218 protein-coding genes, 3 tRNA genes, 4 pseudogenes and 1 riboswitch (2 of these 226 only partly in view) are annotated in these 226,031 nt (G+C 70.2%); of the genes and pseudogenes, 134 read left to right on the forward strand and 91 right to left on the reverse strand.

Features of this window, described 5'->3' with window-relative positions:
• On the reverse strand, window positions 1–1,602 hold the 5' portion of the coding sequence (pruA, locus tag ACQPZF_RS07005) for an L-glutamate gamma-semialdehyde dehydrogenase (RefSeq protein ID WP_433269446.1). The gene continues 24 nt to the left of window position 1, outside the view; 1,602 of the gene's 1,626 nt are visible here — the first part of the coding sequence; it begins with the start codon at window positions 1,600–1,602; its stop codon lies beyond the left edge, outside the window.
• Between the two features lie 153 nt (window positions 1,603–1,755).
• Between pruA and ACQPZF_RS07010 the strand changes: the two genes are divergently transcribed.
• Together ACQPZF_RS07010 and ACQPZF_RS07015 are read left to right on the forward strand one after the other, a co-directional pair.
• A complete protein-coding gene (locus ACQPZF_RS07010) occupies window positions 1,756–3,297 on the forward strand; it encodes a PucR family transcriptional regulator (RefSeq protein WP_433269448.1) in 1,542 nt (513 codons plus the stop codon).
• 32 nt (window positions 3,298–3,329) lie between these two features.
• The gene (locus tag ACQPZF_RS07015) at window positions 3,330–4,376 is read left to right on the forward strand and encodes a fatty acid desaturase family protein (protein ID WP_433269450.1); all 1,047 of its coding nucleotides are present in this window, start codon (window positions 3,330–3,332) and stop codon (window positions 4,374–4,376) included.
• On the opposite strand, the gene ACQPZF_RS07020 is transcribed toward ACQPZF_RS07015, so the two are convergent.
• The 5 genes from ACQPZF_RS07020 to ACQPZF_RS07040 all read right to left on the reverse strand — a co-directional run bounded on the left by ACQPZF_RS07020 (window position 4,282) and on the right by ACQPZF_RS07040 (window position 8,355).
• Complete coding sequence (locus tag ACQPZF_RS07020; RefSeq protein WP_433269452.1) at window positions 4,282–4,950, reverse strand: YidC/Oxa1 family membrane protein insertase; 669 nt, start codon at window positions 4,948–4,950, stop codon at window positions 4,282–4,284. The two genes, ACQPZF_RS07015 and ACQPZF_RS07020, sit on opposite strands and share 95 nt — an antisense overlap.
• A 34-nt stretch (window positions 4,951–4,984) precedes the next feature.
• Window positions 4,985–5,257 (reverse strand): DUF6412 domain-containing protein, encoded by a 273-nt coding sequence (locus ACQPZF_RS07025; RefSeq protein WP_433269454.1) that lies wholly within the window; start codon window positions 5,255–5,257, stop codon window positions 4,985–4,987.
• A gap of 16 nt (window positions 5,258–5,273) precedes the next feature.
• Complete coding sequence (locus ACQPZF_RS07030) at window positions 5,274–5,888, reverse strand: uridine kinase (RefSeq protein ID WP_433269456.1); 615 nt, start codon at window positions 5,886–5,888, stop codon at window positions 5,274–5,276.
• On the reverse strand, window positions 5,885–6,496 hold the full coding sequence (locus ACQPZF_RS07035) for a DUF402 domain-containing protein (RefSeq protein ID WP_433269458.1): 612 nt from the start codon (window positions 6,494–6,496) through the stop codon (window positions 5,885–5,887). The genes ACQPZF_RS07030 and ACQPZF_RS07035 overlap by 4 nt, the downstream gene beginning before the upstream one ends.
• Before the next feature lie 452 nt (window positions 6,497–6,948).
• A complete protein-coding gene (locus ACQPZF_RS07040) occupies window positions 6,949–8,355 on the reverse strand; it encodes a GAF domain-containing protein (protein WP_433269460.1) in 1,407 nt (468 codons plus the stop codon).
• Between the two features lie 145 nt (window positions 8,356–8,500).
• Between ACQPZF_RS07040 and ACQPZF_RS07045 the strand changes: the two genes are divergently transcribed.
• Window positions 8,501–9,946 (forward strand): aldehyde dehydrogenase family protein, encoded by a 1,446-nt coding sequence (locus tag ACQPZF_RS07045; RefSeq protein WP_433274460.1) that lies wholly within the window; start codon window positions 8,501–8,503, stop codon window positions 9,944–9,946.
• Between the two features lie 52 nt (window positions 9,947–9,998).
• On the opposite strand, the gene ACQPZF_RS07050 is transcribed toward ACQPZF_RS07045, so the two are convergent.
• Both ACQPZF_RS07050 and ACQPZF_RS07055 read right to left on the reverse strand, forming a co-directional pair.
• Complete coding sequence (locus ACQPZF_RS07050) at window positions 9,999–11,615, reverse strand: beta-N-acetylhexosaminidase (RefSeq protein WP_433269462.1); 1,617 nt, start codon at window positions 11,613–11,615, stop codon at window positions 9,999–10,001.
• A gap of 89 nt (window positions 11,616–11,704) precedes the next feature.
• Window positions 11,705–13,186, reverse strand: a complete 1,482-nt coding sequence (locus tag ACQPZF_RS07055; RefSeq protein WP_433269464.1) for a CHAD domain-containing protein — start codon at window positions 13,184–13,186, stop codon at window positions 11,705–11,707.
• A gap of 75 nt (window positions 13,187–13,261) precedes the next feature.
• Between ACQPZF_RS07055 and ACQPZF_RS07060 the strand changes: the two genes are divergently transcribed.
• Entirely contained in the window at window positions 13,262–14,131 is an 870-nt protein-coding gene (locus ACQPZF_RS07060; RefSeq protein WP_433269466.1) for a hypothetical protein, read from the forward strand.
• An 18-nt stretch (window positions 14,132–14,149) separates the two neighbouring features.
• Here ACQPZF_RS07060 and ACQPZF_RS07065 read toward each other — a convergent pair whose 3' ends face one another.
• A complete protein-coding gene (locus ACQPZF_RS07065) occupies window positions 14,150–14,812 on the reverse strand; it encodes an HNH endonuclease family protein (RefSeq protein ID WP_433269468.1) in 663 nt (220 codons plus the stop codon).
• A gap of 108 nt (window positions 14,813–14,920) precedes the next feature.
• Between ACQPZF_RS07065 and ACQPZF_RS07070 the strand changes: the two genes are divergently transcribed.
• The 3 genes from ACQPZF_RS07070 (at window position 14,921) to ACQPZF_RS07080 (ending at window position 17,617) form a co-directional block, all read left to right on the forward strand.
• Window positions 14,921–15,955: a sensor histidine kinase gene (locus ACQPZF_RS07070; protein ID WP_433269471.1), complete on the forward strand. Its 1,035-nt coding sequence runs from the start codon at window positions 14,921–14,923 to the stop codon at window positions 15,953–15,955.
• The gene (locus ACQPZF_RS07075) at window positions 15,952–16,605 is read left to right on the forward strand and encodes a response regulator (RefSeq protein WP_433269473.1); all 654 of its coding nucleotides are present in this window, start codon (window positions 15,952–15,954) and stop codon (window positions 16,603–16,605) included. Before ACQPZF_RS07070 ends, ACQPZF_RS07075 begins: the two co-directional genes overlap by 4 nt.
• Before the next feature lie 76 nt (window positions 16,606–16,681).
• A complete protein-coding gene (locus tag ACQPZF_RS07080; RefSeq protein ID WP_433269475.1) occupies window positions 16,682–17,617 on the forward strand; it encodes a hypothetical protein in 936 nt (311 codons plus the stop codon).
• Here the strand turns inward: ACQPZF_RS07080 and ACQPZF_RS07085 are convergent.
• The gene (locus tag ACQPZF_RS07085) at window positions 17,601–18,548 is read right to left on the reverse strand and encodes a methionyl-tRNA formyltransferase (protein WP_433269477.1); all 948 of its coding nucleotides are present in this window, start codon (window positions 18,546–18,548) and stop codon (window positions 17,601–17,603) included. The two genes, ACQPZF_RS07080 and ACQPZF_RS07085, sit on opposite strands and share 17 nt — an antisense overlap.
• 75 nt (window positions 18,549–18,623) lie before the next feature.
• Between ACQPZF_RS07085 and ACQPZF_RS07090 the strand changes: the two genes are divergently transcribed.
• The gene (locus ACQPZF_RS07090; RefSeq protein WP_433269479.1) at window positions 18,624–20,204 is read left to right on the forward strand and encodes an amidohydrolase; all 1,581 of its coding nucleotides are present in this window, start codon (window positions 18,624–18,626) and stop codon (window positions 20,202–20,204) included.
• A 173-nt stretch (window positions 20,205–20,377) separates the two neighbouring features.
• On the opposite strand, the gene ACQPZF_RS07095 is transcribed toward ACQPZF_RS07090, so the two are convergent.
• Both ACQPZF_RS07095 and ACQPZF_RS07100 read right to left on the reverse strand, forming a co-directional pair.
• A complete protein-coding gene (locus ACQPZF_RS07095; RefSeq protein ID WP_433269481.1) occupies window positions 20,378–21,004 on the reverse strand; it encodes a hypothetical protein in 627 nt (208 codons plus the stop codon).
• 85 nt (window positions 21,005–21,089) lie between these two features.
• Window positions 21,090–21,500 (reverse strand): MarR family winged helix-turn-helix transcriptional regulator, encoded by a 411-nt coding sequence (locus tag ACQPZF_RS07100; RefSeq protein WP_433269483.1) that lies wholly within the window; start codon window positions 21,498–21,500, stop codon window positions 21,090–21,092.
• A 256-nt stretch (window positions 21,501–21,756) separates the two neighbouring features.
• Here ACQPZF_RS07100 and ACQPZF_RS07105 point away from each other — a divergent pair, with 256 nt between their 5' ends.
• The gene (locus ACQPZF_RS07105) at window positions 21,757–22,554 is read left to right on the forward strand and encodes an SAM-dependent methyltransferase (RefSeq protein ID WP_433269485.1); all 798 of its coding nucleotides are present in this window, start codon (window positions 21,757–21,759) and stop codon (window positions 22,552–22,554) included.
• 83 nt (window positions 22,555–22,637) lie between these two features.
• Here the strand turns inward: ACQPZF_RS07105 and ACQPZF_RS07110 are convergent, their stop codons facing one another.
• The 3 genes from ACQPZF_RS07110 to ACQPZF_RS07120 form a co-directional block, all read right to left on the reverse strand.
• Window positions 22,638–24,206, reverse strand: coding sequence for a proprotein convertase P-domain-containing protein (locus ACQPZF_RS07110; protein WP_433269487.1), 1,569 nt, complete (start codon window positions 24,204–24,206; stop codon window positions 22,638–22,640).
• A gap of 243 nt (window positions 24,207–24,449) precedes the next feature.
• Window positions 24,450–25,706, reverse strand: a complete 1,257-nt coding sequence (locus tag ACQPZF_RS07115; protein WP_433269489.1) for an asparagine synthase-related protein — start codon at window positions 25,704–25,706, stop codon at window positions 24,450–24,452.
• A gap of 27 nt (window positions 25,707–25,733) precedes the next feature.
• Window positions 25,734–25,868 (reverse strand): lariocidin/triculamin family lasso peptide core domain, encoded by a 135-nt coding sequence (locus ACQPZF_RS07120; protein WP_433269491.1) that lies wholly within the window; start codon window positions 25,866–25,868, stop codon window positions 25,734–25,736.
• 475 nt (window positions 25,869–26,343) lie between these two features.
• On the opposite strand from ACQPZF_RS07120, the gene ACQPZF_RS07125 reads away from it, so the two are divergent.
• Entirely contained in the window at window positions 26,344–27,513 is a 1,170-nt protein-coding gene (locus ACQPZF_RS07125) for an FAD-dependent oxidoreductase (protein WP_433269493.1), read from the forward strand.
• Window positions 27,514–27,519: 6 nt separating this feature from the next.
• Here ACQPZF_RS07125 and ACQPZF_RS07130 read toward each other — a convergent pair whose 3' ends face one another.
• The 3 genes from ACQPZF_RS07130 to ACQPZF_RS07140 all read right to left on the reverse strand — a co-directional run bounded on the left by ACQPZF_RS07130 (window position 27,520) and on the right by ACQPZF_RS07140 (window position 30,252).
• Complete coding sequence (locus ACQPZF_RS07130; protein WP_433269495.1) at window positions 27,520–28,083, reverse strand: PadR family transcriptional regulator; 564 nt, start codon at window positions 28,081–28,083, stop codon at window positions 27,520–27,522.
• A 4-nt stretch (window positions 28,084–28,087) separates the two neighbouring features.
• Complete coding sequence (locus tag ACQPZF_RS07135; RefSeq protein WP_433269497.1) at window positions 28,088–28,486, reverse strand: VOC family protein; 399 nt, start codon at window positions 28,484–28,486, stop codon at window positions 28,088–28,090.
• A gap of 164 nt (window positions 28,487–28,650) precedes the next feature.
• Window positions 28,651–30,252, reverse strand: coding sequence for an ABC-F family ATP-binding cassette domain-containing protein (locus tag ACQPZF_RS07140; RefSeq protein ID WP_433269499.1), 1,602 nt, complete (start codon window positions 30,250–30,252; stop codon window positions 28,651–28,653).
• A gap of 277 nt (window positions 30,253–30,529) precedes the next feature.
• Between ACQPZF_RS07140 and ACQPZF_RS07145 the strand changes: the two are divergent.
• The 4 genes and pseudogenes from ACQPZF_RS07145 (at window position 30,530) to ACQPZF_RS07160 (ending at window position 35,940) form a co-directional block, all read left to right on the forward strand.
• Window positions 30,530–31,191, forward strand: a pseudogene (locus tag ACQPZF_RS07145) (SRPBCC family protein).
• Between the two features lie 877 nt (window positions 31,192–32,068).
• Entirely contained in the window at window positions 32,069–32,926 is an 858-nt protein-coding gene (locus ACQPZF_RS07150; protein WP_433269501.1) for a serine/threonine-protein kinase, read from the forward strand.
• A 1,948-nt stretch (window positions 32,927–34,874) separates the two neighbouring features.
• Window positions 34,875–35,174: a hypothetical protein gene (locus ACQPZF_RS07155; protein WP_433269503.1), complete on the forward strand. Its 300-nt coding sequence runs from the start codon at window positions 34,875–34,877 to the stop codon at window positions 35,172–35,174.
• Window positions 35,175–35,367: 193 nt separating this feature from the next.
• Window positions 35,368–35,940: an NUDIX domain-containing protein gene (locus tag ACQPZF_RS07160; RefSeq protein WP_433269505.1), complete on the forward strand. Its 573-nt coding sequence runs from the start codon at window positions 35,368–35,370 to the stop codon at window positions 35,938–35,940.
• On the opposite strand, the gene ACQPZF_RS07165 is transcribed toward ACQPZF_RS07160, so the two are convergent.
• Window positions 35,908–37,080 carry a tetratricopeptide repeat protein gene (locus ACQPZF_RS07165; protein ID WP_433269507.1) on the reverse strand — a complete coding sequence of 391 codons (1,173 nt, stop codon included), beginning with the start codon at window positions 37,078–37,080 and terminating at the stop codon, window positions 35,908–35,910. The genes ACQPZF_RS07160 and ACQPZF_RS07165 overlap by 33 nt on opposite strands.
• 150 nt (window positions 37,081–37,230) lie before the next feature.
• Entirely contained in the window at window positions 37,231–37,605 is a 375-nt protein-coding gene (locus ACQPZF_RS07170) for a helix-turn-helix domain-containing protein (RefSeq protein WP_433269509.1), read from the reverse strand.
• Window positions 37,606–37,755: 150 nt separating this feature from the next.
• Here ACQPZF_RS07170 and ACQPZF_RS07175 point away from each other — a divergent pair, with 150 nt between their 5' ends.
• From ACQPZF_RS07175 to ACQPZF_RS07195, 5 genes are read left to right on the forward strand one after another with little or no spacing between them, the layout of a single operon-like run.
• Entirely contained in the window at window positions 37,756–38,040 is a 285-nt protein-coding gene (locus ACQPZF_RS07175; RefSeq protein ID WP_433269511.1) for a helix-turn-helix domain-containing protein, read from the forward strand.
• Window positions 38,037–38,381, forward strand: coding sequence for a WhiB family transcriptional regulator (locus tag ACQPZF_RS07180; RefSeq protein WP_433269513.1), 345 nt, complete (start codon window positions 38,037–38,039; stop codon window positions 38,379–38,381). Before ACQPZF_RS07175 ends, ACQPZF_RS07180 begins: the two co-directional genes overlap by 4 nt.
• On the forward strand, window positions 38,378–38,707 hold the full coding sequence (locus ACQPZF_RS07185; RefSeq protein WP_433269515.1) for a hypothetical protein: 330 nt from the start codon (window positions 38,378–38,380) through the stop codon (window positions 38,705–38,707). Before ACQPZF_RS07180 ends, ACQPZF_RS07185 begins: the two co-directional genes overlap by 4 nt.
• A 23-nt stretch (window positions 38,708–38,730) precedes the next feature.
• A complete protein-coding gene (locus ACQPZF_RS07190) occupies window positions 38,731–39,513 on the forward strand; it encodes a hypothetical protein (protein WP_433274462.1) in 783 nt (260 codons plus the stop codon).
• Window positions 39,510–41,657, forward strand: a complete 2,148-nt coding sequence (locus tag ACQPZF_RS07195; protein WP_433269517.1) for a cell division protein FtsK — start codon at window positions 39,510–39,512, stop codon at window positions 41,655–41,657. The genes ACQPZF_RS07190 and ACQPZF_RS07195 overlap by 4 nt, the downstream gene beginning before the upstream one ends.
• 244 nt (window positions 41,658–41,901) lie before the next feature.
• On the opposite strand, the gene ACQPZF_RS07200 is transcribed toward ACQPZF_RS07195, so the two are convergent.
• From ACQPZF_RS07200 to ACQPZF_RS07215, 4 genes are all read right to left on the reverse strand, one after another.
• Window positions 41,902–42,456, reverse strand: coding sequence for a hypothetical protein (locus tag ACQPZF_RS07200; protein WP_433269519.1), 555 nt, complete (start codon window positions 42,454–42,456; stop codon window positions 41,902–41,904).
• Window positions 42,446–42,763: a hypothetical protein gene (locus ACQPZF_RS07205; RefSeq protein ID WP_433269521.1), complete on the reverse strand. Its 318-nt coding sequence runs from the start codon at window positions 42,761–42,763 to the stop codon at window positions 42,446–42,448. Before ACQPZF_RS07205 ends, ACQPZF_RS07200 begins: the two co-directional genes overlap by 11 nt.
• On the reverse strand, window positions 42,756–42,980 hold the full coding sequence (locus ACQPZF_RS07210) for a hypothetical protein (RefSeq protein ID WP_433269523.1): 225 nt from the start codon (window positions 42,978–42,980) through the stop codon (window positions 42,756–42,758). The genes ACQPZF_RS07205 and ACQPZF_RS07210 overlap by 8 nt, the downstream gene beginning before the upstream one ends.
• A 177-nt stretch (window positions 42,981–43,157) precedes the next feature.
• A complete protein-coding gene (locus tag ACQPZF_RS07215) occupies window positions 43,158–44,051 on the reverse strand; it encodes an IS982 family transposase (RefSeq protein WP_433269525.1) in 894 nt (297 codons plus the stop codon).
• Window positions 44,052–44,243: 192 nt separating this feature from the next.
• Here ACQPZF_RS07215 and ACQPZF_RS07220 point away from each other — a divergent pair, with 192 nt between their 5' ends.
• The 3 genes from ACQPZF_RS07220 (at window position 44,244) to ACQPZF_RS07230 (ending at window position 46,516) form a co-directional block, all read left to right on the forward strand.
• Window positions 44,244–44,537: a transposase gene (locus tag ACQPZF_RS07220; RefSeq protein ID WP_433261520.1), complete on the forward strand. Its 294-nt coding sequence runs from the start codon at window positions 44,244–44,246 to the stop codon at window positions 44,535–44,537.
• Window positions 44,534–45,418, forward strand: coding sequence for an IS3 family transposase (locus ACQPZF_RS07225; protein WP_433261518.1), 885 nt, complete (start codon window positions 44,534–44,536; stop codon window positions 45,416–45,418). Before ACQPZF_RS07220 ends, ACQPZF_RS07225 begins: the two co-directional genes overlap by 4 nt.
• Window positions 45,419–45,580: 162 nt before the next feature.
• Window positions 45,581–46,516, forward strand: coding sequence for a tetratricopeptide repeat protein (locus ACQPZF_RS07230; RefSeq protein ID WP_433269527.1), 936 nt, complete (start codon window positions 45,581–45,583; stop codon window positions 46,514–46,516).
• Window positions 46,517–46,530: 14 nt separating this feature from the next.
• On the opposite strand, the gene ACQPZF_RS07235 is transcribed toward ACQPZF_RS07230, so the two are convergent.
• The 3 genes from ACQPZF_RS07235 to ACQPZF_RS07245 form a co-directional block, all read right to left on the reverse strand.
• On the reverse strand, window positions 46,531–48,111 hold the full coding sequence (locus ACQPZF_RS07235; protein ID WP_433269529.1) for a tyrosine-type recombinase/integrase: 1,581 nt from the start codon (window positions 48,109–48,111) through the stop codon (window positions 46,531–46,533).
• A 113-nt stretch (window positions 48,112–48,224) separates the two neighbouring features.
• Window positions 48,225–48,297 (reverse strand) — tRNA-Arg (locus tag ACQPZF_RS07240).
• Between the two features lie 125 nt (window positions 48,298–48,422).
• Entirely contained in the window at window positions 48,423–49,478 is a 1,056-nt protein-coding gene (locus ACQPZF_RS07245; RefSeq protein ID WP_433269531.1) for a LacI family DNA-binding transcriptional regulator, read from the reverse strand.
• Between the two features lie 62 nt (window positions 49,479–49,540).
• On the opposite strand from ACQPZF_RS07245, the gene ACQPZF_RS07250 reads away from it, so the two are divergent.
• Window positions 49,541–50,719: an MFS transporter gene (locus ACQPZF_RS07250; protein ID WP_433269533.1), complete on the forward strand. Its 1,179-nt coding sequence runs from the start codon at window positions 49,541–49,543 to the stop codon at window positions 50,717–50,719.
• Here ACQPZF_RS07250 and ACQPZF_RS07255 read toward each other — a convergent pair.
• On the reverse strand, window positions 50,685–51,245 hold the full coding sequence (locus tag ACQPZF_RS07255; protein WP_433269535.1) for a DUF3558 family protein: 561 nt from the start codon (window positions 51,243–51,245) through the stop codon (window positions 50,685–50,687). The two genes, ACQPZF_RS07250 and ACQPZF_RS07255, sit on opposite strands and share 35 nt — an antisense overlap.
• A gap of 80 nt (window positions 51,246–51,325) precedes the next feature.
• Between ACQPZF_RS07255 and ACQPZF_RS07260 the strand changes: the two genes are divergently transcribed.
• A complete protein-coding gene (locus ACQPZF_RS07260; protein ID WP_433269537.1) occupies window positions 51,326–53,278 on the forward strand; it encodes a cytochrome c oxidase assembly protein in 1,953 nt (650 codons plus the stop codon).
• Here ACQPZF_RS07260 and ACQPZF_RS07265 read toward each other — a convergent pair.
• Complete coding sequence (locus ACQPZF_RS07265; RefSeq protein ID WP_433269540.1) at window positions 53,239–54,045, reverse strand: AraC family transcriptional regulator; 807 nt, start codon at window positions 54,043–54,045, stop codon at window positions 53,239–53,241. The genes ACQPZF_RS07260 and ACQPZF_RS07265 overlap by 40 nt on opposite strands.
• A gap of 18 nt (window positions 54,046–54,063) precedes the next feature.
• On the opposite strand from ACQPZF_RS07265, the gene ACQPZF_RS07270 reads away from it, so the two are divergent.
• A complete protein-coding gene (locus ACQPZF_RS07270) occupies window positions 54,064–55,002 on the forward strand; it encodes a saccharopine dehydrogenase NADP-binding domain-containing protein (protein ID WP_433269542.1) in 939 nt (312 codons plus the stop codon).
• Here the strand turns inward: ACQPZF_RS07270 and ACQPZF_RS07275 are convergent.
• The 3 genes from ACQPZF_RS07275 to ACQPZF_RS07285 are packed head-to-tail and all read right to left on the reverse strand — an operon-like array spanning window position 54,999 to window position 57,363.
• A complete protein-coding gene (locus tag ACQPZF_RS07275; protein WP_433269544.1) occupies window positions 54,999–55,808 on the reverse strand; it encodes an ABC transporter permease in 810 nt (269 codons plus the stop codon). The two genes, ACQPZF_RS07270 and ACQPZF_RS07275, sit on opposite strands and share 4 nt — an antisense overlap.
• 14 nt (window positions 55,809–55,822) lie before the next feature.
• Window positions 55,823–56,752: an ATP-binding cassette domain-containing protein gene (locus tag ACQPZF_RS07280; RefSeq protein WP_433269546.1), complete on the reverse strand. Its 930-nt coding sequence runs from the start codon at window positions 56,750–56,752 to the stop codon at window positions 55,823–55,825.
• The gene (locus ACQPZF_RS07285) at window positions 56,749–57,363 is read right to left on the reverse strand and encodes a TetR/AcrR family transcriptional regulator (protein ID WP_433269548.1); all 615 of its coding nucleotides are present in this window, start codon (window positions 57,361–57,363) and stop codon (window positions 56,749–56,751) included. The genes ACQPZF_RS07280 and ACQPZF_RS07285 overlap by 4 nt, the downstream gene beginning before the upstream one ends.
• A gap of 163 nt (window positions 57,364–57,526) precedes the next feature.
• On the opposite strand from ACQPZF_RS07285, the gene ACQPZF_RS07290 reads away from it, so the two are divergent.
• The 4 genes from ACQPZF_RS07290 (at window position 57,527) to ACQPZF_RS07305 (ending at window position 69,284) form a co-directional block, all read left to right on the forward strand.
• Complete coding sequence (locus tag ACQPZF_RS07290; RefSeq protein ID WP_433269550.1) at window positions 57,527–58,204, forward strand: single-stranded DNA-binding protein; 678 nt, start codon at window positions 57,527–57,529, stop codon at window positions 58,202–58,204.
• A gap of 517 nt (window positions 58,205–58,721) precedes the next feature.
• On the forward strand, window positions 58,722–60,398 hold the full coding sequence (ettA, locus tag ACQPZF_RS07295) for an energy-dependent translational throttle protein EttA (RefSeq protein WP_433269552.1): 1,677 nt from the start codon (window positions 58,722–58,724) through the stop codon (window positions 60,396–60,398).
• Window positions 60,399–60,414: 16 nt separating this feature from the next.
• Window positions 60,415–64,125: a hypothetical protein gene (locus ACQPZF_RS07300; RefSeq protein ID WP_433269554.1), complete on the forward strand. Its 3,711-nt coding sequence runs from the start codon at window positions 60,415–60,417 to the stop codon at window positions 64,123–64,125.
• A 203-nt stretch (window positions 64,126–64,328) separates the two neighbouring features.
• Window positions 64,329–69,284 (forward strand): NAD-glutamate dehydrogenase, encoded by a 4,956-nt coding sequence (locus ACQPZF_RS07305; protein ID WP_433269556.1) that lies wholly within the window; start codon window positions 64,329–64,331, stop codon window positions 69,282–69,284.
• A gap of 169 nt (window positions 69,285–69,453) precedes the next feature.
• Here the strand turns inward: ACQPZF_RS07305 and ACQPZF_RS07310 are convergent, their stop codons facing one another.
• The 3 genes from ACQPZF_RS07310 to ACQPZF_RS07320 all read right to left on the reverse strand — a co-directional run bounded on the left by ACQPZF_RS07310 (window position 69,454) and on the right by ACQPZF_RS07320 (window position 72,057).
• Window positions 69,454–70,503: a cobalamin-independent methionine synthase II family protein gene (locus ACQPZF_RS07310; protein WP_433269558.1), complete on the reverse strand. Its 1,050-nt coding sequence runs from the start codon at window positions 70,501–70,503 to the stop codon at window positions 69,454–69,456.
• A gap of 161 nt (window positions 70,504–70,664) precedes the next feature.
• Window positions 70,665–71,228 (reverse strand): TetR/AcrR family transcriptional regulator, encoded by a 564-nt coding sequence (locus tag ACQPZF_RS07315; protein WP_433269560.1) that lies wholly within the window; start codon window positions 71,226–71,228, stop codon window positions 70,665–70,667.
• The gene (locus tag ACQPZF_RS07320; RefSeq protein ID WP_433269562.1) at window positions 71,221–72,057 is read right to left on the reverse strand and encodes an alpha/beta fold hydrolase; all 837 of its coding nucleotides are present in this window, start codon (window positions 72,055–72,057) and stop codon (window positions 71,221–71,223) included. The genes ACQPZF_RS07315 and ACQPZF_RS07320 overlap by 8 nt, the downstream gene beginning before the upstream one ends.
• Before the next feature lie 213 nt (window positions 72,058–72,270).
• On the opposite strand from ACQPZF_RS07320, the gene ACQPZF_RS07325 reads away from it, so the two are divergent.
• The 5 genes from ACQPZF_RS07325 to ACQPZF_RS07345 are packed head-to-tail and all read left to right on the forward strand — an operon-like array spanning window position 72,271 to window position 76,835.
• Entirely contained in the window at window positions 72,271–73,818 is a 1,548-nt protein-coding gene (locus ACQPZF_RS07325; protein ID WP_433269564.1) for a glycoside hydrolase family 13 protein, read from the forward strand.
• 11 nt (window positions 73,819–73,829) lie between these two features.
• The gene (locus ACQPZF_RS07330) at window positions 73,830–74,819 is read left to right on the forward strand and encodes a LacI family DNA-binding transcriptional regulator (protein ID WP_433269566.1); all 990 of its coding nucleotides are present in this window, start codon (window positions 73,830–73,832) and stop codon (window positions 74,817–74,819) included.
• Entirely contained in the window at window positions 74,816–75,733 is a 918-nt protein-coding gene (locus ACQPZF_RS07335) for a DNA glycosylase AlkZ-like family protein (RefSeq protein ID WP_433269568.1), read from the forward strand. Before ACQPZF_RS07330 ends, ACQPZF_RS07335 begins: the two co-directional genes overlap by 4 nt.
• A 51-nt stretch (window positions 75,734–75,784) precedes the next feature.
• Window positions 75,785–76,216: an acyl-CoA thioesterase gene (locus ACQPZF_RS07340; RefSeq protein ID WP_433274464.1), complete on the forward strand. Its 432-nt coding sequence runs from the start codon at window positions 75,785–75,787 to the stop codon at window positions 76,214–76,216.
• Window positions 76,209–76,835, forward strand: coding sequence for a hypothetical protein (locus tag ACQPZF_RS07345; protein WP_433269570.1), 627 nt, complete (start codon window positions 76,209–76,211; stop codon window positions 76,833–76,835). Before ACQPZF_RS07340 ends, ACQPZF_RS07345 begins: the two co-directional genes overlap by 8 nt.
• 30 nt (window positions 76,836–76,865) lie before the next feature.
• Here the strand turns inward: ACQPZF_RS07345 and ACQPZF_RS07350 are convergent, their stop codons facing one another.
• From ACQPZF_RS07350 to ACQPZF_RS07365, 4 genes are all read right to left on the reverse strand, one after another.
• The gene (locus ACQPZF_RS07350; protein ID WP_433269572.1) at window positions 76,866–78,461 is read right to left on the reverse strand and encodes a glycoside hydrolase family 13 protein; all 1,596 of its coding nucleotides are present in this window, start codon (window positions 78,459–78,461) and stop codon (window positions 76,866–76,868) included.
• Between the two features lie 57 nt (window positions 78,462–78,518).
• Window positions 78,519–78,902: a globin gene (locus ACQPZF_RS07355; RefSeq protein ID WP_433269574.1), complete on the reverse strand. Its 384-nt coding sequence runs from the start codon at window positions 78,900–78,902 to the stop codon at window positions 78,519–78,521.
• A 727-nt stretch (window positions 78,903–79,629) separates the two neighbouring features.
• The gene (locus tag ACQPZF_RS07360) at window positions 79,630–80,511 is read right to left on the reverse strand and encodes a mechanosensitive ion channel family protein (protein WP_433269576.1); all 882 of its coding nucleotides are present in this window, start codon (window positions 80,509–80,511) and stop codon (window positions 79,630–79,632) included.
• A 22-nt stretch (window positions 80,512–80,533) separates the two neighbouring features.
• Complete coding sequence (locus ACQPZF_RS07365) at window positions 80,534–82,627, reverse strand: prolyl oligopeptidase family serine peptidase (RefSeq protein ID WP_433269578.1); 2,094 nt, start codon at window positions 82,625–82,627, stop codon at window positions 80,534–80,536.
• A 152-nt stretch (window positions 82,628–82,779) separates the two neighbouring features.
• On the opposite strand from ACQPZF_RS07365, the gene ACQPZF_RS07370 reads away from it, so the two are divergent.
• Window positions 82,780–83,436, forward strand: a complete 657-nt coding sequence (locus tag ACQPZF_RS07370; protein WP_433269580.1) for an HNH endonuclease — start codon at window positions 82,780–82,782, stop codon at window positions 83,434–83,436.
• A gap of 1 nt (window position 83,437) precedes the next feature.
• On the opposite strand, the gene ACQPZF_RS07375 is transcribed toward ACQPZF_RS07370, so the two are convergent.
• On the reverse strand, window positions 83,438–83,980 hold the full coding sequence (locus ACQPZF_RS07375) for a hypothetical protein (protein WP_433269582.1): 543 nt from the start codon (window positions 83,978–83,980) through the stop codon (window positions 83,438–83,440).
• 264 nt (window positions 83,981–84,244) lie between these two features.
• Here ACQPZF_RS07375 and ACQPZF_RS07380 point away from each other — a divergent pair, with 264 nt between their 5' ends.
• From ACQPZF_RS07380 to ACQPZF_RS07390, 3 genes are read left to right on the forward strand one after another with little or no spacing between them, the layout of a single operon-like run.
• Window positions 84,245–85,447, forward strand: a complete 1,203-nt coding sequence (locus ACQPZF_RS07380) for an MFS transporter (protein ID WP_433269584.1) — start codon at window positions 84,245–84,247, stop codon at window positions 85,445–85,447.
• Window positions 85,448–85,474: 27 nt separating this feature from the next.
• Complete coding sequence (gene ctaJ / locus ACQPZF_RS07385; RefSeq protein WP_433269586.1) at window positions 85,475–85,720, forward strand: aa3-type cytochrome oxidase subunit CtaJ; 246 nt, start codon at window positions 85,475–85,477, stop codon at window positions 85,718–85,720.
• A complete protein-coding gene (locus ACQPZF_RS07390) occupies window positions 85,707–86,183 on the forward strand; it encodes a DUF5130 family protein (RefSeq protein ID WP_433269588.1) in 477 nt (158 codons plus the stop codon). Before ctaJ ends, ACQPZF_RS07390 begins: the two co-directional genes overlap by 14 nt.
• 63 nt (window positions 86,184–86,246) lie before the next feature.
• Here the strand turns inward: ACQPZF_RS07390 and ACQPZF_RS07395 are convergent, their stop codons facing one another.
• The 3 genes from ACQPZF_RS07395 to pepN form a co-directional block, all read right to left on the reverse strand.
• On the reverse strand, window positions 86,247–86,558 hold the full coding sequence (locus tag ACQPZF_RS07395) for a type II toxin-antitoxin system PemK/MazF family toxin (RefSeq protein WP_433269590.1): 312 nt from the start codon (window positions 86,556–86,558) through the stop codon (window positions 86,247–86,249).
• A complete protein-coding gene (locus ACQPZF_RS07400) occupies window positions 86,548–86,778 on the reverse strand; it encodes a hypothetical protein (protein WP_433269592.1) in 231 nt (76 codons plus the stop codon). Before ACQPZF_RS07400 ends, ACQPZF_RS07395 begins: the two co-directional genes overlap by 11 nt.
• Before the next feature lie 268 nt (window positions 86,779–87,046).
• Window positions 87,047–89,608 carry an aminopeptidase N gene (gene pepN, locus ACQPZF_RS07405; protein ID WP_433269594.1) on the reverse strand — a complete coding sequence of 854 codons (2,562 nt, stop codon included), beginning with the start codon at window positions 89,606–89,608 and terminating at the stop codon, window positions 87,047–87,049.
• 219 nt (window positions 89,609–89,827) lie between these two features.
• Here pepN and ACQPZF_RS07410 point away from each other — a divergent pair, with 219 nt between their 5' ends.
• The 3 genes from ACQPZF_RS07410 (at window position 89,828) to ACQPZF_RS07420 (ending at window position 94,749) form a co-directional block, all read left to right on the forward strand.
• A complete protein-coding gene (locus ACQPZF_RS07410) occupies window positions 89,828–90,442 on the forward strand; it encodes a mycothiol-dependent nitroreductase Rv2466c family protein (RefSeq protein WP_433269596.1) in 615 nt (204 codons plus the stop codon).
• A gap of 66 nt (window positions 90,443–90,508) precedes the next feature.
• A complete protein-coding gene (locus tag ACQPZF_RS07415) occupies window positions 90,509–91,864 on the forward strand; it encodes an aldehyde dehydrogenase family protein (RefSeq protein WP_433269598.1) in 1,356 nt (451 codons plus the stop codon).
• 566 nt (window positions 91,865–92,430) lie between these two features.
• Entirely contained in the window at window positions 92,431–94,749 is a 2,319-nt protein-coding gene (locus ACQPZF_RS07420; protein ID WP_433269600.1) for a helix-turn-helix transcriptional regulator, read from the forward strand.
• A 108-nt stretch (window positions 94,750–94,857) separates the two neighbouring features.
• Here the strand turns inward: ACQPZF_RS07420 and ACQPZF_RS07425 are convergent, their stop codons facing one another.
• A complete protein-coding gene (locus ACQPZF_RS07425; protein WP_433269602.1) occupies window positions 94,858–95,571 on the reverse strand; it encodes a 2-phosphosulfolactate phosphatase in 714 nt (237 codons plus the stop codon).
• Window positions 95,572–95,599: 28 nt separating this feature from the next.
• On the opposite strand from ACQPZF_RS07425, the gene ACQPZF_RS07430 reads away from it, so the two are divergent.
• The 11 genes from ACQPZF_RS07430 (at window position 95,600) to ACQPZF_RS07480 (ending at window position 103,611) form a co-directional block, all read left to right on the forward strand.
• Entirely contained in the window at window positions 95,600–96,067 is a 468-nt protein-coding gene (locus ACQPZF_RS07430) for a ribose-5-phosphate isomerase (RefSeq protein WP_433269604.1), read from the forward strand.
• Window positions 96,067–96,723, forward strand: a complete 657-nt coding sequence (locus ACQPZF_RS07435) for a hypothetical protein (protein ID WP_433269606.1) — start codon at window positions 96,067–96,069, stop codon at window positions 96,721–96,723. The genes ACQPZF_RS07430 and ACQPZF_RS07435 overlap by 1 nt, the downstream gene beginning before the upstream one ends.
• A complete protein-coding gene (locus tag ACQPZF_RS07440) occupies window positions 96,716–97,519 on the forward strand; it encodes an Fpg/Nei family DNA glycosylase (RefSeq protein ID WP_433269608.1) in 804 nt (267 codons plus the stop codon). The genes ACQPZF_RS07435 and ACQPZF_RS07440 overlap by 8 nt, the downstream gene beginning before the upstream one ends.
• A gap of 62 nt (window positions 97,520–97,581) precedes the next feature.
• On the forward strand, window positions 97,582–98,040 hold the full coding sequence (locus tag ACQPZF_RS07445) for a YbaB/EbfC family nucleoid-associated protein (RefSeq protein ID WP_433269610.1): 459 nt from the start codon (window positions 97,582–97,584) through the stop codon (window positions 98,038–98,040).
• A gap of 11 nt (window positions 98,041–98,051) precedes the next feature.
• On the forward strand, window positions 98,052–98,360 hold the full coding sequence (locus tag ACQPZF_RS07450; RefSeq protein WP_433269612.1) for a type VII secretion target: 309 nt from the start codon (window positions 98,052–98,054) through the stop codon (window positions 98,358–98,360).
• Window positions 98,357–99,886: a WXG100 family type VII secretion target gene (locus tag ACQPZF_RS07455; protein WP_433269614.1), complete on the forward strand. Its 1,530-nt coding sequence runs from the start codon at window positions 98,357–98,359 to the stop codon at window positions 99,884–99,886. Before ACQPZF_RS07450 ends, ACQPZF_RS07455 begins: the two co-directional genes overlap by 4 nt.
• A complete protein-coding gene (locus ACQPZF_RS07460) occupies window positions 99,861–100,502 on the forward strand; it encodes a pentapeptide repeat-containing protein (RefSeq protein WP_433269616.1) in 642 nt (213 codons plus the stop codon). The genes ACQPZF_RS07455 and ACQPZF_RS07460 overlap by 26 nt, the downstream gene beginning before the upstream one ends.
• Window positions 100,503–100,614: 112 nt before the next feature.
• The gene (locus tag ACQPZF_RS07465) at window positions 100,615–101,106 is read left to right on the forward strand and encodes a YbaB/EbfC family nucleoid-associated protein (protein ID WP_433269618.1); all 492 of its coding nucleotides are present in this window, start codon (window positions 100,615–100,617) and stop codon (window positions 101,104–101,106) included.
• A gap of 9 nt (window positions 101,107–101,115) precedes the next feature.
• Window positions 101,116–101,424, forward strand: coding sequence for a type VII secretion target (locus ACQPZF_RS07470; protein ID WP_433269620.1), 309 nt, complete (start codon window positions 101,116–101,118; stop codon window positions 101,422–101,424).
• The gene (locus ACQPZF_RS07475; RefSeq protein WP_433269622.1) at window positions 101,421–102,998 is read left to right on the forward strand and encodes a hypothetical protein; all 1,578 of its coding nucleotides are present in this window, start codon (window positions 101,421–101,423) and stop codon (window positions 102,996–102,998) included. The genes ACQPZF_RS07470 and ACQPZF_RS07475 overlap by 4 nt, the downstream gene beginning before the upstream one ends.
• Window positions 102,973–103,611 carry a pentapeptide repeat-containing protein gene (locus ACQPZF_RS07480; protein ID WP_433269624.1) on the forward strand — a complete coding sequence of 213 codons (639 nt, stop codon included), beginning with the start codon at window positions 102,973–102,975 and terminating at the stop codon, window positions 103,609–103,611. The genes ACQPZF_RS07475 and ACQPZF_RS07480 overlap by 26 nt, the downstream gene beginning before the upstream one ends.
• Before the next feature lie 91 nt (window positions 103,612–103,702).
• Here the strand turns inward: ACQPZF_RS07480 and ACQPZF_RS07485 are convergent, their stop codons facing one another.
• The 3 genes from ACQPZF_RS07485 to ACQPZF_RS07495 form a co-directional block, all read right to left on the reverse strand.
• Window positions 103,703–104,266, reverse strand: coding sequence for a hypothetical protein (locus ACQPZF_RS07485; protein WP_433269626.1), 564 nt, complete (start codon window positions 104,264–104,266; stop codon window positions 103,703–103,705).
• The gene (locus tag ACQPZF_RS07490) at window positions 104,266–105,015 is read right to left on the reverse strand and encodes a hypothetical protein (RefSeq protein WP_433269628.1); all 750 of its coding nucleotides are present in this window, start codon (window positions 105,013–105,015) and stop codon (window positions 104,266–104,268) included. The genes ACQPZF_RS07485 and ACQPZF_RS07490 overlap by 1 nt, the downstream gene beginning before the upstream one ends.
• Before the next feature lie 75 nt (window positions 105,016–105,090).
• A complete protein-coding gene (locus ACQPZF_RS07495) occupies window positions 105,091–106,299 on the reverse strand; it encodes a GNAT family N-acetyltransferase (RefSeq protein WP_433269630.1) in 1,209 nt (402 codons plus the stop codon).
• Between the two features lie 86 nt (window positions 106,300–106,385).
• On the opposite strand from ACQPZF_RS07495, the gene ACQPZF_RS07500 reads away from it, so the two are divergent.
• Window positions 106,386–107,105, forward strand: a complete 720-nt coding sequence (locus ACQPZF_RS07500) for a maleylpyruvate isomerase family mycothiol-dependent enzyme (RefSeq protein WP_433269632.1) — start codon at window positions 106,386–106,388, stop codon at window positions 107,103–107,105.
• Between the two features lie 26 nt (window positions 107,106–107,131).
• On the opposite strand, the gene ACQPZF_RS07505 is transcribed toward ACQPZF_RS07500, so the two are convergent.
• From ACQPZF_RS07505 to ACQPZF_RS07515, 3 genes are all read right to left on the reverse strand, one after another.
• Window positions 107,132–107,470: a histidine triad nucleotide-binding protein gene (locus ACQPZF_RS07505; RefSeq protein ID WP_433269634.1), complete on the reverse strand. Its 339-nt coding sequence runs from the start codon at window positions 107,468–107,470 to the stop codon at window positions 107,132–107,134.
• Window positions 107,471–107,841: 371 nt separating this feature from the next.
• Entirely contained in the window at window positions 107,842–108,117 is a 276-nt protein-coding gene (locus tag ACQPZF_RS07510; protein WP_433269636.1) for a PLD nuclease N-terminal domain-containing protein, read from the reverse strand.
• Between the two features lie 1,025 nt (window positions 108,118–109,142).
• On the reverse strand, window positions 109,143–109,613 hold the full coding sequence (locus tag ACQPZF_RS07515; RefSeq protein WP_433269638.1) for an NUDIX hydrolase: 471 nt from the start codon (window positions 109,611–109,613) through the stop codon (window positions 109,143–109,145).
• A gap of 1,013 nt (window positions 109,614–110,626) precedes the next feature.
• Here ACQPZF_RS07515 and ACQPZF_RS07520 point away from each other — a divergent pair.
• Both ACQPZF_RS07520 and ACQPZF_RS07525 read left to right on the forward strand, forming a co-directional pair.
• A complete protein-coding gene (locus tag ACQPZF_RS07520; protein WP_433269640.1) occupies window positions 110,627–111,706 on the forward strand; it encodes a YaaC family protein in 1,080 nt (359 codons plus the stop codon).
• 406 nt (window positions 111,707–112,112) lie between these two features.
• Window positions 112,113–112,679, forward strand: coding sequence for an HD domain-containing protein (locus ACQPZF_RS07525; RefSeq protein ID WP_433269642.1), 567 nt, complete (start codon window positions 112,113–112,115; stop codon window positions 112,677–112,679).
• On the opposite strand, the gene ACQPZF_RS07530 is transcribed toward ACQPZF_RS07525, so the two are convergent.
• The gene (locus tag ACQPZF_RS07530) at window positions 112,664–113,137 is read right to left on the reverse strand and encodes an NUDIX hydrolase (protein ID WP_433269644.1); all 474 of its coding nucleotides are present in this window, start codon (window positions 113,135–113,137) and stop codon (window positions 112,664–112,666) included. The genes ACQPZF_RS07525 and ACQPZF_RS07530 overlap by 16 nt on opposite strands.
• Before the next feature lie 10 nt (window positions 113,138–113,147).
• Window positions 113,148–113,891, reverse strand: a complete 744-nt coding sequence (locus tag ACQPZF_RS07535) for a DUF5919 domain-containing protein (RefSeq protein WP_433269646.1) — start codon at window positions 113,889–113,891, stop codon at window positions 113,148–113,150.
• A gap of 158 nt (window positions 113,892–114,049) precedes the next feature.
• Here ACQPZF_RS07535 and ACQPZF_RS07540 point away from each other — a divergent pair, with 158 nt between their 5' ends.
• The 5 genes from ACQPZF_RS07540 to ACQPZF_RS07560 are packed head-to-tail and all read left to right on the forward strand — an operon-like array spanning window position 114,050 to window position 116,150.
• On the forward strand, window positions 114,050–114,502 hold the full coding sequence (locus ACQPZF_RS07540; protein WP_433269648.1) for a hypothetical protein: 453 nt from the start codon (window positions 114,050–114,052) through the stop codon (window positions 114,500–114,502).
• Window positions 114,503–114,534: 32 nt separating this feature from the next.
• The gene (locus ACQPZF_RS07545) at window positions 114,535–114,726 is read left to right on the forward strand and encodes a hypothetical protein (protein ID WP_433269649.1); all 192 of its coding nucleotides are present in this window, start codon (window positions 114,535–114,537) and stop codon (window positions 114,724–114,726) included.
• A 23-nt stretch (window positions 114,727–114,749) separates the two neighbouring features.
• The gene (locus tag ACQPZF_RS07550; RefSeq protein ID WP_433269651.1) at window positions 114,750–115,022 is read left to right on the forward strand and encodes an AMED_5909 family protein; all 273 of its coding nucleotides are present in this window, start codon (window positions 114,750–114,752) and stop codon (window positions 115,020–115,022) included.
• Window positions 115,022–115,294, forward strand: a complete 273-nt coding sequence (locus ACQPZF_RS07555) for a transcriptional regulator (RefSeq protein WP_433269653.1) — start codon at window positions 115,022–115,024, stop codon at window positions 115,292–115,294. The genes ACQPZF_RS07550 and ACQPZF_RS07555 overlap by 1 nt, the downstream gene beginning before the upstream one ends.
• Window positions 115,281–116,150: a helix-turn-helix domain-containing protein gene (locus ACQPZF_RS07560; protein ID WP_433269655.1), complete on the forward strand. Its 870-nt coding sequence runs from the start codon at window positions 115,281–115,283 to the stop codon at window positions 116,148–116,150. Before ACQPZF_RS07555 ends, ACQPZF_RS07560 begins: the two co-directional genes overlap by 14 nt.
• Window positions 116,151–116,451: 301 nt before the next feature.
• On the opposite strand, the gene ACQPZF_RS07565 is transcribed toward ACQPZF_RS07560, so the two are convergent.
• Window positions 116,452–116,522 (reverse strand) — tRNA-Gly (locus ACQPZF_RS07565).
• 62 nt (window positions 116,523–116,584) lie between these two features.
• On the opposite strand from ACQPZF_RS07565, the gene ACQPZF_RS07570 reads away from it, so the two are divergent.
• A tRNA-Pro gene (locus ACQPZF_RS07570) sits at window positions 116,585–116,658 on the forward strand.
• A 110-nt stretch (window positions 116,659–116,768) separates the two neighbouring features.
• On the opposite strand, the gene ACQPZF_RS07575 is transcribed toward ACQPZF_RS07570, so the two are convergent.
• Window positions 116,769–117,674 carry a LysR family transcriptional regulator gene (locus tag ACQPZF_RS07575; protein ID WP_433269657.1) on the reverse strand — a complete coding sequence of 302 codons (906 nt, stop codon included), beginning with the start codon at window positions 117,672–117,674 and terminating at the stop codon, window positions 116,769–116,771.
• 1,308 nt (window positions 117,675–118,982) lie between these two features.
• On the opposite strand from ACQPZF_RS07575, the gene tig reads away from it, so the two are divergent.
• The 5 genes from tig (at window position 118,983) to ACQPZF_RS07600 (ending at window position 123,808) form a co-directional block, all read left to right on the forward strand.
• Window positions 118,983–120,341, forward strand: a complete 1,359-nt coding sequence (tig, locus tag ACQPZF_RS07580) for a trigger factor (protein ID WP_433269659.1) — start codon at window positions 118,983–118,985, stop codon at window positions 120,339–120,341.
• 125 nt (window positions 120,342–120,466) lie between these two features.
• Entirely contained in the window at window positions 120,467–121,075 is a 609-nt protein-coding gene (locus ACQPZF_RS07585) for an ATP-dependent Clp protease proteolytic subunit (RefSeq protein WP_433269661.1), read from the forward strand.
• Between the two features lie 29 nt (window positions 121,076–121,104).
• A complete protein-coding gene (locus ACQPZF_RS07590) occupies window positions 121,105–121,731 on the forward strand; it encodes an ATP-dependent Clp protease proteolytic subunit (protein WP_433269663.1) in 627 nt (208 codons plus the stop codon).
• Between the two features lie 205 nt (window positions 121,732–121,936).
• Window positions 121,937–123,217 (forward strand): ATP-dependent Clp protease ATP-binding subunit ClpX, encoded by a 1,281-nt coding sequence (clpX, locus tag ACQPZF_RS07595; protein WP_184692995.1) that lies wholly within the window; start codon window positions 121,937–121,939, stop codon window positions 123,215–123,217.
• 3 nt (window positions 123,218–123,220) lie between these two features.
• Window positions 123,221–123,808 (forward strand): RBBP9/YdeN family alpha/beta hydrolase, encoded by a 588-nt coding sequence (locus ACQPZF_RS07600; RefSeq protein WP_433269665.1) that lies wholly within the window; start codon window positions 123,221–123,223, stop codon window positions 123,806–123,808.
• An 11-nt stretch (window positions 123,809–123,819) separates the two neighbouring features.
• Here the strand turns inward: ACQPZF_RS07600 and ACQPZF_RS07605 are convergent, their stop codons facing one another.
• Both ACQPZF_RS07605 and fdhD read right to left on the reverse strand, forming a co-directional pair.
• Window positions 123,820–124,986 (reverse strand): CaiB/BaiF CoA transferase family protein, encoded by a 1,167-nt coding sequence (locus ACQPZF_RS07605; RefSeq protein WP_433269667.1) that lies wholly within the window; start codon window positions 124,984–124,986, stop codon window positions 123,820–123,822.
• The gene (gene fdhD / locus ACQPZF_RS07610; protein WP_433269669.1) at window positions 124,983–125,807 is read right to left on the reverse strand and encodes a formate dehydrogenase accessory sulfurtransferase FdhD; all 825 of its coding nucleotides are present in this window, start codon (window positions 125,805–125,807) and stop codon (window positions 124,983–124,985) included. Before fdhD ends, ACQPZF_RS07605 begins: the two co-directional genes overlap by 4 nt.
• A gap of 67 nt (window positions 125,808–125,874) precedes the next feature.
• Between fdhD and ACQPZF_RS07615 the strand changes: the two genes are divergently transcribed.
• Genes ACQPZF_RS07615 through ACQPZF_RS07625 form a run of 3 tightly spaced genes read left to right on the forward strand, consistent with a single transcriptional unit; the run spans window position 125,875 to window position 128,816 of the window.
• Window positions 125,875–127,185 carry an OFA family MFS transporter gene (locus ACQPZF_RS07615; protein ID WP_433269671.1) on the forward strand — a complete coding sequence of 437 codons (1,311 nt, stop codon included), beginning with the start codon at window positions 125,875–125,877 and terminating at the stop codon, window positions 127,183–127,185.
• Window positions 127,182–127,289, forward strand: a complete 108-nt coding sequence (locus ACQPZF_RS07620; protein ID WP_433269673.1) for an MFS transporter small subunit — start codon at window positions 127,182–127,184, stop codon at window positions 127,287–127,289. Before ACQPZF_RS07615 ends, ACQPZF_RS07620 begins: the two co-directional genes overlap by 4 nt.
• Before the next feature lie 9 nt (window positions 127,290–127,298).
• Window positions 127,299–128,816: a phytoene desaturase family protein gene (locus tag ACQPZF_RS07625; RefSeq protein WP_433269675.1), complete on the forward strand. Its 1,518-nt coding sequence runs from the start codon at window positions 127,299–127,301 to the stop codon at window positions 128,814–128,816.
• Here the strand turns inward: ACQPZF_RS07625 and ACQPZF_RS07630 are convergent.
• Window positions 128,813–129,328: a hypothetical protein gene (locus ACQPZF_RS07630; RefSeq protein ID WP_433269677.1), complete on the reverse strand. Its 516-nt coding sequence runs from the start codon at window positions 129,326–129,328 to the stop codon at window positions 128,813–128,815. The two genes, ACQPZF_RS07625 and ACQPZF_RS07630, sit on opposite strands and share 4 nt — an antisense overlap.
• 112 nt (window positions 129,329–129,440) lie before the next feature.
• On the opposite strand from ACQPZF_RS07630, the gene ACQPZF_RS07635 reads away from it, so the two are divergent.
• Both ACQPZF_RS07635 and ACQPZF_RS07640 read left to right on the forward strand, forming a co-directional pair.
• Window positions 129,441–130,007 carry an ArsR/SmtB family transcription factor gene (locus tag ACQPZF_RS07635; protein WP_433269679.1) on the forward strand — a complete coding sequence of 189 codons (567 nt, stop codon included), beginning with the start codon at window positions 129,441–129,443 and terminating at the stop codon, window positions 130,005–130,007.
• 9 nt (window positions 130,008–130,016) lie between these two features.
• Window positions 130,017–130,214, forward strand: coding sequence for a hypothetical protein (locus tag ACQPZF_RS07640; protein ID WP_433269681.1), 198 nt, complete (start codon window positions 130,017–130,019; stop codon window positions 130,212–130,214).
• 113 nt (window positions 130,215–130,327) lie between these two features.
• On the opposite strand, the gene ACQPZF_RS07645 is transcribed toward ACQPZF_RS07640, so the two are convergent.
• Together ACQPZF_RS07645 and ACQPZF_RS07650 are read right to left on the reverse strand one after the other, a co-directional pair.
• Window positions 130,328–132,628, reverse strand: coding sequence for an FdhF/YdeP family oxidoreductase (locus ACQPZF_RS07645; protein WP_433274466.1), 2,301 nt, complete (start codon window positions 132,626–132,628; stop codon window positions 130,328–130,330).
• Window positions 132,629–132,828: 200 nt separating this feature from the next.
• Window positions 132,829–133,776, reverse strand: coding sequence for a hypothetical protein (locus ACQPZF_RS07650; RefSeq protein WP_433269683.1), 948 nt, complete (start codon window positions 133,774–133,776; stop codon window positions 132,829–132,831).
• Window positions 133,777–133,938: 162 nt separating this feature from the next.
• On the opposite strand from ACQPZF_RS07650, the gene ACQPZF_RS07655 reads away from it, so the two are divergent.
• The 11 genes from ACQPZF_RS07655 to ACQPZF_RS07705 all read left to right on the forward strand — a co-directional run bounded on the left by ACQPZF_RS07655 (window position 133,939) and on the right by ACQPZF_RS07705 (window position 148,093).
• The gene (locus ACQPZF_RS07655; RefSeq protein WP_433269685.1) at window positions 133,939–136,569 is read left to right on the forward strand and encodes a valine--tRNA ligase; all 2,631 of its coding nucleotides are present in this window, start codon (window positions 133,939–133,941) and stop codon (window positions 136,567–136,569) included.
• Window positions 136,566–137,924 carry a bifunctional tetrahydrofolate synthase/dihydrofolate synthase gene (folC, locus tag ACQPZF_RS07660; RefSeq protein WP_433269687.1) on the forward strand — a complete coding sequence of 453 codons (1,359 nt, stop codon included), beginning with the start codon at window positions 136,566–136,568 and terminating at the stop codon, window positions 137,922–137,924. Before ACQPZF_RS07655 ends, folC begins: the two co-directional genes overlap by 4 nt.
• Window positions 137,921–138,301 carry a DUF4233 domain-containing protein gene (locus ACQPZF_RS07665; protein ID WP_433269689.1) on the forward strand — a complete coding sequence of 127 codons (381 nt, stop codon included), beginning with the start codon at window positions 137,921–137,923 and terminating at the stop codon, window positions 138,299–138,301. Before folC ends, ACQPZF_RS07665 begins: the two co-directional genes overlap by 4 nt.
• A gap of 38 nt (window positions 138,302–138,339) precedes the next feature.
• Complete coding sequence (locus tag ACQPZF_RS07670) at window positions 138,340–139,863, forward strand: alkaline phosphatase D family protein (protein WP_433269691.1); 1,524 nt, start codon at window positions 138,340–138,342, stop codon at window positions 139,861–139,863.
• Between the two features lie 122 nt (window positions 139,864–139,985).
• A complete protein-coding gene (locus ACQPZF_RS07675; RefSeq protein WP_433269693.1) occupies window positions 139,986–142,232 on the forward strand; it encodes an alpha-amylase family glycosyl hydrolase in 2,247 nt (748 codons plus the stop codon).
• Window positions 142,233–142,407: 175 nt separating this feature from the next.
• Window positions 142,408–142,818: a nucleoside-diphosphate kinase gene (gene ndk, locus ACQPZF_RS07680; RefSeq protein WP_433269695.1), complete on the forward strand. Its 411-nt coding sequence runs from the start codon at window positions 142,408–142,410 to the stop codon at window positions 142,816–142,818.
• Between the two features lie 255 nt (window positions 142,819–143,073).
• Window positions 143,074–143,994 (forward strand): ABC transporter ATP-binding protein, encoded by a 921-nt coding sequence (locus tag ACQPZF_RS07685; protein ID WP_433269697.1) that lies wholly within the window; start codon window positions 143,074–143,076, stop codon window positions 143,992–143,994.
• The gene (locus ACQPZF_RS07690) at window positions 143,994–144,800 is read left to right on the forward strand and encodes an ABC transporter permease (RefSeq protein ID WP_433269699.1); all 807 of its coding nucleotides are present in this window, start codon (window positions 143,994–143,996) and stop codon (window positions 144,798–144,800) included. The genes ACQPZF_RS07685 and ACQPZF_RS07690 overlap by 1 nt, the downstream gene beginning before the upstream one ends.
• Window positions 144,801–144,803: 3 nt before the next feature.
• A complete protein-coding gene (locus tag ACQPZF_RS07695) occupies window positions 144,804–145,640 on the forward strand; it encodes an ABC transporter permease (protein WP_433269701.1) in 837 nt (278 codons plus the stop codon).
• A gap of 42 nt (window positions 145,641–145,682) precedes the next feature.
• Entirely contained in the window at window positions 145,683–146,096 is a 414-nt protein-coding gene (locus ACQPZF_RS07700) for a DoxX family protein (RefSeq protein WP_433269703.1), read from the forward strand.
• A gap of 29 nt (window positions 146,097–146,125) precedes the next feature.
• The gene (locus ACQPZF_RS07705) at window positions 146,126–148,093 is read left to right on the forward strand and encodes a TIGR03960 family B12-binding radical SAM protein (RefSeq protein WP_433269705.1); all 1,968 of its coding nucleotides are present in this window, start codon (window positions 146,126–146,128) and stop codon (window positions 148,091–148,093) included.
• Between the two features lie 1,691 nt (window positions 148,094–149,784).
• Here the strand turns inward: ACQPZF_RS07705 and ACQPZF_RS07710 are convergent.
• Window positions 149,785–151,293 (reverse strand): S8 family peptidase, encoded by a 1,509-nt coding sequence (locus ACQPZF_RS07710; RefSeq protein WP_433269707.1) that lies wholly within the window; start codon window positions 151,291–151,293, stop codon window positions 149,785–149,787.
• Window positions 151,294–151,552: 259 nt separating this feature from the next.
• Here ACQPZF_RS07710 and ACQPZF_RS07715 point away from each other — a divergent pair, with 259 nt between their 5' ends.
• From ACQPZF_RS07715 to proB, 6 genes are all read left to right on the forward strand, one after another.
• Complete coding sequence (locus ACQPZF_RS07715; protein ID WP_433274468.1) at window positions 151,553–152,308, forward strand: TIGR03936 family radical SAM-associated protein; 756 nt, start codon at window positions 151,553–151,555, stop codon at window positions 152,306–152,308.
• 177 nt (window positions 152,309–152,485) lie between these two features.
• The gene (locus tag ACQPZF_RS07720; RefSeq protein WP_433269709.1) at window positions 152,486–155,443 is read left to right on the forward strand and encodes a translation initiation factor IF-2 N-terminal domain-containing protein; all 2,958 of its coding nucleotides are present in this window, start codon (window positions 152,486–152,488) and stop codon (window positions 155,441–155,443) included.
• A gap of 224 nt (window positions 155,444–155,667) precedes the next feature.
• Window positions 155,668–155,982 (forward strand): 50S ribosomal protein L21, encoded by a 315-nt coding sequence (gene rplU, locus ACQPZF_RS07725; protein WP_433269711.1) that lies wholly within the window; start codon window positions 155,668–155,670, stop codon window positions 155,980–155,982.
• Window positions 155,983–155,996: 14 nt separating this feature from the next.
• Window positions 155,997–156,260, forward strand: a complete 264-nt coding sequence (gene rpmA / locus ACQPZF_RS07730; protein WP_433269713.1) for a 50S ribosomal protein L27 — start codon at window positions 155,997–155,999, stop codon at window positions 156,258–156,260.
• Window positions 156,261–156,364: 104 nt separating this feature from the next.
• Complete coding sequence (gene obgE / locus ACQPZF_RS07735) at window positions 156,365–157,816, forward strand: GTPase ObgE (RefSeq protein ID WP_433269715.1); 1,452 nt, start codon at window positions 156,365–156,367, stop codon at window positions 157,814–157,816.
• An 11-nt stretch (window positions 157,817–157,827) separates the two neighbouring features.
• On the forward strand, window positions 157,828–158,943 hold the full coding sequence (gene proB, locus ACQPZF_RS07740) for a glutamate 5-kinase (RefSeq protein ID WP_433274470.1): 1,116 nt from the start codon (window positions 157,828–157,830) through the stop codon (window positions 158,941–158,943).
• Between the two features lie 82 nt (window positions 158,944–159,025).
• Here the strand turns inward: proB and ACQPZF_RS07745 are convergent, their stop codons facing one another.
• From ACQPZF_RS07745 to ACQPZF_RS07755, 3 genes are read right to left on the reverse strand one after another with little or no spacing between them, the layout of a single operon-like run.
• Window positions 159,026–160,291, reverse strand: coding sequence for an MFS transporter (locus tag ACQPZF_RS07745; protein ID WP_433269717.1), 1,266 nt, complete (start codon window positions 160,289–160,291; stop codon window positions 159,026–159,028).
• Window positions 160,292–160,332: 41 nt separating this feature from the next.
• Window positions 160,333–160,875, reverse strand: a complete 543-nt coding sequence (locus ACQPZF_RS07750) for a GNAT family N-acetyltransferase (RefSeq protein ID WP_433269719.1) — start codon at window positions 160,873–160,875, stop codon at window positions 160,333–160,335.
• A complete protein-coding gene (locus ACQPZF_RS07755) occupies window positions 160,872–162,944 on the reverse strand; it encodes a RecQ family ATP-dependent DNA helicase (RefSeq protein ID WP_433269721.1) in 2,073 nt (690 codons plus the stop codon). Before ACQPZF_RS07755 ends, ACQPZF_RS07750 begins: the two co-directional genes overlap by 4 nt.
• A 131-nt stretch (window positions 162,945–163,075) precedes the next feature.
• Between ACQPZF_RS07755 and ACQPZF_RS07760 the strand changes: the two genes are divergently transcribed.
• The 10 genes from ACQPZF_RS07760 (at window position 163,076) to ACQPZF_RS07805 (ending at window position 171,952) form a co-directional block, all read left to right on the forward strand.
• A complete protein-coding gene (locus tag ACQPZF_RS07760) occupies window positions 163,076–164,341 on the forward strand; it encodes a glutamate-5-semialdehyde dehydrogenase (RefSeq protein WP_433269723.1) in 1,266 nt (421 codons plus the stop codon).
• Between the two features lie 136 nt (window positions 164,342–164,477).
• Window positions 164,478–164,699, forward strand: coding sequence for a ferredoxin (locus ACQPZF_RS07765; protein WP_433269725.1), 222 nt, complete (start codon window positions 164,478–164,480; stop codon window positions 164,697–164,699).
• A 227-nt stretch (window positions 164,700–164,926) separates the two neighbouring features.
• Window positions 164,927–165,520, forward strand: a complete 594-nt coding sequence (nadD, locus tag ACQPZF_RS07770) for a nicotinate-nucleotide adenylyltransferase (RefSeq protein WP_433269727.1) — start codon at window positions 164,927–164,929, stop codon at window positions 165,518–165,520.
• A 69-nt stretch (window positions 165,521–165,589) separates the two neighbouring features.
• Complete coding sequence (rsfS, locus tag ACQPZF_RS07775) at window positions 165,590–165,976, forward strand: ribosome silencing factor (protein ID WP_433269729.1); 387 nt, start codon at window positions 165,590–165,592, stop codon at window positions 165,974–165,976.
• Window positions 165,973–166,587 (forward strand): histidine phosphatase family protein, encoded by a 615-nt coding sequence (locus ACQPZF_RS07780; RefSeq protein WP_433269731.1) that lies wholly within the window; start codon window positions 165,973–165,975, stop codon window positions 166,585–166,587. The genes rsfS and ACQPZF_RS07780 overlap by 4 nt, the downstream gene beginning before the upstream one ends.
• Window positions 166,584–167,315: a diglucosylglycerate octanoyltransferase gene (octT, locus tag ACQPZF_RS07785; protein ID WP_433269733.1), complete on the forward strand. Its 732-nt coding sequence runs from the start codon at window positions 166,584–166,586 to the stop codon at window positions 167,313–167,315. The genes ACQPZF_RS07780 and octT overlap by 4 nt, the downstream gene beginning before the upstream one ends.
• 11 nt (window positions 167,316–167,326) lie before the next feature.
• Window positions 167,327–168,169 carry a DegV family protein gene (locus ACQPZF_RS07790; protein WP_433269735.1) on the forward strand — a complete coding sequence of 281 codons (843 nt, stop codon included), beginning with the start codon at window positions 167,327–167,329 and terminating at the stop codon, window positions 168,167–168,169.
• A gap of 85 nt (window positions 168,170–168,254) precedes the next feature.
• Window positions 168,255–168,983: a helix-hairpin-helix domain-containing protein gene (locus ACQPZF_RS07795; protein ID WP_433269737.1), complete on the forward strand. Its 729-nt coding sequence runs from the start codon at window positions 168,255–168,257 to the stop codon at window positions 168,981–168,983.
• Between the two features lie 195 nt (window positions 168,984–169,178).
• Entirely contained in the window at window positions 169,179–171,476 is a 2,298-nt protein-coding gene (locus ACQPZF_RS07800; protein WP_433269739.1) for a DNA internalization-related competence protein ComEC/Rec2, read from the forward strand.
• A gap of 23 nt (window positions 171,477–171,499) precedes the next feature.
• A complete protein-coding gene (locus tag ACQPZF_RS07805) occupies window positions 171,500–171,952 on the forward strand; it encodes a hypothetical protein (protein WP_433269741.1) in 453 nt (150 codons plus the stop codon).
• A gap of 119 nt (window positions 171,953–172,071) precedes the next feature.
• Here the strand turns inward: ACQPZF_RS07805 and thrC are convergent, their stop codons facing one another.
• On the reverse strand, window positions 172,072–173,334 hold the full coding sequence (gene thrC, locus ACQPZF_RS07810) for a threonine synthase (protein WP_433269743.1): 1,263 nt from the start codon (window positions 173,332–173,334) through the stop codon (window positions 172,072–172,074).
• Between the two features lie 11 nt (window positions 173,335–173,345).
• Window positions 173,346–173,459, reverse strand: a riboswitch (SAM riboswitch).
• A gap of 97 nt (window positions 173,460–173,556) precedes the next feature.
• Between thrC and holA the strand changes: the two genes are divergently transcribed.
• Window positions 173,557–174,537 (forward strand): DNA polymerase III subunit delta, encoded by a 981-nt coding sequence (gene holA / locus ACQPZF_RS07815; RefSeq protein ID WP_433269745.1) that lies wholly within the window; start codon window positions 173,557–173,559, stop codon window positions 174,535–174,537.
• A gap of 176 nt (window positions 174,538–174,713) precedes the next feature.
• Here the strand turns inward: holA and rpsT are convergent, their stop codons facing one another.
• Window positions 174,714–174,974, reverse strand: coding sequence for a 30S ribosomal protein S20 (gene rpsT / locus ACQPZF_RS07820; RefSeq protein WP_184693058.1), 261 nt, complete (start codon window positions 174,972–174,974; stop codon window positions 174,714–174,716).
• 251 nt (window positions 174,975–175,225) lie between these two features.
• On the opposite strand from rpsT, the gene ACQPZF_RS07825 reads away from it, so the two are divergent.
• A complete protein-coding gene (locus ACQPZF_RS07825) occupies window positions 175,226–176,026 on the forward strand; it encodes a sulfite exporter TauE/SafE family protein (RefSeq protein ID WP_433269747.1) in 801 nt (266 codons plus the stop codon).
• A gap of 9 nt (window positions 176,027–176,035) precedes the next feature.
• Here ACQPZF_RS07825 and ACQPZF_RS07830 read toward each other — a convergent pair whose 3' ends face one another.
• The 3 genes from ACQPZF_RS07830 to ACQPZF_RS07840 form a co-directional block, all read right to left on the reverse strand.
• The gene (locus ACQPZF_RS07830; RefSeq protein ID WP_433269749.1) at window positions 176,036–176,815 is read right to left on the reverse strand and encodes a VOC family protein; all 780 of its coding nucleotides are present in this window, start codon (window positions 176,813–176,815) and stop codon (window positions 176,036–176,038) included.
• A 119-nt stretch (window positions 176,816–176,934) separates the two neighbouring features.
• Entirely contained in the window at window positions 176,935–177,171 is a 237-nt protein-coding gene (locus ACQPZF_RS07835) for a hypothetical protein (RefSeq protein WP_433269751.1), read from the reverse strand.
• 1 nt (window position 177,172) lies between these two features.
• Entirely contained in the window at window positions 177,173–178,096 is a 924-nt protein-coding gene (locus ACQPZF_RS07840; protein ID WP_433269753.1) for an SPFH domain-containing protein, read from the reverse strand.
• 123 nt (window positions 178,097–178,219) lie between these two features.
• Between ACQPZF_RS07840 and ACQPZF_RS07845 the strand changes: the two genes are divergently transcribed.
• From ACQPZF_RS07845 to ACQPZF_RS07855, 3 genes are all read left to right on the forward strand, one after another.
• Window positions 178,220–179,311 (forward strand): winged helix DNA-binding domain-containing protein, encoded by a 1,092-nt coding sequence (locus tag ACQPZF_RS07845; protein ID WP_433269755.1) that lies wholly within the window; start codon window positions 178,220–178,222, stop codon window positions 179,309–179,311.
• A 31-nt stretch (window positions 179,312–179,342) separates the two neighbouring features.
• A complete protein-coding gene (locus ACQPZF_RS07850; protein WP_433269757.1) occupies window positions 179,343–179,807 on the forward strand; it encodes an N-acetyltransferase family protein in 465 nt (154 codons plus the stop codon).
• A gap of 468 nt (window positions 179,808–180,275) precedes the next feature.
• The gene (locus ACQPZF_RS07855) at window positions 180,276–180,644 is read left to right on the forward strand and encodes a VOC family protein (RefSeq protein ID WP_433274471.1); all 369 of its coding nucleotides are present in this window, start codon (window positions 180,276–180,278) and stop codon (window positions 180,642–180,644) included.
• Here ACQPZF_RS07855 and ACQPZF_RS07860 read toward each other — a convergent pair.
• Together ACQPZF_RS07860 and ACQPZF_RS07865 are read right to left on the reverse strand one after the other, a co-directional pair.
• Window positions 180,621–181,217, reverse strand: a complete 597-nt coding sequence (locus ACQPZF_RS07860) for a class I SAM-dependent methyltransferase (RefSeq protein ID WP_433269759.1) — start codon at window positions 181,215–181,217, stop codon at window positions 180,621–180,623. The genes ACQPZF_RS07855 and ACQPZF_RS07860 overlap by 24 nt on opposite strands.
• Window positions 181,218–181,293: 76 nt before the next feature.
• Window positions 181,294–181,728, reverse strand: coding sequence for a type II toxin-antitoxin system PemK/MazF family toxin (locus ACQPZF_RS07865; RefSeq protein WP_433269761.1), 435 nt, complete (start codon window positions 181,726–181,728; stop codon window positions 181,294–181,296).
• 105 nt (window positions 181,729–181,833) lie between these two features.
• Between ACQPZF_RS07865 and lepA the strand changes: the two genes are divergently transcribed.
• Entirely contained in the window at window positions 181,834–183,675 is a 1,842-nt protein-coding gene (gene lepA / locus ACQPZF_RS07870; protein ID WP_433269763.1) for a translation elongation factor 4, read from the forward strand.
• A 156-nt stretch (window positions 183,676–183,831) separates the two neighbouring features.
• Entirely contained in the window at window positions 183,832–184,332 is a 501-nt protein-coding gene (locus ACQPZF_RS07875) for a Uma2 family endonuclease (protein WP_433269765.1), read from the forward strand.
• Between the two features lie 32 nt (window positions 184,333–184,364).
• On the opposite strand, the gene ACQPZF_RS07880 is transcribed toward ACQPZF_RS07875, so the two are convergent.
• Window positions 184,365–184,796, reverse strand: a complete 432-nt coding sequence (locus tag ACQPZF_RS07880; RefSeq protein WP_433269767.1) for an HD domain-containing protein — start codon at window positions 184,794–184,796, stop codon at window positions 184,365–184,367.
• A gap of 107 nt (window positions 184,797–184,903) precedes the next feature.
• On the opposite strand from ACQPZF_RS07880, the gene ACQPZF_RS07885 reads away from it, so the two are divergent.
• From ACQPZF_RS07885 to ACQPZF_RS07895, 3 genes are all read left to right on the forward strand, one after another.
• Entirely contained in the window at window positions 184,904–186,412 is a 1,509-nt protein-coding gene (locus ACQPZF_RS07885; RefSeq protein WP_433269769.1) for a chitinase, read from the forward strand.
• Between the two features lie 114 nt (window positions 186,413–186,526).
• Entirely contained in the window at window positions 186,527–187,564 is a 1,038-nt protein-coding gene (locus ACQPZF_RS07890; protein ID WP_433269771.1) for an NAD(P)H-dependent flavin oxidoreductase, read from the forward strand.
• A 28-nt stretch (window positions 187,565–187,592) separates the two neighbouring features.
• The gene (locus ACQPZF_RS07895) at window positions 187,593–189,215 is read left to right on the forward strand and encodes a DUF885 domain-containing protein (protein WP_433269773.1); all 1,623 of its coding nucleotides are present in this window, start codon (window positions 187,593–187,595) and stop codon (window positions 189,213–189,215) included.
• Here the strand turns inward: ACQPZF_RS07895 and ACQPZF_RS07900 are convergent.
• The gene (locus tag ACQPZF_RS07900; protein WP_433269775.1) at window positions 189,207–190,673 is read right to left on the reverse strand and encodes an amino acid permease; all 1,467 of its coding nucleotides are present in this window, start codon (window positions 190,671–190,673) and stop codon (window positions 189,207–189,209) included. The genes ACQPZF_RS07895 and ACQPZF_RS07900 overlap by 9 nt on opposite strands.
• Window positions 190,674–190,717: 44 nt before the next feature.
• Window positions 190,718–191,653, reverse strand: coding sequence for a DMT family transporter (locus tag ACQPZF_RS07905; protein WP_433269777.1), 936 nt, complete (start codon window positions 191,651–191,653; stop codon window positions 190,718–190,720).
• 70 nt (window positions 191,654–191,723) lie between these two features.
• Here ACQPZF_RS07905 and ACQPZF_RS07910 point away from each other — a divergent pair, with 70 nt between their 5' ends.
• On the forward strand, window positions 191,724–192,569 hold the full coding sequence (locus tag ACQPZF_RS07910) for a LysR family transcriptional regulator (RefSeq protein ID WP_433269779.1): 846 nt from the start codon (window positions 191,724–191,726) through the stop codon (window positions 192,567–192,569).
• Window positions 192,570–192,576: 7 nt separating this feature from the next.
• On the opposite strand, the gene ACQPZF_RS07915 is transcribed toward ACQPZF_RS07910, so the two are convergent.
• The gene (locus ACQPZF_RS07915) at window positions 192,577–193,542 is read right to left on the reverse strand and encodes a zinc-binding dehydrogenase (protein WP_433269781.1); all 966 of its coding nucleotides are present in this window, start codon (window positions 193,540–193,542) and stop codon (window positions 192,577–192,579) included.
• 71 nt (window positions 193,543–193,613) lie between these two features.
• On the opposite strand from ACQPZF_RS07915, the gene ACQPZF_RS07920 reads away from it, so the two are divergent.
• From ACQPZF_RS07920 to ACQPZF_RS07930, 3 genes are read left to right on the forward strand one after another with little or no spacing between them, the layout of a single operon-like run.
• The gene (locus ACQPZF_RS07920; RefSeq protein ID WP_433274472.1) at window positions 193,614–193,838 is read left to right on the forward strand and encodes a hypothetical protein; all 225 of its coding nucleotides are present in this window, start codon (window positions 193,614–193,616) and stop codon (window positions 193,836–193,838) included.
• A 10-nt stretch (window positions 193,839–193,848) separates the two neighbouring features.
• Window positions 193,849–194,343 (forward strand): ribonuclease domain-containing protein, encoded by a 495-nt coding sequence (locus tag ACQPZF_RS07925; RefSeq protein WP_433269783.1) that lies wholly within the window; start codon window positions 193,849–193,851, stop codon window positions 194,341–194,343.
• A complete protein-coding gene (locus ACQPZF_RS07930; RefSeq protein WP_433269785.1) occupies window positions 194,340–194,606 on the forward strand; it encodes a barstar family protein in 267 nt (88 codons plus the stop codon). Before ACQPZF_RS07925 ends, ACQPZF_RS07930 begins: the two co-directional genes overlap by 4 nt.
• Before the next feature lie 39 nt (window positions 194,607–194,645).
• Here ACQPZF_RS07930 and ACQPZF_RS07935 read toward each other — a convergent pair whose 3' ends face one another.
• On the reverse strand, window positions 194,646–195,422 hold the full coding sequence (locus ACQPZF_RS07935; RefSeq protein ID WP_433269787.1) for an enoyl-CoA hydratase-related protein: 777 nt from the start codon (window positions 195,420–195,422) through the stop codon (window positions 194,646–194,648).
• 61 nt (window positions 195,423–195,483) lie between these two features.
• Between ACQPZF_RS07935 and ACQPZF_RS07940 the strand changes: the two genes are divergently transcribed.
• Window positions 195,484–196,107, forward strand: coding sequence for a DJ-1/PfpI family protein (locus ACQPZF_RS07940; protein WP_433269788.1), 624 nt, complete (start codon window positions 195,484–195,486; stop codon window positions 196,105–196,107).
• On the forward strand, window positions 196,104–196,553 hold the full coding sequence (locus ACQPZF_RS07945) for a MarR family winged helix-turn-helix transcriptional regulator (protein WP_433269790.1): 450 nt from the start codon (window positions 196,104–196,106) through the stop codon (window positions 196,551–196,553). Before ACQPZF_RS07940 ends, ACQPZF_RS07945 begins: the two co-directional genes overlap by 4 nt.
• A gap of 120 nt (window positions 196,554–196,673) precedes the next feature.
• On the opposite strand, the gene ACQPZF_RS07950 is transcribed toward ACQPZF_RS07945, so the two are convergent.
• From ACQPZF_RS07950 to ACQPZF_RS07990, 9 genes are read right to left on the reverse strand one after another with little or no spacing between them, the layout of a single operon-like run.
• Window positions 196,674–197,408: a sirohydrochlorin chelatase gene (locus ACQPZF_RS07950; protein ID WP_433269792.1), complete on the reverse strand. Its 735-nt coding sequence runs from the start codon at window positions 197,406–197,408 to the stop codon at window positions 196,674–196,676.
• Entirely contained in the window at window positions 197,405–198,283 is an 879-nt protein-coding gene (locus ACQPZF_RS07955) for an ABC transporter permease (RefSeq protein ID WP_433269794.1), read from the reverse strand. The genes ACQPZF_RS07950 and ACQPZF_RS07955 overlap by 4 nt, the downstream gene beginning before the upstream one ends.
• Window positions 198,264–199,049 carry an ABC transporter ATP-binding protein gene (locus ACQPZF_RS07960; RefSeq protein WP_433269796.1) on the reverse strand — a complete coding sequence of 262 codons (786 nt, stop codon included), beginning with the start codon at window positions 199,047–199,049 and terminating at the stop codon, window positions 198,264–198,266. Before ACQPZF_RS07960 ends, ACQPZF_RS07955 begins: the two co-directional genes overlap by 20 nt.
• Before the next feature lie 20 nt (window positions 199,050–199,069).
• A complete protein-coding gene (locus ACQPZF_RS07965) occupies window positions 199,070–200,152 on the reverse strand; it encodes an ABC transporter substrate-binding protein (protein WP_433269798.1) in 1,083 nt (360 codons plus the stop codon).
• A 23-nt stretch (window positions 200,153–200,175) separates the two neighbouring features.
• Window positions 200,176–201,516: a sulfate adenylyltransferase subunit 1 gene (locus tag ACQPZF_RS07970; protein ID WP_433269800.1), complete on the reverse strand. Its 1,341-nt coding sequence runs from the start codon at window positions 201,514–201,516 to the stop codon at window positions 200,176–200,178.
• Window positions 201,517–202,470, reverse strand: a complete 954-nt coding sequence (cysD, locus tag ACQPZF_RS07975; RefSeq protein WP_433269802.1) for a sulfate adenylyltransferase subunit CysD — start codon at window positions 202,468–202,470, stop codon at window positions 201,517–201,519.
• Window positions 202,467–203,168 (reverse strand): phosphoadenylyl-sulfate reductase, encoded by a 702-nt coding sequence (locus ACQPZF_RS07980; RefSeq protein WP_433269804.1) that lies wholly within the window; start codon window positions 203,166–203,168, stop codon window positions 202,467–202,469. Before ACQPZF_RS07980 ends, cysD begins: the two co-directional genes overlap by 4 nt.
• On the reverse strand, window positions 203,165–203,323 hold the full coding sequence (locus tag ACQPZF_RS07985) for a hypothetical protein (RefSeq protein ID WP_015098919.1): 159 nt from the start codon (window positions 203,321–203,323) through the stop codon (window positions 203,165–203,167). The genes ACQPZF_RS07980 and ACQPZF_RS07985 overlap by 4 nt, the downstream gene beginning before the upstream one ends.
• Window positions 203,320–205,002, reverse strand: a complete 1,683-nt coding sequence (locus tag ACQPZF_RS07990; protein WP_433269806.1) for a nitrite/sulfite reductase — start codon at window positions 205,000–205,002, stop codon at window positions 203,320–203,322. The genes ACQPZF_RS07985 and ACQPZF_RS07990 overlap by 4 nt, the downstream gene beginning before the upstream one ends.
• A 292-nt stretch (window positions 205,003–205,294) precedes the next feature.
• Between ACQPZF_RS07990 and hemW the strand changes: the two genes are divergently transcribed.
• Entirely contained in the window at window positions 205,295–206,509 is a 1,215-nt protein-coding gene (gene hemW, locus ACQPZF_RS07995) for a radical SAM family heme chaperone HemW (protein WP_433269808.1), read from the forward strand.
• Here hemW and ACQPZF_RS08000 read toward each other — a convergent pair.
• Complete coding sequence (locus ACQPZF_RS08000) at window positions 206,502–207,242, reverse strand: GNAT family N-acetyltransferase (protein WP_433269810.1); 741 nt, start codon at window positions 207,240–207,242, stop codon at window positions 206,502–206,504. The genes hemW and ACQPZF_RS08000 overlap by 8 nt on opposite strands.
• A gap of 109 nt (window positions 207,243–207,351) precedes the next feature.
• Between ACQPZF_RS08000 and hrcA the strand changes: the two genes are divergently transcribed.
• From hrcA to ACQPZF_RS08025, 5 genes are all read left to right on the forward strand, one after another.
• On the forward strand, window positions 207,352–208,374 hold the full coding sequence (gene hrcA / locus ACQPZF_RS08005; protein ID WP_433269812.1) for a heat-inducible transcriptional repressor HrcA: 1,023 nt from the start codon (window positions 207,352–207,354) through the stop codon (window positions 208,372–208,374).
• A gap of 78 nt (window positions 208,375–208,452) precedes the next feature.
• Window positions 208,453–209,601 carry a molecular chaperone DnaJ gene (dnaJ, locus tag ACQPZF_RS08010; RefSeq protein ID WP_433269814.1) on the forward strand — a complete coding sequence of 383 codons (1,149 nt, stop codon included), beginning with the start codon at window positions 208,453–208,455 and terminating at the stop codon, window positions 209,599–209,601.
• Window positions 209,598–210,332 carry a 16S rRNA (uracil(1498)-N(3))-methyltransferase gene (locus ACQPZF_RS08015; protein WP_433269816.1) on the forward strand — a complete coding sequence of 245 codons (735 nt, stop codon included), beginning with the start codon at window positions 209,598–209,600 and terminating at the stop codon, window positions 210,330–210,332. Before dnaJ ends, ACQPZF_RS08015 begins: the two co-directional genes overlap by 4 nt.
• Window positions 210,333–210,575: 243 nt before the next feature.
• Window positions 210,576–211,202, forward strand: a complete 627-nt coding sequence (locus ACQPZF_RS08020; protein WP_433274473.1) for an alpha/beta hydrolase family protein — start codon at window positions 210,576–210,578, stop codon at window positions 211,200–211,202.
• Between the two features lie 10 nt (window positions 211,203–211,212).
• On the forward strand, window positions 211,213–211,554 hold the full coding sequence (locus ACQPZF_RS08025) for a histidine triad nucleotide-binding protein (protein WP_433269818.1): 342 nt from the start codon (window positions 211,213–211,215) through the stop codon (window positions 211,552–211,554).
• Between the two features lie 121 nt (window positions 211,555–211,675).
• Here the strand turns inward: ACQPZF_RS08025 and ACQPZF_RS08030 are convergent, their stop codons facing one another.
• Window positions 211,676–212,662 carry a helix-turn-helix transcriptional regulator gene (locus ACQPZF_RS08030; RefSeq protein ID WP_433269820.1) on the reverse strand — a complete coding sequence of 329 codons (987 nt, stop codon included), beginning with the start codon at window positions 212,660–212,662 and terminating at the stop codon, window positions 211,676–211,678.
• A gap of 76 nt (window positions 212,663–212,738) precedes the next feature.
• Between ACQPZF_RS08030 and ACQPZF_RS08035 the strand changes: the two genes are divergently transcribed.
• Complete coding sequence (locus tag ACQPZF_RS08035; RefSeq protein WP_433274475.1) at window positions 212,739–213,077, forward strand: YybH family protein; 339 nt, start codon at window positions 212,739–212,741, stop codon at window positions 213,075–213,077.
• A gap of 80 nt (window positions 213,078–213,157) precedes the next feature.
• Here ACQPZF_RS08035 and ACQPZF_RS08040 read toward each other — a convergent pair whose 3' ends face one another.
• Window positions 213,158–214,540 (reverse strand): FAD-binding oxidoreductase, encoded by a 1,383-nt coding sequence (locus ACQPZF_RS08040; RefSeq protein WP_433269822.1) that lies wholly within the window; start codon window positions 214,538–214,540, stop codon window positions 213,158–213,160.
• 52 nt (window positions 214,541–214,592) lie between these two features.
• Window positions 214,593–215,381, reverse strand: coding sequence for a GNAT family N-acetyltransferase (locus ACQPZF_RS08045; protein WP_433269824.1), 789 nt, complete (start codon window positions 215,379–215,381; stop codon window positions 214,593–214,595).
• Window positions 215,382–215,519: 138 nt separating this feature from the next.
• Between ACQPZF_RS08045 and ACQPZF_RS08050 the strand changes: the two are divergent.
• The 13 genes and pseudogenes from ACQPZF_RS08050 to ACQPZF_RS08110 form a co-directional block, all read left to right on the forward strand.
• Window positions 215,520–216,230, forward strand: a pseudogene (locus tag ACQPZF_RS08050) (PhoH family protein); the annotation flags it as partial.
• A gap of 261 nt (window positions 216,231–216,491) precedes the next feature.
• Window positions 216,492–216,875 (forward strand): annotated as a pseudogene (locus tag ACQPZF_RS08055) (PhoH family protein); the annotation flags it as partial.
• Between the two features lie 267 nt (window positions 216,876–217,142).
• Window positions 217,143–217,508 (forward strand): annotated as a pseudogene (locus ACQPZF_RS08060) (PhoH family protein); the annotation flags it as partial.
• 5 nt (window positions 217,509–217,513) lie between these two features.
• A complete protein-coding gene (ybeY, locus tag ACQPZF_RS08065) occupies window positions 217,514–218,068 on the forward strand; it encodes an rRNA maturation RNase YbeY (RefSeq protein WP_433269826.1) in 555 nt (184 codons plus the stop codon).
• A 10-nt stretch (window positions 218,069–218,078) separates the two neighbouring features.
• Window positions 218,079–219,380, forward strand: a complete 1,302-nt coding sequence (locus tag ACQPZF_RS08070; RefSeq protein ID WP_433269828.1) for a hemolysin family protein — start codon at window positions 218,079–218,081, stop codon at window positions 219,378–219,380.
• The gene (locus tag ACQPZF_RS08075) at window positions 219,373–219,705 is read left to right on the forward strand and encodes a cytidine deaminase (protein ID WP_433269830.1); all 333 of its coding nucleotides are present in this window, start codon (window positions 219,373–219,375) and stop codon (window positions 219,703–219,705) included. Before ACQPZF_RS08070 ends, ACQPZF_RS08075 begins: the two co-directional genes overlap by 8 nt.
• 88 nt (window positions 219,706–219,793) lie before the next feature.
• The gene (gene era, locus ACQPZF_RS08080; protein ID WP_433269832.1) at window positions 219,794–220,690 is read left to right on the forward strand and encodes a GTPase Era; all 897 of its coding nucleotides are present in this window, start codon (window positions 219,794–219,796) and stop codon (window positions 220,688–220,690) included.
• Window positions 220,691–220,743: 53 nt separating this feature from the next.
• The gene (recO, locus tag ACQPZF_RS08085; RefSeq protein WP_433269834.1) at window positions 220,744–221,496 is read left to right on the forward strand and encodes a DNA repair protein RecO; all 753 of its coding nucleotides are present in this window, start codon (window positions 220,744–220,746) and stop codon (window positions 221,494–221,496) included.
• Window positions 221,497–221,583: 87 nt separating this feature from the next.
• Entirely contained in the window at window positions 221,584–222,495 is a 912-nt protein-coding gene (locus ACQPZF_RS08090; protein WP_433269836.1) for an isoprenyl transferase, read from the forward strand.
• 62 nt (window positions 222,496–222,557) lie between these two features.
• Entirely contained in the window at window positions 222,558–222,923 is a 366-nt protein-coding gene (locus tag ACQPZF_RS08095) for a hypothetical protein (protein ID WP_433274476.1), read from the forward strand.
• Window positions 222,923–223,195 carry a hypothetical protein gene (locus ACQPZF_RS08100; RefSeq protein ID WP_433269838.1) on the forward strand — a complete coding sequence of 91 codons (273 nt, stop codon included), beginning with the start codon at window positions 222,923–222,925 and terminating at the stop codon, window positions 223,193–223,195. The genes ACQPZF_RS08095 and ACQPZF_RS08100 overlap by 1 nt, the downstream gene beginning before the upstream one ends.
• A 42-nt stretch (window positions 223,196–223,237) precedes the next feature.
• Complete coding sequence (locus ACQPZF_RS08105) at window positions 223,238–224,248, forward strand: permease (protein ID WP_433269840.1); 1,011 nt, start codon at window positions 223,238–223,240, stop codon at window positions 224,246–224,248.
• The gene (locus ACQPZF_RS08110) at window positions 224,245–225,027 is read left to right on the forward strand and encodes a TIGR03943 family putative permease subunit (RefSeq protein ID WP_433269842.1); all 783 of its coding nucleotides are present in this window, start codon (window positions 224,245–224,247) and stop codon (window positions 225,025–225,027) included. Before ACQPZF_RS08105 ends, ACQPZF_RS08110 begins: the two co-directional genes overlap by 4 nt.
• Before the next feature lie 76 nt (window positions 225,028–225,103).
• Here the strand turns inward: ACQPZF_RS08110 and ACQPZF_RS08115 are convergent, their stop codons facing one another.
• The 3 genes from ACQPZF_RS08115 to ACQPZF_RS08125 all read right to left on the reverse strand — a co-directional run.
• Complete coding sequence (locus tag ACQPZF_RS08115) at window positions 225,104–225,526, reverse strand: Fur family transcriptional regulator (RefSeq protein WP_433269844.1); 423 nt, start codon at window positions 225,524–225,526, stop codon at window positions 225,104–225,106.
• Window positions 225,523–225,879 carry an ArsR/SmtB family transcription factor gene (locus ACQPZF_RS08120; RefSeq protein WP_433274478.1) on the reverse strand — a complete coding sequence of 119 codons (357 nt, stop codon included), beginning with the start codon at window positions 225,877–225,879 and terminating at the stop codon, window positions 225,523–225,525. The genes ACQPZF_RS08115 and ACQPZF_RS08120 overlap by 4 nt, the downstream gene beginning before the upstream one ends.
• Window positions 225,880–225,954: 75 nt before the next feature.
• Window positions 225,955–226,031 carry the final stretch of a hypothetical protein gene (locus ACQPZF_RS08125; RefSeq protein WP_433269846.1) on the reverse strand. Its footprint extends 193 nt past the window's final position, so 77 of the gene's 270 nt are visible here — the last part of the coding sequence; its start codon lies off the right edge, out of view — the gene reads right to left on this strand; its stop codon occupies window positions 225,955–225,957.

Raw genomic sequence — 226,031 nt, forward strand, 5'->3', positions numbered from 1 at the left:
GGAGGTCGGAGCCGCGAACGTCTCCTTGATCGACCGGGGGCTCACCCACCGCAGCAGGTTGTGCACCGAGCCGGCCTTGTCGTTGGTGCCCGACGCGCGCCCGCCGCCGAACGGCTGCTGGCCGACGACCGCGCCGGTGGGCTTGTCGTTGACGTAGAAGTTGCCCGCGGCGAACCGCAGCTCGTTCTGCGCGTGCGCGATGGCCGCCCGGTCCCGCGCGATGACCGCGCCGGTCAGGCCGTACGGGGCGGCGCTCTCCATCTGCTTGAGCACGGTGTCGTAGTCGGCGTCGTCGAACACGTGCACCGCGAGCACCGGGCCGAAGTACTCGGTGCTGAACACCTCGTGCTCCGGGTTGCTGCCCAGCAGCACGGTCGGGCGCACGAAGAAGCCCTCGGAGTCGTCGGCCGTGCCGCCGGCCGCGATCTCCAACTGCGCGTCGCCCCGCGCGGCCTCCAGCACGCCGGACAGCTTGTCGAACGAGCGCCGGTCGATGACCGCGCCGAGGAAGTTCGAGAAGTCGTTGACGTCGCCCATGGTCAGCGACTCGACGTCGGCGATGAAGTCGTCCTTCATCCGGTTCCACACCGAGCGCGGGATGTACGCGCGGGACGCGGCCGAGCACTTCTGGCCCTGGTACTCGAACGCGCCCCGGACCAGCGCGGTGCGCAGCACGTCGATGTCCGCCGACGGGTGCGCGAGCACGAAGTCCTTGCCGCCGGTCTCGCCGACGATGCGCGGGTACGAGCGGTAGCCGGCGATGTTCGCGCCGACCTGGCCCCACAGGTGCTGGAACGTCTTCGTGGAACCGGTGAAGTGGATGCCCGCCAGGTCCGGGTGCCGCAACGCGACCTCGGACACGGCCAGGCCGTCACCGGGCAGCAGGTTGATCACGCCCGGCGGCATGCCGGCCTCTTCGAGCAGCCGCATGGTCAGGTGCGCGGCGAAGGACTGCGTGGGCGACGGCTTCCACAGCACCACGTTGCCCATCAGCGCCGGGGCGGTGGGCAGGTTGCCCGCGATGGCGGTGAAGTTGAACGGCGTGACCGCGTAGACGAAGCCCTCCAGCGGGCGGTGGTCGGTGCGGTTCCACACGCCGGGGGAGGACTGCGGCTGCTCGGCGGTCAGCTCCCGGCCGAACGCCACGTTGAAGCGCCAGAAGTCGATCAGCTCGCACGCGGCGTCGATCTCCGCCTGGATCGCGGTCTTGGACTGGCCCAGCATGGTCGCCGCGTTGAGCGTCTGCCGCCACGGGCCGGCCAGCAGGTCGGCGGCCTTGAGCAGGATCGCGGCGCGGTCGTCGAAGGACAGCGCGCGCCACGCCGGGGCGGCCTGCCGGGCGGCCTCGATGGCGTCGGCGGTGTCCTGTCGGGTCGCGCCGTGCAGGGTGCCCAGGACGGCGCGGTGGTTGTGCGGCTGGACGACGTCGAAGCGCTCGCCACCGCCCACCCGCTGCTCGCCACCGACGGTCAGGGTCAGTTCGGTGGGCTCCTTGGCCAGTCCGGCCAGCTCCGCCTGCAGCCGCGCGCGCTCCGGGGTGCCGGGGGCGTAGCTGAGGACGGGCTCGTTCACCGGCGCGGGAACCCTGGTCACGGCATCCACGAGAGAGCAGCTCCTTCGCCACAAGGTTGTGTCCCCTCACGGTAGGACCGCCGAGCGTGCGCACCGTTGTCCTCCCGTCTAGGCTTGCGGCCCTGCCGTTGTGCGGGCGGACAAACGTGCGGCCGGTCGGCTGCCGACCGAAGGAGGGTCGGGGTGAGCCTGCGGCAGGTGCTGATCGCGCTCGGCGACCCCCTGGTGGAGATCCAGATCGCGCCGCACGGCCTTGAGGTCGACGTGCACGACGTGGTCATCCTGGACCCGGACGACGTGCCCGACGTGCGGCCGGGGGATCTCGCGCTGGTCATCGGCGCTCGCGGTCGCGCGGCGTTGCCGCTGGTCAAAGCCGCCGGGCAGGGTGGCGCGGCGGCGGTCGCGGTCAAGATCGACACGCCCGCCCCGGTGCTGCGGCAGGCGGCGGCGGACGTGGGCGTGGCGCTGCTGGCGGTGCGGCCCGAGGTGCGGTGGGAGCACCTGGAGTCGCTGGTCAGGGGCGTGGTGAGCAGTGCCCGGCTGACCGCCGCCGCGGACGCGGGCGAGGTGCTCGGCGACCTGTTCGCGCTGGCCCAGACGATCGCAGCGCTGACCGGCGGCATCGTGAGCATCGAGGACACCGCGAGCCGCGTGCTGGCCTACTCCCGGTCCTCCGACGAGGTGGACGAGCTGCGCCGGCTGTCCATCCTGGGCCGCCAGGGGCCGGAGCCGTACCTCAAGATGCTCCGCGAGTGGGGCTTCTACCAGCGGCTCCGCTCCGGCGAGGAGGTCGTGCGGATCGACGAGCGGCCCGAGCTGGGCATCCGCCGCCGCATCGCGGTCGGCATCCACGCGGGCAGCCAGCCGCTGGGCACGATCTGGGTCCAGGAGGGCGCCACCCCGTTGACCGAGCAGTCCGAGCGGGCGCTGCTCGGCGCGGCCCGCGTCACCGCCCTGCACCTCGTGCAGCAGCGCGAGCCGACCGCCGCGTTCCGGGAGAACCTGCTGGTCTCCCTGCTCGACGGCCGGATGGACGCCGCGTCGGTCGCCGAGCAGATCGGCGCGGACCCGGCCAAACCCGCCGCCGTCGTCGTGTTCGCCCTGCGCGGCCAGGAGAGCGCCGACCGCACCCAGCACGAGCTGCGCCGCACCGAGATGACCGGGCTGATCTCCGTGCACGCCGCCGCGTACCGGCGCAGCGCGCTGGTCAGCCAGTCCGCCGGGCGCACCTACGTGCTGCTGCCCGACCTGCCCCCGACCGCCCCGCTGCTGGCGCTGACCAGGGAGATCGTGGCCGCCGCGCGCAAGCACATGGGCCTGCGCGTGCAGGGCGCGATCGGCTCCACGGTGGCCACCGTGGACGAGGTGATGATCTCCCGCAACGAGGCCGACCGGGTGCTCGACGCGATGGCCCGCGACCTGGACGCCGAGGTCGCCACGCTGGCCGACGTCCGATCGCAGGTGCTGGTCAGCGAGATCCTGGCGCTGCTCGCCGAGCACCCCCGCATCCGCGATCCGCGCCTGGAGAGGCTCGATGCGGAACTGGCGCGCTCGCTGCTGGCCTACCTGGACGCGTTCGGCGACGTGCGCTCCGCCGCCGCCCGCCTGCACGTCCACCCGAACACCCTGCGGTACCGGGTGCGGCGGGCCGCCGAAATCGGCGAATTCGACGTGGAGGACCCTCTCCTCCGGTTGTTCGCCCAGTTGCAACTAAGGCTGGGCTGAGCGCTTCACCGCCCGCCCCTTACGCTGCGGCCGTGAACCTCGATGCGTCGCCCAGGCGCGGCAGTGACTTCGCGGAGTTGTCCAGGTCGGTCAAGCAGGCGGGTCTGCTCGACCGCCGGATCGGCTTCTACGTCTTGTGCCTGGTCGGCGCCGTCGCCGCACTGGGGACGACCCTCGCCGCCGTGGTGTGGGTCGGTGACTCCTGGTGGCAGCTCGGCCTCGCGGCCCTGCTCGCCGTCGTGTTCACCCAGATCGCGTTCCTCGGCCACGACGCCGGCCACCGGCAGATGTTCGCCACCAACAAGATCAACGGGGCGGTCGGCCTCGTGCTCGGCAACCTGCTCATCGGCGTCGGCTACGGCTGGTGGATGGGCAAGCACAACCGCCACCACGCCAACCCCAACCACGAGGACGAGGACCCGGACGTCGACATCGCCGTGCTCGCGTTCAGCGCCGAACAGGCCGTCCGCAAACGCGGGTTCTTCCGGCTCGTGGTCAAGCACCAGGCGTGGCTGTTCTTCCCGCTGCTCCTGCTGGAGGGCTTCAGCCTGCACATCATCAGCGCCGCCGCCGCCGTGCGCCGGGAGGTGCGCGGGTGGCGGCTGGAACTCGTGCTGCTGTCCGTGCACGTGATCGGCTACCTCGGCCTGGTGTTCACGGTCATGTCGCCGCTCAAGGCCGTCGTGTTCATCGCCGTCCACCAGGGCCTGTTCGGCGTCTACATGGGGTGCTCGTTCGCGCCCAACCACAAGGGCATGCCGGTGCTCACCGCCGGCCACCAGTTGGACTTCCTGCGCAAGCAGGTCCTGACGTCCCGCAACGTGACCGGCGGCTGGTTCACCGACTTCCTGCTCGGCGGCCTGAACTACCAGATCGAGCACCACCTGTTCCCGAACATGCCGCGCCCCCACCTGCGCCGGGCGCAGACGATGGTCCGCGACTTCTGCCGGGAGCGGAACATCTCCTACGCCGAGTGCGGCCTGTTCAGGTCGTACGGGTACGTGCTGAAGTTCCTGCACGAGGCGGGAGCTGAACTACGCGATACAGGAAAGCTCGCTCGATCAGCGTCCAGCCAGTAGTGGTCAGCAGGTAGACACCGGCCGCCAGCGGCAGGACCGCGGCGATCGCCACGGTCCCGAACGGCAGCAGCCGGAGCACCTTCGCGAACGGAGGCTGCGGCGCGTCGCTCCGCGCGGCGATCCACGCCTGCCAGCGGGAGGTCGCGAACGCCACGGCGGTCAGGGCCGCGAACAGGCCGACGAACACCGCGTTGTGGCCGAACACGCCCAGCCAGTGCGTGCCCAGCGGCGTGCCGAACAGGGTGCCGTCGAGCAGCGGGTTCGGCGTGGTGACCAGCCGGTACATGACCATGAAGAACGGCACCTGGACGAGCGCGGGCAGGCACCCGGCGAACAGCGAGGTGCCGTTCTTCTTGTACAGCTCCATGGTCTTCTCCTGGAGCTTCTGCTGGTCCTTGCCGTACTTCTCCTTCAGCGCCCGCATCTCGGGCGCGAGCGCGGCGCGGGCTTTCTCACCGCGCACGGCGGCGCGGCTGAGCGGGTGCATGAGCAGCCTCACGGCCGCGGTGAACAGGACGATGGCGAGGGCGGGCGTGGCGATGCCCGCCAGGGCTGAGCCCAAGGCGTGGAACACAGGGGTACTCCGTCGTTGTCGAGAACCGGGGACGTCAGGCGCTCAGGCCGAGTCCCGGTGCTCGTGGACGGGGACGCCCTGCGGCGTCGGGGTCGCGCAGGCGCAGGAAGGCCGTCTTCAGGGCTTTCTCGCGCAAGGAGAGGGAACGCACCCAGGCGGGCGCCTCGACCACCGGCGCGGCGGTCAGCAGCAGCACCACGAGGGCCACCGCCGCCACCGCCGCCAACACCTCGGCGGGCGAGTTCAGCAGGGTGAGCGCGAACAGACCCGGCAGGTACAGCGCGAGCAGCAACTGCAGCCTGGTCATGTCCACCTCCCTGATCTCACTCGACTGTACCCACCAGCGCGGGCCGTGCGGGGTGGTCGTAGCGCACTGTCACATCGGCTCGGGGCTCGTAGCCCGCGTAGGCGGGGATCGTCCACTGCCGATCGGGTTCGGTCTGCCGGGCGAGTGCCGCGTCGGACAGCCACAGGTGCACGGTGAGTTCGGCGGGCAGCCACTTGTCCAGCAGCAGCGTGCCGTCCAGCAGGAGGACACCGCCCTCGGGCAGCGTCACGTAGTCCGCGCGGCTGGCACGGTCGGTGACCGCGTTCCACAGCGACGGCAGCACCCGCCCGGAACCGCCCGGGTCGAGCGGTTCCAGCACTTCCCGGACGAGCCCGTCGGCGTCCAGCCAACTGTCCCGGAACGAGTCGGGATCGGTGTGCCCGAACTCCAGCCGGACGGAGGCGGGCCGCAGGAAGTCGTCGGCCGACACGCGCTGGACCGGCCGCCCTCGGGCCTTCAGCGGCTCCACGAGGGCGTCCGCCAGCCGTCCGGGCCGGGTGGGCGGCGCGCCGTCGAGGATCACGCGCACCCGACCCGAGCGCGGCAACGCGTCGACCCGGTCGACCAGCTCGGCGACCAACGTCTCCGGTGTCAGCGGACGCACCTTCACGGCAGCGGGTAGTCCTCCCACCCGTCCGGCAGGGTGGGCACCGGCCAGTCCGGGTCCGGCGCGAACTCGGCCCACTTCGGATCCCACCACGTGTCACCGGCGTCGAGCATGGCCTCGATCCCCTTGCCCGTGCGGCGGATCGACGCACCCTGCTCGGCGGTGTACTTGCCCTCCACGACCTGCCGCTCGAACTCCTCGCGGTCCTTCTCGACCCAGCCACCCTCGACCGGCACCCAGTAGTCCAATTCGTGGTCGAGCGTGTCGAAGCCGAGCGAAGTGCGACGGAACGGGTCCTGGAGGTTCAGGTACCAGCCGGCGAACCGCCGATCGGGCCCCTGCCAGTAGAGGTCGACGGAGTAGGCGGCACCAGGCCGGTGCATCTGCAACTTGCCGTGCCCCCGCCAATGAGTGTTGCCCGCGACCTGCCACCCGTGAGGGAAGTGGTGCGAGGGAAACCCGAAGACAGTGCCCGGAACCGTGAAGACGACCAACAACCCAGGCTCGTCCAAGACAACCCGAGTAGGTGTCACCGCCCACGGCCGTCCGTGCAGCACTTCACGACGCAACGCCACGTCCCCGGGCGCGAAGAACCCACCCTCAAACCCCATACCACCAGCCTAGATGATGACCAAGCCAACCAGGCCGAGACGAGAGCATCGGTTCATCTTTCTGAGCAACTTGACGGCAGAAGGGAAACCACGGACTCAAAGTGCTCCATAAGCACGCACGTCTGGGCTCAAGCCGGGAACATTACGAGAATGGACCACATCATCGATAAGCCCTGAAGCTGCCAGGGACGGCTGGAACGCCACACGCGCTACGGAACGTGCACTTGCGGGTGCCAGGTCGCGGCCCACAGCAACGCGAGTCGATCGGCTGGGCGGGTTGCTCTGCGGGCGGCGTGTTGCGCTGACAGCCGTCCCCCGGCAGCTCAGGGGCATCGATAATATGGTCATTTTGCGTAGTGTTCCCAGCTTTATCCAAGACCTGCGTGCTTACGGAGCGCTTTGAGTCCGTGGTTCCTCTTCTGCCGTCCTTTTGCGTAAAAGCATTTCAAAGCTCAGGTGAGTGCCCGTTGCAGTCGTGCCGCCGCCAGTGCGCGTCTGGGGTCTGTGCTGTCCAGTCGTCGGACGAGCTGTTCCAGGGCTTCGGCGTCCTCTCCGGTGCCTGCGTACGTCCACAGTGCTTCGACGTCGTCGTGGTCGAGTACTCCCCTGCGCACGGCTGCCGCGAGGTCCTCGCGTTCTTCTCGCACCACGGGTGCGTCGGAACGTGGCAGTAGTTCGCCTCGGTATGCCTCCGCCGCTGAAGGCACGTCGCCTGCCTTCAGCGCTTCACGCACGGTCAGGAAGTCGCCCCGCACGTCGGCTGACAGTCGATAAGGCCTGGTCAGCAGCACTCCGCCGAGTTGGGCGCGCAGTCGGTGCAGCTCGGCCCGCACGGTGGTCGGGTTGCCGCGTTCTCCGTAGAGGCGCAAGGCCAACTGCTCGGCCGTGAGACCGCGTGGGTGCAGGGCCAGGGCTGTCAGCAGTTCGGCGTGCCGCAGTGAGAGGGCCAGGGCACGGCCGTCCAGTGAACCGCTCGGTTCGCCGAGGAACCGCAGCGACAGCACCGGTCTTCGTGCGCTCCGGCGTGGCACGCGGAGCAGATACCCCTCGTCCAACGGCTCCACGACCGCCTCACGCCCATCTTCCAGCCGCACCACGCCGCTCGACACGTCCACCCGCTCGTCCGGCACGTCGCCGGCCGCCAGCACCCGGCCGGTGGGGCTGAGCAGTGCGCCGGGTTCGCCGCGCAGGCTGATCAGGTGTCGGATGTTCGCCGAGCGCAGCCGTTCGTGCTCCGTCACCAGTCGCACGTGAAGCTGGCTCTCCACCAGCCGCGCGGCGGTCGAGACCAGGGCGCTCATCGCCGGATGCATGCTGCTCAGCGGACCGCTCACGTCCACGACGCCGAGCGTCCGCCCGGTGTCCGGGTCGCGCACGGGGGAGGCCGCGCACGTCCACCCGTGATAAGTGCGCACCAGGTGTTCCGCCGAGTGCACGGTCACCGGGCGGCCCACGGCGAGCGCGGTGCCCATGGCGTTCGTGCCGATGGCGTCCTCGCTCCACCGCGTCCCCTCGGTCAGCCGCACCCGCTCGGCCAGGCCGCGCACCGACGCCGCGCCCTCGCACCACAGGATGTGGCCGCCCTCGTCGGTGATGATCATCACGTGCTCGGTCTCGTCGGCGACGCTGACCAGCGTCTCCCGCAGCATCGGCAGCATCGCCGCCAACGGGTGGGCGCCGCGCCGTTCGGCCACCTCGTCGGGGCCCAGCACGACGGGCGCCGTGTGCCGGTCCGGGTCGACGCGGGCCGCGAGCGAGCGCCGCCACGACTCCACGATCACCTGACGGGCGCCGGACGTCGCGGTCCCGCTCAGCGTCGCCTCGTGCAGACGGGCGAGCCGGCGCGGGTCTGGGTGCATGGCGGACCTCCTGGGCACCCCAGGATGACGTGCCGTTCCACGTGGCGGCAAGCTGATCGATGCTCCGATCGGGTGCAACGTGACTGCAACGTTGTGCCCCCTACCTTCGCCGGCGATCGACGCGACGACGCGGGAGGCGGAGCAGATGGCCAAGTACGCGGCACCCGGCCGGACGGGCAGCGTGGTGTCCTACCGGGAGCGGTACGACCACTTCATCGGTGGTGACTACGTGCCGCCGGCCAAGGGCCACTACTTCGCCAACCCGACGCCGGTCACCGGCGAGGTGTTCACGGAGGTCGCCCGGGGCACCGCCGAGGACGTGGACCGGGCGCTGGACGCGGCGCACGGCGCGGCGCGGGCGTGGGGCCGGACGTCGGCCGCCGAACGGGCGACCGTGCTCGCCGAGATCGCCGACCGGGTCGAGGACCACCTCGAAGCCCTGGCCGTGGCGGAGACGTGGGAGAACGGCAAGCCGGTCCGCGAGGCGCTGGCCGTCGACCTGCCGCTGGCGGTGGACCACTTCCGCTACTTCGCGGGCGTGGTCCGGGCGCAGGAGGGCGGCATCTCGCAGAGCGGTGAGGGCCTGGTGGCCTACCACTTCCCGGAGCCGCTGGGCGTCGTGGGGCAGCTCGTCCCGTGGAACTTCCCGCTGCTGATGGCCACCTGGAAGCTCGCGCCCGCGCTGGCGGCCGGCAACGCGGTGGTGATCAAGCCCGCCGAGCAGACCCCGGCGTCGATCCACGTGCTGATGGGCCTGATCGCGGACCTGCTGCCGCCCGGCGTGGTGAACATCGTGAACGGGTTCGGCAGGGAGGCGGGCAAGCCGCTGGCCGCGAGCCGCCGGATCGCGAAGATGGCGTTCGCGGAGCCGGGGCTGGGCGGCAAGAGCCCGAACGTCTTCTTCGCCGACGTGGCCGCGCGGCGGGACACCTTCTACGACCAGGCTTTGGAGGGCTTCACCAGGTTCGCCGCCAACCAGGGCGAGGTGTGCACGTGCCCGTCACGGGCGCTGATCCAGAGTTCGATCTACGACCAGTTCCTGGCCGACGCCACCGAGCGCACCAAGGCCATCCGGCAGGGCGACCCGTTGGACACCGAGACCACGATCGGCGCGCAGACCAGTACCGACCAGCTCGCGAAGACCCTGTCGTACATCGACATCGGCCGGCAGGAGGGGGCACGGCTGGTGTGCGGCGGTGAGCGGGCCGACCTCGGCGGCGAGCTGTCCGGCGGGTACTACGTGACGCCGGCGATCTTCGAGGGCGACCACAGGATGCGGGTGTTCCGGGAGGAGATCTTCGGGCCGGTCGTGTCGGTGGCCCGGTTCGACGACTTCGACGACGCCGTGAAGACCGCGAACGACGTGCTGCACGGCCTGGGCGCGGGCGTGTGGTCGCGTGATGGCGGCACGGCTTACCGCGCGGGACGGGAGATCCAGGCGGGCGTCGTGTGGGTGAACAACTACCCGGCGTTCGGTGGTGACAAGCAGTCCGGCATCGGGAGGGAGAACCGCCGAGTGCTGCTCGACCACTACCAGCAGACCAAAAATCTGCTGATCAGTTTCTCCCCCGAGGGCCAGGGCTCTTCCTGATCGGACCACCATGGCGAGGGGAGGCGGCGCGCCGGCCGCCTCCCCGCCTGCCTCACTTCTGCCAGGGAACCTGCGGTGACGGGTAGAAGTTCACGCCTTGCGCCTGCCAGCGCGGGCCCTGCGCCGCCAGGCGGTGCTTGAACTTCTCCCAGTCGTGCGTGTGCCACGGCGACCACGCCAGCTCGGCGATGGCCGGAAGCCTCGGGAACGCCATGTACTCGACGTCGGCCGACTTCGTCAGGGTCTCCGTCCACAGCGGAGCTTCGACGCCACGGACCGCCGACTCGGGCAGATCCTGGATGTACGCGCCGGGGTTCCAGTCGTACGCGTCCTGCACGTCGGTGAAACCGGCCCAGCTCAGACCCAGCGGCGTATTCGCGTCGTACTTCATGTCGAGGTACGCCTTGGACGCGGGCGACAGCACGATCTCGCTGCCGCGCTGCGCGGCGGCGACCATGTCCGGCGCGACGGTCTTCGTGCCCCAGAACTGCGGCACGGTCGACGCGGGCGGCGTGGCCTTCACGAATTCGTGCCAGCCGGACGCCGTCTTGCCGTGCTTCGCCACCAGCGGCAGGACCTTGTTCATGAACTTGATGAAGTCCGGGTCCGAGGTCTGGTGCGCCTCGTCGCCGCCGATGTGGAGGTATTCGCCGGGCGTCAGCGCCGCGACCTCGCGCAGCACGTCGTCCACGAACTTGTAGGTGATGTCCTTGTCGATGCAGAGGGAGCTGAAGCCGACCTCGATGCCCGTGTACAGCGGGGGAGCGACGCCGTCGCAGTTGAGTTCCGCGTACGAGGAGAGCGCGGCGTTGGTGTGGCCGGGCAGGTCGATCTCCGGGATCACGGTGATGTGCCGCGACGCCGCGTAGGCGACCAGCTCCTTGTACTGGGCCTGGGTGTAGTACCCGCCGGCCCCGCCGCCGACCTCCGTGCTGCCGCCGTGGGTCGTCAGGCGCGGCCAGCTCTTGATCTCCAGCCGCCAGCCCTGGTCGTCGGTCAGGTGCAGGTGCAGCCGGTTGACCTTGTACTGCGCGATCTGGTCGATGTAGCGCTTGACCTCGTCGACGGAGAAGAAGTGCCGCGCCACGTCGAGCATCGCACCCCGGTGCTCGTAGCGCGGGTAGTCCAGCACGCTGCCGCCGGGCACGGTCCACGGACCGCGTTGCTTCGTCTTCGCCTCCACCTTGGCGGGCAGGAGCTGGCGGAACGTCTGCACGCCCGCGAACAGGCCCGCCGCCGTCTTCGCGCGGATCACCACGCCGCGCCGCGTCACGTCGAGCTGGTAGCCCTCCTTGCCGACGCGGTGGTCCGCGCCGACCAGCAGCAGCGAGATGCCGCGCCACGATGCGCCGGGCGTCACCGGCAGCCGGTACCCGGTGGACGGGCGCAGCACGTCGGCCAGGTACTCGCCGACCTTCTTGGCCTCCCGTGAGCCGGGGTGGGTGTGGATCCGCGTGTCGGCGGACAGGGTGTAGGCCACGCCCGGCTTGGGCGCGACCTTCACCGGGGCGGGCACGATCCGGTGCGAAGAGTTGTGCGGCAACGACGTCTCCGGGGCTGCTCGGGCTGGGACCGCCGTGCCCGCCGCGCCCAGCAACAGCAGCGCGGCGAGCGCCCGTCCCAGGCCGCGCCGTCGGGCGCTGCCGGTTCTTTCCACGTGTCTGGGCACGGACATCCTCCTGGGGTCGGCGTGGATCACCCGGGCGGCGGCGAATTCACCGTTACAGCCGGACCAGGAGGTGTCAAGGTCCAGACCAATCAGGCGAACTTCGGTGTGCCGAGGCCGGCCCAGACCTCCGGGAAGCGTTCCTCCACCCGGGCGGCCTTCGCCAGCTCCATGCCGTACAGCAGGCCGAACGTGAACCCGTTCCCGCCGTCCCGGTGCGCCTGGCCGCCGAGTTCGCGCAGCACGGGCCGGGCCACCACGCTGTCCTGGTGGTCGCCGAGCAGCGTCTGGAGGTCCTTGAGCCGCTTGCGGTACTTCGTGGCGCTCTTGCCGAACACCGGTTCGACCGTCTCCACCGCGTAGCGCAGCCGCTTGGCGGCCTTGCGCGAGTCGTGCAGCGACTCGTCGTCGTGCGCGTTCCCGGCGGACGCCGCCAGCCTGCGGTAGGCCTTCTCGACCAGCGGCGGCAAGGTCTTCTTGGCCTTCGTCGCGGCGAGCGGCGTGAGGGGCGGGTCGGCGATCAGCGCGTCCACGGCGTCCAGCAGCGCGAAGTAGCGGCGGCTCTCCATCGCGGTGGTCGCCGACTCGTGCGCGGTGGCCTCCAGCGGGGCGAAGTGCCGGGTCAGCTCGGCCGACACGGTGCCGAGCACGAGATCCGGGTCGAGCTTGGCGACGTGTTCCTCGAACCCGGCCCGCATCACCTCGGCGTCCCGCGCGTCGCCCAGCACTCCCGCGATCCACTTCAGCTCGTCGGTCAGCGCGCGGGTGCGGTCGCGTTCCACGATCTTGCCGAACGCCTGGAGCGCGCTGCGCATCCGCCTGGTCGCCACCCGCATCTGGTGCACGGCGTCGTGTTCCTGACGGCGGACCTTCGGGTCGTAGTGCTTGAGGGCGTCGGCCTGCTCACGCAGGTAGGCCAGGACCACGCCGCCGGCCGTCTTGCCCGGCTCGGGGGCCGGGGGCTCGGGCGCGAGGCGGCCCGCGAGGAGGCGGGTGAGCTTCGCCGAGGACGTGGAGCGGACGATGCCGGCCTGGGCCAGCCGCTCCTCCACGCGGTCCAGGAGGGCGGTGTCGCCGCGCTCGCCGAGTTCCACCTCGATCTCGCGCCAGGTGTCCACCGACTCGTCCGCGACGTCCTGCGCGGACACCAGGTCCTCGACCACTTCGACCAGGAGCTGGCCTCGCTCGTCCACGAGCTGCCAGCGCTGCCGCGTCGTCTGGATGCGGGCCACCGGCGCCAGCTCGCCGCCGCGCACGTGCACCTGGACGAGCGACCCGAGTTCCTTGGGCGGGTGCTTCGCCGCGCGGCCCGGCGGCAGCCGGACCTCCTCCCGGGTGTCCTCGTCCACCGGGAGCTTCAGGTGCCACCCGGCGTCATCCCCGCCCGTCCGCCTGCGCAGCGTCAGGCCGGCGCGGGCCAGGCGAAGGTCGACGGTGTCGTAGTAGACCGCCTCCAGCCGCTGCTGCTCCGGACCGGCCGTCGCCGCGACACCGGGCAGGTCGGTCAGCTCCGGCAGCGCGACACCACCGGGCGCCTCGTACTTGCGTTCCGTCTCGTGGACCGATGTCGACATGTACCAGAAATACACCGTTGGGTGAGGGTTTACCCCATGTCACTATGGGTAGTCGGGCCGTTACCCTGGCCGGGGGTGGTTGCCGACCGTCCGCGTGGTTTTCCCAGCGTGCGCCTGGACGAGGCCGGTTCGTGGGGTTGGCTGGCCCACGTGCCCACGGAAAAGGAGCGGCTCGACGCGGTCGAGCCGACCGTCGCCGAACTCGTCACCGACATCCAGCTACTGACCGCCGAGCTGGGGCGGGTCGGCGCGCGGCTGCACGTGCTCGAACGCCGGCTCTCCGGCGCGGGATCGGGGCCGGACGAGGACTTCGACGCCGTGGACGAGGAGATCGCCGACGTGGTGGCGGCCCTGCGGGCGGCGTGGGACGCCGAGCAGGAGGTGCTCGCCGACTCGGTGCGCGTGGAGCTGCGGCAGGAGGTCGCGGAGTACGACGAGCTGAAGGAACGGCGCGACGCCGGGCGGGCGCGGTTGGCTTCCGGGCGGATGCCCCGGTTCGAGCGGGACGCGCAGGAGCACGAGGTGCACCAGCTCGACTGGCAGATCGAATCGCGTGCCGGCGGGGCTTTGGAGGCTGCCGCTCGGTTGGATGCCGATCGGATCGCGGCCGAGTCTCCCTGGCGGCGGGAAGCCTTGTTGGCCGGGGAGAAGGCTCGTGAGGAGATCTGGGACGCGGCTGCTCGGCGGTTGGAGCGGGCGTTGGCGGCTGATGCCCGGTTGCCGGTGTGGTTCCGGGTGGGGTTGGGGGAGATCACCAGTCCTGATCCGAATCCCTGGGTTCGGGCTGCTACCGGGGTGATCGCTTATCGGTTGGAGTACGGGGTGGTTGCGGCGGTCGACCCGTTGGGGGAGCCGCCTTCGGCCGGGTCCGGGGTGGCGGCTTGGGTGCGCCGTGCCGAGGTGTATGCGGATCTGGTGGACCAGTTGCAGTCGTTGCGTCTCTAGGTCGCTGCTGGTCCTGGGTTACTTCGGGCAGTTGGTGGTCATGGCGGCTAATGCGTCGTGTTCTGCTTGGTCGATGGTGAGGTTGTAGGTCGTCTTCACGTCGATCCAGTTCAGCGCGTAGGTGCACCAGTAGGTTTCCACTGGTGGTTTCCACTTCGCCGGGTCCTGGTCGCCCTTCGACCGGTTGCTCGCTGCCGAGACCGCGATCAGTTGGATGCCGCCCAGGTCGTTCGCGAACTTCTGGCGTTGTTCGTCGGTCCACGTGTTCGCCCCGGACCTCCACGCTTCCGCCAGGGCCACCGTGTGGTCGATGTCGAGTTTGCCCGCGTCGGTGATCGTCACGCCGTCGTACACGCTTGTCCACGTGCCGGCGGTGGCCTTGCAGTCCGCGTCGCTGCGCACGTCGGATCCCTGCCGTTGCAACACGATCTCGCGGGTGTCGCAGGAGTTGCCCTGGCTGGTCCAGTGGGGGAAGCGGTCTCGGCTGTAGCCCGCCATTTTTGCTTCCGGGGCTATGGTCAGGGCCGCCAGGCGGGTGGCCGGGTCTTGGCCCGGGGTTGCGCCGGGGACTGTCGGGGTCGGGGTGGTCGAGTCCTGGTAGCGGGTCAGGTAGTAGCCGATGGCTAGGAGCAGGATCAGCACCACGATGCTGGCCCAGGTGGTCGACCGCTTCCGGCTCATGGGGCAATGATCAGCGATCACTGTCACGGCGCGGTCACTGGGGGCCGGGATGTTGGGCGGACCGGGGAAATCAGGGCGTGCAGTGGGTTGTGGGACGGGGTGAGGCGCGTGCGTCTGGTGGCGAGAGCGGTCCTGCCGGTGGTGGTCGGGTTGTTCGTCGCGTTCATCGTTGCCGGGACTTCCGTGCACGGGCCGTTGCTCACGGTGGTCGGGGTTGTCGTGGCGTTGGCGCACGGGGCGGCCTTGTGGTGGCGGCGTACGCATCCGGTGCTGGTCATGGGTGTCGCGTTGGTGGGTGGGTTGGTGGTGCAGCTTGTTGCGCCCTCGGCTGTCTTTCCGTACGCGGGGCTCGTTGCGGTCTGGGCGTTGGCTGCTGCTCGTCCGCCGTGGATTTCGTTGCCCGGCTTGGGGTTGTTGCTCGGTCTTGGCTCGGTGAACTTCCTCACCACGTCGGTGGACGACACGATGTTCGTGATGGCCGTGTCCATCCTGCCGTGGGCGTTGGGCGAAGTGGTGCGCAATCGGCGGGTTGCGGTGGAGCAGGGGGCTCGGCGGGCGGTCAGTGAGGAGCAGGCTCGGATTGCCCGGGAGTTGCACGATGTGATCGCGCACAGCCTCACCGTGATGGTGGTCCAGGCTGCTGCCGCTGATGACGTCTTCGACCTGCGGCCGGATCGGGCGCGGGAGGCGTTGCGGTCCATCGACGCCACCGGGCGGGCCACGTTGGACGAGCTGCGGCGGTTGTTGGCGGAGGTGCGGCCTGATGTGCACGGGCTCGGGCGGTTGGACGAGCTTGTCGCGCCGTTGCGGGCGGCCGGGTTGCGGGTGGAGGTGCGGCGGGACGGTGACTTGCGGGTGCCGGCAGGGGTTGATCTCTCTGCCTATCGGATCGTGCAGGAGGCGTTGACCAACACGTTGCGGCACGCTCGGGCGAGCTGGGCGGAGGTGGTGGTGCGCAACGACTCCGGTGTGTTGGAGGTGGATGTGCGGGACGACGGGCGCGGCGGTGTCGGCGGGGTCGGACGTGGCATCGCGGGGATGCGGGAGCGGGCGGCTGTGCTGGGTGGGACGGTGGACGCCGGGCCGTTGCCGGGTGGTGGGTTCCGGGTGCACGCCCGGCTGCCGTTGGCGGTCGCCTCGTGATCCGGGTATTGGTGGCCGACGACCAGACGTTGGTGCGTGGCGGGTTCCGGATGATCCTGGAGGCACGGGACGACATCGATGTGGTCGGTGAGGCGTCGGACGGCGCGGAAGCCGTTGCGCTGGTGGAACGACTTGCGCCGGATGTCGTGCTGATGGACGTCCGGATGCCGGTGATGGACGGGTTGGAGGCCACTCGGCGGATCGTGGCGTCCGGGAGTCCCGCGCGGGTGCTGGTGCTGACCACCTATGACGTGGACGACTCGGTGTATGCGGCGTTGCGGGCCGGTGCCAGTGGGTTCCTGCTCAAGGACGTCCGGCCGGTCGAGTTGGTCGACGCCGTGCGGGTGATCGCGCGCGGGGACGCGTTGCTCGCGCCTTCCGTCACCCGGCGGTTGTTGGACCGGTTGGTGGACGCCATGCCCGCGCCGTCGCCTCGTGCGCTGGACGTGTTGACCGAGCGGGAGGTGGAGGTGTTGCGGTTGGTGTCGTTGGCGTTGTCGAACGCGGAGATCGCCGCGCGGCTCGTGCTCACCGAGGCGACGGTCAAGACGCATGTGTCGTCGGTGTTGCGGAAGTTGGGGTTGCGGGACCGGGTGCAGGCCGTCGTGTTGGCCTACGAGGTGGGGCTGGTGCGTCCTCGGTCCGTGTGATCGGTCTGAAGGCGGAGGCTCAAGACCGTTCTCGCGTCGGATGCCCCACAGCGGGTGTGTTCCTAGCGTCTTCGGCATGTCGCGAGGTCGAGGTGTGGGGGCGGCGTGCCTGCTGTTCCTGTTGGCGCCGTTGGTGGGCGAGTACGTGTTGGGCAACGTGCCGTTGTCGAGCATCGGCGGGTTGGTGGTCCTCGCCCCGATGTACGGCGGCGGCGCGGTGCTGATCCGTGAAGTCGCCCGTCGGACCGGTCGCGGCTGGCCGACGATGCTGGTCCTGGGCCTTGCCTACGGCGTGCTGGAGGCCGGACTGCTGGACCAGTCGATGTTCAACCCGTCGTTCGAGGGGCACGACTTTCACGCCGTGACGCCGGTTCCGGCGTTGGGGATCAGCGCGTTGAACGCGTATTCGTTCGTGGTCGGGCACGCCGTCTGGAGTATCGGGGTGCCGATCGCGCTGGTCGAGACCTTGGCGCGGGACCGCCGCACCGCGCCTTGGTTGGGGCGTGTGGGGTTGACGGTGTTCTCGCTGGTCTTCGTGGCGGGTTCGTTCGTGGTGTTCCGGGCGCTGTACCGGGAAGAGGGCTTCCTGGCCACGCCCGGCCAGCGGATCGGCGCGGCGGTCGTGGTGGTGGCGCTGGTGGTCTCGGCGTTGCTGGTCCGGCCCCGGACGCGGGTCGAGCGGCGGGTGCCGGGGACGTGGGCGGTCGGGATCGGGGTGTTCCTGGCGTCCAGCGTGTTCGTGCTGTTCCCCGAGTCCTGGACGGGGCTGTGGGTGAAGATCGCGTGGACCGTGGTCGTGGCGTTCGTGTTGCTGTGGTGGGGGAGGAGCACGCGGTGGGGTGCCGGCCACCGGTTCGCGGCGGCGGCCGGCACCCTCGTCACCTACACGTGGTTGGGGTGGATCCTCGTGGAGAAGTCCACCGGTCCCCTGGTCGCGCACGCCGTGCTGGTGGTGCTGGTCTGGGTGTTCCTGGTGGTGGTCGGGACCAGGGCGGTCAGGGCCGGCTCGTGAGGTAGCCGCCCATGTGCGTGAAGTACTCGGTCGCGCCCAGTTCGCGGCCGTCCTCCGTGCGGACCCGCTTCACCAGCAGGGCGTGGTTGCGGCCCCGTCGGGCTTCCGCGCCCGCCACGATCGCCACGCCGTCGCCCTCGCGGTAGAAGATCCGGCCGGGGGTGCCGCCGTAGCGGGCCTGCGAGACCTCCGCCTCGATGATCTCCAAGCGCTTGCCCTTGTGGAACGCGAACGCGCTCGGGTACGGCGCGCACTGGGCGCGGACCAGGCGGTCGAGTTCTTCGGCCTCCCACGTCCAGTCGATGCGCAGGTCCTCTTCGGCGCGCTTGTGGAAGAAGCTGGCCTTCGAGCGGTCCTGCTTGGTGAAGTCGGTGCGGCCCTTGGCGATCTCGGCCAGGCCGTCGACGGTGATCGGGCCGAACAGCTCCAGCGTCTTGTGGAACAGGTCGGCCGTCGTGTCGCGGGGACCGACCGGGACGGCGCGCTGGAGCACGATGTCGCCCGCGTCGAGCGTGTCGTCCATCATGTGCGCGGTGACGCCGACCTCCTTCTCGTCGTTGATCAGGGCCCAGATCAGCGGCGCGAAGCCCGCGTAGGCGGGCAGCAGCGAGTCGTGCACGTTGAGCGTGCCGTGCTTGGGGAGGTTGAAGATGTGCGGCGGGATCCAGGTCCGCCAGTTGGTGGCCACGATGACGTCCGGCGCGGCCTCCTTGAGCTTCTGGAACAGCTCGTCGTCGTCCGGGCGGTTGCGGACGACCACTTCGACGCCGTGTTCGGCCGCCAGGTCGGCTACCGAGTCGCTCCAGATCCGCTCGTACGCGTGGTCGCTCTTGGGGTGGGTGACGACCAGCGCCACCTCGTGCTCGGAGTCCAGCAGCGCTTGGAGCGTCCGGTGGCCCCAGGTCTGGTAGCCGAACATGACGACCCGCATGGGGGCTCCTCCTCGTTTTTAGGGCAGCCTAAGTTATCCAACCCTAACTTGGGTGGTGGTGGGTAGCCTTCTCGGGTGATCCTGGACCTGAAGTTGGTCGGCGGGCGGTTCGTGACCATGGACGCCGAGCGTCCCGTCGCGTCGTGCGTCGGCGTGTGGGGCGGGCGGATCGTCGGGCTGGACGACGTCGCCGACCTGCCCGCACGGCGCGTGGTGGACCTCGGCGGAGCCGTCGTGCTGCCGGGGTTCGTCGACGCGCACAACCACCTGGCGTGGGCCGGGCGGGCTGCGCGGACGTTGGACATCTCGGGCTGCGCGACCGTCGCACAGGTGCTGGACGTGGTGCGGGGCGCTTCGCGGTCGCGGTGGCTGGAGGTCGCCGGGTACGACCATCGGGTGCTGGATCGGCCGTTGACGGCCCGCGATCTCGATGCCGCCGGGCCGCGCGTGTACGTGCAGGACGTGTCCGGGCACGCGTGTGTGGTCAGCAGCGACGTGTTGGAGCTGCTGCCTCCGGCCGTGTTGGACGACGTGCAGCGGGATGCCGGTGGCACGCCGACCGGGTTCCTGGCCGAGGGCGCGCAGTCGGCGGTGCGGGCGTTGATGTTGCCGTACTCGTTGGCCGACATCGCGTCCGACGTGCGGTCGGGCGCGATGCAGTGCCTGCGTGAGGGTGTCGTGCTGGCCGCCGAGGCCGGCGTGGGTGCGGGGCTGATCGGGAGCAGTCCGCTGGAGGTCGCGGCCTACCAGCGTGACGTCCTGCCGATCCGCGTGCAGCTAATGGTGTCGTCCGGTGAGTTGCGCGAGGTGCGGGCGCACGAGGCGGACGGGGTGCGACGGGCGCTGCCGTTGGGGCTGCGGACCGGGCTGGGCGACGAGTGGCTGTCCATCGGGGCGCTGAAGCTGTGGACCGACGGCGGCATGATCGCCCGGACGGCGGCGATGACCTCGCCTTATACCGGCGTGGGCGGGGTCGGGCAGTGGCAGGACGACCCCGGCGAGATGCGGGCGGCGATCCTCGACGGGCACGCGGCCGGGTGGCAGCTCGCGGTGCACGCGATCGGGGACCGGGCGGTGGACTTCGCCCTCGACACCCTGGCGGAGGCGCAGGCCCTGCGGGCTCGGCCGGATGCCCGCCACCGGATCGAGCACTGCGGGCTGGTGCGGCCCGACCAGGTGGACCGGATCGCCGCGTTGGGCGTCACGCCCGTCGTGCAGCCCACCTTCCTGTGGGCTTACGGGGACGACTACTCGGCGATCATGGGGCCGGAGCGTGCGCCTTGGCTGTACCGGGGGCGGGCGTTCCTGGACCGGGGTGTGGTGCTGGCGGGTAGTTCGGATCGGCCGGTGGCGGACGGGAACCCGTTGCGCGGCATCCAGTTCATGGTGGAACGGCGGTCGCGGAGCGGGCTGGCGGTCGGGCCGGACGAGGCCCTGACGGTGGAGGAGGCGATCTCCGCCTACACGCTGGGTGCGGCGTTCGCGTGTCGGCGGGAAGACGTGCTCGGGTCCATCACGCCCGGCAAGCTGGCCGATTTCGTGGTGCTGGAAGGAGATCCTCGGACGTGTGAGGTGTCCGCGATCGGGGACATCGCGGTGCTGGCGACCGTGGTGGGTGGCGAATTCCGGCACGACCCGGCCGGGTTCACGAGCTGACCGGCCTGCCTCGACCACGCACGTCCGCGCGGCGACCACGACACGGCTGTGCGGCGACCACGCATGGCCGCCGCGACGACGACACGGCTGTGCGGCAACCACGCACGGCCGCGGCAACGACGACACGGCTGCGCTGCCGCCGCGAAGTGCGACAACGCGGCCGTGTCACGACCTCAGGCGCTCATCCGCCAGTGCACGACGTACCCGGCGGCCTCGGCGGCGATCAGGGCGTCGAGCTTCGCCAGGTTCGTCCGCTTCGCCATCCGGAACGCCCGCCCCCGCCGCGCGTCCAGCAGCAGCGGTGTCGCGCCCGGCAGTGTGTCCTCCACCGTCTGCTGGAGGATGCGCAGCCCCACGTTCGCCGCCTCCTGCGTCAACTCGCGTTCCTTCAGGTACACCAGCACGGCCGCCGTCGAGCCGTCCGGCATCCGCAGGCCCAGGTTCGGCCGCACCCGCAGGGTCAGCTCGCCCGCGGCCCACCTGGTGGACGACACCGGCACCCCGGTGGCCCGCGTCCCCCGCAACCACGGCAGGAAACCCCGCCGCACCTCCTCGAACGCCCGGAGCTGCCCGTTGCGCGACGCCGACCGCACCGCCAGGTCCAGCTCCGCGTCCGGATCGGGCGAGTTGGCCGCCCGGCGCATGGCGTCCCGCACCGGGTTGTAGAACCCGCACACCCACGGGTCCGCGCCCAGGTACACGTCCCGCTGCTCGGACACGATGCTGATCCGGCCGCGCTGGCCGCTCATCACGTACTCGGTGAACGACAACGCGGTGACGCTGACCGGCTCCACGACCACGACAGGCTCCCCTCGCGCACGATCGAACTAACGTTCGAATTCTACCCGTCGGGTACGACAATCCGCGGTGACGAGGAGGTGCGGGCTACGAACGGACCTTCGTCAGCAGCGGTCCCAGCTCCGGGTCGGCCGCCACCTCCTCGAAGATCGCCGCCAGCGTCTCCTCGTAGAACGGGGCCGCCGTCCGGTAGACCTCCCGCCCCTCGGGCGTGAGGCGGCTGAACACCCCGCGCCGGTCGGTCTCGCAGATCTCCCGCGTGGTCAGCCCGGACTGCTCCAGCCGCGCCACCAGCCGGCTCACCGAACTCTGGTTCAGTCCCACGACCTCGGTCAGCTCCTGCATCCGCAGTTCGCCCCCGGGCGAGTCGTGCAGCGCGCCCAACGCCGTGAACTCCGACATCCCGAAGTGGAACCTCCGCTGCAACGCGCGCTCCAGGCTCGCGTTGATGCGGTTGTGCAGCGCGCGGAGGTCGGACCAGGTGGCGCGGACGGACAACTCGCCCTCCCCGGAGTGCAGGCATCGGCCTACATCCTATGTCGGGTCGTCGCCGACGGGCCCGAGCGCGCTCAGTCGCACCTCGAACGGCTCAACCAGCCAGTCTCGTCATCGCGCTCACTGCGGTGTGCCCGCCGGACCTTGAGGTGCTGCCCGCGCCGGTCGACGTGGTGCCGGCGGAGGACACGGTGTTCACGGCAGTTCGAAAAGTGAGTGAGATTCGTGTCGACACCGGGGCCGCCGGTAGGGTCTCCGCATGGCGGAACGTCCGGACATCGACCTGACGAGGCCGAGCGCGGCCCGCGTGTACGACTACTACCTCGGCGGCGCGCACAACTTCGCGGTGGACCGGGAGATGGCCCGGCAGGCCATCGGGATGTGGCCGGAACTGCCGCTGATCATGCAGGCGAACCGCGCGTTCCTGCGCCGTGCCGTGGAGTTCTGCGTCGAACGGGGCGTGCGGCAGTTCCTCGACCTCGGCTCGGGCATCCCGACCGTCGGCAACGTCCACGAGGTGGCCCGCAAGGCCGACCCGGAGGCGTGCGTCGTGTACGTCGACAACGACCCGATCGCCGTCACGTACAGCCGGACCATCCTCGGCGACGACAAGCAGACCCTGGTGGTGCAGGAGGATCTGCGCCACCCCGAGCGCGTGGTGGAGGACCCGGCGGTGCGCGACCTGCTGGACTTCGACCAGCCGATAGCCGTGATGATGGTGGCGGTGCTGCACTTCGTGCCGGACGACGACGGGCCTGGCGACATCGTCGCCGCGTACCGGGACGCCGTGCCGCCGGGCAGCTTCCTCGTCGTCTCGCACGCGACCCACGAGGGCCAGGACACCCAGGCCGACGACCACCAGGACCTCTACCGCCAGCGCACGGCGACCCCGATGACCATGCGCTCCAAGGACCAGGTGCGGTCGCTGTTCGCGGGGTACGACCTGGTGGAGCCGGGTGTCGTGCACCTGCCGCTGTGGCGTCCGGCGTCCCTGGACGACGTGGCCGACGACCCGATGCGGTTCGCGGGCCTCGCCGCCGTGGGACGAAAGGCGTAGTCCCGAGGACTGGCACGCCGGGCCGGTACCGCACCGGGGGCGGTGCGGTACCGGCTGTCGGACCGATCAGCGTTGTCCCGGGCTCAGAACTGGATGGCCCAGGAGTTCAACGTCCCGGTGTCGGACTGGTAGGCGTCGTGCACGCGCAGCTTCCAGACGCCGTTCGCGGCCTGGGCGGCGGCGTCGACCGTGTACGTGGCCTTGATGTCGTCACCGGAGTCGTTGGACGTCTCCTTCAGCAGGTAGGTCGTGCCGTTCGGGCCGACCAGGTGCAGGCGCACGTCGCCCCGGTACGTGTGCCGGATGTCGACCTCGACGCGCAGCGCCGACGGGGCGTTGCCCGCCACTTCCGCCACGGTGATCGGGGACTCCACGGTGGCCAGGTCGTTCACCGGGAAGTCGGCGGCGTTCTCGAACCGCTTGCCCGGCGCCGGGCCACCGCCGTCGTTGTTGTCGATCAGGCTCGCGATCTCCGCGTTCACCAGGCTGATCCGGGTTCCCCAGTTGGGGCACCCGCCGAGGTGGTGCAGGGCGATCACCTTGTGCGACGAGCCGGCCAGCACCGGTGACCCGGAGTTGCCGCCCGAGCTGTCGCAGCGGTAGCCGGTGTTCACGCCGGACGCCCTCACGTCGATCTTGCAGTACGCGCCGCCGTCGCTCTCCTCGTACAGGGAGAAGCGCTTCGGCCTGGTGTCGCCGTGGCCGGCGATGTAGATGCGCTCGCCGAGGACGGGTTCGCGCACGTCCAGGTACAGCGTGCCGTAGGACTGGATGGACGCGAAGTTGTTCACCGAGAACAGCGCGTAGTCCAGCGCGCTCAGCGGGCTGGACTTGATCAGCTCCAGGCCGCTGACCTTGGTGCCGGGGCGCGGGTTCGAGCCGCCGCAGGTGGCGCACTGGTAGTCGAACTGGAACTCGCTGGCCCGCAGGTCGGCCGCGCTCTCCATGCAGTGGTAGTTGGTGATCATCCGGTTGGTGTTGCCGACCCGCCACGCCGTGCAGTGGCCGACGCCGTTGAGTAGCTGGCGCGCGACCGCGCCGGACCGCGCGTACTCGGTGGGGTGGCTGGTCTGGTAGCAGACCACGTCGCGGCGGGCGTCCGTGCCGCAGACGCTGAGCGGCGCCGGGTTGGCGGCGGCCAGTTCGGGCTCGGTGAAGCCCCGGAAGTAGGTGTCGATGCGGACGCCGAAACCCTGCCGGGTCAGGGCTGCGGCGTTCGGGCGTTCCTTCACGGCGTGCAGGGTGACCACGGCGGTGTCGCCGTCGACGGACATCGCGGCGAAGCCCGGCCTGCCGTGCACGGTGTGCGCGGAGTCGCCGGGGAACGCGGTCGTGGTCGGGTTGCCGTGATAGGTGTGGACTTCACGTCCGGTCGGGTCGGCCACCGTCACGCGGTCGCCGGGCGCCAGCTTGAGCGACGCGAAGTGCACCTTGACGTAGGTGGAGCCGGGCTCGTGGAGCACCACCTGCCAGGAACGGCCGGTGGGCGCGTAGCGCAGGGTCGCGCCGCTGGTCTTCTGCTCGCCCGCCACGGTGACTCTCGGGTTCGAGGTCGGCTGTGGCGGTTCGGCTTGCGCCGAGGGGATGGTGAGTGCGGGTGTTGCCATCGCCAGTGCGGCCACCATTGGCAGGATTCGTGACCGGATGGACATGGCGCACCTCCTTGGAAAGGTCGTTTCCGGGTAGGCGGCGGTGCCCGACCCGGCTTCGGGTGGAAGCCGGGCCGGACACGTACGGTCGCACGATCAGCCACTGGGACTCCAGCTATCGGGGACACCGATGTCACCGGCTTCCCGAACCGGTGTCGGCCACGCCGGTGGGCGGGCGGGTCCTGAATCCATCACGGAACCGCGCCGAAGCCTCGGCGCGCGTCGCCGCTCACCGGCCTGAGGCCGTCAGTCCACCAGCACGCAGTCGCGGCTGAGGGCTTCGCCCAACCAGCTCTCGACGGCGCGGATCCGGTCGCGGACGAGGATGTCGTCCTCGCGGGCCAGTGCGGCTCGGCGGAGGATGCCCGCCTCTTCCAGGCAGGGCGCGTCGAGCCGTTCGGCGGACAGGGAGGTGAGTTCGGTGTGGAAGACCTGCTTGCGCCGGGGCAGCAGGGGCAGCGCCGCGGTGGGCAGCAGCCTCAGCACCTGGGCCTTCTCCCGCCAGTAGGCGTGGGGGTAGCCGGCGTCGTGGCGTCGTTCGAGCGGCAGCCGGCAGGCCGCCTCCAGGAACTCGCGGTCGAGGAACGTGTCGACGACGGGCACCGGTCCAGGGGAGTGCATGGGATGGATGGGGAAGAGCCGTTCCCACGCCTCCATGGTGGCCCAGCTCCGGTGGTGTTCCGCGTGCAGCCTCAGGACGTTGTCCACCCAGCTCCGCGTCCAGTCGGACACGAGGTCGCGGTAGGGGCCGCTGAGCGCGGTCGAGGGCCGCGCGCCGCAGAGAGCGGCGCAGCCGGCCGCGAAGTAGGTCTCGGCCCGGAGCTTGCGGGGCAACATCCGCGCTCCGGCGGCCATCGCTTCGAAGGACAGCGCTTTCCGGCTCGCGAACACGCTGTCCCGCGCGTAGCCGCGGGCGCGTCCGAGCATGCCGCGCAACGCCAGTTCGGCGGCCAGGAACCGGACCGAACCCAGCACCTCGTCCGCGCCGTAGCCGGTGAGGACGACGGACGCGCCGGCCGCCTCGGCTTCCTCGGCGATGACCTGGTTGGCGGTGGGGACGGCCTCCAGCCGGGGCCCGCGGGCGGACCACGCCACGGGGCCGCGGGGCAGCCGGTCGCGGTCGAACACCTTCAGCTCGCAGGTCAGCCCGAGCCCCGCGACCAGGCGGAGGACGACCGGGACGTTCGACCTGCCGGTGTCGTCCACCAGCTCGGTCACCAGCGCGACGATCTTCCGCTCCCGCCCGACCAGCCGGTGCAGAGTGACCAGGACCGCCAGGGAGTCGAGGCCCCCGGACAGGGCGACGCCGACTCCCTCGCGGTCCCCCGCGATCCGCCGAACACAGGCCGCGAACTCCGTGCGGAGATCGTGCCGCCGGTGGTCGGGCGAGGGCCACGGCGGGTAGTCGACCAGGCTCGGCCCTCCCACCACCGGGCTGACCGGCCCGAATTCCCCGTAGACCGCCGGAGGAGCCAGCCAGAGCGCCAGTCGGCTACGGGACACCTGTGTGCTCGGCGAATCCACGGAAAATCAGCGCTTTCGCTGCCGCAGGCTCTTCAGTGCCGACATGAAGGAATGCATGTCTTCGCTCGGGTCGTACATGCCCCGGCCACCCTTGACGCCTTTTCCGCGAACTCCGTCGCCCGGCTTCGACTTCTTGGCCATTGTGTTCACCTTCCCCGATGATTCGCCGACCCTGCGCTTATCGGCAGGGCACTGCGAGTCGAAAGGTAACACCCGGGTATGGCCTGGTCAGCGGCATTCAGTCCGCCGGGGGACAACAGGGGAGGTCGACCCGAACAGATGATTGGAAAATAAAAATATTTCAGATCGGCGGACTTTGTCGTAGATCCTCCGGCTTGCTGGACGGCAAGCAATAAAAAAGACCGCCCTGGGGACGCTGTCGTTCCGACGATGTCATCGGGCGTACAGGTCATCCACAACATTGTGATGAACCCGCCCGAGTGATGTCCAGCCGGTCACCGCGCGGGACCGGTATTGCGCATTCGTTCACGTCTGTCGTCCCGATCCGCCTGCCGGGCCACCTCGCCGAACGGCCCACCGCAGCCGTCTGTCACACCTCGCGGCACTGTCTCGTCTCGTTGATGCACGCGTTGTCGACATGAGTACGGAGACCGAAGTGGCACGAGAGATCGTTGTGATCGGTGGCGGACTGGCCGGGCTGACGGCGAGCATCGCCTGTGCGGAGGCGGGCGCGGCGGTCACGCTGCACGAGGCACATTCCACCCTCGGCGGCCGGGGCCGGACGACTCCGCCACCGTACGTGGCGCACGAGGGCGCCCACGTCTTCTACGCCGACGGTCCGCACTGGAAGTGGCTGGCCGAGCGCGACCTGATCGGCGACCTCGCCCGGATCCCGGCGCGGGCGGCACTGGTGGCGGGCTTCAGGTACGAAGGGAAGCTGCGTCGTCGTCCCTTCCCCGGTCTGCTGCGCATGATCCGCGACCGGCGTCGTTCCGCGCCCGTGGACCGGGACTTCGCGAGCTGGGCGGCCGAGCGCTACGGCGAGGAGGCGGCGAAGGCGGCGGCCAACGCGATCGCCGTCGTCACGTTCGACGCCGACACCGGCCGGCTGTCCGCGGCGTTCGTCTGGGAATTGCTGCACCGCGTCTTCGCCCCCGCTCCGCCCGCCGTCCGGTACGTGGTCGGTGGCTGGCCCACGGTGTTCGCCCGGATGGCGCGGCGGGCCCGAGAGCTGGGCGTGCGCATCGAGCTGAACTCGCGGATCACGGAGATCCCGTCGGCGCCCACGATCGTGGCCACCGAACTGGCCAGTGCCCGCGCCCTGCTCGGCGACGCCACCCTGGCGTGGGAGAGCGGCAACTGCGTCATGCTGGACCTCGCGGTGCACCGCAAGCGCGGCGACTTCTTCATCGTGTTCGACGCCGACCAGGGCGGCTTCCACGAGTGCTACACGATGCAGGACCCGTCCTTGGCGCCGGCGGGCCAGTCCCTGTTCCAGTTGGACATGCCGATCCGGTCCGGGGAATCGCGAGCCGACGCGACGGCCAGGGTCGAACAGCTCGCCGACCTCGCCGTCCCCGGCTGGCGGGAGCGCACCACCTGGCAGCGCAACGCCGTCGCGCGCGGGCGCAGCGGCGCCCTCGACCTGCCGGGGCAGACCTGGCGCGACCGTCCCGCGATCGTGCGCGGAGGCGACGTGTTCCTGGCGGGCGACATGGTCGCGGCGCCGGGAATGCGCGGCGAGATCTCCATGAACAGCGCCGTCGACGCGGCACAGGCGGCCCTGCGCGCCGCGGGCGTCCCCGCGGCGCGCAGCCGAAGCTAGATCGACCTAGCCTTCGTCGGCCATGCGGTACGCGCCCTCCTCCAGCCGTCGGATGAGGCGGTGGGTCCACTCCGCACGGCTCTGTGCGGTGTGCAGCCACAGCCCGATGACGTCACCGACCGGACCCCAGGTGTCCAGGTCGGTGTCCGGTGGCACCTGTTCGACGATGCTCGCGCGCCACTGGTCCATCGCCTGGGCACGCCGCCGCAGCAGGTCGAGCGCCTCGGCCCGGGGGAGGTCCTCGATCAGCCCCACCGCGGCGGCGAGCAGGTCGAGCCGCGGATCGCGGCTCGACAGCCCCTTGCGGAGCATCGTGAGGTACGTCTGCCGGCCTTCGCCGGTCAGCTCGTACTCCATGCGCGGCGGCCCGCCCGCCTCGCTCGGGGTGGTCTCGTGCACGAGCAGCAGGCCTTGTCCGGCCATGGCCTTGAGCGCGTGGTACACCGAGCCCGAGGTGGCGCTGGACCACTCGTGCGCGCCCCAGGCCTCCAGGTCGGCCCGCACCTGGTAGCCGTGTGCCCGCCCGCGCCGCAGCACCGCGCCGAGCACCAGCAGTCGAACCGCCGACATGCGCTCAGGCGACGTTCGGCTGGGTGGTGCTCACCCACCACAGCGTGCCGAACGGGTCGACGAAGCACCCCATCCGGCTGCCGTCCTCCTGGGCGATGACCTCCTGGGCGGACGTGGCGCCGGCGGCGACCGCCCGCGCGTGCACCGCGTCGGCGTCCGGCACGGTGCTCCAGAGCTGGACGTGCACCGGTTCGGAAGGTGAGGTGAGGCACCGCTCGCCATGGGCGCCCGAGTCGGCGAAGAACACCACCCCGGTCCCGATCCGGGCCTCCGCGTGCATCACCCGGTCGGGATCCGAGGGCAACCGGAGCACGTTGGACACCTCGGCTTCGAAGACGCTCTTGAGGAAATCACCGTAGGTCTCCGCGCTGTCCACCATCACGTAGGGCGTTACCGACGACATCACTGCCTCCTTGACTAACCAAATTTGGCTACCGGGCGAGCGTACCGCTCCGGGCGGGTGCTGGCTAGCCAAATTTGGTTAGTGGTCTCGACCACCTCAAGGTCGCCGCCGAGGCCACCCGCTGACTCCGCGACGCCGGTGGCGTCCCCATCCCGGTCGCCGGCTCAGAGCGCGAGCCGTGGCCAGGACCGGGTGTCCCGCAGCAGTTGCCGGTCGTGCGTGGCGATCACGACCGCGGCCGGGGTGGACCCGAGCGCGGCGGTCAGCTCGTCGACGAGCGCGGCCGACAGGTGGTTGGTCGGCTCGTCCAGCAGCAGCACGTGCGGGAGGCCCGCCAGCACCAGGGCCAGGTCCAGCCGCCTTCGGGCGCCGACCGACAGCTCGGCCACCGGCCGGTGGGTGTCGTAGGGGTCCAGGAGGCCCAACTCGCCGAGGCCCGGCACGGAGAGACCCGATCGGGCGACCTGTTCGTCGTAGAGCTCCACCGCCGTGCGCGGACCCGGAGGCTCGGACTCCTGGCCCAACCGCCCGACCCGCACCGACCTGGCACGGCTGACCGTGCCCGTGTCCGGCTCAAGGTCGCCCGCCAGCACCGTCAGCAGCGTCGACTTGCCCGCGCCGTTGGGCCCGGTGACCACCAGCCGGTCCCCGGAGTCCAGCGCCAGGTCGACCGGGCGGGCGAGCCTGGCGGCCACCGTCACGCCGTCCGCCCGCAGCAGGGTCGCGCCGCGGTGCTCGGGCAGCTCGGGCATGGCGAACCGGGTCGGCGGCGACGGGACCGCCACCACGTGCGCGTCCAGTTCCTCCTGCCGCCGGTGCACGGCCCGGACCAGGCCGGGCGCGCGGGTGGCGCGGGTGTGCCTGCCGTGCCCCTTGCCGGGCCGCCAGCTATCCCGCAACCGGTTCTGCGCCGCGGACAGGTCGTCGGCCAGCCGCTGCCGCTCGGCGACCTGCTCGGCGTGCAGTGCTTCCCACCGGGCACGCTCGGCCCGACGGGCCTCGACGTAGGCGGCGTAGCCCCCGCCGTACACCCGCGGCCGGCCGTCGCTGGACGGGTCGAGGTCGATCACCGAGGTGGCCACGTCGGCGAGCAGCGCCCGGTCGTGGCTGACCAGCACGACCACGCCGGGGTGGGCGCGCAGCCGCTCGGTGAGGTGGTCGAGCCCGGCGGCGTCGAGGTGGTTGGTCGGCTCGTCGAGCAGCAGCACCTGGTGCCCGGCGCCGAGCAGGCACGCCAGCCGCACCCGGTGGCGCTGCCCGACCGAAAGGGTGCCGAGCGGACGGGCGCGGTCGCCGACGGCGTTCAACGCGGCCAGCGACACCTCGACCCGCCGGTCGGCGTCCCACGCGTCCAACGCCTCGGCGTCCGCGAGCGCGGCGGCGTAGGCGTCGCCCGCGTCGGGCAGGCCGTCGGCGAGCGCGTCGGTAGCCCGCTCCAACCGGGTCAGCGCACCGCGCACGACGGCCAGTTCGAGGTCGATCAGCGCGCCGACGGTATCCGCGGCGCCGAGCGGGATCTGCTGGTCGGCGACACCGACCGAACCCGCGCGGCGCACTTCGCCGAGGTCGACGGGCAGGTCCCCGGCGAGCACCCGGAGCAGGGTGGTCTTGCCACGGCCGTTCTCGCCGACCACGGCGACCCGGTCACCGGCGGCGGCGACGAGATCGACGCCGGCGAGCACGGGCCGTCCGCCGAAGGAGAGGTGGACGCCGGACATGCGGACGTGCGCCGCCCGCGCAGGGGCGAGCGAAAGATGAGACGACAAGGAACTGCCTCCAACGAGGTGATGCGCAAGAAGGACGAAGTCCGGTGCCGCGGCCCGCGGTACCGGTGGAGGCGTCGTCCCTCAGAGGAAGAACAGGTGCTGCATCACGTTCCCCACGGTAGCCCAGCCGACTCGTTGGGTCACCCGGATTCTCGGCGGCCAACACAGCGGCCTGAACTACGTAGTTCCTACCGACGCGGCCACTCCCGCTGCCACGGGAAGCTCAGCCCTGACAGCCACCCCGCCGCATCAGCCGGCAAAACGGAGGAGAAGGCCCATGCCCGAGCCCCGCCCGACCACCCCGCGGACCCCTCGTCGCCGAACCGGCGCACGCACTGTCCTGCCGGCGGTCCCACTGGCCCTCGCCGGCGTTTTCGGCACCCCCGCCCACGCCGCCACCCCCGACCACGGCACCGGTCGGGCCTCCCCGACCTGCCAAGGCAAAGGCGTCGACCCGACCGCCAAGGCCCGCCACCGCACCGAAATCCTCATCCACGCGCCGCTGCGCACCATCTGGGACCTGCACACGGACGTCGAAAACTGGCCGGACTGGCAGAAACCCGCCGCCCCCATGACCATCAAGCGCCTGGACCCGGGCCCACTGCGCAAGTACTCAAGGTTCCAGGCGACCATCCACCTACCCCGCCCAGTCCCCCCGGCACGGTGGTCATCACCTCTACCGTGCGCCAACTCCAGCACGGCAAGTGCATCCGCTGGACCGGCCCCGCCGACGGCCCCGGGTTCCACATCGACGGCATCCACGTCTGGACCTTCACCAAGGTCCCCGGCGGCGTCCTCGTCCGCACCGAAGAGACCCACACCGGACCCCAAGCCGACGACAACTCCGACATGGGCCTCGAGACCTGGCTCAAAGACCTCAAAACCGCCGCCGAAGCAGACCGTTGCGACCGACCTCGGCGAACTCTGCCCTCCCCCTGACCTGTTACCGCAGGTCAGGGCCGTTCAAGTCGAGTGCCCCCGGCAGGATTCGAACCTGCGACCTCGGGATTAGAAGTCCGTGTGACTTCGAACGCACCTAGTGCTACCTGCTCGTTTTCTATCTAGTCACCGCTCACATGTGCCTCCACGGTCACTGTGGTCGTACGGTTGGCTCTACGCATGGCTCCACGGACAGGACCCCTCTACATCGCTTCCTGCGGACCCAAGAGACACCAGGTCGGGACCTCTGTATTGCCCAAACATGGCAGTAGGCCCATGCCGCGCCACTGCAGGCGCTTATGGCTTGTCTCCGCCGAATCGAACGCTGCGGAAGTTGGCACCAGGCGGCTCAGTGGGTAAGTACGCGCAGGTCAGGAGGTTCAGCGAGACCGAGGGAGATGTGTCGGACAGCGCTGCCAACATCAGGTCCGTAACAAACGTGCACTTCGCTTCCTCGCGGTGCGGCTGAGCAGCCGCATCACCGCTATCCAGGCTGGTACCCCAGACCGTCGACCTGTATCTATGAGCAGTTGGGCGATGCGCAGCCTCGGTCTACCGCAGGGACTGGTAGGCCGTGTGGCGTGAAGGAGCTGTCTCCTCTCCTCAGTTGGTGTGAAACGTACCGACTCCATATCGCGATGACCGTGGGAGGAGGTGAACCTAGGCGCTCGGTCGATATGACTGCGGTCCTGCTGCCTTGAGGTGTGAGCGCTGCAGGTGATGGAACAGCCGCTACATTACGCCATACGAGTTAGCGGCTTGCTTGCACCGTCAGCGGATGGTACCTACGAACTTGGCGTAATGCGAGTCTAAGTGGGGCCCGTGCGCGTTGGATGGAGGTATCACATTCTGTCACCGTGGACCAGGAAGGGTTTGAATGGAAGCCTATCGACGGTACGGGATCGACCAGGTTGCCCAGGCTTTTGAAGTAGGCCAGGAAGACGTTAGGCATCTCGGAACAGGTGCGTTCGGTGAAACATGGTGGGTCCGCGATAAGGGTGGCAATGAAACCGCGTGCAAGATAATTTTTAAGGACGATTACTCAACGCAGCGCCTTGCGCGCGAGGTCGCAGGTCTACTGCGTGTGTCGAGTTCACGAGTCGTACGGTTACATCGTCGGTATGAGCTCAAGGTCGACGGAAAGTCCCGGCCCGTCCTGCAGTTTGAGTACGTACATGGCGGCGACCTGGCTTATTTTATCAAGATAGGCCGACGACCGGATCGCAGGGAGGTCGTGGCGTTACTGCGCGGACTGCTCGAAGGTGTTCATGCGCTGCACCAATCGGAAGTGGTACACCGGGACATCAAACCCCATAACATTGCTCTTCGCAGCGGCCTATTCGATTCACCTGTCATTCTCGACCTGGGATTGGCCCGCCCTTTGGATGCTTCAACGATGACTCGTTATCCTGGTTTCATTGGGACCCTTCCTTACATGGCTCCCGAGCAACTTCGTGGAGAAAAGGCACGATTGGCTGCCGACTTGTACGCGGTAGGCATCGTAGTAATCGAGGCGTTGACAGGTGTGCATCCTTATATCGCCTCTGACGACAACTTTGATGACATAGAACATGCTGCTGAGCAGTTGGTGTTGCGTCAACAAAATCTAAGAATAAGCTTCCCTTCATCCACGCCCGATGCGCTAACCCACGTACTTGAGAAGTTGACTTCATATAAGCCGTATCGACGAAGTGTTCCTTCTCGTCTTCTGGAAAATTTGATCGAAGTCGCGTGAAAGGGTAATCGTGACCGAGTCTAACTTACCTTGGTGGGCGCAGTCGTCGATGTCTGGCGAACTTGATTCGTCGGGAGAAGAAGTAGTAGACGACGCGGATCCGTGGAGTGATCTGGCCGATCTAGACGAAGAAGACCTAATCGCGACGCTGGACGGGCGAGAGGTCAATGGACAAGAGGCTGAACATCCTATAGAGAACTCGGCATACAGTACTAGAGGCGATGAACCGGTTCTGATGGTGCATCGTCCGAACAGTAACAGTGCATGGGTTGCCCCATTGCTTCGTGCGGTTAAGCGCGCTCAAGGGAGAAGCGTTGTGCTCGGTTCCGTGGCTGCGTTGACACGGTTGGGCCCCGCAGACGGTAGCCGATACCTCGATGGTTGCGACGCAGCGGCTATCCGAATTGCTGACCCGATGGCTTTCGTTTCCTTTGATCAGGTGCCGGGTCGCCGTGTCTTATCACCCAAATATCGGAGGTGGGACTTCCAACGGCACGTACCCGGTACGTCGCCACAAGACGTCGCTGGATGGGTTCAGTCACTTGTCGAAGCTCAACGTGCAGCCGGTGCCAACATAATTCTATCTCCTGGTCGGTGGATGTCTTCCGTAGATCCTGCGGCGGAACTCGACATGGCGTTTTCTCATGCGGATTACGTCGCTCAAGCCCTAAATTCAGACGAAGATATGGCAGTAAACCTCACGCTTGCGCGAAACTGGTTAGCGCAAGAACCGTTACGAGACAAACTTCTGCAACGGATTGTTGAATCAGAGTACAGCACATTCTACGTGCGAGTACTGTGGTCTATGCTCGGAAATACCCACGGACATCCGTTGGACCCTGAACTGTTGGAGGGATACCGTGAGCTTTGTCAAACGGCGAAGAGTGAAGGAGTGAAGATATTTCTTCCTGAAAGCGACTTGACTGGATGGTTGACGCTGGGATGGGGCGCTGCAGGTTTTGGTACTGGCGTGAGTAGCGGTGACCGCGCTTTTTCTCAGCAACGTCCGTCCGGTCCAGCTGCGCAAGCCAAGCCAAGGTATCTAGAGGCGCAACTTCTTCATACGATCCTTCAAACGGAACACCAACAGTTACGAGCGCTCCCGGAACACGTCATGTGTTCTTGCGTCTACTGTTCGAACAGTAATCCCGGAACGCCATGGAAATCAATTCAAGCTCGGCATCACGTATCTGTGCTTGCGCGACTTGCCGGTGACGTATGTAGGGCGAGTCACACTGCCCAAGATCCTGCCGCCCATGTTCTATCGGTAGTACAGGACGCTATAGACTTCGCCGCTACTACCTCCAAGAGGGTGCTCTATAGTCCGGAATCCCGACCGGTGCATTTGCCGATTTGGCAGAAAGCATTGATATAATCTTGGTTAAGCGGGAAATCTGGGGTCACTTCCGGTGGACGTGGTATGAGTCTGGCCAAATACCGGCAAAACCGGCCCTGAGACCCGTCCTGAGTTGACAAGAAGGAACGCGGCCTCGGCGGCTCGAAGTCTTTCGAATTTACGCAGTCGGTCACCTGGGGGAGGTGCGTTCCGAATTTTCGTAACACGCAAGCTCGATGGATCTACTTCGATTAATCCGGCTCTCGTCGACGTGATTAGTTCAGGATGTTGCAGGGCCCGCTGTGCGGTTGTCGACTCAAGCGCGAGGTAAGTTCGATCCGCAAAAGTCGTGTAACGAAGTGCTTGCTGGGCTGCTCGTCGCCAATCTGTCCTTTTCACCTCAATAGCAACCAGTGCACATATGGCGGTTTGGTATCGCCAAGTCGGGCGATAGAGATGCCCTGATAGCCGTTCGATATGACCAGCGCTAGTTAGGCGTGCTAGAGGGCCTCTGCGCAGCCCTTCTACACTCATGCCTGCGCGGTTCGCTATCTCGCGTGCCCGGTAACCTTCAAGTCTCGAACCCTGTAAAATCATGAATATCGCTAGCTCATGATGATCGGTTATAGCGCCGGCGCCAAGAGATCGACGCTTCTCAACGACCTGCTGGTCGATAGCAATGTGGACGACGTCGGCGATACCATATGGGACAACGGAGAGCTCGAACAGAGTGGTCCATGCCGCATCATGCCTCGTCCGCACGAACTCTGCGATCACATCGCCGCGCGCATCTCGCAGGGGTGCAAGCATATCCGCTTCTCGTATGAACCCACTGTCTACCCGCTGCGATGGAACACTCCGGTGGCGTACGGTCGCTGTCACGAAGAGCACTCTAGTCTATTTCATCTGTAGTCGTATAGCATTTGCGAAAACTTGAACGACTTCCACCCGTTCGGGCGGTTCTCATCGAAGCGGCGGTGGAGGCGGCCTGGTGTTGCGGCCCACTGGCGGCAGCGATGCGGCGTCGGCCCACTCGTCGGCTTCGATGCGGCAACAACAGCGACACGCAGTTGGCTACGATGAGTGGAACCAATAGGGTGGAGAGATGACAGAGTATCCGGATGAGTTGAAGTGGTCAGTGCACGGTGAGCGCGCGATCTACGAGAATCAGTGGATTAAATTGAAACTTGTGGACGTCGAGCCTCCTGATCACAGTCGGTTCGAACATCACGTGGTTAAGTTGCATCACGTTGCGGTGGCCCTGCTCTTGAACGAGCGCGAAGAGGTGCTAACCCTATGGCGATATCGCTTCGCTGTTGATCAATGGGGTTACGAACTCATTGGAGGGCTGGTAGAGACAGGTGAGGATCCGGCTGCCACGGCTGCGCGGGAAGCCGAAGAGGAGACGGGATGGCGGCCGATTGGCGAGCCTGAGCACATCGCTACGTTTCAGCCGTTGCCCGGCATGGTGGACGCTCCCGTTAACGCCTACATTTGGCGACATGCCGAGAAGGTGGGCGAACCGACCGACGCTGAGGAAGCCGCGCGGATTGAGTGGATTCCGATTGATCGGATGTTGGAGCTGATCAAGCGTGGTGAGGTGCTTGGGTCTGGGGCGATTGTGCCGCTGTTGTTCTACTTGGCCTCACGCAATGCCGGTTCTGCCGATCTCGGGTAGCTGCAACTTGGCTAGGCGCTGGCGTTGGTGGTCGGAGCCGATGCGGGTGGCTAGTTGGCGGGCTTTGGCGGCGTAGGCCAGTGCTCCTCTGCTGTCGCCTGCGGCGGCGTAGGCGAAGGCCAAGTCTGCGTAAGTGTGGAGTTGGGCGCGGATGGTTGAGCGCGGGGAGGTCTCCATTTCTCGCGCCACAGCTTCCAGACCACCGATGGCGTCTTGGTCACCTAGGCGTACTAGGGCGTTCCCTCGCCACCTTGCTAGGTGACCTTCGCTGAGGAGTAGGTGGGGCAGCTCGGGGTCTACTGGGTTCGAGGGCAGAAGTGTTTGTGCCTCATCGAACGCGCGTAGGGACTCGTCGCGGTGTGCGGCCGCTGCGAGTCCTTCTCCATGTGCTGCGGCTAGCCATGTCCGGAGAAGGGACGGGGCGCGGTTCTCGGCTACGTAGCGCGCGTACTCCAGCAACTCGACGGCTGCGGCCGGTTCGCCGATGTCCAGGAGGATCACGGCTTGCTGTGCTGCGGCGTGCGCCAGGAGGTAGGGCGAGTCCGCTTCGCGGGCGGATACCTTGGCGTCCTCGTGGTACTGCCACGCCTGGAGTTGTGAGCCTCGGTCGAGCGCTGTCCAGCCCGCTAGGGTGCGGGCGTCGGTGAGGATGGCTGCCAAGCGTTCGCGGTGTTGAGTGCTCACGCTGAACGTCTTGACGCTCTCCATTTGGCGGACGAGGTTGTTCAACTGGTCGAGAACGACGATGGCGCCGAATCGGCCGTCGGAGTTTCTTAGGTTGTTGTCTTGACGTTGGAACAGGTCAACGGTTTCGCGGTCGATGTTGCGTGCGACAATCAGTCGGTCGCGGAGTTCCTCTGCGGATTCGTTGTACTGCTCCGATGGGAAGCCTAGTTCTTCGTTGGTTCGGCCGTAGAACTCGCGGAAGAGGCGTCGATAACCGAGATCCGTGACTTCTACACGGGCGTTCTCCCAGCGGGACAGCATGACCAACAGGGCCGACTCGCTGGCTACCGGTATGCCGAGGGTCTGGCTTCTGGTGAGGAAGTAGCGGACGACCTGTGCTTGGGTGCGTCCGGACTGCCTTCGGATGGCCTGTAGCCGCGTGTGCGGCGGGTCGCCGCGTGCCTGTCCTGCCACGTTCTCCCCCGTCCTCTGAGGCCGCGACCTGCGGACTTAACTCCACCTAACAGGTGGGGCGTTAGTCGCTGACAATTATTTTGTCACCCTGTTCGGCGGTCTGCTGTTGCCATGACAGCGACGCAGGAACCGCCGAACGATCACCGCGAATCAGTCCTTTCTTCGCGACTCATCGTCAAGTCGGTTGGTGAGCGTCCCGAGTTGGGCGCGCAGTCCGCGAATCTCGCGGATGATGGTGTTCAGCAGCGGGATTACCGGGTTGTCGACCGGTGCTGCGGTTGCGTCTGCTTCCGGCGGGCTTTGGCCGTTGAGAACCGCGGTCAGGTGCTGCGGGTGCCAGTCGAGCGCTATCGAGAGCGCTTCGAGGGTGCGTGGGTTGCGACGGCGTTGGATTCGGCCTTGCTGGATCTCTCGCACGATCGCGAGCGAAACGCCCGACTTCTCGGCAAGTTCCCGCTGCTTCAGTGCCAGCTCGGTTGCGCGGGCGTTGACCGCCTCCGCGACTGCCGACCAATCCTCTTTCACGTACGCCTCCGTGCTCCGCCTCAGCGCCGACGTTAGCGCGCGGTTCAGACAGATTCCGGAGCTATGACTGAGATCAGCGGTGATTGACCGATAATCAACGCTTATGTCAGCGCTCTGAGCAGTGAAATCAGTCTTTCGGAGGCGTGACTAATGAGTGCGACAACTGACCAGGGCGCTGACTCGCCCACCTTCTACACAGTGCGCGAGGCCGCGCGCATCATGCGCATCGCGCCGGCCACGTTGTACCGAGCGATCCGGGAAGACGCCTTCCCCGCGATCCGTGTCCGCACGCGGTACGTGGTGCCGGCGCGGGCTGTCGAGGAGATGGCTCGGCGGGCGGTGGACTCCGGCGGCGTGGTCGACGTGGTCGGCATGGCTGCTGAGCGGCGGACGGCACGTGAGGCCGCTCGACTGACCGGGGGTGCTTCGTGGTGAACCCGGAGAACTACTACGAAGTTATCGCTGCGGACCTTGACCGGTTCGCGACGGTGCCGGACGAGGTGTTGTGGGAGATCGTCACGCTGGATGGCCGGTGCTTGTGGCTGGTGCCGGCCGACGAGACGCCCGAGTGGGACGAGGAGGAGTTGACCGATCGGGAGTTGGCGGCCCGGTTGTGCGCCGAGTGTCCGGCGCGGCGTGCGTGCTTGGAACTGGAGTTGCGTGTGGCCGGCGCGGACTCGGTCGGCGTGTGGGGTGGTCTGTCCGACGAGGACCGGCGCGCCCTGTACCCGGTGTGGCGGGCGCGGCGTGGCCGGATGGGTGGGCCGTCGTCATGACGATCGACCTGACGGTTACGCAGGTGCTTGCTGGTGTGGGTGTGCTGCTGGCGTTGGTGACGGTGTGGCGGGTCGGCTCGCGTCGGGCGAAGGCTGCGTCCGACACGGCGCGTGCCGGTGCTCGGTTGCTGTCGCTGACCGGCCGGGTGTTGGTGACGGCCGGTGTGATCGTGGGTGTTCAGTGGTTGGTGATCACCCATGGTCGGGACTCCACGCTGTTGTGGGTGGTGTTGGGTCTGCCAGCGCTGTTCTCCGCGTACACGCTCACGAGGGCGCTGACGGTGACTGCGGTGGACGGTCCGCGTCACAGGGGTGATCGACGGTGAGCACACCGAACGGTGTGGGAAGGGTGGTCGCCTTCGGGCGGCCACCCGCCGCGCCCGAGGAGAGCACGGCGGCCCTGCTTGCCCGAGAGGCCGCTGAGGCTGCGGAGCTGCGGGCGCACCAGGCACGGCCGGACGTGGTGGCGTCGCGCGTCGAACGGGTACGGGCGCAGGTGGACCGGTTGTGTTGGGCCGGGATTGTGCTGGGTCTCGGGTTCACGATGACCAACGTCCAGCACTTCGCGGCCGGTACGGCGGCGGTGTGGTCGTTGCCGTGGTTGGCCGCGTGGCTGCTCGACCCCACGGTGTCGCTGGTGCTGCTGGCGATCCTGCGGGCGGAACAGGTGACTGCGCGGTACCGGGTGCGGACGGGGCCGTGGGTGCGGCGGGCGAAGTGGTTCACGCTCGCGGCCACCTACGTCATGAACACCTGGGCGTCCTACGCGGCGGGGTCGTTGTCGGGGATCGTGCTGCACTCGGTGCCGCCGCTGGTGGTGTTCGTCGCGGCGGAAGCGGTCACGGATCTGAGGGACAAGCTCACCGAAGCGGTGTCGGCAGCGTTCACGGAAGCCGACCGGCGTACGCCGGCGGTAGTTCATGAATCTCGGCCGGGTACGAGCGCCAGGAGCAAGCACATCGGTCGTCGGACCTCGTTCGCCGAGTACCTGGCGACAGCACGGGCAGCGTGGGCACCAGGGACCACGGTGACGCCCTCATGGATCCGTGAGGTCACCGGATGCTCGCGCGGGCTGTCGTCACGTCTGGCGGCCACGCTGACGCGTGAACTGGGCGGGGGTGAGCTGCCGTGAACGGTGAGAGCGGATCGCTCTCCGTACAGGCGTCGAGTCGTGAGCTGGTGAACGCCGTGCTCGACGGTGAGTTCGTGAACGACCAGCCTCCGACACGGCGGAAGTCGTGGGCGCGCCGAGTGGCGGACTGGTGGCTGCGGTCCCCGCGCGTACCGGTCGCGTTGAAGTCGCGGCCGCTGGTGGTGCAGGCCGTCAAGGACGGTGTGGCGGCGGTGCTGCGGTCGCCGCTCCGGTTCGCTGGCGCGGCGGTGCGTGGGCTGGTGGTCGCGGTGCGGTGGTGGCGGTCGTGGGTACGGGTTGCCGACTACCGGGCGGCTGTGGAGCAGTCGGAGAAGTTGGCGGACAAGTTCACCGACATCCGGACGTTGGCGTTGTTCCGGTGGAAGGTCACCGGCGCCGTAATCGTGATCACGGCCGTCGTGGTCGCGGTCCTCGATCTCGTCTACGGGCACCGCGTGCTCTGGGCCGGCGGCGTGGTCGCGATGAGCCTGGCGGTGCTGGGCCGACGCAAGGACGGCTCACCCGGCCGCAAGCCGGTATTGGCCGGGCCGCGCACACTGACGTGGACGATGGACCCTCAGGTGCTCGTGGACGCGTTCCGGGACGCGAAGCTGATCGGCAAGGACGAGACGCTACGGCTGGTGGAACGTGCCACCAGGCAGGGTGACGGGTGGGCGGTCACTGTCGACCTGCCCGCCACCCGCAAGGCCACCGACGTGGTCAAGAACCGCGAAGCACTCGCCTCCGCGCTCGCGGTGGACGAGGTACAGCTCATCGTGGAACGCGTGCGCGGCAACGGCGGCCACGCCGGGCGGGTGGCGTTGTGGGTGGCGGACGAAGACCCGTACGGCTCACCTCCACTGCGGACGCCGCTGCTCGGTGTGGAGCGGTGGGACGCGTGGCTGCCGGTGCCGTTCGGACGGGACGCGCGACAGCGGCGGGTCGACCTGCCGTTGGTGTGGACGTCCTTGCTCGTGGGCGCGATTCCCCGACAGGGCAAGACATTCGCGGCACGATTGGCAGCCGCGGGACTGATCCTGGACCCGCACACCCGCCTGTACGTGGCGGACTTCAAGGCCGGAAAGGACTGGCACTCGGCCGCACAAGTCGCATACCGATTCATGGCCGGTGACGAACCCGCACAGGTTCTGGCCCTCGTCGACTGGCTCGTGGAGCTGGTCGCGGAAGTGCAGGGCCGCTACCGGAGGATGCAAGATCTCGATGACGAGGTGTGCCCGGAATCGAAGATCACTCCGGCCATGTCCCGTGACCCGGGCCTGAACATGCCGGTGACCGCGATCTTCATTGACGAGGTGCAGATCCCGTTGGAGGACAGGACACCGTTGGAGGTGCAGGACAAGAAGCTCACCGCAGGCGAGTACGTGGGCGAACTGCTGACCTGGCTTGCCCGCAAGGGACCGGCTGCCGGGATCGTGCTCGTGCTGGCGACCCAACGCCCGGACAGCAAGACCATCCCCAGCAACCTCCGCGCCGTGCTCGGCTCACGGTTCGCGTTGCGGGTCATGGACTGGCGCGATAGCAACATCGTGTTGGGCGAACAGATGAACACACGCGGCTACGACAGCAGCCGACTACTCGCCACCCACAAGGGCGTGGGCATCCTCCGACCGGACGGAGAAACCACCGCAGGGGCCGACGTTCTCGCCACCACGGTCCGTACCTACTACATGCCTAATGAGGACTGGCGCACCCTCTGCGCCCGTGGCCGCGCGCTGCGCGAAGCTGAGGGCACGTTGAGCGGCCACGCGGCCGGACAGGACAACCGGCCGATGCTCGATCACACCGCAGTGGCACAGGTGGTCGGGACGGTTGCCCAACGCACCGAAGAGCCGGAGGTGCCCGAACCGCTGGCGTCCGTTGTGGACTACCTGCAAGACGATCTGCAACCCGGCGGACGCGACTTCGTTCCCACGGCCGAACTCGTGGCGGCGCTGGACGTCGAGCCCACGGCGTTCGGTCTGCGCATGGGCGAGTTCGGGTGCCGACCGACCCGCGACCGGATCACCACGGAGGATGGCGTGCGGCAGGTACGCGGCTACCTCGTCGCGGACATCCGCACGGCCCTGACCGCGTTCCGCGAAGGTGCCATCGTGGATGCCGAGGTGGTCGAGGATGAGGACTGACCCGTCACCGAACCCGTCCCAGACGGGTCACCCCATCACACCCGCCGTGACACGCCCCAAACCGCCATTCACCAGCTCAAATACGCTTTTGTGACGCGTGGGACGTGGGACGGGATACCGTCCCGACGACGCGAAACGGCCGTGTGCGGACCATCCATCCGGATGGATGGTCCGCACACGGCCGTCCCGTCCCACGAGCGCCGGCGGGAGGCAGCCGACACCCCACGCCAACCGTCCGGGCGCGTCAACGACGGTTGGAGGCCTCCAGCGCCAGTAGGCGCGCCAACTCAGGACCGGTCATCAACCCGTCGCACTCAGCTAACGGCACAAGCCACCGCACCTCGTGCCCTTCGACCACAGCGGGCGGCAGGGGCAGCGTGGCGTCCGGAGGAAACACGAACTCCTCGTCCAACCCGTCCCACGACGACAGCACGAACACGGCGTGCTCGACCATCGCACCGACGATCGGCACACGCATCAGCACCACGGGCGTACGCGACGCTTGAAACGCCCCCGACTCGATCACTCGCCGCGCCCGCCCCGGCTGCACCGCTACCGCAGCCATCCTCCCGAGAACGGCCAACGCCGAACGCGTCACGCCCTCCTCCAGCACCGGCCACAACCGCCGAACCACCTTCGGGTCCAGCGTCGCCTTGCCCGGAGAACACAACGCGAGCGAGTCACCGTCGAAACCCGTCACAGGATCGACGTAGGTGCCATCGACCCACAACGCACCCGGCACCACCGGCCACCCACGCGCCACGCACTCCAACGCGCTCTCCAGCCCGCTACTCCTCACGCTCGCCTCCGACCCACATCACCCGAGGAAGCGCACGACCACCGGCCCGGAAGAAGATCAGAGCGTTCTCCGCAGACTGGAGGCTGAGGTGCGTTCCACCTTCGACCGGGAACACCTCCACGCCCTTCTCGGTGGTCATCCCCCACGCGACGATCCGGACGTCTTCGGGGTCGAACGTCTCCTGCACCACGGCGAACAGACGTGGTGCCTGATCGTCCACGAACTCCTGAGTCTCAGCGGCGAACTTCGAGTCCTCGAACAGCGAGACGATCTCCTCCCCGCTCGCGCCCTGGTCCCCGTCACTCACCAACGTCACCGTCATGACTGCCTTCCCTCTGCTCCTCGCGGATCTGGCACACCTCGTCACGCGCCCACACCGCTGCCTCGGCGTTCTCCCTGCTTTGCCGCACGTATCGCCTGCCGAGGGTGACGACGTAGAGCAGAGGGATCACGAGCCACACCAGGAACAGCACGATCCCGCCGAAATCACCCGCAAGCTCACTCCACACCACGATCATCACCACCCAGACGAATCGCTGACTTCAGCTTGCCTGGTGAACTTACCCTGATAAATGACCTGCCAGCGACCTAGCTTGACCTATGGGGCGTATAGTCATCAGCGCTGACATTGGCGATATGGAGATCATCCGATGGGGTCTGGGCACCGACGCACGCTGCTAGACGAGTAATGCGTAAGTCGGTCAGTGGTCGTAGGCGGTCAGGGATCGGGTGACGGGTTGGCCGGTGGCGCGGTTGTGCCAGATGGCGGCGGTGAGGGCCAGGAGGCGTTGGGCGATGCGGACTCCGACGCCTTCGATGGTGCGTCCGCCGTGCTGTTCCAGGTCTAGTTGGCCTTTGAGGGTGTCGTTGACCGATTCGATGAGTTGGCGGATGGACTTGAGCAGTGGCTCGCCGGGATGGGGTGTGCGGTTGCGGTAGGACGGTCGGATGAGTCGGACGCCGCGTTGGGCGAGGTAGTGGTCGAGTTCGCGGGAGACGTAGCCCTTGTCGGCGATGATCAGCAGTCCGGGGCGTTCGGTGAGCAGGTGGGGTTCGTGGTCGCAGAGGGCCATGAGCACCTGTCGTTCGTCGATCTTCGGGTCGGCCAGTGCCCAGGCGATCGGCAGTCCGGCGGGGGTGCAGACCAGGTGCAGGCGCAGTCCCCGGAACCAGCGGGAGTGCGAGCGGCAGTAGCCGTACTTGGCCCAGCCGGCCAGCTCCGAGCGCTTCACCGTCGGGAGGGAGCGTCCGCATTCGACCGGGGTGGAATCGACGATCCAGGTGGCGTCGGTCCACAGGTCGGTGTCCGCCGCCAACCAGCGCATGACCTGCTTGACCAGCGGTAACGCGGCGCGCAGGCGGCGGTTGTAGCCGGACTGGCCGGGCAGGTACCGAAACGCGCCGGGCATCCGGGCGGGCAGGAACCGCAGCCAGCGGGCCTCGGAGGTGAACCCCAGCAGCGCCTGGGCCACCGCGAGGGTGACCAGCTCGGCGTCGGTGAGCTTCGGCGGTCTGCCCATCCGACGCCTGCCCGCGAGGTGGTCGTCGATCTTGACGTAGAGTGCGGTGAGAAGGGTGTTCAGGTCTGTCGTCACAAACGGATCTTGAACACCCTTCGTCCGTCTCCGGCCACCACCCCCGACTTACGCATTACTCGTCTAGGCGACCTGCTCCACGAACGCGGGTTGACCGCTGAGGAGTTCAGCGAGCAGGCCAACCTGTTTGAGGTTGTCCCCTTGAACCGGACACCCTGATCCCAGACAGCGGTCTGGGGAAGGATGTTCCCCGTGTCAGGCAAGTCGAAGTACCCCGAGCAGTTCCGCAGGGACGCCGTCGCGTTGGCCCGTTCGTCGGACCGGCCGTTGCGGCAGGTCGCCCGTGAGCTGGGCGTGAACCACGAGACCCTGCGCAACTGGGTCCGCACCGCCGAACAGGCCCAGGCCGGATCGGTCGGCACGGCGGCGGTGGTGGTGGACCAGGAGGAGCTGCGGGCGCTGCGCAAGCGCGTGGCCGAGTTGGAGCTGGAGAAGGACATCCTCCGCAAGGCCGCCGCGTATTTTGCCAAGGAGATGGGTCGTTGACCCGCAGCTACCGGTTCATCTCCGAACACCGTGCCGCCTTCGGCGTCACCCGGCTGTGCAGGGTCCTGCGCGTGCGACGCCCGGGCTTCTACGAATGGCTGGCCGCCGCCCCAGCCAGGGCGGAGCGGGCGAAGGCGGACGAGCGCCTGGCCGCCGAGATCGCCGAGGTCCACGCCGGTCACCGGGGTGCCTATGGGCGTCCGCGGATCGTCGTCGCGCTGCGTCGTCGAGGCCGGCGGGTGAACCACAAACGGGTCGGGCGGGTCATGCGCGAACGCGGGGTCGTCGGGCTCACCCGCAGACGCCGCAGGTCGTTGACCAGGCCTGATGCGGTCGCGGCGCCAGTGCCGGATCTGATCGGCCGCGACTTCACCGCCCTGACGCCGGGGATGCGGCTGGTCGGGGACATCACGTACCTGCCCACGCGGGAGGGGTGGCTCTACCTGGCCACGGTGATCGATCTGCACAGCCGCGAGGTGGTCGGGCACGCGATGGCCGACCACATGCGCGCCGAGTTGGTCCGCGACGCCCTCGACCTCGCCGTCCGACGCGGCCTGACCGGCGACGACGCGATTTTCCACGCTGATCGCGGGACTCAATACACCTCCGGACTGTTCCGCTCCGCGCTCGCTGGTCACGGCTTCCGGCCGTCGGTGGGGCGGACCGGGTCATGCTTCGATAACGCGGTGGCGGAGTCGTTCTTCGCCACCCTCAAGACCGAGATCGGCACCACCGTCTGGGACACCCGCGACGCAGCCCGACGCGACGTTTTCGCCTACCTGGGCTACTACAACCACGACCGTCTACATTCGACACTCGACTACCGCACTCCGCACGAAGTCAGCGTCGGCTATCGTCGAGACCTCACCCTCGTGGCATGAAATCCGGTGTCCGGTCATCGGGGACAACCTCAGTTCGCGTACGAGCACGCCATAGACGCCACCCTCAGCGCCCGCCACGTCCACCGGCTGGCTACGGGGCAACGCACCGACGGTCGACCTCTGGGGCCGGTACGGACGGGCACCAAGCGCCTGCTTGAGGAAATGCTCGGCGTGCCGATCGGCAGGCTGCTGAAACCGGCTGCCTCCGTGGCATCCGAGGAGCAGTCGTGGTCGGGGGAGGCGCTGGAGCTGCGGGCGCGGATCATGGCCGCGCGAGCGGTTGATCAGGAGACCGTCTCGCTGCTTCAGCAGAAGCTCGACATGACACGTGTGATAGATCGGCGGTTGGGTGCGTCGGCGTTGCTTGGGGAGTTGCGCGCCCAGATCAGCCAGATGCGGAGCTTGCTCGGCAACGTCCTCGACCAACCGTCGAGAGTCGCGCTCGCGCGGGTGCTGGTGGACGCGTCCACACTCGCGGGCTGGCAATCGCTCGACCATGGGTTGCTACGCGAGTCCTGGGAGCATTACGACCAGGCGCGAAGCGCGGCACGCGTCGCTGAGTCCAGTGCGCTGGAGGCGTACGCCTGCGCGGGTCAAGCAGTGGTTCTACTCGACATCGGTGAACCTCAGTCCGCAGTCGAGTTGACGCGTTACGCGTGCGCGATTGCGGAACAAAGCGCCTCCGGACTTCTCGCCTCGTGGCTGCTGGCCGGCCATGGTGAAGCGCTGGCTGCCGCTGGCGATCGTGACGGCAGCTTTCGCGCCTTCGATCGCGCGGAGTGGACCATGTCCACTCATGCGGGTGACACTGAAGCGCCCTACCTCGTATTCGACGGAACGCACCTCGCCCGGTGGCGAGGTAGCGCGTTGGCGCGGCTCGGTGAGCCCGAAGCCGTTGACGTGTTGTCCGATGTTCTCGGCCGGTTGAGCCCGGATTTCGCACGCGCGGAATCCGCTCTTCGCGTAGACCTCGTGCAGGTATTGTCGCTACACGGTGAAAGGCATGACGCTTCGATCCATGCCGAACGCGCCGAAGTACTCGCCGCACAAGTAGGATCGGTTCGACAGCGGCAGCGGCTGAAAGCTCTAGCTGGCTGAGGTTCTACGGTCCCTCACTGTGCTGTCCCGTGCGGCCTCAGTTCGACGATTTCGGCTGAACGCGTCTTCTGGGCAGGAGAGTCAAGTACGACCGCCCGCCTACCGCGACTCGCCTGCACCAAACCGTCTGCTTTGAGTTCGGCGACCGCTCGATTCGCCGTACCCGCTGACACGCCGTATCGAGTGGTCAACTCGTGCACGGTCGGAAGCGCGTCACCTGGTCGGAGCGCTCCGCAGGCAATAGCTCCCCGGAGGTCGGCGGCGATCTTCCGGTACGGCCCGGTGACCTTCGGCTCAAGCGTCGAAACCACCTTGCCGGTTTGGTCCAGCGCGATCGGAGGCGTCGGCATGCGACCGGTGAGGGTGGATGCCGCGCGCTGGTCGGCTTCCGACCGCCACGCCGAGTAGACCTTGAGGGTCGTTGAGCCGCCTCCACCGTGGCCCAGACGGCCCGCGACGGTCCGAGGGTCCACACCTGCCGCGATCAGCTCGGTCGCGCTGTAGTGGCGCAGTGCGTGCAGGTTCGTCTTGACTTCAAGGCGCTGGCACATGCGTGAGTAACGCTGGGAGACGGAGTCCGGCTTGAGCGGCGTGCTGTGATCAATGGTCCGCGAGAACAACTTGTCCTTGGGTGCCAGTGCTACGCCTGCGTCGGCAGCGATGCTCTTGACGTGCTCGAAGTAGACGAGGAGCAGGCTCCAAGTTGCTTCGTCCAGTGCGATCCTTCGCTTCTGGTGATCCTTCGGGTCGGTCTCCCAGGTCTGTCCACCTTCTTGACCTACTGCAACCTCGACGGTCAGGACGCGCTGGGCGAAATCGACATCAGCGATCCGGACTCCGCACAGTTCGCCACGGCGGAACCCCGTCACCATCGTCAACCACACGAGCATTCCCCAAGCCAAGTCCCGGAACGCTTCGTTGACGATGAGCGCTGCCTCTTCGGCTGACGGGGGATTGGGCTTCGACTTGGGTGCTTTAGGTTGCGTAGCCACGTCCAGTGGGTTGACCGTAATCCAACCCCAACGGAGCGCCAGCTTCATGGCGCCACTCAAGCACGAGTAAATCTTGCGGATCGTCGAGTCCGACAATCCTTCGCATGAGTGCACCTTGCACTTGTCGGTGCACTCATGCTCACCGGCCTTGCGATGCTCGATGAACTTGCCTTTGCCTCCACAGTGCTTCGAGCACTGCTTGAGCGTCGCGTTGAAAGAGTCCCACGTTTCGCCGTGCAAGTCCTTGCCGAGTTGCTTGTCGCCGAGCAGTGGCCGGATGTGAAGGCGGATGTTGCGGCGGTAGCCGATCTCCGTGCTCCGGTCGACGTTCAGGTGCTCCTCGTACCTGTCCATCAACATGTTGACCGTGGCGGTTGTGCGTGGGGCACGGCGCTCGTCCACCTGGTTGAGCAGCTTCGTGCGCGTCCGCTCCGCGACCTTGCGGTAGTCGGGGACTTCGTGGGAGATCGTTTCCGTCAGGAAGTGTTTCTTGCCCGTCAGCGGGTCCTTGCCCGCGTAGACGCGGACCTTCAGTGAGCCGCTGGGCAGGGTCAGGATCTCGCCCCGCTGGGCAGCCTTCGTCGCGGTCTTCCGAGGGCTCATAGAGCCAGTCTAGAGCCGCCTGGGCTCCACGTGAGGCTCCACGAGCGCATGATCCACCATCACCGTTCGTGACCCCTGACCTGAACTTGCAGGTCAGGGGCTTGTAGATCCAGCGCCCCCGGCAGGATTCGAACCTGCGACCTCGGGATTAGAAGTCCCTCGCTCTCTCCACTGAGCTACGGAGGCTGGAGGGGCTGTTGACCACGCGCTGTAGCAACGTAGCCGCCCCACCGGACACATCGTCCGGAAGACGTGGACCGTTTCCGTCGGGCACCAGAAGAGTGATTAAGATGCCCAAAAAGTGATGTGGATCACATTGGACGGGCCGTCGAGTCGCGCTCGACGAGGGAAACGGCCAGTCTGGTCGGCTCGCCTGGTCTCCCTCCGTCCAGCAAACGGAGTGCCAGTTCGCCCGCGCGTCGCCCTTTTTCGGTCAAAGGTTGACGCACCGTAGTCAACGGGGGATCGGCGTGTTCCGCCGCGGGCACGTCGTCGAAGCCCACGACGGACACATCGCGCGGCACGGAGAGACCCAGATCGCGGACCGCCTGCAGAGCCCCGAAGGCCAGTTCGTCGGACGCGCACAGCAAAGCCGTCGGGCGGGGCGTCGAAGAGAGCAGCGCGCGTGCCCCCGCACGGCCGAGTTCGCGCCTGCTCCCGAAGCACTCCCACACGGGCACGTCCGGTCCGACCACGTCCAAGTACCCGGCCAGCCGGTCACGGGTCACCCGGAACGTGCTGTCGGAGAGCCGGTCGGCGGGCACGAGACCGGTCCGGCCGTCGGGGTGCAGGCTGAACGTCAGCACGCCGAAGCGGGTGTGGCCCAGCGCGCGCAGGTGCGAAGCCGCCATCCGCGCCCCGCCCACGTCGTCCACCTCCACGCGCGCCGTATCAGGCAGCACGGGCTGGTCGATCACCACCATGGGCAGCCCACGGGCGCGCACGGCGTCCAGCGCGGGCGCGTTGTCGGGCAGCGAGTACGCCACCACGACGTCCGCTGCGGCCCGTGCCACGGTCTCCGGGCGCGGGCCGCCCTCGGCACCGCCGGGCATCAGCACCAGGCAATGGTCGTGGCCGTCGACGGTCGACGCCAGGCCATCGAGCACGATCGACACGGCCGGGTCCGAGAAAGCCGCCGACAGTGGCTGGCCGAGCATGAACCCGACGGCCGCGCTGTGCCGGGTCGCGAGGCTGCGCGCGACCGGGTCCGGGCCCCCGTAGCCCATGGCCGCCGCGGTCTCCAGGATTCGTTCGCGCAGGGCCGCCGAAAGCTGGTCGGGGCGGTTGTAGGCGTTGGAGACCGTGGCGCGCGAAACCCCGACCGCACTGGCGACGGTGTCGAGGGTGGGCTTGCGGGGTCGGTCCACGTGACGAGATTAACGAGCAATCCGGGTGGATGTTCTGAAGCGCTTCAGTCACACTCGATCCCATGCGCCTCGCAGTGTTCGCAGTGTTCCTGTTCAACGGGGCCCTGTACTTGTCCTGGGCGGCACGGATGCCGACGCTCGCCGCACAGGTGGGCGCGACCGAGGCCACCCTGGGCCTGGCCCTGCTCGGCGCGAGCATCGGCCTCGCGCTGACCGCCCCGTTCGCGGCACGGCTGTGCGCGGCGGTCGGCGCGCGGAAGCTGGTCGTGCTCGGCTCGGTCGTCATGGTGCTGGCCGTGCCCGCCCTCGCGTTCGCCGGCACGCCGCTGCACCTGGGCCTGAACCTGTTCGTCCTGGGCGCGTGCGGCGCGACGGTGGATGTCGGCATGAACGTCGCCGCGGTCGCCGCCACGCGTGCCCTGGACCGGCCGCTGATGCCCCAGTTCCACGCCGGCTTCAGCCTCGGGGCCCTGGTCGGCTCGCTGGGCGCCGCGGCGGCGGCAGCGGCGGGCTGGGACCTGCGCACGCACCTCGTCACGGTCGCGGTCATCGGCGCGGTCACGATGGCGGCCGTGATCCGCTCGGTCCCCGGTGCTACCGGCGAACCCGCCGAAGCCCGCCAGGACCAGCGTTCCGTGGTGCGCCGCCCGCTGCTGTGGCTGCTCGCGGGCATCACGGTGCTCTCCGCGATCGCCGAGGGGGCCACCGCCGACTGGTCCGCGCTGTTCTTCGTCCAGGAGCGCGCCCTCAGCGAAGCCGCCGCCGCGATGCCCTACGCGGGCTTCTCCATCGCGATGGTCGTCGCCCGGATGGTCGGCGAACCCGTCCAACGCCGCCTCGGCCCGTACCGGCTGTTGGCGGGCGGCGCGGTGGTCGCCGCGGTGGGTCTCGGGCTGGCCGTGCTGGTCGACGCGCCTGCCGCGGGCTTCGCCGGCTTCGCGCTGGCGGGCGTGGGCCTGTCGTTCTGCTTCCCGGTGGTCATGGACCTGGCGGGCGCCGCCGGGCGGCGGGCCGACGGCACCGGCGGTGAACGGGAGATCGGCCTGGTGACGACGGTCGCCTACACGGGTTTCCTGGCCGGCCCGCCGGTGGTGGGCGGCATCGCGCACGCCAGCTCGCTGAGCATCTCGATGGGCCTGGTGGCGTTCGTCATAGCCCTGATTGTGCCGACGGCGTGGCTGGCCCGGAACGCCCGCGCCCGGGAGCTCAGCCGGGCGGGAGCCGGTTCAGCGAGGCCTTGATCAGCGGCTGCATGGTCGCGAGCATCTGCTCGGACTTGCCGCCGTTCAACGTCATCGCCACCAGGATGCTGCGGTTCGGGTTCACCGCTGTGGTGGTGGTGCACACCATCGCGTTGCCGTCGAGATCACACGACACCCACGACGAGTGCCCGTCCACGACGACCTCACGGCCCTTCTGCTGGCGCTGCCGCACGTGCTCGTACTTCTGGTACAACGCCGTCACGACGCTCGCGCCGTCGAACAGGAACTGGCACGACTCCTGGATCACGTCGTCCTTGCGGGTCGGTTCCCTGGTCAACGCGCCGAGCGGCTTGAGGTCGTCCGCGGTGAGCAGCTTGCACGGGTCGACGCCCGCCACCGACCGCTGCTTGGCGATCTTCGGCGCACCGTCCGGCGAGGACGACGACGCGGTGGTCGAAGGGGTGAAACCCGGCTCGGGCAGCGCGTCGCCGTTGATGGTGTAGCTGCACCCGGTGAGGGTGAGCGTGGTCAAGGCCACGGCGAGCCACGTCCGAGAGCTGGTCACGTCGAGCAACCGTAGCGGGTGTGATCGACGCACGTCCGGCGGTTGGTGGTGGCGTTGCCGGGCGGCCTACGCTCGACCCCGTGCCCATCGACGCGCCCACCCGAACCCAGCGCACTGGTCTAGTCCCTTTGCTGGTCCTCGGCACGGCCATGGCGGCCGTGTTCGCGGCGGCCCTGGCGGCGGTGACCGGCGGCGAGAAGTCGGGGCTGATCGCCGTCCGCGTGCTGACCGAGTCGGCCGCCGTGGTGACCATCGGCTCCCTGCTGCTCGCGGCCTTCCTGGTGCCCCCGCAACCCAACGGGACGCTGGCCGCCGACGGCTACGCGGCGCTGCGCACGGCGGCGTGGGCAGCGCTGGTGTGGACGCTGGGCGCGGTGGCGTCCGTGCCCTTCACCGCCGCCGACGCGCTCGGCCAGCCGGTCACCGCGGTGCTCGACCCGGCGGTGCTGTTCCAGCTCGCCGGGTTCCTGGAGCAGGCCAAGGCGTGGATGATCACGGCGGTCGTCGTGGCGCTGCTCGCGCTGGGCTGCCGGCTGGTGCTGTCCTGGGGCTGGACCACGGTGCTGTTCTTCCTGTCCGTGTTCGCGCTGGTGCCGGTGGCGGTGACCGGGCACTCGTCCGGCGGCGGCTCGCACGACGTGGCCACCAACAGCCTGCTGTACCACCTGATCGCGGCGGCGCTGTGGGTCGGCGGGCTGATCGCGCTGCTCGCGCACGCCCGCCGGGGCGGCGACCACCTGGGGCTCGCGACCACGCGGTTCTCCCGGCTCGCGCTGGTGTGCTGGATCGTGATGGCCGTCTCGGGCGTGGTCAACGCGTGGGTGCGGCTGCCCGTCAGCCAGTTGTTCAACAGCGAGTACGGGCTGCTGGTGCTGGGCAAGACGCTCGCGCTGGTCGTACTCGGCGTGTTCGGCTACTTCCAGCGGCAGAAGGGCGTCCGGCAGGTCGTGGAGACCGGGTCGGGGCGTTCCCTGCTGAAGCTCGCCGGCGTCGAAGTGCTGCTGATGTTCCTCACCATCGGCCTGGCCGCGGCGCTGAGCCGCACACCTCCGCCGCCGGAGGGACGGGCGTTCCCGAGCACGGTCGAGCTGCGCATCGGCTACGACCTGTTCGGCGCGCCCACGCTGACCAGGCTGCTGTTCGACTGGCGGTTCGACTTGATCTTCGGCACCGGCGCGATCGTGCTGGCCGTGGTGTACCTGCTGGGCGTGCGGCGGCTGCGGCGTAGGGGCGACGCGTGGCCGGTGGGTCGCACGATCGCGTGGGTCGCGGGCTGCCTGACTGTGCTGTTCGCCACATCGTCCGGGCTCGGGCGGTACGCGCCGGCGATGTTCAGCGTGCACATGGAGAGCCACATGCTGCTCTCGATGCTCGCGCCGATCCTGCTCGTGCTGGGCGGTCCGGTGACGCTGGCGCTGCGTGCGCTTCCCACGGCGGGCAAGGGGAATCCGCCCGGCCCACGTGAATGGGTGCTGGCGTTCGTGCAGTCGCCGGTGGCGCGATTCCTGACGAATCCCTTCGTGGCGCTGGCGTTGTTCGTCGGGTCGTTCTACGGGCTGTACTTCTCCGGGCTGTTCGACTCGGCGCTGGACTACCACTGGGCGCATCTCGCGATGAACGCGCACTTCATCCTGGTCGGGTACGTGTTCTACTGGCCGGTGATCGGCATCGACCCCGCGCCGCACCGGCTGCCTCCGTTGGGGCGCTTGGGCCTGCTGTTCGCGTCCATCCCGTTCCACGCGTTCTTCGGCATCGTGCTGATGAGTTCGCAGACCGTGATCGGGGCGGACTTCTACCGGGGGCTGGCGCTGCCGTGGGTCACGTCGCTGCTGGAGGACCAGCGGCTCGGCGGCGGTATCGCGTGGGCGGCGGGGGAGGTGCCGCTGATCGTGGTGATGGTGGCGCTGCTCGTGCAGTGGGCGCGTTCGGACGATCGTGACGCGCGTCGGTCGGACCGCAAGGCGGATTCCGACGGTGACGCTGACCTGGCCGCCTACAACGCGATGCTGCGCAAGCTGTCCGAACGGGAGTAGTGGCGGCGGTACTCGCCCGGCGCGACGCCGTGCTCGCGTTTGAACGCCTTGGCGAACGCGAACTCGGACGTGTAGCCGGTGCGGGCGGCCAGCGCGCCCAGCGGCGCGTCGGTTTCCTTCAGCAGCCGGGCGGCGGTGGTCATCCGCCACCAGGTCAGGTAGGCCAGCGGCGGTTGGCCGACCAGCGTGGCGAACTGCTTCGCGAACGCGGCCCTGGACAGGCCCGCCTCGTCGCCGAGGGATTCCACCGTCCACGGGCGGTGCGGCTCGTGGTGGATCGCGTGCAGGGCTTTGGTGATCGCCTTGTCGTGCAACGCCCAGGCGCATTCCGGGTGGTCGTCGAACCACGTCCGCAGCATGTGCAGCAGCAGCATGTCGACCAGCGCGCGGGTGGCGGCCTCCGCGCCCCGTCCGGGGTGCTCCAGTTCGGCGTCGAGCAGGTCCACGGCGGCCTTGAACGTCCCTCGGGCGGTCACGTGGACGAAGTCCGGCAACTCCGCGAGCAGCGGATGCGGGCGGGTCCGGTCGAGGAAGTACGCGCCGCAGATGAGCTGCGTGGATGCCGCGCCGGACAGGTGGTGGGACGCGCCGTGCGGGACGAACACCACGTCGCCGGGGTGCAGCGTCACCCGGTCGCCGTTGGTGCGCCCGAACTCGCACGAGCCGCTGCGTACTACGTGGAAGCCGGACGCCTCGTGCACCGGGATGTGCGACGTCCACGGTCCGGTGTTGACGGTTCGGCCCGCATGCGGCCGTCCGGTACGCATCGCGGCGATCACCTTGTGGTGGAACGACTGCGTGGCGAAGACGTGCTGTTGGTAGGGAGGGACGCCGAACGGCTGACTGCGCTCGGCGGCGAGTCCCGGGTGGCCGGGCTGGACGAACCGGAGCGGCTGACGGAAGTGCTGCGCGGGTGCGCGGTGGTGGTGAACTGCGTGGCGCCGTTCGGCACGTGGGGCGAGCGGGTGGTGCGTGCCGCGATCGCCGCCGGGGTCCACTATGTCGACATCTCGGGCGAGCAGGCGTACCTGATGCACGTCTTCGAGCAGTACGGGCGGCAGGCGCGGGACGCCGGGGTGACGGTCGTGCCCATGGTCAACGACGGCGGGTTCCTCGTGGACCTGCTGGCCGGCGCGATGGCGTCGCGTCTGGACCGGATCGAGGATGTCGTTGTGGCGCACCGGTTCACCGGTGATGTGGGGCTGTCGCGGGGGAGTGGGCGCAGCGCGTTGGCGAACCTCCGGATGTTCCGCGACGGCGGCCTCGTGCACACGGACGGGCGGTTCTCGGACGGGCCCGTGAAGACGTCGTCGATCACGTTCCCCGGTGACGCCGAGCCGTCGCCGGTGGGGAAGTTCGCGCTGCCCGAGGTGGCGACCATCCCCCGGCACGTCCACGCGCGACGGGTGGAGGCCGTCGCGGAGGCCGACCTGATCGCGCTGTTCGACGCGGTGACGGCGGACATGGTGGAGGCCCTGCCGGAGAACCCGGGCCGTGACGGGGGATTCGTGCTGCTCGCGGAGATGACCGGGGAGCGGCGGCTGCGGGGCGTGGTCGAGGGGACCGACCCGTACGGGACGACCGCCGTGGTGGCGGCCGAGGCGGCCCGCCGGCTCGCCGCTGGTGCGGTGGAGTCCGGCGTGCTCGCCCCGGCCCAGGCGTTCGATCCGGTCGACTTCCTGGATTCTCTGGCACCGCACGGGGTGTCCTGGTCGATCTCCTAGAGCGGACGGCGGAAGCCGCGCACCGCGAACACCCAACCGACCACCGCGAGCGCCGCGCTGGTCGCCAGCGCGCCCACCACACCGGTCACCGGGTGCGCCAGGGCCAGCGCGCGGGCCGCGTCCACGGCGTAGGTCAGCGGGTTGACGTTCGCCACCGCCTGGAGCCAACCGGGCAGGCCCGACACCGGCACGTACGCGCTGGAGGCGAACATCAGCGGGAACATCGCCAGGAAGCCCACCGTCTGCATCAGCTCGGCGTTGCGCAGCCAGGTGGCGACGGCCAGGAAGATCCAGCCCAGACCCCACCCCACGGCGAGTGCCAGGGCCAGCGCGGCGGCCATCCCGGTGATGCCGCCCGCCGGCGAGAAGCCGAAGATCACCGCGGCGAACACCAGCATCAGCACCAGTTGCGCGGCCGTGCGGACCAGGTCGGACAGGCTGCGTGCGATCAGCACCGAGCCCAGCCGGATGGGCAGCGAGCGGAACCGGGCCAGCACGCCGTTCTTCATGTCGGTGACCAGCCCGACGCCCGCCTGGAGCGCGGACTGCATTGAGGTGTTCACCAGGATCGCGGGCATCAGGTAGTCGATGTAGGCGACGTCCCGGGGGAAGCCGGGGGTGTTCGCGATGCTCGCGAAGATCTGGCTGAACAAGGTGAGCATGATCAGCGGCTGGAGGACGCTGAACACGATCATCCGGGGGTCGCTGACCAGCGTCCGCAGCGACCGCTGGGTCAGCACGAGCACCTGGGTGGCGAAATCCGTTCCGCGCCAGCGGGTCTGCGGCGCGGCGAGAGTGGCGGTCATGTCGTGGGCTCCGTTCAGGCCGCGTGTGCCGCGAGGGTCAGGTAGACGTCGTCCAGGGTCGGCTCGCCCAGCGCCAGCTCGGTGGCCTCCAGGCCGACCTCGTCCAGGGCGCGGACCACGACGGCCAGCTCCCGGGACGACGTGACGGGTGCGGTCAGGGTGTTCGCCGCCGCCGCGGGCTGCATGCCGGCGCGTTCCAGGGCCTCCTGCGCCTTGGGCACGTCGGAGGTGTCGGCCAGGGTGACCGTGACGGTGCGCCGGCCCACCTGGGCCTTGAGCTCGGCGCTGGTGCCGGCGGCGACCACCTTGCCCTGCGCGAGCACGGTGATCGAGTCGGCCAGCCGGTCCGCCTCGTCCAGGTACTGGGTGGTCAGCAGCACCGTGGTGCCGTCGTCGACCAGGTTCTCCACGACCTCCCAGAGCCCGAGCCTGCTCGCCGGGTCCAGGCCCGTGGTCGGCTCGTCCAGGAAGATCACCTCGGGGTGGCCGACCAGGCTCGCGGCCAGGTCCAGCCGCCGGCGCATACCGCCCGAGTAGGTGCGGGAGGGTCGCTTCGCGGCGTCGCCGAGGCCGAACAGCTCCAGCAGCTCGTGGCCGCGCTGCCGGGCGTCACGGGGGCTCGCGCCGAGCAGGCGGGCGATCAGGATCAGGTTGTCCAGGCCGGAGAGCCCTTCGTCGACGGCGGCGAACTGGCCGGTCAGGCCGATGCGGCTGCGCACCTGGTGCGCCTGCCGGACCACGTCGAAGCCCGCGACCCGGGCGGTGCCCGAATCCGGCGGGAGCATCGTGGTGAGCACGTTGACCAACGTGGTCTTGCCCGCGCCGTTGTGGCCGAGCAGGCCGAGCACGGTGCCCTTGGGCACGGCGATGCCCACCCCGTCCAGGGCCTTCTGCGCGCCGAACGCCTTGTGGACGTCGGACGCCTCGATCATCAGGTCGTTCACTGGTCTCCCCTCAGTACCCCGTGCAGGTACAGCTCCACGAGCTGGTCGGTCCCGGCGGTGGAGTCGCCGAAGCCGTTGCCCTGCATCCGGTTGGTGAACACGAGCCCGAGCAGGAGCCGGGCGGCGAGGTGCGGGTCGACGCGCATGCGGTCCGCTTCGGGGTCGAACAGGCCGGCGAGGTGCTCGGCGATGCGCTTCATCTCGGCGGGCGGGCCCTTGTGCTCGCGGTCCCCGTCGTGCGGGCGGTAACCGGAGTCGCGCAGGACGCTGCCCAGCTTCCACATCCGGTCCAGGTAGCCGGAGACGGCGCTGATCGCCCCGGAGAGGCGTTCGGCGAGGGTCGCCGCCTTCCTGGCCTCGTCGATCAGCTCAAGTTCGGCGTTGATCGCGAGCACGGAGCGCACGCACGTGGCGATCAGCTCCTGCTTGTCCTTGAACGCCCGGAAGACGGTCCCCTCCGCGATGCCGGCCGCCTTCGCGATCTGGCTGGTCGTCACGTTGGCGCCGTGCTCGAACAGCAGCGGGACGGTCGCGGTGACGATCGCCTCGCGGCGGTCCTCGGGACTCATCGCGGGTGCGCGCTTCCGGCGTCGGGTGGTGTCGTCGGGCATGGCGCCAGCGTATGAGTGAGTCCTCACTCAAGTCAAGGAGTGAGGACTCACTCATTATTTGTCCACAGGCTGCGGTTTTGTCCACAGATCGCGATTCACCGCTTTCCCCGCAGCTCGAAGCCCTGCAACCTGGACGCAACAGATCACCTCCAGGGAGGCAGACATGTCCTACAACGAAACGCGGATCACGGTCACCGGCATCGTGGCCAGCCCTGTCACGTGCACGACGGTCGGCAGCGGGGACACCCGGGCGAAGTTCCGCCTGCTCACCACCGAGCGCCGCTTCGACCCGGACCTGCGGAAGTGGAAGGACTCCGGGCACATGTTCCTGTCGGTCACCTGCTGGCGCTCGCTCGCCGACAACGTGCACCTGTCATTGAGCCGGAACGACCCCGTGGTGGTGCACGGCAAGATGACGATCAAGGAGATACCCGAGGGCGAGAGCATCCGGCAGTTCGTGGACGTCGAGGCGCTCGCGGTCGGGCCGAACCTCGTCACCTGCACCGCGGCCGTCACCCGCATCCGCAAGGAGGGGGACGCCTTCACCGCTCCCGCGCGTGCCGAGCCGGCCGCCGAAGCCACCGAAGCCGTCGCCGCCCCACGCCGAGCCGCCGCCGTGCCCGCAGCCTCCGGTCCGCAGTCAGGTCGGCAGTCGGGCGGAAGCCCGCCCGATGTCGTCGCGCCCCGCAAGGAGGGCGAGGCCTACTCGCTGTTCGGTGACGCAGGCGAGCGTTCGGCTGAGACGGGTGTGGGTGCCGAAACACGCGCCGAAACACGCGCCGAAACACGCGCCGAGGCGCGTACCGAGGTGGGATCGGAGGCTGCCAAGGTCCCGTTCTGAGCCGGCACCGTGCCGGCTTCGACCACGCCGGCCCGCCCCCCGACGCGTCATCCCCTGACCTCCCGACCGTGCCGGTCACGCTCGTTCGCCCACGTCAGCCGGTCAGCCGCGTTCTCTAAACGAGTGGAGTACCCGCCACCCCCAATCCCAGTGACTAAGAGCAGCCGAAGGCGGCAACCGAAGTGCTGTCCTGGGCCGTTCGGGGCATGAAGACCGGAAACGGGTGTGCGCGCGCATCCGGGACGGAGAATGCGCGTCGAGTGTCGCCGTCACGAGTATCGAGGAGGGAGGTCGTAGACAGGCGCCGAGGCGGTTCCCGCGCAGGCATGAGGGCTTGACACCGCAACGAGTTCACGCATCCGGCTGGATCCGCTGGTCACAGCGCTGCTCCCGAGCAGCCCCGACGCGCTGTGACAACTGTGGGTGACCCACGTTCGCGTTAACTCCGCGTTGTCGTCACGCCCGTTGCCGGCGTCCGAGGTACTTGCCCGATCGGCACCGCTCTACGATCGCGGGCATGGCCGAGTTCATCTACACCATGAAGAAGGTGCGCAAGGCGCACGGGGACAAGGTCATCCTCGATGACGTAACGATCATGTTCTACCCCGGTGCGAAGATCGGCGTCGTCGGTCCGAACGGCGCCGGCAAGTCGAGCGTGCTGAAGATCATGGCCGGCCTGGACACACCGGGCAACGGCGAGGCTTACCTCTCGCCCGGCTACACGGTCGGCATCCTCCAGCAGGAGCCGTCGCTCAACGAGGAGAAGACCGTCCTGGGCAACGTGCAGGAAGGTCTCGGCGAGATCAAGGTGAAGCTGGACCGCTTCAACGAGATCGCCGAGAAGATGGCCGTCGACTACTCCGACGAGCTGATGGAGGAGATGGGCCAGCTCCAGGAGGAGCTGGACCACGCGAACGCGTGGGACCTCGACTCCCAGTTGGAGCAGGCGATGGACGCCCTGCGCTGCCCCCCGCCCGACGCCGACGTCAAGAACCTGTCCGGCGGCGAGCGCCGCCGGGTGGCACTGTGCAAGCTGCTGCTGAGCAAGCCCGACCTGCTGCTGCTGGACGAGCCCACCAACCACCTGGACGCGGAGAGCGTCCTGTGGCTGGAGCAGCACCTCGCCCAGTACGCCGGCGCCGTCCTGGCGGTCACCCACGACCGGTACTTCCTGGACAACCTCGCCGAGTGGATCCTGGAGCTGGACCGCGGCCGGGCCCACCCGTACGAGGGCAACTACTCCACCTACCTGGAGAAGAAGGCCGAGCGGCTCGCGGTCCAGGGCAAGAAGGACCAGAAGCTCCAGAAGCGCCTCCGGGACGAGCTGGACTGGGTCCGGTCGGGCGCCAAGGCCCGGCAGGCGAAGTCCAAGGCCCGCCTCGGTCGCTACGAGGAGATGGCCGCCGAGGCGGAGAAGACCCGCAAGCTCGACTTCGAGGAGATCCAGATCCCGCCGGGCCCGCGACTGGGCAGCGTCGTGGTCGAGGCGGACAACCTCAAGAAGGGCTTCGGCGACCGGGTGCTGATCGACGGCCTGTCGTTCAGCCTGCCGCGCAACGGCATCGTCGGCGTGATCGGTCCGAACGGCGTCGGCAAGACGACGCTGTTCAAGACCATCGTGGGCCTGGAGCAGCCGGACAGCGGCACGGTGAAGATCGGCGAGACGGTCAAGCTGTCCTACGTCGACCAGAACCGCGCCGGCATCGACCCGAAGAAGAACGTGTGGGAGGTGGTCTCCGACGGGCTGGACTACATCCACGTGGGCAACGTCGAGATGCCTTCCCGGGCGTACGTCAGCGCGTTCGGCTTCAAGGGTCCGGACCAGCAGAAACCGGCGGGCGTGCTGTCCGGCGGCGAGCGCAACCGGCTCAACCTCGCGCTCACCCTCAAGCAGGGCGGCAACCTGATCCTGCTGGACGAGCCGACGAACGACCTGGACGTGGAGACCCTGGGCTCGCTGGAGAACGCGCTGGAGCAGTTCCCCGGCTGCGCCGTGGTGATCTCCCACGACCGGTGGTTCCTCGACCGCGTCGCCACGCACATCCTCGCGTGGGAGGGCACGGACGAGAACCCGTCCCAGTGGTACTGGTTCGAGGGCAACTTCGAGGGCTACGAGAAGAACAAGGTGGAGCGTCTGGGCGCGGAGGCCGCGAGGCCGCACCGCGTCACCTACCGCAAGCTCACACGAGACTGAGCCGGGTAGGGGCATCGTGGCGGCGAGGAGCGAGGCGCAGGCGGACGTCGAGGTGAGCACGCTGGTCGTGCCCGCCTGGCGGCTGCGTTGGCGGGCACCGGAGCTGGCTCTGGTGCTGGGCGAGCGCGTGGTCGCGCTCGCCTCCGCCCGCCGTGACGAGGTCGACCGGTTGCGCGCGGAGTCCCTGGTGGTCTTCGCGAGCAACCGGATGGGCCGCGGCGTCAAGACCGCCGACCGGGCGCTGGACGCCCTGAAGGCGGCCGAGGCCGAAGCGGAACACGAGACGGCGTGGCGGCTGCGCGTGGCACTGGCCGACACCGCCCGGTCGGTGGGCGCGCCGCTGACCGGCTTCGCGGCCGTCCGCCCGGTCCTGGAAGCCGAAGGCGTCCCGGACGCCCTGCGCGCGTCGGCGCTCGTGCAGGCCGGCGAGTGCCTGGTGTCCGTGGGCAGAGGCGCGGCCCTCCGCCAAGCCCTGGAAGAAGCCGACCAGCTCTACGCGGCCGACCCGGTCCTGGACCACGACACCGCCCTGCTGCTGCGCGGCCTCCTCCGCGCGGCGGCAGCGGGCCAACACCGCCGCTGGGGCGACTGGGAAGCGGCGATAGCGGCGGGGCGCGAGGGCGTCGAACTGCTGGACCAGCTCAAGGACCCCGCGTCCGACAGCGGCGAGGTGCGCGGCAAGCTCACCGTGGAACTGGTCTGCGCCCTGCTGGACGCCGACAAACCCGCCGAAGCCTCGGAAACCGGAACACCCCTGCTGGACCGCCCCGTCCGAGCACCGTCGGCATCCTCGACGGGGTGGCTGCGCCTGGCGTTGGCGACCCGGGTCCACCTGCCCGCCGGCCGGGTGGACCAGGCGCGGGACCTGCTGAGGGACGCGGCGGACAGCGCGGAACGCCACCAACTGGACATCCTCCTGGCGGAGAGCCTGCTGGCCCTGGCCCACCTCCACGAGGTGTCCGGCGAACTGGGCGAGGCACTGGCCGACCTGCGCGCGGCCCACGCGGCCGAACGCAGGAGGGCCAGGGCGGTCTACGCGGTGCGCGCCAGACTGGCAGCCGAGTTCTCCGGCGTCCACCGACAGCCGAGCGGCCTGCACGACCAACTGAAGGCCCTGCTGCGCACGGCAGAACAACGCCCGGCCGCCCAACCGGAAACCCACCTGACCCCGGAGGCGAAGCAACAACTGAGGCAATGGCGCCCGGTCCAGGTCCACCGGACCGAAGGCCTGCGCGTCAAGCGCGCACGCAGGGCCGCGGAAGACATGACGGTGGAAGGCATCTCCGCAGCCCGAGCCCACGCAGCAGACCGCTGGCGCCTGGTCCAACCGTTCGGCGAGACGGCGACACCCACGGACCCGACCACACCACCAGCCGGCCGCCGCCGAGCCCCGGACGCATCCCAGCCGGCACCCTCCGGCGCCCTGGCGGCCTTCAACACCCCGATGGCCACCAACACCCCGACGGCTGCCACTCCGCCCACGGCCGCGCCTCCGCCCACGGCTGCTACTCCACCCACGGCTGCTACTCCGCCCACGGCTGCCACTCCGCCCACGGCTCCCACCCCAACCGAGCCGACCACGCCACAACCGCCGCCAGACACCGACCAGCCCACCCACGGCAGGCCGGAACACGCGAGAAGCGGCGAAGCCCGCCCAACCACCCAGGTCCGTCGCGAACAGACCTACTTGGAACAAGCGTTCCCCTCACTCACCCCCACAGGCACCGGCCCGTCGCACCCGGAAACGCCGGCTCCCATCCCGCCACCTGTCTTCCCGCCCGCGACGTTCCCGCCACCTGTCCTGCCACCGATGCCCAACCAGCCTCCCTCGGCCCCCGCGCACTCGGCGCCCGAGCAACCCGCCCCCGCGCGACCAGTTCCGAGTCCGCCTGTCGCGCCTCGTCCCGGTCGGCCCCACGAGCCCACCGCGCCAGTGCCAGACGAGTTCAGCGGGCAACAGCTTTCGGCAGCGCCGACGTCTCCAGCCGTGCCGCAACCTGCCGCCGACTCGACTGCTGACCCGACCGCGGATTCGGCCGCTGGCTCAGAGCGAGCCGTTGGCGGAACTGAGCGGAGCGTGTCGGCCGCCGGGTTGATCGCGGCTGCGGGTGCGGTGCGCAGTGGGCGGCGGCGGGCGGCTCGGGAGGCTGCTGGGGACGGTTCGGATGGTTCGGGCGCGCAGACTGCTGTTCCCCAGAGGGCGGACGGTGGCAGCGTGCTGGAGACGCTCAAGGCCGCTGGCCTGCTCGACTCCCAGCGGGCCGGCGGGCGGCGGCGGGCACCTGAGGCCGAGGCTGACGACATCCGTGCTGCTGGTGCCGGTCTTGCTGACGCGGGCGCTACCGACACTGGCGCTACCGACGCCCGCGCTACCGACGCCCGCGCTACCGACGCCCGCGCTACCGACACTGGCGCTACCGACGCCGGTTCTGCCGACGGCGACTCTGCTGACGCCGGTTCTGCCGACGCCGAGCCTGCTGACGCCGGTCGCGCTGAGGTCGGTGCTGCTCACACCGGTGTTGCTGAAAAGGCCGCCGACCCTGTGCCGTGGCGGGTCGAAGCACCTCCCCGGTTGCGGGAGGAGGCCGCTTCACCGGTCGACATGTTCGACTCGCCGACCATGGTGCAGCCTCCGGTTCGGGATGATGATGTCCCGCCGATCGGGTTGGGCGCCGCGTTCGTCAAAGGGCCGGTGATCCCTACCGCCCGGACGCCCGAGCCGCCTGACCTCGCCGAGCCGCTTGATCTCCCCAAGCTGCCTGACCTCGCCGAGCCGCTTGACCTCCCCGAGCGGCCTGACGTCGCCGAGCGGCCTGACCTCCCCGAACCGGCCGAAGACCCCCAGCCGGTGCCCGACCCCGTGCCCGACCTGCCCGAACCCGACCAGGTCCCGTCGGTGCCGATTCCGGATCCGGTGCCGCCCAGTCCGTTCGGGCCATCGGGTTTCCTCGGGTACGGCGACGTCGAGGACGATGGGCCCGTCACCGAACCCGTGCCACCGGTCGAAGTCCGGCCGCCCGCCGGGTCGGCCGCGCCGGAGGTCGGAAGCACCGGGCCGGAGGTCCGGGAGAACGCCTCGGAGGTCCAGCGGACCGCGTCCGCACACCCTGACGGAGCAGTGGAGGCCGGCAGTGGCGAAGTCGGCGGTGCGGCCGAAGCGGTCGAGGGTGGGGCTGAGGGGACGGCTGAGGAGCCGTTCATCACAGCCGTTGTGGTCGGTGGGACGGCGATCGAGTTGCCGCCGATTGTCGAGCCTTCTCCGCCGGTGTCCGAGTCGCCCAGTGTGACGCGTGCCTCACGTCGACCCAAGAGCGATCTGAGTCTCGCCGAATTGCTCGCCGAGGCTCTTGTCGCCTACGAAGCTGGCCGGCGCGAGGACGAGGCCGCTCAAGCCGGGACCGGTGCGGGCGCCGGCTCCGGGGAGGCCGAGAGCACCGTGCCGATCGTGCCGGTGGGGACCTTCGGGAACGCTCCCGGAACCAGCCCTGACGCCACGAGCGAGGCCGGTGCCCACACGAGCACCAGGGCTGGTGCCCATACCAGCGCCGGGGTCGGTGCGCACGCGAGCACCGGAGCCGATGCGCACACCGGCACCGGGACCGCGACCGGTGCTCAGACCACGACCAGGAGCGGAGCGCACACCAGGCCCGAGACCGACGCCGAGACCACCGCCCCCATCCGGCGGGTGACCGGTGAACCACCCAGGTGGACGTTGCCCGAAAGCTGAGAAACAATTTAAGGTTTTAATGAGGTTTCCCACGGGTAACAAACCCGGGGCGTCAAAATAGCCCGGTCGCGGTGAATTTTCTACTTTACCGCAAGTGGCTCGATTCAGTCACGAGGGTTGCTCCGACCGGATCCCGTTCGTCTGGTTTAGTGGTCCGCGGACCCGGCACACAGAGGTGCCGGATAGCGTGGAGTCGCCTGAACATGACCTCGACTGGAGTCCCGTCCCGATCGGAGCTCGCCACCCGCCACGATGCCGGTGCCGGCCGCACGGCCAGTCCCGAACAGGCTCGTGACGAATTGATCGAACGGGCCGCCGCCAACGCACCCGGGTTGGCCGACCTGATCCGCCTGTACTACCGCCACGTCCCGGCCGAGGAAGTCAACGACGACGACCCGGTGGACCTGGTCGGCGCGGTTCGCTCGAACTACCAGCTCGCCGAGACACGCGTGCCGGGTCGCCCGGTGGTGCGCATCCTCAACCCGACCCGCGTGCACGACGGCTGGACGTGTCCCGCGACCGTCGTGCAGGTGGTCACCGACGACATGCCCTACCTGGTCGACTCGGTGGCCTCCGAACTCACCCGCGGCGGCGTGCAGGTGCACCGGGTGGTTCACCCCATCGTGGTGGTGCGCCGGGATCCGGTGACCGGCGCGCTCAACGAGGTCCTGCCGACCGCCGATCCCGCCGACCCCCCGTCGGACGCGATGGCCGAGTCCTGGATGTACATCGAGGTCGACCTGCTGACCGACCCGGACCGGGCGCGGGAGCTGGAGACCAAGCTGCACACCGTCCTCAACGACGTGCGCGAGGTCGTCGAGGACACCCGCAGGATGACCGACACCGCGCTCCAGCTCGCCGAGCACCTCCAGGCCTCGCCGCCGCCGCTGAACCCGGCCGACGTGGACGACGGCGCCCGCCTGCTCCGCTGGCTGGCCGCCGACCACTTCACGTTCCTCGGCTACCGTCGGTACGAGCTGGTCCGCGACGACCCGTCGACCGGCGGCGAGCCCGCCCTCCGCGCGGTCCTCGCCAGCGGGCTGGGTGTGCTCAGACAGGACAGCCTCGCGGCGCGCAGTCTCACCGCCGGGCCGGACGCGGGCGCGCAGGCCCTCTCGTCCGAGCTGCTGGTGCTGACCCAGGCGAGCGCGCAGTCCAGCGTGCACCGCTCGGTCTACCCGTACTACGTCGGCGTCAAGACGTTCGACGCCGACGGCAACGTGACCGGCGAGCACCGGTTCCTCGGCGTGTTCTCCACCACCGCGCTGCACGAGGACGTGCTGGACATCCCGGCCATCGAGCGCCGCGTCCGCGACGTCATCCACCGCGCCGGCTTCCCGCTGCACTCCTACTCGGGGCAGCGGATGCTGGAGGTGATCCAGAACTACCCGCGCACCGAGCTGTTCTCCGTCGACACCGACACGCTCTACCAGACCGTGACGGGCGTGATCGCGCTCGCCGAACGCCGCCGGCTGCGGCTGTTCCTGCGCCGCGACCCGTACGGCCGGTTCTACTCCTGCCTGGTCTACCTGCCGCGCGACCGCTACACCACGACGTCGCGGCTGGCCATGCAGGAAGTCCTGATCGCCGAGCTGAGCGGCGTGAACCTGGAGTACAGCGCACGCGTCGGCGAGTCCGCGCTGGCCCGCGTGCACTTCATGGTGCACACCGACCCGAACCGCCGGGTCGAGCCGGACACCGCCTACATCCAGCAGCTACTGGCCGAGGCGGTCCGCTCCTGGGACGACCGCATGGTCGAGGCCGTGCTGTCCGACGGCCACGGCCTGGGCGCGGAGTCGGCCTCCGAGCAGGGCCAGCGGTTCGCCGCGGCGTTCCCAGAGGCGTACAAGGAGGACTTCACCGCCGCCGAGGGCCTGGCGGACTTCCGGCGCATCGAGGCGCTCGGCCAGGGCGACCTGGACATGGTCTTCTACGTGCCGCGCGACGCCGAGCCCGGTGAGCGGCGGTTCAAGCTGTTCCTCGCGGGCGCGCGGATCACGCTGTCCGACGTGCTGCCGATGCTCCAGCGCATGGGCGTGGTCGTGGTGGACGAGCGCCCGTACGAGCTGGTCCGCGAGGACGGCACGGAGTGCTGGATCTACGACTTCGGCCTCCGCATCGAGCAGGTGACGCTGGACAAGCTGTCCGACGACGACCTGGAGTCGGTGCGCACCCGGTTCCAGGACGCGTTCGCCGCCGCCTGGCGCGGTGAGGCGGAGGTCGACGGGTTCAACACGCTCGTGCTCAAGGCGGGCGTCACGTGGCAGCAGGCCGCGATGCTGCGCGCCTACGCGAAGTACCTGCGGCAGGCGGGCACCCCGTACAGCCAGGACTACATCGAGGACGCCGTCCTGGCGCACACCGAGGTGGCGCGGGCACTGGTCCGCCTGTTCGAGGCCCGCTTCGACCCGGCGATGGAGGACGCGCAGCGCGCCACCCGCACGGACTTGCTGGCCACCGAGATCACGACGCTCATCGACGACGTGAAGAGCCTGGACGCCGACCGCATCCTGCGCAGCCTGCTCACCCTCGTGCAGGCCACGCTGCGCACCAACTACTTCGTGCGCGACGCCGCCGGAAGTCCCCGCCCGTACCTGGCGGTGAAGCTCGACCCGCGCGCGATCCCGGACCTGCCGCAGCCCCGGCCCCGGTTCGAGATCTTCGTGTACTCGCCGCGCCTCGAAGGCGTGCACCTGCGGTTCGGGCCGGTCGCGCGCGGCGGTCTGCGCTGGTCCGACCGGCGCGAGGACTTCCGGACCGAGATCCTGGGCCTGGTGAAGGCGCAGGCGGTGAAGAACGCCGTGATCGTGCCGGTGGGCGCGAAGGGCGGCTTCGTGGTGAAGAAGCCGCCGCAGCCGACCGGCGACCCCGGGCTGGACCGCGAGGCGTTCCTGGCCGAGGGCATCGCGTGCTACCGGCAGTTCATCTCCGGCCTGCTGGACCTGACCGACAACCTGAGTTCCGGCACGGTCATCCCCGCGCCGCAGGTGGTGCGGCACGACGGCGACGACACCTACCTGGTGGTCGCGGCGGACAAGGGCACGGCGGCGTTCTCCGACATCGCCAACGAGATGTCGGAGTCCTACGACTTCTGGCTGGGCGACGCGTTCGCGTCCGGCGGCTCGGTCGGCTACGACCACAAGGCCATGGGCATCACCGCCAAGGGCGCGTGGGAGAGCGTGAAGCGGCACTTCCGCGAGCTGGGCACGGACACCCAGACCGAGGAGTTCACGGTCGTCGGCGTCGGCGACATGTCCGGTGACGTGTTCGGCAACGGGATGCTGCTGTCCGAGCACATCCGCCTGGTCGCCGCGTTCGACCACCGGCACATCTTCATCGACCCCGACCCGACGGCCGCCTCGTCGTTCGCCGAGCGCAAGCGCCTCTTCGAGCTGCCCCGCTCGTCGTGGGACGACTACGACCGCACGCTGATCAGCGCGGGCGGCGGCGTGTGGCCGCGCACGGCGAAGTCCATCCCGGTCAGCCCCGAGGCGCGGGTGGCGCTGGGCCTGCCCGAGGGCGTGACGAAACTGTCGCCGCAGGAGCTGATGAAGGCCGTCCTGCTCGCGCCGGTCGACCTGCTGTGGAACGGCGGCATCGGCACCTACGTGAAGGCGGGCGCCGAGTCGCACGCCGAGGTGGGCGACAAGGCCAACGACGCGATCCGGGTCGACGGCGCGGACCTGCGGGTGAAGGTGGTCGGCGAGGGCGGCAACCTGGGCCTGACCCAGCGCGGCCGGATCGAGTTCTCCCGCGCGGGCGGCAAGGCCAACACCGACGCGCTGGACAACTCGGCGGGCGTGGACTGCTCCGACCACGAGGTCAACATCAAGATCCTGCTCGACGAGCTGGTCCGGGACGGCAAGCTGGACCAGGACCGGCGCAACGAGCTGCTGGGCAAGATGACCGACGAGGTCGGCGAGCTGGTGCTGAACGACAACTACTCGCAGAACTCGGCTCTGGGCGTGTCCCGCGCCCACGCCGCGCCGATGCTGTCCGTGCACGCGCGGCTGGTCGCCGACCTCGAACAGCGCGGCGTGCTGGACCGGGCGCTGGAGGCCCTGCCGTCGGCCGCCGGGTTCAAGGCGCTGGAGAAGGCCGGCGAGGGCCTGACCTCGCCGGAACTCGCGACCATGCTGGCGCACGTGAAGCTCGCGCTGAAGGAGGAGGTGCTGGCCAGCGACCTGCCGACGATCGACGTGATGGCGCGCAGGCTGCCCGACTACTTCCCCAGCGAGCTGCGCGAGCGGTTCGGCGACGCCATCGGCAGCCACCCGCTGTCCCGCGAGATCATCACCACGGTGCTGGTCAACGAGGTGGTGGACGGCGGCGGCGTGTCGTACGCGTTCCGGCTGGCCGAGGAGATCAGCGCGTCGGCGACGGACGCCGTGCGGGCCTACGCGATCGTGACGGCGATCTACGACCTGCCGTCGCTGTGGCGGGACATCCGCGCGCTGGACAACGTGATCCCGACCGACGTGCAGGACGACATGGTCCTGGAGACCCGCCGGCTGCTGGACCGGGCGTCCCGCTGGCTGCTCACCAACCGCCCCCAGCCGCTGGCGGTCGGCTCGACGATCAGCCGCTTCGCGGGCGTCGTGGGCGACCTGGCGCCCCGCGTGCCGGACCTGCTGCAGGGTCGGGAGCGGGACTCGGTGGTCGAGCACGTCGAGCGGCTGACGGCCTCCGGCGTGCCGGTGGAGCTGGCGCGGCGGATCGCGGTGCTGCTGTTCACCTACGGGCTGCTGGACGTGACCGAGGTGGCCGAGCTGGCCGAGCGCGAGGAAGGCCACGGCGCGGGCACGGAGCGGTCGCACGTGGAGACGGCCGAGCTGTACTTCGCGCTGTCCGAGCACCTGGACGTCGACCGGATGCTGAGTTCGGTGAGCGGCCTGGAGCGCGGCAACCGGTGGCACGCGCTGGCCCGGCTGGCGCTGCGGGACGACTTCTACTCGTCGCTGCGGTCGATCACGATCGACGTGCTGCGGTCCAGCGAGCCGGGCGACTCCCCGGCGGAGAAGATCGCGGCGTGGGAGCAGGCGAACGCCTCCCGGCTGGGCCGGGCGCGGGCGGCGCTGGCGGAGATCAACCGCGTCACCCGGCTGGACCTGGCGACGCTGTCGGTGGCGGCCCGCCAGGTGCGCAGCATGATCCGCTAGGCGGATGCCGGGCGGCCGGGTCCTGTCGGGCCCGGCCACCCGGCGTGCGTGCCGTTACGAACCCGCGGACCCCGCCCACGCGGGCGTGCGTGCTGTCACGAGACGGCGGACCCCGCCCAGGCGGCCGAAAGGCGTCAGCACGAGGTCCGTGGGGCCGGGGGCAGCGCGGTCACACCCCGAGTTCCCGGGCGGCGAGCGCGGTGCCCTCGACCCGGGCGCGGATCTTGGCGAAGGCGGTGTCGCGGGAGGTGGAGGTGTCGTCGGCGAACGGGGCGAAGCCGCAGTCGTCGCAGGTGCCGAGCCGGTCGACGGGCACGTGCCGGGCGGCCGTGAGAACCCGGTCGCGGACCTGCTCGGCGGTCTCCACCCGCGGGTCGATCGGGTCGATCACGCCGACGAACACGCGGGCCGTGTCCGGCAGGTGGTCGGCGACGGTGGCCAGCACCTTGTCCGGATCGGGCTCGCCGGCGAGCTGGAGGTAGAAGTTGCCCGCCTTCAGCCGGAACAGCCCGGGCAGCAGCCCGGCGTAGTCGACGTCGAGGCTGTGGGTGGAGTCCTGGTCGCCGCCGGGGCAGGTGTGCACCCCGATCCGGGCCCGCTCGTCCTCGGAGAACCGCTCCAGCACCCGGTTGTTCAGGGCGACGAGGTCGTCCAGCAGGGCCCCGGAGGGGTCGAGCTTGAGCGACAGCCGGCCCTCCGTGAAGTCGAGTTGGACGACGTGCGCGCCGGCGTCCAGGCAGCCGCGGATGTCGGCTTCCGCCTCGTCGGCCAGATCGTCCAGGAACTGCTCGCGCGGGTAGCCGTCGATGCCGCCTTCGGGGTACAGCAGGCTCAACGCCGAAGGGGTGGCCACCGCCTGCTTGACCGGCACGCTCGCGTGCTCCTGAGCGGCGCGCAGATACCGCTCGGCGCGCTCGGCGTAGCGGAACGGTCCGGCGGTCAGCCTGGGCAGTTGCCGGGTGTGCCCGTCGTTGAACGGGATCACCACGCCGTCCGGCGCCAGGTGCGGCAGGCCCGCGATCGGGTAGGTGACGAAGCTGGGCTTGGACTGCTCGCCGTCGGTGACGACCGGACACCCGCTCTCCTCCATCCGGGCGATCGTGTCGCGCACCGCCGCCTCCTGTGCCGCGGCCGACACGGCGGCGTCGCCCGAGCGCATCGCGGCGAGCAGCTCGGGGGAACGGGGAATGCTGCCGATCGGCTCGGTGGGAATCGCCATCGGGCACGTCCTCTCACGCTCCGGCGGGACGGTGACCGCCGACGCCGGCTATTGGAAGAACTACCGGAGGACCCACGCTGCCGAAGATCCGTGATCTTCGGCAATCACCCGATCTTGTGAGGCAGCCGTGCCCCATCCGGCGCACCGTCCGACCTGGAGGTTCACGCGCGGCGAAGAGGAGTCCGCAGCCCGGCGACGACCATGTGGACCAGCAGGTCGTAGGTCTCGTCCAGCTTCTCGGGCCGCTGGAACGCGTTCTCCGCTTCCAGCACCGCGAAGCCGTGCACGGCCGCGCGCAGGCAGCGGGCCGCGTGGATGGCGTCGGAGTCCTCCAAGCCGTACGCGCGCAGGGCGGCCAGCATGATGTCGACCAGCCGCTCCCCGGCCCGCGCCACCATCGGCTCGGGTACCTGGACGAGCGCGGAATAGCGGTGCGGGTGCTCCAGCACGTAGTCGCGCCAAGCCGTCATGAGCGCGCGGATCGCCTCGTCGGCGGAGCGGCCGAGCACCGCGCCGCCGATCCGCTCGGCCAGCTCGTCCATGATCCGCACCGACATGAGCGCGCGCAGCTCGGCCAGGTTGCGGACGTGCTTGTAGAGCGACGGCGTGGCCACGCCCGCGCGGGAGGCCACCGCCGCCAGGGTCAGCGCGGCGGGACCTTCCGCGTCGACCAGGAGCAGCGCGACGTCGACCACCGCGTCCGCGGACAGCGCCGCCCTAGCCACGGGCGTCCGCCCCGAGGAAGGCGAGGATCGCCGCGGCCACCTCGGCCGGGTACTGCACGTGCGGGTAGTGGCCCGCCCCCTCGATCACCTCGACCCGACCCAGCCCTGGCGGCATGGCCGCCACGATGCCCTCGCCCTCGCCGCGGGGATCGGCCCAGTCGGGGTCCAGCGAGCCCTCCACGACCAGCGCGGGGCACCGGATGTCGCCGAGCCGGGCGCCCGCGTCCGTGGGCGCGGACATGCCCATCCGGCCCACCACCGCCATCCGGCCGGGCCTGCGCAGGTCGGCGTCGAGCGCGGCGAGGTGCTCGGCGAAGCCCGCGGGCTTCGCGCCGGGGTAGGCGTGGTCGAGGTAGCGCTTCCACAGCCCGACGCTGCGGAACACCCCCGCGCCCATGAGCAGCGCCATGCCCTTGCGGTAGCGGGCATTGGACAGCAGACCGCCGAAGTCGACCTTCTGCGCGCGGGTGAACGGGCTGATCTCCACGATGGCGCTGACCGACTCGGGCTCCTGGGAGGCCGCGATGGTGACGGAGCCGCCGGTGAACGAGTGCCCCACGAGCACGGCCGGGCCGCCCAGGCGCCGGACCACGGCGAGCAGGTCGGCCGCCGAGTCGGTGCGGGTGTAGGAGGCCCAGCCGGTGCTGGACTCGCCGTGGCCGCGCTGGTCCACGCTCGCGACGCGGTACCCCGCGTCGGCCAGCAGCGCGGCCACCTCGCGGTAGGCGGCCCGGTTGTCGCCCATGCCGTGGGCCAGCACGATCAGCGGCCCCTCGCCGATCACGTCGTAGGCGAGCCGCCCGCCGTCGAGCTCCAGGAACTCCGTCATGCCCATCCTCCAGCTAATAGTGATAGCTCACAAGCTAATGACATTAGCCTAGCCTGTCAACGGCCACGGTTGCAAAAGTTTGCAGTACCGATGGCAAGCCGGGGCGATGTCTTTCCGATGCGAGGTGGCGACTTCTTGCGTAACACCTGCGATAATCGTTGAAAATACTTGCAAAGGAATTCATTGCGGCGACACACTGCGGAAGGACGACCCATGAGCCAGGACTGGTGGCGCGAGGCCGTGATCTACCAGGTCTACGTGCGCAGCTTCGCCGACTCGGACGGTGACGGCGTCGGCGACCTGACAGGCATCCGCTCCCGCCTGCCGTACCTCGCCGACCTGGGCGTGGACGCGGTGTGGATCACGCCCTTCTACGCCTCGCCGATGGCCGACGGTGGCTACGACGTCGCCGACTACCGCGCCGTGGACCCGTTGTTCGGCTCGCTGGACGACGCGCGGGCCCTGGTCGTCGACGCGCACGCGGCAGGACTGCGGGTGATCGTGGACCTGGTGCCCAACCACACGTCCTCCGCGCACGAGTGGTTCCGCCAGGCGCTCGCCGCCGGGCCCGGTTCGCCGGAACGCGCCCGCTACCACTTCCGCGAGGGCCGGGGCGACCGGCCGCCGAACGACTGGGAGTCCGTCTTCGGTGGCCCCGCGTGGACGCGGACCCCGGACGGCCAGTGGTACCTGCACCTGTTCGCCCCCGAGCAGCCCGACCTGAACTGGGACCAGCCGGAGGTGCGCGAGGAGTTCCTGGACGTGCTGCGGTTCTGGCTGGACCTGGGCGTGGACGGGTTCCGCGTCGACGTCGCCCACGGCATGGTCAAGGCCGACGGCCTGCCCGACGTGGGCCGCACGGGCCAGCTCAGGCTGCTCGGCACGGAGGCGCTGCCGTTCTTCGACCAGGACGGCGTGCACGAGATCTACCGCGACTGGCGCAAGGTGTTCGACTCCTACCCCGGCGGCCGGATCGGCGTCGCCGAGGCGTGGACGCCCAGCCCCGAGCGCACCGCCCGCTACCTGCGCGCGGACGAGCTGCACCAGGCGTTCAACTTCCACTACCTGACCGCCGGGTGGGACGCGTCGGCGCTGCGGGCCGTCATCGACGACTCGCTCGCCGCGATGGCCCCGGTGCAGGCCCCGACCACGTGGGTGCTGTCCAACCACGACGTGCAGCGGCACGTCACCCGGTACGGCGGTGTTCCGCGGGCCCGCGCCGCCGCGCTGCTGATGCTGGCCCTGCCCGGCTCGGCCTACGTCTACCAGGGCGAGGAACTGGGGCTGCCCGAGGTGCTGGACCTGCCGGAGGACGTCCTCCAGGACCCGGTGTGGGAACGCTCCGGGCACACCGACCGGGGCCGGGACGGCTGCCGCGTGCCCCTCCCGTGGACGGCGGACGGCCCGTCGTTCGGGTTCGGCGACGGCGGCTCCTGGCTGCCGCAGCCCGCCGGCTGGGGCGCGCTGAGCGTCGAACGGCAGCAGGGCGACCCGGACTCCGTGCTGGAGCTGTACCGGCGGGCGCTGCGGATCCGCCGTGAGCACCCCGACCTGGGCGCGGGCTCGCACGTCGAGTGGCTGGACGCGCCCGCGGACGTGCTCCGGTTCCGGCGCGGCGCGTTCACCTGCGCGGTCAACCTCGGCGCGGACACCGTGCGGCTCCCGGCCGGCGAGGTGCTGCTCGCCTCCGGCGGCTACCGGGTGGACGACGCGGACGTGCTCGTGCCGCCGGACACGGCTGTGTGGTCACGCCGGCCGTAGAGTCACCCGGTGTGACAGCGCGGCTCAACGACATCGCCAACCAGGCAGGGGTGAGCGAGGCGACGGTCAGCCGGGTGGTCAACGGCAAGCCCGGCGTCTCGCCCGCGACCCGGCAGGCGGTGGTGGCCGCGATGGACGTCCTGGGCTACGAGCGCCCGCCCCGGCTGCGCCTGCGCAGCGCCGGCCTGATCGGCTTGATCACCCCCGAGCTGGGCAACCCGATCTTCCCGGCGTTCGCCCAGGTCATCGAGCAGGTGCTGACCCGGGACGGGTTCACCCCGGTGCTCTGCACGCAGACGCCCGGCGGCTCCTCCGAGGACCAGTTGACCGAGCTGCTGGTGGACCGGGGCGTCACCGGGATCGTGTTCGTCTCCGGCCTGCACGCCGACACCACCGCCGACAAGGGCCGGTACGTCAAGCTGGCGGGCCGCGGCGTGCCGTTCGTCATGATCAACGGCTACACCGACGACGTGTCCGCGCCGTTCGTGTCGGTGGACCACCGGGCCGCCGTCCGGCTCGCCGTGTCCCACCTCCTGGAACTCGGGCACGAGCGGATCGGGCTGGCGGTCGGGCCGCGCCGGTTCGTGCCCGCGCAGCGCATGGTGGAGGGCATCACCCTGCTGGGCCGCGGCCCCGACCTGGTCGAGCACTCGCTGTTCAGCGTCGAAGGCGGGCAGGCGGCGGCCGACGCCCTGCTGGACCGGGGCTGCACGGCGATCGTCTGCGGCAGCGACCTGATGGCGTTCGGCGCGATCCGCGCGGCCCGCCACCGGGGTTTGGCCGTGCCCCGGGACGTGTCCGTGGTGGGCTTCGACGACTCGCCGCTGATCGTGTTCGCCGATCCGCCGCTGACCACGATCCGCCAGCCCGTGCACGCCATGGGCCAGGCCGCCGTGCACGCGCTGCTGGAGGAGATCGGCGGCACGCCCGCGCCGCACGCCGAGTTCGTGTTCCAGCCCGAGTTGGTGGTGCGCGGGTCGACCGGGGCCCGTCCCCGATGACGGTGCCGGCGCAGCGGATGCGCGCCCAGCGGCTGTCGTCGCGGGCCGGTGGTGTCGTCGAGCTGCTCGACTCGGTGTTCGCCTTGCAGGCACAGGACGTCCCGGCGCTGCGGCTGGCCGCGCGGGCTCGGGGTGTGGCGTCGCTGGACGGCCCGGTGGTGCGCACGTGGGCGATGCGCGGCACCCTGCACCTGCTGCGGCGGGACGATCTCTGGGTGATCGGGCTGCTGGGACCGGTGTTCGTCTCGGCGGGCAGGCGCAGACGTGCCCAGCTCGGCTTGACCGACGAGCTGTGCGCCCGCGCGCTGCCCGCGTTGCGCGAGGTGTTGACCGAGCCGCTGGAACGCGCAGCGCTGGTCGCGCGGTTGGCCGAGGTCGGGATCGTGGTCGACCCGAAGTCGCAGGCGCCCGCGCACCTGCTCGCGTTCGCGGCCCACTCGGGCGTGCTGTGCCGGGGGCTGGACGACACCTACCGGTTGCTGGGCGACGTCCCGGAGCCGGGGGCCGTGGAGCGGCTGTGGCTGCGCTACCGGCGTGCCTACGGTCCGGCGACGGTGGACGACTTCGTGGCCTGGAGCGGGCTGCCGAAGCGGATGGCGCGCGATCTGCCCGAGGTCTCCGACGAGCCGGCCGAGCCCGACGGCACGGTCCGGATGCTGGGGCACTTCGACACCTACCTGCTCGGCTACCGGGACCGCTCGCTCGTGCTGGACCCGGAGTTCGCGCCGCTCATCCAGACCGGCGGCGGGTTCCTCACCCCGCACGTCGTGGTCGACGGCCGGGTCGTGGCGACCTGGCGACGCGCCGGGGACGGGTTCGAGGTGCGGCCCTTCGGCGACCGTCCCGACCTGCGCGCGGAGGCCGCTGAGCTGGGGCGCTTCCTCGGCGTGGGTGCCGACTCAACCTGGCGGTAGCACGCGGATAGGGTCAACGCCACCGAAGCGATGGCAGGAGGCGCGTTCAAGTTGGGTGTGTTCGTCACGGGTGTGCGTCCGCGCTGGTCGGATATGGACGCGTTCGGCCACGTCAACCACGCCAACACGGTGACCCTGCTGGAAGAGGCCCGGATAGACCTGCTGTTCACCGAGGCCGCGCGGCACGGGGTGCCGGACATGGCGCACGGCGTCGTGGTGGCCCGCCTGGTGGTGGACTACCTCGCCCCGCTGGTGTTCACCGGTGACGAGATCGTGGTCGAGATGTCCGTGCGGGAACTGAAGTCGGCCTCGTTCACGTTGGACTACTCGGTGCGCAACGGGCGCCGGGAGGGGAGCCCCGTAGTGACGACGGCGGAAACCCTCATGGTCCCCTACAACCTGGCGGCCGGGCGTCCGCGCCGTCTCCACGAAGCCGAGCGCGACTTCCTCGCGGGCTGGCGAGCCGGAGGTAACGGTGCCTGAGCTGGTCCTCGCAGACCCCGCCGAGCGGGACGACCTCGGCGCGTTCGTCGCCCGCGCGGTGCGCCTGGACGCCCAGACGGTGGTGCGCCTGCGCAACCGCCCGTCCGGCGACCTGCTGGACGCGTGGGTGGCCACGCCGTTCGACGCGCTCGCCACCCGGACCGTCGCGGGGCGGATCAGCCCCGGCGACGTGACGGTGTCCGGCAGCGACCTGCTCACCGGCCTGGCCGTGGTGCGCAGCGCGACCGTCGACCCCGGCCAGGCGCGCGACCTGATGTGGCGCTCGGCGCTGCCGCCCGTCGACGGCTGGCTGCCGGTGGACCGGCTGCCCGGCGCCGTGGTGTCCGAGCTGGCGGAGCAGGGCGTGGCCGTGGCGCGGGAGAACCCCGGGCCGCACGGCACGCCGCCGGCGTCGCTGCTGGACCAGACCGTGCTCACGGTCAGCGGTTCGGGCCTGGACGTGAAGGTGCCGCTGAGGTGCCTGTTCGCGCTGTCCGGGATGGGTTTCCTCGGCGGCGACGACGTGCGCATCACGGCGACCGACTCGTGGCTGCGCATCGACGCCCGCTTCGGCGCGGTGGTCCGCCGCCGCCACTCGATGCTCCCGCTGCTGGTCTGAGCCGGGCCCCGGCCGGGGCCCGGTCACGCGTCAGACCAGCCACACCGCCGTGTCCGGCGGCAGCAGGGCGCCGTCCATCGGGCCACTGGACAGCAGCACCTCGCCGGGCGGCAGCGGCACCGGGCCGCCGGACGTGTTCAGGGCGCAGATCAGGCCACCGCCCTTGCGGCGGAACGCGAAGCACCCCGCCGGCGCGCCGTACCACTCCACCTCGTCGCCGCTGATCGCGCTGTGCGTCTTGCGCAGCTCGACGGCGTGCCGGTAGAGCGACAGCATCGACTCCGGGTCCTCCAGTTGCGACTCGGCCGTCAGCCCCGCCCACTCGTTCGGCTGCGGCAGCCACGTGCCCATCCCCGTCGAGAACCCGAACGGCGGCGTGTCGCCCTCCCAGGGCAGCGGGACGCGGCAGCCGTCCCGGCCGCGCTGGGTGTGCCCGGAACGCAGCCAGGTCGGGTCCTGGAGGGCCCACTCCGGCAGCTCCACGTTCGGCAGGCCCAGCTCCTCGCCGTTGTACAGGTAGACCACGCCCGGCAGCGCCAGCTCCACGAGCGCCATCGCCCGCGCCCGCCGGAGACCCAGCGGGCCGTCGCCGTAGCGGGTCACGTGCCGGGTCACGTCGTGGTTGGACAGCGTCCACGTCGGGGGCGTCTGGTAGGGCTGCACGGCCGCCAGCGAATGCTCGATCGCCGACCGCACCGCGTCCGCGTCGAACGCGGCCTCCACCAGCCGGAAGTTGAAGCCGAGGTGCAGCTCGTCGGGCCGGATGTAGCGGGCGAACCGCTCGTCCTCCTTGACCCAGATCTCACCGATCGCCATCCGGCCGGGGTACTCGTCCACGACCTTGCGGATCAGCCGGTGCACGTCGTGCACGGCGTCGTTGTCGAAGCGCGGGTCGAGCGAGTTGTCGCGCAGCACCCCGGAGCCGTGGGCGGCGCGCGGGTCCATGTCGGGCAGGCCGTACGGCTTGGCCATGCCGTGCGCGACGTCGACGCGGAACCCGTCCACCCCCCGGTCCAGCCAGAACCGGAGCGTCCGCACCAGGTCGGCGGGCACCTCCGGGTTGTCCCAGTTCAGGTCGGGCTGCTCGGGCGCGAACAGGTGCAGGTACCACTGCCCGTCCGGCACCCGCGACCACGCCGGCCCGCCGAACACGCTGGTCCAGTTGTTCGGCGGCTGGGAACCGTCGAACCCCTGCCCGTCCCGGAAGAAGTACCGGTCCCGTTCGAGGCTGCCGGGCCCGGCGCGGAGAGCGGCCTGGAACCACTCGTGCTGGTCACTGGTGTGGTTGGGCACGAGGTCGACGGTGACGCGGATGTTGTGCTCGTGCGCCTCGGCGACCAGCCGGTCGAACGCGCGGAGGTCGCCGAACAACGGGTCCACGTCACGGGGGTCGGCCACGTCGTACCCGTGGTCCGCCATCGGCGACGTGTAGAACGGCGTCAGCCACAACGCGTCGACGCCGAGCAGCTCGAGATACCCGAGCCGGGACCTGATGCCGTCCAGGTCACCGACCCCGTCCCCGTCCGAGTCGGCGAACGACCGGACGTAGATTTGGTAGAAGACGGCGTCACGCCACCAGGCGGACTCGTCGGCGATCTCTGGTTGGAGGTCGGAGGATCGTCGCACGAGACGTCATCCTGCCACCCGCGAAGCCCACCCCGTCCCCGTTCGGGTGATCAACAATCAGACCCAGGCGTTCATGAGGCTGTTCGCGGCCATCTCCAGGTACGCCCAAAGCTGGTCACGGTGCGCGGGCGTGAGATCCGCCTCGTCCACAGCCACCCGCATACAACGCAACCAGGCATCCCGCTCGATGGGACCGATCACGAACGGAGCGTGCCGCATCCGCAGCCGAGGGTGACCCCGCTGATCCGAGTACGTGTGCGGCCCACCCCAGTACTGCATGAGGAACAGCCGGAACCGCTCCTCAGCCGGCCCGAGGTCTTCCTCCGGGTAGAGGGGACGCAACACAGGATCGTCGGCAACCTGCTCGTAGAACCGGGCGACGATCTTGCGAAACGTCTCGTACCCACCCACCGCTTCGTAGAAGTTCTCGGCACTGCTCACCCCACCATCCTGCCTTGCACCACACGGCAGGTCGACTCACGCCCCCCAAGCCCAGCCGTCGAACCCGGTCTGCCAGGACACACCCGGCACAACCCGACGACACACCCGCTTGAGCAGCGGCGCGCGCAGCGCGCACACCGAGTGGTGGGCTGCGTGTCATCCCCGTATGGCCTGCCCGCAGGGAACCGCGCTTTTCCTGGGAATGCAAGCACGCTTTTCGCTTGCATCCCCAGGAAAAGGGTGGTTGTCTTTGACCAGGTTATGCGGGGATGACACGACGCCCGAGTCTTGCTTTTGTGTACATCCTTGGCGGCCTGCCTGTCCGGCGAGGACGCTTTTCGCTTTTTGACGAAAAGCGAAAAGCGACGCTCGCCGCTTGGCAGGCCTCCGGGGAGGGAAAAGAAAAGGCGTCGTGTTCTCCCCGTATGACCTGTCAAAGACCACCACACTTGTCAAGGAGGCGCAAGCGAAGAGCGTGCTTGCACCTCCTTGACAAGCGCGGTTGCCCTGCGGGCAGGCCATACGGGGAGAACACGAGGCCCCTTTATGTGCTCGCGCAAGCCATGAGTCGGTGTGTTCGCGCAGCTTCTTGCTGCGGTGCTAGCGCACGCTTCGGTCAGTGTGCCCGTGCAAGACGGGCGTGGCCTCCGGCCCCCGGATCAATCATCCCACAGGGGTCCGACAATCCCGGGTCGGAGGCGTCACCCGTGCGTGGGTCTAGACAGGGTCAAGACTTGAGAGAGATCTCGGACTCTTCCAGCGCAGGCATCAGCTTCGCGCGCAGCGCGCGTTGCACGGCCCACTGCCGGCCGGGTCTGACCTTCACCGTGACGCGCATGGTGATGCCCTCGGGCGTGACCTTCTCCACGCCGAGCACCTGGGGCTTGTCGATGACGTCCTTCTCCATCGACTCCTCGGCCACGGCCTTGTCGACCGCCGAAGTGAGCACCTCGGTGGCGGAAGCGAGGTTCGCGCCATAGGCGAGCGGCAGGTCCACGACCGCCACCGCGAAGCCCTGTGACGAGTTGCCGACGCGCAGGATCTCGCCGTTGCGGACGTACCACACGGTGCCGTTGGTGTCACGGATCGTGGTGATGCGCAGGCCGACCGACTCGACGGTCCCCGTGGCGGGGCCGAGGTCCACCACGTCGCCCACGCCGTACTGGTCCTCCAGCATCATGAACATGCCGGACAGGAAGTCCTTCACCAGGTTCTGCGCGCCGAAGCCGATCGCCACGCCGAGGATGCCCGCCGAGGTGAGGATGGGTGCGACGTTCATCCCCAGCTCGGTGAGCACCTGGATGAACGCCACCCCGAAGACGACGAACGTGACGACGGACTTGAGCACCGACCCGATGGTCTTGGCGCGTTGTTCCCGTCGTTCCGAGACCAGGACGCCCAGCGCTTGCGGCGCGCGTTCCCGGAGGGGCTTGAGCAGCTTGGGCTTGCGGCCCTCCGAGCCCCGGGTCAGCCGATCGATCAGCCGTCGCAGCAGGTATCGGACCACGACGGCGATGAGCACCGTCAGCGCGATCCGCAACGCGCCTTCGGCGATCTTCGGCCCGTTGGTCACCCACCAATCGACTGCCAGCGTCGACTCCACGTCCACCGACTCACTCCTCCTCGGTCTCTCAGACGAACTCCAGTCCGGTGACTCCGGCCAGGAAGGTCAACTGGTCCACGGCCAGCCCCACCGATCGGCTCACCGATCGGCCCGCGTGCCCCACCTCGGTCTCCCGGCGCAACAGCACGGGGTGCTTCGTCGGGTCGCTCGCTGTCGCGTGTTGCAGCGCCGCGCACATCTTGCGGGCGTGGTTGGGGTCCACGCGACTGTCCGACTCGAACACCGTGAACAGCACCGAAGGGTACTCAACGTCGTGGCGCACGCGGTGGTACGGGGAGTAGGACAGCAGCCACGCCAGCTCTTCCGGCACCGCCGCGCTGCCGTACTCCTCCGCCCACAGCCGCCCGAGCAGGAAGTTCTCGTACCGCACCATGTCCAGCAGTGGCGCTGAGCACACCACCGCCGCGTACAGCTCCGGCCGCTGGGTCAGCGCCGCGCCGACCAGCAGGCCGCCGTTGGAGCCACCCATGATCGAGAGCTGCTGCGGGGTGGTCCACCCGTCGGCGACCAGTTTCCCGGCGGCGGCGTGGAAGTCGTCGAACACGTTCTGCTTCCGGTCGCGCATACCGGCCTGGTGCCACTCCTCGCCTTCCTCGTCGCCGCCGCGCAGCGAGGCGTGCACCCAGACGCCGCCCGCCTCCACCCACGCGAGCGTGGTGGCGCTGTAGCCGGGGCCGCGTCCGACGGCGAAACCGCCGTAGCCGGTGAGCAGCGTGGGACGGGGGAGGTCCGGGTGCTGTTCGCCGGACACGACGAACATGCGCACGGTCGTGCCGTCCAGTGACTCGTAGGAGATCTGCTGGGTCGTCACCGGGGGCAGTTCGACGGCGCCCGGCGCGGCGGCGTGGAGAACCGTCTCGTTGTCCGACAAGGAGTACCGGTAGACCGACAGGGGGGTGACGAAGTCGGAGAAGCCGAACCACAGGACATCGCGGTCGGCCTCGGTCCGCTCGTCCACAGTGGACCAGCCGTGCAGGGAGCCGGTGCCGGGCAACGGGATCTCGCCGCGGTGCTCCCCGGTCACCGGGTCGTGCAGGTGCAGTTCGGACACCGCGTGCCGGGTGCGCAGCAGCACCAGCGTGCCGTCCAGCCACGTCGCCCCGTCCAGCACCGAGTCGGGCTGCTCGGGCACCAGCTCGGTCCACTCGGTGGGACGGGTCGGGTCGGCCACGCACAGCCGGAAGCGCGGCGCGTCGAGGCTGGTGCGCAGGTAAAGGCGGTCATCCTCGATCCACGCCGAGCACTGCGCGCCCTGCTCGACGGTGATGACCGGGCGCAGGTCACCCGATCCGTGGAGGTCCGCGATCCACACGGAGTCGCGGCGCACGGTGCCGGGGGCGCCGTTGACCAGCAGCCACCGCCCATCGTCGGTGACCGACAGTCCGTAGTAGTAGGTGTGGTCCAGGTCGTCGCCGTGGACGTTCACATCGGTCGCCGGGTCGGCGCCGACGCGGTGCCGCCACACGCGGCGGTGGAACTGGCGCTCGTCCTCGGGCACCAGGTCGGGGTCGATCCGGCGCACGTAGAAGAACTCGTCGCCGCCGGGCAGCCAGCCCACGGGGGAGTAGCGGCACCGGTCGATGGGTCCTTCGACCAGGTCGCCGGTCACGACGTCCAGGACGTGCAGGAGCGAGTGCTCGTCGCCGCCCACCGACACCTGGTAGGCCAGTCGCGTGCCCTCCAGGGACGGCGACCAGCGGTCGAGTGTGGTGCGCCCGGACGGGTCGAGTACCGTCACGTCGAGTAGCACCCGCTCGACCCCGTCTTCGAGCACGTAGAGGACGGGGTAGTCCTGATCCGGTCCACGCCGGGTGTAGAACGCCCGTCCGGCGCGCCACACGGGCGTGCCCACGGAACCGGTGCGCATGAGTTCCGCCAACCGCTCACCGAGTGCGGCCCGTCCGGGCAGCACGTCGAGCCACCCGCGGGTGAGGGTGTCCTGGTCCGCGGACCACTCGATGGTGCGCGGGTCGGCCGGGTCCTCCAGCCAGCGGTACGGATCGGCCACCGGATGTCCGTGCAGGTGCTCGACCAGATCGAGCCGTTCCGCGGCCGGGTAGGTGATCGTCGCAGGCAGGGCTGCGGGAGAAGGGTCCGTCACCCCGCCGAGGGTAGCGCGGGAACTGAAAACCATGTCCGATAGGGGCTCGTTCACCGAAGTTTTGATCTCGGCTCCATGACGCGTCACGTATCACACGTGATTTTTGGGGCCGATCTGTGGTCTGCTATGCCTGAACCGGTGGAGGTGGTCGCGTGCCAGACCGACAACCCACCCCGATCGGCGCCCTGGCGAACGCCGGGATCGCGTCGTTGGTCCCGTCCGGCCAAAAACAGCCTTCGGTGCACGCTGTGGTCGACGGGGAGGGGGCCGGTCAGGCGCCCGTGGTGTTGCCTTGGGGAAGACGTAAGGTCCTGCTGCTCAACGCCACGTTCGAACCGTTGACCGCGCTGCCGTTGCGGCGCGCGGTGGTCCTGGTCGTGTGCGGCAAGGCGGAGGTGGTGCACGGCGACCCGGCGGGCGCCGTAGTCCATTCTTCGACGTCCGAGGTGGTCGTGCCCTCGGTGATCCGGCTGAGCAGCTACGTGCGGGTGCCGTACCGGGGCCGGGTGCCCCTGACCCGCGCCGGTCTCATGCACCGGGACCGGTACCGGTGTGCCTACTGCGGCGGGCGTGCCGAGACGATCGACCACGTGGTGCCGCGCTCCCGCGGCGGGCCCCACTCGTGGCAGAACTGCGTGGCCTGCTGTGCGAAGTGCAACCACCGCAAGGCCGACAAACTGCTGTCCGAACTGGGCTGGCGGCTCCGGGTCGTGCCGAACGCGCCACGCGGGCCGCACTGGCGGCTGCTGGCGGGCGTGACCGAAGCCGATCCGCTGTGGCTGCCCTACCTGGGCGAACCGGCGGCGTAGGTCACGCGGCGAGGGCGAGGTCGTCCCGCGCGGTGATCCGGACCGAGTCGCGAGCGGTGATGCGCACGCTGTCGCGAGCGGTGATGCGGACCGAGTCCCGGTTGGTGATGCGCACGCTGTCGAGGGCCGCCGTGATGCGGACACTGTCGCGATTGGTGATGCGGACCGAGTCGCGGGCGGTGATGCGCACGCTGTCGCGGGCGGTGATCCGGACGCTGTCGAGGGCCGCCGTGATGCGGACGGAGTCGCGGCTGGTGATGCGGACGGAGTCACGGGCGGTGATCCGAACCGAGTCGCGGGCCGTGATGCGCACGCTGTCGCGGTTGGTGATGCGGACCGAATCGCGTAGTGCGGTGATCCGAACAGAGTCCTTCGCGGTGATCCGGACAGAGTCAAGCGAGGTAATCCGAACGGAGCCGCGTCCGGTGATGCGCACCGAGTCGGAGGTCACGGCCGGACGCTGAACAGGCGCAACACGTTCGGCCATCCGGGTGTACGACGAACGAGTGAGGGTGGCGGCCTGGTTGCGGTTCACGGTGTACATGTCGTGTCCTCCGAGACTCATCGGGCGGGAATTTGTATCCGGAAAGGGATGCGCAAGACCCGTACAGGTGAAAAGCTAGAAGCCGAGTGGGCGGAGGACAAGACGCCAAACCGGCCGCCATTCGCCTCCTTCCGGTGGAAGGCCGGACGGGTGTACTCACTGCGACACTAGAACCGTTCGGTTACTACTTTCAGCAACCCTCGACACCGTGCGTAACGTGAGGTCTGGTCGTGAGTCGTCCAGATCACAGACGGGTCGTCACGCGTGGGCAGATCTATCGGTGTCAAGGGTGTCCGCACGGCGGATTTCCGCCTGCTGACCGGCGCGTGGGTGACCTCGTTGGTCGGCGACGGGGTCCGCACGGTAGCCCTTCCCCTGTACACGGCGGTCAGCACGCGAAGTCCGCTGGCGGCCTCCGCCGTGGCCGTCGCGATCGTGCTCCCGTGGTTGCTGGTAGCGCTCCCGGCCGGGGTGCTGGTGGACCGTTGGCGGCCCCGGCTGGTGCTCGCCGTGGCGCACACGTTCCGGGCCGTCGTGACGGGGCTGCTCGCCTACGCCGTGTTCACGGATAGCGCGGGCGTCGTGGTGCTGTGCGCGGCCGGCTTTCTCCTCACAAGTGCGGAGACCTTCGCCGACACGGCGTCCCAGGTGCTGCTGGTGGAGCTCGCCGGACCCGACGACCTGGAGCAGGCCAACGGCCGGTTCGTCACCGCCGAGACGGTCGGCATGGACCTCGCCGGGCCGCTGGCCGCGAGCCTGCTGTTCTGGTGGCACCCGGCGGCGTGCTTCGCGCTGGACGCGCTGACGTTCGTGGTCGCGACGGTCTTCGTGGTGCGGCTGCCCGAGGCGGGGCGAGAGGCGCGTGCCGGGTTCGGGACGCTGCGCGCGCAGCTCGTGGAGGGCGCGGGATACCTGGTGCGCAACCGGGGGCTGCGGGTGCTCGTGCTGGCGGTCGGCATCTCGGCGGTGTGCGCGGCGGCGGTCAACGCGATGCTCGCGCTCTACTCGATCAACGTGCTGGGGCTGCCCGAGCAGTTCATGCCGTGGCTGGTGGTCGTGATGGCGCTGGGCGCGCTGCTCGGCGCGCGGCTGAGCCCGGCGCTGGCCCCCCGGCTGGGCGGCGCGCCGGTCATGGTCGGCGCGCTGGTGCTGCTGGGCGTGGCGTTCGCGGTGTTCGGGGCGGTGCCGCTGCTGCCGGTGGCGGTCGCGGCGGTGTTCTGCTTCGGGCTCGCGTCGGCAAGCTGGAACGTGCTGTCCGCGACCCGGAGACAGCGGCTGACGCCCACGCCGCTGATGGGGCGGGTGACGAGCGCCTACCGGGTGCTGGCGTGGGGCCTGTCGCCGATCGGGGCCGGTCTGGCGGGTCCGCTGGCCGCTTCGACGTCGCTCGGCACGGTGTACCTGGTGGCGGGAGGGGTGGTCGTGCTGACGGCGCTGGCGCTTGCCCGCCCCCTCGCCCGGACGTGACCAGGGGGATCGGTTACCGTAACCGCCGTGACCATCGTGGAGACCGTGCTCGTCTTCGCGCTGATCCCGCTGGCCATCTACGGCGTGATCACGCTACTGACGCTGAGGCCGAAGGCCACCCGCATCGTGCGGTACCGCCCTGGCCAGGAATGGGGCTACGCCCCCGTGTGGTGGAGCGCCAACCCCGGCGGCCTGACCGCCGACCACCACCACACCGAGATTTCCGCGGCCTCGGGCCCGACGGCGAGGGGAGGTGCCCGTGGCAACTGGTGAGATCACCCGCGTCGATCCGGCCACGCTCGAAGAGGGCGCGGTCGTGACCAACAGCGGCCGGGTGTCGGCCGCGAAGATGTACACGCCGCAGGCCCCGAGCCTGCCGTTCACGCCGGTGCAGCTCGCGGCCCTGGACGAGGCGCTGACGCTGGCCAGCCGGACGACAGGCCTGGACTTCAGCGTGTACCTGGGCGCGCTGGGGTCCGACACGCGCGCGAGGGCCGAGGAACTGCACGCCACCACTCCGCGCCCGTCGCACGCGGTCCTGGTGGCCGTGTCGCCGGGCGAGCGCGCGGTCGAAATCGTGACCGGCGAGGAGTCGCACCGGCGGCTCGCGGACCGCGGGGCGAAGCTCGCGGTCATGAGCATGGTGGCGTCCTTCAAGGAGGGCGACCTGGCGGGCGGCCTGGTGAGCGGCCTGCGCATGCTCACCGACCAGGCGGGCCACGCGCCCCGCTCCTGATCTTCGGAACCTGCGAAGGCCGCGCTCCTCGGCGCGGCCTTCGTCATGTTCGAGGGTTTTGGCCTACAGGTCGAGCACCAGCCGAAGCGCCGCGTCGACCTCGGCCATCTCGTGGAGGGTAAGCCTTCCCGCGAGATCACCCAGCCGCTGCGGGTCGACGGCGGTGGTCTGCTCGACCAGAACGCGCGTCGGCCGGCCGTCCAACTCGATCTCCGGCCGGAACGAGGCGGCGCGTGCCGAAGTCGATGTCGGCGCGACCAGCCAGGTGCTCAGCGGCAGCGAACTCGACTGGACCACGACCGCGTAACGGCTGACGTGCTGCTCGTGCCCGGTGGCGTTTCGAGGCGCCCGTAGCCGGTAGACCTCACCACGCACGCAGCGGCTCCAAGTCGGCGAGGACGGCGCGCGCCTCCGCGATGTCGTCCGCGTCGGCGGCCAGCTCAAGGGCTTCCCGGCGCAGCCGCTCGGCCTGCTGGGCACTGGCAGCCAGGAGCAAGGCTTCCCTGATCGCGGCCGAAGCGCTTCGACCATCCGAGGTCAGGGCCTCAAGCGCGCGTTCGCTCTCGGGGTCCGGGCGGAAGGTTATGGTGCCCATAAGACATAGTGTAGTACAAGTTGTAAGACGCAGCCGAACAAATAGAAGTCGATCTCCGACGAGTCGCCATATAGACGATGACCGGGACGGCGAACGGCGCGGCCGGCTCGATCGGCGGAACCGGCTCCTCGATCGCGGGACACCGGTGTCGGTGGCCTCCCTGGCGTCCACGGCCGCCCTCAGCGCGCCGACCTGCGGCAGGCTGACGAAGTCCCGAGACGGTGAGGGGCCCTTCCGCCGCAACGAAAGGACCCCTCACGTCAAGCCGTCAGGACCGGTCGAACTCCTGGGCCGCCAAGGCTCGCACGATGCCCGCCCGGCCCTCGGACACGAGCCGCCGCAAGGCGGGCGGGCGGTCTTCGGCCAGCCACGCGTCCGCTGCCGCCACGGTGTCCTGCGCGATCGACCACGACGGGAACAGGCCGACGACCATCGACTGGGCCCGTTCGCTCGAACGGCGGTCCCACACGTCGGCCACGTCCTCGAAGTAGCGCGCCACGAAGGGCTGGAGCAGGGTCTTCTGGCCGGGGTGCTGGATGCCCGCGATGACGGCCTCACTGACCGCGTTCGGCAGCTCGTCGTCGTTCACCGCGCGGTCCCAGGCTTCGGACTTCGCGTCGACGGTGGGGCGCAGCGCGCGGGCCGACTCGGCGCGTCGGCGGCCGGTCGCGGTGGGGTCGCGTTCCTCTTCCGCCGCGATCTCGGCCAGGCCCGCCTCGCCGTGGGCGACCAGGGCGTGCAGGAGGCGCCAGCGCAGGTCGGTGTCCACGTCCAGGCCCGGCAGCACGTCCGTGCCCTCGTACCAGCCGCGCAGGACCGCCACGCCGGTGGCGTCCAGCACGGAACCCGCCAGCGAGTTGACGAACGCGAGCTGGTGGTCGGAGCCCGGCTCGGCGGCCCGCGCCAGCTCCAGGGTCTTCGTCGCGAACCGCCGCCAGCCCTCGTCGCGCCAGGACGTGTCCGCGTAGGACGACAGCGCCGTCTGGGCCTGCAACAGCAGCCGCTGCACGACGCCGACCTCGGTCTCCGCGTGCAGGCCGCCCAGCACCAGGTTCACGAAGTCGCGCGCCTTCAGCTCCGCCTCGCGGGTCATCTCCCACGCCGCCGACCAGCACAGCGTGCGCGGCAGCGGTTCGGCGATGTCGGCGATGTGGTCGATCAGCGACGCCAGCGACTCGCTGTCCAGCCGCATCGTGCAGTAGGTGAGGTCGTCGTCGTTGACCAGCACCAGCTTGCCGCGCGGCACGCCGACCAGCTCCGGCACGTCGGTGCGCTCGCCGGACACGTCCAGCTCCAGGCGGTGCGTGCGGACGAGCTTGCCGTCGGCGTCGGAGTCGTACACGCCGATCGCCAGGCGGTGCGTGCGCAGCTCGCCCGCGCCCGGACGGGCGCCGCCCTGCACCACCGCGAACTCGGTGAAGCGGCCCTCGGCGTCGACGGAGTACCTGGGGCGCAACACGTTCAGGCCGGTGGTCTCCAGCCACTGCGCGCTCCACCACGACAGGTCGCGGCCGGACGCCTCCTCCAGCGCGTTCAACAGGTCCGCCAGCGTCGCGTTGCCCCACGCGTGCTTGGCGAAGTACACCCGCAGGCCGGCCAGGAAGTTCTCCAGCCCCACGTACGCCACCAGTTGCTTGAGCACCGAGGCGCCCTTGGCGTAGGTGATGCCGTCGAAGTTGACCTCGACCGCCTGGAGGTCCGGGATGTCGGAGGCCACCGGGTGCGTCGACGGAAGCTGGTCCTGCCGGTACGCCCAGGACTTCTCGATCTTCGCGAACGTCGTCCACGCCTGTCGGTACTCGGTGGCCTCGGCCTGCGCCAGCACCGACGCCCAGGTGGCGAACGACTCGTTCAGCCACAGGTCGTCCCACCAGCGCATGGTCACCAGGTCGCCGAACCACATGTGCGCCATCTCGTGCAGCACGGTCTCGGCGCGCCGCTCGTACAGGTAGCGCGTGACGCGGCTGCGGAAGACGTAGTCCTCCAGGAACGTCACGCAGCCCGCGTTCTCCATCGCGCCCGCGTTGAACTCGGGCACGAAGCACTGGTCGTACTTGCCGAACGGGTACTTCACGCCGAACGCCTGGTGGAAGAACCCGAAGCCCTGCTTGGTCTCGGTGAACAGCCGCTCGTGGTCCATGTGCCCGGCCAGCGACGCGCGGCAGTAGATGCCCAGCGGGATCGTGGTCCCGCCGTCGTCGAACTCGTCGCGCCACTCCGCGTACGGCCCTGCCACCAGCGCCACCAGGTAGGTGGACATCGGCTTGGTCCGCGCGAACACGTGCTTGTCCGCGCCGCCGACACCATCCACAGTGGAGTCGACGGAGGCGTTGGAGATGACCTTCCAGTCCGCCGGCGCGGTCACCGTCAGCTCGTAGACCGACTTGAGGTCGGGCTGGTCGAAGCAGGCGAACATGCGCTTGGCGTCGGCCGTCTCGAACTGCGAGTACAGGTAGACGCCGCCGTCCACCGGGTCGACGAACCGGTGCAGGCCCTCGCCGGTGTTCATGTACCGGCAGTCGGCCTCGACGGTCAGCTCGTTGACCTCGGCGAGGTCGGCCAGGGCGAGCCCGTCCTCCTCGCGGTACCCGGACACGTCCAGTTCGACCCCGTTCAGCACGGCGCGGTGCACGGTGGCGGCCACGATGTCGACCCACGAGGACGCCCCCGGCGTCCGGCTGCGGAAGGCAACCGTCGTGGTGGAGCGGAACGTGTCCGAGCCCGGCTTGCCGCCGCCGTCGGTCAGGTCCAGCTCGATCCGGTAGGAGTCGACTTCCAGGAGCGCAGCCCGCTGCTGCGCCTGGTCGCGGGTGAGGTTGGGTGCCGCCACTGGTCACCTCGTCTGCCGGCGCCGGGTGGGCTGGGCACCGACCTCGTCGGAACGGGGTACGTGTCGCGTCGGTGAACACGACAGTCGCATCCAATCACGTGAGACGGTGATAAGTGGACTCCGTCCGAGGGAAGACTCCGTGCGGTCGGATGGTTGGCAAGTGCGGACGCCGGACCGGCGGACCACATCTTGACCGCCTGAGCACGAGGAGAACGCACCATGTCGGCAGAGGGCACCACCAAGGTCGACTTCTACTTCGACCCGGTCTGTCCGTTCGCCTGGATCACCTCCCGCTGGATCCTGGAGGTGGAGCGGCAGCGCGACCTCGACCTGAACTTCCGGGTGATGAGCCTCTCGGTGCTCAACGAGGGCCGCGACATGGACGCCGGCTACCGCGAGCTGCTGGACAAGGCCTGGGGCCCGGTGCGGGTGGCCATCGCCGCCGCCCGGCACCACGGCGACGACGTGCTGCGCGACCTGTACACGGCGCTCGGCACCCGCATCCACAACGACGGCAACAAGGACTACGACGAGGTCGTGAAGCTCGCGCTGGAGGAGGTCGGGCTGCCCGCCGAGCTGGCCGCCGCCGCGCACTCCACCGAGTACGACGAGGAGCTGCGGGCCAGCCACCACCGCGGCATGGACCCGGTCGGCCAGGAGGTCGGCACGCCCACCATCCACATCGACGGCGTGGCGTTCTTCGGCCCGGTGCTGACCAGGATCCCGAAGGGCGAGGAAGCGGTGAAGGTGTTCGACGGCGCGGTGGCGCTGGCGAGCTTCCCTCAGTTCTTCGAGCTGAAGCGCACCCGGACCGGGGACCTGGACTTCTCCTGACGATCCCGATGTGACACTCTGGGGCTGAATTCGCCTCAGAGTGTCACATCACGCGGGAGTCAGCTCATGATCGAGGTCGTCAACCCGACCACCGAAGAGGTCATCGGCACGGTCCGCGCGGGCACGCCCGGCGACGTGGACGCGGCCGTCACCAGGGCCGCCGCCGCGTTCCCGGCGTGGGCCGCGACCTCGGTCGACGAGCGCGCCGCGATCGCCCGACGGGTGGCCGAGGGCCTGGCCGCGCGGGTGGACGAGCTGGCCGCGACGATGACCGCCGAGATGGGCACGCCCCTCACGTTCGCCACGAAGGTGCAGGTCCCGAACCCGGTCGGGATCGCCAACGGCGTCGCCGACGCGCTGGCGGCCGGCTACTTCGACGGCGCGGAGATCGGCAACTCGCTGGTCCTGCGCGAGCCGGTCGGCGTGGTCGGGGCGATCACGCCGTGGAACTTCCCGCTCCAGCAGATGGTGGCCAAGGTCGTGCCGGCGCTCGCGGCGGGCAACGTCGTGGTGCTCAAGCCCAGCGAACTCGCCCCGCTCACCGCCGACCTGCTGGCCGAGGTGGTCACCGCGGCCGGCGTGCCGCACGGGGTGTTCTCGCTGGTCCACGGCACCGGGCCGCTGGTGGGGGAGGCGCTGGCGGTTCACCCGATGGTGGACATGGTGTCGTTCACCGGGTCCACGCGGGCCGGGCGGCGGGTCGCCGCGCTGGCGGCCGGGACCGTGAAGCGGGTCGCGCTGGAGCTGGGTGGCAAGTCCGCCAACGTGGTGCTGGACGACGCCGACCTGGTCCGCGCGGTGAAGATCGGCGTGGCAAACGCTTTCATGAACAACGGTCAGGCGTGCTCCGCGTGGACCCGGCTGCTGGTGCCCGCGGACCGGCACGACGAGGCCGTGGACGTGGCGGTGGCGGCGGCGGCGAAGTACGTGCCCGGTGATCCGGCCCTGCCGACCACCCGGATCGGCCCGGCGGTGTCGGCCGCTCAGCGGGATCGGGTCGTCGGCTACATCCGCCGGGGTGTCGAGGAAGGCGCGCGGCTCGCGTGCGGTGGGCCGGATGCGCCGAGCGAGCGGGGGTTCTTCGTCGCGCCCACGGTGTTCGGTGGGGTTTCGGCTGACATGACCATCGCGCAGGAGGAGATCTTCGGTCCGGTGTTGTCGGTGCTGCCGTATGCCGATGAGGACGATGCCGTGCGGATCGCCAACGCCACCATCTACGGGCTGGGTGGGGCGGTGTTCTCCGCCGATGGTGATCGGGCGCTCGCGGTGGCGAAGCGGTTGCGGACCGGGCAGGTGGACATCAACGGGGCCGCGTTCAACACCAGCGCGCCGTTCGGCGGGTATCGGCAGTCGGGGAACGGTCGCGAGTTCGGCCGGTTCGGGCTGGACGAGTTCACCGAGGTGAAGTCCATCCAGCGCTGACTCCCGCGACGGTTCGGCGAGTTGGGTTCTGGGCGCGCGAGTTGCGGGTTTCGGTGGTCGCGAGTTGCGTGTTGCGGTTCGGCGAGTTGCGGCCTGAGCGCGCGAGTTGCGGGCTCCGGCCGCAGGGTGCCCGGCGAGTTGCGGGTTCCGTGGCGAGTTGCGGGTTTCCGTTCGGCGAGTTGCGCTTTCGCGGCGAGTTGCGCGTTCCAGCCGAGCCGAGCCGATTCGGGCGAGTCGATCGGGGTCCGCCGGTTGGGACGACCCGCGAGACCCCGATCGCATCCCCCCTTGAGACCGTGCCGGTCCCGGGTCCGCCCGGCGGGCTGCGCGCTCGCGGCGTGACTGGGAACTCGCACCGCGAAGGACCACCGCGCCGGCCCGCCGTGCGCTGCGGGGGAGTGCAGCCCCGGAACACCACACGGCCTGTCCCTTGTCCTCGGGACGTGGACCAGCCTGCCGGGCCGCCTGCCCGACCGGATACCGGGGAACTCCGCACTTCTGCGACGAGGGGTTGCGGCGGCCCCCTAAGCTTTCGCGGTCGCCTCCTGGGAGGCGTAGGGGGGACGATGACGACTGGACGGACCCGTGCGGCGCTGCCCGCGCCGGTGACCGAACTCGTCGGCCGGGAGGCGTTGGCCGCCGAGACCGCCGAGCGGGTGTCGCGCACCAGTCGGATGGTGACGCTCGCCGGGCCCGGCGGCGTCGGGAAGACCGTCCTCGCGCTGGAGGTGGCCCGCCGCTGCCGCGCCGAGGACGACCGCCCGGTGGCCGTCGCCTACCTCGGTGACGTCACCCGGCCGGATGAGCTGCGCCGCGAGGTGGTGCGGGCGCTGGGCATCGCCGACCAGTCCAGCGCCGACCCGCTGGACGTGCTGGTCGAGTTCCTGCGGGACAAGGAACGCCTGCTGGTGCTGGACAACTGCGAGCAGCTCTGGGAGGCCGTCGGCGACCTGTGCGCCGTGCTGCTGGCCGAGGCCCCCGGCGTGCGGGTGCTGGCCACCAGTCGGCAGCACCTGGGCATCGCGGGCGAGTACACCGTGCTGGTGCCGCCGTTGTCGGTGCGCGCGGACGCCGAGCAGTCCGACGCGATGCGGCTGCTGCTCCGGCGCGCCGAAGCCGCGGGGCGGAAGATCACCGCGGAGGACGACTGCGAGGCGTTGAACGAGCTGGTCGACTGGTCCAGTGGGCTGCCGCTGGTGCTGGAGCTGGTCGCGGTCCGGCTGGGCGGCGGCATGGCGCCCCGCGAGATCCTCGACCGGCTGGACGGCGGGCGGCTGCTGGCCACCCGCACCCGGCGCGTCCGGCCGCACCACCGCACCCTGGAGCAGACCCTGGACTGGTCCTACGGGCTGTGCTCGGAGAGCCAGCGGCGGCTGCTGGCACGGGTGTCGGTGTTCGCGGGGGGCTTCTCGCTGGGCGCGGCGGAGAAGGTCTGCTCCGGCCACGGCATCGGCGAGGACGAGGTGGTGGACCTGCTCGCCGACCTGGTGGCGCAGTCGCTGGTGATGGCGGGCCGCGACGGGCGCTACCACCAGCTCCAGCCGGTGCGCGAGTACGGCCAGCGCAGGCTGCGGGCGTCGGGGGAGGAACAGCGGCTGCGGGAGGCGCACTGCGTGTTCTTCCGCCGGCTGGCCGCCGAGTTCGCGTCCACCTGGTACGCCGCGGACGAGGTGCCGCTGCTGCGGCGCGGGTACGACGAGATGCCCAACTTCCGGGCCGCGCTCAACCACTGCGCCACCACGCCGGGCCTCGCGGAGCTGGGACTGGGACTGCTGCACGACCTCGCCCGGCTGCGCATCCAGTTCTTCTGCGCCCTGCTCGGCGAGTTCCGCGGCTGGTTCCAGCGCCTGCTCGACCTGACGCCCGCCGAGCCGACGCCGGAGCGGATCGGCTCGGCGGCGCTGCTCGGCTGGATCATGCTCTGCCAGGGGTCGCAGGACGAGGCCGGCGTCGTGCTGGAGCACTGCCGCGAGCTGGTCGGCGACCGGGACGATGTCGCTCCCGTGGTGCTGCTGGAAGGCGCGTACGCGTTGCTGGTGGACGGCGACCCGAAGAGCATCGGGGTGCTGCGCCGGGCGGTGGAGCTGTTCGAGGGCATGGGCCCGGAGTTCCACGGCGACCGGGGCAACTTCAAGCTGATCTGGGCGGTCGCGGCGGGCTTCTACGGTGACGAGGCGACCGGCATCGCGGCGGCCGACGACTACCTGGCCGACGCGCGGGCGGCGGGCGCGGAGTGGGCGATTAGCTGGGCGCTGTGGGCGCGCGGCCTGGCCCCGTTGCGGCACGGCGCCCCGGTGGAGGCGGTGTCCTGGTTCCGGGCCGGTCTGGAGATGCAGATCGGCCTGCGCGAGCAGTGGGGCAGCACGTGGTCGTCCGAGGCGATCGCGTGGGCGCTGGCGGCGGTCGTGGAGCAGGACTCGGCGGCGTCCGACGTGCTGGAGGCCACGGCCGAGCTGCTGGGGGCCGCGGTGCGGATGCAGAAGGCGACGGGTGTCGCGATCGCGGGCCTGGCGCCGTTCCGGCGGGAGCGCGAGAAGGCGCACGCGACCGTCGTGGCCCGGCTGGGCGCCGCGCGTTGTCAGCGCGCGTACGACCGGGGGACGGCGATGGCCAGCCGGGACGCCGTGTACGCGCTGGCGTTGAGCCCGGAGGTGGATCGGCGGCGGCCCTCGGAGGTGGGATTGGCGGACCTGTCGCCGCGGCAGCGGGAGATCGCGGTGCTGGTGTCGCAGGGCCACCCCAACCACGAGATCGCCCGGAAGCTGCACCTGTCGGTGTCGACGGTGGAGAACCACCTGACGGCGATCTTCGCGAAGGTCGCCGTGGTCAACCGGGTGGAACTCGGGACGTGGGTCGGCGCGCAGACCGGCGCCGCACCTCGATGAGAGCAGGGTCGCCCGACGACCGCGAGTCCGCCGACGCCACGCCACCCGCGCCCGCGACTCCTCCGAAGCCACCACCCAGCCGCCGGGCCTGCCGTCGACCGCGGCCGATCACCCCCGCAGCACCCCGTCCACCAGGCGCGGCACGGCCGTGCTCACGTTCACCCGGGACGCCAGGGCCACGTCCGCCCCGTGCCCGCCCGTGATCAGCTCCCGGCCGGACACGCACCCGGCCAGCACGTCCTCCACCGAAGACCGCGCGAACATCTCCGCCGCCAAGCACGCCTCCACCGACGCCGACCCGTACCCGAGCAGCGACGCCAGCACCGCACCCGCCCCGAGCTGGTCCTCCACCGCCGGCCGCAGCGGACCGCGGTGCGCTCTGGTCGGGCTGTTCAGGTGCACACCCCACCGCTCACCCGCCGCGATCACGCCGATCGGCCCGCCTCGGGCCAGCTCGCGGGCGGCCAGGGCGACCGCGCGGGCGTTGCGCAGGCACCCCGCCAGCACGATCGACTCGGTGCCCGCCGCCAGGTCGCACAGCGTCGCCCCGTTCGGCGAGGGCAGCTCCAGCTCCGTGCCGGCGGGCAGGTCCACCAGCGACGACGGCCGCAGCGACCAGGACGCGTCGGCGGGACGGGCCGCGCCTTCCCGGTCGGCCCACCGCACCGGCCGCACCGAGGCGCCGCGTCCCACCGCGATGTCGACCGCCGTGCTGAACGACAGCACGTCCACGATGACCAGCACGGCGCACAGCCCGCCGAGCGTCGTGACGCCCTCGTCACCCCATTCGAGCCGCAGCCGGCATCCCTCTTGTCCGAACACTCGCGCAAGGATGGCAGACTTCCCGGACGTGCGCGTTTACCTGGGTTCCGACCATGCGGGCTTCGAGCTGAAGACCCACCTCGCCAAGCACCTGACCGAAGCCGGCCACGAGGTGGTGGACGTCGGCCCGGCGGAGTACGACGCGGAGGACGACTACCCGCCGTTCTGCATCGAGGCGGCCCGCCGGGTGGTCGACGACGAGGGCAGCCTCGGCATCGTGATCGGCGGCTCCGGCAACGGCGAGCAGATCGCGGCCAACAAGGTGCCCGGCGCCCGCGCCGCCCTGGCCTACAGCGTCGAGACCGCGCGGCTCGCCCGCGAGCACAACAACGCGCAGTTGATCGGCGTCGGCGCGCGGATGCACGCCACCGAGGAGGCGTTCGCGATCGTCGACGCGTTCCTCGCCACCCCGTTCTCCGACCAGCCCCGGCACGCCCGTCGGATCGCGATCCTGAGCGACTACGAGCGCACCGGAGAGGCCCCGGCGCTGCCCTGATGATTCGGCAGCTCCTGTTCGAGGACCTCGACGGCGGGTTCACGGCCGACCCCGAGACCGTCATCGACGCCGCCGCGGCGGACCACCGGTACCTGGACCGGGTGCCGGGGCTGCGGGCCGTGCTCGCCGACACCGCGACCGGGCGCTACCACCGCTTCCTGGCGGTGCAGGCGCTCGCGTCGTGGGGCCACGCGCCGGTCTACCCGGTGGTGGCGGCGACCGCCGAGGCGGGCCGCCGGTCGCCGTGGCTGGGGATGCTGACCGACCACGCGGGCCGGGACCGGACGTTCCCGGAGCTGGCGGCGGCGGTGGCGGAGGGCAGGCGGTTCACCGTCCCGACCGGCGGCGAGGAGGCGCGGATCGAGGCGCTGACCGCGTTGGTCGGGCTGGGCGACGAGCTGTTCTTCGACTGGCAGCTCGCGTACGCGGCGGACGAGCCGGCGCTGGCCGACGCGTTGGCGGTGACCGTCGACCGGGGCGTGGACCGCTCCGACGAGGCCGACTTCGACCGCGTGCTCCAGCTCGCCGACCTGTGCGCCGTGCTGGCCCGGCACGACCGGCCGCGTGCGGTGGAACTCGCGGAACGCCTGCTGCGCAAGGACTTCCGGCTGACCGTGCGCACCCACCTGTGTCCGGTGGTGCCGTTCCGTGCCTGAAGGCCACACCCTGCACCGGCTCGCCCGGCTGCACCGCCGCCGTTACGCGGGCCGGCCCGTCGGGGTCTCCAGCCCCCAGGGCCGGTTCGGCGCGTCCATTGTGGACGGGCGGGTGCTGAAGCGGACGGAAGCACACGGCAAACACCTGTTCCACGTCTACGGGCCGGACGCCATCGTGCATGTCCACCTCGGCCTGTACGGCACCTTCACCGAGTTCGAACTACCGGTCGCCGAGCCGGTCGGCCAGGTGCGGATGCGGCTGGTCGGCGCGACGCACTGGACCGACCTGCGCGGCCCGAACCAGTGCGAGCTGCTGACCGCCGTCGAGGTCGCCGCGTTGCGTGCCCGCCTCGGCCCCGACCCGCTGCGCCGGGACGCCCGGCCGGACCTCGCCTACCAGCGGATCTCCCGGTCCCGCCAGCCGATCGCCGTGCTGCTGATGGACCAGCGGGTCATCGCGGGCGTCGGCAACGTCTACCGCGCGGAAGTCCTGTTCCGCCACGGCGTCCACCCGCTGACGCCGGGCAACCGGATCGACCGCGCGCTGTGGGACGTCCTGTGGTCGGACCTCGTCCTGCTGATGCGTTACGGCGTGAAGGTCGGCCGCATCGACACCGTGCGCCCCGAGCACCTGCCGGCGGCGACCGGCCGCGCGCCACGCCAGGACCGGCACGGCGGCGAGGTGTACGCGTACCGGCGCGCGGGGCTGCCCTGCCTGGTGTGCGCTACGCCGGTCGCCGTAGCGGAATTGGCCCACCGCAACCTCTTTTGGTGTCCCGGCTGCCAGCCATCCTGACCTGTCGCGGCCCGCTCCCGCGCCCTACGATCGACTGCACCGCAAGGTGAGGGGGCGTCGGAGTGGCCGGGTCCGCAGGCGGCGACGAGCCGCCGCGCACGGTGGAGGAGATGGCCCGGTGGACGGCGGACGTCGTCGCCCGCGCCGAGAAGTACGAGGCGCTCAACCGGCGGGTCTCGGCCGTGTCCGTCACCGAGGTCTCCCGTGACGGCGTCGTCCGGGTCACGGTGGACGCCTCCGGCGCCCTGCTGAACCTGGAGATCTCCGACCGCGCCAAGGAGTTCTCCGGCCAGACGCTGGCCGCGCACATCCTCGCCACCCTGCGGCGGGCGCAGTCCCGCATCGCGGGCGAGGTGTCGCGGCTCGCCGTGGACGTCGCCGCGGACAACCCGACGGCCGCCGCCGCGCTGGTCTCGTCGTACCGGCGGCAGTTCCCCGAACAGCCCGACGCCTGGACGGGTCCGACGCGGCAGCGGCCCGCGCCGGACGACGACTGGGAAAGCCCATCGGTCACCGAGTGAAGAGGGCGGTCATGAGTGGCAAGTACGACGTCGCCGGGTCCGAGTTGCGCGGACACGCCGACCGGTTGCGCGGCGTCGGGGACAAGCTCGGCGGCGCGGTCGCGACCGCGCGGCAGAGCAGCCTGTCCGCCGAGGCCTTCGGCAAGGTCTGCACCATGTTCCCGCCGATCGTGCGGTCGGTCGGCGACGTAGGCGTCCAGTCCCTGGTGGAGTGCCTGGCCTCGGTCGACCACATCGTCGAGGCGGTCCGCGACACCGCGAACATCTACGACGGCGTCGACGAGGGCGACGCGGCTGCGCTGAGAGGCAAGGGGCAGTGAACGCGCCGGCGCCACCCCAGGACGCCACCGAGGCCTACACCGGCATCGGCATCATCGAAGCGGCTGTCGACCTGCACAACGGCATCTCGAAGGGCTCGTGGGTCGAAGGCGGGCTGGGGGTCGTCAGCACCGGGCTGGAGATGTTGTCGCTGGTGGTCGACCCGCTGGGCACCCTGGCGCAGTACGCGTTCTCCTGGGTGATCGAGCACTGCGGCCCGCTGCGCCGGTGGCTGGACTGGCTGGCCGGCGACGTCGGGCAGATCACCGCGTACGCGGCGACCTGGAAGAACGTGTCGCAGGCGGTGGGCGAGGCGAAGGCCGACTTCAGGACGGAGGTCGCGAACGGCTCCGCCGGCTGGAAAGGCGACGCCGGCGAGGCGTATCGGCGGGCGGCGACCAAGCACGTCGAGTACATCGGCGCGTCGGGCGTGTGCGCCTCCACCATCGGCGCGGTGGTGGAGGTCGTCGGCGCGTTGGTCGGCGTGGTCCGCGAAGGGGTGCGCAAGATCATCGCGGACGTGGTTGCGACGTTGATCGTCCGCGTTCCCCAATGGGCGGTGATGGCCGCCGTGACCCTGTTCAGCGCGACGCCCGCGGTAGCTGTGCAGGTGGAGACGCTGGTGGCGAAGAACGTCGTCCTGGTGACCGAGCTGACCGCCAAGCTGGCCGGCTCGCTCGACCGGCTGCGTCCGCTGATGGGGCGGCTGACCGAGCTGTGGGAGACGATCGCCAAGGGCCTGCGCGGCCTGCGCAAGACGGTTTCCGGCGACCCGATCGACCTGCCGGACGCGGTGAAGCAGTCCGGCACGACCGTGCCCAGCACGGCCGGTGGTGGTGGCGGAGGCGGTGGTGGAGGCGGCAACACCAACCCGTCCGACGCCGCCCCGCCCCCGGCCGGCGGCGGAGGCGGCAACAACCCGCCGCCACCCGGTGGTGGTGGCGGCGGTTCCGACACCCCGCCCCCACCTGGTGGCAGCGTGCCGCCCGTTCCAGGTGGAGGCCGGCACCCGGTGCTGCCCAGACGTCCCCTCGACCGCACGCAGCCGCACCCCGAGCTGACCCCCGCGGAGCGCCAGAAGCTGCAAAGCCACCACAACGAACTGGAAGCGAAGCACCGGCAGAAGTTCGCCGAGACCGAGGGCGACCCCGACCACAACGGGAAGTCCCGCAAGGAATCCCGGGACGAGGCCAGGATCGCGCTGGACATGATGGAGCGCGGCGACCTCACCACGGGCTACCACCGGCCTTCGGGGCGGCAGCAGGGCGACTTCATCGACGAGGGCGTCCACTGGGACATCAAGGGCGTCCACAGCGACTGGCCACCCCACATCGCCGGCCAGAAAGAGGGCATCCCGTACCGGGACGGCTACACCGCGGCCAAGTTCGAGGAGACGCTGAGAGCCCAGTTCACCGGCGGGCGTAACGTCATCGTGGACACTCGCAACGCCAACGCCGCCGCCATCGAGGACATGGCGAAGATCGTGGACCGGGAGGGCTGGGGTGGCCGAGTCAAGTGGTACCCGTGAGCCGTGGCGACCGCTGCGGTGGCCGACCTCGCCGGACGCGGCCCGTGCCCTGACCGACTGGCTGGCGGGCGACCCGGAGGACAGCTTCTTCGCCGTCGACCTGGACCTGCGCGGCGCGGACCTGTCCGGCGGCCCGTTCGTGGAATCCTGGTTCAGCCGGGCGAACCTGGCGGACACGACGCTGCGCGGCACGGAGTTCTGGGCGGCGCACTGCGAGGAGACCCGCTTCATCCGCGCCACCCTCACCGACGCCGACTTCGTGAAGGCGCACCTGCACGGCGCGAGTTTCGTGCGCGCCGTGCTGATCGCCGCGGACTTCACCCGCGCGGAGGGCCTGAACGCACGGTTCGTCGACGCCGACCTGCGGCGTGCGGAGCTGGGCCACGCGATCTTCCCGGACAGCGACTTCACCCGCGCGAACCTGTCGGGCGCCCACGTCAACGCGACGTCGTTCCGGGACGGAACCCTGGTCGACGCCGTGGTGGCCGGGATGTCCGGCTCGGTGATCGGCCCGGTGGAGGTCGCGCCGGGCGTGCGGCTCGGCGGCGCGGAGCTGGAGCAGTGGTTCGCGGCCCGTAGCGCCGAGGTGTCCGTGCTGCGCACCGAATCGGTGTGAGACCGCCGGTCCCCACCGTTCGGGAACCGTCGCGCGCCCCCTCCGTCCAACCTGGCGGGGCTAACGGATCACGCTCCGCGAACGATCAGCCGGCAGGAGAAGGGGGCGTGGGGTGACCGATCCCGTGTTCGGTGGCGACGAGGTGCGCACGGAGCAGGAAATCGCCCGGTGGGCGGCCGGTGTGGCGGCGAAAGCCGAGCAGTACCAGGCAGTGAGCAGGCAGGTGGCCGAGGTCAACGTCAACGAGGTGTCCAAGGACGGCCTCGTGCGGCTGACCGTGAACGCCGCCGGCGCGTTGCAGAACCTGGAGATCTCCGACAAGGCCCGCGAGGTGTCCGGCGCGTCGCTCGCCGCGTCGATCATGACCACCATGCGCCGGGCCCAGTCCAGGATCGCGGGCGCGGTGGCCGAGATCGTGACCGCGGTCGGCGTGCAGGAGCCGGGAACCGCCGACGCGCTGGTGTCGTCGTACCGGCAGCGCTTCCCCGAGCCTGCGTCCGACACGCCTCCGTGGGCGGACCAGGTGCGGCCGTCAGCGCCGCCGCCCGCCCGGCGGCCCGTGCAGGACGACGAGGACTGGGACGGCCCTGCCGTCACCGAGTAGGGGGATTGCGTGAATCAGGGTTACCACGTCCTGGTCGAGGAGTTACGCGGGCACGCCGACCGCCTGCGCGGCGTCGAGGACCAGCTCCGCCAGGCGCTGGACGCGGCTCGGCAGGTGAGCCTGTCCGGCCAGGCGTACGGCAAGATCTGCACGATGCTGCCGCCGATGATGGCGTTCATCGCCAACACCGGCGTGCACTCGCTGTCCGAGGTGGCGCAGTCCGTCGGCGAGACGATCACCACCGTCAAGCGGACCGCGACCGACTACGAGACCGTCGAGCAGCGCAACGCCCGGACCTTCCGCGGCGGCGCGGGATGACCAACCGGCTGGTCGCCGAGCGACAGGACTCGACGAAGGACTACACGGGCGTGGGGGCCATCGAGGCCGCCGTCGACCTGCACGAGGCGTTCCGCAACGGCTCGTGGGTGGATCAGGGCCTGGCGCTCGCGGGCGGCGGCCTGGAGGCGCTGTCGTTCGTGCTCGACCCGTTCGGCACGCTGGTGTCCTACGCGGTGTCGTGGCTCATCGAGCACATCGGCCCGCTGCGGGACGCGCTGAACTGGCTGGCGGGCGACGCCGACCAGATCGCGGCCTACTCGCAGACGTGGAACAACGTGGCGCAGGCCGTGACGCGGGCCAACGAGGACCTGGTGGCCGAGGTCAACGGCGGCACCGGCGGCTGGACCGGCGCGTCCGCCGACGCCTACCGCGCGTCGATCACCAGCCAGTCCCGGCACATCACCGCCGCCGCGAGCTGCTCCGGCATCATCGGGCAGGTCGTGGAGGTTTCCGGCGTGCTGGTCGGCACGGTCCGCGGCCTGGTGCGCGAGCTGATCGCCGAGTGCGTGGCGACGCTGGTGGCGCGCATCCCGCAGTGGCTCGCCGAGGAGGCCGTCACGCTCGGCTTCGCCACACCGCACGTGGTCGCGTCGGCGGTGGCGATCATCGCCAAGTGGGTCGCCAAGATCGCCGACAAGCTCAACCTGCTGATGCGCTCGATCGCCCGGCTCCGTCCGCTGCTGTCCCGGCTGGACGAGATCTGGGAGCTGATCAAGCGCGGCCTGAAGGCGTTGCGGAAGGCGGGCGACGCGCCCGACGCGCCCAAGCCGCCGGACCCGGTGAAGAAGCCCGGCAACACCGACGTGAAGCCCCAGGGCGGCGACACGGGCGGGAACACCACCACCTCGGGCACGTCGGGCGGCAACGTGGACACCCCGCCGAGGACCCAGGGCGGCGACACGCACACGTCAGGCTCGGGCACGGCGAACAACCCGCCCACGGACGGCAACGGCGGCGGCTCGAACAAGCCGCCCGGCGACAACAACCCGCCCCCGACCCCCGACGACCCGAATCCGCACCCGCTCAACCGGCGTCCCACCGATCTCGCCCAGCCCCACCCGGAGCTGACCGCCGCCGAGAAGGCCGCGCTGGACAAGCACCTGAAGGAGCTGGAGGGCAAGAACGCCGAGCGGTTCCAGGACACGTCCCGCGACCCGGACCACAGCGGCAAGGTCCGCCCCGGCTCGAAGGACGAGGCGCGGGTCGCGTTCGACCTGGAGGAGCGCGGCTTCGGCCCGTTCGAACGGCCCAAGGACGCGAACGGCAACCTGCTGCCCGGCCAGGGCGACTGGGTGGACGCCAAGGGGCAGCACTGGGACATGAAGGGCGTCAACTCGGACTGGCCTCCGGACGTGCCCGAGCACGTGCGCAACAGTCGCCCGTACACCGACGCGTACACCGAGCAGTGGTTCCGCGACACCGTCCAGGGCCAGTTCGACAAGGGGCGTAACGTCATCGTCGACACGAGGAACGCCAGCGCCGCCGACATCGCGAACGTGAAGAGCATCGTCGACAAGGAGGGTTGGGGTGCCCGAATCATCTTCTACCCGTGAGCCGTGGCAACCCCTGCGCTGGCCTGGCTCCGCACCGGCGGCGGAGGTCCTCCGGCAGTGGCTGGCGGACCCGGAACAGCCGCTCTACGCGCTCGACCTGGACCTGCGCGGCGCGGACCTGTCCGGCGGCTCGTTCGTGGAGGGCTGGTTCACCGGCTCGAACCTGGCGGACACGGTGCTGCGCGGCGCGGAGTTCTGGGCGGCGCACTGCGCGGAGACCAGGTTCATCCGGGCGAACCTGGTCGACTCGGACTTCGTGAAGGCGAACCTGCGCGACGCGAGCTTCGTGCGGGCCCGGCTGGTCGGCGCGAACCTCACCAAGGCACAAGCGACCGGAGCCCGCTTCACGGAAGCCGACCTGAGCCGCGCCACCCTCACCGACGCGACCTTCCTGCGTGCCGACTTCACCCGGGCCGACCTGTCCGGGAGCGCCGTGGCGACCACGTCGTTCCGCGACGCCGTCCTGATCGACACCACCGTGACCGGCATGACCGGTACCATCCTCGGCCCGGTGGAAGTCGTGCCGGGGCTGAAGCTGGACGGGGTGGAGCTGGAGCAGTGGTTCGGGGCGCGGGGCGCGGCGGTGTCCGTGCTGCGCACCCAATCGGTCTGACCGGCCGGGGGACCGCTGACCGGCGGTCCCCCGGATCACGGCGATCGGCTGCCCAGCGGCCGAGTCGGGTCGTGACCGACGGTCTCCCCGTTCACGGCCACCGGAGGACCAGTGGCCGCGCCGGGTCGGTGTGGTCGACCAGCACGTCCGCCCGCGCCAGCGGGTCGGCCTCCGCCCGGTAGAGCGCCTGACCGGGCAGGTAGCGCCGTTCGTAGCGCTCGCGCACCGCGTCGCCGAACAGCCCGACGTCACGCACCAGCGCCCGCCGCAGCGTCTCCTCCGGGCTCACGTGCAGGTAGACCGCAAGGTCCCAGTCGTCGCGCAGCTCCGGGCGGAGCAGGAACACCCCTTCGACCAGCACCACGCTGCCGGCGCGGGCCGAGACCGCACGACGCAGCGCGGGGTAGTCGAACGTGTCGCGGTAGTACCCCTCCGGTGACCACGGCCCGCGCCGGTGCCGCACCTCGGGCGGGTGGTGGAAGTCGTCGACACTCGTCACCTCGACGCCCAGCCGCCGCCCCAGCGCCGCGGCCAGTGTGCTCTTGCCCGCCGCGTCGGGGCCGTCCACCGCGACCCGGAGGGGTGCGGAGACCAGCCCGGCCAGCGCCTGGACCAGGTCGTCGGACGTCGGGACAGCCGGCTCGGCCTCCGGCATCAGATGTCGAAGCCGCCGAAGTCCGAGCCACCGCCCCAGTCGCCGCCGACGTCACCGCCGCCCGCGTCGCCACCGGCATCCCCGCCGCCCCCGCCATCGGCGTACCCGTCGGCGTACGCGGCGTTCAACGCGTCCGGCGACACACCGGCCATGCCCGAGAACATGGCGTCGAACAGCAGGAACGTGCCCACGCCCCAGACTCCGGCCACCAGAGCGGGCTTCCACCAGGGCTCGCTGTACCAGCCCTGGGGCACCGGCCGACCGGCCACCATCCCGCCGGGGTAGTAGTGCGGCGTGCCCGAGCCCGGCCGCGGCGACGCGGCGTAGTCGTGGCCCTCGACGCTGACCTTCCGGTCCTCCGACACCTGGCCCGCGCGCCCCTGGCCGTTGAGGTCCGGCAGCTCCGGACCGGGGTCCAGCCCCATCGCGGTCCGGGCCGCGCGCACGTAGTACAGGCCCTCCATCGCGGTCTGGGTGACCAGCCGGCACTGCTCCGCGGTGCGCGCCTGCTCCATCTGCGACCCGGCCGCCGTGAACCGCTCGGACGCGTCCGCCAGCGCCTGGCTGGACGCCACGTCCGTGCCGGTCAGGTTCATCACCTGCCCGCCCAGCCGCTCCACCCAGCGCCGCGCGTCGGCCTGCGCGTCCTCCAGCGCGCGCTGCCGGGCGGCGGCCCGGGACTTCGCCAAGTACCAGCCGCCGCCGATCACCACGACGAGCAGCACGAGCACCACGATGGTGGCGTTCACGAGATACCTCCCGGCGGTGCGACGGCCTTCATGCCCGGTGAACGGACCGGAGAGGGTCGGAGGTTCCCGAAACGGTCAGAACACCTCCGGGCAGTGTGGCTCCCGGTCGCCCAGGAACGCATGTGACAGGCGGTGCAGCGCGCCCGGTGTGAGTTCACGCACCTGCTGCCCGCGGGCGAGCCCGGCCAGCCGCGTCCCGCCCAGGAAGGCGGCGCCCAGCGCCTGGATGTCCATCGCCACGTCCGGTTCGTCGTCCACCCGCCGCACGGACGCCTCGCCGTCCTGGACGGTCAGCCGCCAGCGGCCGTTGTTCCACGCGCAGAACGTGTCGCGGACGTCCAGCACGGTGTCCACGTCGGACAGGTACCGGCGCAGCGGCAGCGCGCGGTCGACGTCCACGATCCGGACCCACAGCGAGTCGCTGCGGGTCCGCAGCGCCAGCCGCGGGTCGGCCAGCAGGTGCACGATCGGGTCGTCGGAGGCGGTGAAGAACTTCACCTCGCCGATCATGTCCAGGTCCAGCAGGTACCGGTAGAGGGCGGCGAACGCCTCGTCGGTCTCCGCGACGAGTTCCCGCACGTGCAGCTCGTTGCGGGGTCCGCGTTCCTGCCAGTCGGATTTGACCCGGTACACCGCGTAGCCCCGCGGGTGCAGCACGTACCGGTAGGCGGTGAGGCCGCCGCGGTCCTGCTCCTCGTCCGCGAACTGGTGCTGCCATTGCGGGCCGGTGCGGCTGAGCCAGCCGGTGCGACCCGGCCTGACCCGGTCGTACAGGTCCTTGAGCACCGGCATCGCCTCGTCCACGGGCACCTCGCGCACCCGCGCGTCACCGGTCTCCACCTCCGGCCGGAACGCCGCCCCGCGCGGCACGGACAGCCGCGTGAACTCGGACGCCATGCCGTAGCCGAACCGGCCGTAGATGCCCGCCTCGGACGACCACAGCGCGGCCAGCGCCTCCTGAGGCCCCTCGTGCATGCCGTGTAGCTGGGCGGCCATCACCCTGGTCAGCACGCCGCGCCGGCGGTGACCCGGTTTCACGTTGACCGCGGTGACCGCCGCGACCGGTTGCGGACCACTGCTCGGCAGCGTGAGGTGCCGGCTCTGGATGGCCCCACCGCCGATCATCTCCTCACCGTCGAACACCACGTGCAGGCGTTCCGGCTCGAACAAGCCATTCCACCGCTCAAGCTGTTCCTCGTTGGTGTCGAGCAGGAAGGCACTGTCGAACATGCGCTGGAACGAGCGGAGTTCGTCGGCTTCGAGCGTGCGGGTGGTAAGCGCCATAGTGCGTTCCTACGCTGCCGACCTCGCCGCGCGCGATTCAGTTTCAGGGGTCGCGCCCGAGGCGAGAGCTCGTACATGCTTCGCCGATGGACGCACAGGCGCTGGGCAGCGCGCTCCGGACCGAGGCGGCGGCGCTCGCGGTGGCAGCGGACCTCGTGCCGGGAAACCGGCCGGTGCCCGGCTGCCCCGGCATGACGGTGACGGAGCTGGTGCGCCACGTCGGCTCGGTGCACCGCCTGGTGACCCGGTGGATCACCCGCGGCAGCCGCCCGGCGGAGTGGCCACGCGAGCCGAACGGCGCGGACCCGGTGGACTGGTACCGGATCGGCGCGGCGTCCCTGATCGCGGTGCTGAACCCGGCCCGAGCGGCCGAACCGGCCGCGACCTGGTGCCCGTGGGACCGCACGCTCGGGTTCTGGCTGCGGCGGATGGCGCACGAGACAGCCGTGCACCGGGTCGACGCGCAGGCGGCGTCAGGCCTGGCCGCGCCACTGGTGCCCGCGCTCGCCGCCGACGGCATCGACGAGGTGCTGAAGCTGTGGCTGGGCTGCCACTTACCGCCCGGCGCACACGCCGACGGCCGCGCGATCACCCTGCGCGTGCCGGGCCGCGAGTGGACCGTCGCGCTGCACGAGCAGGTGGTGGACTTCTGCCCGGACGCCGACCCGGCCGCCGTGGTCACCGGCTCGGCGTCGGCGGTGGACCTGTGGCTGTGGGGCCGTGCTCCGGCGTCGGAGCTGTCGATCGAGGGCGACGAGGCGGTGGCACACGCGCTGCGGGCCGCCGTCGCCGCCGTGACGGGCTAGCGGGTCTCAACCGGGTCGGCGGGGCCTCAGCCGGGCGGCCAGGTCAGCCGCCGGCCACCGAGGACGTGGCAGTGCACGTGGAACACGGTCTGCCCGCCGTCGCGCCCGGTGTTGAACACGAGCCGGTACCCGTCCTCGGCGATGCCCTCGGCCTTCGCGACGTGATGCGCGACCTGCAACACCTCGCCCGCCGTCACCGGGTCGAGGTCGCCCACGGCCACGTGGTGCTCCTTGGGGATGACCAGCACGTGCGTCGGCGCCTGCGGGTTGATGTCGTGGAACGCGAGCACGGTGTCCGTCTCGTGGGCCAAGCGGGCGGGAACGCTACCCGCAACGATGCGGCAGAAGAGGCAATCGGCGGTCACGGTGCCATCGTAAGGCGCACACTTGGACGATGACACGCTCGAAGTTTCGGGTGATCCTGAGATGCCTGGTGAGCTTCGCGATCGGCGTCCTGATGCTGGTGCTGGCGGTCCGCTTCGGCGAGGCCCTGTGGCGCGCGGTGACGTCCTAGCCGCGGTCAGCCCGCGAAGTCCGGCATGCGGAGAGCCGCGCGCCGTGGGTAGTTCACCCTTGGCCCGTCGAGGAATTCGCGCGGCAATTCGTGACCCCATCCCCTGCGACCAGGAATCCGTTCGGCACCCAGCCGTCCGATGTGGACTGATCGCGTAGCTGGGATCAGGATGATTGAGGTCGAAGGCGTCCGCGACGCCGAGAAGGCCGACGAGCCGGCGGCTCACTTCACATTGGTGCCGGGCACCTGAACGGGGTCGGCTTTCACCAACCGGGCGGTGCGCCCGAAGATGAACCACCCGAGACTGCCGAGGAACGGGAACCCGACGATGACGACGATCCAGAGGAACTTCCCACCACCGGTCAGCCGCTGACTGCGCAACACCGAGACGATGGCGGCAATCCACAGCGCAAGCTGGAGCAACGCGAGGAAAGCCAGGAAGACGGCAACCGAGACACCAACGGAATCCGACGTCTCCTGAACAACAAACCGGACCATGCCACCCCACGCTACGACCCCCACCCCAACCCGCCTGCCAAGCCACCCGAACGAGTGACCACGCCCGCGACCTGCGAAGCACACCTCCGGCGACGCACACCCGAGGACTCACCGACACGTCGCCGACCGGACGACGCCGAGTCCGAGATCGGCTGTGACCGAGGGCCACGCAAAGGGCATGGGCGCAAGCGGTTCGCCGGCAGACCCTCGTGATCTTGTGGCCGCAAGGTCATCGCCGCCGGACTCTGGTCGTAGAACCGAGACTGAGCGAGGATGGCGTGCATGGTCTCGAAGAGCAGCCCGTACGCGGTGGAGCACGAGTGTGCGGACTGCGGTAAACAGACCGTGGTCGACCGCCGCACAGGTCGAATCAACATGCACAGCCGACCTGCCACCAGGACGTCGTGCACAGCGTCGGGCTCGGAGGTCCTGGAGCCCGATGAAGACTATTCCCCTGAAGTCCTGTTGCCTGTCCACAACGCCATCTCCGTGAAGTACCAATGTCCGCTGTGTGGTGCGAAAACAAAGGTCACCCGCAGTACCGGGCGAATCTACTCACACCTGGAGCCGGGCTCGACAAAAACGTGTTTCGAGTCCGGCTCGGAAGTCCTGGACCCCGAAGGCGAGGCGGTGCTGCAACCAGTACAGCCGGCACAGGAGGAGCAGCCTGCCAATCCTCCCCCGGCAACCACGATCAGACCGCTGGAGTCCGGTGGCACCAGCGTGCGGACAGTGTCCGGAGGCCTGCCCACATTGGGCCGCCGCCGCCGATGATCCGTTGCCGTGACGGACCCTTCGTGAAGCCCCCGAGGCTTCTACATTCGCTCCCGGGACACCTCGCCGAAGACGAACGACCCCAACCCGCCTCGTGACAAGCACTGACAAAGCGGTGGCAAGGCGGCGAAGCCGGTGCGGCAGCCGATCGCCGTGCCCGGTCCCACCAGGCCGGGTTACCGCGCGATGTTCCGCGTTGGTCGCTGCGGTGGAGCGTACGGAGGCTCGGCTATGAGGCGCCGGGGTCGAGGTCAGGTGAAGTAGGGCTCGGCGCGGTTGCCGAGGCCCTGCTCGATGCGTAGCCGGATCGACGGGTGGATATCGAGGTCGGCCAGGCGGTCAAGCTCTACCCAGTGGACTTCCTTGGACTCGTTGCTTGTGCGCAGCTCGCCTCCGATGGGCTGAGCGCGGAAGCAGATGGAGAACTCCTGGCGGACCTCGCCGTTGTTGTAGGCGATGACGTGGTTGGGGTTGGAGTACAGACCGACTAGACCGGTGGCCTCGACGTGGATGCCGGTCTCCTCCTCGACCTCGCGGACGACGGCTTGGGACAGGGTTTCGCCTACGTCTTGGCCGTCGCCCGGGATGGCGTACTTGTCGTTGTCGGTGCGGCGGATCATCAGCAGGCGGCCGGTGGCGTCTTGGACGATGGCGCTGACGGCGACGCGGATGCTGTTGAGCTTTGGGGCGTTCGGGTCGTTGAGGTAGTCGGTGCGCGTCATGGTTGGACCTTGGCAGAAGGTGGCGCGCGCACTTCGCGCTGGCCCAGACGGTTCCAGGCTCTCGGATTAGGCCTCGAAGAGGTCGCTGGCGGAGAGCAGGTCGCCGATCTTCACCGGCGGGATGGGCGGCGCTGAAGCGGGGCAACTGGCACCGGTCGCGAAGTGGATCAAGACCGTGGCCAAGGCCGGACTCCCGGAGGGCTTCCACTTCCACGACCCTGCGGCACACCGGCAACAACCTCGCTGAGGCGGCAGGTGCCGGCACACGGGAGCTGATGAACCGCATGAGGCACGGGAGCATGAGGGTGGCGCTGATCTACCAACACGCGACCAGCGAGCGTGACCGGGCCTGACGGGGGTGGCACCGTCGTTGACCTGCAAGGGAAGTACGAGAGCGGGTGACGGGAATCGAACCCGCATGACCAGCTTGGAAGTGCGGCGTCAACCCCGCCAAACCACCCCTGACCAGCATTCGAACCGGTCCTGAGTGACCGCCATTGACCCTGGTTGACCTGGGTTAATCGCACGTTAATCGCACGGGACGGAGGTGGTGGGGCCTCGTCGTCATGCCGGAGCTGTCATGGCAACGCAACAGTGTGCATCGAGGCGGCAGTTTCCAAGAGGTGCGGTCCGGAGGAGGGGAGATGGCGGCGATCCAAGTTTCATGACCAGCTTGGAAGGTCTGGCAGCGATCATGCCCCTGGCCTGCGTGACCTCTGGCCTGCGCTAACGTAGCCGCCTTGACCGCTCGCGTCCCTGTCTTACCGCTGTTGACCCCGAGATATGGCACGAAAGTGGCACGAGCATCAGGATGCGTTTGGACCTATGCTGCGTGTCAAGGCGGAGTGGAGACCGTGTCAGCCACCTGTCGGGTTCGCGCCCTGGCGGTCCGAAGGATCGTTAGACCGGCGACCCAGTCAAGTAATCAAGAGGTGGTCTATAGCTAGAAATTGCTCAATCTCATGTAAGAGTCTGTAAGGATAGTGTCCGTAATCTTATAGTGGGAGAATCGTTTGTACTTCACAACTCAAAAGAACTATTGGCAGTATCTACGAAGAATGCGATCTGCACCGCCTTCATCGACGCGGGGCAGCGATGCGCGGCGAGGGACTTTTAGTGCCGCACTCGAACAAGCCGAACAACTATACGTAGCCGCTTCTCGCGTCGACATGGAATCAAAACCAATTCTTCTGTACTATGGAATTTATCAGGCAGGGAGGGCAATTGCGGCAGTGAATCCCGACGCCGCTGCCCCGTGGCAACTTCAAGGACATGGCCTTAAAGCTCCTGGGCTCAGCGAACGGGATCGTACAGAGAGGGTCCTTCGTGCCAACCTCTTGGATGGGGTGATCCGGGGTACCGGAAGGGCGCATGAGGCGTTTCCTAATATAGCGAAAATTCTGAACAGCCCTGACCTTACATGCGAAGTGCAGCTCGGCGACCTTGTGGCGCTGCTCGATGAGAGTAGGACTCGTACGAAAACTCAAGAAGGAGTCTTCTTCACCCCGCTGAAAGATAAGCCGGCTCCTCTGGGGGTGTCTATCGAGACTGTGAGCGCCGCAAACGGTCTCGACATCGTAAGTCTATACGGGTTTCCTCAGTCCATCTTGAAGGCCGCCAACTTCACCAATGAGGTTTCCAACTACCTCCGTCTCTATTTTCCACAGTTCAGTGAGGACTGGACTGTTCATGGTGTAAATGGCCACAACAGTATTGGGCGGCGGGGCTGGGTGAGTGTAACCAGGCGAGTAGTGCATGAGGTAAGCGCGGATCTTTTCAAGTCTTATGACCCGGAAGTCGCCCAACTGGAGAAGGAGCTGCGAGTAAGGCGGCCTTACTATTCCTTTGATTCGATCACTGAGCCCACGTTGCCGGATCAAGGAAAGTCGGTGCATCGGCTGTGTCTTTGGTGGGCTATTCTTTTTCAACTTTCAATGGTCGCACGATATGCGCCCAACGCGTGGACCGATGACCTAAATGTTGATTTGAGTGCATTGGCTGTTGGGCTTGAGCAGCTACTTGAGCTGTCCCTTGAGGAAGTGCCTCGCATTGTCGTTGAAGTAGTCGAAGGAATTGAGGGCGAGGTTGAGTAGAGCTGTCGAAGGTGCAGAGGAAGGTACGTGGCCGGTGCTGACGCGACTATAAAGCCGTTGGCAAGGCGGCGGAGCCGTCGCGGCAGCCGATCGCCGTGCCCAGCGCTGTCAACTCTGTGACCGCGCGATCGTCGGACTCTGGATGCTGGAAGCAGCTCCCGCCCAAGCGCGATACCTCTGAGCGCCGCCACCCGGCCACGTGCACCGGCTCCGCGCACGGCCGCTGGGCGGAGCGGAGCGGGAGCCCGGCGTGCCGGGATGCGGGAAGTCGGTGCCAACGTGCGCCGGGACAGGCCGCGCGCAGCCGCAGGCGGCGCGCCTTGATCCCGTAGAGCGGAATTCGGCAACGCAGCAGGTCAGGTTGGTGGCGCTGTCGGCATGGTGGGCGGGTGCATAGGGTGGGGGTGTGGATCTCGTCGCGTGGGCATACTCCGTAGCCGAAGGGCGACTGGCCGATTCGTTGCCCCGGCGGTGGGCGCACGTTCGAGGCGTTGCGGAGCGGACGGGGCGAACCGCTGGGCTCTTCGTCCATGAGGAGCAGGAGTTGTTGGAGGCGGCGGCCGTTCTGCACGATGTGGGGTACGCGCCGGAACTTGCCTTGACCGGGTTCCACCCGCTTGATGGCGCTCGGTACCTGGAACGGCAGGGCTTCCCCGAGCGGCTGTGTGGGCTCGTGGCCCACCACTCGTGCGCGTATCTGGAAGCCGGATTGCGGGAGCTCTCCGCGGAGCTGGCCGTGTGGGAAGACGAAGAGACCGCGGTTCGTGATGCGCTCTGGTGGGCCGACATGACGACGACGCCGGATGGCACGCTTACGAACGTGTCCGACCGGATCGCGGAGATTCAGGACCGCTACGGGCCTCAAGACCTGGTGTCGGTCTTTATCCGCCAGGCACGGCCGGAACTGGTCGCCGCTGTTGAACGGACCGAAGAGCGGCTACGGGCGGCGGGCCTCGGTCACGTCGCGAAGTAGGGCGTTGCCCGGTTCTCGAAACCGTGTTCGATGCGGAGGCGGATCGACGGGTGCACGTTGAGTGCGGCCAACGCCTCGCGGTCTACCCAGTGGACCTCGCTGGACTCGCTGCTGGTGCGCAGCTCGCCCCCGACCAGGCGGGCGCGGAAGCAGATGGAGAACTCCTGGCGGACCTCGCCGTCCGTGTACGAGATGACGTGCGCCGGGTCCGAGTAGACGCCAATGAGGTCGGTCGGCTCCACGTCGAAGCCGGTCTCTTCCTTGACCTCACGTACCACCGTGTGACCGATGGTCTCGCCCACGTCTTGGGCACCGCCGGGGATCGAGTACAGGTCGTTGTCAGTCCGGCGGATCATGAGCAGCCGGCCGCTGTCGTCCAGGACGAACGCGGTCACCGCCACGACGATGTTGGTCGCCCGAGGGGCGTTCGGGTCGTTGTAGTGGTCGGTGCGCGCCATGGCTACCTGCCTACCACTTGGGTGGCTTGGCGTCGTCCCAGACGCCCTGGAAGCTCTCCGCGTACGTCTCGAACAGGTCGCCTCCGGAGAGTCGTCGCAGGTGAAGCACTGGAGCGTGAGCTGCCATAAAGCCGTGTACGTGGGTGTTGACGAGCATCTCGTCATCGAACCTGTAGATCGAGTTGTAGAGCGTGGTCCGATGGCACCTGATCTCGGCGTGCGCGCTGTCCGCCAGGGGCTTGAAGAACGCCATGGCGTTGCGAACCTTGGCTGCGAGAGTTCCCTTGCCGATGCCTTCTTCCTCGCTCCGGCGGGCTACCTCGCGGCTGGCGGGGTCGCCTAGCAAGATTCGGATCTTGCTGCCGGCCTCTGCCTTCCGGCGCAGGGACTTGATCAAGCTTGGGTTGTCGGTGAGGAACATGCCTGAGTAGACGAGCACGGAGATGTTGAGTCGGGCCTGGTCCAAGAGGTGCGCCCACACGTCCTGGGGGACGGAGTGCCGGTGCGGGTAGACCTGCACCACCTCGGACTGGGCGATCTCCTTCTTGGTCTCCGGGGCGATGGCGTCCGGCCAGAGGTAGGTCTCCGTTTCGCGGACCATTGACGCGATGGTGCGTCGATGCCGGGGGTACGGGGTCCGGTTTTGCGTGATCCAGCGTTCTACGGTCTTCGGGTCCACGCCGGTCGCCTTGGCTACCTGGGCGAAGTCGAAACCGTTGCGCAGCAACGAATCTCGGAGGCGCTGGTTCGGCATGAGTCCTCCTCGGTACACCTTGGGACGTCTTCAAGGTAGCAAGGACGTCTGTAGATGTCCCGCCATGCGGTGCTGACGTCCTACGTTTCCGCCGAAAGTGGTTGGTGTCGAGATGTCGGACAACGGGTCCGGCCGACGCTGACGACAGGAGAACGGCGATGGCGATCACGGGTGGGAGCAGGCTCCCCACGTCGCACGACTTCGTGTTCCCTCGTGGGGCGCTGGTGATGGGTGTTGAGCCGGTGCTCAAGTTCCAGTCCGCTGAGGAGCGGGCGAAGGGGCTGCCGGTTCAGCAGGAGACGGACAAGGAGTCCGGGCTGCTGGTGTGGTCGGTGTTGGTGATCGACCAGGCTGCGGAGCGGAAGGCCGATGCGGTGGTGACGGTCAAGATCGCTGCGCCTCACCAGCCGGTGCCGCCGGAGGCTATTCCGGGCACGGACGTGCGGCCGGTCGTGTTCGAGGGGTTGACGGTGACGCCGTGGATTAACGACAAGGCGTGCCGGGGTGCGCACGGGAGTGAGCGTCACCGGTGCTGGCCGAGGCTCGGGTACAGCTTGCGGGCTCCGAAGATAGGGCCGGTTGTTGTCAAGGCTTCGTCCAAGGCCGCGTGAACGGGGTGGCTCAGGACTTGGTGCGACTGCATGTGACGGCGAACCTGCCGGTTCGGGTCGAGCCGCTGGTGTTCGCTGGGCGGGTGGAGCTGCGGTTTGGCAATGCGTTTCCCGCCGTGTTGGTCGTGGACCGCGATGCGTTGCCCCGGTTGCTGAACGCCATCGCAGAAGGACAGGTGGCGTTGGACGCTTCGTCGGGCAGGAAGGGCGGCGAAGTGGGATGAGGCGGCGTGGTCGCGGTGGTTCGGTGGATGCGCGCTGGATGGACGCGATGTCTGCCACGACTTTGAAGGACGCGCACGAGTTTGTGGAGCAGTTGATGCCTGCACCGAATGCGACACCTGAGGTGTGGCGGGAGTTCCATTGTCGTGCGGTTGGGGTTTACGAGCGGATCGCGGATGTTGATCGCGGGCATCACCACGAGGCCCTGTACTGGGTGGCGCGTGAGCGGGCGAAGGGCGAGCAGGTTGCTCGGTCGGACTCGTCCGGTGCGGTCGATCGCTCGGGGAGGACCGAGTGATGGGCCTTCGCAGCGGACGCGAGTCGGTGGTGCAGTACGGCGTCAAGCTTCGGCGGAACGTCTTCGACAAGGCGGCGGGGAGTGCGGGACTTCGCTCGGACTATGCGTTGGCCAAGGCGATGAAGGTCAACAGGTCGACGGTCACGCGGGTTCGTCGTGGGGAGCTTCGGCCTGGTTCGGCGTTCATCGGTGGTGCGTTGAAGGCGCTTGCGCCGTGGGTGTTCGAGGAACTGTTTGAAGTCGTCGGGGTGGTGGGCGATGAGACTCGGTGACGGGCCCTACGGCCACGTGCGGGTGCAGAACAGGATGGTCGGCGCGGCGGTGCGCGAGGCGCGTCTGTTGTGCGGGCTCAACGGCGACCAGTTGGCCGGGTTGTTGGGCTGGTCGCCGGCGAAGGTGTCGCGGGTGGAGAGCGGGGCCCGTGCGTGTAGCGCGGAGGACTTGGCGCGGTGTCTCGGGATGGTTGGTGCTGCGCCGGATGTCTTTGAGCGGGCTGTGCACGTTCATCGCCAGGTTGACAGCGACGTTCTGGTTCATCGGCACGCGCCGGGTTGGCCGGATGCAGTGTGGACGTTGGGTCGTTGCGAGTCGAGTGCGTCGGTGATCGTTGCGTATGAGCCGTCACGTGTACCTGCGTTGTTGCAGACCGAAGCCTATGCGCGTGCGGTGATCGGCGATGACGATCCGGTGCAGGTGGAAGCGCGGATGGCCAGGCAGCGGCGGATGTATGAGCGGTCCGGGTTGGCGCTTGAGGTTCTGGTGCCTGAGGCCGTGTTGCGGGTGGTGGTCGGTGGCCGTGCGGCGATGGAGGAGCAGTTGATGCAGTTGCTCCTGTTGTCCCACCGCGACGAGTTCGACATCCGGGTGGTTTCGGCGCCGGGGGTGCTGCTCGGTGGCCCGTTCACGTTGATGGAGCACCGGGCGTATCCGCCGGTAGTTCACGTGGAGTTGGAGGCGGCCAGCGTTCTGCTCGACGCTCCCGAGATCGTGCGGGCATATCGCGCCCGGTTGCGCCGGTTGCGGGCTGCCGCGGTGGGTCGGCAGCGGTCGAGGGAAGTGCTGCTGGAGATCGCCGATGGTTACGGCGTGCGCGCTGTGGAACGTATCGGCGCGCCTGAATCCGCTTGACCGCTACTGCGGTTGGTGTTGTCGGTGGGCGTGATCGCAGAGGACAGGCACCGAATGTGGAACGTTCGGTGTGCACGTCATGTCGGAGCGTGCACACAACTGGGGCACGGGAGCATGAGGGCCGCGCTGATCTATCAGCACGCGACCAGCGAGCGTGACCGGGAGATCGCCGGGAAGCTGAGCAAGTCGAGGCGGCGCGGAAGCGCGGGCAGCCCTAATCGCACGACGGGGTCTCGGAGTGCTGCGGCGGTGTCGGCCTGACGGGGGTGGCACCGTCGTTGACCTGCAAGGGAAGTACGAGAGCGGGTGACGGGAATCGAACCCGCATGACCAGCTTGGAAGGCTGGGGCTCTACCATTGAGCTACACCCGCACCGCGTCCACCGGGGGTGGGCGCGGGGGTAGCTTAGCCTGTCGCGATAGGGTGTTGGTGACCGGGGCGTGGCGCAGTTTGGTAGCGCACCCGCTTTGGGAGCGGGGGGTCGCAGGTTCAAATCCTGTCGCCCCGACGGTTGGCGCGGCCCCCTAAGTCCGGTGGGGGCCGCGTGCTGGGTCCGATCTTGTCGCCGTTCTTGAGCACACCGCGCCATGGGCGCTCAAGAACGGCCTTCCCCAAGTCTCAGGCAGGTGTCGCCACCTGTTCGCTCACCACCTGCGCCGCCGCCGAGACCAGGGCCGTCACCGACGGGTTGGTCGAGTTGTCCTGGCGCCACGCGAACTGGGTGTACACCCGGAACGGCGGAACCCAGGGCAGGCGGCACAGCCTTCCGTCGGACAACTCCGCCGCGACCGTCACCTCGGGCACCAACGAGATCCCCAGTCCTGAGGCGACCGCGCGCTTGGCGGCGTCTATCGAGTCCAGTGCCAGCACCGGCGACCTGGCCTCCGCGCCGTGGAGGCCGAGCGCCTGTTCGAACTGCTCGTAGTAGCTCGCGCCGTTCTCCGCCCGGATGAGGGTGCTCCCGCGCAGCTCATCCTCGGTGATCACCGAACGCCTCGTCAGCGCGTGCGTCGGACCCGCGACCATCACCAGCGGCTCCGGGCACAGCACGGTCGTCTCCAAGCCCTCGCGGGGCTCTACTGAGCCGATGAAGAAAGCGCAGTCCAGCCTGCCTTCGCGCACCGACGCCAGGTTCGTCTGGGTGTTGCGCGAGTGCAGCGAGATCTGGACGCTCGGGTAGCGCCAGCACATGTACTCGATGAGTGGTAACAGTCGGTAGTCGGTCAGGCTCTGCGCGCTGCCGATGACCAGCTTGCCGTGCGGCTCGCCGTTCATCGTGATGGCCTTTCGCGCTTTGTCCGTCAACGTGATGATGTTGCGCGCGAATGGCAGCAGCTCGACGCCCGCGGAAGTCATCTGGATTCCGCGTGGGAGTCGGCGGAACAACGGCACGCCAAGGGTCTCTTCGAGTGCCTTGATCCGGGTGGTTATGGTGGGTTGCGAGCAATTCAGCGTGGCGGCTGCCTTGGTGAAACTGCCCGTTTGAACCACAGTTGTGAACGCCAAAAGCTGACGTGTCTCCATGGAGCTCCCCAACGGTGCGTGAAAGTGATCCACGAGCGACCGGTGTAGGACGGGCGTCGTGGGTTTCGTTGCGTGGCGGCAGTTGACCTAGCTGCGCCGGGTCACCGGACGCGGCTCGGTGCTGATCAACATCGCCGCTCGGCCGTGAGGGGCGGTACCCGATGGTCTCGTGTTCCTCCCAAGCCCTGTCGGGATCCGGCGCGGTGCTCCGGGGAGCCGGCGTCGGGGGCAGGTCCTGGGTTACTGTTCGGCAGCGGCGGAATGGCTCTCATCGGGTCATCGGCACCTTGTCTGGTAGGTGGTTAAAGAGCTCGATGACATTGTTTCGCTCGTCCCTCTGGTCCCGGTTGCCGGTGGCGTCCGCTGCTGACCCCCCAGAACGTCCGGCAATGTCAATTATTTTGTGGTCCAGCGATGCGGGTCCGGGCGTCACGCTACCTGAAACCCACACTAATGGACTACGGCGAGTGGAGTCATCTCGACACGTGAAAGTTTTCCGTCGACCGCTACTCCGAACGGCCCCAATTCACCCCTTGTGCCGAACCTCCTCTCCGCGGTGGTTGCCGACGGTTAGTCGTCGCTACGGCATCCGTGTTACACCATCGTCTCCCCGTGGCGCTGGGCCCGCGCCGGTTTCACCGCGTCAACAATGGTTGCCATCACTCGAACGGTCTAGTGCGAGCGGTCCGCGGTCGACCGTTGGACGGCAAGACTGCGGCCGAACCGACGCAACCTCCCACCGGCAACCTGGTGTGCGCCCTTCCTTGGCTTCTCCGCATTGATGCGGAGAGTGGCCCTCGCGAGTCCGGCGACCGGGGTCGCCGGCGGGTCGGCCCGACCGGCTGCGGACGTCCCCGGCCGGAGCCCGTGCCGCCGCCCCGGCCGGCCCGGCCGTCGCTCGAAAAGGTGAAAACCACCCACTGCGCCAGAAAATGGTGATTACGCCGAACGCCGAATACCGACCGGGTCGAGTGGAAATGGCTCTGCGCCGACGTGGAATTCGCGAAGTGCGAGTCGTTCGACGGGCGGGCGGGTGAACCGCTGCCGAATGCGCGGCCCGACCCCGGAGTCCGACCCGGCGGTGCACCGAAGCGAACCCGTAGCGGAACCCGAAGGAGAACCCGTAGCGGAGCCGGAGTCGAACCCCGGGCGAACGCCGGGACGATCTCCGCGCCGGCGCCCGTGCGGAAGATCCGGGGTGCCGGCCGCCCGGCCACGGCCCACCGCCTAGACTCATACGGAATCCCGGCGCCCGGCAGAGCGTTTCCGGGGTGTTCCGCACGTCCTGCCCGTTACGAGGAGACCACGTTGAAGAGCACCGTCGAGCACCTGAGCCCGACGCGGGTCCGGATCAACGTCGAGGTGCCGTTCGACGAGCTCAAGTCGGACTTCGACCGCGCGTACCGCAAGCTGGCCAAACAGGTCCGCATCCCCGGCTTCCGCCCCGGCAAGGCCCCCGCCCGCGTGCTGGAGAGCCGCATCGGCCGCGCGCCCGTCCTGGACGAGGTCGTCCAGGAAGCCATCCCGGCCAAGTACCTGGAGGCGGTCAGCTCCGGCGAGATCCGCACCCTGGGCCGCCCGGACTTCGAGGTCACGAAGATCGAGGACGGTGAGTCGCTGGCGTTCACCGCCGAGGTCGACGTCCGCCCCGAGATCACCGTGCCCGCGTTCGGCGAGCTGGCCGTGAGCGTGGACGAGCAGGAGGTCACCGAGGACGACGTGACCACCCAGCTCGACGAGCTGCGCGCCCGCTTCGGCACCCTGACCGGCGTCCAGCGCCCCGCGCAGGAGGGCGACTTCGTCATCGTCGACCTGTCGGCCACCGTGGACGGCGAAGAGGTCGACGAGGCCAAGACGACCGGCCTGTCCTACGAGATCGGCTCCGGCCAGCTCGTGGAGGGCATCGACGAGGCCCTGGTCGGCGCGTCCGAGGGCGAGTCCCGGACCTTCACCACCACGCTGGTGGCGGGCGACCACGCCGGCCGCGAGGCCGAGGTCACCGTCGTGGTGAACACCGTGAAGGAGCGCCAGCTCCCCGACCTGGACGACGACTTCGCCCAGCTTGCCAGCGAGTTCGACACGCTGGACGAGCTGAAGGACGACCTGCGGGTCCGCCTCGGCCGGGTGAAGAAGATGCAGCAGGGCGTCCAGGCGCGCGACAAGGTGCTGGAGGCGCTGCTGGCCGCCGTCGAGGTGCCGCTGCCCGAGGCCGTCGTCCAGGGCGAGGTGGACGCCCGTGCGCACGACGCCGTGCACGCCTTCGACCACGACGAGAACCGCTTCGCCGAGTGGCTGGTCGAGCAGGGCCAGACCCAGGAGGAGTTCGACACCGAGGTGCGCACCGCCGCCGAGCAGGCGGTCAAGACGCAGCTCGTGCTGGACGCCATCGCGGACGCCGAGCAGCTCAGCGTGTCCGACGGCGAGCTGACCGAGCGGATCATCTACCAGGCGCAGCGGTTCGGCATCAGCCCGGACGAGTACGTCAAGCGCGCCCAGCAGTCCGGCCAGCTCGGCGCGATCTTCGCCGACGTGCGCCGGGGCAAGGCGCTGGCGTCCGTGGTGCGCCAGGCCACCGTCACGGACGAGGCGGGCAACGCGCTCGACCTGGACGAGCTGTTCGGCGAGACGAAGTCCACTGAGGAATCGGCGGCCGAGCCGACGGCGTAGCCCGTCGAATCTCCACCGGAGTTGAAGCCCTGAGCGAACGCGGGCGGTGTCGGGAAGGCGACGCCGCCCGCCTTCGTTAAGGTCGTTGCTACGAGACTCTTTTCGGCAAAGTTAGGCAGGCAGACGTGACGCAGCACTCCTTCCCGATGCCCGAGATGCGGTCGGCCACGGGGATGAACCTCAACGACTCGGTCTACGAGCGCCTGCTCCGCGAGCGGATCATCGTGCTGGGGTCGCAGGTCGAAGAGGGCATCGCCAACCAGATCACCGCGCAGCTCCTCCTCCTCGCGGCCGAAGACCCCGAGAAGGACATCACCCTCTACATCAACTCGCCCGGCGGCTCGGTGACCGCGGGCATGGCGATCTTCGACACGATGCAGCTCATCGAACCCGACGTGGCCACCTACGCGATGGGTCTGGCGGCGTCGATGGGCCAGTTCCTGCTCTCGGCGGGCACGCCCGGCAAGCGGCACGCGCTGCCGCACGCGCGCATCCTCATGCACCAGCCCTCGGCGGGTGTCGGCGGCACGGCGGCCGACATCGCGATCCAGGCGGACATGCTGACCCGGACCAAGCAGGAGATGGCCGAGCTGATCGCGCAGCACACCGGCCAGCCGGTCGAGCGCATCATCGCCGACTCCGACCGCGACCGCTGGTTCACCGCCCAGGAGGCCCTGGAGTACGGCTTCGTGGACAAGGTGATCACCCGCGCCAGCCAGGCGAACAGCAACTGACCGGGCAGCACAGGACCAGGAGACAACCAGTGAGCCAGTTCCACGCGCCGCAGTCCCGGTACGTGCTCCCCTCGTTCGTCGAGCGCACGAGCTACGGCATCAAGGAGTCCAACCCGTACAACAAGCTGTTCGAGGAGCGCATCATCTTCCTCGGCGTGCAGGTGGACGACGCGTCGGCGAACGACGTGATGGCCCAGCTACTCGTGCTGGAGTCGGAGGACCCGGACCGCGACATCCTGATGTACATCAACTCGCCGGGTGGCTCGTTCACCTCGCTGATGGCCATCTACGACACCATGCAGTTCGTCCGCCCGGACATCCAGACCTACTGCCTCGGCCAGGCGGCCTCGGCCGCCGCGGTGCTGCTGGCGGCGGGCACGCCCGGCAAGCGGCACGCGCTGCCCAACTCGCGGATCCTGATCCACCAGCCCGCCACCGACGGCGTCTACGGGCAGGTCTCCGACCTGGAGATCCAGTCCAACGAGATCCAGCGGGTGCGCAGGCTGCTGGAGAGCACGCTGGCCAAGCACACCAGCAAGAGCGCCGAGCAGGTCCGCGCGGACATCGAGCGGGACAAGATCCTCACCGCCGACCAGGCCAAGGAGTACGGCATCGTGGACCTCGTCCTGCCGTACCGGAAGCTGTCGGCGAAGTAACTCCACGTGACGCCCGACACGCCGAGCCGACCAGGGGTCCTGCCGGGATCGGCGTGTCGGGGGCACGCTGGTCCTCCCGCACAGGCGGGTAGGACAGGTACCGTCGAGGGGAACGGGCGGACCCCGCACCCAGCGGGTGGATGCCAACCAGCAGTCAGGCGCACCTCACCAGGACGTGCGCCGGAGGGGACAGAGGTCAGCGGTCATGGCGCGTATCGGTGACGGCGGCGACCTGCTGAAGTGCTCTTTCTGCGGGAAGAGCCAGAAGCAGGTGAAAAAACTCATCGCCGGCCCCGGTGTCTACATCTGCGATGAGTGCATCGACCTCTGCAACGAGATCATCGAGGAAGAACTCGCGGAGGCAGGCGACGTCAAGCTCGACGAGCTGCCCAAGCCCGCCGAGATCCACGAGTTCCTCGACCAGTACGTGATCGGCCAGAACGAGGCCAAGCGGACGCTCTCGGTGGCGGTCTACAACCACTACAAGCGCATCCAGGCGGGCGACCGCGGGCGCGAGGGGCGCGACGACGGCGTGGAACTCGCCAAGTCGAACATCCTCATGCTCGGCCCGACCGGGTGCGGCAAGACCTACCTGGCCCAGACCCTCGCGAAGATGCTGAACGTGCCGTTCGCGATCGCGGACGCCACGGCGCTGACCGAGGCGGGCTACGTGGGCGAGGATGTGGAGAACATCCTGCTCAAGCTGATCCAGGCGGCGGACTACGACGTCAAGCGCGCCGAGACCGGCATCATCTACATCGACGAGGTCGACAAGATCGCTCGAAAGAGTGAAAACCCGTCGATCACGAGGGACGTGTCGGGCGAGGGCGTGCAGCAGGCGCTGCTGAAGATCCTGGAGGGCACGACGGCCTCGGTGCCGCCGCAGGGCGGGCGCAAGCACCCGCACCAGGAGTTCATCCAGATCGACACGACGAACGTGCTGTTCATCGTGGCGGGCGCGTTCGCGGGCCTGGAGAAGATCATCCAGGACCGGGTCGGCAAGCGCGGTCTGGGCTTCGGCGCCGAGGTGCGCACCAAGGCGGAGGTCGACGCGGCGGACTACTTCGCCGACTCGATGCCCGAGGACCTGATCAAGTTCGGGTTGATCCCGGAGTTCATCGGGCGGCTGCCGATGGTCGCCAGCGTCACGAACCTGGACAAGGAATCCCTGGTCCGGATCCTCACCGAGCCGAAGAACGCCCTGGTCAAGCAGTACCAAAAGCTGTTCGAGATGGACGGCGTGGAGCTGGAGTTCACCAAGACCGCGATGGAGGCGGTGGCGGACCAGGCGATCCTGCGCGGCACCGGCGCGCGCGGCCTGCGGGCGATCATGGAGGAAGTCCTGCTGCCGGTGATGTACGACATCCCGAGCCGCACGGACGTGGCCAAGGTCGTCATCACCGAGCAGACGGTGAAGGAGAACGTGAACCCGACCATCGTGGCCCGGCAGCCGTCCCGCCGGGAGCGCCGCGAGAAGTCGGCCTGAGCGTTGTCGCTGCCGTACACGCTCCTGCTGCACGGCCTGGGCGGGTCCGGGCCGACGCACTGGCAGAACTGGCTGGCAGGCGAGCTCGCCCACCACGGTGGGCAGGTGGACCTGCCCCAGTTCACCATGCCCGACGCCCCGCAGCTCGACGTCTGGCTCGCCGAGCTGCGGGAACACCTCTCCGCCGCGCCCACCTCGGGTGACCGGGTCGTGGTCGCGCACTCGCTGGCGTGCCTGCTCTGGCTGCACCACGCGGCCGGGTCGTTCGACCCGGCGCTGCGGGTGGACCGGGTGCTGCTGGTGGCGCCGCCGAGCCCGCGGTTCACCGGTGAGCCGCTGATCAGCGAGTTCCAGGCGGCGCCGCTGGACCCGACCGCGCTGCGCCGGGCGGCGGTGTCGACCCGGCTGGTGGTGGGCGAGGGCGACTCGTACTGCACGCTGGAGCAGGGCAAGGAACTGGCCGAGGCGCTGCGGGTGGACGTGGATGTCATCGTCGGCGGGGCGCATCTGAACGTGGACGCGGGCTACGGGTCCTGGGGCGCGATTCTGAAGTGGGTTCGGAGCGGTCGGACGCCGCTCACGCCGCGTTGACGCTCGGCGTTCTAGACGGCTGACTGCGTCCGGAGGGCTTCGATCTCGTCCGGCCCGTAGCCGAGCGTGCTCAGCACGTGGTCGGTGTGCTGGCCGTGGCGCGGTACCGCTCCCGGAGCCCATTTCCAAGCGGTCGAGTCGACGGGTGGGCGCAGCATCGCCGTCTCGCCGCCGGGCACCGGCACGGTCGTCCAGCGGTCGCGGTCGGCCAGTTGCGGGTGGTCCGGCAGGTCGGCCACGCTGCGGGTGCGGGCGGCCGGCACGTCGGCCCGGTCCAGGGCGTCCAGCAGGTCGGCGGCGGTCCAGTCGGTGAAGTCCAGTTCGGCGTGCAGGGCCGGTCGGTGTCCGACGCGGGAGCTGACGGTGCCGAAGCGCGGGTCGTCGGCGAGTTCCGGTCTGCCCAGCACGGTGCACAGCCGTCGCCATTGCGGATCGTTCTGCACGGCCAGGTGCACGGACCCGTCGCGGCACGGGAACGGTCCGTACGGGGCGATGCTGGGGTGGTGCGCGCCCGTGCGCGGCGCGGCGGCCCCGGTGCCGGCCGCGTACAGCATCGGCTGGTGCATCCACTCGGCCATCGCCTCGAACAGCGACAGCCTCAGCGTCGCGCCTTCACCGGTCCGGGCGCGGTGCAGGAGGGCCGCGAGGACGGCGGAGTGGAGTTGCACGCCGGCGGCGATGTCGGCCACCGAGATGCCGGCTCGGGCGGTGACGTCACCCTCTCCGGTGAGTTCCACCAAGCCCGCTTCGGACTGCACGAGCGCGTCGAACGCCTTGCGTCCCGCGTACGGGCCGCTGTCGCCGTAACCCGACAGCTCACCGACCACCAGCGTGGGGTGTTCGGCACGGAGGGTGTCGGCGTCCACGCCGATCCGGCGCGCCGCGCCGGGCGACAGGTTGCACAGCACCACGTCCGCCCGCGAGATCAGCCGATCGAGCACTTCCCGGCCGGCGGGGTTCTTCAGGTCGAGGGTCAGCGACTCCTTGCCGACGTTCGTCCACGCGAAGTACGAGGACACCTCGCCGCAGGCGTGGTCGTAGTGCCGGGCGAAATCGCCGCCGTCGGGGCGTTCCACCTTCACCACCCGTGCGCCCAGGTCGGCCAGCAGGCGGGCGGCGTAGGGCACGGCCACGGCTTGTTCGAGGCTGACCACCAGCACGCCGTCGAGCGGTCTCAACCGGCGATCCGTTCCACGCCCGCGTACACGTTCATCGAGTCGCCGCGCAGGAAGCCGATCAGGGTCACGCCCTGCTCCTCGGCCAGCTCCACCGCCAGCGACGAGGGTGCGGACACGGCGGCCAGCATCGGCACACCGGCCATCGCGGCCTTCTGGACCAGCTCGAACGACGCCCGCCCGGACACCATCAGCACGGTCCCGGCCAGCGGCACGCGGTCCTGGAGCACGGCCCAGCCCAGCACCTTGTCCACGGCGTTGTGCCGGCCCACGTCCTCCCGCACCACCAGCACGTCACCCGATGCAGTGAAAAGTCCGGCCGCGTGCAGGCCGCCGGTGGACGCGAACACCTTCTGCTTCGCGCGTAACGCGTCGGGCAGCCCGGTGAGCACCTCCACGTCGACCCGGACCGCGTCGTCGGCGGGGGAGTAGCGGGTCTTGAGCTTCACCGCGTCCAGCGCCGCCTTGCCGCACACGCCGCACGACGACGTGGTGTAGAAGTTGCGCTCCACGCTCGCGTCCGGCGGCGGCACGTGGTCGGCCAGCGTCACGTCCAGCACGTTGTAGGTGTTCAGCCCGTCCGGGCCGGCGCCCTCGCAGAACCGGGCCACCGCGATGTCGCGCAGCCCCCCGATCACGCCCTCGCCGAGCAGGAAGCCGTGCGCCAGCTCCACGTCGTGCCCTGGTGTCCGCATGGTCACGGTCAGTGGCGAACCGCCGACGCGCAGCTCCAACGGCTCCTCCGCCGCCAACGAGTCGATCCTCGTACGGTGCGTTCGTCGCGAATACGTGACCACTGGGCGACGGACCGTCACTCGCCCCATCGTGGAACTCCTTCCCGACGCTAAGTTTCCGCGTGACCCGCCCACCAGGTTACGGAGGTGTCGGCCAGTGGGTTTCCTGGACCGCTCACGAACCGTCGCGCCACCGGACTGGAACCGGTGGCTGGTCCCGCCGGCAGCCCTGTCGGTCCACCTCGCCATCGGCCAGGCCTACGCGTGGAGCGTGTTCAAACCGCCGCTCGAAGGCGCGTTGGGGCTGTCCGGCACGCAGAGCGCGCTGCCGTTCCAGCTTGCCATCGTCATGCTCGGCCTGTCGGCGGCGTTCGGCGGCACGCTGGTCGAGCGCAACGGGCCGCGCTGGGCGATGTTCGTGTCCGCCACCTGCTTCTCGTCCGGCTTCCTGATCTCCGCGCTCGGCGCGTGGACCGGGCAGTACTGGCTGGTGGTGCTGGGGTACGGGTTCGTCGGCGGCATCGGATTGGGCATCGGGTACATCTCGCCGGTGTCGACGCTGATCAAGTGGTTCCCGGACCGGCCGGGCATGGCGACCGGCATCGCGATCATGGGCTTCGGCGGCGGCGCGCTGATCGCGTCGCCGTGGTCGGCGCAGATGCTGGAGTCGTTCGGGCGCAGCGGCGCCGGGATCGCCCAGACCTTCCTGGTGCACGGCCTGGTGTACGCGGTGTTCATGTCGGTGGGCGTGCTGCTGGTGCGGGTGCCCGCCGAGGTCGTCGAGCAGCGGGTGGTGCGCTCGGCGGTCAACGTGTCCGCCCGCAACGCCGTGAAGACACCGCAGTTCTGGTGCCTGTGGGTGGTGCTGTGCTTCAACGTCACGGCGGGCATCGGCATCCTGGAGAAGGCGTCGCCGATGATCCGGGACTTCTTCGCCGACACGTCCACGCCGGTCGCCGTCGGGGCCGCCGCCGGGTTCGTGGCGCTGCTGTCGCTGGCGAACATGGTGGGCAGGATCACGTGGTCGTCCACATCGGACCTGGTGGGCCGCAAGAACATCTACCGGCTGTACCTGGGCGTCGGCGCGCTGACGTACCTGGTGCTGGCGTTGGCGGGCAACGCGTCCAAGCCGCTGTTCGTGGTGTGCGCGATGGTGATCCTGTCGTTCTACGGCGGCGGGTTCGCGACCGTCCCGGCCTACCTCAAGGACCTGTTCGGCCCCTACCAGGTGGGCGCGATCCACGGCAAGCTGCTGACCGCGTGGTCTCTGGCGGGCGTGCTCGGGCCGTTGATCGTCAACGCCATCGCGGACAGCCAGAAGGCGGCCGGCAAGTCCGGTCCGGACCTGTACACGACCTCGCTGCACATCATGATCGCGTTGCTGGTGGTGGGTTTCGCGGCCAACGAGCTGATCCGGCCGGTGGCGGCGAAGCACCACGAGCCGACGCCGGAAGGGGTGTCCCGGTGAACCGGACCGCGCTGGTGGTGCTCGCGTGGCTGTGGGTCGGGCTGCCGCTGGCCTACGGCCTGGTCGAGCTGATCCGCAAGGTGACCGCGCTGTTCACCGGCTAGTGTCGTCGGGTGGATTCCTACGACGTGGTGGTGGTCGGCGGCGGGCACAACGCCCTGGTCGCGGCGGCTTACCTGGCTCGCGCCGGGCGTTCGGTGCTGGTGGTGGAGAAGCTGGACCACGTCGGTGGCGCGGCGGTCAGCGAGGCGGCGTTCACCGGCGTGCCCGCCCGGCTGTCGCGGTACTCGTACCTGGTCAGCCTGCTGCCGGACCGGATCGTCGCCGACCTCGGGCTGAAGGTGTCGCTGGAGTCACGTGCCGCGTCCTCCTACACGCCCGCCGGGAACCTCCTGGTGGAGCGCACCCCGGGGCCGGCGACGGCCGAGTCGTTCCGCGCGCTGACCGGGTCGGACGCCGAGTTCGACCGGTGGCAGCGCTGGCACGCCGACCTGGAGACGCTCGCCCAGGCGCTGGCGCCGACGTTCCTGGAGCCCCTGGTGTCGCGTGAGCACGCCCGTATCCGGGTCGACTCGGTGGCGCGGATGCGGCTGTGGGAGCAGGTGTTCGAGCGTCCGCTGGGCGTGACGCTGGAGGAGCTGTTCACCCACGACGTCGTGCGCGGGGTGGTCGGGACGGACGGGCTGGTCGGCACGCACACGTCGCTGCACGACCTCAAGGCCAACCGGTGCTTCCTGTACCACGTGGTCGGCAACGGCACGGGCGAGTGGAAGGTGCCGGTCGGCGGCATGGGTGCGGTGACCGCGGAACTCCTCCGGGCCGCCCGGGAGGCCGGGGCGGAGATCGTCACCGGCGCGGAGGTGTCCAGAGTGGACGTCGACGGCACCGACGCCGAGGTGGAGTTCGACGGACGGACCGTGGGCGCGCGGTTCGTGCTGTCCGGTGTGGCTCCTCGGGTGTTGGACGCTCTGCGCGGCAGGGAGAGCCGAGCCGTCGCGGACGGCTGCCAGGTCAAGGTGAACATGGTGTTGACCCGGCTGCCGAAGGTGCGCGGCGGGGTGGACCCGAAGCTCGCGTTCGCGGGCACCCTGCACCTGGACGAGTCCTACACCCAGTTGGAGACCGCGTACCGGGAGAGCGCGGCGGGGCAGGTGCCGTCCGTGCTGCCCGCCGAGATGTACTGCCACACGCTGACCGACCCGTCGATCCTCGCCCCGGAACTGGTCGAGAGCGGTTGGCACACCCTGACCCTGTTCGGCATGCACACCCCGGCGGCGTTGTTCGAGGGCCACGAGGGGCTGCGGGACCAACTGGTCGGCCGCTACTTCAAGGCGTTGAACCGGCACCTCGAAGAGCCGATCGAGGAGTGCCTGGCGACGGACGCCGACGGCAGGCCGTGCGTGGAGGCGCGTTCGCCGCTGGACCTGGAGGCGGAGCTGGGCCTGCCGCGCGGCAACATCTTCCACGACGAGCTGGCCTGGCCGTTCGCCGAGAACGACGACGAGGTCGGGCGCTGGGGCGTGGAGACCGACGTGCCCAACCTGTTCGTGTGCGGCGCGGGCGCGCGGCGTGGCGGCGGGGTCAGCGGCATCGGCGGCCACAACGCGGCCATGGCGGTGCTGGAGCGTTAGAGGCGTTCGAACAGCTCGGTGACGAGCTTCTTCTCCTGCTCGAAGTTCGCGCCCGAGGTCACCAGGATCTCGACCGCACCCTTGCGCGCGACCAGGGTGTTCTGCACGACCTCGCCGGTGCCGAGGGTGCCGGTGTAGGCCTCGTCGTGGAAGTCCGGGAGGTCCTTGACCTTCTGGCCGCCGGTGCCGAAGCCCTGCTTGCCCGCGGCGAACGCCGCGGTGTCCGACTTCGTCTGGAACCGCACCACGGTGTCCGCGCCGCCGCCGTCGTACTTGCAGGTGACGGTGGTGCCGTCGATCGTCTCGCGCGGGTGGGTGAGGTTGAGCCGCAGCGTCGCGCCGACGACGTCCTCGGGTGCGGTGGCGCAGCTAATGCCGGCGACCTCGGTCGGCGTGGTGGTCGGTGTCGCCGACGTGGTGCCGGTCGGCGCGGGCGCGCTGTCGGGTGTGGAGGTGCAGCCGGCGAGCACCGCCAGCCCGACAACGGCCGCGAGCGCCTTCTCGATGGTCACTGGTCCTCCAAGTCCCGTCGCACGGAGGTTCGTCCGAAGGAGTGGGGACGTTACCGGAGCGCTATATCAAGGAACCTTGCTAAAGTGTCCTTGATAAAGGTACCTTGAGGTGGTGGCCGACGACCTGATCCGCGATCCGAAGATGCTGCGGGCGCTCGCGCACCCGTTCCGCTGGAAGCTGATCAACCTCCTCCTGGCGGAAGGCCCGCGCACCGCGACGCAGTGCTCCGCCGCGCTCGGCGAGAGCGTGGCTAGCTGCTCGTACCACCTGAAGATGCTGGCCAAGTACGGGTTCGTGGGCGAGGTGCCGGACGTCAAGGGCAGGCAGAAGCCGTGGCGGCTGCTGCGCAAGTCGCAGACCTGGTCGTCGGCCGACCTGGACGACGAGGGCGCGTCGGCGGCCGAGGCGGCGAGCGACGCGTTCCTGGAGCAGGAGTTCGCCGCGGTGCGCGCGCAGTCCCGCCGCAACCCGCTGGAAGCCGAGGACTGGCGGGACGCGCTGGGCGTGCGCGGCCGGATGGAGTTCCTGACCGTGCGGGAAGTCGAGCAGATCACGGCGGAGGTGATGGCGGTCATCGAGCGGTACTCCGACCGCCACGACCACCCGGAGGAACGGCCGGAGGGTGCGCGGCCGGTGCGCTTCTTCCTCGCGACCACGGCGTCACCACGACGCGACTAGGGGATTTCCATGCCATACCAAGATTTACTGCTCGCCGTCGCCCGGCAGCGGATGCACGACGACGAGCACGCCGCCGCACGGCATCGGCTCACGCGCAAGCGCCTCAAGGCGTTCTCGGGACTGCTCAAGCTCGACTGGCAGGTGGTGCGGGAGCAGCGGCGGGTGGTCGCGAGCGTCGGCTTCTCCTGGCAGCGATCGGCAGGGTGACGAGCGCGCCCGGCGGCGAGGAGTGCGACGCCCGCCCGGCCGGAACGGCTCGCGTCACCCCGGCGCGCCGCCGCCGAACGGCGAGTCCGGCGGCGGCAACCACACCGTGATCGTCAGTCCGCCACCCTCTCCAGCCGCACCACGATCGACTTGGAGGTCGGCGTGCCCGAGGTCTGCGCGGTGGAATCCAGCGGCACCAACGAGTTCGCCTCGGGGAAGTACGCCGCCGCGCAGCCCTTCGCCGTCGGGTAGGACACCACCCGGAACCGTTCCGCCCGCCGTTCGGTCACGCCCGTCGGGTCGTCCGGCCACTCGCTGACCAGGTCCACGTGCTGGCCGTCCAGCAGGTCCAGCTCGTCCAGGTCCGCCGGGCTCACGAACACCACCCGCCGGCCGTCCTTCACCCCGCGATACCGGTCGTCCAGGCCGTAGATGGTGGTGTTGTACTGGTCGTGGCTGCGCATGGTCTGCAACAGCAGCCGCCCCACCGGCACCCGCAGCACGGTCAGCTCGTTCGCCGTGAAGTGCGCCTTGCCGGTCCGGGTTCCGCTGAACTCGCGGGCGTCGCGCGGCGCGTGCGGCAGCACGAACCCGTCCGGGCGGCGCACCCGCTCGTTGTAGTCGGCGCACCCCGGCACGACCCGGGAGATCCGGTCCCGGATCAGGTCGTAGTCCTTCTCGAACTCCTCCCACGGCACCGGGTGCGCGGGACCGAGCACCGCCCGCGCGAGCCGGCACACGATCGACACCTCGGACAGCAGCCGCTCACTGGCGGGCGCCAGCCGCCCGCGCGACCGGTGCACGACGGACATGGAGTCCTCGACCGTCACGAACTGCTCACCGCTGTGCTGGAGGTCGCTTTCCGTGCGGCCCAGCGTGGGCAGGATCAGCGCGTTCCGCCCGTGCACCACGTGCGACCGGTTCAGCTTGGTCGACACCTGCACGGTCAGCTCGCACGACCGCATCGCCTTCTCGGTCACCGCCGTGTCCGGCGAGGCCGCGACGAAGTTGCCTCCCACCGCGAAGAACACCTTGGCCCGGCCGTCCCGCATGGCGCGGATCGAGGCCACCGTGTCGAAGCCGTGCTCGCGCGGCACGGTGATGCCGAACTCGGTTTCCAGCGCGGACATGAACTTCTCCGGCATCTTCTCCCAGATGCCCATGGTCCGGTCGCCCTGCACGTTCGAGTGGCCGCGCACCGGGCACAGGCCCGCGCCGGGCTTGCCGATCATGCCGCGCAGCAGCGCCACGTTCGCGATCTCGCGGATCGTCGGCACGGAGTGCTTGTGCTGGGTCAGCCCCATGGCCCAGCAGAAGATGGTGCGTTCCGAGTCGGCCAGCATCCGGGCCAGCAGCTCGACCTGCGCCCGCGGCAGGCCGGTCGCGGTGTCCACCGCCTCCCAGTCGAGGTCGCGCACGTGCGCCACGTAGTCGGCGAACCCGTCGGTGTAGCGGGCCACGAACTCGTCGTCCGCCGCGTCCCAGGACAGCAGCAGGTTCCCGACCGCCTGGAACAGCGCCTGGTCGCCGCCGAGGCGGATCTGGAGGAACTCGTCCGCCAGTTGGGTGCCCGCGCCGACCAGGCCGCGCACGTTCTGCGGGTTCTTGAACCGCAGCAGCCCGGCTTCCGGCAGCGGGTTCACCGCGACGATCTTCGCGCCCGCCTTCTTGGCCTCCTCCAGCGCGGACAGCATCCGCGGGTGGTTGGTGCCGGGGTTCTGGCCCACCACCACGATGAGGTCGGCGCGGGCGAAGTCGTCGATGCTGACCGAGCCCTTGCCGATGCCGGTCGTCTCGGACAGCGCCGCGCCGGACGACTCGTGGCACATGTTCGAGCAGTCCGGCAGGTTGTTCGTGCCGAACGAGCGCACCAGTAGCTGGTACAGGAACGCGGCTTCGTTGCTGGTGCGGCCGGACGTGTAGAAGACGGCCTCGTTCGGGTCGGCGAGGCCGTTGAGCGTGCCCGCGATCAGGTCGAAGGCCTCGCTCCACGGGATCGGCTGGTAGTGCGTGCCGCCTTCGCGCAGCACCACGGGCTCGGTCAGCCGGCCCTGTTGGCCCAGCCAGTAGTCGGTCTTGCCGGCGAGTTCGGCGACCGGGTGCGCGGCGAAGAACTCCGGCCCTACCCGGCGTTTCGTGGCCTCCTCGGCGACCGCCTTCGCGCCGTTCTCGCAGAACTCGGCGAGCTTGCGGTGCCCCTGCGGCTCCGGCCAGGCGCAGCCGGGACAGTCGAAGCCGTCCCGCTGGTTGAGCAGTCGCAACGTGCGGACGGTCCGGGCCGGCCCCATCTGCTCCACGCCGCGCTTGAGCGACACGGCCACGCCGGGGATGCCCGCCGCCCACTGCTTCGGTCCGGTCACGTCGAGCCGGGACTCGTCGATGTCCTGCTCCGGTGGCTTGCTCATGCCCACCATTGTGCGCTGGCGCGCCCCGCGCGAGCGCGCCAGCGGTACCGCGATCGACGTCGGCGGCAAGGGTGGCGCGGGACCGCTGTCACGGGCCCCAAGGGGTTGAGTACGGCCCGTGAATCCGGCGCGTCCCCCTGCGGCGACCGGCGATCAACGTCAATTGTGATCGGCGCCACTACTTGGCAGAATCGTCCGATCGGGTGACCTCATTCCGGGCATCCATCTTTGACATCCAGCGATTGGTCGAGGTCGAAGTAATCTTCGGACGGCTTGTCGTCGGTGAAGTCGGTGGTGGCGCGTTCGCTGATTCCCGGCGCGAGAAAGCCCTGCTTCGACGCGGTGCAGGCGATGGCGTAGTCGAAGCCCGCCGTCTGGTCCGTCCAGAGGCCCCGGCTGTCCGCGCTGAACGCGTCTCCGGTCCGCAGCACGTAGGACATCTCGACCCGGCGGAGCGCGATGATGTCCATCGGGCCGAACGGCGTCTTGTCGGTGGCGAACGCGTACGCGAACACGTAATCGGTGTGCACGAACAGCTCGCCGTCCTGCCCCGCCTCGGCCCGCATGGTCCCGTTCACCTTGGGCGCGACCGGCAGCAGCCGCTGCCCCTTGGCGATCCTGGTCACCACCATCGAAGCCTCGGGGTCGTGCCGGCCGTCGAACTGCTGCCGCAGGTGGTCCTGGAGGTCGTAGGCGAACAGCCCGATGTACGGCTCGACGTCGTGGTCCTGGATCACCCGGCGGTCCAGCCGCGAGGCGACGACGGCCTGCTTCACCCGGCCGTAGGCGTCGGCGACCTGCTCGGCGGAGAACCCGCCGACCGCCTGCGCCTCGGGCGCGACGACCCCGGCCTCGCCGTCCGCCCACCCGGCGGCGGGCGTGTTCAGGAACGGCCGTTCGAAGTCGACCTCGAACGCCTCCTGGGCGGGCGTGTTCACCGCCTCCTCGATCCCGGCGAACTCGCCTTCGCGGTACAGGCCGTACAGCAGCGCGGCGATCGCGACCACCGCCACCGCCGTGACGACCTTGCCGGTGCTCGCCTTCCGGCGGGCCTTGCGCCGCTGCCGGCGGATCTCCTTCCGCGCCCGTCTGTCGGCCTCCGCGATCCACTTCCCGTCGCGCAGGTCAGGGTGGTTCTCGATGTCGTCGGTGTCCACGTGCCCCCCGGCCTCCTCAACTGCACCGATCACTCGATCGGATGAGCGAGCGCGGACGTTGACAGCCGTTTCACGTTCGCGGTCCGGCACGCGTCCGCGCCGGGCGGGCGCTACCAGGTATCTGGTTCGAAGTCGATACCCAAGGCTCCGTAGACTTCCCACGTGACTGAAACGCCCACCACACCCCAGCGCACCGAACTCCCGCCGGCCTGGAACCCGGCCGAGGTAGAGGCCGGGCTGTACCAGCGGTGGGTGGAGCGCGGGTACTTCACGGCCGACGCGAACAGCGACAAGCCGCCGTTCACGATCGTGCTGCCCCCGCCGAACGTCAACGGCAGCCTCCACATGGGCCACGCCCTCAACCACAGCATCATGGACGCGCTCACCCGGCGCCGCCGGATGCAGGGCTACGAGGTGCTGTGGCTGCCGGGCACCGACCACGCGGGCATCGCGACGCAGACCGCCGTCGAGCGCGCGCTGGCCGGCGAGGGCATGTCCCGCCACGACCTCGGCCGCGAGAAGTTCGTGGAACGGGTCTGGCGGTGGCGCGAGGAGGTCGGCGGCACGATCCTCGGCCAGATGCGCCGCCTCGGCGACGGCGTGGACTGGGACCGGGTCCGGTTCACCATGGACGAGGGACTGTCGCGCGCCGTCCAGACGATCTTCAAGAAGCTCTTCGACGACGGCCTCATCTACCGCGCCGAGCGCATCATCAACTGGTGCCCGCGCTGCCAGACGGCGCTGTCCGACATCGAGGTCGACCACTCCGAGGACGACGGCGAGCTGATCTCCATCCGCTACGGCTCGGGCGCGAACTCGATCGTCGTCGCGACCACCCGCGCCGAGACGATGCTCGGCGACACGGCGGTGGCCGTGCACCCGGCGGACGAGCGGTACCGGCACCTCATCGGCACCGAGGTCGAGGTGCCGCTGACCGGCCGGTTCGTGCCGATCGTGGCAGACGAGCACGTCGACCCGAAGTTCGGCACCGGCGCGGTGAAGGTCACCCCGGCGCACGACCCGAACGACTTCGAGATCGGCCGGCGGCACGAGCTGCCCGCGCTGACCGTCATGGACGGCCGGGGCGTGATCACCGCGCACGGCCCGTTCGAGGGTCTGGACCGGTTCGAGGCACGGCCCGCCGTGGTCGCCGCGCTGCGCGAGCAGGGCCGGATCGTCGCCGAGAAGCGCCCTTACAAGCACTCCGTGGGCCACTGCTCGCGCTGCGACACGGTCATCGAGCCGCGCCTGTCGCTCCAGTGGTGGGTCAAGGTCGAGCCGCTGGCCCGCGAGGCCAGCGCGGCGGTGCGCGACGGCCGCACCCGGATCCACCCGCCGGAGCTGGCGAAGCGCTACTTCGACTGGGTCGACAACCTCAACGACTGGTGCATCTCGCGCCAGCTCTGGTGGGGCCACCGCATCCCGGTCTGGTACGGCCCCAACGACAAGGTGATGTGCGTCGGGCCGGACGACGAGCCGCCCGGCGAGGGCTGGACGCAGGACGAGGACGTGCTCGACACGTGGTTCTCCTCGGGCCTGTGGCCGTTCTCGACGCTGGGCTGGCCGACGCCGACCGCCGACCTGGCGAAGTTCTACCCGACCAGCGTGCTGTCCACCGGCTACGACATCCTGTTCTTCTGGGTCGTCCGGATGATGATGTTCGGCCTGTACGCGATGGACGGCAAGCAGCCGTTCGACCACGTGTACCTGCACGGCCTGATCCGCGACCAGTACGGCAAGAAGATGTCGAAGTCGCGCGGCAACGGCATCGACCCGCTGGACTGGATGGACGCCTACGGCACGGACGCCACCAGGTTCACGCTGCTGCGCGGCGCGAACCCCGGTTCGGACATGGCGATCGCCGAGGAGTGGGCGGCCGGTTCCCGCAACTTCACCACGAAGCTGTGGAACGCGTCCCGGTTCGCGCTGAACAACGGCGCGACGGTGGCCCGCCCGGTGCCGCCGCGCGAGGAGCTGACCGACGCCGACCGCTGGATCCTGGACCTGCTGGACGAGCTGGTCACGGACGTCGACGGCCAGTTCGAGGGCTTCCAGTTCGCGAAGCTGTCCGAAGCGCTCTACCACTTCACGTGGGACGAGTTCTGCGACTGGTACCTGGAGCTGGCGAAGGTCCAGCTCGCCGAGGGCGGCGCGCGCGCCGAGGCGACCCAGGCGGTGCTCGGGCACGTGCTCGACGTGGTGCTGCGCCTGCTGCACCCGTTGACGCCGTTCATCACCGAGACGCTGTGGACGACGCTCACCGGCGGCGAGTCGCTGGTGGTCGCGGACTGGCCGAAGCCGACCGGCGACGCGCCCGACGAGGTTGCGGCGACCCGCATCGAGGGCCTGAAGAAGCTGGTCACGGAGATCCGCCGGTTCCGCTCCGACCAGGGCCTCAAGCCCGCGCAGAAGGTCGCGGGCAAGGTGCGCGGCGCGTGCTGCGTCGACCTGATCGACCAGGTGCCCGCCGTGCGGTCGCTGACCAGGATGACCGAGCCGGGCGAGGGCTGGGCGGCGTCGGCGTCGCTGGAGGTCGGCCTGCCGAAGGGCGCGGTCAAGGTCGAGCTGGACCTGTCCGGCGCGATCGACGTGGTGGCCGAGCGCAAGCGGCTGGCCAAGGACCTGGCGGTGGCGGAGAAGGAGCGGGCCCAGTGCGAGGGCAAGCTGAACAACCCCGCGTTCACCGACAAGGCGCCGGCCGAAGTCGTCGCGAAGATCCAGGCGCGGCTCGCGGCGGCGAACGCCGACATCGAGCGCATCCACGCCCGCCTCGACACGCTGCCGCAGTCGTGAGCGCGCCCGATCCGCTGGAGGAGCTGCGCCAGGTCGAGGCGGAGCTGAACCAGCGCTGGCCGGAGACCAAGCTCGACCCGAGCGTGGAGCGGATCCGGGCGCTGGCCGAGCTGCTGGGCGACCCGCAGACGTCCTACCCGGTGCTGCACCTCACCGGCACCAACGGCAAGACGTCGACCTCGCGGATGATCGACGCCCTGCTGACCCGCGTCGGCCTGCGCACCGGCCGGTACACCAGCCCGCACCTCCAGCGGGTGACCGAGCGGATCAACGTGGACAACGCGCCGATCAGCCCGGAGCGCTACGTCGAGGTGTACCGCGACGTCGAGCCGCTGGTGTCCATCGTGGACAGCCGGCACGAGGTGCCGCTGAGCAAGTTCGAGGTGCTCACCGGGATGGCGTTCGCGGCGTTCGCGGACGCCCCGGTGGACGCCGCCGTGGTCGAGGTCGGCATGGGCGGCGAGTGGGACGCGACCAACATCGCCGACGGCAAGGTCGCGGTCATCACGCCGATCGGCCTCGACCACGTCGACTACCTGGGCTCCTCGCTGGAGGGCATCGCGACCGAGAAGGCCGGGATCATCAAGCCCGGCGCGGTCGCCCTGCTGGCCGAGCAGGACCCGGTGGTCGAGCAGGTGCTGCTCCGGCGGATCGCCGAGGTGGACGCCATGGTCGCCCGGCAGGGCTCGGAGTTCGGCGTGTTGCAGCGGGACATCGCGGTCGGCGGGCAGATGCTGCGGCTGCAGGGGCTCGGCGGCGTGTACGACGAGGTCTTCCTCCCGCTGCACGGCGCGCACCAGGCGGCCAACGCGGTGCTCGCGCTGGCGGCGGTGGAGGCGTTCTTCGGCGCGGGGGCCGACCGGCAGCTCGACGTGGAGGCGGTGCGCGAGGCGTTCGCCACCGTGGCGTCGCCGGGGCGGCTGGAGCGGGTGCGGTCCGCGCCGACCGTGCTGGTCGACGCGGCGCACAACCCGCACGGCGCGAAGGCCCTGGCGAAGGCGCTGGGCGAGGAGTTCGGCTTCCGCAAGTTGGTCGCGGTGGTCGGCGTGATGGACGACAAGGACGCCGTGGGCATCCTCGGCGAGCTGGAGCCGGTGGTGGACGAGGTCGTGCTGACCGCGAACTCGTCGCCGCGCGCCATGGACCCGGACCTGCTGGCGGGCGTGGCGATCCCGATCTTCGGCGAGGACCGGATGGTCGTGCGGCCGCACCTGCCGGACGCGATCGAGGAGGCCGTGCGGCTGGCCGAGGAGGACGAGGACGGTGTCGTGGTGTCCGGCGGCGGAGTGGTCGTGACCGGGTCCGTGGTGACCGCGGGCGACGCGCGGGCGTTGTTCGGCAAGGCGCCGGCATGACCGCGCCGGCGCCGAAGAAGGACCCCATGAAGGCGTTCCGGGGCATCATGGCCGGGACGCTCATCCTGGAGGCGATCGTCGTCGCGCTGGCGCTGCCGGTGGTGGTGAACCTCGGCGGCGGTATCGGCACCGGCACCGGGTACCTGGTGCTGGCGCTGATCGTCGCGCTGATCGGCACGTGCGCGATCCTGAAGCGCCCGTGGGCGGTCTGGGTGATCGCCGTGCTGCACGTGGTGATGATCGCCTCGTGGATCGCGATGACCGCGTTGGGCATCATCGGCGTGCTGTTCACGCTGGTGTGGGCCTACCTGCTGTGGTTGCGCCGGGACGTGGCACGCCGGATGGCCGAGGGTCGGTTGCCCAGCCAGCAGGCCTAGTTCACCCGGAGTTCGGGTTCGGCGGCTACAAACCCGCCATGACCGATGGTGTGGTGAACCGGCGGACGCTGCTGCGCGCCGGAGCGTTCGGCACGGCGGCGGCGTTCGTGCCCGGTGTTGCGCCGGCGGCTTCGGGCAGGCCCGTGCTCACGCACGGCGTGCAGTCCGGTGACGTGACGTTCGACGGCGGCCTGGTGTGGACGCGGGCGGACCGCCCGGCGCGGATGCTGGTGGAGGTGTCGTCGGACCCGTCGTTCCGGCACGCCCGCCGCCTGCGCGGCCCCGTGCTCACGCCGGCCACGGGCGGCACCGGCAAGCTGCGGCTGCGCGGCCTGCCACCGGGCCGCCGCGCGCACTACCGCGTGGTGGCCGAGGACCTGGACGGCCGCGCCCGCAGCGAGGCCGTGGTCGGCAGCTTCCGCACCGCGCCGCTCGGGCGTGAGGACGTGCGGTTCACGTGGTCCGGCGATGTGGCGGGGCAGGGCTGGGGCAGCAACCCCGACCTGGGCGGTATGCCGCTCTTCGGCGCGATGGCCGCGCGCCGGCCGGACTTCTTCATCAACAGCGGCGACACGGTGTACGCGGACGGGCCGTTGCAGGAGTCCGTGACGCTGCCCGACGGGCGGATCTGGCGCAACACCGTGACGCCGGAGAAGCTGAAGGTCGCCGAGACGCTGGACGAGTACCGGGGCCAGTTCGCGTACAACCTGATCGACCCGAAGTACCGCTCGTTCGCCGCGGACGTGCCCGCCTTCGTGCAGTGGGACGACCACGAGGTGGTCAACAACTGGTACCCGGGCGAGATTCTGGACCTGCCGCAGTACACCGAGAAGCGGGTGGACGTGCTGGCGGCGCGGGCGTTCCAGGCGTTCCACGAGTGGCAGCCGATCGACCCCCGGCAGGCGGTCGACGGGCGCGTGTACCGGAAGTTCCCGTACGGGCAGCACGTCGAGGTGTTCATCCTGGACATGCGGTCGTACAAGGACGCCAACAACGCCCCGCGCGACGGCGCCGGGCACGTGCTGGGGGACCGGCAGGCGCGGTGGCTGGTCGAGTCGCTGGACCGGTCGCGGGCCACGTGGAAGATCATCGCCGCCGACCTGCCGATCGGGCTGACCGTGCCGGACGGGGCGGACATCGAGGGCGTGGCGAACGGCCTGCCGGGTGCGCCCGGTGGGCGTGAGCACGAGTTGGCCTGGGTGCTGCGGGAGCTTCGGAGGCGCCGGGTGCGCAACACCGTGTGGCTGACGGCGGACGTGCACTACACGGCGGCGCACCACTACTCGCCCGCGCGGGCGGCGGTGGGCGACTTCGACCCGTTCTGGGAGTTCGTGTCGGGGCCGGCGCATGCGGGGGCGTTCGGGCCGAACACGCTGGACCCGACGTTCGGCCCGGAGGCGGTCTTCGTGCACGCCCCGCCGGCCGCGAACACCTCGCCGCTGGACGGGTTCCAGCACTTCGGCGAGGTGGAGGTGACACGGCACGGCGAGCTGACCGTGTGGCTGCGCGACGCCACGGGCGCTTCGCTGTGGTCGAAGACCTTGCAGCCGCAGCGCCGGTAAGCACCTGCAAGGGTTTCGCCCTTCGGCGGCTTGTCGGCCCGAGATCGTCGTGGTTCGGTGAGCCCTCGCCCGGTCCGGCGCCGGGCGAGGGCTCGCAAGTCCTTGCGACAGGGAGGTCGCCCATGCGTCGCCGTCTGGGACTGGTCGCTCTGCTGGTCGGCGGTCTGCTGACCCCGACGCTGCCCGCCGCCGCCGCTCCCGCTGAACGTCTGGCGGTCGGCGCGGTGACAGACCTTGCACCCGGTGTGCGTCCGGGCGACCGCGTGCTGGCCAAGGACGCGTTGCGCACCGACCTCGCGGGCGAGCGGTTCTACTTCGCGATGCCCGACCGGTTCGCCAACGGCGACCTCCGCAACGACCATGGCGGATCGGCCGACCGGGATCGGCTGAAGACCGGTTTCGACCCGTCCGACAAGGGCTTCTACCACGGCGGCGACCTCGAAGGCCTGCGTGGCAGGATCGACTACCTGGACGGCATGGGCGTCACGGCCCTCTGGCTGACCCCGGTGTTCCGCAACCGCTGGGTGCAGGGCTCCGGCGCGGACGCGTCCGCCGGCTACCACGGCTACTGGACCACCGACTTCACCTCGCTCGACCCGCATTTCGGGACCACGAACGACATGCGGCGGCTGATCCGGGACGCGCACCGTCGCGGGATCAAGGTGTTCTTCGACATCGTCGCCAACCACACCGCCGACCTGATCGACTACGCCGAGGGCAGGCACGACTACGTGTCCACGGACGCGGTGCCGTACCTGGACCCCGAGGGGCGGCCCGTCGACATCGCCGCCATCGCCGGGCAGAAGGACTTCCCGAAGCTGACCGCCCCCTACACGCCCGTGGTGCGCGGTCGGAAGACACCGGACTGGCTCAACGACCCGGCGCTCTACCACAACCGGGGCGACTCGACGTTCAGCGGCGAGTCCAACGAGTACGGCGACTTCTTCGGCTTGGACGACCTCATGACCGAACACCCCGCCGTCGTGGCGGGTATGAAGCGCATCTTCACCAACTGGATCGACACCCTCGGTATCGACGGCTACCGCGTCGACACGGTCAAGCACGTGAACCTGGAATTCTGGCAAGCGCTTGCGCCCCACGTGAAGAAGTACGCGGAGCGCCGCGGCAAGAAGGACTTCTTCGTGTTCGGCGAGGTGTTCGACGCGGACCCGGCGGTCACCTCCCGCTACACCACCACGGGCGGGATGCAGGCGGCCCTGGACTTCCCGTTCCAGAGCGGCGCGGCGTCCTTCCTGTCCGGACGTGGTTCGGCGCGGCTGGGCGAGGTGCTGGTGGACGACGACCGGTACACCGACGCGGACTCCAACGCCTCGTCGCTGCCGACGTTCCTGGGCAACCACGACATGGGCCGCATCGCGTGGATGGTGCGGCAGAACCGGCCCGGTCTGAGCGAGGCCGAGCTGTTGGCACGCCTGAAGCTCGGCAACGCCCTGATGTACCTGTGGCGTGGGAATCCGGTGGTGTACTACGGCGACGAGCAGGGTTTCGCCGGTGGCGGCGGCGACAAGCTGGCACGGCAGGACATGTTCGCCTCGCGCACACCCGAGTACGCGGCCGAGGACCTGGTCGGCAGTGACCGGACGGGCGCGGTGGACAACTTCTCCGTCGACCACCCGCTGTACCGGCAGTTGCGGGGCCTGGCGTCGTTCGTCGACTCGGACCCGGTGTGGCGCAAGGGGAACCAGACCCTGCGGTACGCCTCCGGTGACGTGATCGCGTTCAGCCGGGTGGGTGCGGCCGAGCAGACCGAGCACCTGGTGGTGGCCAACGCGGACACGTCCGCCGCGTCGGTCGACGTGCCGGTGGCCAGTGCGGCGCTGCGCCCGGTGTGGCCTGCCGCCGGCGCTGTGATCGCGGCCGTGGGCGGCAGGGTCCGGATCACCGTGCCGCCGCTGTCGGCGTTGGTGCTCAAGGCTCCGAGCCGGTTGGCGGCCTCCCCGCCCACGCCGACGCTGGTCGTCCCGCCGGCCGGCACCGTGCTGGACGACCGGGTGGAGCTGCGGGCGGACGGCGTCACGTCGCCCTTCGCGCAGGCCACGTTCGCGGCGAAGGTGGCGGGCTCCGCCGACTGGACCGTCCTCGGCACCGACGACACCGCGCCGTACCGGGTGTTCGCCGACCTGGCGCGACTGCCCGGGGCGGCGGTGGGCAAGAAGGTGGAGATCCGGGTCGTGGCCAAGGATTCGGCGGGTTCGCCGGGCGCGGACGGCGCCGAGCTGACGCTGGTGGCCGCGCCGCCCGTGCAACCCGCCCGGTGGCTTCGGACTGGACGCTGTACCACTGGACCGGGTCAGTTCCGACTTGGCGACACGCGCGGCGCCGACGAGCGGGACCGCAGTGGCGAGTGAATCGGCCGCTATGTGCTCGAACGGGGGAAGAGGGAGCGCCACTACGGCGGCCCCGTGAGCGTGGAGCCGAGATGCGACTCCTCGGTGGTCACGGCGGGCACTGTCGCACCTCCGGCTACTCTTCACCCGTCGCGACTTTTCCTGCAAGAACTCGTACGAAGGAGCACCGACGGCCGTGAGCGAGCGCACCCTGGTCCTGGTCAAGCCCGACGGCGTCAGCCGGGGCCTGGTCGGCGAGGTCATCTCCCGCATCGAGCGCAAGGGCCTCACCCTGGCCGCCCTCGAACTGCGCACCGTGGACCGCGCGACCGCCGAGCAGCACTACGCCGAGCACGACGGCAAGTCGTTCTTCGGCGACCTGGTGGAGTTCATCACCGGCGGCCCGCTCGTGGCGCTGGTCGTGGAGGGCACCCGTGCCATCTCGGCGTTCCGCCAGTTGGCGGGCGGCACGGACCCGGTGGACAAGGCGACGCCGGGCACGATCCGGGGCGACTTCGGCCTGGAGGTCCAGTTCAACCTGGTCCACGGGTCGGACTCGCCGGAGTCCGCCGAGCGCGAGATCAAGCTCTGGTTCCCCAACCTCTGAGCCTGCCCGAACGGCCCGGACCACATCGCGGTCCGGGCCGTTCCGCGTCTTCGGACGCTGGGTGGACCCGGTCCCGGCCCGGCTCGGCGGCGACTGCCGGCTGACGGCCCCGCCCGCCGCCACCGCGCGCAGCACCTCGTGCACCCGGGCGCACAGCCGCTCGTCGGCCACGGAACGCCAGGCCAGACGAATCTCCACCGCCACACCCTAAAACCGCTCCGGAATTGTCGTACCCCCTGGCTAACGTGAAGAACCGTGACCACCGCCCTCGTCGAAGCCAGGAACCTGACCAAGCACTTCGGCACGTTCGAAGCCGTCCGCGGCATCGACGTGGAGGTCCGGAAGGGCGAGGCGTTCGGCTTCCTCGGCCCCAACGGCGCGGGCAAGTCGTCCACCATGCGGATGGTCTCCTGCGTGTCGCCGCGCACCGGCGGTGAGCTGACCGTGCTCGGCATGGACCCGAACCGGGACGGTCCGAGGATCCGCGCCCGGCTCGGCGTCGTGCCGCAGGCCGACAACCTGGACACCGAGCTGACCGTCCGGCAGAACCTGGAGGTCTACGGCCGGTACTTCGGGCTGTCCCGGTCGCACGTCCGCGCCAAGGCCGTCGAGCTGCTCGACTTCGCGCAGCTCGGGGACCGCGCCGACGACGAGGTGGAGCCGCTGTCCGGCGGCATGAAGCGGCGGCTCACCATCGCCCGCTCCCTGGTCAACGACCCGGACCTGGTGGTGCTGGACGAACCGACCACGGGCCTCGACCCGCAGGCCCGCCACCTGCTGTGGGACCGGCTGTTCCGGCTCAAGCAGAACGGCGTCACGCTCGTCATCACCACGCACTACATGGACGAGGCCGAGCAGCTTTGCGACCGGCTGGTGGTGATGGACGGCGGGCGGATCGCGGCCGAGGGCTCGCCCGCCGAGCTGATCCGGCGCTACTCGACCCGGGAGGTGCTGGAGCTGCGGTTCCCGCCCGGCGGGCAGGACCCGACCCTGGTCACGGGGCTGGCCGACCGGGTGGAGGTGCTGCCTGACCGGCTCCTGCTCTACACGTCCGACGGCGAGGCCGCGCTGTCCGCCGCGCACGCGCGGGGCGTGCGGCCGGCGTCCAGCCTGGTGCGCCGCAGCTCCCTGGAGGACGTGTTCCTGCGCCTCACCGGCCGGACGTTGGTGGACTGATGGCCACCCGGACGCCGGTCACCCGGCCGACAGTCACCCCGCTGAAGGCCGCGTTCCTCGTGGTCGAGGGCCAGTGGACCTGGTACCGCCGCAACTGGCGGGCGACGGCGATCTCGAACTTCGTCCAACCGGTGCTGTTCCTGCTGGCCATGGGCGTGGGGTTCGGCTCCCAGGTGCAGCCCGGCGAGGCCACCGGCGGCCTGCGGTACCTCGTGTTCCTGGCCCCGGCGCTGATCGTGACGGCCGCCGTGCAGAGCGCCATGTTCGAGTCCACCTACGCGGTGTTCTCGGCGTTCAAGTGGCAGCGGACCTACCTCGGCATGGTGTCCACACCGATCACACCCGCGCAGGTGCTCTACGGCCAGCTCCTGTGGATCGCGCTGAAGCTCACCGCCGGCTCCGCCGCGTTCCTGCTGGTCGCGGCGGCATTGGGGGCGGTGGCCAGTCCGGCGGCGGTGCTCGCGGTGCCGTTCGCGGTGCTGGCGGGGATGGCGTTCAGCACGCCCGTGGTCGCGTTCACGGCCACCCGGGAGAAGCCGGACGCGTTCAACGGGCTGTACCGGTTCGTGCTGATCCCGATGACGCTGTTCACCGGGGCGTTCTTCCCGATCAGCCAACTGCCCGGCTGGCTGCACCCGGTCGCGTGGCTCACCCCCGCGTGGCACGGCATCGAGCTGGCACGTGGCGCCGCGTCCGGCACGTTGAGCCTGCTGCCGGCGCTCGCGCACCTCGCCTACCTGTCCACCGTGGTCGTCCTCGGTGTCGTCCTGGGCCGCCGCTTCTTCCACCGACGACTGGCGGTGTGACCGATGACCAGGACCCTTGACCGCGCCACCCCGAAGTCCGGCGTGGGTTTGCTGTTCCGGATCGTGCCGCCGGGCCTGTACGCGGGGCGGTCGCACGTGCTGGTGGAACGCTCCTACCTGGTCAACCGGCGGGCCTGGCTGTCGGTCGTCTCCGGGTTCTTCGAGCCGCTGTTCTTCCTGCTTTCGCTCGGTTTCGGCTTCGGGGCCCTGGTCAGCGCGGTCGAGGGCCCCGGCGGTCCGATGACGTACCCGGCGTTCGTCGCGCCCGCCCTGCTCGCGGCGTCGGCGATGAACGGCGCGGTGTTCGACGCCACCTACAACCTGTTCTACAAGTTCAAGTACGCCCGCCTGTACGAGGCGATGCTGGCTACGCCGCTGGGGCCGGTCGACATCGCGGTCGGGGAGGCGACCTGGGCGCTGCTGCGCGGCGGCCTGTACTCGGCCGGTTTCCTGGTCGTGATGCTCGCGTTCGGCCTGATCACGTCGTGGTGGGCGCTGCTCGTGCTACCCGTGTGCCTGCTGGTGGCGCTGGCGTTCGCGGCGGTCGGCATGGCGGGGACGACGTTCATGCGGTCGTGGCAGGACTTCGACCTGGTCCAAGTGTTCGTGCTGCCGCTGTTCCTGTTCTCCTCGACGTTCTACCCGCTGTCGGTCTACCCGCCGTTCCTCCAGACGATCGTCCAGTGGACCCCGCTGTACCACGCGATCGAGTTGGTAAGAGCCCTGACCACGGGTTTCGTCGGCTGGAGCGCGCTCGGGCACGTCGCGTACTTCGTCGTCATGGCCACGATCGGGGTACTGATCGCAGCTCGCCGGCTCGGGCGGTTGCTCACAGCCTGAGCCGGTTGAACACTGGACGAACCTCACAACCAGGAGGTCGTTATGGACGTGATCGCACTGATCGGCCGGATCCTGTTCGTGCTCTTGTTCTTCGGGTCGGCGATGGGCCACTTCACCCAGACCGAGGCCATGGCCGGCTACGCCGCGTCGAAGAACGTCCCCTCACCCAAACTCGCCACGCAGGCCAGCGGCGCCGTGATGATCGTGGGCGGCCTGATGGTGCTGCTCGGCGTGTGGGCGGACCTCGGTGCCCTGCTGCTCGCGCTGTTCCTGCTGCCCACGGCGTTCCTGATGCACAACTTCTGGACGCAGACCGACCCGCAGGCCAAGCAGCAGGAGATGATCCAGTTCAACAAGGACGTGTCGCTGGCCGGCGCGGCCCTGCTGTTCTTCGGCATCTACGCGGGCCCCGGCTCCGAACTGGGCCTCACCATTACCGGACCACTGTTCGGTTAGCCGTCGGCGGTGCCGTTACCCTGGAAACCGTGAGTGTCGAGTCGGTCTTCCCCGCGTTGGAGCCCCTGCTGCCGAGGGTGTCCAAGCCGGTGCAGTACGTCGGCGGGGAGCTCAACGCGACCGTCAAAGACTGGGACGCCGCCACCGTGCGGTGGTCCCTGATGTACCCGGACGCCTACGAGGTCGGGCTGCCCAACCAGGGCGTCATGATCCTGTACGAGGTCCTCAACGAGCAGCCGGACGTGCTGGCGGAGCGGACCTACGCGGTGTGGCCCGACCTCGAACGGCTGATGCGCGAACATGGCGTGCCGCAGTTCACCGTGGACTCGCACCGGCCGGTCAAGGCGTTCGACCTGCTCGGCGTCAGCTTCGCCACCGAACTCGGCTACACGAACCTGCTCACCGCCCTCGACCTGGCGGACATCCCGATCCACGCGGCGGACCGCACCGAAGACCACCCGATCGTAGTGGCCGGCGGACACGCGGCGTTCAACCCGGAACCGATCTCGCCGTTCGTCGACGCGGCGGTGCTGGGCGACGGCGAGGAAGCCGTCCTGGAGATCACCGACCTCGTCCGGACGTGGAAGGCCGAAGGCAAGCCGGGCGGCAGGGACGAGATCCTGACCCGCCTCGCCGAGACCGGCGGCGTCTACGTGCCGAGGTTCTACGACGTCGAATACCTGCCCGACGGCCGCATCCAACGCGTGGTGCCGAACCGCGAACGCGTGCCGTACCGGGTGTTCAAGCGGACCACGATGGACTTGGACGCGTGGCCGTACCCGAAGCAGCCGCTGGTGCCGCTGGCCGAGTCCGTGCACGAGCGGATGAGCGTCGAGATCTTCCGGGGCTGCACCCGAGGCTGCCGCTTCTGCCAGGCGGGCATGATCACCCGTCCGGTGCGCGAACGCTCGATCGAGGGCATCGGCGCGATGGTGCAGCGCGGCCTGGAGGCGACCGGCTTCGAAGAAGTGGGCCTGCTGTCCCTGTCGAGCGCGGACCACTCGGAAATCGCCGAGATCACCAAGGGCTTGGCGGACCGCTACGAGGGCACCAACACCAGCCTGTCGCTGCCGAGCACCAGGGTCGACGCGTTCAACATCGACCTGGCCAACGAACTGTCCCGCAACGGCCGCCGCTCAGGTTTGACGTTCGCACCGGAAGGCGGCAGCGAACGCATCCGGCGAGTGATCAACAAGATGGTGTCCGAAGAGGACCTGATCCGCACCGTCAGCGCGGCGTTCGGAGCGGGCTGGCGCCAGGTGAAGCTCTACTTCATGTGCGGCCTGCCCACCGAAACCGACGACGACGTCCTGCAAATCGCCGAAATGGCGAAGAACGTCATCCGCGCGGGCCGGGAGGTGAGCGGCCGTAAGGACATCAGGTGCACCATCTCGATCGGCGGCTTCGTCCCGAAACCCCACACCCCGTTCCAGTGGGCGGCACAGTGCGATCCGGCCACAGTGGACAGTCGACTGCGCAAACTGCGCGAGGCCGTCAACTCGGACCGGGCACTGGGCCGCAACATCGGCATGAGGTACCACGACGGACAGCCGTCCCTGATCGAGGGCTTGCTGTCCCGAGGAGACCGCCGGATCGGCCGGGTCATCGAACGCGTGTGGCGCGAAGGCGGCCGTTTCGACGGCTGGTCGGAACACTTCTCGTACGAGCGCTGGGTAGCTGCCGCCGAGGCGGAACTGCCACCGCTGGGCGTAGACCTGGCCTGGTTCACCACGCGCGAACGCGAGGAACTGGAGGTCCTGCCCTGGGACCACCTGGACTCGGGCCTGGACAAGGAATGGCTCTGGGCCGACTGGCAAGACGCGCTGGACGAACGAGAACAAGACGACTGCCGCTGGACCCCGTGCTTCGACTGCGGAGTGTGCCCGGCAATGGGCACGGACATCGAAGTAGGCCCAACCGGCCGAACGCTGCTGCCGATCTCCCCGGTAGGCAAGGGCTCCCCGACACGCAACCCAACCCTGACAACAACAACCTGACCCACCACACCTTCAGGTGAAGATCCCCCAAAACCAGTACGCAAACCCCACTCCCACCACTCGGTGAGACAACGAACCCGCGCGAACCACCACCAACCCCACCATCCATCCACCCCGTTACCCAATCGCCCGCCCAACGCGTGCCCCAACCATCCACACAGCCCCCACGACGGCCGCCCCCAACAACGCAGCCACCGGCGTGAACTTCCGTGAGACTTGGTACTCCATGAATCCCTGGGTGGAGCGTGGCCGGACGATCAACGGCGGCGCAGCATACAACTAGTCATCTAGCTGTACGAGTAGTTCAGAGGATTTTTGTTCGTCCACGTGCTTGGCCTGACCGATGATCGGCAATGCGCCGCAGACGTTGTCCAGGAGACCTCATCCGGGCGTGGCAGAACGCCGAGACCCTCGTCCGTCACCCCACATGCTGCGCGGCTGGCTGCTCACTGTCGCTCGTCGGATCGTCATCGACGGCTGGCGCAGCAGTCAGTTCAGACCGTAAGAAGTCGAGTTGACCAGGCAGACGTCATCGGCACCGAGGACGAGACCGAGCAACGCCTGTCCATCATGGTGATCACCGACGTAATGAGCCGACTTGGTGAGGGCACCGTGCCGCGATCTACGGAACCTACGTGCGCAAACGGACGATCCGCGAAGTCACGCAAGTGCTGGGAATTCCCGAGGATATCGTGAAGTCGCTTTTACAACGCCATGAAGATCCTTCGTCGCGCCTTGCACGAGTGGAACTGTAGGTCAGATCTGTGTCGGAGTGTGCAATCGGCCTGTGCGCGTCGAACGAATTCGGCTGGGCGGCATTCAGGAACCATGAAAGAGTGATCCGCGCGTTGTGCCTGGCACTGCATGACCGGTAATTCACCACGAAGTCTGGCCGAAGCTCGTCCACGGCTCTCTACGGTGGGTAAAATTCGCGTCATCCCATCCAGGTCACTTCGGTGGCCATTCGCTCCCTTCGGTACCGACCCGCGATATCCCACGGCGGCGCCCCCATGGCTGCAGATGCCCGCACGCGAGAGCACCGGGCCCGCCACCGGCCGTGGCGCTCTGCTCAACCACCGGCCAGTCCCTAGTTGGCTGAAGATTCCGCTACCCCACGAAAGAACGCCTCCCATTCGACGAAACGCCTTGCCGTGCAACAGGAACGGGTGCACGTCACGTTCCGGTTCAGCCAGCGGGCATGGCGCTGCTCCGCGACGCTCCTGCGCACGCCGACGACGCCGGAGAAGCCGTCACCATGCTGCTGAGCCCGCTACAACGCCTCGCGCTCTCCATTGGCTGCAACTCGAGACTCAGCTCCCAGGAACAAGACGTGTCGTAGGAGTATGCGGTCAAAAACTCGAATCATCTACAATGGACAGTCGGGCGATCCTGCGATGACAGGCGCTCACGGTGCGCGCGCCATGGGCACCGCGCCGATCCCCGTCGGCCTAACCACCGACGAACCCGTACCCCGCGCGCTCCTCAACCCGAAGAACTACAGATGTGCGAACCGGCCACCGTGAGACACCGTGCACGGCCTGACCCAACATGGAGAAGCGGGCCGCAGGCATGGCCGTGCAGGGACTGACCAAACCGCCAGATCGCCGAGGTTCCTCACCCAAAGGACCGTGGCCGGGGCGTACCGCAAAGTTCGGCATCACCGGCCGCGCCGACAAGCTGCGCCGCCGCCGCTAATTGCTACCCCTGCCGCCGTCCTCGGTCTGGCCGCCTTTCACCGCTTCCTCGGCGTTGACCAAGCCGTGGCCGTAAAAGCCGTTGTACTCCGAGTACCCGGTGCAGTAGGCGTCCTGGACACCCGTGCCGTTGAGATCGTAGTCGGCAGGACAGGGGAGGGTCTCCGCCTGCGAGTTCAGCATCCGGCTCAGCTCGCCCGCCGTCGCCTCCGGGTGCGTCGACGCGAGTAGCGCCGCGACACCCGACACGTGCGGCGCGGCCATGGACGTGCCGCACGAGTAGTCGTAGCCCGCCGGCACGGTCGACAGCACGCACGCCTGGCCCTCGTCCGGCTGCTGCTTGCGATCGCCACCCGGCGCCGTCACGTCCACCGCGCCCAGCCCGTACGAGCTGTACCCGGCCTTCACCTTGTTCGCGCCGACCGACGACACGGCCACCACGTTCCGCAGTTGAGCCGGCAGCACCAGACACGTGCTGTCCACCGGACGTGGTTTCACGTCCTCCGGGGCCGCGTTGGTGGGACTCTGTGCGTCCGTGGCCGGCTTGGTCAGGTCAGCGGCGCCGTTGCCCGCCGCCGCGACCGTCAGGACACCCCGCTTGTTCGCGTGCTCCACCGCCCGGCGCACGGCCTCGTATACGACTGCCTGACCCACTTTGTTCTGGCAGGTGAACACCCACGGGTCGATGAAGTAGCTGTTGTTGGTGATGGTCATGCCGTTCGCGGCGGCCCACATGAACCCGCACACCGCGTACTCGGGGTAGATGAATCCCGTGTCGTCCACCACTTTCACCGACGCGATCCGCACGCCCGGCGCGACACCAGTCGTGCCCAGCCCGTCGTCGGAGGCGGCGATCGTGCCCGCGACGTGGGTGCCGTGCGCGGACGTCGTCGGCGACCACGCGGCCGGCGCGGGGTCCGGCACGCCCGTCGTGCAGCCCGCCGACAAGGTCGGGTCCAGCGCGCCGACCAGGTCCGGGTGCGTGCGGTCGATGCCCGAGTCGAGCACGCCGACCACCACGTCCCGGCTGCCCTTGCTGATCGCGTGCGCCTCGGCGGCCCGGATCAGCTCCATGTCCCACTGCTCGGCGGTGCGGTCGGCCGCGCCGGTCGCGGACGATCGGGTGCTCGAGGTCTCGTCGTCCTTCTTCCGGGCGGGCGCGCCGGTGCGCTTGGACAGGCCGTCCGCCTGGGCGCTGTAGGACCGGTCCAGGCCGATCTTGCGGCCGAAACCGGGGTCGGCGGAGACCGCCACGGCCACGCCGATCTGCGGGTAGTAGCCGGTGGTGGTGCCGCACGCGGCGGCGATCAACGCGTTGGCCAGCGGCTCGCTGGTGCCGGCGTCCAGCACGACCAGGTAGCGCAGCGTCGGACCCGGCTGGATGCAGTCGGAGACGGCGGCGTCCTCGCCCTCCGGCACGGCGGCGTGCGCGGACGTTGCGAGGCAGCCGGTCGCGAGCAGCGCCGCGCTGACCGCGACCGCTTGGACGCGGCGGAGCAGAGGCACGGGGGACCTCCAGTGCTGGGCTGCCGGTTGATCGCGGCGGCCTCCGTCAATGGGACCTCTGTCGCCGGACGGTAGCCAGGCGGGCCGAACCAGACAAGCTCAACGGTGTCGAAGGCCACCAAGGTACCGTCCTGCTGGAGTAGAAGCGTGGACCGTTGGGATGCTTACCCCCACGGAACCCAACCCGGTACCCAAGGGAGTAGCACTGAGCCGCCAGCAGCAGCCCAACCCGTCGGCCGCACCGGTCCAGAAGCTCCGGCTGCGGTACGCCAAACGCGGACGGTTGCGGTTCACCTCACACCGTGACATCGCCCGCACCTTCGAGCGCGCGCTCCGGCGGGCCGGTGTGCCGATGGCCTACTCCCAGGGCTTCAGCCCTCACCCGAAGGTGTCCTGGGTCGGCGCCGCACCCACCGGCGTGGCCAGCGAAGCCGAATACGTCGAGGTCCAGGTCGTGGACCGGGTCGACCCGGCCGCGCTGCGGACCGCGCTGGACGCCGTGCTGCCGCCCGGCCTGGACGTGGTGGAAGTGGTGGAGGCGGCGGGTGGGACACTTCCCGAGCGCATCGAGGCCAGCGCCTGGCAGGTGGAACTGCCCGGCGTTTCACCCGAACGGCTGACCGAAGCCGTGACGGCGTTCCTCGCGGCCGAGTCGGTCGAGGTGGAACGGCTCACCAAGGACGGCAGGAAGGTGATCGACGTCCGGCCGGCGGTGGTCTCCGCCGAGGTGCGGCTCCGTGCTCGGACGGAGCACGAGCCGACGCACGTCCGGACGCATTCGAGCGACGCGGGACACGATGCACGGGATTTGTCACAACCGTGTGGGATACTCGTTACGGTCGTACGGCAGACAACACCTACCGTTCGACCCGACGACGTGCTGAGCGCGCTCCGAGTCGTCGCCGACCTGGTTCCGCCGGTGCCCGCGAAGGCGACCCGGATGGCGCAGGGGCGGCTCGACGAAGAAGGCCGTTTGGTCGACCCGCTGGCCCCTGACCGGGTGGCGGAGGTCTGACCGGACTGCCGCCGGAGCGGCGCTGACGGCGTCGTCGCGGGAGATATTGAGGACCTGCTGTGCCATGCGCACAGCGCGAGGCAAAGGATTCCCGCCGCCAGCCGCGGCGGTGAGTGGACAAGAGAGGCCCCTGCGCGGCCGCGTCGCCCAAGACGCGCCCGGGGGCGGAGGAGCTGCATGTCGAACACGAACAAGCCCGCCGGCGCCGGCGGGGGTAACGCCACATCCGCACACCCCGCACTGGCGGATCTGCCGGACAAACTGAGGGTGCACGCGCTGGCGAAGCTGCTGGGCACCAGCAGCAAGGACGTCGTGGCGGCGCTCGCCGATCTGGGCGAGACCGTCAAGGGCGCCCAGTCGAGCGTGAGCCGCGACCTGGCGATCAAGGTCGCCGAGAGCCTGCTGAACTGGGACGACATCGTCACCGGGGACGTCGACGAAGCCACCGAGGAACCGGCCGTGCCGGCCCGCGAGGTGACCGCTCTCACACCGCTGTTCGCTCCGCCGTCCGCGGTGTTCCTGCCGCCCGCCCCGGTCGTCGCCCCGGCGCCGGCCGCGGCGGAGGAGGAACCCGAGGATGAGCACGCCGACGACGCGTCCGCCGACGACGCCGGTGACGAGGGCGAAGGCCGCCGCCGCCGTCGTCGTGGCCGGCGTGGCCGCGGTCGCGGCAAGGGCGTGGGCGAGGACGGGCACGGCGAGGACGAGTCCGGCGAGGAGCCGGCCGCGGCGGAGGCCGAGGAGGTCCCCGCCGAGGACGAAGGCCCCGCGGACGAGGACTCGGACGGGGGCACCAGCCGTCGTCGCCGTCGCCGTCGCCGCCGCAAGGTGGGCGCGGACGAAGAAGCTGCCCCCGGCGAGGACGACCCGCCCAACACGGTCGTGCACGTCCGCGAGGTCCGCGACGCGCGCGACGACAAGGCCGACTCCGAGGCCGCCCAGAGCGAGGTGCGCAGCGTGCGCGGCTCGACCCGGCTGGAGGCCAAGCGCCAGCGCCGCCGGGATGGCCGCGAGGCCGGCCGCCGTCGTGCCCCGGTGCTGTCCGAGGCCGAGTTCCTGGCCCGCCGCGAAGCCGTCGAGCGCACCATGGTGGTGCGCGAGCGCGGCGAGCGCACGCAGATCGGTGTGCTGGAGGACGGCGTGCTCGTGGAGCACTTCGTCACCTCGTCGGGCAGCGGCTCCCTGGTCGGCAACGTCTACCTGGGCCGCGTGCAGAACGTGCTGCCGTCCATGGAGGCGGCGTTCATCGACATCGGCCGCGGGCGCAACGCCGTCCTGTACGCGGGCGAGGTCGACTGGGACGCGGCCGGCCTGGAGGGCAAGGCCCGCAAGATCGAGCAGGCGCTCTCCTCCGGCGACAGCGTCCTGGTGCAGGTCACCAAGGACCCGGTCGGCCACAAGGGCGCCCGGCTGACCACGCAGATCAGCCTGCCCGGCCGGTTCCTGGTGTACGTGCCGGGCGGCGGCGCGACGGGCATCAGCCGCAAGCTGCCCGACAACGAGCGCAAGCGCCTCAAGGACATCCTCAAGCGCGTCGTCCCCGAGGACGCGGGCGTGATCATCCGCACCGCCTCGGAGGGCATCGCCGAGGACGAGTTGGGCCGCGACGTGACGCGCCTCCAGGCGCAGTGGCAGGTCATCAAGGAGAAGGCCGACACACCCAAGGCCCAGGCTCCGCAGTTGCTGTACGAAGAGCCAGACCTGCTGGTCAAGGTCGTGCGCGACCTGTTCACCGAGGACTTCGCGGCGCTCATCGTCCAGGGTTCGGACGCGTGGGACACCATCGAGGCCTACGTCCGCCACGTCGCGCCGGACCTCCAGGGACGCCTGCGCCGGCACGTGGGCAACAGCGACGTCTTCGTCGAGCACCGCATCGACGAACAACTGCTCAAGGCCCTGGACCGCAAGGTCTGGCTGCCGTCCGGCGGGTACCTGGTGATCGACCGGACCGAGGCCATGACGGTCATCGACGTGAACACCGGCAAGTTCACCGGATCGGGTGGAAACCTGGAAGAGACGGTGACCCGCAACAACCTGGAGGCGGCGGAGGAGATCGTCCGCCAGCTCCGGCTGCGGGACATCGGCGGCATCATCGTGATCGACTTCATCGACATGGTCCTGGAGTCCAACCGCGACCTGGTGCTGCGCAGGCTGACGGAGTGCCTGGGCCGCGACCGGACGCGCCACCAGGTGGCCGAGGTGACGTCGCTGGGCCTGGTCCAGATGACCCGCAAGCGGGTCGGCACGGGCCTGCTGGAGGCGTACTCGACCACCTGCGAGCACTGCCGGGGCCGGGGCCTGATCGTGTCGACCGAGCCGGTCCACTCGCACGGCCCGTCGAACGGCCAGAGCCAGGGCCAGCAGCAACAGCAGCAGCAGAGCCGCAAGTCGCGGCGCGGCAAGGGCGCGGAAACGCCCGAGCCGGTGGCCGAGATCGTGGTCGAGCCGACCGAGGAGCCCCAGGCGGTCACCGAGCAGTCCACATCGGACGAGCCGCTCGCGGCCGTGGTCGAGGAGGAGGTGGTGACGGAGCCGAAGCGCGAACGCCGCCAACGCCGCCGCGCCCGCCGCGAAGCCGGTGCGGTGACCCGCCCCGACAACGGCGGCGACACCGGTGGCCACGCCGACACCGCCCCGGCCCAAGAGCAGCCCGCCACTCCGCGTGCAGTCGCCCACAGCGAGCCGACGGCCCCGACGCACGGCGAGCCCGCCGAGTCCGGTGCCGACACGGTCGCCCAGGCGGTTTCCGCGCCCTCCGATCAGCCCCAGTCCGGTTCGACGGGGCGCGCGTCGACCCGGTCGGGTCGACGTCGGTCTGGCTCGGCTGACGCAGGCCCGGTCCAGGCTGGTCCGACCCAGTCGGATCCGGTCCAGTCCGGTCCGGTGCCGGCCGCGGAGCAGTCCGCACCTCGTGCCGCGGCCGAAGCCCCGTCCGAGCCCGCGCCGTCCACACCGGCCGAGCCCGCGGACGAGCCCCTCGTCCAGCCGCCCACCCAGGTCGGCACGGCGGAGGCCAACGCGGCCGACCAGTCGCAGAACGGCCACCCCGAGCCCGTGGCAGCCACCCGCCGGCGCACCCGCCGGGCCGCCTCACGGCCCGCCGGCCCGCCGCTGGGCGTCGTCAAAGAAGGCTGATCCGCCGTCGGGTGTGACCCCGGGACTCCGGGGTCACACCGGCGGTGAGCTGCGAAACCAGGTCGCACCGACCCCGGTTTGACCCCGCAGTCCACCGCCACGTAACCTGATACACGGCCCGCCGTCCGGTGGGCCCTGTCGTGCGAAGCCCAGTCCACGGTCATCCAGTGGCACTGAGGCGCGCGTGGCCCCGTCCCGTCGAGTAGCAGGAGACTTCCGTCCCGATGTACGCGATCGTCAAGACCGGCGGCAAGCAGTACAAGGTGGCTGTCGGCGACGTCATCGAGGTCGAGAAGCTCGAGGGCGAGCCGGACACCGAGATCACGTTCGCGGCGCCGCTTCTCGTGGTTGACGGCACTGACGTCACCTCCGCCGCCGACGCCCTGGCGAAGATCTCGGTGACCGGCAAGGTCGTCGAGCAGACCAAGGGCCCCAAGATCCGCATCCACAAGTTCAAGAACAAGACCGGCTACCACAAGCGCCAGGGTCACCGCCAGAAGCTGACCCGCGTCGAGGTCACCGGCATCACCGGTAAGTGAGGATCTGACTAGCCATGGCACACAAGAAGGGCGCGTCCAGCTCCCGCAACGGCCGTGACTCGAACCCCCAGTACCTCGGGGTCAAGCGGTTCGGCGGTCAGGTCGTCAAGGCCGGCGAGATCCTGATCCGCCAGCGCGGCACCAAGTTCCACCCCGGCGTCAACGTCGGGCGTGGCAAGGACGACACGCTGTTCGCCCTCACCCCCGGTGCGGTCGAGTTCGGCATGAAGCGCGGCCGCAAGACCGTGAACATCGTCCCGGTCGAGTCCGCCGCCTGAGTACGTCCCTCCTGAGCGCCGTGTGTCCGCGGGAATGCGCGGACCACGGCGCTCAGTAGTGTTCAGAGAGTTCGTCCGCACCTAGCGCTTGGAAGTGATTCCCCGTGTCCCGTTTTGTCGACCGGGTGGTGATCCACGTCGCCGCCGGCGATGGCGGCAACGGGGTCGCCTCCGTCCACCGGGAGAAGTTCAAGCCGCTGGGCGGCCCGGACGGCGGCAACGGCGGCAAAGGCGGCGACGTCGTCCTGATCGTCGACTCGCAGGTCCACACCCTGCTGGACTTCCACTTCCGCCCGAACGCGTCCGCCGGCAACGGCAAGGGCGGCCAAGGCGGCAACCGCGACGGCGCGAACGGCGCCGACCTGGAACTGCGCGTGCCGGACGGCACCGTGGTGCTCACGCCAGAGGGCGAGGTCGTCGCAGACCTCACCGGTGAAGGCACCCGGCTCATCGCCGCCCAGGGCGGGCGTGGCGGCCTCGGCAACGCGTCCCTGGCGTCCAAGGCCCGCAAGGCTCCCGGCTTCGCCCTGCTCGGTGAACCCGGCGAGCAGCACGACCTGGTGCTGGAGCTCAAGTCCGTCGCCGACGTGGGCCTGCTGGGCTTCCCGTCGGCGGGCAAGTCGTCGCTGATCTCGGTGCTGTCCGCGGCCAAGCCGAAGATCGCCGACTACCCGTTCACCACGCTGGTGCCGAACCTGGGCGTGATCACCGGCGGCGAGACCATCTTCACCATGGCCGACGTGCCCGGCCTGATCCCCGGCGCGTCCGAGGGCAAGGGCCTCGGCCTGGACTTCCTGCGGCACATCGAACGCTGCGCGGTGCTCGTGCACGTGGTCGACTGCGCCACCTACGAACCCGGCCGCGACCCGCTGTCCGACATCGACGCGCTCGAACAGGAACTCGCGAAGTACACGCCGTCGCTGGCCGACGACCTGGCCGAACGTCCACGCGTCGTGGTGCTGAACAAGATCGACATCCCGGAGGCGCGGGATCTGGCGGAGATCGTGCGCCCGGACATCGAGGCCCGCGGCCTGCCGGTGTTCGAGGTGTCCACGGCCACTCGGGAAGGCCTGCGCGAGCTGACCTACGCGCTGGCCCGCGTGGTCGAGGAGTACCGGGCGTCGCGGCCCAAGCAGGAGTCGACCCGGATCGTGCTGCGGCCGACCGCCGTGGACGACGCCGGCTTCACCGTGGTGGAGGACCCGCAGGTCGAAGGCGGTTTCATCGTGCGCGGCGAACGGGCCGAGCGGTGGATCCGCCAGACGGACTTCAGCAACGACGAGGCCGTCGGCTACCTGGCGGACCGCCTGGCCCGGCTGGGCGTGGAGGACGTGCTGGTCAAGATGGGCGCGCTGCCCGGCTGCCAGGTCACCATCGGCGACCTGGTGTTCGACTGGGAACCGTCCACCCCGGCCGGCATCGCCATGACCATGACCGGTCGCGGCACGGATGCCCGCCTCGAAGCCGGCAACCGGGTCGGCGCGTCCGAGCGGCTGGCAGCCAAGAAGGCGCGGCGGCTACCCGGCGGCTCCGAGGACTTCGAAGAGGACGAGTGATCGGCTCGGTGTTGTCGCAGGCTCGGCAAGCGGTCTCGGCGGCGAGCCGGGTCGTGGTGAAGGTCGGGTCGTCGTCGCTGACCACAGCGGAGGGCGGCCTGGACCGTTCCCGGCTGGATGCCCTGGTGGACGCCGTCGCGGCCCGCTGCGCGGCAGGCAGCCAGGTGGTCCTCGTGTCGTCCGGCGCGATCGCCGCCGGCCTGGCGCCCTTGGGCGTGACCCGTCGGCCACGTGACCTGGCGACCCAGCAGGCGGCGGCCAGCGTCGGGCAGCTCACCCTGGCACACGCCTACGCGAACTCGTTCGGCCGGTACGCGCTGACCGTCGGACAAGTCCTGCTCACCGCGGACGACGTCGTCCGGCGGTCGCACTACCGCAACGCCCAACGCACGTTCTCCCGCCTGCTGGCACTCGGCGCGGTGCCGGTCGTGAACGAGAACGACACCGTCGCCACCGAGGAGATCCGGTTCGGCGACAACGACCGACTGGCCGCCCTCGTGGCACACCTGGTCGGCGCGGACGCCCTGTTCCTTCTGTCGGACGTCGACGCCCTGTACGACGGAGACCCACGCCGCCCCGGCGCGCAACGCGTCACCGAGGTCGCCGGCGCGGCCGACGTCGACGGCGTCCGCGCCGGCTCGGTCGGCGCGTCCGGCCTCGGCACGGGCGGCATGGCGTCCAAGCTCGCCGCTGCCCGCCTGGCGGCGTCGGCAGGCATCCCGGTGCTCCTGGCGGGCGCGACCGACGCCGCGCGCGCGCTGAGCACGGCCGACGTGGGCACGGCCTTCGCCGTCACCGGCCCACGCCTGACCGCGCGCCGCTTCTGGCTCGGTCACGCCGCCGACGCGACCGGCAGGCTCACCCTGGACGACGGTGCCGTCGCGGCCGTCGTCGGCCGCCGCCGTTCGCTCCTGGCGGCAGGCATCACCTCGGTCGACGGCGTGTTCGAGGCCGGCGACGTGGTCGAGCTGGTCGACCTGTCCGGCCACGTGGTCGCACGCGGCGTCGTCGGCTTCGACGCAGGCGAACTGCCCGCCCTGATCGGCCGCTCCAGCCACGACCTACCCGCCGAACAGCGCCGCGAAGTCGTGCACGCCGACGACTTGGTCCCGCTGCCCACGCACTGAAGCGGCGTCCCGGCAACAGCGGCGTCCCGGCACCGCAGCTCGCGCCCCGCCCTAACGCAGCTCGCTGCCGTCACGTCCCGTTCTAACGCAGCTCGCTGCCCTTGGTCTCGGGCAACGTGACGATGACCGCGAACGCGACCGCCGCTCCCACCGCGACGTACCAGAAGAACGTCGTGCCCGGCAGGATCTTGATGACCAGCGGAGCGGTTCCGCCGAACAACGCGACTGTCAGGTTGTACCAGGCCCCGATTCCCAGCCCGCGCAACTCCGTCGGGAACAGCTCGCTCATCACCGCCGGCGCGATCGACGTCATGGCCGTGTAGAACCCCAGCCCCACGCAGAACACGACGATCAGCCCGCCCAGTCCGGGACCGATCAGCGTGGACAACGGCACCACCAGCACCGCGGTGGCCGCCGACCACACCAAGAGCTGAGGCTTTCGCCCGATCCGGTCGGACAACGCCCCCATCGGGTACTGGAGGGCGATGAACAGGACGGTGGCGATCGACAACGCCAGGAACACGTCCACCGCGTCCGCCTTGCGCGTGGTGACCGCGAACGGCGTCAGCGCACTGAAGAACGTGTAGTAGCACAACGTGGACAGCATGGTGAAACCCACCAACCGCCCCACGGCCTTCGGGTGCTCCCGCAACGTCGTCCGCAACGGCCCCTTGAGCTGCTCGGCCTTGACCTTGTTCTGCGCGAACTGCTCCGTCTCCTCCAGGTTCCGCCGCAACCACAGCCCGACCAGCCCCAACACCCCGCCGACGAGGAACGGAATCCGCCACCCGTAGCTCGCCAGGTCGGCCTGGCTCATCGTCCGAGCCAACGTGAACCCGAGCAACGACGCCACCAGCAGCGCGACACCGGTCGAGATGTAGAAGAACGCCGAATACCGCCCTCGCCGATCCGCCGGAGCGATCTCGGCGAGGTAGGCCGACGCGTTCGACACCTCACCACCCAGCGAAAGCCCCTGGGCGATCCGCGCCACCACGAGCAGAACCGGCGCCAACCACCCGACCTGCGCATAGGTGGGCAACACCGCGATCGCCACGGACCCGCCCGCCATCAGGACGATGGTGAGGATCATCGCGGTCCGCCGCCCACGCAGGTCGGCGAAACGGCCGAGCAGGTAGCCACCGAGAGGTCGGAAGAAGAACGCCAAGGCGTACGTCGCCAACGTGTTGATCAACGCCAGTTGCTCGTTGTCCTTCGGGAAGATCTGCGTCGCGAAGTAGATGCTGAACGTCGCATAGATCGTCCAGTCGTACCACTCGATGGCGTTCCCGATGCTCGCCGCGATGAGCTTGCGGACCGGTAGTCGGTGCTTGACCTCGACGGCTGCCATGGTGGGACACAACCACAAAGCGTTCGCAGTCGGTAGATCCCTCACCGAATTCGTCCGATAGGCCTCCATTCCCGGGCGAGCAGGCCGAACAGCAGGTCGTCCGTCCACTCGTCCTTGATCCACGTGTGTTCGACCAGGTGTCCTTCACGTCGGAAACCCAGCCGTGCCAACAGTTTCGCCGAAGGTTCGTTGCGCGCGTCACACTCGGCGGACACCTTGTGCAGCCCGCGTTCGACGAACAGGTGCTCCAGCATCAGGCCCACGGCCTCCGTCGCGTACCCGTTGCCCTGGTGGGCGGTCGCGATGGTGTAGCCGATGTCCGCCTGTCTCCGGTTCTCGCGCAGGTTCACGCCGACGTCGCCGACGAGCGCCCCGTCCACCTCGACGGCGTACTGGAACCAGCCCGGCTCGGCCGGGTCCAGCACAGCCATCTCCCGCATGAACTCCTCGGCCAGCGCCAGCGGGAACGGCGGTTCCCACGACTGGTACCGAGCCACCTCCGGATCCGACCGGTACGCCGCGAACGCGGGTGCGTCGCCCGGCCGGAAACGTCGTAGCGCCAACCGTTCCGTTGTCAGTGTCACGCCGTCACCGCCAACGCGAACGGCAGTACGGCACGTGCGCCCGCCTGCCGCAGCAGCCGTGCCGCGACCGTCATCGTCCAGCCGGTGTCGATCTGGTCGTCCACCAACAGCACCGGTCCATCCACAGTGGACAGATCGGGAACCTCGGTCGACCGCACCAGACCGGCCAGCCGCTGCGCGCTGTTCGCCCGGCGCACGGACTCGCCCAGCCACACCTGGCCGAGCAGCGGGAGCCGCCCGATGGCCGAGATGCGCTGTCCGAAGCTGCCCACCAACTCCGGACGGCCGCGCGAACCCACCGTCACGACGCCCACCGGCCGCTCCGGCCACCCCCACGCCGACAGCACCTTCACGCACGCCGCGAAGACGTCCTCCGGCACCTCCTGGTCGTCCCCGCCGAACAGCGACCGCAACCGGTTGCCCCACCCGATGTCGGTCAGCCGCCCCAACGCCCGCCCGGTCTCGGCCGCCTCGCCCGCCGGGATGCGTCCGGACAGCCCCACTCCGACCGCCGCCATGCCGGTCGGCCACTGCTTGCGCGGCTCGACCTCCACACCGGGCCGCAGCAGCCGTTCCCGCGCCGCCGACGCGGCGTCCGAAGACACCTCCGCCGACCACCGCTGCCCGGTGCAGTTGTCACACCGGCCGCACGGCGCCGCGTGCGGATCGTCCAACTGCCGCAACAGGAATTCCATCCGGCACCCGGTCGTGGTCAGGTAGTCCAGCACCGCCTGCTGCTCGACCTTCCGCGCCGCGTCGATCCGCGCGTACCGCTCCGCGTCGTACGACCACGCCCGCCCGGTCGACTCCCAACCGCCACGCACCCGCCGCACGGCCCCGTCCACGTCGAGCACCTTCAGCACGACTTCCAGCCGAGTGCGCGACAGCTCCACCATCGGCTCCAGCGCCGCCGTGGACAACGTCCGCCCCGCCTCGGCCAACGCGTCCAGCACCTGCCGCACCACCCGCTCCGGCGGGAACGCCAGCGACGCGAAGTACGCCCAGATGTCCCGGTCCTCCGGCCCCGGCAGCAGCAGCACCTCGGCCCGCTCCACACCACGGCCCGCACGCCCGATCTGCTGGTAGTAGGCGATGGGGGAGGGCGGCGCGCCGAGGTGCAACACGAACCCCAGGTCCGGCTTGTCGAACCCCATGCCCAGCGCCGATGTCGCCACCAGCGCCTTGACGCGGTTCGCCAGCAGGTCCTCCTCCGCACGCTGCCGCTCCGCCGGGTCGGTGCGGCCCGAGTACGCCGCCACCGGGTAGCCGCGCTCCCGCAAGAACGCCGCCACGTCGTCGGCGGACGCCACCGTCAGCGTGTAGATGATCCCCGACCCCGGCAGCCGGTCGAGCTGCTCGGCCAGCCACCCCAACCGAGCCTCGGCGTTGGGCAACCGGACCGCCGCCAGCCGCAGGCTTTCCCGGTCCAGCGGCCCGCGCAGCACCAGCGTGTCCGAACCGGCCCCCAACCCGAGCTGGTCGGCCACGTCCCGCACCACCCGGTCGTTGGCCGTCGCGGTCGTCGCCAGCACCGGCACCCCGGCCGGAAGCTCTGTCAGCAACGTCCGCAGCCGCCGGTAGTCGGGCCGGAAATCGTGGCCCCAATCCGAAATGCAATGCGCCTCGTCGACCACCAGCAGCCCTGCCGATGATGTCAGTGAAGGGAGCACCGAGTCACGGAAATCCGGATTGTTCAACCTTTCCGGTGAAACCAGCAGCACGTCGACCTCGCCGGCCGCCACCCGGTCCTGCACGTCCTGCCATTCATCCGTATTGGCCGAATTGATGGTCGCCGCGTGCACCCCGGCGCGCGCCGCCGCGTCGACCTGGTTGCGCATCAAGGCCAGCAACGGCGAGACGATCACCGTCGGCCCCTCGCCCAGGGCTCGCAGCAACGCCGTGGCGATGAAGTACACAGCGGACTTGCCCCAACCCGTCCGCTGCACCACCAACGCCCGCCGCCGGTCGGCGACCAGCGCGTGGATGGCTGTCCACTGGTCATCGCGCAACACCGCCTGAGGACCCGCCAAAGCCCTCAGTCGCTCATCGGCCAGTGCGCGCAATGCCATTTCATCCACGGGACCACCATGGCAGAGAGGTACGACAGTTTCCCATTGCCACCCCTGGCCGAAGCGGATCGAGTCCCGGCCGCTGGGAACCTCGGCGACAGCCACCAACGGGTGACCGTAGTCTGGTTCACGTGACTGACGACCTGCGCGAACAGGTGCACGCCGCCGCCCGGCGCGCCCGCGTCGCCGCCGACGAACTCGTCCTGGCCACCCGCGAGCGCAAGGACGCCGCGCTGCACGAGATGGCCGCCGCGCTGCGCGCCCGTGCCCACGAAGTCCTGGAAGCCAACGCCAAGGACATCGAGGCCGGCCGCGCGGCGGGCCTGTCCGAAGGCCTGCTGGACCGCTTGGCGCTGGACGAGAAGCGCGTCGACGGCGTGGCGAAGGGCCTGGAGACGGTGGCCGGCCTGATCGACCCGGTAGGCGAGGTGCTGCGCGGCTCGGTCCTGCCGAACGGCGTGGAGCTGCGGCAGGTGCGTGTCCCGATGGGCGTGGTCGGCATGGTCTACGAGGCCCGCCCGAACGTCACGGTCGACGCCGCCGGCCTCGCGTTGAAGTCCGGCAACGCCGCCCTGCTGCGCGGCTCGTCCTCCGCCGAGCACTCGAACACCGCGCTGGTCGCGATCCTGCGCGACGCACTGGAGAGCGCCGGGCTGCCCGCCGACTGCGTGCAACTGCTGCCGTGCCACGACCGCGCCTCGGTCACCCACCTGATCACCGCCCGCGGCTTGGTCGACCTGGTGATCCCGCGCGGCGGGGCCGGGCTGATCAACGCGGTCGTGCAGCAGGCCACCGTGCCGACGATCGAGACCGGCGTGGGCAACTGCCACGTCTACGTCGACGCGGCGGCCGACCTCGACATGGCCGAGCGGATCGTGCTCAACTCCAAGACCCGCCGCACGAGCGTGTGCAACGCGGCCGAGTCGCTGCTGGTGCACGCCGCCATCGCGGACGAGTTCGTGCCCCGCATCACCGCCGCGCTCCAGGCCCAGGAGGTCACCGTCCACGGCGACGACGCCTTCGCTCGCCAGAACGGCGTCGAGCAGGCCACCGACGAGGACTGGGACACCGAGTATCTGTCGCTCGACATCGCGGCCCGCGTGGTGGACTCGCTGGACGAGGCGGTGCGGCACATCGCGGCCCACGGCTCCGGTCACACCGAGGCGATCGTGACCGGCGACGTCCGGGCCGCACGCCAGTTCACCGCGCGGGTGGACGCGGCGGCGGTGATGGTCAACGTCTCCACGGCGTTCACCGACGGCGCGGAGTTCGGGATGGGCGCCGAGATCGGCATCTCCACCCAGAAGCTGCACGCGCGCGGCCCGATGGGGTTGTCCGAACTGACCTCGTCGAAGTGGATCGCGTGGGGAGAGGGGCACGTCCGCCCGTCGTCGTGAGTTCCGTGCCGGCCGGAACCTCCGGTCGCCGTCATTCGCTTCGGCGGATACCGAACCTCCGTTTGGCCGATGACGTGACCATCGGGAACGGCAGACTGGATCGTGGACAGCGCAGTCTTCCGGTGAGGTGGTTCCCATGGGCAAGTGGAGTCTGGAAGTCGACCGGGGCACGTGCATCGGCACCGGGGTGTGCATCGGGATGGCACCGGACCACTTCCGGCTCGAAGGTGGCACATCGACGCCGGTCAACGAATCGGTCGACCCGGACGACGTGGTCGTCGACGCGGCCGAGTCGTGTCCGATGGAGGCGATCCTGCTGCGTGACTCGGACGGTTCGGTGCTCGCTCCGCAAAGCTGACGCCGGGTGACCGGCGTCACTCCGATCGGACTAAAAATCTTCAGTCAATCGCGTCATACCTGCGTGAGCGCTGTGTCCCACTGTCGCGCGGCTCTGCTTCGGGGTGGGCCGCGTTCCGCGTAGGCGGCCTCCTCCCCCAGGGCCGCGGACGGGGAGTCCGAGTGCGCGGGCGGCTGATCGGGGAGCGACCGGTCGCCCGCGCACCACCCGAACTAGGCTCACGTCCCATGTCCAACCGCCGGATCGGCGTCATGGGTGGCACCTTCGACCCGGTGCACCACGGCCACCTCGTCGCGGCCAGTGAGGTCCAGGCCCGGTTCGAGCTCGACGAAGTGATCTTCGTGCCGACCGGCGAGCCGTGGCAGAAGAGCGAACGCGAGGTCAGCCCCGCCGAGGACCGCTACCTCATGACGGTCATCGCGACCGCGTCCAACCCGAGGTTCTCCGTCAGCCGCGTGGACATCGACCGAGGTGGCCCCACGTACACGGTCGACACGCTCAGTGACCTGAAGGGCATGCACCCGGACGCGGAGCTGTTCTTCATCACCGGCGCCGACGCGCTCGAACAGATCCTGTCCTGGCGACGAGCCGACGACGTGTTCGGGCTGGCCCACTTCATCGGTGTCACCAGGCCCGGCTACGAGCTGGTCGACACCCATCTGCCGCCGGGCGCGGTGTCGCTGGTGGAGGTGCCCGCGATGGCCATCTCGTCCACCGCAGTCCGGGACCGCACGGCCTCCGGCCTGCCCGTCTGGTACCTCGTGCCCGATGGTGTCGTTCAGTACATCTCCAAGCGGAGGCTTTACTCGGTGCCGGACTGACGCCGGACGCCGGTACCCTCATTGACTCGTGCGGACGTATCGGCGCCCGCCGAGGTGATGAGGAGAAACGTGGCAGCCACCGACGAGGCACGACGGTTGGCGCTGGTCGCCGCAAACGCGGCGGCCGATAAGAAGGCGCACGACGTGATCGTGCTCGACGTGTCCGACCAACTGGTGATCACGGACGTGTTCGTGATCGCGTCCGCTCCCAACGAGCGGCAGGTCGGCGCGATCGTGGACAACATCGAGGAGAAGCTGCGCGAGGCCGGCCGCAAGCCGGTCCGCCGTGAAGGCGCGCGCGAAGGCCGCTGGGTCCTGCTGGACTTCGTGGACGTCGTGGTGCACGTCCAGCACATGGAGGAACGCTCCTTCTACGGCCTCGAACGGCTGTGGAAGGACTGCCCGCGCATCGAGTTCGACGCGGGACCTGTGGCCGACGAGGTCGCCGAGGCATGACCCTGAACCGGCTCGTGCTGTGGCGGCACGGTGAGACCGACTACAACGCGACCGGGCGCATGCAGGGCCACCTGGACTCGGCGCTGACCGAGACCGGCTGGAACCAGGCGCGGTTCGCGGTGCCGGTGCTCGCCGGGTTCGCACCCGAGCTGGTGGTTGCCTCCGACCTGCGGCGGGCTCGTGACACGGCGACCGTGTTCACGTCCGCCACGGGTGTCGGATTGCGGGTCGACGAACGGCTCCGGGAGACGAATCTCGGCAAGTGGCAGGGCCTGACCGGCGACGAGATCGAGATCGAGTGGCCGGGTCTGCTCGACGCGTGGAGGGCCGACGGGACACTCGCGCCGCCGGACGGCGAGACGCGGGTCGAGGTGGCCGAGCGGGCGTCGGCGGTGGTCGACGCGGTGGACGAGGAGTTCTCCGGGACCGTGCTGCTGTGCGCGCACGGCGGGCTGATCAGCGCGTTGACCGGGCGGCTGCTGGACCTGCCGGTGGACCGGTGGGCGCTGCTGGGCGGCATCGGCAACTGCCACTGGACGGTGTTCACCCGGCGTCCGCAGGGCGACGGGCGTTGGCGGCTGTCGTCGTATAACGCCGGAACCACCCGGTGAGACTGCTCGTACTGGGTGACTCGCTGACGTTCCACGGTCCGCAGGGGCCGCTGCCCGCAGACCACCCGGAGCTGTGGCCGAACGTCGCTGCCGCCGCTCTGGGCGGGCACGCGGAGCTGGCGGCGGGGTTCGGGTGGACCGCGCGGGACGCCTGGTGGGCGTTGACCGGTGACCCGCGTGTCTGGTCGCTGCTGCCGCGCACCGACGTGCTCGTGCTGGCCGTGGGGCATATGGACACGCTGCCGTCGCCGTTGCCCACGTTCCTGCGTCAAGGGTTGCGTTATCTGCGTCCTGATGGGGTCCGGCGGCGGGCCCGGAGTGCCTATCGGGCCCTTCAGCCTGGGCTGTCGCGCCTGTTCGGAGGGTTTCCGGTGGCGTTGCCGCCGCATCTCACGGTGCGGTACCTGGACTCGTGCGTGCGTGCGGTGCACGCGTTCGAGCCCGGCATCCGGGCGGTGGGGATGACGCCCTCGGTGCACCGCTCCCCGGCGTACGCGAACGTGCACAGCGGACGTCCGGCGGCCGAGCGCGCGGTGCGCACGTGGGCTGCCGGGGCCGGCGTTCCGCTGCTGGACGTGCCCGCGCTGGTGGGCGAGCACGTCCGGGCCCGGCGCGGCAACCCGGACGGGATGCACTGGGGCTGGGAGGGCCACGCGCTGGTGGGCGCGGCCATGGCCGATCTCGTCAGGTCCGTGGCGGTCAGCCCCTCGGGTGTGGGCGAGCCGTAGTCTCGGCACTCGTGTCCACCACGATCGTCACCGACTCCACGGCGTACCTGCCGGAGGGGTTCGCCGAGCGGCACGGCATCCGGGTCGTCCCGCTGCATGTCGCGGTGGACGGCCGGAGCAGGCTCGACGGTGTCGACTTCGGGCCCGCGGAACTCGCCGCGGCCTTGGGGGAGCACCGCCGCGTCACCACGTCCAGACCCACGCCCGGCGAGCTGGCCGAGGTGTACCGGTCGGCGTTCGCCGAGGGCGCGGACAAGATCGTGTCGGTGCACCTGTCCCGTGAGCTGTCCGGGACGTGGGAGGCGGCGCGGCTGGCGGCCGAGGAGGTTGATCCGGAGCGCATCCGGGTGGTGGACTCCCGGGCGACCGGGATGGGATTGGGTTTTGCCGTGCTTGCGGCCTGCGCGGCGGGCGGCGACGGGACGCGGGCCGTGGAGGCCGCGAACCGTGCGGCCGAGCGGACTCGGATGTTCTTCTGCGTGGAGACCTTGGACCACCTGCGGCGGGGCGGTCGGATCGGCGCGGCGGCGGCCTTGGTCGGTACGGCGCTGGCGGTCAAGCCTCTGCTGCACGTGGACGACGGTCGGATCGTGCCGCTGGAGAAGGTGCGCACGATGGGCCGTGCGATCGGCCGGCTGGTGGATCTGGCGGCGTCCGCCGCGGGCTCCGGTCCGGTCGGGCTGGCGGTGCACCATCTGGCGGCTCCGGAACGTGCGGCGGAGCTGGCGACGCGCTTGGACGAGCGGGTTCCCGGCTCGGACGGATGCCTGATTTCCGAGGTGGGAGCGGTGATCGGCGCTCACACCGGCCCTGGAGTGCTGGGTGTCGTGGTCCTGCCGGGCGGCTACGAGTAAGCGAGTTATCCACAGCCCGAAAATCTGTCCACAGATCCCGAATCGCCGCTGGGCCCACTCCGCCACCCGGCCTAGTCTCGATCACATGTTCGACAACAACCCGGATCCCACATCAGCCCGACTCGACGCCCTGATCGCCAAGACCCAGGGCAGACACCAAGCCGAGGACACCCCGCTGGTCGTCTTCGCGTCCTCGGCGGGCGGTGCCGACCCGCCAGGCCGGCTGCGTGCTCTGGCACGCCGACTGCTGACCCACCGGCTGGCCGGCGTGCCGCTGCCCCGTCGTCCCCTGGTCTACGTAGGCGTGCTGGCCGGCGTGGCGCTGGCCGTCATGCTCAGCCTGTGGTGGCAGCGCCCGGAGCCCGAGTCGCCGCCGGCCCTCCCGATGGCGGCGGCGGAGGTGACCAGGCTTCCCGAGCACGTGATCGTCAACGTGGTGGGCGAAGTCCCCAAGCCTGGCTTGGTGACGGTCACCAGCGGCGCCCGCGTCGCCGAGGCCGTGCAGGCGGCCGGCGGTCCCAACCCCGACGCCGACCTCCGCAGCCTCAACCTGGCCCGCCGGGTGTCCGACGGCGAGCAGATAGCCGTCGGAGTCCCGGTCCAGGGCCCGGAATCCCGGCCCCAACCACTCAACCTCAACACCGCGACCAAGGAGCAACTGGACGAACTACCCGGAGTAGGCCCCGTGACAGCTCAACGAATAGTCGAACGACGCCTCAAACGCGGCCCGTTCACCTCCATCGACCAACTCGGCGAGATCGAAGGAATAGGAGACACCAAGCTGGCCAGACTGGGCGACCTCGTCCGCCTCTGATCCCACCCCGACCGCCTTGCCCCGCTCAACCGCCTCGCCGCACCCAACCGCCATCGCCCCGACCCGCCACAACACCTGACCGACTAGGAGGAAACCCATGACACAGAGCAAGCCGAGCACCACCCATCAGCCCGTTCGAAGGACCCACCACCACTCCAAGGGCGTCGACCACAGCCCTGACCGGCGAACCGGGCCGTGAGTCCCCGCGCCTATCTCGTACCGGCAGCGCTGGCGGTCTGGGCGACCGCGTTGGTCGGCCTGCTCTGGACCTGGTGGGCAGGGGTCGCCGTAGGGCTTGCCGCAGGCGTGGTCGGCGGCGTAGTCCTCCGCCACTGGCGTTCGTCCGCCGTGGCGGTCGCGGTGGTCGGGCCGGTCGCGGCGTGCTGGATCGGCATGCAGGTGCACGAGTCCACCCACCACTCGCTGCGTGCGGCGGCGGAACACGGCGACCTGACGACCCTGCGACTGGAACTGTCCGACCGGCCGCGTGGTTTGCGTGCCGGTGGTTTCGGCTCACGGGCGAGCGGTGTCGACCTGGTCCTAGCCCAGGCGACGCTCGACGGCGACGGTGGTCGGGTCGCGGTGCTCGCACCGGCGGCGGCTTGGCGGGAACTGCTGCCCGGCCAACGGGTGCTGGCTCGTGGCACGCTCGCGCCGGCCAAGTCCGGCGAGCTGACGGTGGCCGTGCTCCGGGTTCGTGGCCCGCCCCGCGAGGTCACGCCGGCACCCGTGTGGCAGCGGGCCGCCGAGTCGTTGCGGGCAGGGCTGCGGGACGCGAGTGGCACGCTCGATCCCGAGCCTGCCGGGCTGCTGCCCGCGCTGGTGGTCGGCGACACATCCGGCCTGGCACCGAGAGTCGTGGACGAGTTCCGCACCGCCGGCTTGGCCCACGTGTTGGCGGTCAGTGGAGCGAACCTCGCGATCCTGTGCGGCGCGGTGCTGTTGGTGCTGCGGCTGCTCCGGTTCGGTCCACGGGGTTGCGCGGCGGGCGCAATGGCCGCGTTGGTCGGGTTCGTCGTGTTGGCCGGTCCGGAGCCGAGCGTGTTGCGGGCGGCGGTGATGGGCGCCGTGGCGTTGCTCGCCTTGGTGCTGGGGCGGGAGAGGTCGGCGTTGCCGGCGCTCGCCGCAGGGGTGGTCGTGTTGGTGCTGTACGACCCGCAGCTCGCTGTCGATCCGGGGTTCGGGTTGTCGGTCGTCGCCACGGCGGCCCTGGTGTTGGTCGCGCCTCGGTGGGCGGCCGGCATGCGGGACCGGGGCGTGCCGGTGGGGCTGGCCGAGGCGTTGGCGGTGCCCGCCGCCGCGCACCTCGCCACGGCTCCGCTGGTCGCCGGGATCTCGGGCCAAGTGAGTCTGGTCGCGGTGCTGGCGAACCTGCTGATCGCTCCGGTCGTGGCGCCGGCGACGGTGCTCGGGGTGCTCGCGGCCGTGCTCGCCCAGGTCCACCTGGGTACCGCTCGCTTCGTCGCCGAGGTGGCCGGTCCGGCGGCGGAGTGGCTGATCACCGTCGGGCGGCACGCGGCGGCCGTGCCGGGAGCGGCCGTGGCGTGGCCCGGAGGCTGGCTGGGCGGGGCGTTGCTGGCGGGTGTGGTGCTGCTGGCCTACGGCGTGCTGCGGCTGCGTCGGTTGCGGGTGTTGGCCGTGACTGTCGTCGTCGGGGTCGCCGTGGTGCTGGCGCCGGTCGAGGTGATCGCGCCTCGGTGGCCGGTGCCGGGTTGGGCGGTGGTGGCGTGTGACGTCGGACAGGGGGACGCGGTCGTCCTGGCGACGGCGGAGCGTGACCGGGCCGTGCTGGTCGACACCGGGCCGGATCCGGTGCCGGTGCTGGCCTGCCTGCGGCGGCTGGGTGTCCGGCGCGTGCCGCTGGTGGTGCTGAGCCACCTGCATGCCGACCACATCGGCGGGCTGGCGGCGGTGTTGGCGGAGCGGGGTGTCGGCGCGGTGGCCGTGGGGCCGTCGCGGAGGCCGGGTTGGGCGTGGGAGGAGGTGCGTGCGCGAGCGCGGGCCGCCGGGGTCCAGGTGGTCGAACTGGGTGTCGGGCAGCGGTTGAGCTGGTCGGGGCTGGAGTTGGACGTGCTGGGGCCGCGGGTGGTGTCGCGAGGGGATGAGAACACGGCGGTCAACGACGCGTCGGTGGTGCTGCGGGCGTCGACCGCCGCCGGGCGGGTGTTGCTGACCGGGGATGTCGAGCTGGCCGGGCAGGCCGGGCTGCTCGGCGACCACGTCGACCTGCGGGCCGATGTGCTGAAGGTGCCGCACCACGGGTCGCGCTCTTCGTCGCCGGCGTTTTTCGCGGCGGTGCGGCCACGAGTCGCGCTGGTGAGCGTCGGGGCGGGCAACCGCTATGGCCACCCCAGCGGGGTGCTGGTCGACGCCTTGGCGAGCCAGGGCGTGCTGGTGCTGCGCACAGATCGGGACGGTGACACCGCCGTCTTACCAGGTCCGGAGGGGCCTCGGGTCGTCCGTCGGGGCGATCCGCTGAAGAACAGCCGTTGAACACACCGAAAGGGAGAGAACCAATGAGCAACGACGACACGTGGATCCGACTGCACACCGGCTGGGCGCCGCGCGAGGTGGGTTGGGCGTTGTGGCAGCCCGGCTACGTCGCCCATCCCTGGCCGCGCGACGAACTGCGGCCCGCGTTCACCTTCTACCTCTGCCAGGACATCAGTGCGGGCGGACGGGCGATCGTGGCGCGGGCGACGGTCACGAACTACGTCCGCACCATGGAGGTGAAGTCGCCCGAGGAGGCTTATCAGCAGATCGCCGACACCTTGTTCGACGACGACCTGACCATCCCGCCGGAAGACTGGCGCGCCAATCGGTACAACGGGCACAAGTCCGCCGCGCCGTGGCCACAACAGCTCACGGCCTGGCGGGCCGAGACCGAGGAGGTCGGTCCCTATGTGCTGCCCGAGCTGAACTCGTTCCCGCGCAGTGGTTGGTTGCGCTCGTCCCGCATCGCCTTGTGATCACTGCCCATCCGCGTGATCACCGCGGAGCCTCGTGAGCGTGCCGGCCGGGTGACCGGCTCACCCGCCAACGGCCTTCGGCAGGCGGTCGTGGCGGATGAGCCGGTCGTGGGCCCCGGTCAGTCCTTGAGGGCGTTCAACACGGCCTCGGCGGACGGCGGCACGTTGGCGCGGGGGCCGACGCGGTCGCCTAGGGCGTCGAGGGTCTTGAGGCCGTCACCGGTGATCAGCAGCACGGTCTCGGCGTCGGGGTCCAACTGGCCGGTCTCGATGAGCTTCTTCGCCGTCGCCACGGTGACGCCGCCGGCGGTCTCGGCGAAGATGCCCTCGGTGCGGGCGAGCAGGCGGATGCCTTCGACGACTTCCTCGTCGGTGACGTCCTCGATCGCGCCGCCGGTGCGGCGGACGGCGTCGAGCACGTAGGGGCCGTCGGCGGGGGCGCCGATCGCCAGCGAGCGGGCGATCGTGTCGGGGCGGACCGGGGAGACCACGTCGTGGCCTTCCTTGAACGCCGCCGACACCGGGGAGCAGCCGGTGGCCTGGGCGCCGAACACCTTGTACGGGGTGGCGTCGACCAGGCCGAGTTCGCCGAACTCGCGGAAGGCCTTGTCGACCTTGGTCAGTTGCGAGCCGGACGCGATGGGCACCACGATCTGGTCGGGCAGCCGCCAGCCCAGTTGCTCGGCCACCTCGTAGCCCAGGGTCTTGGAGCCCTCGGCGTAGTAGGGGCGGACGTTGACGTTGACGAACGCCCAGTCCTCGTGTTCGGCGGCCAGCTCCTGTGCCAGGCGGTTCACGTCGTCGTAGTTGCCGTCGACGGTGATCAGGTTGCCGCCGTAGACGGCGGTCATGAGGATCTTGGCCTGTTCGAGGGAGGAGGGGACCAGCACGACCGACTGCCAGCCCGCGCGGGCCGCCGCAGCGGCGACGGCGTTGGCGAGGTTGCCGGTGGAGGGGCACGCGAGGACCTTGAAGCCCAGCTCGCGGGCTGCCGCGAGGGCGACGCCGACGACGCGGTCCTTGAACGAGTGGGTGGGGTTGCCGGTGTCGTCCTTGACCCAGACCTTGCGCACGCCCAGTGCCTTGGCGAGGCGGTCGGCCTCGACGAGGCGGGTGTGGCCGGGGTTGGTGTTGGGGTGCGACTCGACGTTCGAGGGCACCGGGAGCAGGCCGCGGTAGCGCCAGATCGACCGGGGGCCCGCCTCGATGTCCTCGCGGCGGACGCGGCCGAAGTCGTAGGCGACTTCCAGCGGCCCGAAACACTCGAGACAGGCGTATTCCGGGGCGAGTGGGGTCTCGTGGCCGCACTCACGACACGACAGGGCGCGAGCCGGACCGAGGTTGAAGGAGGTGGTGGCCGAGGGCGCACTCACAGCAGTCATCGCGAGGTATCTCCTCATCTTTCCCGCGTCGCGGGTCGGAATTGGCACCATGGTCGCCAGCGGATGCTGTGCGACAGGTTGCCGGGGCTTCTTCGGGCCGATCCCTCTGCCCCTCTGGATGAGCGGTATTCGGTTGTGACTCGAACTTACGGCACGATCTCGACCCGCAGCCAGATGCGTCCACCATCCGGACGCTGTCGGCGGCGTGGGAGGATCGGTGTCGTGAGCGCGTCCGCAGTCACTCCAGACTCCGTACAACTGGTCGTCGGCGAGGAGGAGTTGCTGGTCGAGCGCGCTGTGCGCAGGGCGCTGGACGTGGCTCGCGAAGCCGATTCGCAGGCCGACCTGACTCGGGTCAAAGTGACTGACCTCACCCCGCCTGAGCTGGCCGAACTGGTGAGCCCGTCGCTGTTCGCCGAGGGGCGGGTGGTCGCTCTGGAGGCGGCGCAGGACATCGGCAAGGAGATCGCCGAGGCCGTCATCGCCTATGCCAAGGCGCCTGCCGACGGGGTGACGCTCGTCGTCATCCACAGCGGTGGCGGGCGGAGCAAAGCGGCCAAGGAACTTCCTACGGCATTGCGCAAGGCGGGGGCCTCGGTGATCGAGTGCCCGAAGCTGACGAAGCAGGCGGACCGTGAGGCGTTCGTCCGCAACGAGATCCGCTCGGCGGGCGGCAAGGCCGACGCGGAGGCGGTGGGTGCGCTGATCGAGGCGGTCGGGTCGGACCTGAGGGAACTCGCGGCGGCGGCGTCCCAACTGGTCTCCGACACGGGTGGCAAGGTCGACGCGGACGCTGTCCACCGCTACCACCGCGGGCGGGCCGAGGTGACCGGCTTCGCGGTGGCCGAGAAGGCGGTGATGGGCGACCGGGCCGGGGCGTTGGAGGCGTTGCGCTGGGCGCTTCAGCTCGGCGTGCCGCACGTGCTGGTGGCGGACGCGCTGGCCGACGCGGTGCGGACCATCGCACGGGTGTCGGCGGTGGGGCGGGGCGACCCGTTCAAGCTGGCCGGCGAACTCGGCATGCCGCCGTGGAAGGTGAAGAAGGCGCAGGGGCAGGCCCGGGGCTGGGAGGGCGATGGCCTGGCGGCGGTGATGTCCGTGGTCGCGGATCTGAACGCCGACGTCAAGGGTGCCGCGGCGGACTCCGGCTACGCGTTGGAGCGGGCGGTTTTGAAGATCGTCGCTGCTCACGGTCGTCGCTGACGTTCCGTCGCGACGTTTGTCGTTCGCGCTCGCGGTCTGTGTTGGGGCGCTGCCCGAATGGGTCGGCGTCCGAAAAAGGTTGGCGTCCGAGCGCGACAACGCTCAGGGGCGACGGTGCCTGAACGCGACAGCGCCGCCCCCTCGGGTGAGGGAGCGGCGCTGTCGGAAGTCCAGACTCAGATCTGGTTGGCGCGCCTGGCCAGCGCCGACTTCTTGTTGGCGGCCTGGTTGGCGTGGATCACGCCCTTGGTGACCGCCTTGTCGAGCTTGCGGGAGGCCTCGCGGGCGAGGGCGGTGGCCTTTTCCTTGTCGCCGGCCTCGGCGGCCTCACGGAACTTGCGGATGGCGGTCTTGAGGGACGACTTGACGGCCTTGTTGCGCAGGCGCGCCTTCTCGTTCGTCTTGATCCGCTTCAACTGGGACTTGATGTTCGCCACGCGAAAGCCACCTTTTCCTTGGTCTCGGAGTCGTACCGCGCTGTGTGACCGGCCCCACCTGACGGTGGGTTTCCTCCATAGCGGAATGCCGCGCGGGTACGGCAGAGAAGGGTATCAGGGCGGCTCATCCGACCGTGAACCCGGTGCTCACGCTCGCCCGCCGCCGGCTCGTGACAGAGCCTTGTGCGGTCGCGTCGGCGTGGTGAACGTCGCGTTAAACAGTACGCGTGTCCGATTAAGCTGAACGGGTGATGACCGCTCTCGACTGGCCGGGCTTCGGCCAGGTCACCCTCGCCGGCCTGCTGTTCCTCTGCCTCGCCGCCGCGCTCGCCGGAGCGGTTGACGCCGTGGTGGGTGGGGGAGGGTTGATCCAGTTGCCCGCGTTGCTCCTCGTCGGGCCCGGTGGGCAGCCGTTGTACGCGCTGGCCACCAACAAGGTGGCGTCGGTGATCGGCACGGCCTCCGCGGTCACCACCTACGCGCGGCAGACCAAGATCGACTGGCCGGCAGCGCTGCCGATGGCCTTCGCGGCGTTCGGTGGGGCGGTGGGTGGCGCGGCGTTCGCCGGGGCCCTCCAGCCCGGTGTGCTCAACGGGGTCGTGCTGGTCGCGCTGGTCGGCGTCGGGCTCTACACGTGGCGCAAGCCCGAACTCGGCGTCACGGAAGCTCCGCGGTTCCGGCAGGTCGCGCAGATCGGCCTGATGGCGCTGGGCGGGGCGTTGATCGGCTTCTACGACGGCTTGGCCGGGCCGGGTACCGGGGCTTTCCTGGTGTTCCTGCTCGTCGGCTTGCTGGGGTTCGCGTTCCTGCGCGCGTCGGCGACCGCGAAGCTGGTCAACGTCGCCACGAACCTGGGCGCGCTGCTGTACTTCATCCCGGCGGGCAAGGTGTTGTGGGGCCTGGGCCTCGTGCTCGCCGCGTGCAACCTCGCCGGCGCGGTGTTCGGGGCGCGGCTCGCGGTGCGGCGGGGGTCGGCGTTCGTGCGGCGGGTGTTCCTGACCGTCGTGGTCGCGCTGGTGGTCAGCCTCGGCTGGAAGGCGGCGCTCGGGTGAGCCCTGGCGTCAGCCCTGGTTGGCCGGCGGTACCTGGATGACCTTGAACGTCGCGCCCATCGGGTCGCCCAGGGTGGTGAACCGGCCGAACCGCGACTCGGCGATCGACCCGACCGGGATGCCGCCGAGGTCACGTGCCCGGTCGACCGTCTCGTCCACGTCGGACACCGCGAAGTAGGTCATCCAGTGCGGCGGGATCTCCGCCGGGATGCTCTCGTCCATGCCGAAGATCCCGGCGACCGTGCGGCCGGCCACGTGCAGTTGCGTGTACGGCAGGTCCGGCAGGGGCTCCAACTCCGACTCGAACACCTGTCGGTAGAACTCGGCCGCGCCGTCCGGATCACGGGTGGCGAGTTCGTTCCACACCACCGCACCCGGCTCGTTCACCACGTACGCGCCGATGTGCGTGCCCGCCTCCCACAGGCCGAACGCCGCGCCCGTCGGGTCCACCGCGACCGCGCCCCGGCCGGGGCCTCCGGTGTCGAACTCGGGCACCAGCAGCTTGCCGCCGTTGGAGTTGATCAGGTTCAGCGTCTCGTCCAGGTCGTCGGTGGCCAGGTACGTCGTCCACACGACCGGGAACATCACGTCCGGCGGCATTTCGCCGAAGCCCGCCACCGGCTTCTTGCGCACCAGCGCCATCGTGTAGTACCCGGTCTCCGGGCCGCCGATCTCGAAGTCCCAGCCGAACAGTCCGCCGTAGAAATCCATGGTGGCCACGCGGTCGGTGGTCATCATGTCCACCCACGCCGGGGTGCCGGGCGCGTACGGGGCGTTCAGCTCGCTCATCCGGACACGGTCGCACCGCCCACCGCAGGCCGCGAGTCGAGCTGGGTCGTGGTGGGTCGGCCCGGGTGTGAGGCCGCCCGGCCGTCTGCTGGGACGGCCGGGCGGCGATGAGCGGTGGGTCAGGTGTCCGGTGGGGTGGGTGAGGGTGTGTCGCCCGGGTCGGGGGTTTTGCGGGGACGCCCCCGGCGGGGTTGGGCTGCTGTTCCTGACGGTAGGCGGCCCGATTCGGCCAGGGCCCGGCGTAGGAGGAACTCGATCTGCGCGTTGGTGCTGCGCAGTTCGTCGTTCGCCCATTTGGTCAGGGCGTCGTGCACCGCCGGGTCCAGGCGGAGCAGGACGCTCTTGCGCTCCGCCACGTCAGTGGTACAGCGACCCGGCGTTCACGACGGGCTGGGTTGAGCGGTCGCCGCACAGGACCACCAGGAGGTTCGACACCATCGCCGCTTTGCGCTCCTCGTCCAGTTCCACCACCTCCTGCTCGGCGAGCCTGGCCAGCGCCAGCTCCACCATGCCCACCGCGCCCTCCACGATCCGCTGCCGGGCCGCCACCACCGCGCCCGCCTGCTGCCGCTGGAGCATCGCGTGGGCGATCTCCGGAGCGTAGGCCAGGTGGGTCAGCCGCGACTCGATCACCTTCACGCCCGCCGCCTGCACGCGGGCGGCGATCTCCACCGACAGGGTCTCCGTGATCTCGTCCGCGTTCTCCCGCAGCGACAGCCCGGTCTCGTCGTGGTTGTCGTACGGGTAGCTGGTCGCGATGTGCCGCACGGCCGTCTCGGTCTGGATGCCGACGAACCGCACGAAGTCGTCCACCTCGAACATGGCCCGCGCCGTGTCGTCCACCTGCCACACGACGACCGCCGCGATCTCGATCGGGTTGCCGTCGGCGTCGTTGACCTTCAGCGTGGCCGTCTCGTGGTTGCGGATCCTGGTCGACACCTTCACCTTCGTGGTGAACGGGTTCACCCACCGCAGACCGTCCTTGCGCACGGTGCCCGTGTACCGGCCGAGGAACTGGAGCACCCGCGCCTCGCCCGGCGCGACGGTGAACAGCCCGCTGCCCAGGACGGCGCCGGCGCCGGTCAGCAGCGCGCCGCCGACGATCATCGGCACGCTGGGGCCGCCGGTCGCCGGCAGTGAGCCGAGCACGACCACCGCCACGCCCGCCAGGACCGCTCCCGCCGCCACGACCAGCATCGTCCAGCCGGACGCCTCCGTCGCTTCCCGCTCCCGCACGGCCGGCGCCGGCATCCGCACGATCACCTCGGTCGACGCATCCATCGTCTACACCCCTCATTCGTCTATCGCTTGCTTAGCAAAGTGATATCACTTTTCGCACGGCCGAGGCAAGTCGCCCGACAACAGGGACAGAAGTTGTCCGCAATGTCTTCTACCTTGGACGACATGACCGAGGTACTGAGCCGTCGAGCCCTCAACCGCGCCACGCTGGCCCGCCAGTTCCTGCTCGAACGCGCCGCGCGGCCGGTGCCGGAGGTCGTCTCCCACCTGGTCGGCCTCCAGGCCCAGACGCCGCACACCTGGTACACGGGCCTGTGGACGCGGATCGCCGGCTTCCGCCCCGAGGACGCCGCCGACCTGCTCGTGGACCGCGGACTCGTCCGCATCGCGCTGATGCGGTCCACCATCCACCTGGTCACCGCGGCGGACGCCTTGGCGCTGCGCCCCCTCGCCCAGCCCGTGCTGGACCGCGACCTGTTCCGGAACTTCACCCACGGCCGTGACATGCGCGGGCTCGACGTCGCCGCCGTGGTCGCCGCCGGCCGTGAGTTGCTGGCCGAGAAGCCGCGCACCAACAAGGAACTCGGCGCGCTGCTGCACCGGACGTGGTCGGACCGGGCGCCCGCCGCGCTCGCCTACGCGATCCGCTGCCAGGTGCCGCTGGTCCAGGTCCCGCCGCGCGGGCTGTGGGGGCGCAGCGGCCCGATCGCGCACACCAGCGTCGAGACGTGGCTCGGCGCGAGCGTCACCGACCGGCCTTCCGCGTCCGACATGGTCCTGCGGTACCTGGCGGCCTTCGGCCCGGCGACCGTGAAGGACGTGCAGACCTGGTCCGGGTTGACCAGGTTGCGCGAGGTCGTGGAGGAGTTGCCGCTGATCCGGTTCGCCGGTGAGGAGGGCCAGGAGCTGTTCGACCTGCCCGACGCGCTCCGTCCCGACGAGGACACCCCGGCCCCGGTGCGGTTCCTGTACGACTTCGACAACCTGCTGCTGTCCTACGCGGACCGCCGGCGGGTCGTCACCGACGACGTGCGTGCGCAGAACTACGACCCGCACGGGCCGGTGCCGCAGTTCTTCCTGGTCGACGGTGTGACGGCGGGCGACTGGAAAGTGAGTCGGACCAAGGACGTCACCGTGCTGGAGGTGCGGCCGTTCCAGCGTTTGTCCACGGAGGACGAAGTCGAGAAGGAAGGGCGTGCGCTGCTGGACTTCCTGGCTCCCGAGGCCACGAAACACGAGGTGCGGTTCGTCCGGTGAACCTCATCGCGGGTCGCGCGTCCTGGGGCGTATGGGGGGCATCGCGATCCGGCCGCCGGTCGAAGCCGATTCGCCGGCCATCGTCGACGTGCACGTGAAGGCGCGGCGCAGCTACTACGAGGGTCATCTGCCCGAGTCGGAACTCGCCGAGTGGGAGGCGACGGCCCGGGCGACCGGCTACCGGTTCGACCGTCCGGGGCGGGTGTGGCTGTGTGCCGAGCTGGATGGGGTGGTGGCGGGCTTCGCGCTGGTGGTGGGGGACGAGTTGTTGCAGGTGCAGGTCGATCCGGCGCACTGGGGACGTGGGGTGGGCGGTGCGCTGCACGACGCCTGTGTGGCGGCTTGGCGCGCGGCCGGCGTGACGACGGCCTACCTGGACGTGTTCGAGCCCAACGAGCGTGCCCGCCGGTTCTACGCCGGGCGGGGTTGGCGGGAGGTCGAGGTCGGTGACGGCCCCTTTCCGCACGTGCGGATGGTGTGTGACGTTTCGGCCTGACGGCGCGTTCGCCACTGGTTGGGGTGGGTACGACAGTGCCTAGGGTTCCGCTGTCGTCCGCCTGGAAAGATCCCACAACCAGGGCGACGGGGCTGGTCCGAGCGGCACCGCCGGAGGCCTTGGACGGGCCTGCGGTCATCTGACGGGACAAAAGCCTGGAGGAACCCGGCTGACGCGTACGCGCGGGGGACCGGGCCGTTGCTGACGGTGGTGCTCGCGGTCGTCCTGTTCGATGAGAGACCGCATGCGTTGGGCCTGGTCGGTGCGGCTGTGGTGGTGTTCGAGACCCTGTTGCTCGCGCCTTACGCGTTGCGTCGGCGGGCGGATGTGGTGCTGTTGGCTCGGCGGCACTGGCGCGAGATCTGTGTGGTCGCGGTGATCGTGGTGGCCGGGGTGGCGGCGGTGATCGGGTCGCGGTGCAAGGCGCCGGTGTGGAGGCGCCGGTGTGGAGCGTTCGGAGGTGTGCGGGTGGAGGTGCTGAGCAGCCGGGTGCTGGTGCGGTCACGCGATCCGGAGCGGGCGCGGGCGTTCTACCGGGACGTGCTGGGGCTGGCCGTGTACCGGGAGTTTCCCGGTGGCACGGTGTTCTTCCTCGGGTCCGGGTTCCTGGAGGTGTCGGGGCGGTCCGACAGCGCGCCCACCGAGGCCGTGCAGCTCTGGCTCCAGGTTCGTGACCTGCAAAAAGCCGCTGAGGAACTGGCCGGGCACGTGGTCCGCCCGGCGCGGCGGGAGCCGTGGGGGCTGGACGAGCTGTGGATCGCCGACCCGGACGGGGTGCGCATCGCGCTCGTCGAGATCCCCCCGGAGCACCCGCTACGCCGGGACGTTCGCGAATAGCTGCACGGCGGGCGGGATCATGCCGCCGTGCTGCTGGAGGGACGTGCGCACCTCGGTGAAGCCGGCCGCCTCCGCCTCTTTGATCAGGTCGTACTCCGACACGCCCAGCGCCCAGCGGTGCGCCGAGACGATCAGCCGCCCGCCCGGCTTGAGCACGCGGAACAGCTCGTGGAACGCCGCCGGGCGGTTGTCCCAGACCTGCAGGTTGTCGACCGACACCACGGCGTCCACCGAGGACGGCTCCTGGCCGGTGCGGGCGGCCGTGCCCTCGCGCAGCTCGACCCGGCTCGCGACGATCAGGTCCGCGCAGCGCTCCCGCGCCTTGTCCAGCATCACCTCGGACGGGTCGACGCCGATCGCCTTGAACGCCCGCTCGCCCACCAGCCGGAGGCCCACGCCCGGACCGGGGCCGACGACCAGCACGGTCTCGTCGGCCGTCGGGCCCAGCACGTCGACGGCGTGCGCTTCGACCTTCGCGTTCACCTTCGCCATGACGCGGCCACCCAGCTCGCCGACCTTGCCCCGCGGGTGCCCGAACGCCACGTCGAGCGCCTTCATCAGTTTCGTCGCCATGCCTCCAGGGTGGGTGGCGCGGGCGCTTCCAGCATCGGGGATCGCCCGGAGCCGTCCCCTGTCGCCGGCGTTCGGGTCAGCGCCAGCCGAGGCGGCGCAGAGCGGCCACCACGAGGGTGAAGCGCTCCGGTTCCAGGACCGAGCCCTCGCGGCGGAGGTCGTCCTCGTCCAGTTCGAAGACGCGGTCCAGCCGCAGGTAGGACGGGCGGCCGTCGCGGTCCCAGCGGCCCGACCCCAGGGGGAGGTGGTCGTCCTCCTCGTGGCGGCCCGGGGCCTTGCTGGTCAGCATCAGGGCCAGCAACGCCCGGCGGTGGCGGCCCACCACCAGCAGCGGGCGGTCCTTGCCCCGCGTCGGGTCCTCCTCGTAGGGAACCCAGGCCCAGACCACCTCGCCGGGGTCGGCCAGGCCGTCCAGGTCCGGGGAGTACGCCAAGGCGGCGGCCGTGGCGGTCGGGTAGATTTCGCGTACCGCGCCCCTGGCCGGGCGCGGGTCCTCACCGTTCGTGCGCACGGCGGGCAGCTTATGGCCTCGGTCACGTCGGGTGGGAACTGCTGGTCGGCGGGACGTGAGATGATTCGGTCGATCCCCTTTGTCCGTCCCGTGCGAGGAACCTGAGTGAGCACGTTCGCCGATCAGACGTTCACGCCTCCGGAGCTCATCCGGAACTTCTGCATCATCGCGCACATCGACCACGGCAAGTCGACCCTGGCCGACCGCATGTTGCAGCTCACCGGCGTGGTCGAGGAGCGGGCGATGCGCGCGCAGTACCTCGACCGCATGGACATCGAGCGGGAGCGCGGCATCACGATCAAGGCGCAGAACGTCCGCCTGCCGTGGCAGTTCGAGGGCTCGAACCACGTCCTGCACATGATCGACACGCCTGGCCACGTCGACTTCACCTACGAGGTGTCGCGGGCGCTCGAAGCGTGCGAGGGCACCGTGCTGCTGGTCGACGCGGCGCAGGGGATCGAGGCGCAGACGCTGGCCAACCTGTACCTGGCGATGGAGAACGAGCTGACCATCATCCCGGTGCTGAACAAGATCGACCTGCCCGCCGCCGACCCGGACAAGTACGCCAAGGAGCTCGCCCACATCGTCGGCTGCGAGCCCGAGGAGGTGCTGCGGGTCTCCGCGAAGACCGGTCTCGGTGTCGGCGCCCTGCTGGACGAGGTCGTGCGGCGGGTGCCGGCGCCGGTCGGCGACGCGGACGCCGCCGCCCGCGCGATGATCTTCGACTCGGTGTACGACACCTACCGGGGCGTGGTCACCTACATCCGGGTGGTCGACGGCAAGATCACGCCACGCGAGCGCATCAAGATGATGTCCACCGGCGCGACCCACGAGATCCTCGAAGTCGGCATCATCTCGCCCGAGCCGAAGCCGAGCCGCGGGCTGGGCGTCGGCGAGGTGGGTTACCTCATCACGGGCGTGAAGGACGTGCGCCAGTCGAAGGTCGGCGACACGGTCACCTCCGAGCGCAAGGGCGCGACGGAACCGCTGGCCGGCTACCGCGAGCCGCGGCCGATGGTCTACTCGGGGCTGTACCCGGTGGACGGGTCGGACTACCCCCTGCTGCGCGAGGCGCTGGAGAAGCTCCAGCTCAACGACGCCGCGCTGACCTTCGAGCCGGAGACGTCGGCGGCCCTCGGCTTCGGTTTCCGCTGCGGCTTCCTGGGCCTGCTGCACCTGGAGATCACCCGGGACCGGCTGGAGCGCGAGTTCGGCCTGGACCTGATCTCCACCGCGCCCAACGTCGTCTACCGGGTGGTGATGGAGGACGGCTCCGAGCACGTCGTGACCAACCCGTCCGACTGGCCGGAGGGCAAGCGGGCCGAGGTGTACGAGCCGATCACCAGGTGCACGATCATCGCGCCCAGCGACTACATCGGCGCCATCATGGAGCTGTGCCAGGCCAAGCGCGGCCAGCTCGGCGGCATGGACTACCTGTCCGAGGACCGCGTCGAGCTGCGCTACACCATGCCGATGGGCGAGATCATCTTCGACTTCTTCGACGCGCTGAAGTCCCGCACGCGCGGTTACGCGTCGCTGGACTACGAGGAGTCGGGCGAGCAGGACGCCGAGCTGGTCAAGGTGGACATCCTGTTGCAGGGGGAGCCGGTCGACGCGTTCAGCGCGATCGTGCACAAGGACCACGCCTACGGCTACGGCACGAAGATGGCGACCAAGCTGCGCGAGTTGATTCCCCGGCAGCAGTTCGAGGTGCCGATCCAGGCCGCCATCGGATCCCGCGTCATCGCCCGCGAGACGATTCGCGCGATGCGCAAGGACGTCCTCGCCAAGTGCTACGGCGGTGACATCACGCGTAAGCGGAAGCTGCTGGAAAAGCAGAAGGAAGGCAAGAAGCGGATGAAGATGGTGGGCCGGGTGGAGGTGCCCCAGGAAGCCTTCGTGGCCGCGTTGTCGACCGACGATTCCGGCAAGGACAAGAAGAAGTAGCCCGTCGACACCTTTTCGGGTGACGTGCGCAGATCAGGTAATGGAATTGTCTTACCCCTCTGGGATGGTTGGCGAACCGACAGGAAAGGGGGGACTATGACTGCCATGCCAGTAGACATGGATGGACGTCCCTACACGGTCTACGACCTTGAGGGGATGCCTGATGACGGCCGCCGATACGAACTCGTCGACGGGCACCTCCTGGTGAGCCCGGCACCTGGTCTGCGGCATCAGAAGGTCGTCGCGAAGCTCGTCGTCCGCTTGGACGCGGAGTGCCCGGACGACTTGCACGTGCTGCCCGCGCCGTTCGCGGTTCGGCCGTCCACGTCGACCGAGTTGCAGCCGGACGTCCTGGTGGCGCGAGACGTCGACCTCACCGACAAGCTGCTCCCGGTCGCACCGCTGCTCGCGGTGGAAGTGCTCTCACCCAGCTCCGTGCTGGTCGATGCCAACCTCAAGAAGTCCGTGTACGAGCGGATGGGTGTGCCGAGCTACTGGATGATCGACCCGCGAGAGCTGAAGCTCACCGTGTTCGAACTCGACGCCGATGGCCGTTACGAGTTGGTGGCCGAGGTCAAGGGGGACGATCCATTCGACGCGGTGCGGCCGTTCCCCGTGCGGGTCGTGCCGGTGGAACTGCTCGGCTCCCTGAAGTGAAGTCCTTGAAGTGACCGTTATGTGAGCGACCGCTACGTGAGCGTGTCGAGCAGGTGCAGGGCGCGGGCGTACTTGGCTCGCAGGCGGTCCTGGGTGGGCTGGTCCAGCAGGGCCAGGCGGGGCGGTGACGTGTTGTCCGCGATGTCGGCGCGTTTCACCGCCACGGCCACCGGATCGGCCGCGACCCGGCGCAGGTAGTCCTCCTGGGGCTCGTCCGGGAGGTGGCTCAGCGCGATCACGGTGTCCACCACGCCGGTCGGGCAGCCGGCCGCCCGCAGGTCGTCCGCGGTCACGGCGGTGTCTTCGAGGACGTCGTGCAGCACGGCCGCCATCCGGGCGTGTTCGCCGGACACCCGGCCCATCACCCGCAGCGGGTGGTCGATGTACGGCCGGCCCGACTTGTCGACCTGTCCGTCGTGTGCCGCGCGGGCGATCCTGATGGCGTCATCAACGGTGAACGGCATGCCGCCCATGGTCACACCCTTGACAAGTCACAGTGGTCTAGTCCATTTTGCCAGTGGCCCACGTCACCTGCTGGGCAAGGCCGCCGATGGACTCCGTGGAGGTGGACGTGGCTTCGAGGACTAGACGCGCTCTGGTCGCCGTGCTGGCCGGTGTGCTGGCCGTGGCCGGCCTGACCCTGGTGGTCGCGGGCAGCGCGTCGGCCGCCAACCTGGTCGCCAACCCCGGCTTCGACGCGGGCAGCACCAGCGGCTGGACGTGCTCCGGAACGGCGGGCGTGGTCACCACGCCCAAGCGCAGCGGCTCGCACGCGCTGTCGGCCACCCCGGCCGGCTCGGACAACGCCCGCTGCTCGCAGACCGTCGAGGTGCGGCCCAACAGCGCCTACAAGCTCACCGCCTGGGTGCAGGGCAGCTACATCTACATGGGCGTGACCGGCACCGGCAGCGGCGACAAGAGCACCTGGACGCCCGGCGCGAGCGGCTTCACGCAGCTCAGCATCGACTTCACCAGCGGCGCGTCGGCGAGCAGCGTCACGATCTACCTGCACGGCTGGTACGGCCAGCCCACCTTCTACATCGACGACGTGAGCCTGGACGGGCCGGGGAACCCGCCGACGTCGACCACCACGCCGACGTCCACCAGCACCTCCACCTCGACCAGCACGAGCACCACGACGTCGACCACCACCACGACGACCACGACCACCCGGCCGCCGGACCCGACGCTGCCCAAGCACGTGCTGACCGGCTACTGGCACAACTTCGACAACGGCTCGCGGCTGCTCAAGCTGGCCGACGTGCCCACCACGTACGACATCGTGGCGGTCGCGTTCGCCGACGCCGTGCCGGCCACCCGGGGCGCGGTCGCGTTCAACCTCGACCCGACGCTGTCGAGCAAGCTCGGCGGCTACACCGACGCCCAGTTCAAGGCCGACATCCGCACCCTCCAGGCCCGCGGCCAGAAGGTGATCATCTCGGTCGGCGGCGAGAAGGGCACCATCTGGGTCGGCGACTCGGCGTCCTCCAGCGCGTTCGCCAACAGCGTGCGGAGCCTGATCTCGAACTACGGCTTCGACGGCGTGGACATCGACCTGGAGAACGGCATCAACGCCACCCACATGGGCTCGGCGCTGCGCAGCATCCACGCCGGCGGCGGCAAGGTCATCACGATGGCGCCGCAGACCATCGACATGCAGTCGACCGGGCAGGAGTACTTCAAGCTGGCGCTGGCCGTGAAGGACATCCTCACGGTGGTCAACATGCAGTACTACAACTCCGGCACGATGCTCGGCTGCGACCAGAAGGTCTACTCGCAGGGCACGGTCGACTTCCTCGTCGCCCTGGCCTGCATCCAGCTCCAGAACGGCCTGCGGCCCGACCAGGTCGGCCTGGGGCTGCCCGCCTCGCCGTCCGGCGCGGGCGGCGGCTACCAGTCCCCGGCCAACGTCAACGCGGCGCTCGACTGCCTCGCCAAGGGCACGAGCTGCGGCTCCTTCAAGCCGTCGCAGACCTGGCCCGGCATCCGCGGCGCGATGACCTGGTCGATCAACTGGGACGCGTCGGCGAGCTGGCGGTTCGCCAACACGGTGGCGCCTCACCTCGACACGCTGCCGTGATCTGAGGGCCTCCCCGCCACGCCCGCGGCGGCGTGGCGGGGAGGGCCCGCGGCCACCGGGAACCGCTGGAGGCCGGCCGGGAGTTCCGCCAAATGGCGGGTTATCGTCGGTGTCATGCTCGACCGACTCGAAGTGCCCGTCATCGCCGCGCCCATGGCCGGCGGCGCGTCCACGCCGGAGCTGGTCGCCGAAGTCGGCCGCGCGGGTGGCCTGGGTTTCCTGGCGGCCGGCTACCTCTCCGTGGAGGCGGTCGCCGCGCAGGTCACCGCTACCACCGCGTTGACCGACAAGCCGTTCGGGGTCAACCTGTTCGTGCCCGGACCACAGTCCACAGTGGACTTGAGCGGCTACCGGGAGCGGGTGCGGGCGCAGTCCGGCGCGGAGCCGGGCGAGCCGCGCTGGGACGACGACGGGTACGCGGCGAAGCTCGAACTCGTGATGGCGATGCGGGTGCCGGTGGTGTCGTTCACGTTCGGGTTGCCCGACGCGCACGACGTGCGGCGGCTGCACGCGGCCGGCTCCACGGTCGTGGTCACGGTCACCACGCCCGCCGAGGCGCGCCAGGCCGCACAAGTCGGGGCGGACGCGCTGTGCGTGCAGGGCTGCGACGCCGGCGGGCACCGCGGAACGTTCGCGGACGACGGGATCTCACCTGGTGGCGGCGAGCTGTTCGGCGTACTGGCGGCCCTCCGTCTGGTCCGCGCCCGGGTGGACCTGCCGTTGATCGCCACCGGCGGCCTGGTGCACGGCGCGGATGTGGCGGCGGTGGTCACGGCGGGCGCGGTGGCGGCGCAGCTCGGCACCGCGTTCCTGTCCTGCCCGGAGGCGGGCACCTCGGCCGCGTACCGCGAGGCGCTCGCCGACGGCACCCGCCGCACCGCGCTGACCAGGGCGTTCAGCGGACGTCCGGCGCGCGGGCTGGTGAACCGGTTCCTCGTCGACAACGGCCCGCACGCGCCGGCGGCCTACCCGGACGTGCACCACCTGACCAAACCGGTGCGCGCGACCGGCGACCCGGAGCTGATGTCGCTGTGGGCCGGGCAGACCTACGCGCTGGTCCGACCGGCTCCGGCCGCCGAGGTGGTGGCCCGGCTGCGGGCCGAGGCGAGGCAGGCGCTGTCCGCCGCGAGCATGCGAATTCCGCCGCTGTAGCAACGGTTCCGCGGGTGAGAATGGCGGGGTGACGACAGCGCGCGAACTCGCCGACGACCTGCTGGCCGTGGCCCTGGACGCCGATCCGGTGATGGCGACCCTGCTGGGCATCCCCGGCTGGGACGACAAGCTGCCGGACCCGAGCGCCGAGGCGGACCGGTCGGTGTGCCTCCGGGCCGAGGAGATCGCCGCCCGTGCGCGGTCCGTCGAGGACGACCCGGTGACCCGCGCGGTCGTCGTGCAGCAGGCCGCCGCGCTGGCCCGCAAGGTCGACGCCAACCTCATCGAGCACACCCACGCCGAGGGCCTGAACGCGCCGGTGGCGTTGCTGCTGAACGCCCTGCCGCTCACCCGGCCCACCGACGACCGGGGCCGACGCGACTACCTGACCCGGCTGGCCGGCCTGCCGCGCTACCTGGAGGCGCTGGCGAAGCGGCAGCGCGAGTCGAGCCGCCGCCCGATCGCGCACCTGGTGGCGGCGGCCGTGGCCCGGCTGGACCGCTACCTCGCCGAGGACGCCGACCCGCTGGCGACGCCGTTGAGGGACACCGGGTTCGCCGCCGAGTGCACCGAGCTGCTGGCCGGCTCGGTGCGGCCGGCGTTCGCCCGGTACCGGGACTTCCTGCACGTCGAGATCGAGCCGCGCGGCCGTTCCGCGGACCAGCCGGGCCTGTGCTGGCTGCCCGGCGGCGACGAGCTGTACGCGGGACTGGTGCGGATGTACACCACGACCGACCACACCGCCGAGCGGCTGCACCGGATCGGGCTGGACCTGATCGAGGCGCTGGACCGGGAGTACGAGGAGATCGGCGCGCGGGTGTTCGGCCCGATCCCGGCGGCCGAGGTGCGGGCGCGGCTGCTGGACGACCCGGCGCTGCGCTGGGCCACCGCCGACGAGATGCTGGTGCTGGCCAAGGAGACCATCGCCCGCGCCGAGCAGGTGGCGGGCGACTGGTTCGGCACCGTCCCGGCGGCCCGGTGCGCGGTGGAGGCGGTGCCCGCGGCGGACGCCCCGAACGCGCCGCTGGCCTACTACATGGACCCCGCGCTGGACGGCTCCAGACCGGGGACCTACTTCGTCAACACCCACGAGGCGCAGCAGCGCGACCGGTTCAGCGCCGAGGCGACCGCGTTCCACGAGGGCGTGCCCGGCCACCACTTCCAGATCGCGCTGGCGCAGCAGCTCACCGAGCTGCCGATGCTGCGCCGGTTCGCGTCCATCGAGGCGTACCTGGAGGGCTGGGCCCTCTACACCGAGCGGCTGGCCGACGAGATGGGTCTGTACAGCGACGACGTGGCCCGGCTGGGGATGCTGTCGGCGGACTCGCTGCGCGCCGCGCGGCTCGTCGTGGACACCGGCCTGCACGCGCTGCGCTGGACCCGGCAGCAGGCCGTGGACTACCTGCGGGCCAACGCCGTCATGCCGGACGTGGACATCTTCTCCGAGGTGGACCGGTACATCGAGAACCCCGCGCAGGCGCTGTCCTACATGGTGGGGCGGCTGGAGATCCAGCGCCTGCGCGGTGAGGCGGAACGCAAGCTGGGCGACCGCTTCGACATCAGGGCGTTCCACGACCTCGTGCTCGGCGGCGGTCCGCTCCCGATGGCCGTGCTCGCCGACGTGGTCGACGGGTGGTGCGACTCAGTCTGACGAACCGCCGGCCGGCGGCTCGCTCGGCGCCTTCTCCATCGCGGAGTTCCGCTTGCTGTAGGCGAAGTAGATGATCAGACCGATGGCGAACCAGATGGCGAACCGCAGCCACGTCTCCGGCGCGAGGAACGTGATCAGCCAGAGGGAGAACACCACGCCGATGATCGGCACCACCGGCATGCCGGGCGTCTTGAACGTGCGCGGCAGGTTCGGCTGCTTGTAGCGCAGGACGACCACGGCGATGCAGACCACCACGAACGCCAGCAGGATGCCGATGTTGGTCAGCTCGGCGGCCTCCGCGATGGGCAGGAAGCCCGCGATCACGGCGGACGCGATGCCCAGCACCCACGTGGTGCGGGTGGGCACGTGCTTGACCGGGTGGGTCTTGGCGAACCACTTCGGCAGCAGGCCGTCGCGGGACATCGAGTAGCCGACGCGCGCCGCGCCCATCAGGAACGTGAACAGCACGGTCGTGATGCCCAGCACCGCGCCGACCGAGATGATGATGCCCAGCGCGGGAAGGCCGACGTCGGAGAACGCCGTGGCGAACGCGCTCTCGGCGTCCACGTCCTTGTAGTTGACCATGCCGGTGAGCACGAGGCAGGCCAGCACGTAGAGCACCATGGAGATGCCCAGCGAGTAGATGATCGCCTTCGGCATGTGCCGCTGCGAGTCCTTGGACTCCTCGGCGGCCGTGCTCATCGCGTCGTAGCCGAACACCGCGAAGAACACCGTGGCCGCGCCGGTGAACGCGCCGGACAGGCCGAACGGGAAGAACGGGTTGTAGTTGGCGGTGTTGATGTGGAAGACACCGACGATGATCACCAGCAGGACGATGCCGACCTTCAGGTACACCAGGACGGTCTCGAAGCGCGCCGCGTTCTTCATGCCCATGTTCAGCACGTAGGCGATGAGCAGGCACAGGACGACCGCGAACAGGTTCACCTTGTAGCTGCCGGCCGCCACGTCACCGGTCTCCGTGCCGGGCGCGCCGAGCATCCACACCGGCAGCTCCAGGCCGAGCAGGTTCAACAGCTCGTTGAAGTAGCCGGAGATGCCGATCGCGACCACCGCCACGATCGCGGTGTACTCCAGCAGCAGGTCCCAGCCGATGAACCAGCCGACGATCTCGCCCAGCACGGCGTAGCCGTAGGTGTAGGCGGAGCCGGCCTTGGGGATCAGGCCCGCGAACTCGGCGTAGGAGAACGCCGCCGCCGCGCTGGCGATGCCCGCGATGAGGAACGAGATCAGCACGGCGGGCCCCGCGGTCTTGTTCGCGACCGCGCCCGCCAGCGAGAAGATGCCCGCGCCGATGATGCCGCCGATGCCGATCGCGGTGAGCTGCCACAGGCCCAGGGTCCGGGTGAGCGCGGTGCCCTTGTCCTCGGTTATCTGCTCGATGGGCTTGCGGCGGAACATGCCCGAGCCCCGGCCGAAGCCGCCCTGCACGGAGGTCATTCGCTTGCTCCCTCGGTGGTTGTGTGCGGCGAACCGTACGCGCGTCAACTGTCACCGGGTTTGTTCGATCGCACCACCTGACCGGACGTCTGTTGTCCTATCGGATGATTGACGGGCTTGCGGGCCAGCAGGACACCCGCCACCACGATCGCACCACCGGTCAGGGTGTTCCACCCGACGGGTTCGGAAAGCAGTAGCGCGCCCAGCGCCGTCGACCACAGTGGTGTCACGTAGGTGACCGTGGAGGCGATCGTCGGGCCCGCGCCGCGGATCACGTCCAGGTTCAGCACGTACGCCAGGCCCGTGCCCGCCGCGCCCAGCACGACCAGCGCCGCCGCGGCGGGCAGACCGGGCCACGCGGGGAGCCCGCCGACGACCGGGGCGGCGAGCGCGAGCTGAGCCGTGGCGCAGGTGATCTGCACGGCGGACAGGGCGCTCGCCGAGTGCGGACCGGCGGAGAAGAACCGCCTGGTGTAGGCGAAACCGGCCCCGTAGCAGAACGTCGCGCCCAGGCACGCGAGGCTGCCCGCGAGCAGGTCGTCGCCCAGGCCCTCCCAGGCCTTCAGCACCACCAGCACGCCCGCGAAGCCCACCGCGATCCCGGCCAGTTTCGTCCGGGTGATCCGCTCCTGCGGCACGATCAGCAGCACGAACACCAGCGTGGTCAGCGGTGTGGTGGCGTTGAAAACGCCCGCCAGGACGGAGCTGACCATCGTCTCGCCGTACGCGAGCAGCGTGAACGGCACCGCGTTGAGCAGCGCGGCGACCACCAGCGCGTGGCCCCACGTCCGCCGGTCGAGCGGCACGGGCCGCCGTTGCGCCGCGCAGACCACCCACAGCGTGAGCGCCCCGAACAGGCACCGGTACAGCGCCACCCACACCGGCGGCACGCCCGCGTCCACCGCCACCTTGATCAGGGCGAAGCTGCCGCCCCAGATGGCCGACAGCAGGACGAACTTCCCCACCCATCGCTTTCGCACCGGGGGAGAATCACCCGACCAGGCAGGATGAGTCCAACAAGTGCTCAGTCATCCGAGATGAGAGTGACTCATGGCGCTGAACTTCGCGCAGCTCCGCGCGTTCCTCGCGGTGGTCGACGAGGGCGGGTTCGGCATTGCGGCCGAGTCGCTGGGCATCACCCAGTCCGCCGTCTCGCACGCCGTGGCGGCGCTGGAGCGCACCCTCGGCCACCCCGTGCTGCACCGGCAGGGCCGGCCCCGGCCGACCGCGTTCGGGCAGGAGGTGCTGGCCCACGCCCGGTCGGCGGTGGCCGCGTCCGTCGCGATCACCGACCTGGCCGCGCGCCGGGGCGGGCTGGCGCAGGGCACCGTCAAGCTCGCCGCGCCGCCCACGGTGTGCCAGGGGCTGCTGCCGGACCTGCTGGCCCGGTGGCGGGCGGAGTTCCCGCACGTGCGGATCAGGGTGTTCGAGGGCGAGGACGACGAGGTCGCCGACTGGCTGGGCAACGGGACCGTCGAAGCCGCCGTCGTGGTGGACCCGCCGCCCGGCCGCGGTGTCGTGGTGGGGGAGGACGCCTTCCACGCGTTGCTGCGCGAGGACCACCCGTTGGCGCGGGAGGACGCGGTCGACGTCGCGGAGCTGGCGGACGACCCGTTTTTGCTGTCTTGCGGCGGGTGCGAGCGGCACGCCCGGCAGGCGCACCAGGGCTTGCCGTTCAACCCCGTGCACCGGGTGCGCGAGCTGGGGACGCTGCTGGCGATGGTGCGGGCCGGTGTCGGCATCTCCATCGTGCCCGGCCTGATCGCGGCCATGCTGCCGCCCGGACTGGTGCTGGTGCCGCTGCGCCGGCGGGTGGTCCGCCGGCTGGTGGTCAGCGGTCCGCCGGGCCGCGAGTGGCACCCGGCGGTGACCGCGCTGGTGGCCTCGGTGGGGTGAGGTCTCGTCAGCGGGTGAAGACGATCTTGCCGGCGGTCTCGCCGTCGAGCATCGCCCGCAGGCCCTCCTCGGCCCGTTCCAGCGGCAGCGCCGAGCCGATCTGCGGGCGCAGGCCGTTCAGGGCGCAGAACGCCAGCAGGTCGCCCAGCTCCTCCCGCGTGCCCATGGTCGAGCCGACCACCCGGAGCTGCAGGAAGAACAGCCGCTGCAACTCGGCCGCCGTGGCGTCGCCGCTGGTCGCGCCGGAGATGACCACGATGCCGCCGGGCTTGAGCGACTTCATCGAGTGCGACCAGGTGGCCTTGCCGACGGTCTCGAACACCGCGTCCACCCGTTCGGGCAGCCGCGCGCCGGACTCGAACGTGGCGTGCGCGCCCAGGTTCTCCGCGAGTGCCCGCTTCTCCTCGGTGCGCCCGGTGACCCACACCCGGTAGCCCGCCGCGCGGCCCAACTGGACCAACGCGGTCGACACACCGCCGGACGCGCCCTGCACCAGCATCGTCTGGCCCGGCCGCAGCCCGGACTTCACGAACAGCATCCGGTACGCGGTCAGCCACGCCGTGCCCATGCAGGCGGCCTCGGCGAACGACAGGCCGGCGGGCTTGGGTAGCACGTTGCGCGCGGGCACCACCACGTAGTCGGCGAACGTCCCCTGGTGCTTCTCGGTGAGTAGCGTGCGGCCGGGGTCGAGCGTCTCGTCGCCGGTCCACGCCGGGTCGCCGATCACCGAGTGCAGCACCACCTCGGAGCCGTCGTCCAGCACGCCCGCGCCGTCGCAGCCCAGGATCATCGGGAACTTGTCGGCCTTGATGCCCACGCCCCGCAACGTCCACAGGTCGTGCATGTTCAGGCTGGCCGCCCGCACGCCGACCCGGACCCAGCCGGCCGGCGCCTCGGGATCGGAGCGGTCACCCACCCGCAGTGCGGCGAGGGGGTCCTGCGGGCTCGGCTCGGCTGCGTAGACGGCGAACATGCCCCGGAACTTACCCAGTGGTAGGAATCTCTGTGCGGTGAACCACGTCACGGCAGTACGCTCGGGGTGTGCTGGAGGCGATCGCGCAGTGGTGGGACGGGGTGGAGCTGTGGCTCGCCCAGTTGCCGTTCCCGTTCCAGTTCGCGCTGGTCATGGGTGTCCTGCTGCCGCTGTGCCTGGGCGCGGCGCGGCTGATCGACCGGCTGGTGGACAACGCGTCCTCCCGGTTCAACCCGGTGCCGCCCGCCGAGCCCGCCGCCGAGCCCGAGAAGGTGGACGCGGGCAGGCCTTCGTAGGCTGGCGGACGTGACTCCCGCCCGGCGCCTGACCGTCGCACTCGTGGGCCTGATCGCGCTGGTCGTGATCGGCTACTTCGCCAAGGACCTCGGCGGCTCCTCCGAACCGTCGCCCACCACGGCGTCCTCCACGGCGTCCACCCGCGTCCTCTCGACCGGCGGTTCGGCGGCGGCCTCGGCCGGCCCGTCGGCGCGCCAGGTGCCCGGTGTCGCGTCGGGGCTGCCGGTGAAGGAGCTGTCCGGCCTGCCCGCCGAGGCGGCGGCGACCTGGCGGCTGATCGAGCAAGGCGGGCCGTTCCCGTACCCGCGCAACGACGGGGTGACGTTCCAGAACCGGGAGAAGCGGCTGCCCGCGAAGTCCGGCGACTACTACCGCGAGTACACCGTGCCGACGCCGGACAGCGGCGACCGGGGCGCCCGCCGGATCGTCACCGGGTCGGGTGACGAGGTCTACTACACCGGTGACCACTACTCGACCTTCGTCGTCGTGGACGTGACCCGATGACCCACCTGCACGTGGTGCGCCCCGGCGCGCGGTCGAAGTCGGCCGCGCTCGCCGCGATCGGCGAGGCGATGGAGTTCCCCGACTACTACGGGCGGAACCTGGACGCGCTGTACGACTGCCTCACCGACCTGTCGTGGCTGCCGCCGGGCAAGCACGTCCTGGTCTGGGAGGGCGGCGACGACGACGTGGAGTCCGTGCTGGCCGACGCCCAGCAGGCGATGTCGGCGGGCGACCGCACGTTCGCCGTGCGCTACCCGGACTGATCCCGGCCGTTCCGGAGACCGCCGGGACCGGCCGTGGTCTCAGTCCCCGGCAGGCACCCAGGACGGCTTGCGCTTGCCCACGAACGCGGCGATGCCCTCCTGGCCCTCGGGACCGCCGAAGTGCCGCGCCGACAGCTCCAGCATGTCGGCGAACACCTCGCCGAGGTTGGTGGACCGGGGCTCCTGGAGCATCCGCTTGGTGGCGGCCAGGGCGTTCGGCCCGCCCAGCGCCAGCATGTCCGTGTAGCGGTCGACTTCGGCGTCCAGCGCGTCGGCGGCGACCGCGGCGTTGACCAGCCCGATCTCCTCCGCCCGCCGGGCGTCGAACGTCTCGCCGGTCAGGAACAGCTCGTGCGCCGCCCGCGGCAGCAGCCGGGGCAGCACGGTCACCGAGATCACGGCCGGCACGACGCCGATGCGGACCTCGCTGAACGCGAACGTCGCCGTGTCGACGGCCACCGCGATGTCGCACGCGGCGACCAGTCCGACCCCGCCCGCGCGAGCCGGGCCGGCCAGCTTGGCGACGACGGGCTTCGGGCTGGTCCACAGTCGTTCGAGGATGGCGGGGAACTCGTTGACCCCCTGCTGGTCGGCACCGGCGCCGCCGGCCTCCTTCAGGTCCATGCCCGAGCAGAACACCGGTCCGGTGTGCCCGAGCACGACGACCCGCACGCCGTCGTCGGCGATGGCGGTGTCCAGGTGCCCGGTCAGCTCGGCACGCAGTTGCGCGGACAGGGCGTTGCGGTTGCGGGGGGAGTCCAGCGTGATCGTCGCGATGCCACGCCGCACCTCGTAGTGGACCAACTCGTCTGCCATGGGCCGCACTCTACGAGGCGGCGTCATTGACAGTATCCTGTCAAAATGACAGGATACTGTCATGACAACGCAGACGGTCCACCTCGCCCTGTACGACACGCTCGCCGACTGGGAGTTCGGCTACGCGACCGCCCGCATCAACAGCCCGGCGTTCCAGCAGGTGCCCGGCCGCTACCAGGTGAAGACCGTCGCCGAGACCCTCGACCCGATCACCACCATGGGTGGCGTGCGGATGCTCCCCGACCTGACGCTGGCGGACCTGGACCCGGCGGACAGCGCGATGCTGATCCTGCCCGGGGCGGAGAGCTGGGTGGACGGCGGCAACGCGGCGTTCGCCAAGGCGGCCCGGCGCTGGCTGGAGGCCGGCGTGCCGGTGGCGGCGATCTGCGGCGGCACCCTGGGCCTGGCCGCCGAAGGGCTGCTGGACGACCGCGCCCACACCGGCAACGCGGTCGAGGAGCTGCAGACGGTCGCGGGCTACGCCGGCAGCGCCCACTTCCGCGCCGAACGAGCCGTCCGCGCCGACGGCCTCATCACGGCCGGGGCGGTCAGCGCGGTCGAGTTCGCCCGCGAGGTCTTCGCCGAACTCGACCTGTACGAGCCCGCCGTGCTCGAAGCGTGGCACGGACTGTTCAGCACCGGCGACCCGGCGTGGTTCGGCAAGCTCCAGGCGGCTCTCTCGTGACGGTGGAGCCGCGCACGGAGGCGGGCGATGTGCTGACCGAGGTGATCATGCGCACGTTCCGCCTCTACGGCGGCTTCCTGGAGGCCGCCGAGGGGATGACCAAGCCGGTGGGCCTCACCGCGGCGTGGTGGCAGGTGCTCGGCGCCGTCCTGCGCGAGCCCCTCTCGGTGTCGGGCATCGCCCGCGAGATGAGCCTCACCAGGCAGAGCGTGCAGCGCATCGCGGACCTGTTGGTGGCGAAGGGGCTGGCCGAGTACCTGCCCAACCCGGCTCACCGGCGCGCCAAGCTGTTCCGGCCCACGAAAGCGGGCTACCAGGCGGTCCGCGGTCTCGCCGAGGCCCAGCACGCCTTCACGAACCGCGTCTCGGCCGGGATCGGCTTGGACGAGCTGCGCACCACGCTCTCCGTGATGGACAAGCTCATCGCCGCCTTGGACGCCGAATGACCGTTGTCAGGCGCGGCGCCGTCAGCCGGTCGTCGTCCGTGATCGTCTTCTACTGCGTTGTCGAACCGGCGGCCGGCCACTTCGTCCGGTGACCCGCTCGGCGAGAAGAGGAATGGCGACTCAGGCGGACCGGACCGCGAGTTCGGCGCCCACCGCCGCTTCGAACCGGTGCAGCACGAGTTCCGCCACCTCGGGGTCCGGGCCCAGCGGCGGCGCGATCACGGCGTCCTCGCCCGCCAGGGCCGCGACCCGGTCCGGCAGCAGCCCCGGGGCCAGGAACCACGAGGCCACCGCGATCCGCCGCGCCCCCCGCGCCCGCAGCCGCGCCACGGCGGTGGGCACGTCGGGCGACGCGGTGGACGCGAAGGCCGCCGCCACACCCGCCCAGCCCGAGCCCTGCGCCCAACGCCGGGCGATCGAGGTCACGAGGGCGTTCGCCGGGGCATGGGACGAGCCCGCCCCGGCCAGCACCACGCCCCAGTCGCGCTCACCGGACCGGACGCCCACCGAAGCCAGCCGGCGCAGCGCCGCCGACTCCAGGCGCGGATCGGGGCCCAGGACGTCCGCGATCGTCACGTCCAGCGAAGGCAGCCGAGCCTCCGCCACCGCGCCCGGCACGTCCACCCGGGCGTGGAAAGCCTTGCCCAGCAACAGAGGCACGACGACGGCCGACCGGTGGCCGTCGCCGTGCACGGCCCGCAGCACGTCACCCAGCCGCGGCGCGGAGAGGTCCAGGAACGATCCCCGGACGTCCAGCGCGGGCCGCAACGCCCGCACCACGTCCAGCAACTGGTGCACGGTTGCCGCCGAACGCGGGTCGCGGCTGCCGTGCGCCACGGCCACCAGCGCGGTCACAGCGCACCCGTCAATCCGCGCGCCCGCAACACCGCCCGCTCCAGCGGCCGGAACACCAGCAGTTCGATCCCCACGCCCACCAGCAGGATCAGGAAGATCGCCGCGATCACCATCGAGATGTCGTTGAGCGACGAGCCGTTGTGCAGGTACTGCCCCAGACCCTCGCCCAACTGCGGCGAGGTCGCGATGATCTCCGCCGCCATCAGCGAGCGCCACGAGAACGCCCACCCCTGCTTCAGACCCGCCAGGTAGCCCGGCAGCGCGGCCGGCAGCAGGATGTGCCGCGCCGCCGCCAGCTTGCCCGCGCCCAACGCCTGCCCCACCCGCGGCAGCAGCGGCGGGATCTGGTCGACGCCGGCGACCAGGCCGTTGGCGATCGACGGCACCGAGCCCATCAGGACCACGAAGTAGATGGTCGACGGGGTGGCGCCGAACCACAGGATGCCCGCCGGCACCCAGGCCACCGACGGCAGCGACTGGAGACCCGTCAGCAGCGACCCGATCGCCGCCCGCACCACGCGCACCTTGGCGATCAGCAGACCCAGCGGCGTGGCGATGAGGACCGCCGTGAGGAAGCCGAGGACGGCCCGGTGCACGGACGTCCACAGCACGTCCAGCGCGCGGCCGGACTCGATGGCCTCCGCCACCGCCGCCCACACCGACGCCGGGGACGGAAGCTGGTACTCCGGCCAGAACGCCGCCGCCCACAGCCCCTGCCACACGCCGAGCAGCAGGGCGAACGCGATCAGCGGCGGCACCGCGGTGCGCAGGAACCGCTTGCGCAGCGACGGGCGCTGCTCCTGCGACGGCGCGTCCAGCGCGTCCAGACCCGCGCCGACCGCCGCCAGGTCGTTGTCAAGCCGCGGCGTGGCCACTGATCACCTCTCGCAGGTGGCTGGTGATGTCGTTGATCAGGGCCGGCTCGTCACCGTCCACGGTGGCCCACTCGCGGACCACGCGGCCGGGGCGCGAGGACAGCAGGATGACCCGCTGTGCCAGCCGGACCGCCTCGCGCACGTCGTGCGTGACGAACAGGATCGCCGTCGACGTCTCCCGCCACACCCGCACCAGCTCCGCCTGGAGCACGTCGCGGGTGATGGCGTCCAGCGCCGCGAACGGCTCGTCCATCAGCAGCAGGCCGGGCGTGCCCTCCTCGGCGCTGCCCAGCGTCGACGCCAGCGCACGGGCCAGCGCCACCCGCTGCCGCATGCCGCCGGACAGCTCGTGCGGGCGCTTGTGGCCCGCTTCGGCCAGGCGCACCAGCGACAGCAGCTCGCTGGCCTTCTCCCGGCGCGCTCCCCGCTTCAGGCCCGCGAGCCGCAGCGGCAGCTCCACGTTGCGCGCGGCGGTCAGCCACGGCATCAGGGCGGCTTCCTGGAACATCACGGCGGGCCGGGACGTGGTCAGCTCGATGGAGCCGGCGGTGGGCGCGTCCAGCCCGGCGACCAGGTTCAGCAAGGTCGACTTGCCGCAGCCGGACGCGCCCAGCAGGCACACGAACTCGCCCGGCGCGACTTGCAGGTCGACGCCGTCGAGCGCCAGCACCGCGTTCGTGCCGTGTCCGAACGCCTTGCGCACCCCGGACAAGGTCACCGCCGCGTCCACAGTGGACTGCGCGGCGGGCTCAAGCGTGGCGGTCATGGTGTGCCTGCCTTCCCGAGTTACTTCTTGTCCAGTCCGGCGGTGTCCACGGTCGGCTTGCCCGCGGCCGAGAGCACCTTGTTCAGCAGCGTGAAGTCGGCCAGCCCGGCCACGTCCGCGGCTTCCTTGGCGACGCCCGCGACGACCGCGTCCTCCGCCAGCCGGGGGAACGTCTTGGCCTGCGGGTCCAGCGTCAGCTCGATGTTGTCGAACGCGCGGTCCAGCACCGGCTCGCCGAGCGACTTGCCGGTGAGCGTCTTGAGCGCGTTGTTGACGACCTGCTTGGCCTCGGCCTTGTTGCCCAGCGCGTAGTCGGTCGCCCGGAGGTGGCCGCGCAGCAGCGCCTCCACGGTCTGCGGGTGCTCCTGGAGGAACTTCGCGCGCACGATGAGCACCGTGGTCGGGAACTTGCCGCCCTCCCACAGGGCTTCCTCGTCCAGCAGCACCTTCGCGCCCGCGTCCAGCACCAGTCGCGACGACCACGGCTCCGGCGCCCACGCGCCGTGCACGTCGCCCCTCTTGAACAGGTCGAGCGACTGCGCGTTCTCGGTGTTGGTCACGTTGACCTGGTCGGGCCCCGTGCCGATGGCCAGCTTCTGGTCCGACAGCCACTTCTTCAGCGCCACGTCCTGCGTGTTGCCGAGCTGCGGAGTGGTGATGATCTTGCCCTTGAGGTCCGCCGGCGCGGCGATGTCCGGCTTGACCACGAGCTGCGCGCCGCCCGAGGTGGCGCCCGAGACCAGCCGGATCGCCTCGCCCTTGGACTTGGCGTAGGCGTTGATGGCCGGGCCGGAGCCGATGAACGAGACGTCCAGCGACTCGCCCAGCAGCGCGTTGACCGCCTCGGGGCCCGCGTTGAAGGTCTGGGTGGTGAGCTTGGTGCCGCCGAGCTCCTTGGCGAAGTAGCCCTTGTCCACGCCGATCAGCGCGGCGGCGTGGGTGACGTTGGGGAAGTAGCCCAGCCGGACTTCGGCGGCCGGGCCCTTGTCGTCGGCGGGCGTGCCGGCGTTGTCGCCGCCGCCCGCCCGTGAGCACGCGGCGAGTGCCGCGAACGCGGTCAGTATGGCCAGTGACTTGGTCAGGATGCTGCGTCTGTTGCTCACGGCGGCGGTGGCCTTTCTGGGGATCAGGGACCGGGGGAGACGAGGGCGTGGCTGTCGGTCTGGGCGGTGCTCCCGCCCTCGGTACAGCCGGCGACACCGTCGGGCACCGGCAGCGGCGCCCCGACCAGACCCGCGGCCAGCGTGCTGCCGTCCGAGGCGTCGATGACCAGGAACGCGCCGGTGCGGCGGCTGTGGGTGTAGTCGTCGACGGGGACCGGCTCGGCCGTGCGCACGACGACCTGGCCGATCTCGTTGAGGTTGAGCGAGCCGGGGCCTTCCGTGCTGGCCAGCTTCTGCTCGTCGAACCGGTTGCGCAGCTCGGTGACGATCGCCTGGACGGTGCGCGTGCCGTGCTTGACGAGCACCCGCGCGCCGGGCGTCAGCGGCTTCTCGGCCAGCCAGCACACGGTGGCTTCGAATTCGTCGGTGACGGTCGGCGGTTCTCCGCCGGTGATCAGGTCGCCGCGTGAGATGTCGAGGTCGTGTTCCAGGAGGAGGGTGACGGATTGGCCGGCGGCGGCCTGGTCGAGTGGGCCGTCGGCGGTGTCGATCCGGGTGATGGTGCTGCGCAGGCCGATGGGCAGGACGGTGATGGCGTCGCCGACGTGGACGGTGCCGGCGGCGATCTGTCCGGCGTAGCCGCGGTAGTCGGGGAAGTCGGGGGTGCGCGGCCGGATGACGTACTGCACCGGGAAGCGGAACGGCGCGTCGTGCGGGTCCGCGTCGACCGGCACGGTCTCCAGGTGCTCCAACAGGGTCGGCCCCGCGTACCAGGGGGTGCGCGCCGAGCGGTCCACCACGTTGTCGCCCGCCAGCGCGGACACCGGGATCTCCACCACCGCGTCCTCGGCGAACCCGAGCGCGGTGGCGTGCGCGGTGAACTCCTTGGCGATGCGGGAGAACGTGACCTCGTCGTAGTCGACCAGGTCGATCTTGTTCACCGCGAGGACCAAGCGCGGCACCCCCAGCAGCGCGAGCACGGCGGCGTGGCGGCGGGTCTGCTCCACCACACCCTTGCGCGCGTCCACCAGGAGCACACCCAGTTGGGCCGTGGACGCTCCGGTGACCGTATTACGGGTGTACTGCACGTGTCCCGGCGTGTCGGCGAGCACGAAGGACCGCTTCGGGGTGGCGAAGTACCGGTATGCCACGTCGATGGTGATGCCCTGCTCGCGTTCCGAGCGCAGGCCGTCCACCAGCAGCGACAGGTCCGGCGTCGCCAGGCCGCGGTCCGCGCTCGCGCGGTGCACGGCGTCCAGCGTGTCGGCGAGCACGGACTTGGTGTCGTAGAGCAGCCTGCCGACGAGCGTGGACTTCCCGTCGTCCACGCTGCCCGCGGTCGCAAGCCTCAACAGGTCGCTCATTTAGAAGTAGCCCTCCCGCTTGCGGTCTTCCATGGCGGCTTCCGACAGCCGGTCGTCGGCGCGGGTCGCCCCGCGCTCGGTGAGCCGGGACGCGGCGACTTCCGCGATCACGGTCTCGATGTCGGCGGCGTCGGACTCCACCGCGCCGGTGCACGAGCCGTCGCCAACGGTGCGGTAGCGGACGGTCTTGGAGACCAGGGTCTCCCCGTCACGCGGTCCGCCCCACGGGCCTTCGGCCAGCCACATGCCGTCACGGAGGTAGACGTCACGCTGGTGCGCGTAGTAGATCGACGGCAATTCGATCCCCTCTCGCGCGATGTAGTGCCAGACGTCCAGCTCGGTCCAGTTGGACAGCGGGAATACCCGCACATGTTCCCCCGGACGGTGCCTTCCGTTGTAGAGGTTCCACAATTCGGGACGCTGGCGCCGCGGTTCCCACTGACCGAAAGCGTTGCGCAGGCTGAAAATGCGCTCCTTGGCCCGCGCCCGCTCCTCGTCGCGGCGTCCGCCGCCGAACACCGCGTCGAATTTGTGAGAGGTGATCGCGTCCAACAATGGAACGGTCTGCAATGGATTCCGCGTGCCGTCGGGACGTTCCGCGAGCCGCCCGTCGTCGATGTAGTCCTGCACGCGCGCCACTTCCAGCCGCAGCCCGTGCTGCGCCACCACGCGGTCGCGGAAGTCGATGACCTCCTCGAAGTTGTGGCCGGTGTCCACGTGCAGCAGCGGGAACGGCACCGGCGCGGGCCAGAACGCCTTCACCGCCAGGTGCAGCAGCAGCGTCGAGTCCTTGCCGCCGGAGAACAGGATCACCGGCCGGTCGAACTCGCCCGCCACCTCGCGGAAGATGTGGATCGCCTCGGATTCCAGGCGTCCCAACGTGTCCAGCGCCGTGGTGCGCGGACCTCCGGTGTCCGTGCCAGGCCCGGCGAGCAAGTCTTCGGTCGTCGTCATCCGTGCAACCCGCATTCTGTCTTCGACTGCCCGGCCCACCGGCCACTGCGCGGGTCGGCGCCCGGCAGCGGCTTCGCGGTGCACGGCGCGCAGCCGATGGAGGGATAACCCGCCTGCACCAACGGGTTCTCCAGGACCCCGTGCTCGGCGATGTAGGCGTTGAACTCGTCGTCGGACCACGCCGCGATGGGGTTGACCTTCACCAGCCCGTTGCGGTCGTCCCACTGCACGACCGGCGTGTTCGCGCGGGTCGGCGCGTCGACCCGGCGCACGCCCGTGACCCAGGCGTCGTAGTTCTTCAGCGTGCGCTGCAAGGGGATGACCTTGCGCAACTGGCAGCACCGGTTCGGGTCGGTCCGGTTCAGCAGCCCGAACTGCGCCTCCTGGTCGGCGACCGACTGCTCGGCGGCGGCGTTCACGATGTGCACGTCCGGGTAGACCAGGTCCACCGCGTCCCGGGTGCCGATGGTCTCGGCGAAGTGGTAGCCGGTCTCCAGGAACAGGACGTCGATGTCCGGCTTCGCCTTGACCGCCAGGTCGATCAGCACGGCGTCCTGCATGTTCGACGCGACGATCCAGCTCTCGCCGAACGTCCGGGCGGTCCACGCCAGCGTCTCTTCGGCGGTGGCGTCAGCCAACTCGACCGAAGCGGCCTGCGCGATCACCTTCAGTTCCTCGACCCTGGTGGGGGCGGTCATCGCTGCACCTCCTGAGGAAGGTTGAGACCCACGAACTTCACGGTGAACACGCGGCGGCAGGAGGCGCACAGCCACGAGTAGCTGGGCTCCTCCTGCGGCCGTAGGTCCTCGTCACCGCAATAAGGGCAATAAAAAGGTGTGGCCCTCTCACTCATTTCAAATCCGCCTCGTCGGCGCGAGCCACCCACTGGGCGAACCGCTCGTCTTCCTTGCGGTTGGCCACGAAGTTGCGCACCACGCGTTCCACGTAGCCCGACAGCTCGGCCGCGGTCACCTTGTGGCCGCGCAGTTTCCGGCCGAATCCGGCGTCCAGGCCCAGCCCGCCACCGAGGTGCACCTGGAAACCCTCGACCTGGTTGCCGTCCGCGTCGGTCACGATCTGGCCCTTGAGCCCGATGTCGGCGGTCTGGATGCGGGCGCACGAGTTCGGGCAGCCGTTGATGTGCACGGAGATCGGCGCGGTCACCCCGGACACGATGTCCGCCAGCCGCGTCTCCAGCGTCGTCACCAGCTCGACCGCACGGGCCTTGGTCTCGACGATCGCGAGCTTGCAGAACTCGATGCCGGTGCACGCCATCACGCCCCGCCGCCACGGCGACGGCTCGGTCTGGAGGCCCAGCTTCGCCAGATCGGCTTGCAGCGCCTTGACTTCCGCCTCGGGCACGTCCAGCACGATCAGCTTCTGCTGCGGCGTCAGGCGAACCCGGTTCGACCCGGACCGCTCGACCGCCTTCGCGACCTCCACCAGCGTGGAGCCGGACACGCGCCCGGCGATCGGGGCCGCGCCGACGTAGTACCGGCCGTCCTTCTGCCGGTGCACGCCGATGTGGTCGTGCGGGATCTCCGGCACCTCCGGCGGGGGGCCGTCGACCAACTCGCGCTTGAGGTACTCGGTCTCCAGCACCTGGCGGAACTTCTCCGGGCCCCAGTCGGCGACCAGGAACTTGATCCGCGCCCGGTGCCGCAGCCGGCGGTAGCCGTAGTCGCGGAAGACGCTGATCACGCCTTCCCACACGTCCGGCACCTCGTCCAGCGGCACCCACGCGCCGAGCCGCTTGCCGATCATCGGGTTGGTGGACAGGCCGCCGCCGACCCACAGGTCGAAGCCGGGGCCGTGCTCGGGGTGGTCCACGCCGACGAACGCGACGTCGTGGATCTCGTGCGCCACGTCCGGCAGGCCGGAGATGGCGGTCTTGAACTTGCGCGGCAGGTTCGCGAAGCGCGGGTCGCCGATGTAGCGGCGCAGGATCTCGTCGATCGCGGGCGACCCGTCGACGACCTCGTCCTCGGCGATGCCGGCGACCGGGGAGCCGAGCACCACGCGCGGGCTGTCGCCGCAGGCCTCCATCGTGGTCAGGCCCGCGTCCTCCAGCTTCCGCCAGAGGGTGGGCACGTCCTCGATGCGGATCCAGTGGTACTGCACGTTCTGCCGGTCGGTGATGTCGGCGGTGTCGCGCGCGTAGGTCTGCGACAGCTCGCCGATCAGCGCGAGCTGGGACGTGGTCAGCCGGCCGCCGTCGATGCGGACGCGGAGCATGAAGTACTCGTCGTCCAGCTCCTCGGGCTCCAGGGTGGCCGTCCGGCCGCCGTCGATGCCGGGCTTGCGCTGGGTGTAGAGCCCGTACCAGCGGAATCGCCCGCGCAGGTCCGCCGGGTCGATCGAGTCGAACCCGCCGTGGGCGTAGATGTTCTCGATCCGCGAGCGGACGTTGAGCGGGTTGTCGTCCTTCTTGCTCCGCTCGTTCGGGTTCAGCGGCTCGCGGTAGCCCAGCGCCCACTGCCCCTCACCTCGGCGCTGCTTGGCACGCTGAGGCGTCGTCGTCGGGGGGACCATCCTCGTCCTCCGGGGTTTCGGGGCGCTGGTGCGCGTGCGAGTCCCGGTGGGGCTGTGGTGGGGGTCTCGTCAGCGCACCCGGCGCCGACGGGAACAAACAGTCGGGCGCGGGTTATGCCGAAGGACGGCACATCGCGCTGGAGACACGACGGAAGTCGACGTGGCGGCGGACCACCAAGCGCACTCCGTTCGACGTCATGGTTGTCAGCGTGCCACGCGTCCACCCCGTGGTCCACCGCCATCCGCATGCTGGGACGGGGTTCCCGGTCCTGGTAACTGGGACAATGGGGACATGCCCTCCGCCCTGCCGATCGGCGACCCCGCGCCGCCCGACGGCTCACTGCCCGTGGCCGCCTTGGCGGGCCTCGGCTCCCGCCCGTTCGGCGTCTACGTCCACGTGCCGTTCTGCGCGACCCGCTGCGGCTACTGCGACTTCAACACCTACACCGCCGGTGAGCTGGGCACTTCCGCTTCGCCGGCGTCCTGGCTGGACGGCCTGCGGCGGGAGCTGGACCTGGCGGCGGCGGTGCTCGGCGACGCCCCGGCGGCCGACACGGTGTTCGTCGGCGGTGGCACTCCGTCACTGCTGGGCGCGGACGGCCTGGCCGACGTGCTGGCCGCGGTCCGGTCCTCGTTCGGGCTCGCGGAAGGTGCGGAAGTCACTACGGAGTCCAACCCCGAATCGACTTCGGCCGGGTTCTTCGCCGCCCTCCGTGACACGGGTTACACCCGGGTGTCGCTGGGCATGCAGTCGGCGGCCCGCCACGTGCTGGCCGTGCTGGACCGGGCCCACACGCCGGGCCGCCCGGTGGCGGCGGCGCGCGAAGCCCGCGAGGCCGGCTTCGACCACGTGAACCTGGACCTCATCTACGGCACGCCCGGCGAGTCCGTCGACGACCTGCGCGCCTCCCTGGACGCCGTGCGGGAGGCGGGCGTGGACCACGTGTCGGCGTACGCGCTGATCGTGGAGGAGGGCACGGCCCTGGCCCGCCGGGTGCGGCGCGGCGAGCTGCCGATGCCCGACGACGACGTGCTGGCCGACAAGTACGAGCTGATCGACGCCGCGCTGACCGCACAGGGCCTGCGCTGGTACGAGGTGTCGAACTGGGCGGCGGACGCGGATGCGGAGTGCCGCCACAACATCCTCTACTGGCAGGGCGCCGACTGGTGGGGCGCGGGACCGGGCGCGCACAGCCACGTCGGCGGCGTGCGCTGGTGGAACGTCAAGCACCCGGCCAAGTACAGCGAGCTGCTGGCCGCCGGCCGCTCCCCGGCCGCGGGCCGCGAGGTGCTGGCGGCCGACGACCGCCGGGTGGAGCGCGTCCTGCTGGAACTCCGCCTGGCCACCGGTCTGCCCGTCGACGTCCTCGACGCCGAGGGCCAGTCGGAGGCGAAGGTCGCGGCGGCGGACGGCCTGCTGGACCCGGACGCCCTGGACCGGGGCCGCTGCGTCCTGACCGACCGGGGCCGCCTGCTGGCCGACGCCGTGGTGCGCAGGCTCACTTGAGCGAGATCGCCGCCGACTCGCCGATGGTCCGGTACCCGATCGGCCCGTACAGCCGCCCGGCCTTGCCGTCCGGCTCCGTCTCCAGGAACGGCCGGTGACCCGCCGCGAACACCCGCGCGGTCAGCGCGCCGCACACCGCCGACGCGATGCCCCGGTTCCGGAACCCCGGCACCACGGCGATCCCGGCCACCTGCGACCAGCCGCCCTGCGGCCCGGTCGACACGCCGCCGCCCACCGGCTCGCCGTCGACCGACGCGAGCAGCAGCAGCCCACCGTGGTCGAGCAGCGCCCGCTGGCGCTCGATCGCGGCCTCCCGGGTGAGGGAACCCACACCGAAGGCCGTGTTCTGCACCTCGGACACCGCCACCAGCTCGTCGTCCGACGTCGCCTCGACCACCGTCACCCCGTCCGGCACGTCGGGGACGCGCAGGTCGTCCGGGTCGACGCTCATCATCGGCAGTAGCTGGTCCACCGTGAAACCGGCCTCGGCCAGCGCCGCGTCCACCGCCGGGAACGGCCGCAGGTACTCCAGCCTGGGGGTGCGGGACCGGGCGCGGAACGCCTCGACCAGCTCCGCGACCTGCGCGGCGGTCGGTGCCGCGGCGGCGTCGGGCACCGCGTAGTTCATGAACACGTTGTCACTGTGGGCGTCGAAGCGCACGAGGAACGGGCCCACGCGTTCGGAGTGGGCGCGGATCGAGTCGCGCAGGGAGGCCTGGATGTCGGCGAGCACAGTGGAAGCTATCCACCCGCGCGAACCCGTGCCACCGACTTTCCCTTCCGGGACCACCACCTCCGTAAACTCATGGTGAAGCAGGTCGTCGTAGTGGAGGTGACGCGCGGTGAACGCCGATGAGCGCCGGTTCGAAGTGCTGCGCGCGATCGTTGCCGACTACGTCTCCAACCAGGAGCCCGTCGGGTCGAAAGCGCTGGTGGATCGGCACAACCTGGGGGTGTCCAGCGCGACCGTGCGCAACGACATGGCCTCGTTGGAGGAGGACGGCTACATCACCCAGCCGCACACCAGCGCGGGCCGGGTGCCCACCGACAAGGGCTACCGGCTGTTCGTGGACCGGCTCAGCGAGGTCAAGCCGCTGTCCTCGCCCGAGCGCAAGGCCATCCGGAGCTTCCTCGAAGGCGCGTACGACCTGGACGACGTGCTGCGCCGCAGCGTCCGCCTGCTCGCCCAGCTAACCCGCCAGGTCGCGGTCGTGCAGTACCCGACGCTGAGCCGGTCCACCGTGCGGCACCTGGAAGTGCTCGCCATCACACCGGCCCGGCTGATGCTGGTGCTGATCACCGACACCGGCCGCGTCGACCAGCGGTCCGTGGACCTCGGGGACGTGATCACCGAGGAGAACGTGGGCCGGATGCGGTCCATGCTCAACGCCGCCATGGTCGGCAAGCGGCTCTCCGACGCGTCCGCCGAGGTAGCGCAGCTCCCCGACCAGGCGCCCAAAGAGCTGCGCGATGTGGTGCTGCGGGTGAGCACGGTGCTGATCGAGTCGCTGGTGGAGCACCCGGAAGAGCGGCTGGTGCTGGGTGGCACCGCGAACCTCACCCGCAACGTGGCAGACTTCCCCGGTTCGCTGCGCCAGGTGCTGGAGGCGCTGGAGGAGCAGGTCGTCGTGCTGAAACTGCTGGCCGCGGCCCGCGATCCCGGCACGGTCCTGGTGCACATCGGCGAGGAGAACGAGGCGGCCGAGATGCGCAGCACCTCGGTCGTGTCCATCGGCTACGGGAGCCGGGACAACCTGCTCGGGGGCATGGGAGTGGTGGGTCCGACCCGCATGGACTACCCGGGAACGATGGCGGCCGTGCTCGCGGTGGCCAACTACGTGGGGGACATCCTGACTTCACGGTAGCCGGGGAACACCGGACGCCCACAGGACGTTTCGCAAGCGAGCGAGCGCGCGCTCGGCGCGCCCGCAGGAGGACACACGGTGGCGAGGGACTATTACGGCACGCTCGGGGTCTCCAGGAACGCGACGCCCGAGGAGATCAAACGCGCCTATCGCAAGCTCGCGCGCCAGCTACACCCGGACGTCAACCCCAACGAGGAGGCGCGCTTCAAAGAGGTGACGGCCGCCTACGAGGTGCTGTCGGACCCGAGGAAGCGCGAGCTCGTCGACCGGGGCGGTGACCCGCTCCAGTCCGGTGGCGGTGGCGGCGGGATGCACGACCCGTTCGCGGGCTTCGGGCTCGGCGACATCATGGACGCGTTCTTCGGGGCGACGGGGGGCAGCGGGCGCGGGCCGCGCAGCCGGGTGCAGCCCGGTTCGGACGCGCTGATCCGGCTGTCCATGACGCTGGAGGAGTGCGCGGCGGGCGCGTCGCGGGAGCTGACCGTGGACACGGCGATCCTGTGCGACCGGTGCGTGGGCAGCGGCTGCGCCGAGGGCTCGTCCCCGGTGCGCTGCGACACGTGCGGCGGGCGCGGCGAGGTGCAGTCGGTCCAGCGCTCGTTCCTCGGCCAGGTGGTCACGGCCCGGCCGTGCCCGGTGTGCCGGGGGCTGGGCGAGGTCATCCCCGACCCGTGCCTCCAGTGCGCGGGCGAGGGCCGGGTGCGGTCGCGGCGGACGATCTCCGTGCAGATCCCGGCCGGCGTGGCCGAGGGCATGCGGGTGCGGCTGGCCGGCCAGGGCGAGGTCGGCTCCGGCGGCGGCCCGGCGGGCGACCTGTACGTGGAGGTCGAGGAGATCCCGCACGAGGTGTTCGAGCGGGACGGGGCGAACCTGCACTGCTCGGTGCGCATCCCGATGACCACGGCCGCGTTGGGCGCGGTGCTGCCGTTGCAGACCCTGGACGGCGAGGAGGAGCTGGAGATCGAGCCCGGCACCCAGCCGAACACCGAACTGGTGCTCACCGGCCGGGGCATGCCGAGGCTGCGGTCGTCCGGCCGCATCGACGGGCGCGGCGACCTGCACGTGCACCTGGAGGTCGTGGTGCCGACCAAGCTCGACGCGCGGCAGTCCGAGCTGCTGCGGGAGCTGGCCGCGGTGCGCGGCGAGGAGGAGCCGACGCTGGCGCACAACGGCAAGGGTGGCGGCGGCCTGTTCTCGCGGCTGCGGTCCGGCCGCGCCCACCGGTGACGCTGCCGGTCTTCCTCGTCCCGGCGCTGCCGTCCGGCGCGGAAGCCGTGCTGGACGGCCCCGAGGGGCGGCACGCGGCCACCGTGCGGCGGCTGCGCGCGGGGGAGGAGCTGGTGCTCTCCGACGGGACCGGCGCGCAGGTGCGGTGCGTGGTCGACGAGGCGTTGAAGGATTCGCTGCGGCTGCGCGTCGTCGAACGCTGGGTGGTGCCCGAGCCCGCCGTGCGGGTGGTGGTGGCGCAGGCATTGGTGAAAGGCGACCGCGGCGAATTGGCCGTGGAACTGGCGACCGAGGCGGGTGTCGACGGCGTGGTGCCGTGGAAAGCCGCGCGGTGCGTCACGAAGTGGGAGGACGGCCCCCGCGGGGCGAAGGCGCTGGAACGCTGGCGCAGCACCGCGCGGGAGGCCGCGAAACAGGCTCGGCGGGCCCGCGTGCCGGTGGTCGCGGAGCCGGTGAACACCCGCGCGCTGGCCCGTTTGGTCGAATCCGCCACAGTTGCATTGGTTTTGCACGAATCGGCGTCGGTGACCCTCAAGTCGGCGCCGCTGCCCGCCGCGGGCGAGGTGCTGTTGGTGGTGGGGCCGGAAGGCGGCATCACCGACGACGAGCTGGCGGCGTTGACCGAGGCAGGCGCGCACGCGGTGCGACTGGGCCCTACCGTTCTGCGAGCGTCGACGGCGGCGGCGGTGGCGTTGGGAGCTGTGGGTGTGCTCACCGATCGCTGGGGGTAATGGGCGCTGATCCCTTCTGGCGAACCTCCGGAATAGGGGTTACCCTCATGGCCTGAGGGGTTGCATTGGTCTAGTCGGAATCGGCCCTTCAGACCACCAGACTCGCCGGACACCTCCCCCCTCGGTCCGGCGTCGCCGCGTCGCGGTGGGGCGACCCCCAGGTCCCATCGCGACGCGGCCCTTTCATGTCAGGGGGTTTCTTTGCGCGTTCCTTACGGCAGCCACCCGAGCCAGTTCGGTGAATTGTCGTCACCCGACGGTTCGGGCTCGTTTCCTGTTGTCGTCGTCATCCACGGCGGTTTCTGGCATCAGCGTTATGGATTGGAGCTGGGACGCCCGCTCGCGGCCGACCTGGTCGCCCACGGCGTCACCGCCTACAACATCGAGTACCGGCGGGTGGCCGGTGGCGGCGGGTGGCCGGCAACCGGCGACGACGTGCTGGCCGCGATCGACGTGCTCGACGCCGACGTCGTGACCCTCGGGCACTCGGCGGGCGGCCACTTGGCGGTGTGGGCGGCGGCGCGGCACCCCCGGGTCGTCGGGGCCGTCGCGCAGGCCGGTGTCCTGGACTTCCGCCGGCACCCGCAGATCACCCGGCGCGCGGCCGAACTGCTCGGCGGGCTGCCCGACGAGGTGCCCGAGCGGTACGCGGACGCGTCGCCCGCGGCGTTGTTGCCGATCGACAAGCCCCTGGTCCTGGTGCACGGCGAGGACGACGAGGACGTGCCGGTCGAGCAGAGCGTGTCGTTCGCCGAGGCCTCGGGTGCGGAGCTGGTCACGTTGCCCGGTGTCGGCCACCTGGACCTGATCACGCCCGGCACGGCGGCGTGGGCGGTGTGCCGGGACGCCGCGGTCCGGCTGGCCCGCTAGCCTGCGGTGCATGTCCGACTGCCTGTTCTGCCGCATCGTCGCGGGCGAGGTCCCGGCCACGATCGTGCACGAGACCGAGACGACCACGGCCTTCCGCGACATCTCGCCGCAGGCGCCGACGCACGTCGTGCTGGTACCGCACCTGCACTCGCCGGACGCCGCCGCGCTCGCGGTCGCCGCGCCGGGCGTGCTGGACGACCTGTTCGTCGCGGCGGGCGAGGTGGCCAAGGCCGAGGGCATCGCGGACAGCGGCTACCGCCTGCTGTTCAACACCGGCGCGGACGCGGGCCAGACCGTGTTCCACGCCCACCTGCACCTGCTCGGCGGACGCGCGCTCGGCGCACTCGCCTAGATCCGCGCCCGGCTCGGACCGCGTCCGGCTGGACCCGCGGCCCGACCGGACCCGCGGCCCGACCGGACCCGCGGCCCGACCGGACCACCCGCCGGACCTGCGCTCTTCGGCGTTCCGCCCCCTAGACGGGCTCTTCGCCGGACACCCCGTAGCAGGTGGCGACCGCGGCGGCGCGGTTGCGCAGGGAGGTGCGCAACCACTGCGGGGCCAGGGCTTCCGCGTTCGCGGCGAGCTGCCACAACGCCCATTCGGCGTGCCTCGGGTCCTGGAAGGTCACCTCCAGCCGCGGCCAGCTTTCCGCGTCGGCTTCTTCGGCGAGGACGGCCACCGCGGTGCGCACCAGGTCCTCGCGCCGCGCCGGGTGCACCCGCACCAGCACGGTGACCTGGTCGTCGCCGGCCCGGAACCGCGTGCTGCGTTCCTGCCAGGCCCGGTCCAGGTCGACCCGGTCCGGTCGCTGCGCGGGTTCGGCGAGTTCCTCGGCGGCCAGGACCCGGGACAGCCGGTACGTGCGGTCCTCGCCGGACCTCGTGGCCAGCAGGTAGCCCTGGTCGCGCACGGTGACCAGGCCGATCGGGTCCACCGTGCGCCACTTCGGGGTCTGGCCCGCCGCCGCGTAGTGGATGCGCAGCTTGTGCCCGGCGAACACCGCGCGCCGGACCTCGGCCACTACGGCGTCGGGCACCTCCTCGGCGACCAGCCGGCGGGCGAGGAGGTCGGTCTCCGGGTCGATGAGCAAGCGCCGGGCCGCGCCGGCCGCGGTAGCCCGATAGCTCTCCGGCAGCGCGTCGACCACCTTGCGCATGGCGGACGCGAGCGCCGAGCCGAGGCCGAACGCCTGCGCGCCGCGCCGCGATCCGGCGACCAGCAGGGCGAGTGCTTCGTCGTGGTTCAGCCCGGTGAGTTCGGTCTGGAAACCGGGCAGCAAGGCGAAACCGCCGTGCCGGCCGCGTTCGGCGTAGACCGGGACGCCGGCCGCGGACAGCGCCTCGATGTCGCGCAGCACGGTGCGGGTGGACACCTCCAGCTCGCGGGCCAGCGCGGTCGCGGACAGCCGACCGTGCCGGCGCAGCAGGAGCACCAGCGACACCAACCGGTCGGCGCGCACACGGGAACTTTACCGGAATACACGACACAGGGTGTCGTGATTCGTTGGCAGGCTCATCGGCATGACGAGCAAGACACTGGCCACCGAGCCGAACGACCTGGGCAAGTACTTCATCGAGCGCGCCAACGCGGGCGACGTCGACGGGCTGGTGGCGTTGTACGAGCCCGACGCCGTGCTGGCGTTCCCGCCGGGCAACCTCGCGACCGGACATGCGGAGATCCGCAAAGTGTACGAGCAGTTCCTCGCCGCCGCGCCGGTGCTCTCGCCGGGTAGGCAGCACCCGGCGCTGGTGAGCGGCGACCTGGCACTCACGGCGTCCACGCTGACCACCGGTGAGATCACCGTCGAGGTCGCCCGTCGCCAGTCGGACGGGTCGTGGCTGTGGGCCGTGGACCAGCCGGTGCTCGTGCCGTGAGCGGGGCGGCGGTGGGTCGGCGCCGGCCCACCGCCGCACAGCGGCGTGTGGACGCCCGGGGCCCCGATCGCGATGAGTCCCTAAACGGACTGCGGGAACGCCAGCACGCGGTCCGGGTCGTAGCGCCGGGCCACCCGGCGCAGCCTCGGGTAGTTGCGGCCGTAGTAGGCCGTGCGCCAGTCCGGCATCTCCGGGTCGATGTAGTTCACGTACCCGGTCCCGAGGCCCAGCCCGTCGCGCACCACGGCCAGTTCCCGTCGCGCCTGCGCCTCACTCACCCCGGCCGCCTCGACGAAGACCTGCGCGGCGGCGATCGCGTCCCGGTGAGGGAACGCCGTGTCCTCCGCCCGGACCCGCCCGATCGCCCCGCCGAGCGCGTCGCACAGGATCGCCGTCGCCCGCTCGCCGTCCAGCAGCCCGACCACCCGCGCCGGGTCGAGCGGACGCCGCACCATCCGCGACGAGGCCACGAACGGCAGCCCGGTGAACGGCGGACACCCGTTCAGGCAGTTCGCGTAGTACCGCATGGCCGTCAGGGAGTCCATCGGCCGGACATCCCGCGCCAGTACCGGGACCTTCGCCGCCAACCGGTCCAGCAGCGGTGTCAGGGACTCCGGCGTGCCCACCCAGCAGCCGGACACCAGCGCCCGGGTCGGCGTGCCCGAATCGAGCCGGCACGCCGACCACAACCCGTCCGGCAAGTCGACCATCCACTCCTGCCACGCGCCGAACACGTCCACCGCCGCGCCCGGCGGGGTGCGCAGCTCGAACGGCGCCAGGTCGCGGGCCGGGGCGGTGGCGAACCGGAACGACGTGACGATCCCGAAGTTGCCGCCACCGCCGCCGCGCAGCGCCCAGAACAGGTCCGGCTCGTGCTCCGCGTCCACCCGGCGCAGGCAGCCGTCCGGCGTCACCACCCGCGCCCCGCGCAGCCGGTCGCTGGTCAGCCCGTACTTCCGGCCCACCACGCTGATCCCGCCGCCCAGCGCCAGCCCGCCGATGCCGACACTGCGGCACGTCCCGGCGGGCAGCAGCCGGCCGGCCGCGCCCAGCCCCTCGTACAGGTCGATCATCGAGGTGCCCGCGCCGACGGTCGACACCGGTCCGGCGTGCACCCCGCTCAACGCCGACAGGTCGACCACCAGCCCATTCTCGGGCACCGAGTAGCCCGCATAGCTGTGCCGACCGGCCCGCGCGGCGACCGGAACGCGGTGCGCCGACGTGAACTCCAGGCAGCGGGCCACGTCTGCCTCGTCCGCGCATAACGCGATCGCTGCCGGACGGCGCTGCGCGTACACGAGGTTGTAAGGACGCCGAACGGTGTCGTAGTCGGCGTCACCGGGTAACACCAGCCGTCCGTTCAGCACCCGGCGCAGCCGGTTCCAGTCCCGGTCCCACGTGCCCAGAGCCGCGAGACCGGTGGCTCCCAGAAACGTCCTGCGGTCGAACTCCACGACGTCCACCCCCACCCACAATGGTGAACCGATGTGACGTCCGACACAGCCGTCTAACGGGTCATCCGAGCGCCTGCATCACCGGCGCGTAGAGCAGGTCACGGCGGCCGGTGAACTCGCCGCGCACCATCTCGTCCACCTCGAACCGCGCGGGCATCCCGTGCGCCGACAGCCACGCCGCCAGCTCCGGGTCGGCGACGTCCACCCGCGCCGGACCGGCCCCCGCCGCGTCCGCGATGAGTGCCCGCGCGGTCGCGACCGAGTCCGCGACCACCGGCCCGACCATCAGCCGGTCGGTGTTGTGCCAGGACGCGACGAACCCGCCGTCCGCCACCCGGACCTCGTGCGCGAAGTCGAACAGCGCCGCCCACATCGCCGACCGGTCCGCGCCGAACACCTCCGCGTCCTCGGCCACGAGCCGCGCCCGGTCCGCCGGTCCGCACGGCCTGCTCACGCCCTGGGGAGGCGCGGTCAGCGTGCCGCAGTGCGCCGCCAGCCTCCCGACCGCCCGGAACCCGAGCTTCTCGTACAGCGGCCTGCCGAACGACGTCGCGCACAGCGACGCCACCGGCGTGTCCGCGAACGCCAGCGCGTGCTCCACGACCCGCCGCCCGAGCCCGCGCCCGGCGTGGCCGTGGGCCACCAGCACCATGCTCACCGCCGTGTGGATGTCACCGAATCGGGTGACGATGGCGGTGGCGACCAGGTCGTCGCCGACGAACACGCCGAACCCCGACCCGACCCGCAGCAGGAACCGCCACTTGGCCTCTTCCGGCGGCCAGTCCCGGTCGGCGGCCAGCTTGACGCAGGCGGGCACGTCGGCGGGGGTGAGGGCGCGCAAGATCTCCACGCCGACGAGTAGACACGCCGTGTCCAACCCGTTTCTTACTCCGGTGCGGAGTGTCGGTGGGGGCGGCTAGCATCGGTGGAAATACGTACCGGCACCCCAAATTCGGCGCGAACGCGCAGGAAGCAGGCCCGAGGCCACGTGGCCGACACCGCTGACACCACGCCGCAGGCAGGCCACGCCGCGGCTGACGCCCAGTCCAAGTTCGCCGTGCCCGACGGCGCGGTGCTCGCCCTGCTCGGTTCGCGCGACCAGAACCTCCGGCTCGCGGAGGAGCTGCTCGACGCCGACGTGCACGTGCGCGGCAACGAGATCACGCTGTCCGGCCAACCCGCCGACGTGGCGTTCGCCGAGCGGGTGTTCACCGAGCTGGTCACGCTCGCCAGCCGCGGCCAGGAGGTCGGCCCGGACACGGTCCGCCGCACCGTCGCGATGCTGTCCGCGGGCACCAGCGAGTCGCCCGCGGAGGTGCTGAGCCTCGACATCATCTCCCGGCGCGGGCGCACCATCAGGCCGAAGACGCTGAACCAGAAGCACTACGTCGACGCGATCGACCAGCACACCGTGGTGTTCGGCATCGGCCCGGCGGGCACCGGCAAGACGTACCTGGCGATGGCGAAGGCCGTGCAGGCGTTGCAGGCCAAGCAGGTCAACCGCATCATCCTCACCCGCCCCGCGGTGGAGGCGGGCGAGCGGCTCGGCTACCTGCCCGGCACCCTGTACGAGAAGATCGACCCGTACCTGCGCCCCCTGTACGACGCGCTGCACGACATGGTCGACCCGGAGTCGATCCCGCGCCTGACCCAGGCGGGCACGATCGAAGTCGCCCCGCTGGCCTACATGCGGGGCAGGGCCCAGCCGGTGTTCACGAACGTGCTGACGCCCGACGGCTTCCGCCCGATCGGCGAGCTGGCGGTCGGCGACCTGGTGGTCGGCTCGAACGGCGAGCCGACCCCCGTGCTGGGCGTGTACCCGCAGGGCGAGAAGGACATCTACCGCGTCACCGCGCAGGACGGGGCGTCGACCCTGTGCTGCGGCGATCACCTCTGGACCGTCCGGACGGCCGCCGACCGCCGCCGTGCCAAGCCGTGGCGGGTGCTGGAGACCAAGGAGATGATCGCCGATCCGGAAGCAGGGTACGAGCTGCCGCTGCTCTCCGCTCCGGCCCGCCTGCCGGAGCGCGAGGTCCCCGTGGACCCTTACGCGCTCGGTCTGTTGCTCGGTGACGACTGCCCGACCACGCCGTCGATCGCCGCCGAGGATGCGGAACCCGCCGCCACCCCGAACCGCGTGCGGGCCGCCGGTGACGTCCTCACGCTGGAGCACACGAAATCCATCCCGGACGCCTACCTCGACAACACCGCGGAGGTGCGGCTGGCCGTCCTCCAGGGGTTGCTGGACGCCGAAGGCGAGCCGGTGGCGCAAGACGGCCGCACCTGCCGCGTCCAGTACACGACCACGTCCTCCGCGCTGAGGGACAGCGTGCTCACGCTGGTCAGATCCCTCGGCGGCGTCGCCTACGCCCGCCGCCGGCCGGTCTCGCACCGGCACGACGCGTACATCATCGACATCCGGCTGCCCGAGGGCGTCGAGCCGTTCCGCCTCAGCCGCAAGCGACAGAAGTACCAGGCGGCCGGCGGCGGTGGGCGGCCGATGCGGTTCATCGACAGCATCGAGCCCGCCGGGCGGGCCGAAGCGGTGTGCATCCAGGTGGCGGCGGCCGACTCGCTCTACGTCACCGAGGACTACCTGCTGACGCACAACACGCTGAACGACGCCTTCATCATCCTGGACGAGGCGCAGAACACCACGCCCGAGCAGATGAAGATGTTCCTCACCCGGCTCGGCTTCGGCTCCAAGATCGTGGTGACCGGCGACATCACCCAGGTCGACCTGCCCGGCGGGCAGCGGTCCGGGCTCAAGGTCGTCCGGGACATCCTCGAAGGCGTCGAGGACGTCAACTTCTCCATCCTGACCAGCAGCGACGTGGTCCGCCACCGGCTGGTCGCGGACATCGTGGACGCCTACGAGAAGTGGCAGGTCGAGCAGGACGAACGCGATCTGGGCGACGACCGGCAGCAGCACGCCGGACCCGGTGCGCGGTCGCGAGGGCACCGCCGGGGACGATAGGCGCCGTGAGCATCGAGATCGCGAACGAGTCGGGCGTGACCGTGGACGAGCCGTCCATCGTCTCCGCCGCCCGATTCGCGCTGGACCGGATGGGTGTCAGCCCGCTGGCGGAGCTGTCCGTGCTGCTGGTGGAGCTGGACGTGATGGCCGACCTGCACCAGCGCTGGATGGACCTGCCGGGACCGACGGACGTCATGGCGTTCCCGATGGACGAGCTGGACTCGGCCCGCCGTCCCGACGCGGCGGGCCTGGGCCCGGCGCTGCTCGGCGACATCGTGCTGTGCCCGGCGTTCGCCCGGGACCAGGCGAAGAAGGCGGGGCACAGCCTGCTCGACGAGCTGCACCTGCTGACCGTCCACGGCGTGCTGCACCTGCTCGGCTACGACCACGCCGAGCCCGCCGAGGAGCGTGAGATGTTCACCCTCCAGAACCGCATCCTGGGCGACTTCCGCACGGCCGCGGCCGAGGCCGAGCGGACCGCCGCGCAGCGCGAGGCCGATTCGAAACTGCTCGGGGCGGTGGGCCTGGAGGATTCCGACAGGCCCGACCCGACCGCCTGAGGCGGCGGCGGTGACGGGGGACTCCACCAGCCTGATCGTGCTGGCCGTCCTGCTGGTGCTGGCTGCGGGCGCGTTCGCGGGCGCGGACGCGGCGCTCGGCACGGTGTCGCGGGCTCGCGTCGAGGCGTTGCAGCGGCAGGGCCGGGCGGGCGCGCGGCAGCTCATCCAGGTGCTGGCCGACCGGCCCCGGCACGTGAACCTGCTGCTGTTGCTGCGGCTGGGCTGCGAGCTGTCGGCGACGGTCCTGGTGACCGCGGTGTGCCTGCGGCTGATCGCCACGCCGGCGGTCGCGGTGCTGGTCGCGTGCCTGAGCATGTTGGTCGTGTCATACGTGCTGGTCGGCGTCGGGCCGCGCACGATCGGCCGCCAGCACCCGTACGCGGTGAGCCTGCTCGCCGCCGGGCCGATCCGGGTGCTGGGCCGCGTGCTGGGTCCGCTGTCCCGGCTGCTGATCCTGGTCGGCAACGCCATCACCCCCGGCAAGGGCTTCCGCGAGGGCCCGTTCTCGTCCGAGGTGGAGCTGCGCGAGCTGGTCGACATGGCGCAGGAGCGCGGCGTCGTGGACGAGGGCGAGCGCGAGATGATCCACTCGGTGTTCGAGCTGGGCGACACCATCGCGCGCGAGGTGATGGTGCCGCGCACCGAGATCGTGTGGATCGAGCAGGCCAAGTCGGTGCGGCAGGCGCTGGCGCTGTCGCTGCGCACCGGGTACACCCGGGTGCCGGTGATCGGCGAGAGCGTGGACGACATCGTCGGCGTGGTGAACCTGAAGGACCTGGTGCGGCTGACGCTGTCCGAGGAGCCGAACGGGACGGTCGTGGCGGACGTCATGAAGCCGGCGTCGTTCATCCCGGACTCGAAGCCCATCGCGGACCTGCTGCGCGAGATGCAGTTGTCCCGCAACCACCTGGCGGTCGTGGTGGACGAGTACGGCGGCACGGCGGGGCTGCTGACGATCGAGGACATCCTGGAGGAGATCGTCGGCGAGATCACCGACGAGTCCGACACGGACGACCGCCCGCCGGTCGAGCACCTGACCGACGGCTCGGTGCGGGTCAGCGCGCGGCTGCCGGTGGACGACCTCGACGCGTTGTTCGGCACCGAGCTGGACGACCACGAGGTGGAGACGGTCGGCGGGCTGCTCGCCCAGCGCCTGGGCCGCGTGCCGCTGCCCGGCACCGAGGCGGAGATCGCGGGCCTGCGGATGCGGGCCGAAGGCGGCAAGGACGAACGCGGGCGGATGCGCATCACCACGGTGCTCGTCCGCCCGGTGAACGGCGACCACAGCACGGAGGGAACCCCCGGTGACTGACCTCGGCCCTGAGGACACCAAGATCATCACGCTGGCCCGCTCGGCCCGCGCCCGCAGCGGGGCGGCCGAGGGCGCGGCGGTCCGCGACACGGACGGCCGGACCTACGCGGCGACCACGGTGGCCCTGCCGTCGCTCCGCCTGACCGCGTTGCAGGCGGCCGTCGCGGCAGCCGTGTCGAGCGGCGCGGAAGGCCTGGAAGCCGCCGCCGTGGTGACCGCCGCCGACACCGTGGACGCCTCCTCCGTGGCCGCCGTCCGCGACCTGACCGCCGACGCGCCCGTGTTCCGCGCCGACGCGTCGGGCACCCTCCAGGACACCGTGTAGAGCACCGCGCCGCTCGGCGGACCTACCGGGCGCGACGGGAGCGAGGGCTGGGCGCGGCGGGTTCCGGGTGGCCAGGGACAATGGGCGGATGGATGGCTACCGTTCCGGGTTCGCGTGCTTCGTCGGCCGCCCCAACGCCGGCAAGTCGACGTTGACCAACGCGCTGGTCGGGACCAAGGTCGCGATCACGTCCAGCAAGCCCCAGACCACCCGGCACACCATCCGCGGCATCGTGCACCGGCCGGACGCGCAGCTCGTGCTGGTGGACACGCCCGGACTGCACCGGCCGCGCACGCTGCTCGGCCAGCGGCTCAACGACCTCGTCCGCGAGACCTGGACGGAGGTCGACGTGGTCGGCTTCTGCGTCCCCGCCGACCAGAAGGTCGGGCCGGGGGACCGGTTCATCGCCGCCGAGCTGGCGAAGATCGCCCAGCGGACGCCGGTGATCGGCATCGTCACCAAGACCGACCTGGTGGGCCAGCAGCAGGTCGCCGAGCAGCTCCTCGCCCTCCAGCAGGTGATGGAGTTCGCCGAGTTCATCCCGGTGTCCGCGCGGGACGGCTACCAGGTGGACACGCTCGCCGACCTGCTCGTGAGCAAGCTGCCCGAAGGCCCAGCGCTCTACCCGGACGGCGAGCTGACCGACGAGCCCGAGCTGACCCTGGTCGCCGAGCTGATCCGCGAAGCCGCGCTGGAGGGCGTGCGGGACGAGCTGCCGCACTCGATCGCCGTCGTCGTGGAGGAGATGCTGCCCCGCGAGGGCCGCGACGACCTCGTGGACGTGCACGCCAACGTCTTCGTCGAGCGGCCGAGCCAGAAGGCGATCATCCTCGGCCACCGGGGCGAACGCCTCAAGCAGGTCGGCATCACCGCCCGCCGGCACATCGAGAAGCTGCTCGGCACCCGGGTCTACCTGGACCTGCACATCAAGATCGCCAAGGACTGGCAGCGCGACCCCAAGCAGCTCCGTAGACTGGGCTTCTAGCGGCACGACTCGGGTCGCGACCGCCGACCGCGACTGGGGCTGCGAGACCGACCATGGCCAACCTGTACCGGGACACGGGAGTCGTCCTCCGGGTGCAGAAGCTCGGTGAGGCCGACCGCATCATCACGCTCCTGACCCAGAAGCACGGCAAGGTGCGTGCCGTGGCGAAGGGCGTCCGGCGCACGTCGTCCCGGTTCGGGGCGCGGCTGGAGCCGTTCGGGCACGTGGACGTCCAGTTCTACCCGGGCCGCTCGCTGGACGTCGTCACGCAGGTGCAGACGCTGGACGCGTTCGGCGTGGACCTGGTGGACGACTACCAGCGCTACACGGCCGCGTGCGCGGTGCTGGAGACCGCGGATCGGCTCACCGCCGAGGAGGGCGAGCCCGTCCTGCGCCTCTACCTGCTGGTGACCGGCGCCCTGCGGGCCCTTGCCGCCAAGGAGCGCGACCCGTCGCTCATCCTCGACGCGTTCTTCCTGCGCGCCATGTCCTTCGCGGGCTGGGCGCCGGCCGTCCACGAGTGCGCCCGCTGCGGCGATCCGGGGCCGCACAGGGCGTTCAACGTGCACGCGGGCGGTCTGGTGTGCCCGAACTGCCGTCCGCCGGGCAGCGCCACGCCCAACCACGACACGCTGCTGCTGCTCGGCGCGCTGCTGCACGGCGAGTGGGACGTCGTGGACGGCATCCCGAACGGCCCGCGCCGCGAGGCCAGCGGCCTGGTCGCCGCGCACCTCCAGTGGCACCTGGAACGGCAGCTCAGATCCCTGCCGTTGGTCGAGCGCAAGGCGCCCTTGGCCGACGGATAGAGTCGCCTGCCGCACGCAAGTGCCACTCGCGCGGGCACCGCCCTGCCGCACAGGGACACCGCCGCACCCACCTCCGAGAGGACCGCCATGCTTCGCCGACGGCGGGCCGAACGCGTCCAGCGCGTTGCCCGACCCCCGGAACCGCACCCCTCCGGCGCCACCCCGCCCGCGATCCCGGCCGACCTCGTGCCCAAGCACATCGCGATCGTCATGGACGGCAACGGGCGGTGGGCCAACCAACGCGGCCTGTCCCGCATCGAGGGGCACAAGCGCGGTGAGGCCGTCGTCGTGGAGGCGGCGAAGGGCGCGATCGAGCTGGGCGTGAAGTGGCTGTCGCTGTACGCGTTCTCCACCGAGAACTGGCGGCGCAGCCCCGAAGAGGTCCGCTTCCTGATGGGCTTCAGCCGCGACGTCATCCACCACCGCACGGACGAGCTGGCCGAGCTGGGCGTCCGGGTGCGCTGGGCGGGCCGGCGGCCGAGGCTGTGGCGCAGCGTCATCAAGGAGCTGGAGGTCGCCGAGGAGCGCACGCGCGACAACACCGTGCTGAACCTGGCGATGTGCATCAACTACGGCGGCCGGGCCGAGGTCGGCGACGCCGCGCGGGAGATCGCCCGGCTCGCCGCCGCCGGGCGGATCAACCCGGAGAAGGTGGACGAGCGGACCATCGGCAGGTACCTCTACCAGCCGGACATGCCGGACGTGGACCTGTTCATCCGCCCGTCGGGGGAGCAGCGCACGTCGAACTTCCTGCTGTGGCAGTCGGCGTACGCGGAGCTGGTGTTCCAGGACATCCTGTGGCCCGACTTCGACCGGCTGGACCTGTGGCGGGCGTGCGAGGTGTTCGCCCGCCGCGACCGGCGCTTCGGCGGCGCCGTGGACAAGCCCGACGACGCCCTGCCCGACGACCACCTGCCCGACGACCACCTGCCCGACGACCACCTGTTCGACGAGTCCGCCGACGACGAGCGGGCGGCCGATCCCGAGGAGACCCGGTGACCGAGGACGACGACGCCGCGGTGACGGCGCGGCTGCTCACCGCCGCCCGCGAGGCGCTGGAGATGTTCCACGAGGTGCACGTGGACGACGACGGCGCGCTGAGCTTCCGGCACGGCGAGGTGCCCTGCGCGGTGCAGGCGATGCGGCTTGCCGAAGGGCTGACCGTGCTGAGCCTGACCTGCGTCGTGGCGTGGGACCTCCCGGAGGACCCGAAACTGGCCGTCTCGGCCGCTGAACGGGCAGGTCAGGGCCTGTTCGGCACGCTGGGTGTGGTGCACACCGGACGCGGGATGGACGTGACCCTGCGGTACGCGTTCCCGGCGGAGGGTTTGCGCACGGAACCGCTGAGCACTCTGCTCATGCTGGTGGTCTCGACGGCGTCCCAGCTTCGCACTGAGCTGCTGGCGAGCGCGGAAGGCGGTGCCTGATGGGCGGCGTGATCGTGTACGAGCCGGACGACGACGCCGAGATCGAGGGGTTGCCGTGGGCGATCACCTTCGAGGCGTCGGCGGGCGAGGACTGGGACTCGTTCGTGTGCGGGCCGTACGAGCGTGACGAGGCGGTGGCGTTGGCCGAGTCGGTGATCCAGGAGGGCCGGGGCGTCACGGCCGTCGTGGAGCCGCTGCTGCCGGTGCGCAGCGCGATGGACGTGCTGTCCACGATCGACGAACTCCGGGAAGAGGTCGAAGACCCGACGTAGGTCGGTTCGGCGGCGCGCGCGGATCCTGGCATCATCTCGAAAGTGACAATCACTGGCGAACTCCGGGGGTCACGCCCGCGCCGCACCCCGCCACGCCTGCGGGTCACCTCGCTGGAAGTGCTGTGCGTGCTGCTGGTGGTGGCCCTGGTCTTCCAGGACTGGCTGGTGGCCGCGCTGGACGTGCCGGTGCTGCGGACCGCGTCCACGGTCTTCGTGGCGGTCTGCGTGCAGGCGATGCCGTTCCTGGTGCTGGGTGTCCTGATCAGCGGCGCCATCGCCGCCTTCGTGCCCGCGAGCACCCTGCGCAGGCTGCTGCCGAAGAAGACCGCGCTGGCGGTGCCCGTGGCGAGCGTGGCCGGTGTCGCGCTGCCCGGTTGCGAGTGCGCGTCGGTGCCGGTCGCGCGCCGGCTGATGCAGCAGGGCGTGGCCCCGGCGGTGGCGCTGTCGTTCCTGCTGGCGGCGCCGGCGGTGAACCCGATCGTGCTGGTGTCGACCGCCGTGGCGTTCCGGGACGCCCCGATGATGGTCCCGGCGCGGTTCGTCGGCTCGCTGCTCACGGCAGTGGTGATGGGCTGGCTGTGGACGCGGTTCGGCAAGGCCGAGTGGATCGCGGAACGCGCCCTGCGCCGGCTGCCGGACAACGACGGCACGTCCCGGTGGGTGGTGTTCGCCGAGACCGCCCGGCACGACCTGGTGGAGGCGGGCGGCTTCCTGGTGCTCGGCGGCGTGTTCGCGGCGGCGTTCAACGTGCTGATCCCGGCGGCGTGGATGGAGACCCTGGGCGCGCAGCTCGTGCTGGGCATCCTGGTGATGGCGCTGCTGGCGGTCGTGCTGGCGCTGTGCAGCGAGGCGGACGCGTTCGTCGCGGTCTCGATGTCCGCGCTGCCGCTGCTGCCGAGGCTGGTGTTCCTGGTGGTCGGGCCGGCGGTGGACGTGAAGCTCATCGCGTTGCAGACGGGCGCGTTCGGCAAGTCGTTCGCGGCGCGGTTCGCCCCGGTGACGTTCGTGGTGGCGATCGGCAGTGCGTTGGCGGCGGGAGCGGTGTTCCTATGAGGCGGGAAACGCAGAACATCCTGTTGGTGCTGCTCGGCGGCGCGCTGCTGAAGCTCGCGCTGACCGGCACCTACCTGCGGTACGTCAAGGAGTCGTTGCAGCCGTGGCTGGTCGCGACCGGGGCGGTCATGATCGTGCTGGCCGTGGTCGCGATCGCCCGTGACCTGAGGAGCGCGCGGCAGGAGGTCCACCGGCACGAGACCGCCCCGAACGAGCCTGTGCCGAACGAGACCGCGCCGGCCGGAACCGGCACGTCCGCCGTCCCCCACGAGGGGCACGAGCACAGCTCCCGCAGCCCGTGGATGCTGCTGCTGCCGGTGCTGGCGGTGTTCCTGATCAGCCCGCCCGCGCTGGGCGCGGACACGGTGAACCGCTCCGACCGCAACGCGGCGCAGGAGTCCAGGGCGGGCAACGGGTTCGCGCCGCTGCCGGGCGACGAGGTGATCCCGCTGACCATCACGGAGTTCGTCACCCGCACCGCGTGGGACGACTCGGGATCGCTGAACGACCGGACGGTCAAGCTCACCGGCTTCGTGGTGCGCAAGGAGCAGAACGTCTACCTCGCCCGGCTGACCATCTCGTGCTGCGCGGCCGACGCCGCGCCGGTGAAGACGCTCATGGTGGGCCAGGACTTCAGCGGACTGCCGACCGACCAGTGGGTGGAGGCGACCGGCCGGGTGGTGCCCGGCTCGGCGACCAAGGAGACGGCGTACGTGCCGACGTTCACGGTCGGCGAGATCACGCCGATCATCCCGCCGGAGGACACCTACGAGGGCTAGCTAGCGCGGTCGGTTCGACGGCTGACGCACACCGCCGGTGCACTGGTGGACCGGCGGCGTGCGCGAGTCGGCGGGTCTAGGTCGCCTTCGAGCAGTCCGCGCAGGTGCCGAAGATCTCCACGGTGTGGCTGACCTCGGAGAACCCGTTCTCCGCCGCCACCCGGTCGGCCCACTTCTCCACCGCCGGGCCCTCCACCTCGACCGTGCGCCCGCAGTTGCGGCACACCAGGTGGTGATGGTGGTGGGCGGAGCAGCGGCGGTAGATGGCCTCGCCGGAGTCGGTGCGCAGCACGTCCACCTCGCCCGCGTCGGCCAGCGACTGGAGCGTCCGGTAGACGGTGGTGAGGCCGATGCCCTCACCGCGCTTGCGCAGCTCCTCGTGCAGCTCCTGCGCGGAGCGGAACTCGTCCAGCGAGTCGAGCAGCTTGGACACGGCCGTGCGCTGCTTGGTGGATCGCAGGCCGGGCACAGCGGTGTTGGGGCGCTCGCTCGTAGTCACAGGTCCTCCGTCCCGAGTCCTCCGGAGTTGATACCACGCGGGCCTTCTTCGACGTGCGTCACGGCGTCCACGACGATGTGCGCCAGGTGCTCGTCCACCAGCCGGTAGACGACCTCGCGCCCGTGTCGCTCGCCGTGCACGACCCCGGCCGCCTTCAACACCCGGAGGTGCTGGCTGATCAGCGGCTGGGCCACGCCCAACGCCTCGACCAGCTCGTGCACGCACCGGTCGGCCTCACGGAGCTGGAGCACGATCGAGATCCGGACCGGCGCGGCCAGGGCGCGCAGCAGCTCCCCGGCGGCCGACAGCGTGGGTGCGGGCCGGGGCGGAACCGGCGCAGCGGCGCCGCGCATGGGGGAGTGCACGTGTTCGCTCCGCACTTCGACCGTCACGGCGCCTCCAGGTGGTATGGATTTTCACCACCGATACTACGTTCCGAGCACAGAGACGGTGACCAGCACAAGCACCGCAAGTACCAAGAGCCGCAGCACCCGGGCGCTCGGCG

Source organism: Actinosynnema sp. CS-041913 (genome assembly GCF_050942485.1).
In the GTDB taxonomy this organism is placed as follows: domain Bacteria; phylum Actinomycetota; class Actinomycetes; order Mycobacteriales; family Pseudonocardiaceae; genus Actinosynnema.

What these genes read in the sequence shown, in the direction of transcription:
- ACQPZF_RS07025 (WP_433269454.1), bottom strand. Translation starts at nt 5,257, where the DNA reads ATGACCAGGCTGCAGTTGCTGCTCGCGCTGTACCTGCCGGGTCTGTTC.
- ACQPZF_RS07035 (WP_433269458.1), bottom strand. Translation starts at nt 6,496, where the DNA reads ATGGGGTTTGAGGGTGGGTTCTTCGCGCCCGGGGACGTGGCGTTGCGT.
- ACQPZF_RS07040 (WP_433269460.1), bottom strand. Translation starts at nt 8,355, where the DNA reads ATGCACCCAGACCCGCGCCGGCTCGCCCGTCTGCACGAGGCGACGCTG.
- ACQPZF_RS07045 (WP_433274460.1), top strand. Translation starts at nt 8,501, where the DNA reads ATGGCCAAGTACGCGGCACCCGGCCGGACGGGCAGCGTGGTGTCCTAC.
- ACQPZF_RS07055 (WP_433269464.1), bottom strand. Translation starts at nt 13,186, where the DNA reads ATGTCGACATCGGTCCACGAGACGGAACGCAAGTACGAGGCGCCCGGT.
- ACQPZF_RS07065 (WP_433269468.1), bottom strand. Translation starts at nt 14,812, where the DNA reads ATGAGCCGGAAGCGGTCGACCACCTGGGCCAGCATCGTGGTGCTGATC.
- ACQPZF_RS07080 (WP_433269475.1), top strand. Translation starts at nt 16,682, where the DNA reads ATGTCGCGAGGTCGAGGTGTGGGGGCGGCGTGCCTGCTGTTCCTGTTG.
- ACQPZF_RS07085 (WP_433269477.1), bottom strand. Translation starts at nt 18,548, where the DNA reads ATGCGGGTCGTCATGTTCGGCTACCAGACCTGGGGCCACCGGACGCTC.
- ACQPZF_RS07105 (WP_433269485.1), top strand. Translation starts at nt 21,757, where the DNA reads ATGGCGGAACGTCCGGACATCGACCTGACGAGGCCGAGCGCGGCCCGC.
- ACQPZF_RS07110 (WP_433269487.1), bottom strand. Translation starts at nt 24,206, where the DNA reads ATGTCCATCCGGTCACGAATCCTGCCAATGGTGGCCGCACTGGCGATG.
- ACQPZF_RS07120 (WP_433269491.1), bottom strand. Translation starts at nt 25,868, where the DNA reads ATGGCCAAGAAGTCGAAGCCGGGCGACGGAGTTCGCGGAAAAGGCGTC.
- ACQPZF_RS07130 (WP_433269495.1), bottom strand. Translation starts at nt 28,083, where the DNA reads ATGTCGGCGGTTCGACTGCTGGTGCTCGGCGCGGTGCTGCGGCGCGGG.
- ACQPZF_RS07135 (WP_433269497.1), bottom strand. Translation starts at nt 28,486, where the DNA reads ATGTCGTCGGTAACGCCCTACGTGATGGTGGACAGCGCGGAGACCTAC.
- ACQPZF_RS07150 (WP_433269501.1), top strand. Translation starts at nt 32,069, where the DNA reads ATGGAAGCCTATCGACGGTACGGGATCGACCAGGTTGCCCAGGCTTTT.
- ACQPZF_RS07155 (WP_433269503.1), top strand. Translation starts at nt 34,875, where the DNA reads ATGATGATCGGTTATAGCGCCGGCGCCAAGAGATCGACGCTTCTCAAC.
- ACQPZF_RS07160 (WP_433269505.1), top strand. Translation starts at nt 35,368, where the DNA reads ATGACAGAGTATCCGGATGAGTTGAAGTGGTCAGTGCACGGTGAGCGC.
- ACQPZF_RS07175 (WP_433269511.1), top strand. Translation starts at nt 37,756, where the DNA reads ATGAGTGCGACAACTGACCAGGGCGCTGACTCGCCCACCTTCTACACA.
- ACQPZF_RS07185 (WP_433269515.1), top strand. Translation starts at nt 38,378, where the DNA reads ATGACGATCGACCTGACGGTTACGCAGGTGCTTGCTGGTGTGGGTGTG.
- ACQPZF_RS07230 (WP_433269527.1), top strand. Translation starts at nt 45,581, where the DNA reads ATGCTCGGCGTGCCGATCGGCAGGCTGCTGAAACCGGCTGCCTCCGTG.
- ACQPZF_RS07235 (WP_433269529.1), bottom strand. Translation starts at nt 48,111, where the DNA reads ATGAGCCCTCGGAAGACCGCGACGAAGGCTGCCCAGCGGGGCGAGATC.
- ACQPZF_RS07250 (WP_433269533.1), top strand. Translation starts at nt 49,541, where the DNA reads ATGCGCCTCGCAGTGTTCGCAGTGTTCCTGTTCAACGGGGCCCTGTAC.
- ACQPZF_RS07265 (WP_433269540.1), bottom strand. Translation starts at nt 54,045, where the DNA reads ATGCGTACCGGACGGCCGCATGCGGGCCGAACCGTCAACACCGGACCG.
- ACQPZF_RS07275 (WP_433269544.1), bottom strand. Translation starts at nt 55,808, where the DNA reads ATGACCGCCACTCTCGCCGCGCCGCAGACCCGCTGGCGCGGAACGGAT.
- ACQPZF_RS07285 (WP_433269548.1), bottom strand. Translation starts at nt 57,363, where the DNA reads ATGCCCGACGACACCACCCGACGCCGGAAGCGCGCACCCGCGATGAGT.
- ACQPZF_RS07290 (WP_433269550.1), top strand. Translation starts at nt 57,527, where the DNA reads ATGTCCTACAACGAAACGCGGATCACGGTCACCGGCATCGTGGCCAGC.
- ettA (WP_433269552.1), top strand. Translation starts at nt 58,722, where the DNA reads ATGGCCGAGTTCATCTACACCATGAAGAAGGTGCGCAAGGCGCACGGG.
- ACQPZF_RS07305 (WP_433269556.1), top strand. Translation starts at nt 64,329, where the DNA reads ATGACCTCGACTGGAGTCCCGTCCCGATCGGAGCTCGCCACCCGCCAC.
- ACQPZF_RS07310 (WP_433269558.1), bottom strand. Translation starts at nt 70,503, where the DNA reads ATGGCGATTCCCACCGAGCCGATCGGCAGCATTCCCCGTTCCCCCGAG.
- ACQPZF_RS07320 (WP_433269562.1), bottom strand. Translation starts at nt 72,057, where the DNA reads ATGACGGAGTTCCTGGAGCTCGACGGCGGGCGGCTCGCCTACGACGTG.
- ACQPZF_RS07325 (WP_433269564.1), top strand. Translation starts at nt 72,271, where the DNA reads ATGAGCCAGGACTGGTGGCGCGAGGCCGTGATCTACCAGGTCTACGTG.
- ACQPZF_RS07335 (WP_433269568.1), top strand. Translation starts at nt 74,816, where the DNA reads ATGACGGTGCCGGCGCAGCGGATGCGCGCCCAGCGGCTGTCGTCGCGG.
- ACQPZF_RS07375 (WP_433269582.1), bottom strand. Translation starts at nt 83,980, where the DNA reads ATGTACACCGTGAACCGCAACCAGGCCGCCACCCTCACTCGTTCGTCG.
- ACQPZF_RS07400 (WP_433269592.1), bottom strand. Translation starts at nt 86,778, where the DNA reads ATGGGCACCATAACCTTCCGCCCGGACCCCGAGAGCGAACGCGCGCTT.
- ACQPZF_RS07410 (WP_433269596.1), top strand. Translation starts at nt 89,828, where the DNA reads ATGTCGGCAGAGGGCACCACCAAGGTCGACTTCTACTTCGACCCGGTC.
- ACQPZF_RS07415 (WP_433269598.1), top strand. Translation starts at nt 90,509, where the DNA reads ATGATCGAGGTCGTCAACCCGACCACCGAAGAGGTCATCGGCACGGTC.
- ACQPZF_RS07420 (WP_433269600.1), top strand. Translation starts at nt 92,431, where the DNA reads ATGACGACTGGACGGACCCGTGCGGCGCTGCCCGCGCCGGTGACCGAA.
- ACQPZF_RS07435 (WP_433269606.1), top strand. Translation starts at nt 96,067, where the DNA reads ATGATTCGGCAGCTCCTGTTCGAGGACCTCGACGGCGGGTTCACGGCC.
- ACQPZF_RS07450 (WP_433269612.1), top strand. Translation starts at nt 98,052, where the DNA reads ATGAGTGGCAAGTACGACGTCGCCGGGTCCGAGTTGCGCGGACACGCC.
- ACQPZF_RS07475 (WP_433269622.1), top strand. Translation starts at nt 101,421, where the DNA reads ATGACCAACCGGCTGGTCGCCGAGCGACAGGACTCGACGAAGGACTAC.
- ACQPZF_RS07485 (WP_433269626.1), bottom strand. Translation starts at nt 104,266, where the DNA reads ATGCCGGAGGCCGAGCCGGCTGTCCCGACGTCCGACGACCTGGTCCAG.
- ACQPZF_RS07495 (WP_433269630.1), bottom strand. Translation starts at nt 106,299, where the DNA reads ATGGCGCTTACCACCCGCACGCTCGAAGCCGACGAACTCCGCTCGTTC.
- ACQPZF_RS07500 (WP_433269632.1), top strand. Translation starts at nt 106,386, where the DNA reads ATGGACGCACAGGCGCTGGGCAGCGCGCTCCGGACCGAGGCGGCGGCG.
- ACQPZF_RS07510 (WP_433269636.1), bottom strand. Translation starts at nt 108,117, where the DNA reads ATGGTCCGGTTTGTTGTTCAGGAGACGTCGGATTCCGTTGGTGTCTCG.
- ACQPZF_RS07515 (WP_433269638.1), bottom strand. Translation starts at nt 109,613, where the DNA reads ATGACGCGCACCGACTACCTCAACGACCCGAACGCCCCAAAGCTCAAC.
- ACQPZF_RS07530 (WP_433269644.1), bottom strand. Translation starts at nt 113,137, where the DNA reads ATGGCGCGCACCGACCACTACAACGACCCGAACGCCCCTCGGGCGACC.
- ACQPZF_RS07535 (WP_433269646.1), bottom strand. Translation starts at nt 113,891, where the DNA reads ATGCCGAACCAGCGCCTCCGAGATTCGTTGCTGCGCAACGGTTTCGAC.
- ACQPZF_RS07540 (WP_433269648.1), top strand. Translation starts at nt 114,050, where the DNA reads ATGGCGATCACGGGTGGGAGCAGGCTCCCCACGTCGCACGACTTCGTG.
- ACQPZF_RS07555 (WP_433269653.1), top strand. Translation starts at nt 115,022, where the DNA reads ATGGGCCTTCGCAGCGGACGCGAGTCGGTGGTGCAGTACGGCGTCAAG.
- ACQPZF_RS07560 (WP_433269655.1), top strand. Translation starts at nt 115,281, where the DNA reads ATGAGACTCGGTGACGGGCCCTACGGCCACGTGCGGGTGCAGAACAGG.
- ACQPZF_RS07575 (WP_433269657.1), bottom strand. Translation starts at nt 117,674, where the DNA reads ATGGAGACACGTCAGCTTTTGGCGTTCACAACTGTGGTTCAAACGGGC.
- clpX (WP_184692995.1), top strand. Translation starts at nt 121,937, where the DNA reads ATGGCGCGTATCGGTGACGGCGGCGACCTGCTGAAGTGCTCTTTCTGC.
- fdhD (WP_433269669.1), bottom strand. Translation starts at nt 125,807, where the DNA reads ATGGGGCGAGTGACGGTCCGTCGCCCAGTGGTCACGTATTCGCGACGA.
- ACQPZF_RS07640 (WP_433269681.1), top strand. Translation starts at nt 130,017, where the DNA reads ATGCCATACCAAGATTTACTGCTCGCCGTCGCCCGGCAGCGGATGCAC.
- ACQPZF_RS07645 (WP_433274466.1), bottom strand. Translation starts at nt 132,628, where the DNA reads ATGGTGGGCATGAGCAAGCCACCGGAGCAGGACATCGACGAGTCCCGG.
- ACQPZF_RS07665 (WP_433269689.1), top strand. Translation starts at nt 137,921, where the DNA reads ATGACCGCGCCGGCGCCGAAGAAGGACCCCATGAAGGCGTTCCGGGGC.
- ACQPZF_RS07670 (WP_433269691.1), top strand. Translation starts at nt 138,340, where the DNA reads ATGACCGATGGTGTGGTGAACCGGCGGACGCTGCTGCGCGCCGGAGCG.
- ACQPZF_RS07675 (WP_433269693.1), top strand. Translation starts at nt 139,986, where the DNA reads ATGCGTCGCCGTCTGGGACTGGTCGCTCTGCTGGTCGGCGGTCTGCTG.
- ACQPZF_RS07690 (WP_433269699.1), top strand. Translation starts at nt 143,994, where the DNA reads ATGGCCACCCGGACGCCGGTCACCCGGCCGACAGTCACCCCGCTGAAG.
- ACQPZF_RS07695 (WP_433269701.1), top strand. Translation starts at nt 144,804, where the DNA reads ATGACCAGGACCCTTGACCGCGCCACCCCGAAGTCCGGCGTGGGTTTG.
- ACQPZF_RS07700 (WP_433269703.1), top strand. Translation starts at nt 145,683, where the DNA reads ATGGACGTGATCGCACTGATCGGCCGGATCCTGTTCGTGCTCTTGTTC.
- ACQPZF_RS07720 (WP_433269709.1), top strand. Translation starts at nt 152,486, where the DNA reads ATGTCGAACACGAACAAGCCCGCCGGCGCCGGCGGGGGTAACGCCACA.
- rplU (WP_433269711.1), top strand. Translation starts at nt 155,668, where the DNA reads ATGTACGCGATCGTCAAGACCGGCGGCAAGCAGTACAAGGTGGCTGTC.
- rpmA (WP_433269713.1), top strand. Translation starts at nt 155,997, where the DNA reads ATGGCACACAAGAAGGGCGCGTCCAGCTCCCGCAACGGCCGTGACTCG.
- ACQPZF_RS07745 (WP_433269717.1), bottom strand. Translation starts at nt 160,291, where the DNA reads ATGGCAGCCGTCGAGGTCAAGCACCGACTACCGGTCCGCAAGCTCATC.
- ACQPZF_RS07755 (WP_433269721.1), bottom strand. Translation starts at nt 162,944, where the DNA reads ATGGCATTGCGCGCACTGGCCGATGAGCGACTGAGGGCTTTGGCGGGT.
- ACQPZF_RS07765 (WP_433269725.1), top strand. Translation starts at nt 164,478, where the DNA reads ATGGGCAAGTGGAGTCTGGAAGTCGACCGGGGCACGTGCATCGGCACC.
- nadD (WP_433269727.1), top strand. Translation starts at nt 164,927, where the DNA reads ATGTCCAACCGCCGGATCGGCGTCATGGGTGGCACCTTCGACCCGGTG.
- ACQPZF_RS07780 (WP_433269731.1), top strand. Translation starts at nt 165,973, where the DNA reads ATGACCCTGAACCGGCTCGTGCTGTGGCGGCACGGTGAGACCGACTAC.
- ACQPZF_RS07795 (WP_433269737.1), top strand. Translation starts at nt 168,255, where the DNA reads ATGTTCGACAACAACCCGGATCCCACATCAGCCCGACTCGACGCCCTG.
- ACQPZF_RS07805 (WP_433269741.1), top strand. Translation starts at nt 171,500, where the DNA reads ATGAGCAACGACGACACGTGGATCCGACTGCACACCGGCTGGGCGCCG.
- thrC (WP_433269743.1), bottom strand. Translation starts at nt 173,334, where the DNA reads ATGACTGCTGTGAGTGCGCCCTCGGCCACCACCTCCTTCAACCTCGGT.
- ACQPZF_RS07825 (WP_433269747.1), top strand. Translation starts at nt 175,226, where the DNA reads ATGACCGCTCTCGACTGGCCGGGCTTCGGCCAGGTCACCCTCGCCGGC.
- ACQPZF_RS07830 (WP_433269749.1), bottom strand. Translation starts at nt 176,815, where the DNA reads ATGAGCGAGCTGAACGCCCCGTACGCGCCCGGCACCCCGGCGTGGGTG.
- ACQPZF_RS07840 (WP_433269753.1), bottom strand. Translation starts at nt 178,096, where the DNA reads ATGGATGCGTCGACCGAGGTGATCGTGCGGATGCCGGCGCCGGCCGTG.
- ACQPZF_RS07845 (WP_433269755.1), top strand. Translation starts at nt 178,220, where the DNA reads ATGACCGAGGTACTGAGCCGTCGAGCCCTCAACCGCGCCACGCTGGCC.
- ACQPZF_RS07850 (WP_433269757.1), top strand. Translation starts at nt 179,343, where the DNA reads ATGGGGGGCATCGCGATCCGGCCGCCGGTCGAAGCCGATTCGCCGGCC.
- ACQPZF_RS07860 (WP_433269759.1), bottom strand. Translation starts at nt 181,217, where the DNA reads ATGGCGACGAAACTGATGAAGGCGCTCGACGTGGCGTTCGGGCACCCG.
- ACQPZF_RS07875 (WP_433269765.1), top strand. Translation starts at nt 183,832, where the DNA reads ATGCCTGATGACGGCCGCCGATACGAACTCGTCGACGGGCACCTCCTG.
- ACQPZF_RS07880 (WP_433269767.1), bottom strand. Translation starts at nt 184,796, where the DNA reads ATGCCGTTCACCGTTGATGACGCCATCAGGATCGCCCGCGCGGCACAC.
- ACQPZF_RS07890 (WP_433269771.1), top strand. Translation starts at nt 186,527, where the DNA reads ATGCTCGACCGACTCGAAGTGCCCGTCATCGCCGCGCCCATGGCCGGC.
- ACQPZF_RS07900 (WP_433269775.1), bottom strand. Translation starts at nt 190,673, where the DNA reads ATGACCTCCGTGCAGGGCGGCTTCGGCCGGGGCTCGGGCATGTTCCGC.
- ACQPZF_RS07910 (WP_433269779.1), top strand. Translation starts at nt 191,724, where the DNA reads ATGGCGCTGAACTTCGCGCAGCTCCGCGCGTTCCTCGCGGTGGTCGAC.
- ACQPZF_RS07915 (WP_433269781.1), bottom strand. Translation starts at nt 193,542, where the DNA reads ATGTTCGCCGTCTACGCAGCCGAGCCGAGCCCGCAGGACCCCCTCGCC.
- ACQPZF_RS07930 (WP_433269785.1), top strand. Translation starts at nt 194,340, where the DNA reads ATGACCCACCTGCACGTGGTGCGCCCCGGCGCGCGGTCGAAGTCGGCC.
- ACQPZF_RS07935 (WP_433269787.1), bottom strand. Translation starts at nt 195,422, where the DNA reads ATGGCAGACGAGTTGGTCCACTACGAGGTGCGGCGTGGCATCGCGACG.
- ACQPZF_RS07940 (WP_433269788.1), top strand. Translation starts at nt 195,484, where the DNA reads ATGACAACGCAGACGGTCCACCTCGCCCTGTACGACACGCTCGCCGAC.
- ACQPZF_RS07960 (WP_433269796.1), bottom strand. Translation starts at nt 199,049, where the DNA reads ATGACCGCCACGCTTGAGCCCGCCGCGCAGTCCACTGTGGACGCGGCG.
- ACQPZF_RS07970 (WP_433269800.1), bottom strand. Translation starts at nt 201,516, where the DNA reads ATGAGCGACCTGTTGAGGCTTGCGACCGCGGGCAGCGTGGACGACGGG.
- cysD (WP_433269802.1), bottom strand. Translation starts at nt 202,470, where the DNA reads ATGACGACGACCGAAGACTTGCTCGCCGGGCCTGGCACGGACACCGGA.
- ACQPZF_RS07980 (WP_433269804.1), bottom strand. Translation starts at nt 203,168, where the DNA reads ATGACCGCCCCCACCAGGGTCGAGGAACTGAAGGTGATCGCGCAGGCC.
- ACQPZF_RS07985 (WP_015098919.1), bottom strand. Translation starts at nt 203,323, where the DNA reads ATGAGTGAGAGGGCCACACCTTTTTATTGCCCTTATTGCGGTGACGAG.
- ACQPZF_RS07990 (WP_433269806.1), bottom strand. Translation starts at nt 205,002, where the DNA reads ATGGTCCCCCCGACGACGACGCCTCAGCGTGCCAAGCAGCGCCGAGGT.
- hemW (WP_433269808.1), top strand. Translation starts at nt 205,295, where the DNA reads ATGCCCTCCGCCCTGCCGATCGGCGACCCCGCGCCGCCCGACGGCTCA.
- ACQPZF_RS08025 (WP_433269818.1), top strand. Translation starts at nt 211,213, where the DNA reads ATGTCCGACTGCCTGTTCTGCCGCATCGTCGCGGGCGAGGTCCCGGCC.
- era (WP_433269832.1), top strand. Translation starts at nt 219,794, where the DNA reads ATGGATGGCTACCGTTCCGGGTTCGCGTGCTTCGTCGGCCGCCCCAAC.
- recO (WP_433269834.1), top strand. Translation starts at nt 220,744, where the DNA reads ATGGCCAACCTGTACCGGGACACGGGAGTCGTCCTCCGGGTGCAGAAG.
- ACQPZF_RS08090 (WP_433269836.1), top strand. Translation starts at nt 221,584, where the DNA reads ATGCTTCGCCGACGGCGGGCCGAACGCGTCCAGCGCGTTGCCCGACCC.
- ACQPZF_RS08095 (WP_433274476.1), top strand. Translation starts at nt 222,558, where the DNA reads ATGTTCCACGAGGTGCACGTGGACGACGACGGCGCGCTGAGCTTCCGG.
- ACQPZF_RS08100 (WP_433269838.1), top strand. Translation starts at nt 222,923, where the DNA reads ATGGGCGGCGTGATCGTGTACGAGCCGGACGACGACGCCGAGATCGAG.
- ACQPZF_RS08110 (WP_433269842.1), top strand. Translation starts at nt 224,245, where the DNA reads ATGAGGCGGGAAACGCAGAACATCCTGTTGGTGCTGCTCGGCGGCGCG.
- ACQPZF_RS08120 (WP_433274478.1), bottom strand. Translation starts at nt 225,879, where the DNA reads ATGCGCGGCGCCGCTGCGCCGGTTCCGCCCCGGCCCGCACCCACGCTG.